This window comes from Nocardiopsis sp. iso_238 (genome assembly GCF_056173325.1).
The window spans coordinates 3,929,238-4,159,923 of the sequence record NZ_CM149668.1 but is presented as its reverse complement, the minus strand read 5'-3'; the positions used below and the strand labels follow the sequence as shown (position 1 = coordinate 4,159,923).

Annotated in this window: 201 protein-coding genes and 3 tRNA genes (2 of these 204 only partly in view); 146 read left to right on the top strand and 58 right to left on the bottom strand. The window is 71.5% G+C overall.

Going from position 1 to position 230,686, the window contains the following annotated elements:
* From aroC to AC0VYL_RS18805, 9 genes are all read left to right on the top strand, one after another.
* Positions 1-1,049, top strand: the 3' portion of a protein-coding gene (aroC, locus tag AC0VYL_RS18845) for a chorismate synthase (RefSeq protein ID WP_475454573.1). The gene continues 133 nt to the left of window position 1, outside the view; the window shows 1,049 of its 1,182 coding nt (coding positions 134-1,182); the start codon falls outside the window, past its left edge; the stop codon is at positions 1,047-1,049.
* 88 nt (positions 1,050-1,137) lie between these two features.
* Positions 1,138-1,488 (top strand): hypothetical protein, encoded by a 351-nt coding sequence (locus AC0VYL_RS18840; RefSeq protein ID WP_475454571.1) that lies wholly within the window; start codon positions 1,138-1,140, stop codon positions 1,486-1,488.
* A 219-nt stretch (positions 1,489-1,707) separates the two neighbouring features.
* On the top strand, positions 1,708-2,211 hold the full coding sequence (locus AC0VYL_RS18835) for a shikimate kinase (protein ID WP_475463138.1): 504 nt from the start codon (positions 1,708-1,710) through the stop codon (positions 2,209-2,211).
* Entirely contained in the window at positions 2,208-3,290 is a 1,083-nt protein-coding gene (aroB, locus tag AC0VYL_RS18830) for a 3-dehydroquinate synthase (protein ID WP_475481017.1), read from the top strand. The genes AC0VYL_RS18835 and aroB overlap by 4 nt, the downstream gene beginning before the upstream one ends.
* Positions 3,291-3,450: 160 nt before the next feature.
* Entirely contained in the window at positions 3,451-4,014 is a 564-nt protein-coding gene (gene efp / locus AC0VYL_RS18825; protein ID WP_378741354.1) for an elongation factor P, read from the top strand.
* Positions 4,014-4,427 carry a transcription antitermination factor NusB gene (nusB, locus tag AC0VYL_RS18820; RefSeq protein WP_475454567.1) on the top strand — a complete coding sequence of 138 codons (414 nt, stop codon included), beginning with the start codon at positions 4,014-4,016 and terminating at the stop codon, positions 4,425-4,427. The genes efp and nusB overlap by 1 nt, the downstream gene beginning before the upstream one ends.
* 44 nt (positions 4,428-4,471) lie before the next feature.
* Positions 4,472-5,254 (top strand): methyltransferase domain-containing protein, encoded by a 783-nt coding sequence (locus AC0VYL_RS18815; RefSeq protein ID WP_475454565.1) that lies wholly within the window; start codon positions 4,472-4,474, stop codon positions 5,252-5,254.
* A 41-nt stretch (positions 5,255-5,295) separates the two neighbouring features.
* Positions 5,296-6,582, top strand: coding sequence for a DNA polymerase IV (gene dinB, locus AC0VYL_RS18810; RefSeq protein ID WP_475454563.1), 1,287 nt, complete (start codon positions 5,296-5,298; stop codon positions 6,580-6,582).
* 243 nt (positions 6,583-6,825) lie between these two features.
* Entirely contained in the window at positions 6,826-7,251 is a 426-nt protein-coding gene (locus tag AC0VYL_RS18805; RefSeq protein WP_475454561.1) for a DUF3040 domain-containing protein, read from the top strand.
* Positions 7,252-7,427: 176 nt separating this feature from the next.
* On the opposite strand, the gene AC0VYL_RS18800 is transcribed toward AC0VYL_RS18805, so the two are convergent.
* From AC0VYL_RS18800 to AC0VYL_RS18790, 3 genes are read right to left on the bottom strand one after another with little or no spacing between them, the layout of a single operon-like run.
* Positions 7,428-9,785: a transglutaminase TgpA family protein gene (locus AC0VYL_RS18800; RefSeq protein ID WP_475483538.1), complete on the bottom strand. Its 2,358-nt coding sequence runs from the start codon at positions 9,783-9,785 to the stop codon at positions 7,428-7,430.
* A gap of 17 nt (positions 9,786-9,802) precedes the next feature.
* Positions 9,803-11,056 (bottom strand): DUF58 domain-containing protein, encoded by a 1,254-nt coding sequence (locus AC0VYL_RS18795; protein ID WP_475481016.1) that lies wholly within the window; start codon positions 11,054-11,056, stop codon positions 9,803-9,805.
* A gap of 33 nt (positions 11,057-11,089) precedes the next feature.
* Positions 11,090-12,082, bottom strand: coding sequence for an AAA family ATPase (locus tag AC0VYL_RS18790; RefSeq protein ID WP_475454557.1), 993 nt, complete (start codon positions 12,080-12,082; stop codon positions 11,090-11,092).
* 309 nt (positions 12,083-12,391) lie between these two features.
* Here AC0VYL_RS18790 and mraZ point away from each other — a divergent pair, with 309 nt between their 5' ends.
* The 4 genes from mraZ to AC0VYL_RS18770 all read left to right on the top strand — a co-directional run bounded on the left by mraZ (position 12,392) and on the right by AC0VYL_RS18770 (position 16,611).
* A complete protein-coding gene (gene mraZ, locus AC0VYL_RS18785) occupies positions 12,392-12,823 on the top strand; it encodes a division/cell wall cluster transcriptional repressor MraZ (protein ID WP_475454555.1) in 432 nt (143 codons plus the stop codon).
* A gap of 274 nt (positions 12,824-13,097) precedes the next feature.
* Positions 13,098-14,159, top strand: coding sequence for a 16S rRNA (cytosine(1402)-N(4))-methyltransferase RsmH (gene rsmH / locus AC0VYL_RS18780; protein WP_475483537.1), 1,062 nt, complete (start codon positions 13,098-13,100; stop codon positions 14,157-14,159).
* 11 nt (positions 14,160-14,170) lie between these two features.
* Positions 14,171-14,638: a cell division protein FtsL gene (ftsL, locus tag AC0VYL_RS18775; protein WP_475481015.1), complete on the top strand. Its 468-nt coding sequence runs from the start codon at positions 14,171-14,173 to the stop codon at positions 14,636-14,638.
* On the top strand, positions 14,635-16,611 hold the full coding sequence (locus AC0VYL_RS18770; RefSeq protein ID WP_475481014.1) for a peptidoglycan D,D-transpeptidase FtsI family protein: 1,977 nt from the start codon (positions 14,635-14,637) through the stop codon (positions 16,609-16,611). The genes ftsL and AC0VYL_RS18770 overlap by 4 nt, the downstream gene beginning before the upstream one ends.
* 393 nt (positions 16,612-17,004) lie before the next feature.
* On the opposite strand, the gene mmuM is transcribed toward AC0VYL_RS18770, so the two are convergent.
* A complete protein-coding gene (gene mmuM / locus AC0VYL_RS18765) occupies positions 17,005-17,898 on the bottom strand; it encodes a homocysteine S-methyltransferase (RefSeq protein WP_475481013.1) in 894 nt (297 codons plus the stop codon).
* Positions 17,899-17,994: 96 nt separating this feature from the next.
* Between mmuM and AC0VYL_RS18760 the strand changes: the two genes are divergently transcribed.
* From AC0VYL_RS18760 to AC0VYL_RS18690, 15 genes are all read left to right on the top strand, one after another.
* Positions 17,995-19,659 (top strand): UDP-N-acetylmuramoyl-L-alanyl-D-glutamate--2,6-diaminopimelate ligase, encoded by a 1,665-nt coding sequence (locus AC0VYL_RS18760; protein WP_475454547.1) that lies wholly within the window; start codon positions 17,995-17,997, stop codon positions 19,657-19,659.
* 389 nt (positions 19,660-20,048) lie between these two features.
* The gene (locus AC0VYL_RS18755; protein WP_475454545.1) at positions 20,049-21,497 is read left to right on the top strand and encodes a UDP-N-acetylmuramoyl-tripeptide--D-alanyl-D-alanine ligase; all 1,449 of its coding nucleotides are present in this window, start codon (positions 20,049-20,051) and stop codon (positions 21,495-21,497) included.
* Positions 21,494-22,567 (top strand): phospho-N-acetylmuramoyl-pentapeptide-transferase, encoded by a 1,074-nt coding sequence (gene mraY / locus AC0VYL_RS18750; RefSeq protein ID WP_017544493.1) that lies wholly within the window; start codon positions 21,494-21,496, stop codon positions 22,565-22,567. The genes AC0VYL_RS18755 and mraY overlap by 4 nt, the downstream gene beginning before the upstream one ends.
* Positions 22,568-22,571: 4 nt before the next feature.
* The gene (murD, locus tag AC0VYL_RS18745; protein WP_475481012.1) at positions 22,572-24,038 is read left to right on the top strand and encodes a UDP-N-acetylmuramoyl-L-alanine--D-glutamate ligase; all 1,467 of its coding nucleotides are present in this window, start codon (positions 22,572-22,574) and stop codon (positions 24,036-24,038) included.
* A 214-nt stretch (positions 24,039-24,252) separates the two neighbouring features.
* Positions 24,253-25,695 carry a putative lipid II flippase FtsW gene (ftsW, locus tag AC0VYL_RS18740; RefSeq protein WP_475454541.1) on the top strand — a complete coding sequence of 481 codons (1,443 nt, stop codon included), beginning with the start codon at positions 24,253-24,255 and terminating at the stop codon, positions 25,693-25,695.
* Positions 25,692-26,852 carry an undecaprenyldiphospho-muramoylpentapeptide beta-N-acetylglucosaminyltransferase gene (murG, locus tag AC0VYL_RS18735; protein ID WP_475454539.1) on the top strand — a complete coding sequence of 387 codons (1,161 nt, stop codon included), beginning with the start codon at positions 25,692-25,694 and terminating at the stop codon, positions 26,850-26,852. The genes ftsW and murG overlap by 4 nt, the downstream gene beginning before the upstream one ends.
* On the top strand, positions 26,849-28,303 hold the full coding sequence (murC, locus tag AC0VYL_RS18730; protein ID WP_475481011.1) for a UDP-N-acetylmuramate--L-alanine ligase: 1,455 nt from the start codon (positions 26,849-26,851) through the stop codon (positions 28,301-28,303). Before murG ends, murC begins: the two co-directional genes overlap by 4 nt.
* Before the next feature lie 12 nt (positions 28,304-28,315).
* Entirely contained in the window at positions 28,316-29,068 is a 753-nt protein-coding gene (locus tag AC0VYL_RS18725; protein ID WP_475481010.1) for a cell division protein FtsQ/DivIB, read from the top strand.
* Positions 29,069-29,524: 456 nt separating this feature from the next.
* Positions 29,525-30,997 carry a cell division protein FtsZ gene (gene ftsZ, locus AC0VYL_RS18720; protein WP_475481009.1) on the top strand — a complete coding sequence of 491 codons (1,473 nt, stop codon included), beginning with the start codon at positions 29,525-29,527 and terminating at the stop codon, positions 30,995-30,997.
* Between the two features lie 159 nt (positions 30,998-31,156).
* Entirely contained in the window at positions 31,157-31,876 is a 720-nt protein-coding gene (gene pgeF / locus AC0VYL_RS18715) for a peptidoglycan editing factor PgeF (RefSeq protein WP_475454531.1), read from the top strand.
* An 84-nt stretch (positions 31,877-31,960) separates the two neighbouring features.
* Positions 31,961-32,689 (top strand): YggS family pyridoxal phosphate-dependent enzyme, encoded by a 729-nt coding sequence (locus AC0VYL_RS18710; RefSeq protein WP_475454529.1) that lies wholly within the window; start codon positions 31,961-31,963, stop codon positions 32,687-32,689.
* Between the two features lie 140 nt (positions 32,690-32,829).
* A complete protein-coding gene (locus tag AC0VYL_RS18705; protein ID WP_017544502.1) occupies positions 32,830-33,357 on the top strand; it encodes a cell division protein SepF in 528 nt (175 codons plus the stop codon).
* A 39-nt stretch (positions 33,358-33,396) separates the two neighbouring features.
* A complete protein-coding gene (locus AC0VYL_RS18700; RefSeq protein ID WP_378741403.1) occupies positions 33,397-33,696 on the top strand; it encodes a YggT family protein in 300 nt (99 codons plus the stop codon).
* 126 nt (positions 33,697-33,822) lie between these two features.
* Positions 33,823-34,713, top strand: a complete 891-nt coding sequence (locus AC0VYL_RS18695) for a DivIVA domain-containing protein (RefSeq protein ID WP_475454526.1) — start codon at positions 33,823-33,825, stop codon at positions 34,711-34,713.
* 70 nt (positions 34,714-34,783) lie between these two features.
* A complete protein-coding gene (locus AC0VYL_RS18690) occupies positions 34,784-36,286 on the top strand; it encodes a hypothetical protein (RefSeq protein ID WP_475481008.1) in 1,503 nt (500 codons plus the stop codon).
* A 66-nt stretch (positions 36,287-36,352) separates the two neighbouring features.
* Here the strand turns inward: AC0VYL_RS18690 and ileS are convergent, their stop codons facing one another.
* Positions 36,353-39,553 (bottom strand): isoleucine--tRNA ligase, encoded by a 3,201-nt coding sequence (gene ileS, locus AC0VYL_RS18685; RefSeq protein WP_475483536.1) that lies wholly within the window; start codon positions 39,551-39,553, stop codon positions 36,353-36,355.
* 365 nt (positions 39,554-39,918) lie between these two features.
* On the opposite strand from ileS, the gene AC0VYL_RS18680 reads away from it, so the two are divergent.
* From AC0VYL_RS18680 to AC0VYL_RS18665, 4 genes are all read left to right on the top strand, one after another.
* On the top strand, positions 39,919-40,179 hold the full coding sequence (locus AC0VYL_RS18680; protein WP_378741409.1) for a divalent-cation tolerance protein CutA: 261 nt from the start codon (positions 39,919-39,921) through the stop codon (positions 40,177-40,179).
* A 153-nt stretch (positions 40,180-40,332) separates the two neighbouring features.
* Positions 40,333-40,743: a TraR/DksA family transcriptional regulator gene (locus AC0VYL_RS18675; protein ID WP_475481007.1), complete on the top strand. Its 411-nt coding sequence runs from the start codon at positions 40,333-40,335 to the stop codon at positions 40,741-40,743.
* 29 nt (positions 40,744-40,772) lie between these two features.
* Positions 40,773-41,351 carry a signal peptidase II gene (gene lspA / locus AC0VYL_RS18670; RefSeq protein ID WP_475454520.1) on the top strand — a complete coding sequence of 193 codons (579 nt, stop codon included), beginning with the start codon at positions 40,773-40,775 and terminating at the stop codon, positions 41,349-41,351.
* Positions 41,348-42,274 carry an RluA family pseudouridine synthase gene (locus AC0VYL_RS18665; RefSeq protein ID WP_475454518.1) on the top strand — a complete coding sequence of 309 codons (927 nt, stop codon included), beginning with the start codon at positions 41,348-41,350 and terminating at the stop codon, positions 42,272-42,274. Before lspA ends, AC0VYL_RS18665 begins: the two co-directional genes overlap by 4 nt.
* A 22-nt stretch (positions 42,275-42,296) precedes the next feature.
* Here AC0VYL_RS18665 and AC0VYL_RS18660 read toward each other — a convergent pair whose 3' ends face one another.
* Positions 42,297-43,289, bottom strand: a complete 993-nt coding sequence (locus AC0VYL_RS18660; protein WP_475454516.1) for a DMT family transporter — start codon at positions 43,287-43,289, stop codon at positions 42,297-42,299.
* A 73-nt stretch (positions 43,290-43,362) separates the two neighbouring features.
* Here AC0VYL_RS18660 and AC0VYL_RS18655 point away from each other — a divergent pair, with 73 nt between their 5' ends.
* Positions 43,363-44,268 (top strand): LysR family transcriptional regulator, encoded by a 906-nt coding sequence (locus AC0VYL_RS18655; RefSeq protein ID WP_475454514.1) that lies wholly within the window; start codon positions 43,363-43,365, stop codon positions 44,266-44,268.
* Positions 44,269-44,304: 36 nt separating this feature from the next.
* Here AC0VYL_RS18655 and AC0VYL_RS18650 read toward each other — a convergent pair whose 3' ends face one another.
* The 4 genes from AC0VYL_RS18650 to AC0VYL_RS18635 all read right to left on the bottom strand — a co-directional run bounded on the left by AC0VYL_RS18650 (position 44,305) and on the right by AC0VYL_RS18635 (position 48,127).
* Positions 44,305-45,987 (bottom strand): thiamine pyrophosphate-dependent enzyme, encoded by a 1,683-nt coding sequence (locus AC0VYL_RS18650; RefSeq protein WP_475481006.1) that lies wholly within the window; start codon positions 45,985-45,987, stop codon positions 44,305-44,307.
* A 161-nt stretch (positions 45,988-46,148) separates the two neighbouring features.
* Positions 46,149-46,460: an AzlD domain-containing protein gene (locus AC0VYL_RS18645; protein WP_475454510.1), complete on the bottom strand. Its 312-nt coding sequence runs from the start codon at positions 46,458-46,460 to the stop codon at positions 46,149-46,151.
* A complete protein-coding gene (locus tag AC0VYL_RS18640; RefSeq protein WP_475481005.1) occupies positions 46,457-47,209 on the bottom strand; it encodes an AzlC family ABC transporter permease in 753 nt (250 codons plus the stop codon). The genes AC0VYL_RS18645 and AC0VYL_RS18640 overlap by 4 nt, the downstream gene beginning before the upstream one ends.
* 63 nt (positions 47,210-47,272) lie before the next feature.
* Positions 47,273-48,127, bottom strand: a complete 855-nt coding sequence (locus AC0VYL_RS18635) for a helix-turn-helix domain-containing protein (RefSeq protein WP_475481004.1) — start codon at positions 48,125-48,127, stop codon at positions 47,273-47,275.
* A 119-nt stretch (positions 48,128-48,246) separates the two neighbouring features.
* Between AC0VYL_RS18635 and AC0VYL_RS18630 the strand changes: the two genes are divergently transcribed.
* From AC0VYL_RS18630 to AC0VYL_RS18620, 3 genes are all read left to right on the top strand, one after another.
* On the top strand, positions 48,247-48,684 hold the full coding sequence (locus AC0VYL_RS18630) for a GNAT family N-acetyltransferase (RefSeq protein WP_475454504.1): 438 nt from the start codon (positions 48,247-48,249) through the stop codon (positions 48,682-48,684).
* Between the two features lie 166 nt (positions 48,685-48,850).
* Entirely contained in the window at positions 48,851-49,513 is a 663-nt protein-coding gene (locus AC0VYL_RS18625) for a PaaI family thioesterase (protein ID WP_475454502.1), read from the top strand.
* 249 nt (positions 49,514-49,762) lie between these two features.
* Positions 49,763-50,086: a chorismate mutase gene (locus AC0VYL_RS18620; RefSeq protein WP_475481003.1), complete on the top strand. Its 324-nt coding sequence runs from the start codon at positions 49,763-49,765 to the stop codon at positions 50,084-50,086.
* Between the two features lie 41 nt (positions 50,087-50,127).
* Here AC0VYL_RS18620 and AC0VYL_RS18615 read toward each other — a convergent pair whose 3' ends face one another.
* Positions 50,128-51,390, bottom strand: a complete 1,263-nt coding sequence (locus tag AC0VYL_RS18615) for an endonuclease/exonuclease/phosphatase family protein (RefSeq protein ID WP_475481002.1) — start codon at positions 51,388-51,390, stop codon at positions 50,128-50,130.
* 275 nt (positions 51,391-51,665) lie between these two features.
* On the opposite strand from AC0VYL_RS18615, the gene dnaE reads away from it, so the two are divergent.
* Together dnaE and AC0VYL_RS18605 are read left to right on the top strand one after the other, a co-directional pair.
* Complete coding sequence (dnaE, locus tag AC0VYL_RS18610; RefSeq protein WP_475454496.1) at positions 51,666-55,229, top strand: DNA polymerase III subunit alpha; 3,564 nt, start codon at positions 51,666-51,668, stop codon at positions 55,227-55,229.
* A gap of 160 nt (positions 55,230-55,389) precedes the next feature.
* On the top strand, positions 55,390-56,187 hold the full coding sequence (locus AC0VYL_RS18605; protein WP_475454495.1) for a PadR family transcriptional regulator: 798 nt from the start codon (positions 55,390-55,392) through the stop codon (positions 56,185-56,187).
* A gap of 61 nt (positions 56,188-56,248) precedes the next feature.
* Here the strand turns inward: AC0VYL_RS18605 and AC0VYL_RS18600 are convergent, their stop codons facing one another.
* Positions 56,249-56,782: a DinB family protein gene (locus AC0VYL_RS18600; protein WP_475454493.1), complete on the bottom strand. Its 534-nt coding sequence runs from the start codon at positions 56,780-56,782 to the stop codon at positions 56,249-56,251.
* Positions 56,783-56,860: 78 nt separating this feature from the next.
* On the opposite strand from AC0VYL_RS18600, the gene AC0VYL_RS18595 reads away from it, so the two are divergent.
* Positions 56,861-57,490, top strand: a complete 630-nt coding sequence (locus AC0VYL_RS18595) for a hypothetical protein (protein ID WP_475454491.1) — start codon at positions 56,861-56,863, stop codon at positions 57,488-57,490.
* 27 nt (positions 57,491-57,517) lie between these two features.
* Here AC0VYL_RS18595 and AC0VYL_RS18590 read toward each other — a convergent pair whose 3' ends face one another.
* The 4 genes from AC0VYL_RS18590 to AC0VYL_RS18575 form a co-directional block, all read right to left on the bottom strand.
* The gene (locus AC0VYL_RS18590; RefSeq protein ID WP_475481001.1) at positions 57,518-59,386 is read right to left on the bottom strand and encodes an AMP-dependent synthetase/ligase; all 1,869 of its coding nucleotides are present in this window, start codon (positions 59,384-59,386) and stop codon (positions 57,518-57,520) included.
* A gap of 156 nt (positions 59,387-59,542) precedes the next feature.
* Positions 59,543-59,998: a Cys-tRNA(Pro) deacylase gene (gene ybaK, locus AC0VYL_RS18585; RefSeq protein ID WP_475463131.1), complete on the bottom strand. Its 456-nt coding sequence runs from the start codon at positions 59,996-59,998 to the stop codon at positions 59,543-59,545.
* A 151-nt stretch (positions 59,999-60,149) separates the two neighbouring features.
* The gene (locus AC0VYL_RS18580) at positions 60,150-60,932 is read right to left on the bottom strand and encodes an LON peptidase substrate-binding domain-containing protein (protein WP_475481000.1); all 783 of its coding nucleotides are present in this window, start codon (positions 60,930-60,932) and stop codon (positions 60,150-60,152) included.
* 97 nt (positions 60,933-61,029) lie between these two features.
* Entirely contained in the window at positions 61,030-61,590 is a 561-nt protein-coding gene (locus tag AC0VYL_RS18575; RefSeq protein WP_475454486.1) for a ferritin, read from the bottom strand.
* A gap of 250 nt (positions 61,591-61,840) precedes the next feature.
* Here AC0VYL_RS18575 and hisD point away from each other — a divergent pair, with 250 nt between their 5' ends.
* The 10 genes from hisD (at position 61,841) to AC0VYL_RS18525 (ending at position 72,959) form a co-directional block, all read left to right on the top strand.
* On the top strand, positions 61,841-63,145 hold the full coding sequence (hisD, locus tag AC0VYL_RS18570; RefSeq protein WP_475454484.1) for a histidinol dehydrogenase: 1,305 nt from the start codon (positions 61,841-61,843) through the stop codon (positions 63,143-63,145).
* Positions 63,146-63,344: 199 nt separating this feature from the next.
* Entirely contained in the window at positions 63,345-64,427 is a 1,083-nt protein-coding gene (locus AC0VYL_RS18565) for a histidinol-phosphate transaminase (RefSeq protein WP_475454482.1), read from the top strand.
* A 67-nt stretch (positions 64,428-64,494) separates the two neighbouring features.
* Positions 64,495-65,088 carry an imidazoleglycerol-phosphate dehydratase HisB gene (gene hisB, locus AC0VYL_RS18560; RefSeq protein ID WP_475454480.1) on the top strand — a complete coding sequence of 198 codons (594 nt, stop codon included), beginning with the start codon at positions 64,495-64,497 and terminating at the stop codon, positions 65,086-65,088.
* The gene (locus AC0VYL_RS18555; RefSeq protein WP_475454478.1) at positions 65,089-65,250 is read left to right on the top strand and encodes a hypothetical protein; all 162 of its coding nucleotides are present in this window, start codon (positions 65,089-65,091) and stop codon (positions 65,248-65,250) included.
* A gap of 52 nt (positions 65,251-65,302) precedes the next feature.
* Entirely contained in the window at positions 65,303-65,953 is a 651-nt protein-coding gene (hisH, locus tag AC0VYL_RS18550; protein WP_475480999.1) for an imidazole glycerol phosphate synthase subunit HisH, read from the top strand.
* 239 nt (positions 65,954-66,192) lie between these two features.
* Positions 66,193-66,951, top strand: a complete 759-nt coding sequence (priA, locus tag AC0VYL_RS18545) for a bifunctional 1-(5-phosphoribosyl)-5-((5-phosphoribosylamino)methylideneamino)imidazole-4-carboxamide isomerase/phosphoribosylanthranilate isomerase PriA (RefSeq protein ID WP_475480998.1) — start codon at positions 66,193-66,195, stop codon at positions 66,949-66,951.
* The gene (gene hisF / locus AC0VYL_RS18540) at positions 66,948-67,721 is read left to right on the top strand and encodes an imidazole glycerol phosphate synthase subunit HisF (protein ID WP_475454472.1); all 774 of its coding nucleotides are present in this window, start codon (positions 66,948-66,950) and stop codon (positions 67,719-67,721) included. The genes priA and hisF overlap by 4 nt, the downstream gene beginning before the upstream one ends.
* A 192-nt stretch (positions 67,722-67,913) precedes the next feature.
* Positions 67,914-68,786, top strand: coding sequence for a peptidoglycan-binding domain-containing protein (locus AC0VYL_RS18535; RefSeq protein ID WP_475480997.1), 873 nt, complete (start codon positions 67,914-67,916; stop codon positions 68,784-68,786).
* 280 nt (positions 68,787-69,066) lie between these two features.
* Positions 69,067-71,109 (top strand): ABC transporter ATP-binding protein, encoded by a 2,043-nt coding sequence (locus AC0VYL_RS18530; RefSeq protein ID WP_475480996.1) that lies wholly within the window; start codon positions 69,067-69,069, stop codon positions 71,107-71,109.
* Positions 71,106-72,959, top strand: a complete 1,854-nt coding sequence (locus AC0VYL_RS18525; protein WP_475454466.1) for an ABC transporter ATP-binding protein — start codon at positions 71,106-71,108, stop codon at positions 72,957-72,959. The genes AC0VYL_RS18530 and AC0VYL_RS18525 overlap by 4 nt, the downstream gene beginning before the upstream one ends.
* Here the strand turns inward: AC0VYL_RS18525 and AC0VYL_RS18520 are convergent.
* Positions 72,929-73,957, bottom strand: coding sequence for a sugar isomerase (locus tag AC0VYL_RS18520; RefSeq protein ID WP_475480995.1), 1,029 nt, complete (start codon positions 73,955-73,957; stop codon positions 72,929-72,931). The two genes, AC0VYL_RS18525 and AC0VYL_RS18520, sit on opposite strands and share 31 nt — an antisense overlap.
* Positions 73,958-74,111: 154 nt before the next feature.
* Here AC0VYL_RS18520 and hisI point away from each other — a divergent pair, with 154 nt between their 5' ends.
* The 13 genes from hisI (at position 74,112) to AC0VYL_RS18455 (ending at position 85,564) form a co-directional block, all read left to right on the top strand.
* Positions 74,112-74,456 (top strand): phosphoribosyl-AMP cyclohydrolase, encoded by a 345-nt coding sequence (gene hisI, locus AC0VYL_RS18515; protein ID WP_475454462.1) that lies wholly within the window; start codon positions 74,112-74,114, stop codon positions 74,454-74,456.
* On the top strand, positions 74,453-75,166 hold the full coding sequence (locus tag AC0VYL_RS18510; protein WP_475454460.1) for a Trp biosynthesis-associated membrane protein: 714 nt from the start codon (positions 74,453-74,455) through the stop codon (positions 75,164-75,166). Before hisI ends, AC0VYL_RS18510 begins: the two co-directional genes overlap by 4 nt.
* Positions 75,166-75,450 (top strand): HGxxPAAW family protein, encoded by a 285-nt coding sequence (locus AC0VYL_RS18505; protein ID WP_475454458.1) that lies wholly within the window; start codon positions 75,166-75,168, stop codon positions 75,448-75,450. Before AC0VYL_RS18510 ends, AC0VYL_RS18505 begins: the two co-directional genes overlap by 1 nt.
* 171 nt (positions 75,451-75,621) lie before the next feature.
* The gene (locus tag AC0VYL_RS18500) at positions 75,622-76,056 is read left to right on the top strand and encodes a CD225/dispanin family protein (RefSeq protein ID WP_475454456.1); all 435 of its coding nucleotides are present in this window, start codon (positions 75,622-75,624) and stop codon (positions 76,054-76,056) included.
* 38 nt (positions 76,057-76,094) lie between these two features.
* A complete protein-coding gene (locus AC0VYL_RS18495; RefSeq protein WP_475480994.1) occupies positions 76,095-76,628 on the top strand; it encodes a DUF2752 domain-containing protein in 534 nt (177 codons plus the stop codon).
* Positions 76,629-76,842: 214 nt separating this feature from the next.
* The gene (trpC, locus tag AC0VYL_RS18490; RefSeq protein WP_475454452.1) at positions 76,843-77,649 is read left to right on the top strand and encodes an indole-3-glycerol phosphate synthase TrpC; all 807 of its coding nucleotides are present in this window, start codon (positions 76,843-76,845) and stop codon (positions 77,647-77,649) included.
* Between the two features lie 257 nt (positions 77,650-77,906).
* The gene (trpB, locus tag AC0VYL_RS18485; RefSeq protein ID WP_475454450.1) at positions 77,907-79,124 is read left to right on the top strand and encodes a tryptophan synthase subunit beta; all 1,218 of its coding nucleotides are present in this window, start codon (positions 77,907-77,909) and stop codon (positions 79,122-79,124) included.
* Positions 79,124-79,936 (top strand): tryptophan synthase subunit alpha, encoded by an 813-nt coding sequence (trpA, locus tag AC0VYL_RS18480; protein ID WP_475454448.1) that lies wholly within the window; start codon positions 79,124-79,126, stop codon positions 79,934-79,936. Before trpB ends, trpA begins: the two co-directional genes overlap by 1 nt.
* Before the next feature lie 362 nt (positions 79,937-80,298).
* Positions 80,299-80,808, top strand: a complete 510-nt coding sequence (locus tag AC0VYL_RS18475) for a MauE/DoxX family redox-associated membrane protein (RefSeq protein ID WP_475480993.1) — start codon at positions 80,299-80,301, stop codon at positions 80,806-80,808.
* 77 nt (positions 80,809-80,885) lie between these two features.
* Positions 80,886-81,878: a DsbA family protein gene (locus AC0VYL_RS18470; RefSeq protein ID WP_475454444.1), complete on the top strand. Its 993-nt coding sequence runs from the start codon at positions 80,886-80,888 to the stop codon at positions 81,876-81,878.
* Positions 81,879-81,924: 46 nt separating this feature from the next.
* The gene (gene lgt / locus AC0VYL_RS18465; RefSeq protein ID WP_475454442.1) at positions 81,925-83,037 is read left to right on the top strand and encodes a prolipoprotein diacylglyceryl transferase; all 1,113 of its coding nucleotides are present in this window, start codon (positions 81,925-81,927) and stop codon (positions 83,035-83,037) included.
* A 104-nt stretch (positions 83,038-83,141) separates the two neighbouring features.
* Positions 83,142-84,317 carry a hypothetical protein gene (locus AC0VYL_RS18460; RefSeq protein ID WP_475454440.1) on the top strand — a complete coding sequence of 392 codons (1,176 nt, stop codon included), beginning with the start codon at positions 83,142-83,144 and terminating at the stop codon, positions 84,315-84,317.
* 368 nt (positions 84,318-84,685) lie between these two features.
* Positions 84,686-85,564, top strand: coding sequence for a hypothetical protein (locus AC0VYL_RS18455; protein WP_475483535.1), 879 nt, complete (start codon positions 84,686-84,688; stop codon positions 85,562-85,564).
* An 86-nt stretch (positions 85,565-85,650) separates the two neighbouring features.
* Here AC0VYL_RS18455 and AC0VYL_RS18450 read toward each other — a convergent pair whose 3' ends face one another.
* Positions 85,651-87,471: a bis-aminopropyl spermidine synthase family protein gene (locus tag AC0VYL_RS18450; protein ID WP_475480992.1), complete on the bottom strand. Its 1,821-nt coding sequence runs from the start codon at positions 87,469-87,471 to the stop codon at positions 85,651-85,653.
* Positions 87,472-88,046: 575 nt separating this feature from the next.
* Between AC0VYL_RS18450 and gltB the strand changes: the two genes are divergently transcribed.
* From gltB to AC0VYL_RS18430, 4 genes are all read left to right on the top strand, one after another.
* Positions 88,047-92,606, top strand: a complete 4,560-nt coding sequence (gltB, locus tag AC0VYL_RS18445) for a glutamate synthase large subunit (RefSeq protein ID WP_475480991.1) — start codon at positions 88,047-88,049, stop codon at positions 92,604-92,606.
* A gap of 27 nt (positions 92,607-92,633) precedes the next feature.
* Positions 92,634-94,088, top strand: coding sequence for a glutamate synthase subunit beta (locus tag AC0VYL_RS18440; protein WP_475480990.1), 1,455 nt, complete (start codon positions 92,634-92,636; stop codon positions 94,086-94,088).
* A gap of 64 nt (positions 94,089-94,152) precedes the next feature.
* On the top strand, positions 94,153-94,530 hold the full coding sequence (locus AC0VYL_RS18435) for a DUF2784 domain-containing protein (RefSeq protein ID WP_475480989.1): 378 nt from the start codon (positions 94,153-94,155) through the stop codon (positions 94,528-94,530).
* A gap of 72 nt (positions 94,531-94,602) precedes the next feature.
* On the top strand, positions 94,603-95,496 hold the full coding sequence (locus tag AC0VYL_RS18430) for a prenyltransferase (RefSeq protein ID WP_475463127.1): 894 nt from the start codon (positions 94,603-94,605) through the stop codon (positions 95,494-95,496).
* A 111-nt stretch (positions 95,497-95,607) separates the two neighbouring features.
* Here AC0VYL_RS18430 and AC0VYL_RS18425 read toward each other — a convergent pair whose 3' ends face one another.
* The gene (locus tag AC0VYL_RS18425) at positions 95,608-96,318 is read right to left on the bottom strand and encodes a maleylpyruvate isomerase N-terminal domain-containing protein (protein WP_475480988.1); all 711 of its coding nucleotides are present in this window, start codon (positions 96,316-96,318) and stop codon (positions 95,608-95,610) included.
* A 162-nt stretch (positions 96,319-96,480) separates the two neighbouring features.
* Between AC0VYL_RS18425 and pyk the strand changes: the two genes are divergently transcribed.
* The gene (pyk, locus tag AC0VYL_RS18420; RefSeq protein WP_475454428.1) at positions 96,481-97,914 is read left to right on the top strand and encodes a pyruvate kinase; all 1,434 of its coding nucleotides are present in this window, start codon (positions 96,481-96,483) and stop codon (positions 97,912-97,914) included.
* Positions 97,915-98,090: 176 nt separating this feature from the next.
* Here the strand turns inward: pyk and AC0VYL_RS18415 are convergent, their stop codons facing one another.
* Complete coding sequence (locus AC0VYL_RS18415; protein ID WP_475480987.1) at positions 98,091-99,062, bottom strand: DUF1266 domain-containing protein; 972 nt, start codon at positions 99,060-99,062, stop codon at positions 98,091-98,093.
* A gap of 256 nt (positions 99,063-99,318) precedes the next feature.
* Complete coding sequence (gene bla / locus AC0VYL_RS18410) at positions 99,319-100,242, bottom strand: class A beta-lactamase (protein WP_475454424.1); 924 nt, start codon at positions 100,240-100,242, stop codon at positions 99,319-99,321.
* Between the two features lie 136 nt (positions 100,243-100,378).
* Here bla and AC0VYL_RS18405 point away from each other — a divergent pair, with 136 nt between their 5' ends.
* The 3 genes from AC0VYL_RS18405 (at position 100,379) to AC0VYL_RS18395 (ending at position 102,635) form a co-directional block, all read left to right on the top strand.
* Positions 100,379-101,242 carry a LysR family transcriptional regulator gene (locus tag AC0VYL_RS18405; protein ID WP_475454422.1) on the top strand — a complete coding sequence of 288 codons (864 nt, stop codon included), beginning with the start codon at positions 100,379-100,381 and terminating at the stop codon, positions 101,240-101,242.
* Positions 101,239-102,126 carry a serine hydrolase gene (locus AC0VYL_RS18400; protein WP_475480986.1) on the top strand — a complete coding sequence of 296 codons (888 nt, stop codon included), beginning with the start codon at positions 101,239-101,241 and terminating at the stop codon, positions 102,124-102,126. Before AC0VYL_RS18405 ends, AC0VYL_RS18400 begins: the two co-directional genes overlap by 4 nt.
* A 62-nt stretch (positions 102,127-102,188) precedes the next feature.
* The gene (locus tag AC0VYL_RS18395) at positions 102,189-102,635 is read left to right on the top strand and encodes a VOC family protein (protein WP_475454418.1); all 447 of its coding nucleotides are present in this window, start codon (positions 102,189-102,191) and stop codon (positions 102,633-102,635) included.
* Positions 102,636-102,663: 28 nt separating this feature from the next.
* Here AC0VYL_RS18395 and AC0VYL_RS18390 read toward each other — a convergent pair whose 3' ends face one another.
* Both AC0VYL_RS18390 and AC0VYL_RS18385 read right to left on the bottom strand, forming a co-directional pair.
* Positions 102,664-103,470: a transposase gene (locus tag AC0VYL_RS18390; protein ID WP_475480985.1), complete on the bottom strand. Its 807-nt coding sequence runs from the start codon at positions 103,468-103,470 to the stop codon at positions 102,664-102,666.
* A gap of 82 nt (positions 103,471-103,552) precedes the next feature.
* A tRNA-Leu gene (locus AC0VYL_RS18385) sits at positions 103,553-103,629 on the bottom strand.
* Between the two features lie 162 nt (positions 103,630-103,791).
* On the opposite strand from AC0VYL_RS18385, the gene AC0VYL_RS18380 reads away from it, so the two are divergent.
* The 5 genes from AC0VYL_RS18380 (at position 103,792) to AC0VYL_RS18360 (ending at position 108,993) form a co-directional block, all read left to right on the top strand.
* Positions 103,792-104,361, top strand: a complete 570-nt coding sequence (locus AC0VYL_RS18380; RefSeq protein WP_475483534.1) for an ANTAR domain-containing response regulator — start codon at positions 103,792-103,794, stop codon at positions 104,359-104,361.
* 328 nt (positions 104,362-104,689) lie between these two features.
* Entirely contained in the window at positions 104,690-106,255 is a 1,566-nt protein-coding gene (locus tag AC0VYL_RS18375; RefSeq protein ID WP_475454414.1) for a branched-chain amino acid ABC transporter permease, read from the top strand.
* A gap of 12 nt (positions 106,256-106,267) precedes the next feature.
* A complete protein-coding gene (locus AC0VYL_RS18370; protein WP_475454412.1) occupies positions 106,268-107,269 on the top strand; it encodes a branched-chain amino acid ABC transporter permease in 1,002 nt (333 codons plus the stop codon).
* A complete protein-coding gene (locus AC0VYL_RS18365) occupies positions 107,259-108,140 on the top strand; it encodes an ABC transporter ATP-binding protein (protein WP_475454410.1) in 882 nt (293 codons plus the stop codon). The genes AC0VYL_RS18370 and AC0VYL_RS18365 overlap by 11 nt, the downstream gene beginning before the upstream one ends.
* A complete protein-coding gene (locus AC0VYL_RS18360; RefSeq protein ID WP_378741548.1) occupies positions 108,133-108,993 on the top strand; it encodes an ABC transporter ATP-binding protein in 861 nt (286 codons plus the stop codon). Before AC0VYL_RS18365 ends, AC0VYL_RS18360 begins: the two co-directional genes overlap by 8 nt.
* Before the next feature lie 72 nt (positions 108,994-109,065).
* Here AC0VYL_RS18360 and AC0VYL_RS18355 read toward each other — a convergent pair whose 3' ends face one another.
* The 3 genes from AC0VYL_RS18355 to AC0VYL_RS18345 form a co-directional block, all read right to left on the bottom strand.
* On the bottom strand, positions 109,066-110,304 hold the full coding sequence (locus AC0VYL_RS18355) for an ABC transporter substrate-binding protein (RefSeq protein WP_475480984.1): 1,239 nt from the start codon (positions 110,302-110,304) through the stop codon (positions 109,066-109,068).
* 243 nt (positions 110,305-110,547) lie between these two features.
* Positions 110,548-111,798, bottom strand: a complete 1,251-nt coding sequence (locus AC0VYL_RS18350; RefSeq protein WP_475454405.1) for an ABC transporter substrate-binding protein — start codon at positions 111,796-111,798, stop codon at positions 110,548-110,550.
* A 386-nt stretch (positions 111,799-112,184) separates the two neighbouring features.
* Positions 112,185-112,610, bottom strand: coding sequence for a PaaI family thioesterase (locus tag AC0VYL_RS18345; protein WP_475480983.1), 426 nt, complete (start codon positions 112,608-112,610; stop codon positions 112,185-112,187).
* A gap of 117 nt (positions 112,611-112,727) precedes the next feature.
* On the opposite strand from AC0VYL_RS18345, the gene polA reads away from it, so the two are divergent.
* The 3 genes from polA to rpsA all read left to right on the top strand — a co-directional run bounded on the left by polA (position 112,728) and on the right by rpsA (position 117,898).
* The gene (gene polA / locus AC0VYL_RS18340; RefSeq protein ID WP_475480982.1) at positions 112,728-115,487 is read left to right on the top strand and encodes a DNA polymerase I; all 2,760 of its coding nucleotides are present in this window, start codon (positions 112,728-112,730) and stop codon (positions 115,485-115,487) included.
* 30 nt (positions 115,488-115,517) lie between these two features.
* Entirely contained in the window at positions 115,518-115,961 is a 444-nt protein-coding gene (gene arfB / locus AC0VYL_RS18335) for an alternative ribosome rescue aminoacyl-tRNA hydrolase ArfB (protein ID WP_475454399.1), read from the top strand.
* Between the two features lie 437 nt (positions 115,962-116,398).
* Positions 116,399-117,898, top strand: coding sequence for a 30S ribosomal protein S1 (gene rpsA / locus AC0VYL_RS18330; protein ID WP_475454397.1), 1,500 nt, complete (start codon positions 116,399-116,401; stop codon positions 117,896-117,898).
* Positions 117,899-117,980: 82 nt separating this feature from the next.
* Here the strand turns inward: rpsA and AC0VYL_RS18325 are convergent, their stop codons facing one another.
* Positions 117,981-118,346: an iron chaperone gene (locus AC0VYL_RS18325; RefSeq protein ID WP_475454395.1), complete on the bottom strand. Its 366-nt coding sequence runs from the start codon at positions 118,344-118,346 to the stop codon at positions 117,981-117,983.
* A gap of 73 nt (positions 118,347-118,419) precedes the next feature.
* On the opposite strand from AC0VYL_RS18325, the gene AC0VYL_RS18320 reads away from it, so the two are divergent.
* From AC0VYL_RS18320 to der, 18 genes are all read left to right on the top strand, one after another.
* Complete coding sequence (locus AC0VYL_RS18320) at positions 118,420-118,917, top strand: GNAT family N-acetyltransferase (RefSeq protein WP_475454393.1); 498 nt, start codon at positions 118,420-118,422, stop codon at positions 118,915-118,917.
* A gap of 33 nt (positions 118,918-118,950) precedes the next feature.
* Complete coding sequence (gene coaE, locus AC0VYL_RS18315; RefSeq protein ID WP_475480981.1) at positions 118,951-119,553, top strand: dephospho-CoA kinase; 603 nt, start codon at positions 118,951-118,953, stop codon at positions 119,551-119,553.
* 242 nt (positions 119,554-119,795) lie between these two features.
* Positions 119,796-121,889 carry an excinuclease ABC subunit UvrB gene (uvrB, locus tag AC0VYL_RS18310; protein WP_475454389.1) on the top strand — a complete coding sequence of 698 codons (2,094 nt, stop codon included), beginning with the start codon at positions 119,796-119,798 and terminating at the stop codon, positions 121,887-121,889.
* A gap of 204 nt (positions 121,890-122,093) precedes the next feature.
* On the top strand, positions 122,094-122,543 hold the full coding sequence (locus AC0VYL_RS18305) for a DUF3060 domain-containing protein (protein ID WP_475480980.1): 450 nt from the start codon (positions 122,094-122,096) through the stop codon (positions 122,541-122,543).
* Between the two features lie 302 nt (positions 122,544-122,845).
* Complete coding sequence (locus tag AC0VYL_RS18300; RefSeq protein ID WP_475454385.1) at positions 122,846-123,841, top strand: GNAT family N-acetyltransferase; 996 nt, start codon at positions 122,846-122,848, stop codon at positions 123,839-123,841.
* 106 nt (positions 123,842-123,947) lie between these two features.
* Positions 123,948-124,871, top strand: coding sequence for a hydroxymethylglutaryl-CoA lyase (locus AC0VYL_RS18295; RefSeq protein WP_475454383.1), 924 nt, complete (start codon positions 123,948-123,950; stop codon positions 124,869-124,871).
* Between the two features lie 319 nt (positions 124,872-125,190).
* A complete protein-coding gene (locus AC0VYL_RS18290; RefSeq protein ID WP_475454381.1) occupies positions 125,191-126,831 on the top strand; it encodes a CTP synthase in 1,641 nt (546 codons plus the stop codon).
* Positions 126,832-126,875: 44 nt separating this feature from the next.
* On the top strand, positions 126,876-127,544 hold the full coding sequence (locus AC0VYL_RS18285) for an NUDIX domain-containing protein (protein WP_475480979.1): 669 nt from the start codon (positions 126,876-126,878) through the stop codon (positions 127,542-127,544).
* 22 nt (positions 127,545-127,566) lie between these two features.
* A complete protein-coding gene (locus AC0VYL_RS18280) occupies positions 127,567-128,586 on the top strand; it encodes a site-specific tyrosine recombinase XerD (protein WP_475483533.1) in 1,020 nt (339 codons plus the stop codon).
* Positions 128,587-128,876: 290 nt separating this feature from the next.
* A complete protein-coding gene (locus AC0VYL_RS18275) occupies positions 128,877-129,836 on the top strand; it encodes a ParA family protein (RefSeq protein WP_475454377.1) in 960 nt (319 codons plus the stop codon).
* The gene (locus AC0VYL_RS18270) at positions 129,833-130,234 is read left to right on the top strand and encodes a hypothetical protein (RefSeq protein ID WP_475454375.1); all 402 of its coding nucleotides are present in this window, start codon (positions 129,833-129,835) and stop codon (positions 130,232-130,234) included. The genes AC0VYL_RS18275 and AC0VYL_RS18270 overlap by 4 nt, the downstream gene beginning before the upstream one ends.
* Before the next feature lie 124 nt (positions 130,235-130,358).
* Positions 130,359-131,222: a segregation and condensation protein A gene (locus AC0VYL_RS18265; protein WP_475454373.1), complete on the top strand. Its 864-nt coding sequence runs from the start codon at positions 130,359-130,361 to the stop codon at positions 131,220-131,222.
* Positions 131,222-131,812: an SMC-Scp complex subunit ScpB gene (gene scpB, locus AC0VYL_RS18260; protein ID WP_475454371.1), complete on the top strand. Its 591-nt coding sequence runs from the start codon at positions 131,222-131,224 to the stop codon at positions 131,810-131,812. The genes AC0VYL_RS18265 and scpB overlap by 1 nt, the downstream gene beginning before the upstream one ends.
* Positions 131,799-133,793, top strand: a complete 1,995-nt coding sequence (locus AC0VYL_RS18255) for a pseudouridine synthase (RefSeq protein ID WP_475480978.1) — start codon at positions 131,799-131,801, stop codon at positions 133,791-133,793. Before scpB ends, AC0VYL_RS18255 begins: the two co-directional genes overlap by 14 nt.
* 115 nt (positions 133,794-133,908) lie before the next feature.
* The gene (aroH, locus tag AC0VYL_RS18250) at positions 133,909-134,271 is read left to right on the top strand and encodes a chorismate mutase (RefSeq protein ID WP_475454367.1); all 363 of its coding nucleotides are present in this window, start codon (positions 133,909-133,911) and stop codon (positions 134,269-134,271) included.
* A 128-nt stretch (positions 134,272-134,399) separates the two neighbouring features.
* Positions 134,400-135,542: a prephenate dehydrogenase gene (locus AC0VYL_RS18245; RefSeq protein WP_475480977.1), complete on the top strand. Its 1,143-nt coding sequence runs from the start codon at positions 134,400-134,402 to the stop codon at positions 135,540-135,542.
* Positions 135,543-135,649: 107 nt separating this feature from the next.
* A complete protein-coding gene (gene cmk, locus AC0VYL_RS18240; RefSeq protein WP_475480976.1) occupies positions 135,650-136,339 on the top strand; it encodes a (d)CMP kinase in 690 nt (229 codons plus the stop codon).
* 222 nt (positions 136,340-136,561) lie between these two features.
* On the top strand, positions 136,562-137,998 hold the full coding sequence (gene der, locus AC0VYL_RS18235; RefSeq protein ID WP_475483532.1) for a ribosome biogenesis GTPase Der: 1,437 nt from the start codon (positions 136,562-136,564) through the stop codon (positions 137,996-137,998).
* Between the two features lie 80 nt (positions 137,999-138,078).
* Here the strand turns inward: der and AC0VYL_RS18230 are convergent, their stop codons facing one another.
* Positions 138,079-139,257 (bottom strand): DUF418 domain-containing protein, encoded by a 1,179-nt coding sequence (locus tag AC0VYL_RS18230; protein ID WP_475454361.1) that lies wholly within the window; start codon positions 139,255-139,257, stop codon positions 138,079-138,081.
* 134 nt (positions 139,258-139,391) lie between these two features.
* On the opposite strand from AC0VYL_RS18230, the gene AC0VYL_RS18225 reads away from it, so the two are divergent.
* Positions 139,392-139,685: an AbrB/MazE/SpoVT family DNA-binding domain-containing protein gene (locus AC0VYL_RS18225; RefSeq protein WP_475454359.1), complete on the top strand. Its 294-nt coding sequence runs from the start codon at positions 139,392-139,394 to the stop codon at positions 139,683-139,685.
* Between the two features lie 63 nt (positions 139,686-139,748).
* Here AC0VYL_RS18225 and AC0VYL_RS18220 read toward each other — a convergent pair whose 3' ends face one another.
* The gene (locus AC0VYL_RS18220) at positions 139,749-141,197 is read right to left on the bottom strand and encodes an MFS transporter (RefSeq protein ID WP_475454357.1); all 1,449 of its coding nucleotides are present in this window, start codon (positions 141,195-141,197) and stop codon (positions 139,749-139,751) included.
* A 98-nt stretch (positions 141,198-141,295) separates the two neighbouring features.
* On the opposite strand from AC0VYL_RS18220, the gene AC0VYL_RS18215 reads away from it, so the two are divergent.
* Positions 141,296-141,790, top strand: a complete 495-nt coding sequence (locus AC0VYL_RS18215; RefSeq protein WP_475454355.1) for a 2-thiouracil desulfurase family protein — start codon at positions 141,296-141,298, stop codon at positions 141,788-141,790.
* Positions 141,791-141,823: 33 nt separating this feature from the next.
* Here AC0VYL_RS18215 and AC0VYL_RS18210 read toward each other — a convergent pair whose 3' ends face one another.
* Positions 141,824-142,369 carry a dihydrofolate reductase family protein gene (locus AC0VYL_RS18210; protein WP_475480975.1) on the bottom strand — a complete coding sequence of 182 codons (546 nt, stop codon included), beginning with the start codon at positions 142,367-142,369 and terminating at the stop codon, positions 141,824-141,826.
* Positions 142,366-143,304, bottom strand: coding sequence for a helix-turn-helix domain-containing protein (locus tag AC0VYL_RS18205; protein ID WP_475480974.1), 939 nt, complete (start codon positions 143,302-143,304; stop codon positions 142,366-142,368). The genes AC0VYL_RS18210 and AC0VYL_RS18205 overlap by 4 nt, the downstream gene beginning before the upstream one ends.
* Before the next feature lie 244 nt (positions 143,305-143,548).
* Here AC0VYL_RS18205 and AC0VYL_RS18200 point away from each other — a divergent pair.
* Positions 143,549-143,622 (top strand) — tRNA-Pro (locus AC0VYL_RS18200).
* A gap of 88 nt (positions 143,623-143,710) precedes the next feature.
* Here the strand turns inward: AC0VYL_RS18200 and AC0VYL_RS18195 are convergent.
* A complete protein-coding gene (locus tag AC0VYL_RS18195) occupies positions 143,711-145,144 on the bottom strand; it encodes an MFS transporter (protein ID WP_475480973.1) in 1,434 nt (477 codons plus the stop codon).
* 75 nt (positions 145,145-145,219) lie between these two features.
* Between AC0VYL_RS18195 and AC0VYL_RS18190 the strand changes: the two genes are divergently transcribed.
* Positions 145,220-145,819, top strand: coding sequence for a TetR/AcrR family transcriptional regulator (locus AC0VYL_RS18190; protein ID WP_475480972.1), 600 nt, complete (start codon positions 145,220-145,222; stop codon positions 145,817-145,819).
* A gap of 73 nt (positions 145,820-145,892) precedes the next feature.
* On the opposite strand, the gene AC0VYL_RS18185 is transcribed toward AC0VYL_RS18190, so the two are convergent.
* Positions 145,893-146,039: a hypothetical protein gene (locus tag AC0VYL_RS18185; RefSeq protein WP_475480971.1), complete on the bottom strand. Its 147-nt coding sequence runs from the start codon at positions 146,037-146,039 to the stop codon at positions 145,893-145,895.
* A gap of 325 nt (positions 146,040-146,364) precedes the next feature.
* Here AC0VYL_RS18185 and AC0VYL_RS18180 point away from each other — a divergent pair, with 325 nt between their 5' ends.
* Positions 146,365-146,772 (top strand): RidA family protein, encoded by a 408-nt coding sequence (locus AC0VYL_RS18180; protein ID WP_049567886.1) that lies wholly within the window; start codon positions 146,365-146,367, stop codon positions 146,770-146,772.
* Here AC0VYL_RS18180 and AC0VYL_RS18175 read toward each other — a convergent pair whose 3' ends face one another.
* The 4 genes from AC0VYL_RS18175 to AC0VYL_RS18160 form a co-directional block, all read right to left on the bottom strand.
* Positions 146,773-146,985 (bottom strand): helix-turn-helix domain-containing protein, encoded by a 213-nt coding sequence (locus AC0VYL_RS18175; protein WP_475454343.1) that lies wholly within the window; start codon positions 146,983-146,985, stop codon positions 146,773-146,775.
* Complete coding sequence (locus AC0VYL_RS18170; RefSeq protein ID WP_475480970.1) at positions 146,985-147,482, bottom strand: DUF2975 domain-containing protein; 498 nt, start codon at positions 147,480-147,482, stop codon at positions 146,985-146,987. The genes AC0VYL_RS18175 and AC0VYL_RS18170 overlap by 1 nt, the downstream gene beginning before the upstream one ends.
* 51 nt (positions 147,483-147,533) lie before the next feature.
* Positions 147,534-148,556: a zinc-dependent alcohol dehydrogenase family protein gene (locus AC0VYL_RS18165; protein ID WP_475480969.1), complete on the bottom strand. Its 1,023-nt coding sequence runs from the start codon at positions 148,554-148,556 to the stop codon at positions 147,534-147,536.
* A gap of 122 nt (positions 148,557-148,678) precedes the next feature.
* Entirely contained in the window at positions 148,679-149,116 is a 438-nt protein-coding gene (locus tag AC0VYL_RS18160; RefSeq protein WP_475454338.1) for an ArsI/CadI family heavy metal resistance metalloenzyme, read from the bottom strand.
* Positions 149,117-149,202: 86 nt separating this feature from the next.
* Between AC0VYL_RS18160 and AC0VYL_RS18155 the strand changes: the two genes are divergently transcribed.
* The 5 genes from AC0VYL_RS18155 to AC0VYL_RS18135 all read left to right on the top strand — a co-directional run bounded on the left by AC0VYL_RS18155 (position 149,203) and on the right by AC0VYL_RS18135 (position 153,451).
* Positions 149,203-149,580: an ArsR/SmtB family transcription factor gene (locus AC0VYL_RS18155; protein ID WP_475454336.1), complete on the top strand. Its 378-nt coding sequence runs from the start codon at positions 149,203-149,205 to the stop codon at positions 149,578-149,580.
* Positions 149,577-150,680 (top strand): ACR3 family arsenite efflux transporter, encoded by a 1,104-nt coding sequence (gene arsB / locus AC0VYL_RS18150; RefSeq protein ID WP_475480968.1) that lies wholly within the window; start codon positions 149,577-149,579, stop codon positions 150,678-150,680. Before AC0VYL_RS18155 ends, arsB begins: the two co-directional genes overlap by 4 nt.
* On the top strand, positions 150,673-151,089 hold the full coding sequence (locus AC0VYL_RS18145; RefSeq protein WP_475480967.1) for an arsenate reductase ArsC: 417 nt from the start codon (positions 150,673-150,675) through the stop codon (positions 151,087-151,089). Before arsB ends, AC0VYL_RS18145 begins: the two co-directional genes overlap by 8 nt.
* Positions 151,090-151,196: 107 nt before the next feature.
* Positions 151,197-152,285: an NAD(P)-binding domain-containing protein gene (locus tag AC0VYL_RS18140; RefSeq protein ID WP_475480966.1), complete on the top strand. Its 1,089-nt coding sequence runs from the start codon at positions 151,197-151,199 to the stop codon at positions 152,283-152,285.
* Between the two features lie 101 nt (positions 152,286-152,386).
* Positions 152,387-153,451, top strand: coding sequence for a glutathione S-transferase family protein (locus tag AC0VYL_RS18135; protein ID WP_475480965.1), 1,065 nt, complete (start codon positions 152,387-152,389; stop codon positions 153,449-153,451).
* Between the two features lie 19 nt (positions 153,452-153,470).
* Here AC0VYL_RS18135 and AC0VYL_RS18130 read toward each other — a convergent pair whose 3' ends face one another.
* The gene (locus AC0VYL_RS18130; protein WP_475454326.1) at positions 153,471-154,370 is read right to left on the bottom strand and encodes a LysR family transcriptional regulator; all 900 of its coding nucleotides are present in this window, start codon (positions 154,368-154,370) and stop codon (positions 153,471-153,473) included.
* Between the two features lie 96 nt (positions 154,371-154,466).
* Here AC0VYL_RS18130 and AC0VYL_RS18125 point away from each other — a divergent pair, with 96 nt between their 5' ends.
* Positions 154,467-155,393, top strand: coding sequence for an EamA family transporter (locus AC0VYL_RS18125; protein ID WP_475480964.1), 927 nt, complete (start codon positions 154,467-154,469; stop codon positions 155,391-155,393).
* Here the strand turns inward: AC0VYL_RS18125 and AC0VYL_RS18120 are convergent.
* The gene (locus tag AC0VYL_RS18120) at positions 155,390-157,150 is read right to left on the bottom strand and encodes a TIGR03767 family metallophosphoesterase (RefSeq protein ID WP_475480963.1); all 1,761 of its coding nucleotides are present in this window, start codon (positions 157,148-157,150) and stop codon (positions 155,390-155,392) included. The genes AC0VYL_RS18125 and AC0VYL_RS18120 overlap by 4 nt on opposite strands.
* A gap of 671 nt (positions 157,151-157,821) precedes the next feature.
* Between AC0VYL_RS18120 and AC0VYL_RS18115 the strand changes: the two genes are divergently transcribed.
* From AC0VYL_RS18115 to AC0VYL_RS18095, 5 genes are all read left to right on the top strand, one after another.
* Complete coding sequence (locus AC0VYL_RS18115; protein ID WP_475480962.1) at positions 157,822-158,520, top strand: gamma-glutamyl-gamma-aminobutyrate hydrolase family protein; 699 nt, start codon at positions 157,822-157,824, stop codon at positions 158,518-158,520.
* Between the two features lie 159 nt (positions 158,521-158,679).
* On the top strand, positions 158,680-159,615 hold the full coding sequence (locus AC0VYL_RS18110) for a hypothetical protein (RefSeq protein WP_475480961.1): 936 nt from the start codon (positions 158,680-158,682) through the stop codon (positions 159,613-159,615).
* A 133-nt stretch (positions 159,616-159,748) separates the two neighbouring features.
* On the top strand, positions 159,749-161,581 hold the full coding sequence (locus tag AC0VYL_RS18105; protein ID WP_475480960.1) for a hypothetical protein: 1,833 nt from the start codon (positions 159,749-159,751) through the stop codon (positions 161,579-161,581).
* The gene (locus AC0VYL_RS18100) at positions 161,578-163,356 is read left to right on the top strand and encodes a hypothetical protein (protein ID WP_475480959.1); all 1,779 of its coding nucleotides are present in this window, start codon (positions 161,578-161,580) and stop codon (positions 163,354-163,356) included. Before AC0VYL_RS18105 ends, AC0VYL_RS18100 begins: the two co-directional genes overlap by 4 nt.
* Before the next feature lie 72 nt (positions 163,357-163,428).
* Positions 163,429-163,502, top strand: a tRNA-Pro gene (locus tag AC0VYL_RS18095).
* A gap of 461 nt (positions 163,503-163,963) precedes the next feature.
* Here the strand turns inward: AC0VYL_RS18095 and AC0VYL_RS18090 are convergent.
* Positions 163,964-164,545, bottom strand: coding sequence for a GNAT family N-acetyltransferase (locus AC0VYL_RS18090; protein ID WP_475480958.1), 582 nt, complete (start codon positions 164,543-164,545; stop codon positions 163,964-163,966).
* A 321-nt stretch (positions 164,546-164,866) separates the two neighbouring features.
* Complete coding sequence (locus AC0VYL_RS18085; protein ID WP_475480957.1) at positions 164,867-166,606, bottom strand: helix-turn-helix domain-containing protein; 1,740 nt, start codon at positions 166,604-166,606, stop codon at positions 164,867-164,869.
* A 712-nt stretch (positions 166,607-167,318) separates the two neighbouring features.
* Between AC0VYL_RS18085 and AC0VYL_RS18080 the strand changes: the two genes are divergently transcribed.
* From AC0VYL_RS18080 to asnB, 14 genes are all read left to right on the top strand, one after another.
* Positions 167,319-168,284, top strand: coding sequence for a 3-oxoacyl-[acyl-carrier-protein] synthase III C-terminal domain-containing protein (locus tag AC0VYL_RS18080; RefSeq protein ID WP_475480956.1), 966 nt, complete (start codon positions 167,319-167,321; stop codon positions 168,282-168,284).
* Between the two features lie 106 nt (positions 168,285-168,390).
* Positions 168,391-169,683, top strand: coding sequence for an NAD(P)/FAD-dependent oxidoreductase (locus AC0VYL_RS18075; RefSeq protein WP_475480955.1), 1,293 nt, complete (start codon positions 168,391-168,393; stop codon positions 169,681-169,683).
* The gene (locus AC0VYL_RS18070) at positions 169,680-170,756 is read left to right on the top strand and encodes a phosphopantetheine-binding protein (protein ID WP_475480954.1); all 1,077 of its coding nucleotides are present in this window, start codon (positions 169,680-169,682) and stop codon (positions 170,754-170,756) included. Before AC0VYL_RS18075 ends, AC0VYL_RS18070 begins: the two co-directional genes overlap by 4 nt.
* Before the next feature lie 6 nt (positions 170,757-170,762).
* Positions 170,763-176,990, top strand: a complete 6,228-nt coding sequence (locus AC0VYL_RS18065; RefSeq protein ID WP_475480953.1) for an SDR family NAD(P)-dependent oxidoreductase — start codon at positions 170,763-170,765, stop codon at positions 176,988-176,990.
* Positions 176,987-178,018: a 3-oxoacyl-ACP synthase III family protein gene (locus AC0VYL_RS18060; RefSeq protein ID WP_475480952.1), complete on the top strand. Its 1,032-nt coding sequence runs from the start codon at positions 176,987-176,989 to the stop codon at positions 178,016-178,018. Before AC0VYL_RS18065 ends, AC0VYL_RS18060 begins: the two co-directional genes overlap by 4 nt.
* A complete protein-coding gene (locus AC0VYL_RS18055; RefSeq protein WP_475480951.1) occupies positions 178,015-178,962 on the top strand; it encodes a 3-oxoacyl-ACP synthase III family protein in 948 nt (315 codons plus the stop codon). The genes AC0VYL_RS18060 and AC0VYL_RS18055 overlap by 4 nt, the downstream gene beginning before the upstream one ends.
* 6 nt (positions 178,963-178,968) lie before the next feature.
* Positions 178,969-180,327, top strand: coding sequence for a preATP grasp domain-containing protein (locus tag AC0VYL_RS18050; RefSeq protein ID WP_475480950.1), 1,359 nt, complete (start codon positions 178,969-178,971; stop codon positions 180,325-180,327).
* A complete protein-coding gene (locus AC0VYL_RS18045) occupies positions 180,324-181,595 on the top strand; it encodes a type III PLP-dependent enzyme (RefSeq protein ID WP_475480949.1) in 1,272 nt (423 codons plus the stop codon). The genes AC0VYL_RS18050 and AC0VYL_RS18045 overlap by 4 nt, the downstream gene beginning before the upstream one ends.
* 59 nt (positions 181,596-181,654) lie before the next feature.
* Positions 181,655-181,951, top strand: a complete 297-nt coding sequence (locus AC0VYL_RS18040; RefSeq protein ID WP_475480948.1) for an acyl carrier protein — start codon at positions 181,655-181,657, stop codon at positions 181,949-181,951.
* Positions 181,951-182,781, top strand: coding sequence for a hypothetical protein (locus tag AC0VYL_RS18035; protein WP_475480947.1), 831 nt, complete (start codon positions 181,951-181,953; stop codon positions 182,779-182,781). Before AC0VYL_RS18040 ends, AC0VYL_RS18035 begins: the two co-directional genes overlap by 1 nt.
* Complete coding sequence (locus tag AC0VYL_RS18030) at positions 182,774-183,334, top strand: holo-ACP synthase (protein ID WP_475480946.1); 561 nt, start codon at positions 182,774-182,776, stop codon at positions 183,332-183,334. The genes AC0VYL_RS18035 and AC0VYL_RS18030 overlap by 8 nt, the downstream gene beginning before the upstream one ends.
* The gene (locus AC0VYL_RS18025) at positions 183,321-183,773 is read left to right on the top strand and encodes a 3-aminobutyryl-CoA ammonia lyase (protein WP_475480945.1); all 453 of its coding nucleotides are present in this window, start codon (positions 183,321-183,323) and stop codon (positions 183,771-183,773) included. The genes AC0VYL_RS18030 and AC0VYL_RS18025 overlap by 14 nt, the downstream gene beginning before the upstream one ends.
* Positions 183,770-184,234, top strand: coding sequence for an ester cyclase (locus AC0VYL_RS18020; RefSeq protein ID WP_475480944.1), 465 nt, complete (start codon positions 183,770-183,772; stop codon positions 184,232-184,234). Before AC0VYL_RS18025 ends, AC0VYL_RS18020 begins: the two co-directional genes overlap by 4 nt.
* 117 nt (positions 184,235-184,351) lie before the next feature.
* Positions 184,352-186,196, top strand: coding sequence for an asparagine synthase (glutamine-hydrolyzing) (gene asnB, locus AC0VYL_RS18015; protein ID WP_475480943.1), 1,845 nt, complete (start codon positions 184,352-184,354; stop codon positions 186,194-186,196).
* Between the two features lie 24 nt (positions 186,197-186,220).
* Here asnB and AC0VYL_RS18010 read toward each other — a convergent pair whose 3' ends face one another.
* Positions 186,221-186,643, bottom strand: a complete 423-nt coding sequence (locus AC0VYL_RS18010) for a MarR family winged helix-turn-helix transcriptional regulator (protein WP_475480942.1) — start codon at positions 186,641-186,643, stop codon at positions 186,221-186,223.
* A gap of 98 nt (positions 186,644-186,741) precedes the next feature.
* On the opposite strand from AC0VYL_RS18010, the gene AC0VYL_RS18005 reads away from it, so the two are divergent.
* From AC0VYL_RS18005 to AC0VYL_RS17995, 3 genes are all read left to right on the top strand, one after another.
* Positions 186,742-188,247, top strand: coding sequence for an MFS transporter (locus AC0VYL_RS18005; RefSeq protein ID WP_475480941.1), 1,506 nt, complete (start codon positions 186,742-186,744; stop codon positions 188,245-188,247).
* A 213-nt stretch (positions 188,248-188,460) separates the two neighbouring features.
* Positions 188,461-189,516: a hypothetical protein gene (locus tag AC0VYL_RS18000; protein ID WP_475480940.1), complete on the top strand. Its 1,056-nt coding sequence runs from the start codon at positions 188,461-188,463 to the stop codon at positions 189,514-189,516.
* A complete protein-coding gene (locus tag AC0VYL_RS17995) occupies positions 189,513-190,619 on the top strand; it encodes a DUF2855 family protein (RefSeq protein WP_475480939.1) in 1,107 nt (368 codons plus the stop codon). Before AC0VYL_RS18000 ends, AC0VYL_RS17995 begins: the two co-directional genes overlap by 4 nt.
* Before the next feature lie 15 nt (positions 190,620-190,634).
* Here AC0VYL_RS17995 and AC0VYL_RS17990 read toward each other — a convergent pair whose 3' ends face one another.
* On the bottom strand, positions 190,635-191,543 hold the full coding sequence (locus AC0VYL_RS17990) for a LysR substrate-binding domain-containing protein (protein ID WP_475480938.1): 909 nt from the start codon (positions 191,541-191,543) through the stop codon (positions 190,635-190,637).
* A 157-nt stretch (positions 191,544-191,700) separates the two neighbouring features.
* On the opposite strand from AC0VYL_RS17990, the gene AC0VYL_RS17985 reads away from it, so the two are divergent.
* The 5 genes from AC0VYL_RS17985 to AC0VYL_RS17965 all read left to right on the top strand — a co-directional run bounded on the left by AC0VYL_RS17985 (position 191,701) and on the right by AC0VYL_RS17965 (position 196,584).
* A complete protein-coding gene (locus AC0VYL_RS17985) occupies positions 191,701-193,017 on the top strand; it encodes an MFS transporter (protein WP_475454300.1) in 1,317 nt (438 codons plus the stop codon).
* Positions 193,018-193,099: 82 nt separating this feature from the next.
* Positions 193,100-194,377, top strand: coding sequence for a flavin-containing monooxygenase (locus tag AC0VYL_RS17980; protein ID WP_475480937.1), 1,278 nt, complete (start codon positions 193,100-193,102; stop codon positions 194,375-194,377).
* 8 nt (positions 194,378-194,385) lie between these two features.
* The gene (locus tag AC0VYL_RS17975) at positions 194,386-194,808 is read left to right on the top strand and encodes a RidA family protein (protein ID WP_475454296.1); all 423 of its coding nucleotides are present in this window, start codon (positions 194,386-194,388) and stop codon (positions 194,806-194,808) included.
* A complete protein-coding gene (locus tag AC0VYL_RS17970; protein ID WP_475480936.1) occupies positions 194,805-195,473 on the top strand; it encodes a DUF1028 domain-containing protein in 669 nt (222 codons plus the stop codon). The genes AC0VYL_RS17975 and AC0VYL_RS17970 overlap by 4 nt, the downstream gene beginning before the upstream one ends.
* Positions 195,463-196,584, top strand: coding sequence for a M20 family metallopeptidase (locus AC0VYL_RS17965; protein WP_475480935.1), 1,122 nt, complete (start codon positions 195,463-195,465; stop codon positions 196,582-196,584). Before AC0VYL_RS17970 ends, AC0VYL_RS17965 begins: the two co-directional genes overlap by 11 nt.
* 30 nt (positions 196,585-196,614) lie before the next feature.
* On the opposite strand, the gene AC0VYL_RS17960 is transcribed toward AC0VYL_RS17965, so the two are convergent.
* The 7 genes from AC0VYL_RS17960 to AC0VYL_RS17930 form a co-directional block, all read right to left on the bottom strand.
* Complete coding sequence (locus tag AC0VYL_RS17960) at positions 196,615-197,052, bottom strand: hypothetical protein (RefSeq protein WP_475454290.1); 438 nt, start codon at positions 197,050-197,052, stop codon at positions 196,615-196,617.
* A 107-nt stretch (positions 197,053-197,159) separates the two neighbouring features.
* The gene (locus AC0VYL_RS17955; protein WP_475480934.1) at positions 197,160-198,401 is read right to left on the bottom strand and encodes a helix-turn-helix domain-containing protein; all 1,242 of its coding nucleotides are present in this window, start codon (positions 198,399-198,401) and stop codon (positions 197,160-197,162) included.
* Positions 198,402-198,548: 147 nt separating this feature from the next.
* Positions 198,549-199,631, bottom strand: a complete 1,083-nt coding sequence (locus AC0VYL_RS17950) for an LOG family protein (RefSeq protein ID WP_475454286.1) — start codon at positions 199,629-199,631, stop codon at positions 198,549-198,551.
* Positions 199,628-200,692, bottom strand: coding sequence for a TIR domain-containing protein (locus AC0VYL_RS17945; protein WP_475480933.1), 1,065 nt, complete (start codon positions 200,690-200,692; stop codon positions 199,628-199,630). The genes AC0VYL_RS17950 and AC0VYL_RS17945 overlap by 4 nt, the downstream gene beginning before the upstream one ends.
* A gap of 49 nt (positions 200,693-200,741) precedes the next feature.
* Positions 200,742-204,605, bottom strand: coding sequence for an FxSxx-COOH system tetratricopeptide repeat protein (gene fxsT / locus AC0VYL_RS17940; RefSeq protein WP_475480932.1), 3,864 nt, complete (start codon positions 204,603-204,605; stop codon positions 200,742-200,744).
* A 277-nt stretch (positions 204,606-204,882) separates the two neighbouring features.
* Positions 204,883-206,028 carry a PrsW family intramembrane metalloprotease gene (locus tag AC0VYL_RS17935; protein ID WP_475480931.1) on the bottom strand — a complete coding sequence of 382 codons (1,146 nt, stop codon included), beginning with the start codon at positions 206,026-206,028 and terminating at the stop codon, positions 204,883-204,885.
* Entirely contained in the window at positions 206,025-206,636 is a 612-nt protein-coding gene (locus tag AC0VYL_RS17930; RefSeq protein WP_475454278.1) for a hypothetical protein, read from the bottom strand. The genes AC0VYL_RS17935 and AC0VYL_RS17930 overlap by 4 nt, the downstream gene beginning before the upstream one ends.
* 280 nt (positions 206,637-206,916) lie before the next feature.
* Between AC0VYL_RS17930 and AC0VYL_RS17925 the strand changes: the two genes are divergently transcribed.
* Both AC0VYL_RS17925 and AC0VYL_RS17920 read left to right on the top strand, forming a co-directional pair.
* On the top strand, positions 206,917-207,702 hold the full coding sequence (locus AC0VYL_RS17925; protein WP_475454276.1) for a class I SAM-dependent methyltransferase: 786 nt from the start codon (positions 206,917-206,919) through the stop codon (positions 207,700-207,702).
* A gap of 843 nt (positions 207,703-208,545) precedes the next feature.
* A complete protein-coding gene (locus AC0VYL_RS17920; RefSeq protein ID WP_475480930.1) occupies positions 208,546-210,276 on the top strand; it encodes a hypothetical protein in 1,731 nt (576 codons plus the stop codon).
* 56 nt (positions 210,277-210,332) lie between these two features.
* Here the strand turns inward: AC0VYL_RS17920 and AC0VYL_RS17915 are convergent, their stop codons facing one another.
* Together AC0VYL_RS17915 and AC0VYL_RS17910 are read right to left on the bottom strand one after the other, a co-directional pair.
* Positions 210,333-211,763 carry a WGR domain-containing protein gene (locus AC0VYL_RS17915; RefSeq protein WP_475480929.1) on the bottom strand — a complete coding sequence of 477 codons (1,431 nt, stop codon included), beginning with the start codon at positions 211,761-211,763 and terminating at the stop codon, positions 210,333-210,335.
* 131 nt (positions 211,764-211,894) lie between these two features.
* Positions 211,895-212,836, bottom strand: a complete 942-nt coding sequence (locus AC0VYL_RS17910) for an MBL fold metallo-hydrolase (RefSeq protein ID WP_475480928.1) — start codon at positions 212,834-212,836, stop codon at positions 211,895-211,897.
* Between the two features lie 203 nt (positions 212,837-213,039).
* Here AC0VYL_RS17910 and AC0VYL_RS17905 point away from each other — a divergent pair, with 203 nt between their 5' ends.
* The gene (locus AC0VYL_RS17905; protein WP_475480927.1) at positions 213,040-213,780 is read left to right on the top strand and encodes a maleylpyruvate isomerase family mycothiol-dependent enzyme; all 741 of its coding nucleotides are present in this window, start codon (positions 213,040-213,042) and stop codon (positions 213,778-213,780) included.
* Between the two features lie 106 nt (positions 213,781-213,886).
* Entirely contained in the window at positions 213,887-214,861 is a 975-nt protein-coding gene (locus AC0VYL_RS17900) for a phosphotransferase (protein ID WP_475480926.1), read from the top strand.
* A gap of 34 nt (positions 214,862-214,895) precedes the next feature.
* On the opposite strand, the gene AC0VYL_RS17895 is transcribed toward AC0VYL_RS17900, so the two are convergent.
* Complete coding sequence (locus AC0VYL_RS17895) at positions 214,896-216,368, bottom strand: phosphatase PAP2 family protein (RefSeq protein WP_475480925.1); 1,473 nt, start codon at positions 216,366-216,368, stop codon at positions 214,896-214,898.
* A gap of 316 nt (positions 216,369-216,684) precedes the next feature.
* On the opposite strand from AC0VYL_RS17895, the gene AC0VYL_RS17890 reads away from it, so the two are divergent.
* From AC0VYL_RS17890 to AC0VYL_RS17855, 8 genes are all read left to right on the top strand, one after another.
* Positions 216,685-217,008, top strand: a complete 324-nt coding sequence (locus tag AC0VYL_RS17890; RefSeq protein WP_475454262.1) for a hypothetical protein — start codon at positions 216,685-216,687, stop codon at positions 217,006-217,008.
* A gap of 127 nt (positions 217,009-217,135) precedes the next feature.
* The gene (locus tag AC0VYL_RS17885) at positions 217,136-218,596 is read left to right on the top strand and encodes a PQQ-binding-like beta-propeller repeat protein (protein ID WP_475480924.1); all 1,461 of its coding nucleotides are present in this window, start codon (positions 217,136-217,138) and stop codon (positions 218,594-218,596) included.
* A 40-nt stretch (positions 218,597-218,636) separates the two neighbouring features.
* A complete protein-coding gene (locus AC0VYL_RS17880) occupies positions 218,637-220,667 on the top strand; it encodes a hypothetical protein (protein ID WP_475480923.1) in 2,031 nt (676 codons plus the stop codon).
* Positions 220,668-220,788: 121 nt separating this feature from the next.
* Entirely contained in the window at positions 220,789-222,081 is a 1,293-nt protein-coding gene (locus AC0VYL_RS17875) for an NAD(P)/FAD-dependent oxidoreductase (RefSeq protein ID WP_475480922.1), read from the top strand.
* Complete coding sequence (locus tag AC0VYL_RS17870; protein ID WP_475454254.1) at positions 222,075-222,878, top strand: DUF1365 domain-containing protein; 804 nt, start codon at positions 222,075-222,077, stop codon at positions 222,876-222,878. Before AC0VYL_RS17875 ends, AC0VYL_RS17870 begins: the two co-directional genes overlap by 7 nt.
* Positions 222,875-224,134 carry a class I SAM-dependent methyltransferase gene (locus AC0VYL_RS17865; protein WP_475480921.1) on the top strand — a complete coding sequence of 420 codons (1,260 nt, stop codon included), beginning with the start codon at positions 222,875-222,877 and terminating at the stop codon, positions 224,132-224,134. The genes AC0VYL_RS17870 and AC0VYL_RS17865 overlap by 4 nt, the downstream gene beginning before the upstream one ends.
* Complete coding sequence (locus AC0VYL_RS17860) at positions 224,131-225,444, top strand: class I SAM-dependent methyltransferase (protein ID WP_475480920.1); 1,314 nt, start codon at positions 224,131-224,133, stop codon at positions 225,442-225,444. The genes AC0VYL_RS17865 and AC0VYL_RS17860 overlap by 4 nt, the downstream gene beginning before the upstream one ends.
* Positions 225,441-226,253, top strand: coding sequence for a DUF1295 domain-containing protein (locus tag AC0VYL_RS17855; protein ID WP_475480919.1), 813 nt, complete (start codon positions 225,441-225,443; stop codon positions 226,251-226,253). Before AC0VYL_RS17860 ends, AC0VYL_RS17855 begins: the two co-directional genes overlap by 4 nt.
* 99 nt (positions 226,254-226,352) lie before the next feature.
* On the opposite strand, the gene AC0VYL_RS17850 is transcribed toward AC0VYL_RS17855, so the two are convergent.
* The 5 genes from AC0VYL_RS17850 to AC0VYL_RS17830 form a co-directional block, all read right to left on the bottom strand.
* Positions 226,353-227,831 carry an aldehyde dehydrogenase gene (locus AC0VYL_RS17850; RefSeq protein WP_475480918.1) on the bottom strand — a complete coding sequence of 493 codons (1,479 nt, stop codon included), beginning with the start codon at positions 227,829-227,831 and terminating at the stop codon, positions 226,353-226,355.
* A gap of 1 nt (position 227,832) precedes the next feature.
* A complete protein-coding gene (locus AC0VYL_RS17845; RefSeq protein WP_475480917.1) occupies positions 227,833-228,090 on the bottom strand; it encodes a tautomerase family protein in 258 nt (85 codons plus the stop codon).
* Positions 228,091-228,164: 74 nt separating this feature from the next.
* Complete coding sequence (locus AC0VYL_RS17840; RefSeq protein WP_475454242.1) at positions 228,165-229,142, bottom strand: ABC transporter substrate-binding protein; 978 nt, start codon at positions 229,140-229,142, stop codon at positions 228,165-228,167.
* A 76-nt stretch (positions 229,143-229,218) separates the two neighbouring features.
* On the bottom strand, positions 229,219-230,040 hold the full coding sequence (locus AC0VYL_RS17835) for an ABC transporter ATP-binding protein (protein WP_475480916.1): 822 nt from the start codon (positions 230,038-230,040) through the stop codon (positions 229,219-229,221).
* 11 nt (positions 230,041-230,051) lie between these two features.
* Positions 230,052-230,686: the 3' portion of an ABC transporter permease gene (locus tag AC0VYL_RS17830; RefSeq protein WP_475480915.1), read on the bottom strand. It continues 295 nt past the right edge of the window; only the last 635 of its 930 coding nucleotides appear in the window; the start codon falls outside the window, past its right edge; its stop codon occupies positions 230,052-230,054.

The window sequence follows — 230,686 nt, the reverse complement described above, 5'->3', positions numbered from 1 at the left end:
GTCGGGGCGCCCGGATGAAGTTCGAGAAGGACCAGGTCTCCGTCATCGGAGGCATCCGGCACGGCATCACCCAGGGTGGGCCGGTCGCGATCGAGGTCGGAAACACCGAGTGGCCCAAGTGGGAGAAGGTGATGTCGCCCGACCCGGTTCCCGCCGAGGAACTGGACGGCGTGGCGCGCAACGCGCCGCTCACCCGCCCCCGCCCCGGGCACGCCGACCTCGTGGGCATGCAGAAGTACGGGCACGAGGAGTCCCGCCCGATCCTGGAGCGCGCCAGCGCCCGCGAGACCGCCGCCCGGGTCGCGGTCGGTGAGGTCGCCCGGCAGTTCTGCCGCCAGGCGCTCGGGATCGAGATCCTCAGCCACGTGGTCTCCATGGGCCCCGTGGCCGTTCCCGAGGGCGCCCCCGAGCCGCGCCCCGAGGACCTCGCCGCCATCGACGAGGACCCGCTGCGCTGCTTCGACCCGGAGACCAGCGCCCGGATGGTCGAGGAGGTCGACGACACCAAGAAGTCCGGGGACACCCTGGGCGGCGTCGTCGAGGTGCTCGCCTACAACCTGCCGCCCGGCCTGGGCAGCCACGTGCACTGGGACCGCCGCCTGGACTCCCGCCTGGCCGGGGCCCTCATGGGCATCCAGGCCATCAAGGGCGTGGAGGTCGGAGACGGGTTCCGCACCGCCGCCCGCCGCGGCTCCGAGGCCCACGACGAGATCGAGCCCGGCACCGACGGCGTCCGCCGCCGGACCAACCGCGCCGGAGGGGTCGAGGGCGGCATGTCCACCGGCGACCCCCTGCGGGTGCGCGCCGCGATGAAGCCCATCGCCACGGTGCCCAAGGCGCTGGACACCATCGACACCGAGACCGGCGAGCCCACCAAGGCCCACCACCAGCGCAGCGACGTCACCGCGGTCCCCGCCGCCGGTGTCGTGGCCGAGGCCATGGTCGCCCTGGTCATCGCCGAGGCCGCCATCGAGAAGTTCGGCGGCGACTCGGTCCCCGAGACCGCCCGCAACCTCCGGGGCTACCTGGACTCGCTGACGATCCGCTAGCACGACCACACTGGCCGCTGGCACCACCCCACTGGCCCGCCCTCCTCGGAGCGCGGGCCAGTTCGCTTCCATCCCCAGGAGTTCCCCCATGCGCCACCCTCGCCTCGCCACCGTCTGGTGGGACCTGTCCCAGTCCGACCAGACCATCGAGTCCCTGCGCGCGTACCTGAAGGAGACGTCCGTCGACGCCTTCGCGGAGGTGCCCGGTCTGCGCCTCAAAGCCTGGATCGCCGACCCCGAGACCAATCGGTGGGGAGCGGTCCTGCTGTGGGAGTCCGCCGCGGCCTCCGAAGGCCCGGTCCCCAGCCGCGCGCTTCAGCTCATCGGCTATCCGCCCACCGAGCAGCACGTCTTCGACGTGGAGGCCACCGTCGAGGGACGCTGCGAGGACACTCGGCTCAGTCACCGGGGCCTCGCCTTCGATCCGGAAGCGTCCTGACGGCCGATGGATCAGGGGCCTTGGCCGCCGTCGTGCCGGGTGCCTCCCCGCAGCTGGGGATAGGCGCGGAAAACACCGGTACTTTGGTTGGGTAGAGCCTGCTCCCCGTGAACGCGGGGATGGGCCGTCAGGCGCGGCCCCGAGCAGGCGGTCAGAACGTTCCCCGTGAGTGCGGGGGTGACCCCCAGAGGTAGGCAGAGCGTGGCAAGAGCGATCGCGGTGCTCATCGGTTCGCCCGGTTCGGGCAAGTCCACCGTCGGTGAGGCCCTGGCCCGCCGACTGGACGCGGACCTGTTGTGCACCGACACCGAGATCGAGAGGCGTGCGGGCAAGCCCATCAGCGACATCTTCGTCCAGGACGGCGAGGAGCACTTCCGCGCCCTGGAGCGCGAGGTCGTCGCGGAGGGTCTGCGCTCCTGGGAGGGGGTCGTCGCGGTCGGCGGTGGCGCCGTCCTCAACGAGGACACCCGGAAGGAACTCGCGGACCATCACGTGGTCTACCTCCAGGTGGAGTTCGGCGAGGCCGCCAAGCGCGTCGGTATGGACGTCGCCCGCCCGCTGCTGTCCGGGAACCCCCGCACCCAGCTGCGCAAGCTCCTCAACGAACGGCTCCCGGTCTACGAGGGCCTCGCCTCGGTGACCGTGCCCACCACCGAGTACCACCCCGAGGAGATCGTGGACGCGATCGTCGACTCCCTCCCCACCGGAAAGGCCGCCCAGTGACCGTGACCCGGATCGGTGTGGGGGAGCCCACCGGACGTTACGACGTGGTGGTCGGCAGCGGCGTCCTCGCCGAACTGCCCTCCCTGGTCGGCGGCGCCGCGCAGGTGGCCGTCATCCACCCCGAGGGCCTGGGCGAGATCGCCCGCCCCGTGGCCGGGGTCCTGGAGGAGGCCGGATACACCGTCCGGCCCATGCCCGTGCCCGACGGCGAGGCCGCCAAGACCGCCGCGGTCGCCACCGGGCTGTGGTCGCGGCTGGGCTCGTTCAACTTCACCCGCACCGACGCGGTGGTGGGCCTGGGCGGCGGGGCCGCCACCGACCTCGCCGGGTTCGTCGCGGCCACCTGGCTGCGCGGGGTGCGTTCGGTCCTGGTGCCCACCACCCTGCTGGGCATGGTGGACGCCGCCGTGGGCGGCAAGACCGGCATCAACACCCCCGAGGGCAAGAACCTCGTGGGCGCCTTCCACCCCCCGGCCGGGGTGCTGTGCGACCTCGCCACCCTGCCGAGCCTGCCCCGGGCGGACTACGTCGGCGGGCTGGCCGAGATCATCAAGGCCGGGTTCATCGACGACCCCGTCATCCTCGACCTGGTCGAGGACGACCCCGAGGGCGCCACCCTCCCTGAGGGTCGGCACACGCGCGAACTCATCGAGCGCGCCATCCGGGTCAAGGCCGACGTCGTCTCGGGCGACCTCAAGGAGAGCGGCCGCCGCGAGATCCTCAACTACGGCCACACCCTCGCGCACGCCGTCGAGCGCGCCGAGAACTACACCTTCCGGCACGGTTACGCGGTCTCCATCGGCATGGTCTTCGTCGCCGAACTCGCCCGCCTGGACGGGCGGATCGACGAGGACCTGGTGCGTCGGCACCGCACCGTGCTCACCTCGGTGGGGCTGCCCGTCAGCTACACCGCCGAGGCCTGGCCGGAGCTGCGCGCCACCATGGCCGTGGACAAGAAGGCCCGCGGATCCACACTGCGATTCGTGGTCCTGGACGGTCTGGCCAGGACCGCGATCCTGAGCGGACCCGCCCCCGAGCTGCTGGACGAGGCCTATCAGGCGGTCGTGAGCGGTTCCTGAGTCCCCGGGAGCCACTAGACTGATCGAAGGCGAGGAGTGCCCGGGAGCCGGTCGGCACGGCCATCGGCGGCCACGGGAACCACGCCTCGCCCCACTGACCACCGACCGGACCAGCGAGTCCGGTCTCCGACGTGTCACACCCCTGGGAGAGACGACCGAAGTGGCCACGACGAACGACATCAAGAACGGCACGACCCTGCGGCTCGACGGCGGCGTCCTCTGGAACGTCCTGGAGTTCCAGCACGTCAAGCCGGGCAAGGGCGGCGCGTTCGTCCGCACCAAGCTCAAGAACGTCCTCACGGGCAAGATCGTCGACAAGACCTTCAACGCCGGCTCCAAGATCGAGTTCGCGAGCGTCGACCGCCGTGACATGGAGTACCTGTACCACGACGGTGACTCCTTCATCTTCATGGACACCCAGACCTACGACCAGATCCCGGTGGGCGACGCCGTGGTCGGGGACGCCAAGGGCTTCCTCCTGGAGAACACCAAGGTCACGGTGGCCACCAACGAGGGCAACCCGCTCTACATCGAGATGCCCGCCGCGGTCGAGCTCGAGATCTCCGAGACCGACCCGGGCGTCCAGGGCGACCGCTCCACCGGCGGGACCAAGCCCGCCAAGGTCCAGACCGGCGCCACCATCCAGGTGCCCCTGTTCGTCACCACCGGTGAGCGCGTCAAGGTCGACACCCGCACGGGCGACTACCTCGGGCGTGTCAACTGATGAGTGGTGCACGGCGCAAGGCCCGTCGGCGCGCGGTGGAGGTCCTCTACGAGGCCGAGGTGCGCTCCACCTCGGTGGAAGACGTCATCAAGCGTCGCCGGGCCCAGCCCGAACCGCCGATCAACGAGTTCACCGAGCTGCTGGCCCGCTCCGTCGACGAGCGGCGCGAGCGGATCGACTCGCTCCTCGACGAGTACGCCATCGGGTGGACCCTGGAGCGCATGCCGGTCGTCGACCGCAACATCCTCCGGATGGGCGCCTACGAACTCCTGTGGGCCGAGGACATCCCCGACGGCGTCGCGATCGCGGAGGCCGTCGGTGTCGCCAAGGAGCTCTCCACCGACGAGTCGCCCAACTTCATCAGCGGACTTCTGTCTAGGCTGATGGAGAACAAGTCGACGCTCTCGCTCTGAGACCTCGCGCCGAGGCCGGGCACTAGCTGATTGAGGGAACGCAGGTGACTGACAGGAGCGGCACGCCCGTGACCGGTTTCGGTACGGGGACCGGCCCCGTGCGGGCGGCCAACGCGGCCCGGACCGCCGTGGTGTGGGACGCCCTCTCACGGCTGCTGGACCGTCTCTTCGACGGTGAGCCCCTGGAGATCGTCGACGCGGGCGGTGGCACCGGTGGCGCCGCCGTCCCGCTCGCGGAGCTCGGTCACCGCGTGACCGTCGTCGAACCCAGCCCCGACTCCCTGGCCGCCCTGGAGCGCCGCGCCGCCGAGAGCGGTGTCATGGTGCGCGGCGTCCAGGGGGAGACCCAGGACCTGGCCTCGCTCTTCCCGGCCGCCAGCGCGGACCTCGTGCTGGTGCACAACGTGCTGGAGTACGTCGACGACCCCGCCGCCGCACTGGCCGACGTCGCCGGGGTCACCCGCCCCGGCGGCGCGGTCAGCCTCCTGGTCACCAACGCCGTGGCCGGTGCCCTGCACAGGGTCCTGGCCGGGCACATCACCGAGGCCCGGCACCTGCTGGAGGACCCGGACGGCCGTTGGGGCGAGGCCGACCCCATGCCCCGCCGCTTCACCCGTCAGCAGCTCCTCGACCTGGTCGGCCACTCCGGCCTGACCGGGGAGAGCGTGCGCGGGGTGCGTGTGTTCGCGGACATCCTGCCCGGACAGGCCTGGGAGGGTGACGCCCAGGCCGGGCAGCACCTGGTGGAGCTGGAGCGGGCCGCCGCCGACCACCCGGAGCTGATCGGCGTCGCCACGCAGCTGCACGCCGTCGCCCTCAAGCCCTAGGGCCGGGGCGGGACGCTGCGGACAGGGCATAACCTGGCCTTATGAGCCGACGTCAACTGGAGCGCGGTGCCGCTCTGCGGGGTGTGGTCACCCCTGAGGGGATCGCCCCCCTGCGGTCGGACTTCCCCTTGGACGGCTCCGGTCCGGACGACGACTGCAACATCCTGCACCTGGACATGGACGCGTTCTTCGCGAGCGTGGAGCAGCTGCGCCACCCCGAGGCGCGCGGCCGTCCGGTGATCGTGGGCGGCACCGGTCCGCGCAGCGTGGTCTCCTCCGCCGACTACATCGCCCGCCGCCACGGCGTGCACTCCGCGATGCCCATGGCCCAGGCGATGCGGCTGTGTCCGGAGGCCCTGGTCTACCCGCCGGACGGGGCCGCCTACCGGCAGGCCTCCGAGGCGGTCATGGACATCCTGGGTTCGGTGACGCCCCTGGTGCAGCCGCTGTCGTTGGACGAGGCCTTCCTGGACGTCTCCGGGGCCCGCCGCCGTCTCGGCGGTCCGGTGCGCATCGCCGCGATGATCCGCGAACGCGTCCGCCGTGAGCAGCGGCTCACCTGTTCGGTCGGGGTGGCCGCCACCCGTTTCGTGGCCAAGCTCGGTTCCACCCACTGCAAGCCCGACGGTCTGCTGCTGGTGCCCACGCGGGAGGTGCACGGCTTCCTGGACCCCCTGCCGATCGGCGCCCTGCCCGGGGTGGGGGACAAGACCGAGCGCACACTCGTCCGGCTGGGCCTGCGCACGGTGGGCGCCCTGTCCCGGTCCGATCCCGACCTGCTGCGCATGGAACTCGGGGAGAAGGCCGGTGCCCGCCTGACCGCGCTGTCCCGGGGCGAGGACCCCAGCGCGGTCGTCCCGGACACCCCGGACAAGAGCGTCGGCGCGGAGGAGACCTTCGCCGAGGACGTGGACGACCCCGGCCTGATCGACCGCGAGCTGCTGCGGCTGTCGGAGAAGGTGGCGCACCGTCTGCGCGTCTCGGGACAGGTGGGGCGCACGGTGAGCGTGAAGCTGCGCCGGGCCGACTTCTCCACGATCACCAGGGCGCGGACCCTCTCCGAGAGCACGGACGTGGCCCGGGAGATCAGCGCGGTGGCGCGTGCGCTCTACGCGGCGTCGGGGTTGAAGGGCACCCCGCTGCGTCTGGTGGGGGTCCGACTGGAGGGTGTCGCCCCGGTGGAGCAGGCGCACCACCAACTCGCCTTGGGGGAGGAGGACTCGGGTTGGCGGGACGTTGAACGGGTTATGGACCGGGTGAAGGCCCGTTTCGGTCCAGGCGCGATACAGTCGGCAGTATTGGCCAAGCGTGACGAAAACGACGTATGATGCGGCAACTTCCGGGGGCCTCTGAGCGTTCTCAGAGTACAACCGGAGTAAGGGTTAGAAGAGAGGCATGGAAGCCGGTGTTTCCGATACAGGGCGAGGGTATCGTGGCCGTAGTGGGTCAGGTACACACGCAGCTTTTCTTTCCACTAGGCGCTAGTGCACCGTATTCTGGGCATACCACTGACCAAGAGACTGTTCATCAGTACCCGTCACCCCAACCGGGGACTGCCGTAGGGAGGCACCGTGCCGCTCTCTGAACACGAGCAGCGCATGCTCGACCAGATCGAGCAGGCGCTGTATGCCGAGGACCCGAAGTTCGCGAACACTGTTCGGCAGACGAACCCCGGAGTCCATTACAAGCGCTGGATCATCAAGGCCGTCATCGGCTTCGTACTCGGTATGGTGTTGCTCCTCCTGGGGCTGCTGCTGAGTAGTCCGGACTCGTCGCTGGCGGTTCCGGTCACCATCAGCGTCCTCGGGTTCATCTTCATGCTGGCCTCCTTCCTGCTGGGCGCCAACGCCTGGCGCAAGGCCGCCGGGGGCGGTGCGGAGGCGATGTTGGCCGAGGCCGAGACGGAGACCAAACACAAGCGCAGGGGCGCCAAGCGTCCTGGGATGATGAACCGCTTCGAGGAGCGGTGGCGCCGTCGCCAGGAGGGCGAGGAGTAACAGCCCGCTCGGGACGGACACCGGTCCTCCCAGGTGACGGATGCCCAGAACGCTCGCCCGTTCGCAACGGTGGGGCCCGCACACGCCAGTCGTGTGCGGGCCCCACCGTTTTCCGTGCGCCCCGCCCGCGCGGAGACGCGTGCTCCGCGCCCCGCGCCGCCCCCGACCCGGGAGGGTCAGGCGGGGGCGGGGACGGCGTCAGCGGCGGTCCGGGGACGGTGCCACGGGGCGAGGGAGCGCGGCAGCAGGAGCGCCCGACAGCGGTCACCACGGGTGGCGGCGGCCTTCGCCCCCGTCCGGGCCGTGGCGAGGTCGGCGGTGATCCGGTCGCCGTCCGTGTGCTGGGCGTCCCCCGGTTCCGGGGCGTAGCGCGCGGACTCCTCCGCCAGGGCCAGCCGCCACACGGCGGCGTGGGCCTCTGAGGGCAGCAGCGTCCCGTCGGGGCGGACGGCGCCCAGCCGGGCGGCGGTCGCCCGGGGGCTCTCGGTGAGCGTCCACTCCACACCCAGGTCGAGGCAGGTGTCCCGCAGCTCGCGCCACGCGGTGTGCGCGGCCGCGGTCCCGCCCGCGGCCACCGCGGCCCGACGCGACCAGCGGATCACGGACCGGACCAGGGCGGGGCCTGCCAGCAGCAGGAGCCCGCCGAGCAGGCCCGCGGCCACCGGCCACCACGGGGCCGCGCCGGAACCCGCACCGCCCTCCCCAGTGCCCGCGGCGGAGTCGGCGGACTCCTCCTCGTCTTCCTCGGGGGTCGGGCTCGCGGCCTCGGAGGGGTTGGCGGAGGGCTCGTCCTCGGGGCTCTGGGTGGGCTCGGGGGAGTCCGAGGGGCTGGGTTCGGGATCGGGTCGGGGCTCCGGCACCGCGTCGCCCCCGGCGTACTCGGGGACCGTGGCCGTGCCCTGCCCCTGGGTGGAGGCGGGGGTGGGTTCGAAACGCACCCACCCGGAACCCTCGAAGTACAGCTCCGGCCAGGCGTGCGCGTCACCGACCGACACCGACCAGCGGCCGTCGCCGCCCTGCTGCCCGGCCGTGTAACCCACCGCGACCCGGGCGGGGATGTCCGCCTGGCGGGCCATGACCGCCATCGCCCCCGCGAACTGCTCGCAGTAGCCGATCCGGTCCTCAAGGAGGAAGTGGGAGAGCGGGTCGGCGCCGTTCGGGACGGAGGGCGGGCTGAGGTCGTAGGTGAAGTCGCCGCCGGTGAAGAAGTCCTGGAGCGCGACGGCCCGCCCGTAGGCGGAGTCGGCGTCCCCGGTCACGGAGTCGGTGAGCTCCTGGACACGGCCGTCGACGCCGTTCGGGAGGTCGAGGTGGTCGTCGGACAGGGAGCTCGGTGGCCCGGCGTCGGCCAGGTCCTGGGCCTCGGGGCTGTTCTCGGCGGACTCCACGGTGAAGTCGAACCCGGTCGGCGGGGTGTCGGTGGTGAACACCATCAGGGTGTCGGGGTCCACGTACCAGTCACCGGTCACGTCCACCGAGCGCGCGGGGTAGGGCAGAGGCAGGAACTCCGTGCCGGGCGCGTCCGAGTCCATCACCACCCGCGTGGTGACCGAGGCGGAGGAATCACCGCTGCGTCCCGGGGGCGGCGGGAGGGGGTCCTCCAGGGCGGAGTCGCGGCCGGTGTACACCGGTGACATCGTCCAGTTCTCGCCGCTGAACTCGTCCAGAACGTAGGTGCGCAGGTAGTCGGGCGCCTCGGCGTCGCTGCGGTAGGTCAGCACCGCGCGGTTGGAGGAGGCGGCCAGGTCGCGGCGGAGCGAGACCAGGGGGTGGGTGGTGGTCACGCTGCCGCCGGCGCCGAACTCGACGCCGTCCGCCATCGTGTGGACGGCGTCGGTGCGCAGGGACGGCACCATCAACGGCAGGGACAGGGCCAGGAGGATCGCGACGGAGGCGGCGGCCACCACGGTGCCCAGCTGCGCGGCGCCCGCCGCGAAGCGGCTCCCCGGGGTGTGCCCGTCCGGCACCCGGACCCCCCACTCACGCCCCCGGACCCACATGTCCGTGGCCAGCAGAGCGACGTAGCCCGCCGCGCAGACGGCGGCCTGCACCCAGGTCAGCCCGGCGCCGTCCACGGCCAACGGCACCACGATCAGCGCCAGTACCAGCCCGCCGACCATCCCCGGGCAGCGGGCGGTCACCGCGAGGAAGTCCGCCGTCATCATGAACACCAGGAACGTCAGCGCGATGATCAGCTGGAGCCCGGCGGTGGTCGGGATCGGGGGAGCGCTGGTGTTGATGCTGTTGACGCCCTGCTCGAACAGCACCCACGTCCGCTCGAAGGTGGCCGAGGTCGGCACGACACCGAGGAACCCGGTGCCGGGGGTGAGGATCGGGGTGAACAGCAGCGCCGCCACCAGCAGCTGGAGGAACGGCACCGGGAACGAGGTGCGGCCGCTCAGGCGGTACACGGCGGACACCAGGGACACCGCGACCATGAGGACGACGGCGGGCCCCCACCAGCCGTCGCCGCGGATGAGTCCGCCGAGCAGCGGCAGCGCGGCCAGCATCGAGACCAGGGCGGCCAGGGGCATCAGTGCGTTCGTCAGTCTCAACGGGAACCCTCCCAGGAAACACGGGCGCCGGCCGGGGCCGGGGGTGACCCACCGGTGACGGCCCGCCCCCACAACGGTGGGAGCTCGGCGGCCTCACCGACCTGGACCACACTCCAGCCGTTGGCGGTCAGCAGTTCGGCGGTACGCCGCGTGTGTTCGGTGTCGGTCCACGCCGCCCCCGTGCACAGGACCGCGACGTGCAGTCCGGGCCCGCGTACCCGGGACAGGGCCGAGGCGTCCTCGGGCGACACCGCGCCCAGGACCGCCACCACCAGGCTGGACGAGGAACCCCGCGCACCCTCCAGAGTGCTGATCCCGCCGTACAGGCCGTCCGCCTCGGAGGCCTCCACGGTCGCCAGACCGTCCAGCACGCCGGACGTGTGGGCGGTGTGCAGCTGGCCCCGCTCGGTGTGCAGACGCAGTTCGTGCCCGCTGTCCAGCAGGTTCACCGCAACGGAGGCGGCGACGCTGACCGCCGTCTCCAACGAGTTCCAGGCGCCCTCACCCGCGTGCGCCCCGAACCTGGTGTCCAGGAGCAGGGTGCTGTGCTCGCGCCAGTGCTGTTCGTCCCGGCGCACCATGAGCTCACCGTGCTTGGCCGTGGAACGCCAGTGCACCCGGCGCATCTCGTCGCCGTGGCGGTACTCGCGCGGGATGGGGTCCCGCTCCCCGGCACCCGTCACCGAACGGCGCGGGGAGTTCTCGCCCTGGGAACCGTCGGAGGCGCCGAGGGTGGGGAGCGGGACCACGGGCGGGGTCACCAGCAGGGGGGAGGGGGCGCCGACCTGACGGGTCACCCGGACACAGCCCAGCGGATCCACCACGCTCACCTTCAGCGGGCCGACCGGATACCGGCCGCGGACCGCCGGACGCACCAGATAGGTGACGTCGCGGACCGCCCGCGCGGCCAGGAACCCCACCGTGTAGCGGGGTTCGTACCCGAGCCGGACCGGCAGGGTGTCCTCGATCCGCACCCAGATCACCGGCCAGGTGGGGGAGGAGTTGCCGATCCGCACCAGGACCCGGGTGTCGGTACCGGCGGAGATCCGGCTCGGCTGCAGCGCTCGGCTCTGCACCACCCGTCCCGTCGCGCCCAGGATCGTCAGCGCCGAGATCGGGGGCACCAGGAGCAGGAAGAGACCCACCCCCGCGAGCTCCCGCTGGCCGATGACGAAACCGCACACGAGCGCGACGACACCGGAGAACAACATCAGACCACCGCGTGCGGTGAGGGTACGTTGCGGGCGCATGGTCCGTCTCTTGTGGTTCCGAGGGGAGGAGGGTCAGCGGGGGCCGGGCACGGGCAGCCGGGAGACCAGCTTGGCGACGATCTGCTCGGCGCTGAGCCTCTCCATCTGCGCCTCGGGGCCGGGCAGCAGCCGGTGGGCGAGGACCGGGACGGCCAGGGCCTGCACGTCGTCGGGGACGACGTAGTGGCGGCCCTCCAGGGCGGCGTGCGCCCGCGCGGCGCGGACCAGGTGCAGGGTGGCCCGGGGCGAGGCGCCCAGCTTGAGCTCGGGGGCGGTCCGGGTGGAGTTGACCAGGTCCACGACGTAGCGGCGCATGCCCGGAGCCATGTGCACGTTGTGCACGTGGTCCACCAGGGAGCGGATCTCCGCGGCGTTGGTGACCGGGGCCAGCTGGTCCAGCGGCGAACCGGCGCTGTGGCTGTCGATCATGTCGAGCTCGGCCTGGGGGGAGGGGTAGCCCACCGAGACGCGGGCCATGAAGCGGTCCCGCTGCGCCTCGGGGAGAGCGTAGGTGCCCTCCATGTCGGCAGGGTTCTGCGTGGCCACGACCATGAACGGCCGCTCCAGGGCGCGGGTCTGGCCGTCCACGCTGACCTGGCGCTCCTCCATGCACTCCAGGAGGGCCGACTGCGTCTTGGGTGAGGCGCGGTTGATCTCGTCACCGAGCACGATGTTGGCGAAGACCGGGCCCGGGTTGAACTCGAACTCGTTGCGGTCCTGGTGGTAGACGCTCACCCCGGTGATGTCGCTCGGGAGCAGGTCCGGGGTGAACTGGACGCGCTGCACCGAGCAGTCCACGGCGCGGCCCAGGGCCTTGGCCATCATCGTCTTGCCCACACCGGGGACGTCCTCGACGAGGAGGTGGCCCTCCGCGAGCAGGACGGTCAGCGCGATGCGCAGCACGTCGGGCTTGCCCTCGATGACCGTCTCGATCGCGCCGCGGACGCGTCCGGCGACGGCGACAACGGCACCGACGTCTCCTCGGACGCCGCCCCCGTGACCGTCATGCTGTGTGCCGAGTGACACGAGAACCCTCTCGCTCGGTGTGCCTGCGTGTTTCGCTCCGAGGCTAGGGCCAATCAGATCCCTTGCAAACCAAAATGCCGGAATCGGTCGCCGAACCGCCGCCCCAGGGATGGGGGAGGGGTGCGACGCACGCGGGCGTCACGGTGCCCCTCTCGGCCACCGCTCCGAACTCAACTTTCTGACCTGCGCATTTGTCGATTCTTCAGCGTCCGAATGCGGATTGAAGCTGTTGACGGTGGGGAAGAGTGGAGTAAGGTGGAGCACCGTGGAGAGGGTGAATTCTCCGCATAGGGGTGAGGGGGTGAGTGTGTGTTCCTCGGCACCCACACACCTCGCCTCGATCAGAAGGGACGGCTGTTCCTTCCCGCGAAGTACCGCGACGAACTGTCGGGGGGTCTGGTGATCACGAAGGGCCAGGAGCGCTGCCTCTACGTCTTTCCGGCGGACGAGTTCCGCCGCGTCACCGACGCCCTGCGCTCCGCACCGGTCACCGCCAAGGCGGTCCGCGACTACAGCCGCGTCCTCTTCGCCAGCGCGTCCGACGAGTCCTGCGACAAGCAGGGCAGGGTCACGATCCCGTCGAAGCTGCGCGTCTACGCGGGCCTGGACCGCGAGTGCGTCGTCATCGGGGCCAACACACGCCTGGAGATCTGGGACGCCGCGGCGTGGTCGGAGTACGAGACCGAGCAGGAGCAGGCGTTCTCGCAACTCTCAGAGGAGGTGCTGCCCGGGGTGCTGTGACGGCGGGGCGGGCGCTGGAACGCCCCGAACCACCAGCACGCAGTCCATGCAACGCCGGGACCGGGGGCGGTCTCCGGAGACGGTCACACGAGCTGGCGCGACTTCCCCGGTGCCAGGTCGTGAGCGTTCGTCCGCTGAAAGGTGGACAATAGCGGCCGTGTCCGGAGGCCCTCCGGTTACTTCGGAGGGGCCACGCGAAGGACACCGTGAAGCGCACCCGGTGCGCGGCACGGACCCAGGGGGAGATCGCGACAGCGTGGAGGAACAGCAGCGCATGGGGGACAACCGGCAGCACGAGCGGCCCGACGGGGACGGCTCGGCGCACCAAGGGGCCACGCAGGACGATATCGCCGCCCGTGTCCAGGCGGCGAGAGCGGGAATCGACCCGCTGCACGTACCGGTCATGCTCGACCGGATCGTGGAACTGCTCGCACCGGCGCTCAGCAGGCCCGGGGCGGTGTTCGTCGACGGCACCCTCGGGCTGGGCGGCCACTCCGAGGCCCTGCTCAAGGCCTGCCCCACCATGCGACTGGTCGGTGTGGACCGGGACACCACCGCCCTGGAGCGCAGCGCCAGGCGCCTCGCGCCCTACGCGGACCGGACCCACTTCGTCCACGCCGTCTACTCCGACATCCCGCGCGCCCTCGACGAGGCCGGGGCGGAGCACGCCGACGCGGTCCTGCTCGACCTCGGCGTCTCCTCGCCGCAGCTGGACGAGACCGAACGCGGGTTCGCCTACGCCCACGACGCGCCCCTCGACATGCGCATGGACGGCACCCAGGCGCTCACCGCCGCCGAGGTCGTCAACGACTACCCCGTCGCCGAACTCACCCGGGTCCTGCGCACCTACGGCGAGGAGCGCTTCGCCTCCCGCGTCGCCAGGGCGATCGAACGCCGCCGCGCCCAGGGCCGCATCGACTCCACCCGGGAACTGGCCGAACTGGTGCGCGAGGCCATCCCCGCCGCCACCCGCCGCACCGGCGGTCACCCCGCCAAGCGCACCTTCCAGGGCCTGCGCATCGAGGTCAACGCCGAGCTCTCCATCCTCAAGGAGACCCTGCCCGCCGCGATCTCCCGCCTGGACGTCGGTGGCCGCATCGCGGTGCTGTCCTACCACTCGCTGGAGGACCGGATGACCAAGAGGGCCCTCGCCTCCCTGGCCACCGACACCACGCCCGCCGACCTTCCGGTCCCCCTCCCGGACCGCCAACCGGAACTCCGACTCCTCACCAGGGGCTCGGAACTCCCCACGGACGAAGAGAACGAACGCAACCCGCGCGCACAGTCGGCACGCCTCCGGGCGGCCGAACGCGTGCGCTGGCCGTCGCGGCAGTAGGGAGACCAGAGATGGGCACGAAGACGGACACACGCCGCACCACCAAGGGGCGCGCGACGACCACGAGGCGTACCGGGGCCACCAAACGCCCCACGGCGCCCAAGCGTCCAGCGCGTCCCGCGGCGACCACTCGCACCACCCGCCCAGGCGGTACCGGCCCCGCGCCGAAGATCCCCTTCGTCCTGCTCATCCTGTGCCTGCTCGGCGGCGCACTGGTGTCGCTGCTGGTGCTCCGCAGCGTCGTCGCCCAGGAGGCGTACACCATCACCAGTCTCCAGTCGGAGAACCGGGAGATGTCCTACGTGGAACAGGAGCTGGAGAAGTCGGTGGCCCACATGGAGACCTCCGAGCGGATCGCGAACGAGGCCGAGGACATGGGGATGGAGCAGGGGGACGCTCCGCTCTTCCTCGACCTCGACAGCGGTGAGATCAGCGGTGACAACGGTACGGACACCGGGAACGCTGGGAGCGGAGAGTGAGCAACCCCCGGGACCGCCGCCCCCATGACCCCCGAGGACCCGGAGCGGCGGGACGCTCCGGGTCCCGGCCCAGCAAGCGTCCCCAACGCGAACCCCGGCGCCCCGCCAGCGGGGCCCGCGCGAGCTCCGGATCGAAGCGTGGAGGGTCCGCTCGCGAGGTGAGGAGGGGCGGTGACCGGGCGCGGCGCAGGAGCCCGGCCCCGCTGCCCCCGCCGCCGCTCCTGCGGCGCACCTTCCAGCCGGGTGATCCGAACAAGCGGATCAAAATCGGCGGGGCGATCATCGTGGTGATCCTCATGCTGTTCGCCGGGAGGCTCACCCAGATCCAGGGGGTGGACGCCGAGCGCTACGCCGAGGCCGCCGCCAACCTGCGGCTCCAGACCATCGACATCCCCACCCTGCGCGGGCAGATCACCGACGCCGGGGGGAACCCCTTCGCGCTGTCCGCCGAGGTCCGCACCGTCTTCGTCGACCCCGAAGAGGTCGAGGCGGAGGAGCGCGACCAGCTCGTGGACGAACTGGTCACCCGCTTCGACCTGGAGCAGGAGGAGGTCGAGGCCAAGGTCGACGCCGCCCCCAGCCGCTACCAGGTGGTGGCCGACAAGGTGTCGCCGGGGGACTGGCAGGAGATGCGCGACCTCGGCCTGTCCGGGGTGGGCGCCGAGGTGGCCTACGAACGCGTCTACCCGGACGAGACCGGCGCCGCCGACCTGGTCGGGTTCGTCGGCTCGGAGGGGCACGGCCTCGAAGGGCTGGAGGGCTACCTGGACTCGACGCTCGCCGGTGAGGCCGGCAAGCGGCAGGTCGAGGTGGGCAACGACGGAACGCAGATCCCCATGGCGGGCGGTCTGGTGCGTGAGCCCGAGCCCGGGCAGGACGTGCGCCTGACCCTGGACCGCGACCTCCAGTGGTTCGTCCAGCAGGCGCTGGCGGAACGCGTGGAGGAGTTGGACGCCGAGGGCGGAAGCGCCATCGTCACCAACACCGACCAGGAGATCCTCGCGATGGCGGACTACCCGTCCTACTCGCAGAACGACATCGCGGCCACCGGTCCGGAGGAGTGGTCCAACGGAGCCGTGGCCGAGACCTTCGAGCCGGGCAGTACCAACAAGGTGATCACGGTCGCCGCCGCGCTGGAGGAGGAGCTGACCACACCGGAGACGGTGTACACGGTGCCGTACACCCTCCAGTACTACGACCAGACCTTCCGCAACTCCACGAACAACGGCACCCAGCGGCTGACCGTCAACGGCATCATGGCGCAGTCCAGCAACGTGGGCACCATCAAGATCGCGGACCAGGTCAAGGCCGGGGTGCTGCACTCCTACATGAAGGACTTCGGTCTGGGACAGCCCACCGGTCTTGCCCTGCCGGGTGAGGAGTCGGGGGTGCTCACCGAGCCCGACGACTGGTGGGGGACCCAGTTGCCGTCGGTGTCCATCGGGCACGGCCTGTCGGTGAACGCCGCCCAGATGGCCTCCGTCTACGCGACCATCGCCAACGACGGGGTCCGCGTGGAGCCCCGGCTCATCGCCGGGACCGTCGACACGGACGGGGAGTTCACCCCCTCCGAGGAGCCCGAGAAGACCAGGGTGGTCAGCAAGGAGACCGCCGACCGGCTCGCCCTGATGCTCGAGGCCGTCACCGGCGACGAGGGCACCGCGCCCCAGGCCCGCATCGAGGGGTACCGCGTCGCGGGCAAGACCGGTACCGCCAACCGGATCAACCCGGAGACCGGCGGTTACGACGGCGGCGGCTACACGGCGACGTTCGCGGGCTTCGCCCCCGCCGACGACCCCGAGCTCGTCGTCCAGGTGGTCCTGCACAACCCGAAGGAGACCTACTACGGCGGCGAGGCCGCGGGACCGGTGTTCAACGACATCATGTCCTTCGCCCTCAAGACCATGAAGGTCCCTCCGACGGACACCGAGCCCCCGGCCATCCGCCTCTTCGAGGACGAAGAGGACCGCTGACCCACGGGCGGGAGCCGCCACCCGGCGGCACCCGCCCGATCCGGAGGATGCGGCCGGGTCCATCCCCGCGTGCGCGGGGAGCAGACGGATGTCCTCCGCGCTCACGCTCTCGTGGCGGGACCATCCCCGCGTGCGCGGGGAGCAGACTTTTTCACCTGGGAACTTACCGGTGGCAAGCGCTCGATTTTCCAACTTGTCGAGAAACAGACAAAACCGACATCCACCTTCGTTTGTTGCTGTCACTGGTGAGCCTACGGCGAGAGTGACCTCCATGCCCGCGTTGACCGGATTCATGGGCTGGCCTCCTCTCCCGAGGTGTGGATGGGTGGATAGCCCGCGAAAGCCATCCGACATTGACCAGACGCGACACGAAGGACGATCCGCGCAGAGAGACTAAGAACCGGCAGGGAGGGAGTCCACGAGGGACCGGATGGCGCGGACGTGTTCGGGGCCGGTGCGGCAGCAGCCTCCCACGAGCGCGGTGCCGTCGGTGATCCACCGGGCGGCGGCGCGGCCGAAGTCCTCGGGGTCGGTGGTCCCGGTCCACCGCTGGGCCCCGGCGTCCCAGAACTCACCGGAGTTCGGGTAGGCGACCCCGGGCAGGCCGGTGCTGGCGACCTCGCGGAGGAGGGAGGACACGTCGCCGGGCGGGACACAGTTCACGCCCACGGCCAGCAGGCGGTCGTGGAGCGGGGCGAGCTCGGCCGCGACCCGGCGGAGGGGCGTGCCGTCGCTGATGTGCTCGGCGTCGGCACAGGAGAAGCTGAACCACGCGCGGACGTGGGGGGTCTCCTCCAGGAGGCGGGCGAGGGCCCGGGCCTCGGGGAGGGAGGGCAGGGTCTCGCAGGCCACCAGGTCGGCGCCGCTGTCGGTGAGGATCCGCCAGCGTTCGCGGTGCCACTGGTAGAGCTGGTCCTCGGTGAGACCGTAGGCGCCGGTGTACTCGGAGCCGTCCGCGAGAGTGGCGCCGTAGGGGCCCACACTGGCGGCCACGAGGCCGCGGCCGAAGGCGTCGCGCTCGGTGCGGGCGAGTTCCACCGAGCGGGAGAGAAGGCCCTGGGCGTCGGCGCGGGAGTGGCCGCGCCGGGTGAGGGCGGCGACGCTGGCCTGGTAGCTGGCGGTGATGGCGACGTCCGCGCCAGCCTGGAAGTACTCCCGATGGACCCGGGCGACGAGTTCGGGCTCCTCCGCGAGGAGACGGGCGGACCACAGGCCCCCGCCGAGGTCGCGGCCGTGGGCCTCCAGGCTCGTGGCCAGGCCTCCGTCCAGCACGAGTGGGCGTGTCATGGTGGCACCTCCTTCGGGTGAAGTATCGCCCGCGGGCAGCGTGGAAATTACCGAGAGGTCCCCCGCAGCCGTTAACCTCCACACGTGCCACCGGTAATGCGACCTGAACACGCCAAACTCCGTCCACTGTCCGCCCTCGCAGCGCTGCTGGGGTCGGACGCCACACTCCTGCGCCCCGACCTCGGCGCGGACCGTCCAGCGGACATGCCCGAACGGGAGATCCATGTCCGCGGTATCACCCACGACTCGCGCAGGGTGCGGCAGGGCGACCTGTACGCCGCCCTGCCGGGGACCCGCGCGCACGGCGCCGACTTCTCCAAGCAGGTGGCCGTGGCCGAGGCCGCGGCGATCCTGACCGACGCCGCGGGCGCCGACCGCGCCGCCGAGTCCGGCCTGCCCGTGCTGGTCGTGCCGGACGCGCGCGCCGCGCTGGGAACGGTCGCGGCCTGGGTCTACGACGACCCGGCCCAGGACCTGCTCCTGGTCGGTACCACGGGGACCAGTGGCAAGACCACGGTCACCTACCTGATCGAGTCCGGCATGCGTCACGCCGGGATGAGCACGGGCCTGGTCGGCACCGTGGAGATGCGTGTGGGCGACGAACGCGTCGCCTCCTCGCTGACCACGCCGGAGGCCACGGACCTGCACGGTCTGTTCGCGGTCATGCGCGAGCACGGGACGACCGCCGCCGCCATGGAGGTCTCCAGCCACGCCCTGGCCCTGGGCCGCGTGGGCGGGACCCGCTACGACGTGGCGATCTTCACGAACCTGTCCCAGGACCACCTGGACTTCCACTCGGACCTGCGCGACTACTTCGACACCAAAGCGCGCCTGTTCTCGCCCGAGTACTGCGACATCGCCGTGGTCAACGCCGACGACCGGTTCGGTCGCGCGCTGGTGGACATGGTCCAGGGGCGCGGCGCGGTCCCGGTGACCACCTTCGCGGTGGAGGGCGCCTCGGACGCGGGCCCGGAGAACGCCATGGCGGCGGACTGGACGGCGGTGGACGTCGTCCTCGGCGCCACCGGCAGCACCTTCCGCATCGTGGGCCCCGGCGGCATGGAGGCCCGTGCCTCGGTGGCGCTGCCCGGTCCGTTCAACGTCTCCAACGCCATGGCGGCCGTCGTGGGCCTGGTCGAGGCCGGGATCCCGTTGGAGACGGCGATCGCCGGCGTGGCCGCCGCTCCCGGTGTGCCGGGCCGCATGGAGCCGGTCGAGGTGCGCGGCTCGTCGGGGTCGCAGGACTTCGCGGCCCTGGTGGACTACTCGCACAAGCCCGGCGCCATCGAGGCCGTGCTCAGCGCCCTGAGGGAGACCACCGACGGCCAGGTCACCATGGTGGTCGGCTGCGGCGGCGACCGGGACCGGGCCAAGCGTCCGCTGATGGGCGAGGCCGCCGCGCGCCTCGCCGACCAGCTGATCATCACCAACGACAACCCGCGCACCGAGGACCCGGTCTCCATCGCCTCCGCGATGCTGGACGGCGTCGCCAAGGTCCCCGAGGACCAGCGGGCGCGGGTCACCGTGGAGTTCGACCGCGCCGAGGCGATCGGCCTGGGCGTGCACCGGACCGGCCCCGGCGACGTCGTGGTGGTCGCGGGCAAGGGCCACGAGACCGGCCAGTACGTCAAGGGCGAGGTCCTGCCCTTCGACGACCGCGAGGTCCTGCGGGGCGCCATCGAGGACGCCCTGCGCACCCGGGCCAGCGAGCGGCTGGGCAACGCCCTCCAGAACGTCCACCGGGTGCCCGACGAGGGCTGACGCCACGACACACCCGAGGCGCGCCGAAACTTGGTGCCGACCTCTTTCCGGGACGCGGTCCCAGACCGCGTCCCGGTGGTGTGCCCCTCCGTGACGTGCACGAATCACACGCGCGGTGCGTGTCGACGGTCACGAAGTGGAGCATATTGCTCCGCACAGGGCCCTGCCGGGACCCCAGACACCCCAACATGTTCTAAGGTAGGTCCGGCAATCGCAGCCCGACACGTGCCGCCCACCCAGGCGCCCTCGGCCCGGCACCAGCCGGAGTCCGTGGCCCGGCGCGGCACCGCGCGCACGGTATCCGCGGTGCCATCCCCTGACCCGATCCCGAGGCCGGGTGGCCAATGCCCCTGGGGCGCCGTGGGCCGGGCCTGACATGAGGAGTGGATTTGATCGCGCTCACGCTCGATCGGATCGCTGAGATCACCCAAACCGCCATCGGCGGATCAGCGCGCCCCGACGCCGTCGTCGACGGCCCCGTCGTCATCGACTCCCGACAGGTGGCGCCAGGAGCGCTCTTCGTCGCCCTGAGCGGCGAGCGGGTCGACGGACACGACTTCGCCGCGTCCGCCGTGGCGGCCGGAGCCGTCGCGGTCCTGGCCTCTCGCCCGGTCGACGCCCCCCACCTGCTGGTGGACGGCGGCGACGACGAGGTGGTGACGGCCCTGGCCCGACTCGCCCGGCACGTGGCCATCGAACTCAGCGACCCCGCGCGCGGAACGGCCACCACGGAGGTCGTGGGGGTCACCGGCTCCTCCGGAAAGACCACCACCAAGGACCTCATCGCCCAGGTCGTCGGAGAACTGGGCCCCACCGTCGCCCCCGCGGGCTCGTTCAACAACGAGATCGGCCACCCGCTCACGGTGCTCCGCGCGGACACCGACACCAGGAACCTCGTGCTGGAGGTCGCCGCACGCGGGATCGGGCACATCGCCCACCTGTGCCGCGTCGCCCCGCCCCGGATCGGTGTCGTCCTCAACGTCGGCAGCGCCCACATGGGCGAGTTCGGCGGCCGCGACGCCATCGCCAAGGCCAAGGGCGAACTCGTGGAGTCCCTGCCGCCCGGCGGAGAACGGCGCGGTGAGGGCGGCGTGGCCGTCCTCAACGCCGACGACCCGCTCGTGCGCGCCATGCACTCCCGCACCGAGGCCCGCGTGGTGCTCTACGGCACCGCCGAGGACGCCCAGGTGCGCGCCACGGACATCGCCATCGGTACCGACGGCGCCCCGTCCTTCACCCTGAACCTGCGCGGCCGCACGGCCCCGGTCCGGTTGGGACTGGTCGGCGCCCACCAGGTCAGCAACGCGCTGGCCGCCGCGGCCGTCGCCGACGACCTCGGGATGGACATCGAAGACATCGCCGCCGCCCTGGGCGCGGCGACCCCGGTCAGCCGCTGGCGCATGGAGGTCACCGAACACCACGGTGTCACCCTCGTCAACGACGCCTACAACGCCAACCCCGAGTCGATGCGGGCGGCGCTGACCACCCTGGGCGCGCTCGCCCGGGACAGCCGGTCCATCGCGGTGCTCGCCCACATGGCCGAGCTCGGTGACGACGGCGGGGCCGAGCACGAGAACGTGGGTGAGCTCGCCGCCGAGACCGGGGTGGCCCACCTGGTCGTGGTCGGAGCGGCGGCCGAGGGGATCGCAGTCGGCGCCGAACGCGCCGCCCAGCAGGGGCGGTGGCGCGGTGAGAGCATCCGGGTTCCCGACGCGGAGGCGGCAGCCGACGCGGTGCGCGAACGGATGCGCACAGGAGACGTTGTCATTGTGAAGGGATCGCGCGTGGCTGCGCTCGAAAGGGTCATCGACCTCATCACCAAGGGTGATGTCCAGTGATCGGCATCACCATAGCGGCGGGGCTCTCGCTGATCATCTCCATGGTGCTGATGCCGCCGCTCATCAAGCTCCTGTACCGGTTCAAGTTCGGCCAGGAGGTCCGCGACGACGGACCCGAGGGCCACAAGACCAAGCAGGGCACGCCCACCATGGGCGGCATCGTGATCATCCTCGGCGCGGTGGTGGGCTACTTCGGCTCCCACCTGCTCCTCTGGGCGATCCAGCCGGCCGCCTCCGGGCCCACGGCCTCCGGCCTGCTCGTGATGTTCCTGTTCGTCGGCATGGGCTGTGTCGGCTTCCTGGACGACTTCATCAAGATCTACAAGCGCCGCAGCCTCGGTCTGCGCAGCGGCGCCAAGATGGTCGGCCAGGCCGTCATCGGCGTCGGCTTCGCCTACGGCGTCACCCAGTTCCCCAACGGCTACGGCTACACCCCCGCCGCCCCCCAGCTGTCGTTCCTCCGCGACTTCGGACCGCCGCTGATGATCGGCGTGTTCGTGATCTGGGCGCTGTTCCTCATCGTGGGCTTCTCCAACGCGGTGAACCTCACCGACGGCCTGGACGGTCTGGCCACCGGCGCGACCATCCTGTCGCTGGCCGCGTACGTCATCATCGGCAACTGGCAGCTGCGTCAGTCCTGCGTGGAGGCGCTCACCTCCAGCTGCTACACGGTCCGCGACCCCCTGGACCTGGCCGTGGTGGCCTCCGCCGTGCTCGGCTCGTGCATCGGCTTCCTGTGGTTCAACGCCCCGCCCGCCAAGATCTTCATGGGCGACACCGGGTCGCTGGCCCTGGGCGGCCTCATCGTGGGCCTGGCCATCACCACCCGCACGCAGCTCCTGCTGCTCCTCATCGGCGGCCTGTTCGTCATCATCACCATGTCCGTGATGATCCAGATCACCTCGTTCCGCCTCACCGGCAAACGGGTGTTCCGCATGGCGCCGCTCCAGCACCACTTCGAACTGAAGGGCTGGGCGGAGACCACCATCGTCATCCGGTTCTGGATCATCCAGGGCCTGTTCATGGCGATCGCCATCGGGCTCTTCTACCTGGAATGGATGCCAAGCTAGAGGCATGCCGCACCTCCATCCTTCCGACCCGTCCCGCACCGCCGCCCCCGCGGGGGGAGACGACCCCCTCGCGGGCGCTCGGGTCTGCGTCGCCGGTCTGGGTGTCTCCGGGCCCCCCGTCGCCAGGGCCCTCCTGGCCCGGGGTGCCCGGGTGGTCGTCGTCGACGGCCGCGACGACGACACCACCCGCCCTGTGGCCGCCGCACTGACCGAGGCCGGTGCCGAGGTCGTCCTGGGCGACACCCCGCTGCCCGAGGACTGCGACCTCGTGGTCACCTCGCCCGGCTGGCGTCCCGACTCCCCGCTCCTGCTCCGCGCCGCCGAGGCCGGAGTGGAGGTCATCGGGGACGTGGAGCTGGCCTGGCGGCTCAAGCCCGCCGACCAGGTGTGGCTCGCCATCACCGGCACCAACGGCAAGACCACCACCGTGCGCATGCTGGAGTCCATCCTGCGCGCGGACGGCCGCGACGCGCTCGCGGTGGGCAACGTCGGCACCCCGATCGTGGACGCGGTGCTGCCCGACGACGACGGCCACGTGCACGACGTCCTCGCGGTGGAGCTGTCCAGCTTCCAGCTGCACTGGTCGAACAGCGTCCGCCCCCACGCCGCCACCGTCCTCAACGTCGCCCCCGACCACCTGGACTGGCACGGCGGACTGGAGCCCTACGCCCGCACCAAGGGCAGGGTGTTCGCCCGGGGCACGATCCGCGTGGTCAACACCGCCGACGCGTGGTCGGTCCGACTGGCCGAGGAGGAGGGCGACCCGCACACCCCGGTGGTGGGCCTGCGCCTGGACACACCGCGCGCCGGTGAGCTCGGCGTGGTCGAGGACCTGCTGGTGGACCGCGCCTTCGTGGACGAGCCGAGCAGCGCCGAGGAGCTCGCCACCCTGGGCGACGTACGGCCGGCCGCGCCGCACAACGTCGCCAACGCCCTGGCCGCCGCGGCCCTGGCCCGTTCGCTGGGGGTCGCGCCCGCCTCGGTCCGGGCGGGGCTGACCGCCTTCGTGCCCGAACCCCACCGCATCGCGCACGTGGCCTCGGTCGCGGGCGTGGACTACGTGGACGACTCCAAGGCCACCAACCCGCACGCCGCCGCCGCGTCGCTGAACTCCTACGACTCGGTGGTGTGGATCGCGGGCGGCCTGCTCAAGGGGGCCGAGGTGGGCGGACTCGTCGCCGGGGCCGCCGCCCGTCTGCGCGGCGCGGTGCTGATCGGCGCCGACCGCGAGCGGATCCGCGAGGCCCTGGCCGAACACGCCCCGGAGGTCCCGGTGGTGGAGGTGGAGGGCCCCGAGCCCGACGCGCCCGCCGGGCACACGGTGATGGACGCGGTGGTCGCCCGGGCCGCCGCCCTGGCCGAGGAGGGCGACACGGTGCTGCTGGCCCCGGCCGCCGCCTCCATGGACATGTTCACCAACTACCCGGAGCGGGGCCGCTTCTTCGCCGAGGCCGTCCACCGCCTGTCCTGAGCGGCACCGGACACGGGCCGGGCGGAACGGCGGCCCGAAGCTGGCGCTGAGTCACCGGAGGCCACCCCTGCGTCATTTCGGACGTGCGGGTGGCCTCCTGTGTGTCGCGTGGCACCCCGCGCAGCGCCAAAGATGGCCAACACGCGGGAAATGTCCACGGTTCCCGACCCGCCGGTACGCAAGTATTGAGGCGCGAATCGTGCGGAGGGTGTGGATGGCGGCGACGACAACGGTTCCCGGGGTGTCCCGCACCCGGGAGCGCACGGCGGCCGGTGGCCGCGAACGGGGCGTCTGGCGTGAGTGGGCCCGGTCCCTGGACCGACCCCTCACCTCCTACTACCTGATCCTCAGTACCGCGGTGATGCTCATCTCCCTGGGCCTCGTCATGGTGCTGTCCTCGACGATGGTCAACTCCATCACCGAGACCGGCTCGGCCTTCTCCGTGGTCCAGCGCCAGATGGTGTCGGCCATGATCGGCCTGCCGCTCATGGTGATCGCCTCCCAGCTGCCCCTGTGGGTCTTCCGCATGGTCGGCTACCCGGCGATGATCCTGTCCGTGGCGCTGCTGCTGCTCACCGCGTTCCAGGGCACCGAGGTCAACGGCGCCATGCGGTGGCTGGAGATCGGCGGCCTGGTCATCCAGCCCTCCGAACCGGCCAAGCTCGCCTTCGCCCTGTGGGGCGCCAACATCCTGGCCCGCAAGGAGGAGCTGAAGGACCTCACCGAGTGGCGGCACCTGCTGATCCCGCTGGTGCCGGGCTGTGGTCTCCTCGTGCTCCTCGTGCTCCTGGGCTCGGACCTGTCCACCTCGCTGGTGCTGCTGCTCATCTTCCTGAGCCTGCTCTGGGTGGTGGGCGCGCCCGCGCGGCTCTTCGTGGTCATGTTCGGCCTGGTCCTGGGCCTGGCCGCGATCGTCATCGCGATCGAGCCCTTCCGCATGACCCGTATCGCCGTGTTCCTCGACCCCGAGTCGGACCCGAGCGGTTCCGGATTCCAGTCCCTGCACGGCCTGTACGCCCTGGGCACCGGGGGGCTCTTCGGGGTCGGTATCGGCGCCAGCCGTGAGAAGTGGGGTTTCCTGCCCTTCGCCGAGTCCGACTTCATCTTCGCCATCATCGGTGAGGAGTTCGGGCTCCTCGGCTCCCTGCTGGTCCTCGGCCTGTTCGGCATGCTGGGCTACGCCGGTCTGCGGGTGGCCTTCCGGGTGAAGGACCCGTTCTCCCGGCTCGCCGCCTTCGCCATCGTGACCTGGATCATCGGCCAGTCCATGATCAACATCGCGGCCGTCATCGGCCTGGTCCCCGTGACCGGCATCCCGCTGCCCCTCGTCTCCTACGGCGGCTCCGCGCTCATCCCGACGATGATCTCGCTCGGGGTGCTGCTCGCCATCGCCCGGAACGAGCCCGAGGCCCAGAAGGCCCTGGCCGCCCGGGGTCCCACTCGGGTCCAAAGGGCTCTAAGCTGGCTTGGCCTGGAGAACATCGTCGCTTCCGTCCGTAATCAGAGCGGTTCGACGCCCTCCAAGCGCACCACAGCGTCGCGCACCCCGCGCAAGTCGGGTGAGCGCGGCGCCAGGACTGGTGCCAAGACCACGGCCAAGAACAACAGCGGACCGGTCCCGGCGGGTGACCGGCCAAGGAGGAATCGGCGACGATGAGGGTAGCCCTCGCCGGAGGCGGCACGGCCGGGCATATCGAGCCCGCACTCTCCCTAGCGGACGCGCTGCGGCGCGTGGAACCCAACACGGAGATCCTCTGCCTGGGAACGGAGCGGGGTCTGGAGACCCGGCTGGTCCCCATGCGCGGCTACGAACTGGGCCTGATCCCGGCGGTTCCCCTGCCGCGCAGGCTCACCCCGCAACTGCTCACGGTCCCCGGCAAGCTGGCCGGTGCCCTCAGCGCGGCGGGTGAACAACTGGACAAGCTCCAGGCCGACGTCCTCGTCGGCTTCGGCGGCTACGTGGCCACCCCCGGCTACCTGGCGGCACGGCGCCGACGCATCCCCATCGTGGTGCACGAGGCCAACCCGCTCCCGGGCCTGGCCAACCGGCTCGGCGCGCGGCTCACCCCGCACGTGTTCACCGGACACCCGCACACCCAGATCCGCAACGGCCGGTTCATCGGTATCCCGCTGCGCCAGCAGATCACCTCGCTGGACCGGCTGGCCATGGGCGACAAGGCCCGCGCCTACTTCGGCCTCCGCCCCGACCTCCCCACCCTGCTGATCTTCGGCGGCTCCCAGGGCGCCCAGCGCATCAACGAGACCGCCTTCCAGGCCGCCGCGGCCTTCCGCCAGGCGGGCGTGCAGGTCCTGCACGTGGTCGGCCCCAAGAACGCCGACGAGCCCCGGGACCTCACCCAGGACGGCATCCCCTACGTCGCCGTCCCTTACGTGGACCGCATGGACATGGCCTACGCCGCCGCCGACGTGGCGATGTGCCGGTCCGGTGCCATGACCTGCGCCGAACTCACCGCCGTGGGCCTGCCCGGCGCCTTCGTGCCACTGGCCATCGGCAACGGTGAGCAGGCCCTGAACGCGGAACCGATCGTCCAGGCGGGCGGCGGCCTGATGGTCGACAACGCCGACGTCTCGGTCGAGTGGATCACCGGCCAGCTCATCCCGCTGCTCACCGACACCGACCGCGTCGTGGCCATGTCGGAGGCGGCCGCCCGGATGGGTCGCCGCGACGCCGACACCGAACTGGCCCGGGAGGTCCTCGCGATCGCCCGCGGCGACAAGCCCACCCCTGAGATGCAACTGTCCGACGACGACGGCGAAGACGCCTTCTACGACGACGGGAAGGACGCGCGATGAGCCTGGTCACACCGACCGACCCGGTCCCCGTCGACGAACTCGGCCGCACCCACTTCATCGGCCTGGGCGGGGCCGGCATGTCCGGCATCGCCCGCGTGCTGCTCCAGTCCGGGGTCGAGGTCTCGGGCAGCGACGCCCGTGACAGCGAAACCCTGCGCGAACTCGAGCAGATGGGCGCCCAGGTCTTCGTGGGCCACGCCGCCGAGAACCTGGGCAAGGCCGAGACGCTGGTGGTCTCCTCCGCCATCCGCGAGGACAACCCCGAACTCGCGGAGGCGCGCGCCCGAGGCATCCGCGTCCTGCCCCGGGCCGCAGCCCTGGGCGCCCTCCTGCTGGGCCGCGAGGGGATCGCGGTCTCGGGCACCCACGGCAAGACCACCACCACCTCCATGGTCACCGTGGTCCTCCAGCACCTGGGCGTCGACCCCGGGTACGTCATCGGCGGCAAGCTGGTCACCACCGGTCTGGGCGCGGACGCAGGTGTCGGAGAGGTCATCGCGGTGGAGGCGGACGAGAGCGACGGGTCCTTCCTGATGCTCTCGCCCAAGGTCGCCGTGGTCACCAACGTCGAGGCCGACCACCTGGACAACTACAGCGGCATCGACGAGATCCACGCGAACTTCGCGAACTTCGTCGACCGGGTGGAGCGCACCCTCATCGTCGGGATCGACGACCCGGGCGCCCGCACCGTCGCGGAGCTCGCCCGTGAGCGCGGCAAGAGGGTGCTCACCTACGGAGAGGCCGAGGACGCGGACTACCGGATCACCCGTATCCGCGCACGCGGCTTCACCACGGAGTTCACGCTCACCACCGCGGACGGCGAGCCGATCGACGGCACCCTGGCCGTCCCCGGGCGCCACAACGTCCTGAACGCGGCCGCGTCCGTGGCCGTGGCCGACGAGCTCGGCCACGACCTGGAGGTCGCGGTCGAGGGGATCGCGGACTTCGCGGGCGCCGCCCGCCGCTTCGAGCTCAAGGGCGAGGGCGACGGCGTGGGCGTCTACGACAGCTACGCCCACCACCCCACCGAGATCGACGCGGACCTGCGCGCCACGCGCGCCGCACTGCGCTCCTTCTCCGAGGACTCCGACGAGGAGATCCCCGAGGGCCGGGTCGTGGCCCTGTTCCAGCCGCACCTGTACAGCCGGACCCGGATCTTCGCGGAGGAGTTCGCCGCCGCCCTGAGCCTGGCCGACGAGGTCGTGGTGATGGAGGTCTACGCCGCCCGCGAGGACCCCGAGCCCGGGGTGACGGGGGAGCTCATCACCTCGAAGGTGTCCCACGACGGCGTCCGGTACGTGCCGGACCGCGCGGACGCCGTGCGCACGGCGTCCGCGCTGGCCCGCCCCGGGGACATCGTCCTCACCATGGGCGCCGGTGACGTCACCGAGCTGGGGCCGCTGATCGTGGAGGAGCTGGCGCGGAACGCCGAAGGTACCGAAACCAGCTAGAGGAGCACACACGTGGCCGCTGACCGCAACAGGGCGAAGACCACGGAACAGGACGAGGCGGGGCCCGAGGCCGCCGTCCGCAAGGGGTCGGACCCCTGGAAGGTCGCCTTCGCGGTCCTGCTCGTCGTGTCACTGGTCTGCGTGGTCACGTGGGTGCTGCTCGGCTCCCGCCTGCTGGTGGTGCGCGACGTCGCGGTCACCGGTCTGGACCGGGTGCCGAAGGAGGAGGTGGTCGCGGCCGTGTCCGTTGAGACGGGCACACCCCTGATCCGGGTGGACCTGGATCAGGGCCGCGACCGCGCCGAGGGCCTCGACCTGGTCGAGTCCGCCGAGGTGAGCCGGGGCTGGCCCGCCACCCTCAGGGTGGAGGTGGTCGAGCGCCGTCCCCTGCTCGCCCTCCGGGTGGGGGAGGAGTACCGGCTCGTGGACGGCGACGGCGTACGGATCGAGGACTCCGCCACACGGCCCGGCACACACCCGCTGGTCCGGGTCACGGGGGAGATCGAGGACAACACGGCGGTCCGGGCCGCCGCAGAGATCGTCGAGGAGGCCCCGGACTCCCTCATCGCGCAGATACAGCTGATCGACGCCACCGACACCGACGACATCACCATCGAACTCGGTGACGGCTCGGTCGTGGAGTGGGGCGACTCGCACGACACCGCCGGGAAGAGCGCGGTGCTGCGCGTGCTGATGCGCGAGCACCCGCCCGAGACGGGGCGTGTCTACGACGTCGGAACCCCCGATCTCGCCATCGTCCGGTGAAGCGGGCCCCAAGGAACGGGATGCTCGTAGAGGAGTCGGGTCAAGAGCCGCGAGTGGGGACAAGGGGTACGAGTGGGAGCTCGACGCCGCGAACCGAATCCCTCGTGAGGACATTCCAGACGCGACGCGCCGAGTGCGCACTTCGCTTCCTCGCGTTATACGCCGTTAGGCTGAAGTCGTCACCGGTTGCCCGCACCCGACGGTCCGCTTACTGTCGGGAAGCACAACCAACGTCAACAACGCAGTAAGACACGCTTTCAGGGGTACACGGGAACCGTTCGAGAACGGTCTTCGGTGGCCCCGGGTCCCCCACACACGGTCGCCTCCGGGCGCTGTGCGCGGGTACCCGAAACGCACACTGTAGAACCGGATGCCGGACCGCCGGCGCACCCGTTGGCCCCAGGGCCAGCGGACGCGGAGACGGAACGGCGTAAGCGAGCGGAAAGGCCCCTCGTCGTGGCAGCACCGCAGAACTACCTCGCGGTCATCAAAGTCGTCGGTATCGGCGGCGGCGGTGTCAACGCCGTCAACCGAATGATCGAAGAGGGGCTCAAGGGCGTCGAGTTCATCGCGATCAATACCGATGCCCAAGCGCTGCTGATGAGCGACGCGGACGTCAAGCTCGACGTCGGCCGTGAGCTCACCCGTGGCCTTGGCGCAGGCGCCAACCCCGATGTCGGCCGCAAGGCCGCCGAGGACCACCGCGAGGAGATCGAGGAGGTCCTCAAGGGGGCCGACATGGTCTTCGTCACGGCTGGTGAGGGCGGTGGCACCGGCACGGGGGGAGCCCCGGTCGTCGCCAACATCGCCCGCTCCCTCGGGGCGCTCACCATCGGTGTGGTCACCCGCCCCTTCGGTTTCGAGGGCAAGCGGCGGGCGACCCAGGCCGAGTCGGGGATAGCGATGCTCCGTGAAGAGGTCGACACCCTCATCGTCATCCCGAACGACCGACTGCTGTCCATCTCGGACCGCCAGGTCAGCGTCCTGGACGCCTTCAAGGCGGCCGACCAGGTCCTGCTCTCCGGTGTCCAGGGCATCACCGACCTGATCACCACGCCGGGCCTGATCAACCTGGACTTCGCCGACGTCAAGTCGGTCATGTCCGGGGCCGGATCGGCGCTGATGGGGATCGGATCAGCGAGAGGCGACGACAGGGCCGTGGCAGCGGCCGAACTGGCGATCTCCTCACCACTGCTGGAAGCGAGCATCGACGGCGCCCACGGTGTGCTGCTGTCCATCCAGGGCGGCTCCGACCTCGGACTGTTCGAGATCAACGAGGCGGCACAGCTGGTCGCCAACTCGGCGGCGCCCGAGGCCAACATCATCTTCGGCGCCGTCATCGACGACGCCCTGGGTGACGAGGTCCGCGTCACCGTGATCGCGGCGGGATTCGACGAGCCCGAGGTGTCCGGCCCCGCCACGCGGGAGCGCCAGCAGGTGGACCCTCCTGAGGCCGTCGCCCCCACGGCAGGCATCACGTCCGGCAGGGAGGAGTCGTCCGCGAAGGCGACGCCCCCCGGCGCGGACGCGAGCGGGGCGCCGGCCACCAGCATGCCGTGGATCGCTCCGTCCCGCCCGGCCCAGCCGGTGCAGGAGGCTCCCCGGCCCGCCATGCCGCCGGTCCAGCCCGTCGTGACCCCGGAACCGGTCCGGCCCGAGCCCCAGCAGGCCCCGGCCGAGCCGGTCCAGGGCAACGGGCACCCGGCCCCGCACGGCGAGTCCGAGCTGGTCGAGCAGGAGCCGGTGCAGGCGGTCCAGGCTGAGGAGACCGTCGTCCCGGAGCCCGAGGCCGCCGAGCCGGAGGAGCAGGCGAACCACATCCACGCGGTCTCGGAGGCCTCCGAGCGCCGCAGCGAGGTTCCCACGCCCCGTCGCCGGGTCATCTTCGACGACCCCGACGACCTGGACGTCCCGGAGTTCCTCAAGTAGTCCCGCACCACCCCGGTACCATCGACGTGTCAGCGGCCCCGACCGATCTGCGGCGGGGCCGTCGCCGCCCTCGGTGGGGCGCGGCGGAGGACGGCGGGGGCGAACCGCCCGCCGTCACTCCTCCGTCCACGGGGCAGAGGGAAGGACCACGTCGGACCGATGGGCAACGTCATCGACCTGGGGCACGGTGTCCGTGCCGCCGTCACCGAACGCAAGGGCGGCGTGAGTCGGCCGCCGTTCGACTCGCTCAACCTCGGGCTGGGGACCGGTGACACCCGGGAGGCGGTCACCGCCAACCGCCGACGCGCCGCCGAGGAGTTCGGTTTCGACGTCGACCGCGTCGTCTGGATGAACCAGGTGCACAGCGCCGACGTGCTCGTGGCGACCGAACCCGGCGGGGTCGGTACCTGCGACGGCGTGGTCACCACCCGGTCGGACCTGGTCCTGGCCTCGATGGCCGCCGACTGCCTGCCGGTGCTCGCCGCCGACGCCCGCGCCGGGGTGCTGGGGGCGGCCCACTCGGGCCGTCTGGGCACCGCGAACGGGGTCGCCGCCAACCTGGTCGACACGATGGCCGCCCAGGGCGCCACCCCCGCGCACACCACCGTCTTCCTCGGCCCCGCCATCTGCGGCAGCTGCTACGAGGTCCCGCCCGAGCTCCAGGCCCAGACCGCCGCGCTCACCCCCGAGGCCGCCTCCACGACACGCCAGGGCACCACGGGCGTGGACATGGTCGCCGCCGTCACCGCCCAGCTGCGCCGGGCGGGCGTCACCGACATCGTCACCGACGGCCGCTGCACCCTGGAGAGCCCCGAACTCTTCTCCCATCGGGGCGACGCGCCCACCGGCCGGTTCGCCTCCTTCCTCTGGCGCACCTGACCTCCGACCCGCCCGACCGGGCCGCTCCTCGCGGCCGGTTCCGGTCACGCGCCGCCCCACCGACACCAGAAGGAACGAACGACCGTGTCACAGACCGACCCCGAGCGCACCGAGCAGATCCGCGCCAACCTCACGGCCGCGCGGGCCAGGATCGAGGCGGCCTGCCACAGGGCCGACCGCGACCCCTCGGAGGTGTCGCTGATCGGCGTGACCAAGACCTATCCCGCCAGTGATGTGCGCATTCTCGCCTCGCTCGGTGTCAACGACGTGGGGGAGAACCGCGACCAGGAGGCGGCCCCGAAGGCGGCGGACACCGCCGACCTCGGCCTGACCTGGCACTTCGTCGGCCAGCTCCAGACCAACAAGGCGCGTTCCGTGGCCTCCTACGCCGACGTGGTGCACTCGGTGGACCGGGCGAAGCTGGCCAGGGCCCTGGGGGACCGGGCCGCGGCCGCCGAACGGCGCCTGACCTGTCTGGTCCAGGTCAACCTGGACGCCGACTCCCAGGCGGGGGTGATCGGCCCGCGCGGAGGTGTGGACCCCGCCGACGCGCCGACGCTCGCGGAGAGTATCGACGAGCACGAGGCGCTCACTCTCGGAGGGGTCATGGCGGTGGCGCCGCTCGGGGGCGACCCCGACGCGGCCTTCGCGGTCCTCGACGAGGTGGCGGGGCGGATTCGGGATCGCTACCCTCAGGCAACGGTGGTCTCCGCGGGGATGAGCGGGGACCTGGAGGCCGCGATCGCAAGAGGCGCGACACACCTGCGACTCGGCACGGCGTTGCTTGGCGCTCGGGGACCGATCGTGGGGTAATGTCCCCACATAGACCTTGGGGCCCGTCTGTGGCGTTCGCCCGAATGGACGAACACCCCGTTGAGGCGGGGCGCAGGGGCCGGAAACGACGGAGGAGTCGGCTGCGGTGAGAACGCCGCGGGGACGACGGAGGACATGAGATGGCCGGCGCGATGCGCAAGATGGCGGTCTACCTCGGCCTCGTGGAGGACGACCGTTACGATCACCGCTATGCGGACGAATATGATGAGTTCGACGATTTCGACGAGGGCGTGGAGGAGCAGCGTGACCGCGACGCCGACACTCCGCGAGGCGAGGAAACACGAGGCGACGCTGTGACGGACACCGGCGACTACCTGGGAACGGGTGAACGGCGCGGTGGAACGACCACGACAGCCTCAACCGCCGACCTCGCTCGGATCACCACGCTCCATCCACGCACCTACAACGAGGCGCGTACGATCGGAGAGCACTTCCGGGAAGGTACACCGGTGATCATGAACCTGACCGAGATGGTCGACAGCGACGCCAAGCGTCTGGTCGACTTCGCGGCTGGTCTGATCTTCGGTCTCCATGGCAGTATCGAACGCGTGACCAACAAGGTGTTCCTGCTGTCCCCGGCCAACGTCGAGGTGACCGCCGAAGACAAGGCGCGGATCGCCGAGCGAGGGTTCTTCAATCAGAGCTAGATCATCACATTTGTCCAGAGATTGGGTCGGGGAACGACCGTGAGTATGGTCCTGTACGTGCTGCTGCTTCTGCTTCAGCTGTTTGTCTTCGTGCTGATAGCGCGGGTGGTGTTGGAGATGGTGATGTCCTTCTCCAGGACCTGGCGGCCTACCGGCTTCGTGCTCGTGCTCGCTGAGATCGTGTACACGATCACCGACCCGCCACTGAGGTTCCTACGCAGGTTCATCAAGCCGATCCGGCTGGGAAGCGTCGCACTCGACCTGAGTGTGCTGATTCTCTTCTTCGCCGTGATCATCCTTCAGAGCATTCTGAGGGGCATGATGGCAAGCTTCGCGTAGGGGAACGCGGGCGGAAAAGACGCCCCGGATTCCGATATGTGGTCTTGGTCATGATCTGGATTGCCGTAAGGTCACGATCAGGTAGCGTCCCTACGGACAGACTCCAAGCGCGCCAAGGAGACGAACATGCCGCTGACACCCGCTGATGTGCGGAACAAGCAGTTCAGTACCACCCGGCTCCGGCCGGGGTACGACGAAGAAGAGGTCGACGCCTTTCTCGACGAGGTCGAGTCCGAGCTGGACCGACTCATCCAGGAGAACGAGGAACTGCGCGGCAAGCTGGCCGAGTGCCTGAGGGGCAAGGTCCCCAACGCCGGTATGCAGGACTTCCAGCAGCAGGAGCAGGCCCCTGAGGCCCCGCAGCAGATGGAGCAGATGCGCCCGGAGCCCGTCCAGGCGCAGCAGCCCGTCGAGCCGCAGCCCCAGCCGCCCGCGCCGCAGCCGCAGATGGGCATGACCGGCGCCAACCTGGCCATGGGTGGCGAGGAGAACATGGACACGGCCGCCCGCGTCCTGGCCCTCGCCCAGCAGACCGCCGACCAGGCGATCTCCGACGCCCGCCGTGAGGCGGACGAGACCCTCGGCCGCGCCCGCCACGAGTCCGAGGACATCCTCGGCAAGGCGCGCCGCCAGGCCGACCAGATCATCGGTGAGGCCCGGGCCCGCTCCGAGAACCTCGACCGTGACGCGCAGGAGCGCCACCGTCAGGTCATGGGCAGCCTGGTCCAGCAGCGCGAGGAGCTGGAGCACAAGGTCAACGTGCTCAAGGACTTCGAGCGCGAGTACCGCAGCCGCCTGAAGGACTACTTCGAGCGTCAGCTGCGTGAGCTCAACGAGGAGGGCAAGTCCATCGAGCCCAACCCGAACACCACGGGTGGGTTCCAGACGATGGCCCCCCAGTCCGGTGGGACCCCCGCGCTCCAGCAGCACGGCCCCGGCGGTAACCCGTTCGGTCAGCCCGAGCCCGCCCAGCACGGTGGTTTCCACCCGGGCGAGGCCCCGCACGAGCGTCGCTGACCTGTCAGCGGCTGCGGCTCCGAACAACTGAAAACTCCGGCTCCACACGTGTAAAGGCCCTGGTCGACCCGTGATCCTTAGCCTCCTCGCCACCGTGGCGGTACTGGCGGCCCTTGTCGTCATCGCGGCAGCCCTGGCACTTGCTGAGCCCACCCTGGTGTACATCGCCCTGGGACTCGGCGGGTTGAGCGTCCTCCTGTTGTTGGGCGCTCTGGTCCAGGGACGACGGTTCGGCGGGAGCGGATCGGACACGGCACGGACGGACGGTTTGGGGAAGTCGTCCGTCCCCGTGGTGGCCGCCTCGACAGCGGTCGGCACGGTACCGGGCACACAGTGGGAACCGGAGCACTCCGGGCGCGTACCCGCACCGGCTCAGCAGCCGGTGCGGGAATCCGCCGTTACGGAGCCCCCCGTGTCCCCGGGGCACGAGGTCGACGCGTCGCGTGTGACGTCGGCCGAGGAGAACGAAGAGGAAGCGGAGTTCGAGGTTCCCCGCTGGCAGACCCCCACCATGGGGAGCTGGCCGGATCCGGCTGTCGGGCCGGACGCCGCGCCGAAGCCGGAAGAGGACTCCGAGAGGGCCGAGACCGTCCCCGAACCCGACGGCTCGGACGAACCCCCGCAGGAGGGGGAGACCCCCGCGAGGGAGGCACTCCACGAGGACGCGCCGGTCCCGACCGAGGTCGAGGCGGCGCCGGAGCCCGTGGTCGCCGACGAGCACCCCCGTGAGGCCGTGGCCGAGGCCGAGCCCGCCACGGAGCCCGAGAGGGAGGCGGTCGAGGAGACCGCCGTCAACGAGACTTCCGCCGGGGAGGCCGCGTCGCCTCCCGTGAGCGATGACGACGCACGGGCGGAGGAGCAGGTCCGGGAGGACCGGGCCCCCGTCGAGGACGAGGGAGCGGCCGTCGCCTACGCCGCCCTCCTCGACACGCGGGACGAGGACGTCGAACCCGACCCGAACACACCGGTCGACGAGACCGACGCGACGCCGGAGAGACCCCACGAGGACGGGGCCGACCCCGTTCACGAGGAGTCCGACGAGGTCCGAGCCGAGGCGGCGGACGCCCCCGAGGAGTCCGCAGCGGTTCCGGGCACCTCCGACGAGGCCGAGCCGGTCCACGCGGAGTCCGAGGAGGACCTCCCCGAGATCTCGCACGAGACCGACGCCGAGGCGGCTCGGACGGTCTCCGGTGAGGGCGTCCGGGCCGAGGAGCCCGACACCCGGACCGAGGCCCGCCACGAGGACGAGGGCGAGCCCGTTCGCGAGGAGTCCGACGAGGTCCGAGCCGAGGCGGCGGACGCCCCCGAGGAGTCCGCCGCGGTTCCGGGCACCTCCGACGAGGCCGAGGACGCCCCGGCAGCGGACACCCGGGTCGACGAGTCCGACACGGAGCCCGCGGCCCTCCACGAGGACGGGGCCGAGCCCGTCGGGGACGGATCCGATGAGGACACCCGCGCCGAGGAGCCCGAGAAGGCCGCTGCCGCAGAGCCCACCGAGGTCTCCGAACAGGCAGAGGACCGGGCCGAAGGCTCCGAGGCCGCCAGGGAACGGGACTCCTCCTACAGCGCCTGATCCCCGGAACACGCAAGGGCCCCGCTCGGTGAGCGGGGCCCTTCGTCGTCCCTGGGACGTGACGGGTCAGGCGCGGCGGAAGGCGAAGACCACGTCGAACTCGTCCGACTCCGCCGAGTGCGGGGCGTCCTCGGACACACCGGCCACGAAGGCGTCGGCGAGCACCTCACCGGCGATCAGCGACCCGTGCTCGGTGAGCGCCTGCCGGATCGACTCGTCATCCGTCGTCCACCACACGTGGATGCGGTCCGAGACGTCCAGACCGCTGTTCTTGCGGGCCTCCTGGAGCATCCGGACCATCTCGCGGGCCAGACCGGCACGGCGCAGCTCCGGGGTCAGCTCCAGGTCCAGGGCCACGGTCTCACCGCCCTCGGAGGCCACCGCCCAGCCCTCACGGGGCTGCTCGGTCACCAGCACCTCGTCGGCGCTGACCTCGACCGGCTCGTCCTCGACCCGCACCTGCGCCCAACCGCTGTCGCGGACCTGAGCGACCAGGGCGGCCGGGTCGGCGGCCTGGATGGCCTTGGCCACCAGCGGCGTGCGCTTGGCGAACCGCTTGCCCAGAGCGCGGAAGTTCGGCTTGACCACGTAGTCCACGAGGTCGCCGCCGACCGACGACAGCGCGTCCAGTCCGGCCACGTTGAGCTCCTCGGCCACCTGGGCGCGCAGCTGCTCCGGCAGGTCCGCGAAGCCCGGGGCGCCCACCAGGGCGCGGGCCAGCGGCTGGCGGGTGCGCATCGCGGAGTCGACCCGCGCGGAACGGCCCAGCTCCACCAGACGGCGGGTGAGCGCCATGTTCCTGGACAGCTCGGGGTCGATCAGGTCCTCGTTCACCTGCGGCCAGGAGGCCAGGTGGACGGACTCGGCGGCCTCCGGGTGGCGCAGCGCCGACCACACGTGGTCGGTCAGGAACGGGACGATCGGCGCCATCAGCAGGGTGACGGTCTCCAGGGCCTCGAACAGCGTCGCGAACGCGGACGCGCCCTCCGGGGTGTCGGCCCCGCCCCAGAACCGGCGGCGGGAGCGGCGCACGTACCAGTTGGAGACGTCGTCCACGAAGGCGGTCAGGCGGCGCCCGGCCCCGGTCGTGTCGAACTCCTCCATCGCCCTGGTGACGTCCCGGACGACCTCGTTCAGCTCGGACAGCAGCCAGCGGTCCAGCACCGGGCGGTCCTGCGGTGCGGGCGCGTCGGCCAGCTTCGAGTGGTCCCAGCCCTCACCGGCGTTGGCGTACAGGGTGAGGAACGACGTGGTGCTGTAGTAGGTCAGCAGCACCTTCCGGACGATCTCCTCCAGAGCGGCGTGGCCGACCCGCCGGGCGGTCCACGGCGAGCCGCTGGCCAGCATGAACCAGCGCAGGGCGTCGGCGCCGTGCCGGTCCATGACCGCGATGGGCTCCATGACGTTGCCCAGGTGCTTGCTCATCTTGCGGCCGTCCTCGGCCAGGATGTGGCCGAGTACCACCACGTTCTCGAACGAGTTGCGGCCGAACACCAGGGTGCTCACCGCGAGCAGGGAGTAGAACCAGCCGCGGGTCTGGTCGATCGCCTCGGAGATGTACTGCGCGGGGAAGTTCTCCTCGAACGTCTCCTTGTTCTGGTGCGGTGCGCCCCACTGGGCGAACGGCATGGAACCGGAGTCGAACCAGGCGTCGATGACCTCGGGCACGCGGCGGGCGACCCGCTCCTCCTCGGGCAGGGACGGGTCCGCGTCGGGGTCGGGGATGACGACGTCGTCGACGTAGGGGCGGTGCGGGTCCAGGTTGGACAGGTCCTGGCCGCTGAGCTCGCTCAGCTCCTCCAGGGATCCCACGCAGATCTGGCGGCCGTCGGGGAACTCCCAGATCGGCAGCGGGGTGCCCCAGTAGCGGTTGCGGGACAGCGCCCAGTCGACGTTGCCGCGCAGCCACTCCCCGAAGCGGCCCTCCTTGACGTTCTCCGGCACCCAGTTGGTGCGGTCGTTCTGCGCGAGGAGTTCGTCCTTGACGGCGGTCGTGCGGATGTACCAGGACGGGACCGCGTAGTAGAGCAACGCGGTGTGGCAGCGCCAGCAGTGCGGGTAGGAGTGCTCGTAGTTCAGGTGGCGGAAGAGCAGGCCGCGGTCCTTGAGGTCCCGGACCAGCGTCTTGTCGGCCTCCTTGAAGAACACCCCGCCCACGAGGGGGAGGTCGGCCTCGAAGGTGCCGTCCGGGCGGACCGGGTTGACCACGGGCAGGCCGTAGGAGCGGCACACCAGCATGTCGTCGGCGCCGAAGGCGGGGGACTGGTGGACCAGACCGGTGCCGTCCTCGACGGTGACGTAGTCCGCGAGCACCACGTAGTGCGCGGGCTCGTCGAAGGGAACGAGGTCGAAGGGGCGCTGGTAGGTCCACCGCTCCATCTCGTCGCCCTCGAAGCTCTCACCGGTGAGCTCCCAGCCCTCTCCGAGGACCTTCTCGAACAGCGGTTCCGCGACCACGAGCCGCTCGTCGCCGTTGGTGGCCACCACGTACCGGACGTCCGGGTGCACGGCCACGGCGGTGTTGGACACCAGGGTCCACGGGGTCGTGGTCCACACCAGCAGCGAGGTGGGGTGCTCGGGGGCGGCCAGCGGTCCCGAGGTGACGGGGAAGCGCACGTACACCGACGGGTCGGTGACGGTCTCGTAGCCCTGGGCCAGCTCGTGGTCGGAGAGCGTCGTGCCGCAGCGGGGGCAGTAGGGGCTGATCCGGTAGTCGCGGACCAGCAGTTCCCGGTCCCAGATCTGCTTGAGCGCCCACCAGACGGACTCCACGTACTGCGGGTCCATGGTGCGGTAGGCGTCGTCCATGTTGACCCAGTAGCCCATGCGCTCGGTCATGGACGTGAACGCGTCCACGTTGCGCAGGACGGACTCGCGGCAGCGCTGGTTGAACTCGGCGATACCGAAGGCCTCGATGTCCTTCTTGCCGCTCAGGCCGAGTTCCTTCTCCACGGCGACCTCGACCGGCAGGCCGTGGCAGTCCCAGCCGGCCTTGCGGTCCACGTGGTAGCCGCGCATGGTGCGGAAGCGGGGGAAGACGTCCTTGAAGGCGCGGGCCTCGACGTGGTGCACGCCGGGCTGGCCGTTCGCGGTGGGCGGGCCCTCGTAGAACACCCAGTTCTCGTTGCCGCGCGTCTGGTCGAGCGAGCGCTGGAAGACGTTCTCCTTCGACCAGCGGCCGAGGATCTCGCGCTCCGTCGCGGGCAGGTCGATCTGAGCGGGCAGCTGGGGCAGCGCGCGGGATTCGGGCCGGGGGTCGTCGGTCACCGTCGTACCTTTCTCCATCAGGGGTGTTCCTGACGGAGGGACGAGGCGGAGCCCCGCGGTACCACCCTCCTTGGAGCCGCGTCCGAGTCCGCTGGGCGGGTCGGTGGCGGGTCCCACTTCGTTGGGTTCGTGCCGGTTCTACTGGGGTGCGCGCGGTCGCGCGGCCCGTTCTTCCGGCGGCTCCGGGGTGATCTTCGCGCTGGTCGTTGCCCCCGGGCTCACACCGTCCCCGGGTCGCTTGGCCGGTCCAGCCCCCTCTAGGCTGTGTCCGTCCGGTCGGGGCCAGCGTTACTCGTCCCCATCGACACGACTTCAGGATAACGCAGTGCGGCCGGGCGCGCCGCGCTTTAGGTGGGGGTGCGGCCATGGCGGAGCGGACACGGGGCGCGGTCCTGGTGACCCTGCCCGACCGCGACGACGCGGAGGAGCTCGCGGAGCAGCTGCTGGAGCAGGGCTACGAGCCGTGCAGGGTGTACCGGGACATGCTCGCGGGGGAGGACGACGCCGAGGACGTCGACTGGGTGATCGAGGTGCTGACCGGACCGCACGGCGGCTCGGCGGTCTTCGACGAACCCCACCTGCTGCTGCTCGCCGAGGACTACGGCGGGTTCGCCGTGGCCGAGTGAGTCGCGCCCGCCTCCGGCACCGCACCGCCGGGATCGTTGCCATGGGCGGGTGGATTGCCTAGGCTCACGGCACCACTCACGGCCGCCCCGAAGGGGGAGACCCCCAGTTCAGCGGGGGTGCGGGGGTCGTGGGGCACGCGGAGGGGGAGTGCGATGAAGGCCACCGAGGCGGCGGCGCTGCCGGTGCGACCGGGCGAGGAGCCCTGGACGTCGGCGGAGCTCGCGCAGGTCCGGAAGCAGCTGGAGGGCGAGATCGCGGCCCAGCGGGAGGAACTGCGGGACGGCGAGAGGGAACTCGCGGAGCGGCTCACCGACCCGGTCGAGGGCGCGGGGGACGACCCCGCGGACGCCGGGGCCAAGACCTTCCAGCGCGAACACGATCTGGCGTTGGCCTACAATACTCGTGACCTGCTCGCCAAGAGCGAGCGGGCGATCGAACGGATGGACGCGGGGACCTACGGGGTCTGTGAGTCATGCGGCCAGGCCATCGGGAAGGCACGTCTACAGGCCTTCCCGCGCGCCACCCTGTGCGTCACCTGCAAACAGCGCGAGGAGCGTCGCTGACTGAGGTAGAGCCCTCCGGGGACAGCAACATGACCACGACCGACAACACCGCTGCCCGGCCGCGCAGGTACGTACTCCTGTTGTCGGTCGCGCTGATCGCGATCGTCGCCGACTTCCTCACCAAGGAGTGGGTGCTGGCCGCCTTCTCCCCGGGTGAGCGCCTCGACGTCGTCGGCAGCTTCGTCCAGTTCACCCTGGTCTACAACACCGGCGCCGCGTTCTCGCTCGGCACCGGCTACACCTGGGTGTTCACCGCCATCGCCACCGTCGTGGTCCTCGCGATCGCCTGGATCGGCTGGCGCGTGCGCAGCCTGTGGTGGGGTGCGACGCTCGGCCTGATGATGGGCGGCGCCGCCGGGAACCTGGTCGACCGCTACTTCCGGGGCGAGACGCCCGGGACCGGCGCGGTCGTCGACTTCATCAGCGTCGGGACCTTCCCGGTCTTCAACCTGGCCGACTCCTGCGTGGTGGTCGGGGCCTGCCTGGTGGTGGCGCTCACGTTCAAGGGGCTCAACCTGGACGGGACGAGGGCCGAGGACGAGGAGACCGGTCCCGACGAGGGTTCCGCGAAGGACAACGAGGACAACGACGAAGGGAAGGGCGCATGAGCGACACCCGGAGCCTGCCCGTCCCTGACGGGCTCGAGGGCGACCGGCTCGACGCCGCCATCGCGCGGATGTTCGGGCTCTCCCGGACCCGTGCCGCCGAGATCATCGGGGACGGCGGGGTCCTCCTCGACGGCGCCGAGGCGGCCAAGTCCGACCGGGTGAGCGCCGGTGCCTGGCTGGAGGTCACCCTCCCGCCGCCGCCCACCGCCCCGGTGCCCCGGGCGGAGGCGGTCCCCGGCATGCGGATCGTGCACGAGGACGCCGACATCATCGTGGTGGACAAGCCGGTCGGCGTGGTCGCGCACCCCACGGTCGGCTGGACCGGCCCCAGCGTGCTGGAGGGCCTGCTGGCCTCAGGTGTGCAGCTGGCCACCAGCGGCGCCGCCGAGCGCCAGGGCATCGTGCACCGCCTGGACGCCAACACCACCGGTCTGATGGTCGTCGCCAAGAGCGAGACCGCCTACAGCGTGCTCAAGCGGGCGTTCAAGGAGCGCACCGTGGACAAGCGGTACCACACGCTGGTCCAGGGCCACCCGGACCCGCTGCGCGGCACCGTCGACGCCCCGATCGACCGCCACCCGGCCGGTGACGGCCGCTGGGCCGTGGTCGCGGGCGGGCGCCCCTCGGTGACCCACTACGACACCCAGGAGGCCTTCCGGGCCGCCAGTCTGTTGGAGATCAGGCTGGAGACGGGCCGCACCCACCAGATCCGGGTGCACATGTCCGCGCTGCGCCACCCGTGCGTGGGCGACCACCTGTACGGAGCCGACCCGACCCTCGCCGAGCGGCTGGGGGTCAGGAGGCAGTGGCTGCACGCGGTGCGTCTGGGCTTCGACCACCCCACCGAGCACCGCCCGGTGGAGTTCTCCAGCCCCTACCCCGACGACCTGCGCGCCGCCGTGGAGCTGCTCCGCGAGGACTAGGCCCACCCGGACCACTCCCTCCTCAGACCCTTCCGCCGTCCTGCCCCACCGGGGCCGGGCGGCGGACGTGCAGGACCCGCTGGCAGAGCGCCGCGCCCAGGATGATCACGAGGGCTCCCACGGGCTGGTTCCAGGTCAGGGTCTCACCGAGCAGGACCACTCCGGCGGTGACGGCGACCACCGGGACCACGTACGTGACGGTGGTGGCCACGGTCGCGCCCGCGGCGCGGACGATCGCGTAGTTGAGGATGTAGGCGAACCCGGTGCCGAACACCCCCAGGGCGGTCACGGCGAGCGCGGCCCGCCAGGTGAGTTCGGTGGGGAGCCCGGTGAACAGTGGGGCCAGCACCAGCAGGGGCAGGGTGCCGAGCAGCATCTGGAGGGAGCTCAGCTCCAGCGCCGTGTGCGGGCTTCCGGCCACGAACCGGCGCAGGTAGGGGGTGCCGATCCCGTAGCAGACGGTGGCGCCCACGACCAGGAGCATGCCGAGCAGGGCGTCGTCGTCGGAGGCGTTGACCTGTCCCAGGGAGTTCCAGACGCCGAAGACCGTGAGTACCCCGAGGAAGCCGATGCCCAGGCCGAGGAGGCGGGTCCGGTCGGGTCTCTCGTCGGTGAGGATCACCATGGCGAACACCACGCCGAAGAGCGGGGTGGCGGCGTTGACGATCCCCATCAGGGCGGACGGGATGAGCTGCGCCGCGTAGCCGAACAGGGTGAACGGGACGGTGTTCAGCAACAGGGCGGCCACGAACACGTGTCCCCAGAGCCGGGGTGAGGAGGGGAGCCGTCCACGGGTCAGGAACAGGAGGGTGAGCAGGGCCAGGGCTCCGGTGGCCATGCGGCCCAGAGCGAGCTGGAGCGGGGCGAGGACCTCCGCGCCGACCCGGATCAGGACGAAGCTCATGCCCCAGATGAGCGCGAGCAGCACGAACTTGGCGCGCCAGCTCAGGAGTGGGGCGCGGTGCGGTGCGACGACCGACGGGGCGGACGCGACGGCGCCGGGAAGAGTGGACATGGGATGTTTCTATCTGTGCACGATCCCTTAGGTCTACTTCGTATCTCTAAACCCATGCCTTAGCGTTGCTTACATGCTCAGTGTCGACCGGCTCCGGGTCCTGCACGCGATCGCCGCCCACGGATCCCTCAGCGCGGCCTCCCAGGCCCTGCACGTCACCAACTCCGCCGTCTCCCAGCAGCTGACCAAACTCGAACGCGAGGTCGGCCAGCCCCTGGTCGAACGCAACGGGCGGGGAGTGCGCCTCACGGACGCCGCCGAACTCCTGGTGGAGCACACCTCGCGCATCCTGTCCCTGGTCCACCGCGCCGAGGCCGACCTGGAGGCCCACCGGGGCGAGGTCACCGGTCACCTGCGCCTGTCCGCCACCCCCACGGCGGTGCGCGGCCTGCTGCCCGCCGCCCTGCCCGCCCTGCGTGAGGCACACCCGGGGCTGAGGGTGGAACTGCACGAGGACGAACCCCAGGAGAGCGTCCCGGCCATGGCGCGCGGCGACGCCGACCTGGCCCTGGTCGTGGACTGGATGGGCGCGCCCCTGCAACTGCCCCAGGGGATGACGCGCACCTCCCTCATGGAGGACGTCGGTGACATCGCGCTGCCCTCGGACCACCCCCTGGCCCACCGGGAGATCCTGGAGCTCGACGAGATCCTGGACCTGCCGTGGATCAGCTGGACCAAGGGGTCCATCTGCGACGACTGGCTGCACGACATCATCCGTGGGCGCGGGGCCGAACCCCATGTCATCCACTCCGTGGAGGAGCACCAGACCAAGCTGGCCCTGATCGCGGCCGGGATCGGTGCCGCCGTCATGCCCCGCCTGGGGCGGGGGCCCGTGCCCGAGGGGGTGACGGTGGTCCCGGTACAGCCCGCGATGGTCCGCCAGGTCTACGTGTTCTGGCGCACCGACGCCTCCCGGCGCCCGGCCATCCGCGCCGTGGTCCGGGCCCTGCGCGAGGCGGCCGCCGCCTACGCGGAGTGAACCGGGATGGGGCGGCCCCGGGGGCCGCCCCACCGCTCAGGCGTCTCCGAGCAGGTCCGTCATGGTGGCGGTCGGGCTGATCACCTCCGGGTCGGTGCGCACGTCCACCAGGGTGGGCAGATCCGCGCCCACCGCCTCGGACAGGGCCTTCTCCAACTCCTCACGGGTGTGCACGGTGGCGCCCCGGGCACCCAGCGCGCGGGCGTACCCGGCCAGGTCGAGGGGGCCGCTGATCTCCGTCCCCGCGATCCTGCCCAGTTCACGGGCCTGGTGCATGGCGATCGTGCCGTAGAGCCCGTTCTGGAACACCACCACCGTGATCGCCGCACCGTGGCGCACCGCCGTCTCCAGCTCCTGCCCGGTCATCAGGGCGCCGCCGTCCCCGGCCACCGCCACCACCGTCCGCTCGGGTGCGGCGAGCTTGGCGGCCACGGCGGCGGGCACCGCGTAGCCCATGGCGCCGCTGGTCGGCGCCAGCTGGGTGTCCGCGTGCCGGTACCACCAGCCCCGGTGCAGGAAGGAGGCGAAGTTGCCCGCGTCGTTGGTGATCAGGGCGTCCTCGGGCAGGGCCTCGCGCATGCCCGCGATCACCGACCACGGGTGCATGCGCGGGCCGCGGTGCCGCTCGGCCTCGGGCGGGACGGTGGCGCTCTCGACCCAGAGCCGGCGTGCCGCGCTCCAGTCCCGGTAGGGCACCTTGACCGGCGCCCCGGCCAGGGCGCGCAGCGCCTCACCGGAGTCGGCCACCGCGCCGAGCCACACGTCCTTGGTGGCGCCCACCTGCGCCGGGTCGATGTCGATCTGGGCCACCCTGGTACGCCCGTCCGACTCGGGCAGGCGGTACCCCTGGGTGGTGGTCTCGCTCATCCGGCAACCCACCACCAGGACCGCGTCGGCGTCCGCGAGGGCGCCCAGCACCGCGCTGGGGGCGCCCAGACCCAGGTGCCCGAGGTAGAGTGGGTGGTCGTTGGGGAAGACGTCCTGGCGGCGCCAGGCGGCGTACACTCCGGCGCTGTACCGCTCGGCCACGCGCACGAGGTCCTCGCGCGCGGCCCGTGCCCCGCCGCCCGCGATGATCACCGGGCGCACGGCCCTGGCCAGCCAGGCGGCCAGCCGGTCCCGGTCGCCCTCGCTCAGGGGAGGCCGGGGGACGAGCGGGGCGTGCGGGGCGGGCGGTGCACCGACCCGTTGACCGAACAGGTCACCGGGGACGGCGATGGCCACCGGTCCCGGCCGCCCGGTGGTGGCGATCCGGACCGCCCGCGCGGTCACCTCCGCCAGCCGGTCCGCCCGGTGCACGGTGGTGGACCACTTGGTGATGGGCGCGTAGAAGGCGGTCAGGTCCACCTCCTGGAAGGCCTCCCGTCCCAGGTGCTCGGTCTCGGCCTGGCCCAGGAAGACGATCATCGGGGTGGAGTCCTGCATGGCGGTGTGCACGCCCACCGCCAGGTTGGCCGCGCCGGGGCCCCGGGTGGCGGCGGCCACGGCGGGGACACCGGTGAGCTTGGCCTCGGCCTCGGCCATGAAGGCGGCGCCGCCCTCGTGCCGGGTGGAGACCAGGGCCATCTCCGGGTGCTGGTCGATGGCGTCGGCCAGTTCGAGGAAGCTCTCACCGGGAACGGTGTAGCACCGTCTGATCCCGGCGGCGGCCAGGACCGACACCGTCGCGTGCGCGGCGGTGTCGGTGGGGGGCTGGGGCCGTGGTGCGGCAGGGGCCATGGAGGCGGGTCCTTCCATCGTCGCAAGGTCCACTCAGCGCGCCCCGGGGCCGGGGTGTGCCCCGGAACACATGCGGCTGACTCTGGCAGGCGGCCCAGAGCCGGTCAAGGCCGGGAGCCGTGGCCTGTGGACAACTCCGCCCGAGCCGCCCCAACCCGCCCCTACACCCCGAGGGCCCGCAGCGCGGCGGTGGTACCGGCGGCGGCCACGACCACCAACAGGAACGGCGCGCGCAGCACCAGGGCGAGCACGGCGGCCCCCACCCCGGCCATGCGGGCGGTGTCCCAGTGCAGCGCCTGGCCGTCGCCCAGGGCCTGCACGGCGATCAGCGCGGCCAGCAGGGCGAGGGGCACGGCCATGGCGAAGCGGCGCAGCCACGGGTCGTCCAGCAGGCGGCGCGGGGCCGCCAACCCGGCGTACTTGAGCAGGTAGCACCCGGCGGCGGTGGCGACCAGCGCGATCCACAGGGTCATGAACGCACCTCCTGGGAACCCGTGCCCTCGGCGGACGTCCCCTGTTCCGCGTGGTCCTCGGGCCCGTGCGACCGGTCGTCGCCGCCCACGAACACCAGCAGGGCGGCGGAGGCCGCCAGCAGCACCGGCACCCCCGGCGGGAGGAACGGGGTCGTGGCCAGCGCCAGCCCCGCGCCCAGCACCGCGATCAGCCAGGTGCGCGGACCGCCCTCGCGCAGGCGGGGCCACAGCAGCCCGAGGAAGACGGCCGGTCCCACGGCGTCTAGGCCGAACGCGTCGATGTTGTCCACGCGGTCCGTGGCCAGCGCGCCCACCAGGGTCGTGGTCACCCAGAACCCGCCCAGGACCAGGTAGGTCGTCATGAACGCCGTGCGGGCGGACTCGCGGTCCGGTTGGACCAGCGTCACCGCCGTGGTCTCGTCGATCACCCCGTGCGCGGCCAGCGCCCGCCGAACGCCCCGGTACCCCAGGACGTCGGCCAGCCGCAGCCCGTACAGGGTGTTGCGGGCCCCCAGCAGGAGGGCGCCCAACGCTCCGGCGACGAGGCTGCCGCCGCCCGCGATCACCCCGACCAGGGCGAACTGGGAGGCGCCGGTGAACATGAACAGGCTGAGGAACACCGCCTGGGCGGGGGACAGCCCGGCGGCCACGGCCGCGGTGCCGAAGGCCAGACCGGCGGCGCCGACGGCGACACCGATCCCGAGGCTGTCCCGCACCGCTGGCGAACGGAGTACGGAGAAGGTCTTCACGTTCGCCCACGCTAGGCGGGCCCCGGCCCGGAGTCTTGAACGTTCTTGCGCGCCCCGGGAGGGTCAGGCGCGCAGGGCGCGCTGGTAGGCGACCGGCGGGACGCCCAGGTGTCGGCGGAAGTGCCGGGTGAGGTGCGACTGGTCGGCGAAGCCCACCAGCGCGGCCACCTCGCCCGCCCTCCGACCCTGGAGGAGCAGGGCCCGCGCCCGGTCCACCCGCAGCTGGTTCAGGTAGGCGTGCGGGGGCAGCCCGTAGGCGGCCCGGAAGGCCCTGGCCAGGGTGAACGGGCCGATCCCCACCTGCGCGGCCAGCTCCTCCAGCGTCGGCGGGTCCACGAGGCGCCCGGTCAGCAGCTCCCGGGCCAGCGCCACCTCGGGCCGGGCGGTGTGCGCCCCGGCCCCGGCCCCGCGTTCACGCCCGTGCGAGCGCAGCAGCATCGCGATGCCCTCGCGGGCCAGCGACGACGCGGTGAGCCGCTCCCCCCGCTCGGCGGCCATGTGCGCGCCCACCAGCACGCGCGAGACCTCCGGGGCGTGGATACCCGAGTGGGTGAACCCCGGGGTTCCACGCATCCCCAGTTCCCGCCCGATGTCCTCCACCACCTCGGGTGCGGGGTAGAACACCCGGTAGCCCCACCCCTCGGGAACCCCGGCGTGCCCGGTGTGCACCTCGTCCGGAGCCACCACGGCGAGCCCTCCCGGTCCCACGCGGGAGCTGCCGCCCGCGTGGGAGTACTCCTCGATCCCGGCGGTGATCATGCCGATGGTGTAGGTGGAGTGGGTGTGCCGGGTGAAGGCCGTGGTGACGAAACGCGCGGTGAGCAGTTCGGTGTCGGGCAGCCCGGAGAAACGCCAGTACCGAGCGCGCTCCACGCGCGGGTCCTCGACCGTGGGGTGAACGTCGCTGGGCAGTTCCATATGTCCAGGTTAGAGCGGGTCGGGTGTGGTCGCCGGTGGCAGGGCGGGGGACCGGCCCCGCACGGGTCACGGCGGGCCCGCCGGAGTGCGCGGTGTCGGCGCGCGGATAGTCTGCGCCCATGAGCAAGCCACAGATCCGCCGGGCCGAGGGCGCGCGCGACCGCGCTGCCGTCTTCGTGATCCGGGGAGCCGTCTTCGTCGCCGAACAGCAGGTCCCCATCGAGGAGGAGTGGGACGACCGCGACTCCACCGCCTCCTTCCTCCTCGCCCTCGTGGACGGAAACCCCGTGGGCACGGTCCGACTCGTGGACCAGGGGGACGGTTCCGGCCTCCTGGGCCGGATGGCCGTCCTGCCCGCCGGGCGGGGGAAGGGGACCGGCGCCGCGCTGGTGCGCGCCGCGGAGGACCTGGCCCGTGAGTCGGGGCTCGAACGGGTGGAACTGCACGCGCAGACGCACGCGCTGGGCTTCTACGAGCGGCTGGGCTACTCCGCCCACGGCGAGGAGTTCATGGACGCCGGGATTCCGCACCTGCACATGGAGCACAAGCTCGGCTGACCGGGCCTGACGGGGCGCGCTCCCGGTCCGGTGTGACAGGGAGCGCACACCCTCGGACCACCCCGTCCGGGTACTACCGAGTAGGATTCGGTTTTGGTGTCGGCCCCGCCGACGTGTCGAGCACGTCGCCGCCGACGAGCACGAACACCGATCCGACGAGGAACACATGACGGTCAACACGCAGACGGCCACCGAGAGCCCCGACGACCCGCGAGCCTACGGACTCCCGCTTGTCGACGCCCACGCGCTCCCCGCCGAACTGCGCACGTTGGTCTCCCGCGTCCACGACCTCGTCGACGCCGTCGCCAACACCGAGGTCGACTCCGACACCCTCGCCGAGACCGCCGCCGTGGTCGAGGGCCTCACCGACCGCCTCAACGTCGCCCGCCGCGAGATCGGCACCATGGTCAGACGTGAGCTGGGTGACGGCACCACCGTGATCGGCACCATCACCAACATCGTCGAGGGCGAGACCAACCCGGCGGCCCCGAGGCTCTTCCTCGACCGCACCGAGGAAGGCCTGCGCGCCGAGGTCACCCTCAACACCGTCTACCAGGGCCCTCCCGGCCTGGTCCACGGCGGCTGGATCGCCGCCATGCTCGACCAGGCCGTCGGCAGCGTCTCCTCGGTCGAGACCAGCCCGGGGCTGACCGCGCGGCTGGAGATCGACTACCGCCGCCCCACGCCGCTGTTCACCCCCCTGGAGATCACCTCCTGGGTGGAGCGGGTCGAGGGCCGCAAGGTCTTCGTGGCCGGCCGGATCCGCGCCCACGGAGAGGTCACCGCCGAGGCCAGCGGCCTCATGATCCAGGTCGAGGTCCCCGAGTGAGCCGCGGCACCCCCTCGGCGTGTAGTAGCATCACGACCGTGACCCACCGCTATTTCGTGTTTAGCCAGCCGACGCACCCGTCGGCCGCTCGCACGTAGGCGGAAACGGGAACGTCGGCAACAGAGCACTCGGGCACCGGCCCGGTGCTCTTTCGTCTTTTCGGGCGGCCGACGTCCCAGTCCCACTTCCCCGACGGGTCGTACGGCCGCGCCGCCTCCGCGAACGCATCCACACCCGAGAGGGACCTCCGTGCACGACCGCCACAGCGAACCCGCGCCCCCCGCCGAGCAGATCCTGCGCCTGCGCGGCCGGATCGACCAGATGGACGCCGAGCTCGCCGCGCTCCTCGAACGCCGCGCCCTGGTCGCCGCCCAGGTCCAGCGCCTCAAACCGGTCGGATACTTCGCCGGACGCGACATGGACCGCGAGCGCCGCCTCGTCGAGCGCATGGCCGAACACGCCCCCCGGCTGGGCGCGGACCGCCTCGCCGAGATCATGGACAGCGTGATCAGCGCCGGTCTGGCCGCCGCCCAGGAGGAGGCGGCCCGCACCGGAGGCCCCGGCGACGCCTGACGACGACGAGGTGGCGGCGGGCCCGACCCGCCGCCGTTCCGCTACGGCCGCAGCAGGTCGACCCACACCAGACGGTGGTCGGAGCTGGGGAACGGGTAGTCGCCGGTCAGCCGGAACAGCGGGTCGTCCACGGTCGGCCAGAACACGCCCGAACCCCGCGCGGGCAGCGACCGCGACGGCAGGACGTAGTCCACCCGCAGGTTGCCCGGGCCGGGCACGTCGTTGAAGTCGGCGCTGTCCTGCTCCGGGTCGCCCTCGTGGTCCTCGTTCGCGCCGCCCTGCCGCTGTGCCGCGCCGCGCCCGCCCTGGCTGGAGGGGCGCACGTCCACGACGTGCCGGTGCTCCAGCAGCTGGGCGACGGCGTCGGGGTGCCCGTCGCCGTCGTTGGGGTCGGCGTTGAGGTCGCCCGCGATCACGAACGGGGAGCCCGGCGCGAGCCCGCCCCGCACACCCTGGTCGTCGTAGACGTACGAGCTCCCGCGCGGGGTCACGTAGTCGGCCCAGAAGCGGATCTCGTCGTGGTTGCGTGCCACGTTGCGCTTCTCCGGACCGTCGAAGGACGGCGGCGTCGGGTGGCTGGCCAACAGGTGCACCGGGCGGCCGCGCCCCGTGTCGATCGGGACGTCCCAGTGGCTCTTGGAGGACAGCCGCAGCACCTCCAGGGCCTCCTCCGAGTAGTACGGCTCACCGGTCGCCGGGTCGGTGGGCAGCAACGCGTCCGGCATGTCCGCCCAGCGGAAGTCCTGGAAGGTGCGCACCTCGTCCGTGACGATCGGGTACTTCGAGTACACGACCATCCCGTACTGACCCGGGAAGAGGCCGTAGCCGAAGGCGTCCTCGGCGTACTCGGGGCTGCCCGGCTCGGTCACCGCCCGGCCGTCGCCGTTGAGGTCCACACCCGAGGCCACGCCCGTGTTGACCGGGGCGGTGTACACGTACGGGTACTCGATCGGCTCGGCGCCGGACTGGCCCACGGACAGGTAGTTGTCCTGGAAGAGCCGGGGCCCCGCGCCCTCCTCGTCGTAGTCGAACTCGTTGACCAGCAGCACGTCGGGACGCACGTGCTGGATGATCTCGGCCACGTTGCGCGCCTGTTCGCTGTCGGGGGTGGCCAGCTCCTCGACGAGGGCGCCCTGCTCGCCCCGTTCCAGAGCGGTGTTGAAGGTCGCGAAGCGCACCTCGTGCGCTCCGGGCGGGGACGGGACCGACGGTGACTCGGCCGCCGACGAGGGCAGGGCGGTCAGCGCCGACGCGGCCAGCACCAGCGTGGCGGTGGAGGCGATCCGGCGGGGCGTGGTGGTCACGGAAGGGGATCCTCTCGGCGGGGGAGGGGGGTCGACCGCCGGAGGCTAACAGGCCCGCGTGTCCGAACGGTGTACCAGCACCGTCCGAACGGCGGCCGGATCCACCTGGGGCCCGCACCAGCCCTTTCGCCGCTCCTCTGACGGACCCGCCCGGACCCGGGTCAGGAGGGGCGGAGGCGTCGGCCGCTGTCCACAGGCGTCCGCGAAAGTCGTGGGGAAGTCGTAGGCTCAGGGGACACCACCCGTCCGTCTACCCGCCTGGGGGCACCCGCGTCATGGCCGACTCCTTCGCACACCTGCACGTCCACACCGAGTACTCGATGCTCGACGGGGCGGCGAAGCTGAAGCCCCTCTTCAAGGAGGCCGCGCGGCTGGAGATGCCAGCCGTGGCCATGACCGACCACGGCAACATGTTCGGGGCCTACGAGTTCTACCAACAGTCCAAGGGATCGGGCGTCAAGCCGATCATCGGGATCGAGGCCTACGTCGCACCCGAGTCGCGCTTCCACAAGAAGCGGGTCTTCTGGGGGCGTTCCAACACCTCGGACGACGCCTCGGCCGAGGGCGGCAAGGACATCTCCGGTGGCGGCCGGTACCTGCACATGACCATGCTCGCGCGGAACGCGCAGGGATTGCGCAACCTCTTCCGGATGTCGTCCCTGGCCTCAGCCGAGGGCTACTACATGAAGCCCCGCATGGACCTCGAACTCATGCAGCAGTACAACGAGGGCATCATCGTCTCAACCGGCTGCCCCTCCGGTGGTGTGCAGACACGGCTGAGGCTGGGGCAGGAGAAGGAGGCGATCGAATACGCGGCCGGGCTCCAGGACATCTTCGGCAAGGAGAACGTCTTCCTGGAGCTGATGGACCACGGCGTACCGATCGAGAAGGAGGTCCGGGACGGCCTGCTCAAGGTCGGTCGTGAGCTGAGCATCCCGCCGCTGGTCACCAACGACTCGCACTACGTCTACGAGTCCCAGTCCTCGGCGCACGACGCACTGCTTGCGGTGGGCGTGGGCAAGAACCTGGACGACCCGACCAGGTTCCGGTTCAACGGTTCGGGCTACTACCTGAAGACCGCCGATGAGATGCGCGGTCTGCTCAACTTCGACGAGTGGGCGCAGGGGTGCAAGAACACCCTGCTCATCGCGGAGCGGGTCGAGGCTGGTGCCTACGATGAGGTCTTCGCCCACCGCGACCTCATGCCGGAGTTCCCCATCCCAGAAGGGGAGACCCAGGCCTCATGGTTGGCCAAGGAGGTCGAACGGCTGCTCCCGACCCGCTATCCGGACGGCGCGGGCGACGACGTTCGCCGCCGGGTGGAGTTCGAACTCGGCATCATCAACGAGATGGGCTTCCCCGCCTACTTCCTTGTGGTCTCCGACATCTGCCAGCACGCCCGCAAGAACGGGATCGCCCTGGGCCCAGGCCGTGGGTCGGCGGCGGGCTCGATGATCGCCTACGTCCTGGGAATCACCGACCTGGACCCGCTGGAGCACGGTCTGCTGTTCGAGCGGTTCCTCAACCCCGAGCGTGTGACGATGCCCGATGTCGACCTGGACTTCGACGAGCGTCGGCGCGGCGAGATGATCGATTACGTCACCCATTTGTACGGCGAGGAGCGAGTCGCGCAGATCCTCACCTTCGGCACCATCAAGGCCAAGGCTGCGGTGAAGGACTCCACCCGGATCCTGGGCATGCCCTACTCGGTGGGCGACCAGATCACCAAGGCCTTCCCCGCAGCGGTCGGCGGCAAGGAGATCGCGCTCGACGCGGTGTTCAACACCGAGAACGAGCGCTACAGCGAGACCACCGAGCTGCGCGGCCTGGTGGACAACGACCCGCAGGTCGCCAAGGTCATGGAGACCGCGCGCGGGATCGAGGGCCTGACCCGGGGCACCGGTGTGCACGCGGCGGGAGTCATCCTGTCCAAGGAGCCCCTGCTCGACGTGATCCCGCTGCACAAGCGCGACTCCGACGGCGCCATCATCACCGGCTTTCCCTACCCTCAGTGCGAGGACATGGGCCTGCTCAAGATGGACTTCCTGGGCCTGCGCAACCTCACGATCATGGACGACGCGGTCAAGAGCATCAAGGAGGCCGAGGGGACCGACATCGATCTCGCCCAGCTTCCGCTCGACGACCGGAAGACCTACCAGCTGCTCTCCCGGGGCGACACCCTGGGCGTCTTCCAGCTGGACGGCGGCGCGATGCGCAACCTCCTCAAGCGCATGGAACCGAAGAAGTTCGGTGACATCGCGGCCGTCCTCTCCCTGTACCGGCCGGGCCCGATGGCCGCGAACGCGCACAACGACTACGCGGACCGTTCGAACGGGCGCCAGGAGATCACCCCGATCCACCCGGACCTCAAGGACGCCCTGGAGCCGATCCTGGGGGAGACCTTCCATCTGCTCGTGTACCAAGAGCAGATCATGGCCATCGCGCAGCAGCTGGCCGGGTACACGCTGGGCGGCGCCGACCTGATGCGTCGCGCCATGGGCAAGAAGAAGAAGGAGGCCCTGGAAGAGGAGGAGGCCAAGTTCTTCCCCGGGGCGAAGAAGCGCGGCTTCTCCCAGGAGGCCATCCAGGCCCTCTGGGACGTCATGCTTCCCTTCGCGGGCTACGCCTTCAACAAGTCCCACGCCGCCGGGTACGCGCTGGTCTCCTACTGGACCGCCTACCTCAAGGCGAACTACCCGGCCGCGTACATGGCCGCGCTGTTGACATCCGTCAGTGACGACAAGGACAAGATGGCGGTGTACCTGGCCGAGTGTCGGGCCCAGGGCATCAAGGTGCTCCCGCCGGACGTCAATGAGTCGGGTCTGCGCTTCACCCCGGTCGGCAAGGACATCCGCTTCGGTATGGGCGCGGTGCGCAACGTGGGCGCGAACGTGGTCAACTCGATCGTCAAGACCCGCACGGAGAAGGGCAAGTACTCGTCCTTCACGGACTTCCTCTCCAAGATCGAGCTGGCGGCGTGCAACAAGCGCGTGATCGAGTCATTGGTCAAGGCGGGCGGTTTCGACTCGCTGGGTCAGCCCCGGCGTGAGCTGTACCGGCACCACGAGGTGGCGGTGGACGGGATGATCAGCTCCAAGAAGCAGGAGGCGCACGGCCAGTTCGACCTGTTCGGCGGCGGTGACGACGACGGCGACTCCACGCCGATCGGGTTGAACATCCAGTGGGGCGAGGAGGAGTGGGACCGCAAGACCAAGCTGGCCTTCGAGCGGGAGATGCTGGGTCTGTACGTGTCCAGCCACCCCCTCGCTGGGGCCGAGCGGGTGCTGGCGCGTTCGCGCGACACCTCGATCGCGCAGATCGTCGCCGGTGAGTTGGCGCGTGAGCGCGGTGAGGTGCGGATCTCGGGGCTGATCTCCAAGGTGGACAAGCGCACCAACAAGGCGGGCAACCAGTGGGCCATCGCCACGGTGGAGGACCTGGACGCCAGCATGGAGGTGCTGTTCTTCCCCAAGACGTATCCGCTGTACGTGGAAGCGCTGCTGGAGGACACGGCGGTCACGGTCAAGGGGCGGCTCAACGACCGGGACGGCACCTGGTCGATGTTCGCCTCCGAGATGTCCATCCTCGACATCTCCCACGTCACCGAGGGCGAACCGCCCGTCCTGCTCACCGTGGCCGAGGACCGGCTGAACTCCGAGCTCGTCGACGACCTGCGCCAGGTGCTGAGCACGCACAAGGGGGACACCCCCGTGCGGATCCGGGTGGACAACCCGGTGCGCTCCCGGATCTACGCGGTGGACCGCTACTCGGTGCGGATCTCCCCGGAGTTCAACGGTGAGATGAAGAGCCTGTTGGGGGCGTACTCGGTCGACTACTGACCGGTCAGCGACCTCCAGGGATCCCCGTGTGCGACACCGCACACGGGGATCCTTCTGTCTGCGCCCTTGCCATGATCGAGTTAGCGATATATCTTTGAGCTATCGGATCACGGAATGACAGTCGTGAACGATAAGGATGACTCGACAGCAAGGAGACGACATGACCGCGATGGCACTTCCCGGCCCCTGGCCCTGGGGCGGACGCACCGAACGTCCCCGACTCCCCTGGGCCTGGGGCCCCACTGACAGCCCCCGCGCACACCACGACCCGCGACAGGCGCACGACGAGCACCGGGGTCCGCGACGGGACGGGTTCGGCCACCCGCCGCCCCCGCCCGGGCCGCCCGGGTCGCCGCCCCCGCCGTGGGGAGGGGCCCCGGGCGGGCCCTTCGGCCCCGGAGGCCCGGGAGCACCGTTCGGTCCGGGCTTCCCCTTCGGGGGCGGACACGGACCCCGCCGAGGAGGCACCCGGGCACGGCGCGGCGACGTCCGCACCGGAATCCTCATGCTGCTGGCGGAGGAACCGCGCAGCGGATACGAGATCATCCGCGAGGGCCGCGAACGCAGCGGCGGGGTCTGGCGCCCCAGCCCCGGCTCCGTCTACCCCATGCTCCAACAGCTGGAGGACGAGGGCCTGGTCGCGCAGATCGAGGGGGAGGGGCGCCGTCGCCCCTACCAGCTCACCGACGAGGGCATCGCCTACCTGGAGGAGAACGGCGCCGACCTCACCCCGCCCTGGGAGGCGGGGGCGGACGCCCACGCCGACGCCAGGTCCCGCTACGAGGAGATCGGCGCGCTGGCCTACCAGCTCTCGGCCGCCGCGTCCCAGGTCGCCCAGGCGGGGACCCCGGAGCAGCTGGAGCGCGCCAAGCGTCTGCTGGCCGAGACCCGGCGGGGTCTCTACCTGATCCTCGCCGACGAGGACGCCGACACCACCGAGGACGGCGACGAGGACTGATCCGCGCGTGACCCGGGCCCGGGACGGTGCGCACCGTCCCGGGCCCGAACACGCCGGAGGGCTAGTGGCCGGTGGCGCCGTCGGCCAGCTCGCGGAGGACGTCCAGGTGCCCGTTGTGCCGGGCGGTCTCCTCGATCATGTGCAGGACCACCCAGCGCAGGGTCACCCGCCCGCGTTCCCTGAGCACGCGGCGGGCGGAGTTGCCGAGCTCCAGGTGGGAGGTGACCTCCCGGGAACGCCCGCACTGGTCGGCGTACTCGGAGAGGAGCTCCTCCAGGGGCCGTTCCGCCCCCACCCTGAACTCGGCGTCCGGGTCCTCGGCCGAGTACGGCGCCCGGTCGGGTTGGTTGAGCATCACCACGTCGAACCAGTACGCCTCCACCCAGCGCAGGTGGGAGACGATCCCGCCGATGGTGGTCATCGGTGAGCTCGGGACCGGTGCGGACGCGGAGAGGCCGGCGGCCAGGTCGGCGCACTTGCGGTGCACCGTCGCCCGTTGCCAGTCCAGCGAGGCCAGGAGCATCGTGCGCTCGTCGGCGGCTGTGGGAGCATCGACACGCTCGGGGAGGCTCGGGAGGCTGCTCTTGTCACTCATGGCGGTATTCTCCTTCGGGCCATGTCCGGTATCCACTGGTTTTCGGTGGGGCCGGGTGGCGATGATGAGGAGCGGTTGATGGCGGAACAGAGCGGTGGCGCGCCGGTACGCGGCCTGGTCACGGGCGCGGCCTTCCTCGGGGGTGTCGCCCTGCTGGGCGCCCTCCTGGCGCCGTTGTGGTGGTGGCTCGCCCCACGGCCCGAAGTGGTGGTCCTGCCGGACGGCGGGGTCTTCACCGGCGCCTCCGAGGTGGTCTTCGCGGGGGAGGGCTACTACGTCGTCATCACCGCGCTGGCCGGGCTCGTCACCGGCTACGTCACCTACATGGTCCAGTTCTCGCTGGCCCGGCGCCGGTTCCAGGACCTGCGGATGGCCGGGCTCGTCGGAGGCACGCTCGGTGCGGCGGCCGCGTCCCTGCTGGTCTGGCGGATCGGTGTCGCCCTGGACGCCCCCGCCCGGGAGGCCGTGCTGGCCACCGACCCCGGCGGCACCGTGGTCGCGGCCCTCCAGCTCCAGGCCGTCGCGTTCCTGGTCGTGTGGCCCTTCGTGCACGTCCTCCAGTACGGGCTGCTGGACGCCTTCAGCCTGATGCGCGGCGACCAGCCGGGCGTTCCCGAACCCGTTCGGACCCGGATCCCGGCCGAGGACGCCGTCCCCCTGACCGGTGGCCCCCACCCGGGGGGAGCGGGGACCGCCGGAACCGGCTGACGGTCTCCTCCGGGCTCCGCGCGGCGCTCACAGGGTCTGGACCGAGTCCCCGTACATGCCGTCGAGCAGGTCCCGGTACCGCTCCTCCACCGCTCTGCGGCGCATCTTCAGGCTCGGCGTGATCTCGCCCTGTTCCACCGTGAGCTCGTTCGGCAGGATGGCGAAGTCCTTGACGGACTCGTGCCGGGGCAGACCGCGGTTGAGCTCGTCGATGGCCTCCTGGAGCATCGCCCGCACCCTGGGTTCCCTGGTCAGACCGAGGTAGTTCAGCGCGCCCAGACCGTTGGCCTCGGCCCAGACCTCGATCGCCTCGGCGTCCAGGGTCACCAGGGCCACGCAGTAGGGGCGACGGTCGCCGTGCACCACCAGGTTGCCCACGTAGGGGCACAGGGACTTGAACCGGCTCTCGATGCTCTGCGGGGCCACGTACTTGCCGCCCGAGGTCTTGATCAGTTCCTTCTTGCGGTCGGTGATCCGCAGGCGGCCGTTCTCCAGGGCGCCGATGTCACCGGTGGCGAACCAGCCGTCCTCGTCGAGGACCTCCTGGGTGGCGCCGGACAGGTTGTGGTAGCCGCGCATCACGCTTCCACCGCGCAGCAGGACCTCGCCGTCCTCCGCGATCCGCACCTCCGTCCCGGGCAGGGGCAGGCCCACCGAGCCGAACCGCACGTCACCCGGCCGGGTGAGGAAGGCGCCCGCCGAGGTCTCGGTCAGTCCGTAGCCCTCCAGGATGGTGATCCCCGCGCCGTAGAAGAACCGCCCGATCTCGGGGGCCAGCGGCGCGCTGCCGGACACGAAGAACTTCAGCCGGTCACCGAAACGGGCACGCAGCCTGGCGAACACCAGGCGGTCGGCCACCCTGTAGCGGGCGGCGAGCAGCCCTCCGGGCTCCCGGCCCTCCTCCCGCAGACGGGCCACCTGGTCGCCCACGCCGACGGCCCACCTGAAGATCCGGTACTTGGCCGCACCGCCCTCCTTGGCCTGCATGACGACCCGGTTGAACACCTTCTCGAAGATGCGCGGGGCGGCGGCCATGAAGGTGGGCCGCACGACGGCGAGGTTGTCGACGATCCGTTCCACACGGCCGTCGACGGCGGTCGTGAACCCCAGGCGCAACTGGGCGACCTGCATGACCTTGCCGAAGCTGTGCGCGAGCGGCAGCCACAGGTACTGGACGTCGTCGGCGTCGAGCATCTCCCAGCCCTGGGCGCGCATCTCGTCGCCCATGACCCGCAGCGCCTCGGCCTCGTAGAGCCAGTTGGCGTGGTCGAGGCGCACGCCCTTGGGGCGGCCGGTGGTACCGGAGGTGTAGATCAGCGTCGCCAGGTGGTCGGACCGGACGGCGGAGACCAGTTCGTCGAAGAGTTCGGGCCGCTCGGCGTGCACGCCGGCCCCGACCTCCTCCAGCTCGGACAGGCTCATCACCCAGTCGTCGTCGCCCCCGGCCGCCCCCTCGAAGGCGATGACCCGCGACAGCCCGGGCATGGCGCCGCGCTGCTCCACCAGTTTGGCGACCTGCTCGTCGTTCTCGGCGAAGGCCACCATGCTGCCGGAGTCGGACACGATGAACGCGCAGTCGGGCGGCCCGGAGGAGGGGTAGATCGTGGTGGAGGCGCCGCCCGCGCACAGGATCGCGAGGTCGGCCAGGACCCACTCGACGCGGGTGCTCGACGCGATCGCGCACCGGGCCTGGGAGGTCAGGCCCAGGGAGTGCAGGCCCAACGCCAGGGCGCGGACGCGGTCACGGGTCTGGTTCCAGGTCAGGGACTCCCACTTCTCGCTGCCACCGGTGGGGGAGGGGATCGGATAGGTGAACGCCTCCCGGTCGCCGGATTCGGCGACGCGGGAGACGAACATGTCGGGAACGGACCGATAGGGGGATGAAGTGTTGCCCATGTCACAAAGCTACCCCTGGGTAGGGGGTCGGGCAACACTCCGTGCGCGAATGTGTGCGGGTCCACGGACCCCTGTGACCCAGCGGATTCCGGGTCCGGACACGGGACCACGGGACCTCGTCACCGGGTCGGTGGCGCCCCCGGAACCCGGGGCCGCTCAGTCCGTCCCGATGGGGGCGAGGGACGCCTCGGTCAGGGCGATGAGGTCCTTGGGGGTCAGCTCCATCTGGAGGCCCCGCCGTCCGGCCGAGACGTACACCGAACGCAGCTCCGTCACCGAGGAGTCGATCACCGTCCGCAGCCGTTTGCGCTGCCCCAACGGGCTGATGCCGCCGCGCACGTACCCGGTGATCTTCTCCGCCCGGGCCGGGTCGGCCATCGCCGCCCGTTTGCCACCGACCGCCGCGGCCAGTGCCTTCAGGTCCAGCGACGCGCTCACCGGCACCACTCCGACGGTGAACACTCCGTCCACCTCGGCCACCAGCGTCTTGAACACCTGCTCGTGCGGCACCCCGATCGCGTCGGCGGCGTCCGCGCCGTAGGAGTGGCCCTCGCCCCCGTCCACCTCATAGGGGTGCAACGTGTAGGTGGTCTTGGTCCTGCTGGCGGCCACCGTCGCGGGCGTGGATCTTCCACTCATGGGTCACCTGGGCCTTCCACTTCGTACTTCCGACCTCAGGGCAGGCTACTCCTCCGTAGGCGGGGCGCCGCACCAGGTGAGCCGGGTGTCCCCGGTCGGGCCCCGGCGTCCCCGGGACGGCTCCCTAGTTGAAGGAGACCCCGTTGTCGAGGAAGGGGCCCGCGGGGAGGTTGGGCAGGTCGGGCGCGGCCACGATCCGGTTCTCCCTGCGCAGGAAGCGCGCGGCCACCGCCAGCCGGGTCGCCGCGTCCTCGGCCTCCAGCAGACGCTGCTTCTCCGCGGAGTCCAGCACCACCGAGATCGCCACGGAGTACGACAGCGCGATCGGGTCGCGCGGCAGGTCACCCGAGGTCTCCGACGCCATCCCGATCTCCGCGAGCCGTCTCTCGTACACCTCGTACAGGTCCCGCACCCGGTCGGCGTGCTCCTGGACGTCGGGGCCCAGGGGTTCGGGGAGCAGGGAGACCGCCGCCGTGGAGTAGTCGTCGGTGGAGGAGGTGTCGACGTCCGACAGGTCCGTGATGGCGAACCGCGTGCCGCCCTCGATCACCAGGTCGTACCGGCCGTCCTCGTAGGTGCGCACGTCGCGCACCACGGCCGTGCACCCGGTCGCGCTCACCAGGGGGAGGGAGGCCGGCGCGCCGGGTCCGGAGGTGTTGGGCACCCCGGTGTCCGCGCCTGCCGATCCCTGCCCGGACTCACCGGCCACCTCGTGGCCCAGCTCGATCCACACGACGCCGAAGCGGGCGGGACCGTGGTCCCGGCCGCCCGTCTCGCCCCCGGCCAGGGTCGGACCGAGCAGCTCCGAGACCAGTCGACGGTACCTCTTCTCGAACACGTGGAGAGGGATCGTCATACCGGGGAACAGCACGGTGTTCAGCGGGAAGATCGGCAGCGCCTCTGGCATGGTCCCAGTATGCCCCCGCCGGGGCGCGGACGCGGGCGCCCCGCCCGGGGTGCTCCGGGCGGGGCGGGTGCGCGGGCGGCGCCGGGGGCGCGGCCGGTCAGGAGACCGCGGGGCCCGCGGTGCCCGGAGCGCCCTGGCTGCCGTTGTCCTCGCTCGGCATGTCGCGGGCGACGAAGGTCTCCACGTCGAACAGGTTGCCGTTGGCGCGGTCCACGACGTTCAGGAGGGTCGACATCGTGGCGACCTCCTCCACCTGCTCCTGGATGAACCACTGGAGGAACTGCTCTCCGGTGTAGTCGTCCTCGTCGCGGGCGACCCTGGCCAGACGCTGGAAGTTGTCGGTCACCTCACGCTCCTGGCGCAGGGCCAGGGCGACCAGGTCGCGGGCCACGGCGAAATCGGTCTCGATCTCGTCCACGCCGGGAAGGGCGAAGGTGACGTCGTTGTCGAGCAGGTACCGCACGATCATCATCGCGTGGTCGCGCTCCTCCAGGGACTGCTCGTAGAAGACCCTGGCCAGCTGGGGCAGGTCCTGGTCGTCGAACCAGGCGGCGATCGCCACGTACTGGTGCGAGGCGGTGAACTCGTGCCGCACCTGGTCGATGAGGAGACGGTGGAACTTGGAATGGCTGCTATCGCCGGTCTTGTTCGAAGTCATGCCACCACGATAACCCATTCAAAAGCGTTTTACGAAACCCCTTCGAGTGGTGTCCCAATGAATTAGGCAAGCCTTTCTTCCGTCAAATTAGGTAAGGTGTCCCAAACTTAGGTGACGCTTATTCGCGCGTACTCGGAGTGGTGGGGGCGCGGGGTCCGGGGAGCGGGGTTCGCGCCGGTCGCGCGGGTGTGGTGTCCATCATCCGGACTCCGCCACCCACGGATTGGGCCGAGCCCCCTAGACTGGGACCGTGATCAGTCGAATCGACCTCCGAGGCTCCCAGGACGACCCGCGCGACGCCCTTCCGCGCGCCGAAATCGATGTGGCGGACGCCACCGAGCGCGTGCGGCCGCTCTGCGAGGACGTCCGCCATCGCGGGACCGAGGCACTGGTCGAACTCACCGAACGCTTCGACGGCGTGCGGCTCACCGACGTCCGCGTCCCCAAGGACGCCATCGACGCCGCCCTGGTCGACCTCGACCCCGCCGTGCGCGCCGCGCTGGAGGAGTCCATCCGCCGCGCCCGCAAGGTGCACCGCGCGCAGCGCCGCCAGGACCACACCACCCAGGTCGTCCCCGGCGGCACCGTCACCGAGAAGTGGATCCCGGTCAACCGCGTCGGCCTCTACGTGCCGGGCGGCCGCGCCGTCTACCCGTCCAGCGTCATCATGAACGTCGTCCCCGCCCAGGAGGCCGGCGTGTCCTCCCTCGCGGTGACCTCGCCGCCGCAGAAGGACTTCGGCGGGCTGCCCCACCCGACCATCCTCGCCGCCTGCGCGCTGCTCGGCGTCGACGAGGTGTACGCGGTCGGAGGCGCCCAGGCCGTCGCGATGTTCGCCTACGGCACCGACGACTGCGAGCGCGCCGACATGGTCACCGGACCCGGCAACATCTGGGTCGCCGCCGCCAAGCGCCTCCTCAAGGGCGTCATCGGCATCGACGCCGAGGCCGGGCCCACCGAGATCGCGATCCTCGCCGACTCCACCGCCAACCCCGACTACGTCGCGGCCGACCTCATCAGCCAGGCCGAGCACGACGTCGTCGCCGCCTCCGTGCTGGTGACCCCGGACGAGGCCCTGGCCGAGGCGGTCACCGAACGCCTCGCCGCGCGCGTCGCCACCACCAAGCACGGCGAACGCGTCCGCGAGGCCCTGTCCGGCCCGCAGTCCGGCATCGTCCTGGTGGACGACCTCGAACAGGGGCTGGCCGTCGTCGACGCCTACGCGGCCGAACACCTGCAGATCATGACCGCCGACGCCCCGGCCCGGGCGGCGCGCGTGCGCAACGCCGGAGCCATCTTCGTCGGTGACCACTCCCCGGTCTCCCTCGGTGACTACGCCGCGGGCTCCAACCACGTGCTGCCCACCGGCGGCTGCGCCTGCCACAGCGGCGGCCTGAGCGTGCAGACCTTCCTGCGCGGGGTGCACGTCGTCGAGTACGACCGCGACGCGCTGGCCGACGTCGCCCATCACGTCATCACCCTGTCCCAGGCCGAGGACCTGCCCGCGCACGGCGAGGCCGTGGCCGCGCGCACGGAGGAGGGGAACACGCCCTGACCCGGGGGTGTTCCAGCAGTTCCGGGGAGGTGCCGGGGGTGACCGCCCCCGGCGGCGCCCGAACAACGGCCGAAGCGAACCGGAGGCCGTCAGACGCCCGCCCCGGCGGGGCGACCGGACACGGGGACCCGTGTGACCACGGCGGTCACAGCGGCCCCGGTGGCCCGTCCCGCCACAACCGACCACGAGTGTGAACCCAGTGAGCTTCACCCTGAACGACCTGCCGCTCCGCGACGACCTGCGCGGACACGCGCCCTACGGCGCACCCCAGCTGGACGTGCCGGTGGTCCTCAACACCAACGAGAACCCCCACGCGCCCTCCCCGCGTCTGGCGAAGGCCCTGGCCGAAGCGGTGGCGGACACCGCGCTGGGGCTCAACAGGTATCCCGACCGGGACGCGGTCCGCCTGCGCGAGGGACTGGCCGCCTACCTCGGCCACGGCCTGACCGCCGCCAACATCTGGGCGGCCAACGGCTCCAACGAGGTCCTCCAACAGCTGCTCCAGGCCTTCGGCGGCCCCGGGCGCACGGCGATGGGCTTCGAGCCCTCCTACTCCATGCACCCGATCATCTCCCGGGGGACCGGGACGAACTGGGTGCCGGTCCCGCGCGACGCCGACTTCCGGATCGACATGGACGCGGCCCTGGCCGCCATCGAGGAGCACCAGCCCAGCGTCGTCTTCCTCACCTCGCCCAACAATCCCACCGGTACCGCCCTGGAGATCGTCGACATCGAGCGCGTCGTCCGGGCCGCCCCCGGTGTCGTGGTCGTCGACGAGGCCTACGCCGAGTTCCGCCGCGAGGACACGCCCAGCGCCCTGTCCCTGCTGCCGGACCACCCTCGGGTGATCGTCTCGCGCACCATGTCCAAGGCCTTCGCCCTGGCCGGGGCGCGCGTGGGCTACCTCGCGGCGCACCCCGCCGTGGTGGACGCCCTCCAGCTGGTCCGCCTGCCCTACCACCTGTCCGCCGTCACCCAGACGGTGGCCGTCACCGCCCTGGAGCACGCCGAGGAGCTCCTCGGCGCCGTCGCGGACCTGCGCGCCGAACGCGACGCCCTCGTCGTCTGGCTCCGGGAACAGGGGTTCTCCGTGGCCGACTCCGACGCGAACTTCGTCCTGTTCGGTGAGTTCGAGGACCGGAACCGGGTCTGGCGGGACCTGCTCGACCAGGACGTCCTCATCCGTGAGACCGGCCCCGACGGCTGGCTGCGCGTCACCGTCGGCACCAGCGAGGAGATGGCCGCCTTCCGCGCGGCACTCCTGAAGGTCACCGGCCGGTAGCCGCGCCGGGCCCGCCCGGCACCACCGCACCGCACCACCACCACAGCACCACCAAGGATCAGGCACCATGAGCCGCATCGGGCGCGTCGAACGCGCAACCAAGGAAACCAAGGTCATGGTCGAGGTCGACCTGGACGGCACCGGCGTCGCCGACGTCTCCACCGGGGTCGGCTTCTTCGACCACATGCTCGACCAGCTCGCCAAGCACGGGCTCTTCGATCTCACCGTGCGCACCGAGGGCGACCTGCACATCGACTCGCACCACACCATGGAGGACACCGCCCTCGCCCTGGGCGCCGCCTTCAGCGAGGCCCTCGGTGACCGCGCTGGCATCCGCCGCTTCGCCGACGCCAAGGTGCCCCTCGACGAGGCCCTGGCCGAGGTCACCGTCGACGTCTCCGGCCGTCCCTACCTCGTGCACACCGAGCCCGAGGGCATGGCGCCGATCATCGGCCGCGACTACGACACGACCATGACCCGCCACATCTTCGAGTCGTTCGTGGCCCAGGCCCGTGTGGCCCTGCACGTCCACGTGCCCTACGGCCGCAACGCCCACCACATCGTGGAGGCGCAGTTCAAGGCGTTCGCCCGCGCGCTGCGCACGGCCACCGAGAACGACCCGCGCGTGGACTGGGTGCCCTCCACCAAGGGCGTCCTGTAGATGGACACCGACCTCTGGGGCCTGTTCCTGCTCGTCCTGGGCGGCTTCCTCGCCGGCGGCGTGTACGCGCTGTGGGGGAGGAACCGCCTCATCGCCGGAGCCCTGGCCGGGTGCGTCGCCCTCGCCGTGGTCTCCGGCGTGCTGCGGCTCGGCTACTTCTAGTCAGCCCGTTCCCAGGGCCGCTCACCTCACCAACGGAAGGGCACACACTCGAATGTCACGTGTGGTCGTCTTCGACTACGGGTCGGGCAACCTCCGCTCGGCCCAGCGCGCCATGGAGCGCACCGGTGCCGACGTCACCGTCACCTCCGACCCGCGCGCCGCGCTCGACGCGGACGGGCTGGTCGTTCCCGGGGTGGGTGCCTTCAGCGCCTGCATGGCCAGCCTCAGGGCGGCCGGGGGAGACCGGATCATCGGTCGCCGCGTGGCCGGGGGCCGCCCCGTCCTGGGGATCTGCGTGGGCATGCAGGTCCTCTTCGACCGGGGCGTCGAACAGGCCGACGTCCACGCCGAGGACCGCGCCACCGAGGGCTGCGGCGAGTGGCCGGGCACGGTCGAACGCCTCAGGGCGCCCGTCGTCCCCCACATGGGCTGGAACACCGTCACCCCGCCCGAGGACACGCGCCTGTTCGCGGGCGTGGGCCCCGAGGAGCGTTTCTACTTCGTGCACTCCTACGCGGTCCGCCGCTGGGAGTTCGTCAGCCACAGCGACCGCATCCGCGGTCCCGGGGTGACCTGGTCCGAACACGGCGAGCCCTTCGTGGCGGCCGTGGAGAACGGTCCGCTCAGCGCGACCCAGTTCCACCCGGAGAAGTCCGGTGACGCCGGAGCCCGCGTCCTGGCCAACTGGGTCGGCACACTGTGACCGCCGTGCCGCCTTGGGCCCCCGCTTCGCTCCGGCCCGGGTTCGGCGCCTTCGCAGAGGGATGTGGGTCAAGACAACACTGCATCGTCGTCCACGCCTGACGCTCGTTCCTCGCCAGCGGCTTGACCCGTCTTGCACTGTGTCTGCTGAAACCAGGACTCTCCGGCGCCGAACAGAACACCCCCCTTGCCCAGCGCAACCCACATGACCCCGAACCGAACCGAGCACGAGAAGGCACCATGACCGGCGAAAACACCCCGTCGACCCCCGTACTCGAACTGCTGCCCGCCGTGGACGTGTCGGGCGGGCAGGCCGTCCAGCTCGTCCAAGGCAGGGCCGGCTCCGGCGGCCAGTACGGCGACCCCTTCGAGGCCGCCCGCGCCTGGCGTGACGCCGGGGCCGAGTGGATCCACCTGGTGGACCTGGACGCGGCCTTCGGCCGGGGCCACAACCGCGACCTGCTGCGCGACATCGTCGACCGCCTGGACGTGAAGGTCGAGATGTCCGGCGGCATCCGCGACGACGAGTCCCTGACCGCCGCCCTGGCCACGGGCTGCACGCGCGTGAACATCGGCACCGCCGCCCTGGAGAACCCGGAGTGGTGCGCCCGGATCATCGGGGAACACGGGGACCGGATCGCGATCGGCCTGGACGTGCGCGGCACGACCCTCGCCGCCCGGGGCTGGACCCGCGACGGCGGCGACCTGCTGCAGACCCTCGAACGCCTGGAGTCCGAGGGCTGTGCCCGTTACGTGGTCACCGACGTCAACAAGGACGGCACCCTCAAGGGCCCCAACCTGGACCTGCTGCGCACCGTGTGCGAGCGCACCGACAAGCCGGTGGTCGCCAGCGGCGGCGTGTCCAGCCTCGCCGACCTGGAGGCGATCTCCTCCCTGGTCCCGCTGGGAGTGGAGGGCGCCATCATGGGCACCGCCCTGTACGAGGGCGCCTTCACCCTGGAGGACGCCCTGACCACGGTGCGGGGTGCGGATCGGTGAGCCTGGCCATCCGAGTCATCCCGTGCCTGGACGTCGACGCCGGGCGCGTGGTCAAGGGCGTCAACTTCGAGAACCTGCGCGACGCCGGTGACCCGGTGGAGCTCGCGGGCACCTACGACGCCGGGGGCGCGGACGAGCTGACCTTCCTGGACGTCACCGCCTCCAGCGGCAACCGCGAGACCACCTTCGACGTGGTGCGCCGCACCGCCGACCAGGTGTTCATCCCGCTCACCGTCGGGGGAGGGGTCCGCACCACCGAGGACGTGGACCGGCTGCTGCGCGCCGGTGCCGACAAGGTGGGGGTGAACACCGCCGCGATCGCCCGTCCGGAGCTGATCGGGGAGATCGCCGAGCGGTTCGGCCGCCAGGTCCTGGTGCTCTCCGCCGACGTGCGCCGGGTGCGCGAGGGCGGCCGTCCCACACCCAGCGGGTTCGAGGTCACCACGCATGGCGGCAGGGAGAGCGCGGGTCTCGACGCGCTGGAGTGGTGCGAGCGCGCCGCCGAGCTGGGCGCCGGGGAGATCCTGCTCAACTCCATGGACGCCGACGGCACCCGGGCCGGGTTCGACCTGGAGCTGATCCGCGCGGTGCGCGCGAGGGTGGACGTCCCGCTGATCGCCTCGGGCGGTGCGGGCGCGGTGGAGCACTTCGTCCCGGCGGTGGCGGCGGGCGCGGACGCGGTGCTGGCCGCGACCGTCTTCCACTTCGGGGAGTTCACCATCTCCGACGTCAAGCGGAGCCTGCGTGAGGCCGGATATCCGGTCCGGTAGGAGGAAAGCGGTCACGACACGCCGCCATGACCGACAGCAGGCCCCGAGCGAACTCGCTCGGGGCCTGTGACCTGCACAACCATGTCAATGATTACTGTCAGTAATCAAAGCGTGTCATGGCGTTGACCAAGCTGTGATCCGTGTGAGCATGAGCGCGTCTTACCAGCCACGACAGGGAGATAGTCGCCCATCATGTCCAAGCACGTCTTCACCGGCCTTGCTCGCCGGTTCGCCTCCCTCGCCACCGCCGGAGCCATCGCGATCGGCGGAATGGCCCTCATGGCGCCGACCGCCGCGGCCGACGACTTCGAGCGCACTCCGGACGAGGTCATCCAGCTGATCCAGGCCCAGGTCTGGCCGAACTACTCGCTCCAGAACCCCGGCCCCAGCGTCGACATCCTGGCCGCGCAGTACTTCCTGAACCACCTCGGCTACATCACCGACAACCCGAGCGAGACGTTCACGCGTGGGTTCGACCGCACGCTCCGCGACTTCGAGAACCGTGAGGGCATCGACGTCAACGGCGTCCTGGAGTCGCAGAGCTGGATCAAGATCCGGAACGAGCTGTTCCCGAGCCAGGCCGACGGCTTCCAGCGCGACGACCGCGGCTACGGCGTCCGCGCCGTGCAGGTGCTGCTCAACGAGAAGGACAACGCCGGGCTGACCGTCAACGGCCACTACAACTCCGCCACGGAGCGGGCCGTCCGTAACTTCCAGCGCAAGAAGTGCATCGGCGTCGACGGCGTCTACGGCTGGCTGACCTACAAGGCCAGCATCACCGGGGTCGACAGCTGCTCCAACAGGGCTCAGGCCCCGGGCGAGGAGGCCGCCGAGCAGGCTCCGGCCGAGGGCGCCGCCGAGCAGGCTCCCGCGGAGCAGGCCCCGAGCGAGGAAGCCGCTGAGCAGGCTCCCGCGGAGCAGGTGCGTCCGGCCGGTCAGGGCCGTCCCGCGGAGCAGGTGCGTCCCGCCGGTCAGGGCCGTCCCGCCGAGCAGGCCCCGGCCCAGGACGCTCCCGTGGAGGAGGGCGACCAGGCCCGTGAGCTGGAGGCGGTGCGCGGCTCCTAGCCCGCACCCGTACCACCTGACGTAACGAAGGTCGGGTCCGGAACGCCACCCGCGGCGTACCGGGCCCGACGCGTGTGTACGCCCCGGGACCTCCGGGAAGTTCCCGTTGTACGGAATAGCACGGATGTGTCCCGCGCTGAAACAATCCGGTGGCGGCTGTCGGTGCCGCTGGATAGGTTGGCCCAAACACGCGACCCGTGCCCGTCGGCATGCCCGGGAACGGACGGAACGCGGGCCGGGCGGTCGGAGCGAGCCGGTCAAGAAGAGGAAGCGGGGGCGTATGGCGCAGGGCACCACGACGGCGAACCAGGCGACACGGGAGGCGGACCCGCCCGGCGAACCCACCGCCGAGAGCGCCGACACCACCAGCCCCGACCAGGCCACCGACCCCCACAAGGGCGTCTTCGCCCGGGGGATGCGCGTGCTGGGCGTCGCCGCCCGCACCGAACCGTGGATCTTCCTCGCCGCCGTCGCCGGGGCCATGCTGCACGCGGGTGTGTCCGTGGGCTCCGCCTCCGTGCTGGGACACCTCACCGACAACACCATCCTCCCCGCCTTCTCCGCCGGGGAGACCACGGCGGCCGCGCTCGTCGCCGCCGCAGCCCTGCTCATGGCGGTCGGACTCGGCAAGGCCGTGGGGCTCGCCCTGCGCCGCCTGCTCGCCGGGCTCATGCAGTACCGCATGCAGGCCCGCTACCGCCGCGCCGTCGCCCGCAAGTACCTCGAACTCCCGCTCTCCTGGCACCACCGCCACCCCACCGGCCAGCTCCTGTCCAACGCCAACGCCGACGTCGAAGCCGCCTGGCAGCCCCTCGCACCACTCCCCATGGCAGTCGGCAGCGTGTTCATGCTGGTCATCGCCTCCGTCGCGATGATCGTCACCGACCCGGTCCTCGCCCTGGTCGCCTTCGTGGTCTTCCCGATCCTGGCCGCCGCCAACGTCGTCTTCCAGCGCCGCGTCTCCCCGATGGCCTCCCGGGCCCAGGCCCTGCGCGCCGAGGTCAGCGGGGTCGCCCACGAGTCCTTCGACGGCGCCCTCGTCGTCAAGACCCTCGGCCGCGAGGACACCGAGACCGAACGCTTCACCCGGTCCGCCCACCGCCTGCGCGACGCCCTCATCCAGGTCGGCCGCATGCGCTCCATCTTCGACCCCTTCACCGAGGCCCTGCCCAACTTCGGTGTGCTCGCCGTGCTCCTCCTCGGTATGTGGCGCCTGTCCACCGGCGCCATCGAACCCGGCGAGCTCGTCCAGATCGCCTTCCTCTTCACGCTCCTCGCCCTGCCCATCCGCTCCTTCGGATGGATCCTCGGTGACCTGCCCCGCAGCGTCGTCGGCTGGGACCGCGTCCAGTCCGTGCTCAACTCCGACGGCGCCATGGAACACGGCGACCAGACCCTGGAGACCACCGAGCGCGGCCTCGCGCTCAGCGTCCGCGACGTCACCTTCTCCTACGCGGACGCCTACGAAGCCGACACCGACGCCGACGGCGGGGGCCGCGACCTCCTGGACCACACCGTCACCGGGGCCCGCACCACCGTGCTCAACGGCGTCGACCTCGACATCGCCCCCGGGCGCACCGTCGCCCTCGTCGGGCCCACCGGGTCGGGCAAGTCCACCCTCACCACCGTCCTCATGCGCCTGGTCGACCCCGAGTCCGGCGCCGTCCGCTACGACGGCGTCGACGTGCGCGACCTCGCCCGGGGCCAGATCCCGCGCCACGCGGCCCTCGTGCCCCAGGGCACCTTCGTGTTCGAGGACTCCGTCCGCGACAACGTCTCCCTGGGCGCGGCCGGTGTCGACGACGAACAGATCTGGGCCGCGCTCCGTCTGGCACGCGCCGACGGGTTCATCGCGGAACTCGACGGCGGCCTCGACGCCCGCCTCGGGGAGAAGGGCACCACGCTGTCCGGCGGCCAGCGCCAGCGCCTCGCCCTGGCCCGCGCCATCGTCCGCCGCCCCCGCCTGCTGATCATGGACGACGCCACCTCGGCCGTAGACCCGCAGATCGAGGCGCAGATCCTGGCCGGACTCCGTGAACGCGACGACGCCGCCACCGTGGTCGTCGTGGCCTACCGCAGGGCCACCATCGAGCTCGCGGACGAGGTCCTCTACATGGAGGGAGGCCGCGTCCTGGCGCGCGGCACCCACTCCGAGCTCCTGGTGACCTCCAGCGGTTACAACAGGCTCGTCACCGCCTACGAGCGCGCCTCGGCCGAGAACGAGAGCGAGCGCGCCCCCATACCGGAGGAGCCCGGACCCGCGGAACCGCACCTGCCCACCGGAGGACACGCCACCGACGCCGCCGAGGAGACCAGCCGATGAGCGCACCGACCCAGCCCCGTACCGACGACAGGTCGGAACAGGCGGAGGCGGGGGCGGGGCGCCCCGAACGCGACCCCGTCCTCTCCCTGCACCGGAACCAGGACTCCGCGCTCGGCACCATCCGGCGCGGCCTCCAGCTGTCCCCGGAGTTCGCCCGGGGCCTGTGGCTCACACTGCTCTTCGCCCTGGTCGCCACCGCGGGCAAGGTGATCGTCCCCGTCGCCGTCCAGCAGATCATCGACAACGGGCTCACCGGGGAGGGCGGCCCCGACCTCGGCTTCGTGACCCGTATGGTGACGGTCTGCGCCGGGCTGCTCGTGGTCACCATGTTCTGCTCGTACCTGATGAACCTGCGCCTGTACCGGGCCACCGAGTCCGGGCTGGCCACCCTGCGCCGCAAGGCCTTCCGCCACGTCCACGACCTGTCCGTGCTCACCCAGAACAGCGAGCGCAAGGGCGCCCTGGTCTCCCGGGTCACCGGCGACGTCGACCAGATCAGCACTTTCATGCAGTGGGGCGGTCTGCTCCTGCTGGTCAGCGTCGGCCAGCTCCTGGTCGCCACCACCCTCATGGCGGTCTACTCCTGGCAGCTGACCCTCGTGGTGTGGATCTGCTTCCTGCCGCTGCTGTTCGGGGTCCGCTGGCTCCAGAAGCTGCTGTCCAAGGCCTACCTCACGGTCCGCGAGCGCACCGGCGACATGCTCGGCGCCATCGGCGAGACCGTGATGGGCGCCGCCGTCATCCGCGCCCACGGAACCGAGGAGCGCACCGCCGGACGCATCGACACCACCGTGCTGGCCACCCGGCACGCCCAGGTCAGGGCGCAGCGCCTGTCCATGGCCGTCTCGCCCTTCGCGGAGATCATCGCCGCCCTCGGCAACGTCGCCGTAGTCCTGGTCGGCGTCTGGCTGGGCGTCGGGGGAGACCTCACCGCGGGTCAGCTCATCGCCTTCCTCTTCCTCATGACGCTGTTCATCCAGCCCATGATGATGGCCACGGAGATCTTCAACGAGGCCCAGAACGCCATCGCGGGCTGGCGGCGCGTCCTCGGGGTGCTGGACACGGTCCCCGACATCGCGGACCCCGGCGAGGCCGGGCGCGTGCTGCCGCGCGGGCCGGTCCGGGTCGGGTTCGACCGGGTCACCTACTCCTACCCCGAGGGCCCCGTCGTCCTGGACGACGTGGACGTCGAGATCACCCCGGGCACCAGGGTCGCGGTCGTCGGAGAGACCGGGTCCGGTAAGACCACCTTCGTCAAGCTCCTCACCCGCCTCATGGACCCCGCGTCCGGCACCGTCCGCCTGGACGGGGCGGACCTGCGCGAGGTCTCCTTCTCCTCACTGCGGAGCCGCGTCGTCATGGTCCCCCAGGAGGGGTTCCTGTTCGACAGCTCCCTGGGCGACAACATCCGCTTCGCCCGCCCCGAGAGCACCGACGCCGAGCTGGAGGCGGCCATCACCGAGCTCGGTCTGGCGGACTGGCTGGGCAGCCTCGCGCACGGCCTGGACACCCCGGTGGGCCAACGCGGGGAGTCCCTGTCAGCGGGGGAGCGCCAGCTCGTGGCCCTCGTGCGCGCCTACATCGCTGACCCGGACCTCCTCGTCCTGGACGAGGCCACCTCGGCCGTGGACCCGCACACCGAGGTCCGCATCCAGCGGGCCCTGGACCGGCTGACCCGGGGCCGCACGTCCGTCGCCATCGCCCACCGCCTGTCCACGGCCGAGGCCGCCGACCGGGTCCTGGTGTTCGACGGCGGCCGCATCGTCCAGAGCGGATCCCACGACGAACTGGTGGACCGGCCCGGCGTGTACGCGGACCTCTACGCCTCCTGGGTCCGCTCCTCCGCCTGACGCTCCCGACCCCTCCACCAGTGGGCCGCCAGCAGCTCCGCGACCAGCGGTTCGGTCAGCAGGCTCACGTCGGGGTCGCCGTCACCCGGGTAGCGCACGCTCAGCGCCACCCCCGGAACGCGCTCGCGTCCGGGGGTGGCTCCCACCGCCACGAACGAACCGCGCAGCTGCCCGAGGTGCTCCGCGAAACGCTGGTCGTAGGCGGAACCCGCGAACAGCAGGGCCCGGTAGTCCGACACCGCCGCCAGGTACCGGTCCGAGTGCGACCACTCACCGGTCTCCGCGGCGTGCGCCACCCGGATCGGCCCCCTGCGCAGCACCCGGACCCCCTGCTCGGCGGAGGCCAACCGCTCGGCCGGGGCCACCAGCCGCACCCCGTCGGGGGAGTCCAGGACCCGCGCCGCCTCGGGCACCCACTCCGGAGCGCCCTCCAACAGCACCCGCGAAGCGTTGGCGACCCGCTGGAGCAGCCCCGGGAAGTTGGCGCTGCCGCTCGTCGCCGGCGCCCCCAGCCGGTGCCCCAGCAACAGCAGCAACGCCAGGGCGTGCTGGTAGGCGCGGCACCCCAGCCCGGACCGCTCCTCGCCCGCCCGCAGCGGCACCAGCAGGTCCGCGTACCGACCCACCACCGCGTCCTCGTCCGGCGCCAGCACGATCACCGGTGAACGCCCCACGTACCGGTCGAGCGCCGAGTGCAGCTCCCGCTGGCCGTCGCCCAGACTCACCGCCACCACGAGCGTCTCCGGCCCGGCGGGCGGCTCCTCGACCGAGGAGGAGAAGTCGGCGTGCGCGGCCACGCCCCCGCGCCGCAGCCGCGCCGCCGCCACCTCGCACGCGCGCCGCGCCGGACCCAGCGCGAGGAACCGCACCGACCCGGGTTCGTCCCCCAACAGCGCGGGCAGCGCGGCGTAGGGGTCCCAGCGAGGGAAGCGCTGGGCGAGCTCGGTCAACGCGGCGGGTTTCCCCGCCAGGTCGGCGGACAGGTGCTCGGCGGTCACGGGAGCTCCCAAGCTGGCAGAACCGTCGGAACGGCGACGTCACGGACGCACGCACTCTAATCCCCCCACCCGCGCCCGGGGGGATCGAGGGGAGTGACCGGCGTCAACCCGCACCCGGTGGGCAGAGCGCGGGCGGCGGCCATAACCTGGAGGCATGAGCGCCACCAACCTCGATCCGGACATCGCCGCACGCCTGAAGCGCACCGCGGACGGCCTGGTCCCCGCCGTCGTGCAGCAGCACGACACCGGGGAGGTCCTCATGCTGGCCTGGATGGACGACGAGGCCCTGCACCGCACCCTCACCACCCGCGACGCCACCTACTGGTCGCGCAGCCGGGGCGAGTACTGGGTCAAGGGCGCCACCTCCGGAAACACCCAGCGCGTGGTCTCCGTCGCACTCGACTGCGACGGCGACACCCTCCTGGTCCGCGTCGACCAGACCGGAGCCGCCTGCCACACCGGGGACCGCACCTGCTTCGACGCCGGGCAGCTGCTGTGACCCGCGCCACCGCCCGCGCCCGGCGCGAGTACGGCGTGGCCACGCTCGCCCTGGCCGCCGGGGCCGCGCTCATGCTGGCCGCCTCCGGGCGCGTGTGGGTCACCGGCGAGCTCGCCTCGCCCGGACCGGTCGCCGCCGTCCCCGTGGACCTCACCGGAGGTGACCTCACCGGGGCCCTGCGCGGCCTGGGCTGGGCCGGGCTCGCCGGGATCGTGGGCCTGTACGCGGCCCGCTCCTGGGCCCGTCGCGTCGTGGCGCTGCTCATCGCGGCCTGCGGTGTGTTCGCACTCACCTCCCTGTGGTCGGCCACCCGCCCCGGCGTCCTGGCCGACGCCGTCACCCGGCTGGCCTCCGACACCGGGGGCGCCGCGCAGAGCGCCGGAGCGCCGGAGATCCACGCCCTCGGCCCCGTGATGGGCGCGGCCGGGGCGGTCCTGCTGGTCCTGAGCGGCCTGGTCTCGGTAGCGCGTGCCCCTGCCTGGCCCGGCATGGGAAACCGGTACGATCGGGACGCCGCACCGCGTCCGCGCCAGGCGGAGACACCAGCCGACCTGTGGAAATCGCTGGACGCCGGTGACGACCCCACTCTTGGCGCCCCGGAGTCCGGCGGGTCCGCCGGAACCGAACCGGCGGCCCGCACCGAAGCCGGTGGCGACACCGAACCCGCACCGCTGGCCGAGTCGCCAGCCCAACCCAAGGAGAGCCCCTGATGGCCGACGCCCACCACGAAGAGCACGACGACCACGGCAACACCGTGTCCGCCTGGTTCCTCACCGTCTCCTGGATCGTCGCCTGGACCGTGGCCGCCGTCGCCATCATCTTCGGCGGCGCCCTGATCACCTGGACCGTCATCGCCCTGGTCGCCAGCATCGCCCTGGCCGCCGTCGCCGGTGTCATGAAGAAGGTCGGCCTGGGCCGCAAGGAGCCCCGCCCGGTCCCGCCGACGCGCGAGGAGTGGGAGGCCGGCCGCGAGGCCGCCGTCACCGCTCAGTAGTCCCCTCCGTCCGGAGCGTCCGTGGCCCACCGCGCGTGGGCCACGGAAATGGACGGGTGCCTCCGGGGCGGGTACATTCACCTCACCGGCTCCGCCGCCGACCCGCAGGTCGAGCGGGTTCCGGTCTCCCCCTCGCCCCTCGGCCGACACATGTCCGGAAGGACACCACCCATGAGTTACGGTCCTCCGCCCCCGGGCGATCCCTCGGGCTACGACCAGTCCACCGGCGGCTACGGTCCGCCGGTCCCGCAGTACGGCCAGCCGCAGGGGCACTACGGTCCGCCCGTGCCGCCCTACGGCGTGCCCGGACCCTACGGGGCGCAGCCGCCCGCGTCCGACCCGCCCAAGAACTACCTGGTCTTCAACATCCTGGGCATCTTCGGCTGTCTCGGCATGACGAGCATCATCGGCATCATCGGCCTGATCTTCGCGCTCCAGGTCAGCAGCAAGTGGCACATCGGTGACTACGTCGGTGCGGAGTCCGCGGCCAACACCGCGAAGATCCTCGGCATCATCGGCCTCTGCTGCTTCGTGGTCACGGCGCTCTTCTTCCTCTTCTACCTGCTGATGTTCCTCGGCTTCGGTGTCTCCGCGCTCATGATGTGACCCGGGTGCGCGGACGCGGCCGCCGGTAGGGTGGGCACGTGCAGCACGACGACGAACCCGCCCGCCGGTCGGCCCCCGCCCCGTCCCTCCCGGACGTGCGCGCGGCCCCGGCCGGGGAGGGCGCCCCGGGCAGGGTCTCCCGTCTCGTCCAGCGGATCCACCCCGCGACCTGGCCGGTCTCCCTGGGGCTGCTCGGGCTGTCCGGGCTCGTCCTCCTCCACCTGGTGGACCCCAACGAACCGGGCAACTACCCCACCTGCCCCTGGCTGCTCCTCACCGGCACGTTCTGCCCCGGCTGCGGAACCATGCGCGCCGTCGCCCTCCTCACCCACCTGGACGTCGTCGGCGCCCTCGGCATGAACCCGCTCCTGGTGCTGCTCCTGCCCTACCTCGCCCTCACCTACGCGGCCTGGCTGATCGGCACCCTGCGCCCGCGCGCGAGACCGCCCCTACCGGCCCCCACCTGGTTCGTCTGGACGCTCCTCGTCGCCTTCGTGGTCTTCTGGATCGCCCGCAACCTCCCGTGGTTCTCCTTCCTCGCCCCAGGCACCCCGCTTCTGCCGACCTGGTGAGGCCGGGCCCGCCCCGATGGGGCGGGTTCCTGCCCCATCGCACGGATTCCTCCGGCGTGGTGACCCGGGGGCGGCGGCCCCACGGCCGCCGAGGGTGGATACGATGACCAGCACACGGTGTGACGGCCCCGAGCCCGCACCCGATCGGACCGGCCGCGTCCGCCTCCGGACCGGCCACCGCGAACCGCAACCATGGACGAGGGAGCTAGAACCTGTGAGCGTGCTCGACGAGATCCTCGACGGAGTACGCGCTGACCTGGCGCAGCGACAGGCGGAACTGCCCCTGGACCGCCTCAAGGCCCAAGCCGAGTCGGTGCCCGTCCCCAAGGACGCCGAGGCCGCCCTGCGCCGCCCGGGCGTCCACGTCATCGCGGAGGTCAAGCGGGCCAGCCCCTCCAAGGGCCCGCTCGCCTCCATCACGGACCCCGCCTCGCTGGCCCGCGACTACGAGGCCGGCGGCGCCAGCTGGATCAGCGTGCTCACCGAGGGGCGCCGGTTCAACGGCAGCCTGGACGACCTGCGCACCGTGCACGCCGCCGTCGATACCCCTCTGCTGCGCAAGGACTTCGTCGTCAGCTCCTACCAGCTGTGGGAGGCCCGCGTCTTCGGCGCCTCCGCGATCCTCCTCATCGTCGCCGCCCTGCCCCAGGACGCCCTGGTCTCCCTCGTCGAACGCGCCCGCTCGCTGGGCCTGACCCCGCTGGTCGAGGTCCACGACGAGGAGGAGGTCGCCCGCGCCCTGGACGCCGGAGCGACCGTCATCGGCGTCAACGCGCGCAACCTCAAGACCCTGGAGGTCGACCGGGACACCTTCGCCCGGCTCGCCCCCCTCATCCCGGCCGACCGCGTCAGAATCGCGGAGTCCGGCATCCGGGGCCCGCACGACCTGCTGGCCTACGCCGGTGCCGGAGCGGGAGCCGTCCTCGTGGGCGAGAGCCTCGTCCGGGGACGGAACCCGCGCGAGGCCGTCGCCGACCTGGTGACCGCCGGTGCCCACCCCGCGCTGCGCGACCGGAACTGACGGGACGAACACGATGGGACCGACGAAGGCGTACACGGAGCCCGCGCGGCACACGCCCGCGCGCACGCTCCGGCGCCGATGGCGATGGCTCTAGGGAGCCCGTAGGCACGTCCCACGGGTTCCCGTCGCCGCGTCGACCCGAACCAACCCGCGCCGCCCGAGCCAGGCGGCGCACGGCCGGTCGGCGCGCGGCTCCCGTGGCGCGACGCCCCGGGCCGACCCGCGCGCTCGGCCTCCTCTTCCCAGGAGAACTTCCCATGAGCCACGCCCAACCGGTACCCGACGAGCGCGGGCACTACGGCCGCTTCGGCGGCCGGTTCGCCCCCGAAGCCCTCATCGCGGCCCTCGACGAGGTCGAGGCCGAGTGGGCCAGGGCCAAGGACGACCCCGCCTTCCACGCCGAGTTCGACGAACTCCTCAAGAGCTACGCGGGCCGCCCCAGCCTCCTCACCGAGGCCCGCAACTTCTCCGAGCACGCGGGCGGCGCGCGCGTCCTGCTCAAGCGCGAGGACCTCAACCACACCGGCTCGCACAAGATCAACAACGTGCTGGGCCAGGCGCTGCTCACCAAGCGCATGGGCAAGACCCGCGTGATCGCGGAGACCGGCGCGGGACAGCACGGCGTGGCCACCGCCACCGCCTGCGCCCTCATGGGTCTGGACTGCGTCATCTACATGGGGGAGGAGGACACCAGGCGGCAGGCGCTCAACGTCGCCCGCATGCGCATGCTGGGCGCCGAGGTCGTCCCGGTCACCATCGGCAGCCGCACCCTCAAGGACGCGATCAACGAGACCTTCCGCGACTGGGTGGCCAACGTCGACCACACCCACTACCTCTTCGGCACCGCCGCCGGTCCACACCCCTTCCCCAAGCTCGTCCGCGACCTGCACTTCACCGTGGGCGCCGAGGCCCGCCAGCAGGTCCTCGACCTCACCGGCAGGCTCCCCGACGCCGTCGCCGCCTGCGTCGGCGGCGGCTCCAACGCCATCGCGATCTTCGCGGCCTTCATCCCCGACGAGAGCGTGGCCCTCTACGGGTTCGAGGCCGGGGGAGCGGGTGCCGACACCGACGAGACCGCCGCCTCCATCACCGCGGGCAGCCACGGCGTCTTCCACGGAGCGCGCACCTTCGTCCTCCAGGACGAGTTCGGGCAGACGCTGCCCAGCCACTCCATCTCCGCCGGGCTCGACTACCCGGCGGTGGGCCCCGAACACGCCTACCTGGCGGACACCGGCCGGGCGACCTACGAGCCCGTCACCGACACCGAGGCCATGGAGGCCTTCCGGCTGCTCTGCCGCACCGAGGGCATCATCCCCGCGATCGAGAGCGCCCACGCCCTGGCCGGGGCGATCCGGCTCGGCCGGCGCCTCGGGCCCGAAGCCGTGATCCTGGTGAACCTCTCCGGGCGCGGCGACAAGGACGTCAACACCGCGGCCGCCTACTTCGGCCTCGTCGACTCGGAGGGACAGGCCTGATGCCCGCGACCACACTCCAGAACAGGCTCGCCCAGGCCCGAGAGGCCGACCGCGCCGCGCTCATCGGCTACATGCCCGCCGGGTTCCCCGACGTCGAGTCCTCGATCCGGGTCATCGAGGCCATGGTCGAGGGCGGGTGCGACGTCGTCGAGGTCGGCCTGCCCTACTCCGACCCCATGATGGACGGACCCACCATCCAGCGGGCCGCCGACCGGGCGCTGGCCTCGGGCACCACCACCGACGACGTCTTCCGCGTCGTGGAGGCGACCGCCGCCACCGGCGCCGCCGCCCTGGTCATGTCGTACTGGAACCCGATCGAGCGCTACGGCGTCGAGCGCTTCGCCACCGAACTCGCCAACGCGGGCGGGGCCGGGGTCATCACCCCCGACCTCATCCCCGAGGAGGCCGAGGAGTGGTACGCCGCCTCCGAGAAGGCCGGGCTCGACCGGATCTTCCTGGTGGCCCCCTCCTCCACGGACCGGCGCCTCGCACTCACCACCGGCGCGTGCAGCGGGTTCGTCTACGCGGCCTCGCTCATGGGCGTCACCGGCACCCGCGCCCAGGTGGCCGACACCGCCGAGACCCTGGTGCGCCGCACCCGTGAGGTCACCCGCGAGTCCGGGCTGCCGATCTGCGTGGGGCTGGGCATCTCCACGGCCGCGCAGGCCGCCGAGGTCGCCGGCTACGCCGACGGCGTCATCGTGGGCGCCGGGTTCTGCCAGCGCGTCCTGGACGCCCCGGACCTGGAGACCGGACTCGTCGCCGTCCGCTCCTTCGCGGAGGAGCTCGCCGCCGGAGTGCGCTCCCGCTAGTCCCTTGGAAGGGCCGACCGGCCCGCGTCAGGAACCCCACGGTGGGTCGCGCCGACACGGCGCGGCCCACCGTTCCCGTGTCCGCGCCCTCAGCCTCCGAGCAGGTCAAGCGCAGGGTTAAGAGGGTGAGAATCGGGTGAGAGGGGACGCCCGATCCCCGCGAACCGGTCACCCGCCAGGTCTCCGGGTGGTGTGATGGCGGGGTCCCGGAAGCGCGGCCCCCGCCGCACTCCCCGGTTCCGATGCCCCGTGCCACCAACTCACTACACACAGTAGGCTTTGTTCCAACACGAAGAGCGACAAGGCACGCACCCAGTGCCATGAGCGCGGACGACCGCCCCCCACTCCCGAAGGCCTCGCAGATGACGGACACCCACGACGACGCCCCCACCACCCAGCCCACCGGGCGCTGGGAGACCGTCCAACCCTGGCTCACCCTCGCCTGCCGGGTCGGCCTCGCCGCCGTCCTCATCACCGCGGCCGTCACCAAGTTCCCGCCCGCCCTCTCCGTCCAGGCGGTCGAGGCCTACGACCTCTTCCCCGCCGAGATCGCGGAACTCATCGGTTACCTCCTGCCGCTCTTCGAGCTCGCCCTCGCCCTGCTCCTCCTCGCGGGCCTGGCCACCCGGCAGGTCGGCGCCGTCGGCGCCCTCCTCATGGTCGTCTTCATCGCCGGGATCCTCTCCGCCATGGCCCGCGGCCTCAACATCGACTGCGGCTGCTTCGGCGGCGGCGGACAGGTCGACCCCGGCGAGACCACCTACGGGCTCTCCATCGCACGCGACGTCGCCTTCGCGGCCATGGGCGCCTTCATCGCGCTCTGGCCCCGATCCCCCTTCGCCCTCGACCGCGCGCTCGGCCTCTTCCGCTAGTCCCGGAGAACCGGTGCCCCCGGCACCCCGAACGCGACGGTCGACCACCTCCAGAAAGCCAGAAACAGAGGAACACCATGGGGAGTGAAGCGCGCAAGCGCTCCCGCGAGAAGCTCAGGGAACAGCGGGAGAAGGAGAAGCGGGCCGCCAAACGCAACCGGACCCTCATCGTCGTCGGCGCCGCCGCGGCCGTGGTCCTGCTCGTCGTCGGGATCGGCTACGCCGTCCTCACCTCCGAACGCAGCGAGGGCTACGAGGGCCCGCTGGCCGACCAGACCCTCCAGGAGGACGGCAGCGTCGTGATGGCCGAGCCGGACGCCTCCGCTCCCGTCGTCGAGGTCTACGCCGACTACCAGTGCCCCGCCTGCCGCCAGTTCGAGCACTTCGGCGGCGACGTCCTCAAGGAACAGGCCGCCGCGGGCGCCGCCATCGTCCACTACCGGCCCGTGAGCATCTTCGCCCAGCAGCCCGTCCCCATCAGCTCGAACTCACTGCGCGCCGGTGCCGCCGCCCGCGCCTCCGCCGACTACGGCGTCTTCGTCGAGTACAACGACACCCTGTTCGAGAACCAGCCCACCGAGGGCAAGGAGGGCTTCAACGTCGACGAGCTCAAGCAGTGGTTCCGCGACACCGGGGCCTCCGACGAGGACGCCCAGGCCTTCGACGACCGCGTCGACGCTGAGGCCGAGGTCGTCAAGGAGTTCACCGAGGAGTACCTGCCCGCCCTCACCGCCGACGCCACCGAGCAGATCGGCCAGGAGAACATCGGGACCATGGTCCTGTCCGACCTCATCAGCTGGGGAGAGGGCAACGGACACGACGCGTCCTTCCTGGAGGGCACCTACACGGGCGAGATCATCGACGCCACAGGGAAGGCCTACACTCGCTACAGCGGAGCCAACGAGTTCCGCGCCACGCCTTCCGTCTACATCAACGGCGAGTTGCTCGACGGCAACACCGCCATGAGCACCAGGGGCCTGGCCGACGCGATCGCCGCCGCGGGCGACGGCGAGGTCAGCACCGAGCCCAGGGATGCCGACGGCGGGGGTGACGCGGAGGAGAACCCCTGATCACCACCCCCGCACGCGGGGCGAACCCGAGAGCAGAGCAGTGACATTGTCGTCGACAGCTTCCGAGGGCGCGGCCGAGGTCGGCCGCGCCCTCGCGGCCATTCCCAGCCCCGAGATCAACTCGATCCCCATCGGGCCGTTCCAGATCCACTTCTACGCCCTGTGCATCCTGGCCGGGGTCATCGTCGCGGTCTACTGGAGCGAGCGCCGCTGGAAGGCGATGGGCGGTGAGCCCGGCACCATCATGGACATGGCCGTCTGGGCCGTGATCCTGGGTCTGGTCGGCGGTCGCCTCTACCACGTCATCAGTGACGCCCACCTGTACTTCGGGCCGGACCGCGAGGCCATCCGCGCCCTGTACGTGTGGGAGGGCGGCCTGGGCATCTGGGGCGCCATCCCGCTCGGCGCCGTCGGCGTGTGGCTGGTCGCCCGCAAACGCGGGCTGTCCATGTCCAAGCTCTCCTTCGCGATCGCCCCCACCCTCCCCCTGGCGCAGGCCATCGGCCGCTGGGGCAACTACTTCAACCAGGAGCTCTTCGGGCGCCCCACCGACCTGCCCTGGGCCCTGGAGATCTACCCCACACCCGAGGGCCACATGCGGGCGGGCATGGAGGTCGGCGTCACCACCTACCACCCGACCTTCCTCTACGAGTCCCTGTGGTGCCTGGTCCTCGCGGTCCTGCTGGCCTACCTCGGCCGCCGCTTCGAGGGCTCCCTCCAGGGCGGACGCCTCTTCGCCGTCTACGTCATGGGTTACTGCGTCGGCCGCTTCTGGATCGAGTACCTGCGCGTCGACCCGGCCAACGACTTCTTCGGCCTGCGCCTGAACAACTGGACCTCCATCGCGGTGTTCCTCGGCGCCCTCGCCTACTTCGTCTGGGCCGGCCGCCGCCTCGACTCCTTCTCCGCCTCCGTCGTCCCCCACGGGCAGGACGCCGGGACCCAGGTGTTCGGAGACACATCCTCCGACGAGAAGGCCGACGAAGGCACCGTCTACAGCGCCGTCGACGGCGACGACTCGGTGTTCGACCAGGCCACGGGCTCATCCGAGGGGGCCGGGACGGAATACCACCCGAGCCCTGAGCGATCTAGTAGCGAGGGCTCGGCGGAGGACGGCGCCGACGGCGCGGAAGGCAACTCCGGGTCGAAGCCCGAGTAGAGCGGGACATTCCGAAAACCGGCGCACCGGCCCGTGGCCGAGCGCGCCGTACGACGAAGCCCGCACCAGTCGAGCAGACCACGGGTTGACGATTGAGAAAGACCGTGAGCAGAGCCGATTCCGGTCACGGACGCAGACGTCGGCGCGGCGGGTCACGTCGCGCCGACAGCGCCCACACCGAAGAGCACGTCGACGACTACGGCCCCGAGGACGGGTACGAGGAGCAGTACGACCCGGAGGAGGACTTCTCCGCCGAGTACGGCCACACCCAGCCCCGCCCTGACGCCGAGTACGACGACCACGAGGACGACCCGGACACCGGGTACGAGGACGACCACGAGGGCGAGGAGGGCTCGGAGCAGGAGGCCGGGCGTTCCGCCGGCCGCAAGGGCCGCCGCAAGGACAGGAAGGGCGTGGGACGCGTCTCCGCCTTCTCCGCGTCCGCGATCAAGAAGGTGTCGGTCCTGGGCGACCGGCCCAACCAGATCGTCTACACCCTCGCTGAACAGAGCAAGCGCAAGCGCGGCACCGCCGTGCTCGGAGTGCTCCTGGGCGCCTTCAGTATCGCCCTGGTCGCACTCCTGGGCCTGCTGACCTACCAGCTCGTCACCGGGACCGGCGGCAACACCGACCGGGGTGAGGAGAGCATCGTCGCGCCGCCCGAGGGGCACAGCACCATCACTCCGGAGCTGTACCTGTTCGAGCCGGACCGGCCCGAGGTGTTCGGCGCCATCGCGAACCGCCCCGACGACGTCGAGCCCATGACCGACGAGTCCGTCTTCGGACCGGTCGAGGAACTCGACATGGCCGGGATGAAGCTGGAGCTCCAGGAGTCCGAGGTCACCGACTCCTGCACCTCGCTGGTGTGGGGCGAGGAGCTCGGTCAGAGCCTCCTGGACGCCAACTGCCTCAACGCGGCCTCCGGGGTGTACACCGACTCCAAGGACGACTACGTCGCCCAGGTGACCCTGTTCGACCTCTCCGACACCGAGGGAGCGGCCGAGGTGGCGGCCGCCATGGACCCGACCAACGTCGAGACCGGGGCCGGCTTCCTGCTGTCCCGTGAGATCGACGGCGTCGAGGGCCTCCAGGAGGGCTACAGCCAGGCCACGACCCAGGTGATGGGCCACTACCTGGCCGTCTACTGGGTCGCGCGCACCGACGGTTCCCTGCCCGGGGACGACTCGGGTCTGGCCACCGCCAGCGTGGTCTCGCAGAGCGCCTTCAGCTTCGTCTACGACGAGGTCGTCGCGCACAAGCCGGAGGAGGAGGGCGAGTAGGAGCCGGTCTGTCCGGCCCCGTCGGACGCCCCGATAGGATCTCGGACAGATCGACCCGCCCGCCGGGGTGTGTTCCCCTGATTTCAGGGAACACGGCCCCGGGGTCGACACCAGGCGGGAGGCGTCCCCCCGCCGTTCCCGAGCGCAGCCGGGCCGGTCACGTCACGTGACCGGCCCGCATCCACGGAAAGGTCCTTTGGGTGTCCCCTTCTGAACCGTCGACGCCTGGCAGGCCGGGCCGCCGGAGGAAAGACAGCGAGCCAGCCGAACTCCCCGCCCAGGCGGACCGGAGCCGGTCCGAGAACCGCGAGGGCGGACGCCGCAAGGGCGGAGGCCGACGCAAGAAGGAGCCCCGCCGCTTCGGCGGGATGCTGACCGTCCTGGTCGGCGTGCTGGTCGTGGCGCTCATCGCCCTGGGCACGGTGCTCTTCTTCCAGTTCTCCGGAGACGGCGGGGAGGAGCAGGCCGCCCAGGAGACCCGACCGGCCCTGTACAAGGTCCAGGACTCCCAGGACAGCAACATGAACGCGGTGCTGTCCTCCCGGGAGAAGGACACTCGGCCGCTCAACGAGGGCGAGCTCTTCGAGCGCCACAACTCCGAGATCTCCGGTCAGAGCCTGGACTTCACCCTGCGCGACTCGGACCTGACCGAGGACTGCTCGGCGGCTGTCTGGGGCGACCAGGTGCGGCAGGCGCTCTCCGACGCGGACTGCACGCAGGCGGGCCGCGCCACCTACATGTCCGAGGACGACGTCTTCGGTGTGGTCGCGGTGTTCAACCTCGCCGACATCGAGGGCAGCCGTGCCGTGGCCGAGGCCATGGAACTGCCCGAGGCCGAGGAGGACGAGCAGCCCGTCGACCCCGGCTTCGTGCTCTCCCCGTCCGGTGAGGACCCCCTCGACCGCCTCGGCAGCGGCTACAGCGCCGCCGACGCCATCATCACCGGCCACTACCTGGTGGTGATCTGGGTCCAGCCCACCGACTCCGAGTCGGTCGACGAGCGGGTCAGCCTGGTCACCCCGCTGGTGACCCTGGCCAACTTCCGCAACCCGTTCTTCCGCCGGATCGGTGAGCTCGGCGGCGAGGAGACCGCGCCCGGAGCCGGTGAGGGCACCGGGACCGAGGACGGCACCGGGGACGGAACCGGTACGGGCGAGGGCGCCGTGGAGGGCACCGACCAGGAACTGGTCGAGGATCCGCCCCCGGCCGACGGCACGGTCGAGACGCCGACGCAGCCCGGCCAGTAGCGGCGCCACCCCCCAGAACACACGGGCGGGGCCCGGTGGGAACGACCTCCCACCGGGCCCCGCCCGCGTTCGTGGACCGGACCGGCTCAGTCCGCGCCGTCGACCCGGCTCGGGTCCGCCCCCGCCTCGTCGACCCGGGAGACCAGGTCCGAGGCCACCGCGCGCAGCTCCGCGAACCGGTGTTCGGGCAGGTCCAGCAGGGTGTGCCCGGCCACCCAGCCCGGGACCGCGGCCACCGCGTGCCGGGCCGTGCGCTTGTTGATGGGTCGTCCCCGCTGGGCCGCCGCCTCCACCAGGCCCGTGCGCAGCGTCGCCGTCAGCGTCCCGTGGGACCTGCCCTGGACGTGGGCCAGCAGACGGTCGGCGCCCGCGCCGGGCGCGGCGCGGGTGCACCGGATCGCGGTGAGGTCCGCGGCGCCCACGCCCCTCAGGAACCGGACCCGGAACGCGGGCTCCACCAGGGCACGGAACCCCTTCTGGCCCGCCTCGTCACGCACCCAGCGCGAGGACGAGGGCACCAGCACGAAGGTGTCGTCGGCGGTGGCCGCCAGCGCCACACGGGGCGCCAACCGCTCCCAACCGCCGGTGAGGTTGACCACGGCCCGGGGGCCGACGGCGGTGGGGGAGTCCATCCACGTGGACAGGCGCACCCGGGGGTCCCCGGCCACCTCACGCGGCCAGTCCCCGACCAGTGAGGGAGCCCCCACCGTGTCGCCGTCCTCGGCGCCGTCACGCGCGGGGACGGCGCCGGTCAGCTCCGCGACCCGCTCCAGCACGGCGGTGGCCCGCTCCGCGTCCAGACCGCCGCGCGCCTCCTTGGCGTTGACCCCCTGGCTGTACACCCGAGAGGAGTCACCGCCGGGGGAGGACAGGGTGCGCGCGAGCGGACGCAGCACGTACAGGTCGCTGGCCGCACCGATGGACTCCGCGCCCAGGTAGCGGTTGAAGTCCGGCCACACCGCCTCCAGGAGCAGCCCCGAGCGCACCATGCGCGCCTGGGTCGCCGCCGCCAGCTTGGGCGTGGTCTCGCTGGCGCCGTAGGCCACCAGCACACGCCCCCGCCGGGGGTCGGCCAGCCCCTCCACCCCGCGCCGCACGAACAGGTCCACCCCGTCGGGGGTGTACGGCGGATCGGTGAAGACCAGGTCGGCGCCCTCCCGCAGCGACGCGGGCAGCCCCAGCCGCAGGTCGGCGGTGTGGGTGCGCACCGGCAGGCCCAACCGCGCGGCCACCGCGTCGATGTGGGCCAGCACCCGCTCGTCCAGGTCCACCACCAGGACCCGTGCCTCCGGCCGCACCAGGGCCACCGCCAGGGACGTGAGGTCGTGGTCGCCCACGCACAGGAGCGTGCGATGGCGCAGGTCGAACCGGGTGGCCAGGAACAGGGCCCGGCGCAGCGCGGTCTCGGCGGTCGCGGACACGTGGTCCAGGTCCAGGTCGGAGGCGGGCCCCTCGGCCACCGCCCGCGCCAGTTCCTCGGCGGCCCGGGAATGGGCGGGGAGCAGGTGGGCCACCGGGTCGGCCAGCGTGGGCCCGGCCGCGCCGGTGTACGGGACGGGGCTCGACAGACGGCGCCGGTCGCCCCCGGGCTCGCGCTCCACTTCCCCCGCGGTCTCCAGGGCCCTGAAGAGGGACGCCACCACGGCGTGCGCCACACCGCTGGCGCGCACGAGGTCGTTGGCGCTCCACCAACGGCCGTCGGAGAGCAGCTCCAGGACCATCCTGGGCCGGGCCGCGTCGGGCCCGTGCTCGCGCAGGAAGTCCTCCGCCGCCTCGGGGAGGGACGGGTGGTCGTCGCGCCGAGGGGCCGCGTGGGTCTCCGGCACCGGGGTGCCGGGCACGCGGGCGGCCTCGGGGGAGTCGGCTCCGGGATCGACCGGGCCGGGGGAAGTCGGGTGTCCTGCCATTCCGTGATCCTCCCACGTCGAGGACGCCCCGGAGGTGCCACGGCCGGGGCCGCCCGCCTCGGATGAGGGGGATGTCACTCCCCGGTGTGATCCGTCCTCCCTTGGGAGAGGTGTCGGCCCCGGGGTATCGTGGGAAAGCGGTGGTCAGGCGCGGTCTCACGCCCGGTGAAGATCCGACCGGCGAACGGTCCTCCATCCCCTTTGGGAGGTTTAGCGGATTTCCCTCGTGGAACAACCCGCAAGGCCAGCTCTCATCGGACCCCGGTCCGAGAGGGACCCGCGCCCCTCCGCAGGGAGCGGGCACACCACGGGCCACGGCGCACCGCGGCGCCACCTGGTCTAGACCTCCGATTCGCATCGGGGCCGGACCAGCCTGTATAAGAGAACCTGCCCGACAACGGGACGCCCACCGACACCGGCGACACGAGGACGTGTACGCGACACGGTGACACGGACCGGGCGACCCACGGTCGGGACCCGCCCCCGGGCGGACACAACAGCATCACGCACGCAGCAGGGCCAACGTCGTCCCGATGCGCTTTTCACGAAGCCGACGAGAGACGACTGGAGGGCAGATGCCCGCTGGAAACGTGCGGCGTTCGTCCGTCCGAACGAACGCAGAAGCCACACCCCAGGGCCTGTACGACCCCGCCTTCGAGCACGACGCCTGCGGAGTGGGCTTCGTCGCCGACCTCACCGGTCGCCAGAGCCACGACATCGTCAGCAAGGCCCTGACCGTCCTGCGCAACCTCGACCACCGGGGCGCCTCCGGAGCCGACCCCGACGACGGCGACGGCGCGGGCATCCTCACCCAGATCCCGCACGCCCTCTACACCGAGGTCTGCGACTTCGCCCTCCCCGCCGCGGGCGCCTACGCCACCGGCATCGGCTTCCTCCCCTCCGACGCCGCCGAGCGCGCCGCCGCCGTGGAGACCATCAACGCCATCGTCGCCGACGAGGGCCTCACCCTCCTCGGCTGGCGCGAGGTCCCCTTCGAGCCCCAGTACAGCGGCCCGGCCGCCCGCGAGGCCATGCCCTACTTCGGGCAGCTCTTCCTCACCGGCACCCCCGGCACCGCCACCGACGGCCTCACCGGCATCGACCTCGAACGCCACGCGTACTGCGTCCGCAAGCGCGCGGAGCACGAGGCCGACGTCTACTTCCCGAGCCTGTCCCCGCGCACCATCGCGTACAAGGGCATGCTCACCACCCCGCAGCTGGAGCCGTTCTTCCCGGACCTGTCCGACCGGCGCTACGCCTCCGGCCTGGCCCTGGTGCACTCCCGGTTCTCCACCAACACCTTCCCGTCCTGGCCGCTCGCCCACCCGTTCCGCTACGTGGCCCACAACGGCGAGATCAACACGGTCAAGGGCAACCGGAACATGATGCGGTCCCGGGAGGCCAAGCTCGCCACCGAGCTCATCCCCGGCGACCTGTCCCGCGTCTTCCCGATCGTCGACCCCGACGACTCCGACACCGCCTCCTTCGACGACGCCCTCGAACTGCTCCACCTGGGCGGGCGCTCGCTGCCGCACGCGGTCCTCATGATGATCCCGGAGCCCTGGGAGAACCACACCGAGATGGACCCGGCCGTCCGGGCCTTCTACGAGTACCACTCCACCCTCATGGAGCCCTGGGACGGCCCCGCCTCGGTGTCCTTCACCGACGGCACCGTCGTCGGCTCCGTCCTGGACCGCAACGGCCTGCGCCCCGGCCGCTACTGGGTCACCGAGGACGGCCTCGTCGTCCTCGCCTCCGAGGCCGGCGTCCTCGACATCGACCCCGCCACCGTCGTGCGCAAGGGACGCCTCCAGCCCGGCCGCATCTTCGTCGTCGACACCGCCCAGGGGCGGATCATCGAGGACGAGGAGATCAAGGCCGAACTCGCCGCCGAACACCCCTACCAGGAGTGGATCGACTCCGGCGTCCTGCGCCTCGCCGACCTCCCCGCCGCCGAACCCACCCCGGTCACCGAACTCAACCTCGCCCAGCAGGTGTTCGGCTACACCGAGGAGGAACTGCGGATCATCCTCACCCCGATGGCCCGCACCGGCGCCGAACCCATCGGCTCCATGGGCACCGACACCCCGGTGGCCGCGCTGTCCGCGCGCTCGCGCCAGCTCTTCGACTACTTCTCGCAGAACTTCGCGCAGGTCACCAACCCGCCGCTGGACGCCATCCGCGAGGAGATGGTCACCAGCCTCTCCACGCTCCTCGGCGCCGAGGGCAACCTCCTCCAGGCGTCCCCGGGCGACACCCAGCGCCTCGTCCTGCCGACCCCGGTCGTCGACCAGGCCCAGCTCGCCGCCATCGTCGCCGCCGGGCGCGACAACCCCGCGCTGCGCACCTTCACCGTCGACGGCACCTACCCCGTCGACGGCGGCGGCCGATCCCTGTCCGCCCGACTGGACGAGATCAACGCCGAGGTCTCCGAGGCCATCGACGGCGGCGCGCACATCCTCGTGCTCAGCGACCGCCGCGCCGACGCCGCACGCGCGCCCATCCCGTCGCTGCTGCTCACCGGCTCCGTCCACCACCACCTCGTCCGAGAGAAGACCCGCACCGAGGTCGGCCTCCTCGTCGAGGCCGCCGACGTCCGCGAGTGCCACCACGTGGCCCTCCTCGTCGGCTACGGCGCCTCCGCCGTCAACCCGTACCTGGCCCTGGAGACCGTCCGGGACCTGGTCGAACGCGGCACCCTCGGCGGCGTCGACGACGCCGACACCGCCGTCCGCAACACCGTCAAGGCGTTCGGCAAGGGCGTCCTCAAGGTCATGTCGAAGATCGGCGTGTCCACGGTCAGCTCCTACACCGGCGCCCAGATCTTCGAGGCGCTCGGCCTGGGCCAGGAGGTCATCGACCGCTGCTTCACCGGCACCACCTCCCGCCTGGGCGGCGTCGGCTTCGACGTCCTCGCGGAGGAGGTCGCGCTCCGGCACCGCCGCGCCCACACCGCCAACCCCAACGCCCACCGGCGCCTGGAGGTCGGCGGCGAGTACCAGTGGCGGCGCGAGGGCGAGCCCCACCTGTTCGACCCCGAGACCGTCTTCCGGCTCCAGCACTCCACGCGCAGCCGCAAGTACGAGATCTTCAAGGAGTACACGAACAGGGTCGACGACCAGTCCGCCCGGCTCATGACCCTCCGCGGCCTCTTCCGCCTCAAGGAGGGCGTGCGCGAACCCGTCTCCATCGACGAGGTCGAGCCCGTCTCGGAGATCGTCAGGCGCTTCTCCACCGGCGCCATGTCCTACGGCTCCATCTCCGCCGAGGCGCACGAGACCCTCGCCATCGCCATGAACCGCCTCGGCGGCAAGTCCAACACCGGAGAGGGCGGCGAGGACCCGGCCCGCTTCACCCCCGACGCCAACGGGGACCTGCGCCGCAGCGCCATCAAGCAGGTCGCCTCCGGCCGCTTCGGCGTCACCTCGCACTACCTCAGCAACGCCGACGACATCCAGATCAAGATGGCGCAGGGCGCCAAGCCCGGCGAGGGCGGCCAGCTGCCCGGCCACAAGGTCTACCCGTGGGTCGCCAACACCCGCCACTCCACGCCCGGCGTCGGCCTCATCTCGCCGCCGCCCCACCACGACATCTACTCCATCGAGGACCTCGCCCAGCTCATCCACGACCTCAAGAACGCGAACCCGTCCGCGCGGGTCCACGTCAAGCTGGTCTCCGAAGCGGGCGTCGGCACCGTCGCCACCGGCGTGTCCAAGGCCCACGCCGACGTCGTCCTCATCTCCGGCCACGACGGGGGCACCGGCGCCTCGCCGCTCACCTCCCTCAAGCACGCGGGCACCCCCTGGGAGCTCGGCCTCGCCGAGACCCAGCAGACCCTGCTGCTGAACGGCCTGCGCGACCGCATCGTCGTCCAGGCCGACGGCCAGATGAAGACCGGACGCGACGTCGTCGTCGCCGCCCTGCTCGGCGCCGAGGAGTACGGTTTCGCCACCGCGCCCCTCGTCGTCTCCGGCTGCGTCATGATGCGCGTCTGCCACCTCGACACCTGCCCCGTGGGCGTGGCCACCCAGAACCCCGCCCTGCGCGAGCGGTTCTCGGGCAAGGCCGAGTACGTCGTCAACTTCTTCGAGTTCATCGCCCAGGAGGTCCGCGAGTACCTGGCCCAGCTCGGCTTCCGCAGCCTCGACGAGGCCATCGGCTCCGTCGACCTGCTCGACACCGTCGAGGCCGTCGACCACTGGAAGGCCCAGGGCCTGGACCTCTCCCCGATCCTGCACGAGGTCGAGCCCATCGCCGGAGACCACCGCGCCCGGCGGCGCACCCAGGACCACGGCCTGGACAAGGCGCTCGACAACACCCTCATCCAGCTCAGCGAGGGAGCGCTCGACTTCGGCCAGCCGGTCCGCCTCGAACTGCCCGTGCGCAACGTCAACCGGACCGTGGGCACCATGCTCGGGCACGAGGTCACCAAGCGCTACGGCGCCGACGGCCTGCCCGACGGCACCATCGACGTGTCCTTCACCGGATCCGCCGGACAGTCCTTCGGCGCCTTCGTGCCCCGGGGCGTCACCCTGCGGCTGTCCGGTGACGCCAACGACTACGTCGGCAAGGGCCTGTCCGGCGGCCGCGTCATCGTCCGCCCCGCGGCGACCTCCACCCTGGCCGCCGAGGAACACATCATCGCCGGGAACGTCATCGGCTACGGCGCCACCTCCGGGGAGATCCTCCTCCGAGGCGTCGTCGGTGAACGCTTCTGCGTCCGCAACTCCGGCGCCCTCGCGGTCGTCGAGGGCATCGGTGACCACGGCTGCGAGTACATGACCGGCGGGCGCGCCGTCATCCTCGGCCGTACCGGACGCAACTTCGCGGCGGGCATGTCCGGCGGTATCGCCTACGTCCTCGACCTGGACACCGAACGCGTCAACCCCGAGATGGTCGAGATCGAGGACCTCACCGACGAGGACCGCGAGTTCCTCACCGGCGTCCTCACCCGCCACCACGCCGAGACCGGCTCCACCGTCGCCGAACGCCTCCTGGCCGAGGGGACCAAGGGGCTCGACCGCGTCGCCAAGATCATGCCGCGCGACTTCAAGCGCGTCCTGCTCGCCCAGGCCGAGGCCGAACGCGAGGGGCGCGACGTCGACGAGGCCGTCATGGCCTCCGCGCAGTCCTGAAGTCAGCACACGAGAGGAGGAGGAACCATGGCTGACCCCAAGGGTTTCCTGAAGATCACCGAGCGCGAGCTCCCCGGGCACCGCCCCGTCGACGTCCGCATCCAGGACTGGCGCGAGGTCCAGGAGGACCTCGACCGCGGCACCGTCACCAAGCAGGCCTCGCGCTGCATGGACTGCGGCATCCCGTTCTGCCACAACGGGTGCCCCCTCGGGAACCTCATCCCCGAGTGGAACCACCTCGTGTACACGCACGACTGGGCCGAGGCCATCGAACGGCTCCACGCCACCAACAACTTCCCCGAGTTCACCGGCCGCCTGTGCCCCGCGCCCTGCGAGTCCGCCTGCGTGCTCGGCATCAACCAGCCCGCCGTCACCATCAAGAACGTCGAGGTCTCCATCATCGACCGCGCGTGGGAGGAGGGCTGGGTCAAGCCCCTGCCCCCCACCCACCGCACCGGCCGCACCGTCGCCGTCGTCGGCTCCGGCCCCGCCGGGCTGGCCGCCGCACAGCAGCTCACCCGCGCCGGACACGACGTCACCGTCTACGAGCGCGCCGACCGCGTCGGCGGCCTGCTCCGCTACGGCATCCCCGAGTTCAAGATGGAGAAGCGGCACATCGACCGCCGCCTCGCCCAGATGACCGCCGAGGGCACCGCCTTCCGCACCGGCGTCAACGTCGGCGTCGACGTCACCGTCGACCAGCTCAGGGCCGACCACGACGCCGTCGTCCTCACCGGCGGCGCCACCCAGTGGCGCGACCTCCCCGCCACCGGCCGTGAACTCAACGGCATCCACCAGGCCATGGAGTACCTGCCCCTGGCCAACCGGGTGCAGGAGGGCGACCTCGACCGCGCCCCCATCCACGCCGAGGGCAAGCACGTCGTCGTCATCGGCGGCGGCGACACCGGCGCCGACTGTGTCGGCACCGCCCACCGGCAGGGGGCCGCCTCGGTCACCCAGCTGGAGATCATGCCCAAGCCCCCCGCCACGCGCCCCGACCACCAGCCCTGGCCCACCATGCCGATGCTGTACAAGGTCACCAGCGCCCACGAGGAGGGCGGTCGGCGGGTCTACTCCGTCAACACCCTGGAGTTCGTCGGGGACGAGGACGGCAACGTCCGGGCCCTGAGGCTGGTCGAGGTCAAGCGCGGCCCCAACGGCTTCGAACCGGTCGAGGGCACCGAGCGGGAGATCCCCGCCGACCTCGTCACCCTCGCCATGGGCTTCGTCGGCCCCGAGAAGGAGGGCCTGCTCGACCAGCTCGGCGTCGAACTCGACGGGCGGGGCAACGTGGTCCGCGACAGCGACTACCGCACCACCGTCGACGGCGTCTTCTGCGCCGGGGACATGGGCCGCGGCCAGTCACTCATCGTCTGGGCCATCGCGGAGGGCCGCTCCGCCGCGGCCGGGGTGGACCGCTACCTGACGCAGGACACCGTCCTGCCGGTGGCCATCCCGCCCACCGAGCGCCCGCTCGTGTAGGAGACGACACCACCCGGGCGCGGGGGCCTGTCCCCGCGCCCGGCACGCGCCCTACGATCGACCCATGGTGTACCGCGTCATCGGTGAGGGCGCCATGGTCCTGCACCTGCTCTTCCTCGCCTACGTCGCGCTCGGCGGCTTCCCGGCCTGGCGCTGGCCCCGCATGTTCTGGCCCCACCTGGCCTGCGCCCTCTACGGCCTCGGCGTCACCGTCATCGGCTGGCCGTGCCCCCTCACCCACCTGGAGGACTGGGGCCGCCGGAACGCCGGACTGGCCGGGCTTCCACCCGAGGGCTTCATCGAGCACTACCTCACCGGCGTCGTCTACCCCGCCGAACACCTCGTCACGGCCCAACTCCTCGTGGCCCTGAGCGTCGCCCTGTCCTGGGCCGGAGCCCTTTACCTCCACCTCCAACGCAAGCGACCCGAGAACGCCGCGTAAAGATCGCGAATGGATCAGGGCCGGGCTGTTCTCCCCGTCCGGACACGGTCGTACCGTCGAATCATGACCGTTGTGACCTGGGATTCGTACCGCGCAGCAGAACACTTCACCATGCGCAGCGCCCGGCTCGTCGACCGGCACCGCTTCGCCTACCTCTTCCAGAGCGGACCAGCCGAACCCGTCCGCGCCACACTCTCCGCCTACCGCAACCTCGACGGAGGCTACGGCAACGGCCTCGACCCCGACCTGCGGGGCCACGCCAGCCAGCCCGTGGCCACCGAGATCGCCCTGCGCTACCTCGACGAACTCGGCCCAGTCCCCGCACAGATCGGTGTCGGCGTGTGCCGGTACCTCGCCACCATCAGCAACGACGACGGCGGGCTGCCGATCTCGCTCCCCAGCGCCCGCTACACCGAATCCGCGCCCTGGTACCGCCACAACGACGACTTCCGCAGCCGACTCGACGTCACCTCGATGATCACCGGGCTCCTGCACAAGAACAACATCACCCACCCCTGGCGCGACCTCGCCACGGCCTACTGCTGGAAGCACATCGACGCCCTCAAGTGGACCAACCCGCACGAGGCCATCGGACTCTGCTGCTTCCTCCAGCACGTCCCGGACCGTCCCCGCGCCGTCGTCGCGATGAACCACCTCGCCCACATGATCCGCGCCGTCATCGACGTCCACCCGCGCGCCACCGGACACGTCCACACGCCGCTGGACCTCGCCTCCCACCCGGGCCACATCGCCCGGCCGCTCTTCACCGACCAGGAGATCGAACGCAACCTCCAGGCCTTCGAGGACCAGCAGCGCCCCGACGGGGGCTGGGACGCCTGCTGGGACGACTGGGACACCGTCGCCACCCTCGAACGCGAGGGCATGCGCACCATCCAGCGGCTCCGCATCCTGCGGGCCTACGGGCACGTGCAGCCCGACCTGCCCCGCCCCCGCCACTCCGCCTGAGGATTCCGAGGGACGGCGCCGGGGGAGCGCCGACCAGGGGAGGGGCGGCGGTCAGGGCCACCGGACCGCCGCCCGCGGCGACGAGCGGGCCACACGAGGCACCGGCGCCGCTCAGCCCAACGCCAGGAAGGTCACCCCGGCCGCCTCCAACACCGCCCGGTCCACCTCGGAACCCGACCGCCCGGTCACCGCGCGCACCGCCACCAGCGAGGCACCCTCCGCGCCCACCCCGTCCGGCAGCACCCGCGCCAACTCCTCCCGGGCCACCGACCCGAACAGCACCTCACGGACCACGTCCAACGCGGACCCCGCCGTCCACGGCTCCCGGCCCAGCGCGTCCGCCAGGTCCACCCCGTGCAGCACCAGCTCCACCACACGGGTCACCAGGTAGTCCGTCAACAGCATCGGGTCCCCGTGCCGCGTCACGACCCGCCGCGTCTCCGGTTCACCCGCCAACCGGTCCGCCAACGCGCCCCAGGTCCCGCGCAGCACCCGACCCGGCTCGGTCGCGTCCGCGCGCCGGGCCGCCCGCTCCACAGCGCCCTCCACCCGCGCCGTGTTCACCGCCGGAGAGAACCGCACCTCCGGCACGTAGTACCCCGCCGCCGACACCAGCGGAGCCGACACGCCCGGCGCGTCCCCGTCCAGGGCCACCGTCACCTGGCGCAACGAACCCACCGTGTGCACCGACAGCGCCGCCACGTCCCACGGCGCACACCGTGTGGGCAACACCACCTCGGGCTCCGACAGGCCCAGCAGAACCCCCTCCAGAACCTCGACCTCCGCACACAGAGCGGACACCACCACAGCACGATCGAACACGGAAACCCCTTCACCGGACGCCGAACGCGGCCACGCGGCCACGACCCCCATCCCACACCGGTCACGCAGGGTCACCGCGTTCGCCCCAGCTCCACCTCAGATACGTGCATTCGCAACCTGGTTTAGACCACTCCATCCCCCAGACGCTCTAAAGTGATAGACGTGACACGTCGAGCAAAAATCGTTGCGACCCTTGGCCCCGCCACCTCGAGCCCGGAGACCCTCCGGCGCCTCGTCGACGCGGGCCTCGACGTCGCCCGTCTGAACCTCAGCCACGGAACCCACGACGACCACCGCGCGAGCCTCGCCAACCTCAGGCAGGCCGCGGCGGACGCCAACCGAGCAGTGGGGGTCCTCGCGGACCTCCAAGGACCCAAGATCCGCGTGGGAACCTTCCCCGACGGACCCGTCGAACTCGCCGCCGGAGACGAGTTCACCATCACCATCGAAGACGTGCCCGGCGACCGCCAGCGCGTCTCCACCACCTACAAGGGGCTCCCCGGCGACGTCCGCCCCGGCGACCGCGTCCTCATCGACGACGGCCGCGTCGTGCTGGAGTGCACCAAGACCACCAGCACCGACATCCAGACCCGCGTCATCTTCGGCGGCACCGTCTCCAACCACAAGGGGCTCAACCTCCCCGGAGTCGCCGTCAGCGTGCCCGCCCTCACCGACAAGGACGAGGCCGACCTGCGCTGGGCCCTCGCCCAGGGCGTCGACATGGTGGCCCTCTCCTTCGTCCGCAGCCCCGCGGACGCCGAGGAGTGCCACCGCATCATGGACGAGGAGGGCGTCACCGTCCCCCTCATCGCCAAGATCGAGAAGCCCCAGGCGGTCGAGCGCCTCCAGGACATCATCGAGGTCTTCGACGGCGTCATGGTCGCCCGCGGCGACCTCGGCGTCGAACTGCCCCTCGAGAACGTCCCGATGGTGCAGAAGCGCGCCATCGAACGCTGCCGCGACAAGGCCAAGCCGGTCATCGTCGCCACGCAGATGCTCGAGTCCATGATCAGCGCGCCCCGCCCCACCCGGGCCGAGGCCTCCGACGTCGCCAACGCCGTCCTCGACGGCGCCGACGCCGTCATGCTCTCCGGCGAGACCAGCGTCGGCCAGTACCCCATCGAGACCGTCGAGACCATGGCGCGCATCGTCAGCGCCGCCGAGCAGGAGTCCCTGCGCGCCTCGCACATCCTCAACCGGGTGCCGGAGACCACCGGCGGGGCCATCGCCCGCGCCGCCGCCGAGATCGGCGCCACCGTCGGCGCCAAGGCCCTGGTCGCCTTCACCATGTCCGGTGAGACCGCCCGGCGCCTGGCCCGCTACCGCTCACCCATCCCGCTCATGGCCTTCACCACCGAGGCCGAGACCCGGGGCACGCTTTCCCTGACCTGGGGCACCGAGTGCAACCTGGTCCCGTGGGTCGACAACACCGACGACATGGTCCGCCAGGTCGAGACCGAACTCCTCCAGATCGGCGACTACCACAAGGGTGACAAGGTCGTCATCGTTGCTGGTAGCCCGCCCGGAACCACCGGTTCCACCAACTCCCTGCGTGTCCACCGACTCGGCGACGCCGTCGCCCTCGGTGCCGGCTGAACCAGCTGACGCGTGAACGGGCGCCCCGGACGGGCGCCACCTGACGGGCCGCATCAGGTCCGGCCCGGGGGAAGGCGTACTGAGCCGCGCCGACCTCTCCGGGCCGACCGGTGCGGCCGATGTCGTGTCAGGGGAGGGGACCACGAGGAGCGCGGGGGAGCGCGGGACGATCCCCGCTACTCCTGGTTGGAGGAGACCCCGCCCTCGAACGTCACCCGGTCCAACGGCATGTCCCACGGCAGCAGGTTCCAGGGGCTCCTCGGGTCCTCGTCCAACAGACCCAGCGCCACCCACACGCGGTCGGCGTCCGGCCGGTCGGACTCCGCGGGGGCACCGTCCACACCCTTGTCGGGCCAGAGCAGGTACCCGGCGTGGAAGGCCGTGCACAGCTGCCCCCACGACGAGTAGCGGCGCTGGAGGTCGGAGGCCACCCGCCGCAGCAGCGTCTGCGTCTCCACCGGGCTCAGCCAGTCCAGGGTCGCCCCACCGCACACCAGCCGGATGACGTGCACCGACTTCCACCACTGGTAGGCGCCGATGATCACCGTCTCGTCGCCCTCGGCCACACCCGTGACCGCGCGCAACCGGGCCACCTGCTCCGGGGACAGTTCCACCGTCTCGCCGGTGTCCAGACCGCCCTGGTCCAGGGGCAGCCGCGACCGGGCCGTACCCGTGCGCAGGTCCACCGCCAGGTCCAGGCTCGGCCCCTGGTGCAGACCGGCCAACAGGGTGTCCACCGCGGCCAGCAGCGACTCACGGTCCACCACCGACCACTGGCGCTCCAGCATCCGCCGGTAGCGGCGGCGCAGACTCGGCCGCGCCACCACGTCCCAGGGCTCGGCCAGCGCCACCCGGAAGGGGGCCGCCGCCGCGGCGGCCCACCGCTCGGTGCTCAACGGGGCGTCGGGGGACTTGGTGCGGATCGTGGGCGACTCACGCGACCCCACCACCAGCTCGGCGAAGGAACCCGACGCCAGGACCGCCAGCGGCAGGAACGACCAGCCGGGCAGGTCCACCGCGACGAGCAGGACCGCCAGCAGGGCCACCGGGGTCCACAACCACGGCTGCCGACGCCGGGAACCCCAGGCCACCACGACCCAGGCCCCGATCACCAGCGCGCCGATCACCCCGGCCACCGCGGTCAACAACCGTCGCCCCTCTCTCGCTGCGAGCCCGTTCCGACAGGGCTTTCCGCCATCCAGGATCAGGGACGCGACGGCTTCCAGGCGACCGAACCCACGGGTTGTGCTCAGGTTGTGGCCGTGATGTGACCGGTTCAGCCAGCTTGTAGCTACATAAAATGACAAAAGGCCTATTTAGGGTCGAATGGGTCGGGTAGTTACAGAGGTTCTGGCCAGTCTGTCCCGACCCGGCCAGAACCCCCGCGACAACCGCCGAAAACCCCTAGCCCAGGGCCTCCACGACCACCTCGGTCGCCTCCGCGACCAACGCGTCGTCGTACTCCGCGTCCTCGACGTCACGGCTCGACAGCACGGCCAGCACGATCGGGTCGCCCTCGCCCCCCTCCGGCCACAGCACCGCGATGTCGTTGCGCGTCCCGTGACCGCCACCTCCGGTCTTGTCGCCCACGACCCAGCCCTCCGGCACACCCGCACGGATCAGATCGTCACCCGTGGTGTTCCGCACCAGCAGATCCACCAGCACCTCACGGCGGTCCTCCGGCAGGACCTCACCCAGGGTGAACGCCTCCAGGGTCCCCGCCAGGGCCTCCGGGGTGCTGGTGTCGCGCTCGTCACCCGGAACGGCCTCGTTGAGCTCCGGCTCCCACCGCACCGGGTTGGTCACCTCGTCGCCGGTCAACTCCTTCAGCGCGGCACCGAACCCCTCCGGGCCGCCGATCTCCTCCAACAACAGGTTCGCCGCCGCGTTGTCGCTGAACCGCACCGTCGCGTCGCACAGCTCCAACAACGACATCCCCGACTCCAGGTTCTCCTCCACCACCGGCGAGTGCGGCACCAGCACGCTCTCGTCGAAGGTCACCACCCGCTCCATCTCCTCCAACGAGTTCTCCGACAACACCACCCCCGCCAACAACGCCTTGAACGTCGAGGCGAACGCGAACCGCTCACCCTCCTGGAACGCCACCTCCTCGCCCGAACCCGTGTCCAACGCGTACACACCCAACCGGGCGTCGAACTCCTCCTCCAGGGCCTCGAACTCCGCCGCGAAGTCCACCGTCACCGAGGCCGACTCCGCGGGGACCCCCGCATCCCCACCGCCCTCGGCCGCGCCACACCCCACCACGGGCACCAACGCCACCGACGCAACGAAACCGCGCCACCACACACCGCGCACAGCAAAGCTCACGAAAGCCCCCAAAAGAACAGGAATCAGAAGAGAGGCGAGCCAGAACCGGCCCGCCCCCGCAGTCTCACCAACCACCACCCATGCTGTCCAAGACACAAACAGCCACACCCATGCTCTTTCGACATAACCTCAGACCATGGACCTCGTCGGAGCCTGCACCGCCTTCATCCACGTCAGCGACCGAGGCAGCTTCACCCTCGGAGCCGCCGCCGCGCGCATCCCCCAACCCGTCGCCAGCCGCCGCATCGCCGCCCTCGAACGACACCTCGGGGCCGCCCTCTTCGACCGCACCACACGACGCGCCACCCTCACCCAGTTCGGCCACACCGTCCTGCCCACCGCACGGCGCCTCGTCGACCTCGCCCACACCCTCGAACACGACGCGGCCCAGGCCCGCCGCACACCCCTGCGCCTCGCCGTCCCCACCACATGCACCACCCACGACCTCGCCCACCTCACCGCCCAGGCCCGCCACCACGACCTCCACCTCGACCCCCACCCCGCACCACCCGCCCAACGCGAGGAACTCCTCCACACCCGACAGGTCCGCACCGCCATCACCGCCGTCCCACCCGACCGCGCGCACTGGACCGTCCCCCTCGGCCTCGCCACCCACCACCCGCCCCACGCCAACACCCACTACCTCGAAACCCTCCGCCCCCACCGCGACGACACCACCCCGCCCCGCCGCCTCTGGATCCAGCCCGAGGACGACACCCCCCACATCCGCGACCCGCTCACCCACACCGGCGACACCATCGGCCTCCAACCCACCCAGATCACCCGCGCCACCACCCTCACCACCGCCACCGCCGAAGTCCTCACCACCGACGACCTCCTCCTCTGCTCACCCCGCCAGGCGGACGACCTCAACCTCCACTGGCGCCCCATCGGAGAGATCCGACCCACCCGCTGCTACACCGCCACCGGAGAACAGTCCGAGACCCTCCGCACACACCTCCACCCACACATCGCCCAATGCCTCGGAGCCACCCCGTGATCACCCAACGACTCCAGACCGAACTCGAACAGGCCGGACTCCAGGCCTCCCTCCTCGTCCGCGACCTCAACACCGGCCACGAGATCGGCATCGAACCCGACACCGAGTACGCCACCGCCTCCCTCGTCAAGATCCCCCTCGCCCTCGCCACCCTCGAACGCCTCCAGCAGGGCGAACTCGACGGCACCACCCCCGTCCGCATCGAACCCGGCGGCCCCACCACCGGACCCATCGGCCTCGGCCGCTTCCGCCACCCCGCCACCGTCGCGGTCGACGACCTCATCTACCTCGCCATGTGCCTCAGCGACAACGTCGCCGCCGACACCCTCTTCGACCTCACCCCGCCCACCCGGGTCACGAAGACCCTCCGCGCCCACGGCGTCCACGGCATCACCGTCCGCCACCGCGTCCGCGACCTCAACGAGACGCCCGCCGAACGCCTCGCCCCCGACGAGACCCACCTCGCCCACACCCTCGCCATCCAGGCGGCCAGCGCCGGACGCGGACACCGCATCCCCCAACTCGACGTCACCCGCGCCAACTCCGGCTCCGCCCGCGCCCACGTCGACCTCCTCCAGGCCTTGTGGAAACCCACCACCATCCACCCGGACACCGCCGCCCGCCTGCGCTCCCTCATGGCCGACAACGTCATCCGCCACCGCCTCGCCCCCGAGTTCAGCACCGACGCCAGCACCTGGTCCTCCAAGACCGGCAGCGTCCTCAACCACCGCCACGAGGTCGGCGTCGTCGAACACAAGGGCGGCGAGGCCTACGCCATCGCCGCCCTCACCGCCTCCTCCGTCCCGGCCCGCCACCAACCCGCCGCCGAAGCCCTCATCGGACGCGCCGCACGCACCCTCCGCGACCACCTCCGCGCCACCTGACCAGACCCGAAACTGACGTGCCGTAGAAACACAACAGACCAGCTCAGACGTAGCGTTGAGGCATGCTCACACAGATCGCCATCCACTCCGTGACCGTGCTCGACCAGGACGAGGCCCTCGACTTCTACGTCGGCAAACTCGGCTTCGAGGTCGGAGACGACGTCGACATGGGGTTCATGCGGTGGCTCACCATCACCCTGCCCGCCGACCCGGACCGCCACATCCTCCTGGAAGTGCCCTCCCAGGACGAGAACGGCGCCAAGGTCCGCGAACTCCTCACCCAGGGCGCCCTCGGCGTCGCCGCCATCATCAACACCGACGACTGCCGGGCCACCTACGACACCCTGCGCGCACGCGGGGTCGAGTTCACCGAGGAACCGACCGAGCAGCCCTACGGCATCGACTGCGCCCTGCGCGACCCCTTCGGCAACCACCTCCGCATCACCCAGCCCACACCGATGCAGGAGATCACCGAGGAGGACCTCAGGCGCTGGCGGGGCGAGGAGTAGGCCCGGGCCCGTCCGCGTGCAGGCGACCTCAGTACTTGGGCCCCACGAACGCGTCCATCCGCGCCACGGCGTCCCGCTGTGACACCGACACCACGTGCTTGTCGCGGCGGCTTCCGTTGCCCTTGATGGTGTGGACCCTCCAGGGGACGCCCAGCAGGTCCAGGGCGTCGGTGAACAGCCCGGTGATGTCGGCGGAGACGTTGGTGAAGTGGTAGCGCGGGTACTCGTAGTGCTTCACTCCACCGTCGGGCAGGGACCTTCTGATCCGGTTGAGCACCCGGCTGCCGTCGGAGTGCACCAGCCCCCGCACGAACTCCTCGGGATGCTCCTCGACAATGGTCCGCTGCCAGGGCTCCAGGGCGATGGTGCGGTCGTGCTTCTTGCCCGGCCCGTGCTGGGGGAACAGGCACGGCCAGTGCTTCCAGTTGCTGTGCACTTCCGTGCAGCCCGTGGAGGGGACACGGGAGACCTTGTGGTCGGGACGGATGGCAGCCATGCTCCCTGCGCAGAGCTCGATGAGACCCGGCCAGGTGTCCGAGCACATCACCCGTAGCCGCCAGACCTTCTTCGCGGGATCTCCTGCCGGGGTGAGGCACCCGTCCCCGAGGTAGAGGCCCAGCAGGTAGCCGTACGCGTCTGGCCGCCTGGGCGAGCCGGGTATCGGCTCGCAGCGAGGGCAGAGATCAGTGTCGGTGTACCTGTCCACGAGGGAACGATCGAGTGTCCACGCCCGCAGGGTGGAACGGTTGATTCCCATCCGACGGCCGACCTCCGCGTAGGAGATCCCGGAGTCAATGAGGGAGACGGCCTCGCGCCTGACATGCGGTGAGTACATACGGTGCATGTTCGCTCACGCTTCGGACATTTTCGGGCGCAGGGCGTCCGCCAACAGAAAAGCCACCCGCGAGGGTGGCTACTGGTGCCCCGAGTGGGATTCGAACCCACACTTTATGGTGTTTGAGACCATTGGCTCTGCCTGTTGGCCTATCGGGGCCTTTGGGTTGTTGGTTCTGCTTGTCCGGTTTGCCTGTTCGGCGTCCCGGGGGCGTCGCTCCGTCAACGGTGGAGTCACGATTGACGCGCATTGCCGGGGCCAACGGTCAGCATACTAGCGGATCTCGGTAACCTCGTGTACGTGACGAGGACGCAGAGCCGTGTGGTGATCGCGGAAGACGAGGCCCTGATTCGCCTGGATCTCAAGGAGATGCTCGAAGAGGACGGTTACGCCGTCGTCGGGGAGGCGGGCGATGGTGAGGCCGCCATCCGGCTTGCCCAGGAGCTCAAACCCGACCTGGTGATCACCGACATCAAGATGCCGGTGCTCGACGGCCTCTCGGCCGCCGAGCGGATCGCCGGGGAGCGCATCGCCCCGGTCGTGATCCTGACCGCCTTCTCCCAGCGGGAGCTGGTGGAGCGGGCCCGCGAGGCCGGAGCGATGGCCTACCTGGTCAAGCCGTTCAGCAAGTCGGACCTGGTTCCGGCGATCGAGATGGCCACCTCGCGCTACGCCGAGCTGGCCGCGCTGGAGGCCGAGGTCGGCAGCCTCCAGGATCGCCTGGAGACCCGCAAGCTCGTGGAGCAGGCGAAGGGTCTGCTCCAGACCCGCCACGGGATGAGTGAGCCCGAGGCGTTCCGCTGGATCCAGAAGAACTCCATGGACCGTCGGCTGACCATGCGCAAGGTCGCTGAGACGGTCGTCGAGACGCTCGGGGGACAGTCCTCCTAACGGACCGACCCCCGCCGCGCTGAACCGGGGCCGCACCCGACCGGGTGCGGCCCCTTCCTGTGTCCAGGGGGCGCCGGGCCCGGGAAAGCCTACAGATCGGCAGGTTGCGGCTCCGGAACGTGGACATGTGTTCAGCGTCAACGCGTATCTCGTACCAGTTTGATCTCGCTTGCGCACAATGGGGTGACGGTTGGGTCACGTGGCTTAAGCGGCACTGAATGACCGGCATAAATCGGGCTAAACTCACCGCACCGAACAGCTAAAGGACAGCGGCCCCCGAATGCCTCCCATCCGGGTGCCGTCAACCTCAGATGCGCAAGGAGCGCGCGTGCGCACACGCCTCGTGACCGTGTTGCTCGCCCTGATCACCGCATTCCTGGTGATCCCCGGGGCAGCGGCGACGGCAGACGAACAGGGCGGTGAGTCGCTGCACGGTCAGATCGGTCAGCCGGACGACCGGGACCAGGGTGTCGAGGGCATCCTGATCACGGTCTTCCAGGGTGATGACGAGATCGATGCGGTGGAAACCGACTCTGATGGAATGTGGGAAGTGGAGTTGCCCGGACCGGGTGACTACCGCCTAGTGGTGGACCAGGAGTCCGTCCCCAGCGAGTTCGCCGTACGCGAGACGAGCCTCATCGTCGAGGGTGAGGCCGAGGTCGAGGTCGAGCCCAACCAGCAGCGGCTGCTCCTCATCGGGTTGGAACTCCCCGGCGGACCGGCGGACCAGGACGAGAGCTCCCCCTCTCCGGACGCCGAGGCGACCGAGGACGCGGAGGAGGACACGGCCTCCGAGGACGAGGCGGTCGCGGTCGAGGGCGTCAGCGGCGGGTTCGGTGAGCGCTTCGCGCAGCTCACCGCGGCCGGTCTGCTGTTCGGCCTGGTCATCGCGATCTCCGCGATCGGCCTCTCCCTGATCTTCGGTACGACGCAGGTCATCAACTTCTCGCACGGTGACATGGTCACCTTCGGCGCGATGATGGCCCTGCTGTTCAGTACCGGCGCCGCGGGACTGGGCAACTCCCTGCTGGTGATCTTCGCCGGTCTGGGTGCCGCCGTCCTGGTGGGCGCCTTCCTGGAGGACCGGTTCAACCGGACGACGCTGATCATCCTCCAGTGGTCCTCCGTCATCGGCGGTATCGCGCTGGCGACGCTCATGGGCCTGTTCGGTCTCGACCCCGGCTGGCAGGTGCCACTGTGGGTGGCGGCCGGTATCGCGGTGGTCATGGGCGGTGTGCTGGGCAGCACCATGGAGCGCTACCTGTGGCGCCCGCTGCGCAGGCGCAACGTCGCCCTGATCCAGATGTTCATCGTCTCCATCGGTCTGGCCCTGGTGCTGCGGCACGTGCTGCTGGTGCTCTTCGGCGCCAACCGGCAGCGGTACGCCGGGTACCAGGTGCAGGAGCTGGTGCACATCGGCCCGATCTCGATGCCCCCGCGCGACCTGGTGATCATGGGTGTCGCGGTCGTGGTCCTGGTCCTGGTGGCCTGCATGCTCCAGTTCACCCGCATCGGCAAGGCGATGCGCGCGGTCTCGGACAACCGGGACCTGGCGGAGTCGTCGGGTATCGACGTGGACCGGGTGACGCTGTACGTGTGGTTCCTCGGCGGCGGTCTGGCGTCCCTGGGCGGCGTGCTCTTCGGCCTCAACCAGGTCGTGGACTACGAGATGGGCTTCCGTCTGCTGCTGCTCATGTTCGCCGCGGTGATCCTGGGCGGTCTGGGCACGGCCTACGGCGCGATGGTCGGCGGTGTCGCCGTGGGTCTGGTGGCGATGCTGTCCACCCTGTGGTTCCCCGCACAGCTCATGCAAGCGTGGGCTCTGGCCCTGATGATCCTCATGCTGCTGATCAGGCCCCAGGGTCTGCTCGGTCGGCGCGAGCGGGTCGGCTAGGAGAGGTAGACGATGGATATTTTCTTGATCCTCGCCGAGTCCGCCCGATCCGCGGTGGGACCGGTGGCCGCGATCTACGCGCTGGCCGCGATCGGCCTGAACATGCACTTCGGCTACGCCGGGCTGCTGAACTTCGGCCAGGTCGGCTTCATGCTGGTGGGCGCCTACGGCGTGGGTATCAGCGTCGCGGTGTTCGAGTTGCCGTTGCTGGTCGGGTTCCTGGTGGGTCTGGCCTGTGCGGTGGTGCTGGCGCTGTTGCTGGGTGTTCCGACGCTCCGGTTGCGGGCGGACTACCTGTCGATCACGACGATCGCCGCGGCCGAGGTGCTGCGGTTGGTGTACCGAGCGGGCTTCGCGGAGCCGCTGACCAACGGCGTGTACGGGTTGCAGAACCTGTCGACGGAGTTCCGTGAGTGGAACCTGGCGCTGGGGCTGTTCGACCCGGCCGAACGCTACGGGATCGGTTCGTTCTCGTTCAGCGGCAGCCACATGTGGCTGATGACGGTCACGTGGGGTCTGGTGGCGCTCATGGCGGCGCTGACCTGGGTACTGATCCACAGCCCGTGGGGGCGTGTGGTGAAGGGCATCCGCGAGGACGAGGACGCGGTGCGCAGCCTCGGCAAGAACGTGTTCGCGTACAAGATGCAGGCGCTGGTCCTGGGCGGCCTGATCGGTTCGCTGGCCGGTTGCATGATGGCGGTGCACCAGGGCGCGATCGCGCCGGACCAGTTCAAGCCGCAGGTGACGTTCTTCCTGTGGGTGATCCTGCTGTTGGGCGGTGCGGGCCGTGTGCTCGGTCCGATCGTGGGTTCGATGGTGTTCTGGTTCCTGATGAACTTCACGGACAAGTTGCTGCGTGGCCTGGGCAGTGAGGGTTACCTCCCGTTCCTGTCGGGTCCGGACTTCGGTGCGATCCAGCTGGCGTTCGTCGGTGTGTTGCTGGTGCTGCTGATCGTCTTCCGGCCGCAGGGTCTGATCGGTGACCGCAAGGAGATGTTGATCAATGTCAAGTGACGAGGTGATCGGCTCCGAGGCGGGTGCCGAGGTCGACCGGATGGCCGGGGCGGTCCCGGAGCCGGGTTCGGCCAAGCAGGACCCGATCCTGGTGGCGGACGGGGTGAAGCGTTCGTTCGGTGGTCTGACCGCCGTGGACGTGGAGCACCTGGAGGTGCAGCGGGGGACGATCACGGCGCTGATCGGTCCGAACGGCGCGGGCAAGTCCACGCTGTTCAACCTGTTGACGGGGTTCGACCGGGTCGACGGCGGTGAGTGGTCGTTCGAGGGTCGTGGGATCAACGGCCGTCGCGGTCACCAGGTGGCGCGGGCCGGGATGGTGCGGACCTTCCAGCTGACCAAGGCGCTCACGCGGATGACGGTGCTCGACAACATGTTGTTGGGCGCTCCCGGTCAGACGGGTGAGCGGATGGCGGGCGCGTTCCTGCGTCCGGTGTGGGGCCGTCAGGAGAAGGCCAACACCGCGAGGGCGTTGGAGTTGTTGGAGCGGTTCAAGCTGATCGACAAGCGCCGGGACATGGCGGGCGCGTTGTCGGGCGGTCAGCGCAAGCTGCTGGAGATGGCGCGCGCGCTGATGACCGATCCGAGCATGATCATGCTGGACGAGCCGATGGCGGGTGTGAACCCGGCGTTGGTGCAGTCGCTCCTGCACCACATCACGTCGTTGCGTGACGAGGGCAAGACGGTCCTGTTCGTGGAGCACGACATGGACGTGATCATGGGGATCAGTGACTGGATCGTGGTGTTGGCGCAGGGTCAGGTGATCGCGGAGGGCCGTCCTTCGGACATCCGGTCCAACCAGCAGGTGATCGACGCCTACCTGGGTGCCCAGGACGTGGAGGGCGAGGACCAGGGGAGTGGCGATGAGTGAGGGGAACGACGGGATCCGTCCGGAGCCGGAGGAGGTTCCGGCCGTGGCCGAGGAGGCCGCCGCCGTGCAGGAGCACCGTGAGGAGGTGCTGGAGCAGGCGCGGGCGGAGGCTCTGGAGGTGGGTGGTCCGGACGACTACCTGCTGTTGGCCAGGGACCTGGTCGCCGGCTACGTGCCCGGGGTGAACATCCTGAACGGGTGCACGCTGACCCTCACCGAGGGTGAGGTGGTGGCGATCATCGGGCCGAACGGTGCGGGCAAGTCGACGCTGATCAAGACGATCTTCGGGTTGATCCCGGTGCGTGAGGGCGGTCTGACGCTGCGGGGTTCGAGTATCGCGGGGTTGGCGGCGCACTCGTTGGTGGAGCGGGGCGTGGGTTACGTCCCGCAGACGCGCAACGTGTTCCCGTCGCTGACGATCGAGGAGAACCTCCAGATGGGGGCGTTCCTGCGGCCGAAGTCGTTCTCGGAGCGGTTCGAGGTGGTGGCGGGGCTGTTCCCGCTGCTGGCGGACCGGCGCCGGGCGAAGGCGGGTTCGCTGTCGGGCGGTCAGCGGCAGATGGTGGCCATGGGTCGGGCGCTGATGATGGACCCGTCGGTGCTGTTGTTGGACGAGCCGACCGCCGGGTTGTCCCCGATCTACCAGGAGGAGGTCTTCCAGCGGGTGAAGGAGGTCAACGCCGCGGGGGTCTCGGTGATCATGGTGGAGCAGAACGCGCGGAGGTGCCTCCAGATCTGTGACCGGGGGTACGTGTTGGACCAGGGCCGGAACGCGTACACGGGTTCGGGCCGGGACCTGCTGAACGATCCGAACGTGATCGAGCTGTACCTGGGGACGCTCGCGAAGGGCTGATCCACGCGTGTGTGGGGGGCGGGACCCGTCGTGGGTCCCGCCCCCTCGTCGTGTTCCGGGTCCGGTGCGGGGTCAGTCGTTGGTGAACTCGACGTACTCCAGGATCTCGTAGCCGTTCTCACCGAAGTGGAAGACCTCGAAGGTGGCGGAGGTGGGGTCGCCGTTGTCGTCGAGGTCGATCTTGCCGCTCATACCCTGGTAGTCGATGGGTTGACCGTCGTCGAGGAGGTCGCGGCACTGCTCGAAGGTGGTGCACTCGGTGCCGTCGGGGCGGGTGACCTCGCCGACGTGGTCGACGTACTGGGCGGGGTCGGTGGAGCCCGCGGACTCGGCGGCGAGGGCGATGGCGGTGACGCAGTCGAAGATGTGCGGTGCGAACTGGAAGGCGTCGAGTTCGGGGTCGAAGGCGCGTAGGTCCTCGTTGAACCGCGGGTTGTTGGCGCTGGGTGCGACGCCGGTGGTGCCGGTGACCGCGTCGGTGGAGGCGGCGCCGATGGTCGCCTCCAGGTCGGGGTCGTTGAGGCCGTCGGTGAGGTAGAACTGGCTCTCGGTTCCGCTCTCGATGAGGGCGGCCATGAGCTGGGTGCCCTCCTGGAAGGAGATGAGGGCGACGGCGTCGGCTCCGGAGGTGGCGGCGGTGCTGACGACGGCGCCGAAGTTGGTGGCGTCGGGGTCGTAGGTCTCGGCGAGGACGACGTTGGCGCCGAGGGCGTTGAGTTCGGCCTCGACGGCGTTGAGGTAGCCGTTGCCGTAGTCGTCGGCTCGGGCGATGACGGCGACGTCGAGGTGGCCGTCGTCGACGATGCGCTGGGCGAGGACGGGTCCGGCGAGGAGGTCGCTGGGGGCGGTGCGGAAGAAGTATCCGTTGTCGTCGACGCGGGTGAGGTCGGGGGCGGTGCTGGAGCCGGAGCACTGGGCGATCCCGGCGCCGGTGATGGTGGCGTAGCTGGCCTGGGTCATGACGGAGGCGGCGGCGCCGATGACGGCGTTGACGTCGGCGGAGACGAGGTCGTTGGCGGCCTGTTGGGCCTGTGCGGCGTCTCCGGCCTCGTCGGCCACGACGGGTGGCGGGACCTGGGCGCCGAGGATGCCGCCGGCGGAGTTGATCTCGTCGATGGCGTACTCGACGGCGGCGGTCTGGGGGCGGCCGAGGAAGCTGAGGCTGCCGGTCTGGGGGTAGAGGAGTCCGAAGGTGAACGCGGTGTCGTTCTCGGTGTCGTCACCGAGGTCGAGGGTGTCGCCGCAGCCGGTGAGCGTGAGGCTGAGGGCGAGGGCGGCCGCTGGGAGGGCGAGGGACCGGTGGGTGGGCATGGCGTGGTCGTCCGTTCGAGTGGCGTGTGGTGTGGTGCCGTGCGGCCGCCCGGTCCGTGTACGACGAGGCACGGCGCGCGGGGTGGCGGCCGTGCCGGGGGTCTCGCGGTGGTCGTGTCCAGACGGGTCCGGGGGTGCGGGGCTGGTGCCCCGCACCCCCGGACGGTTCGCTCGGTGTGTGGAGGATGGTGCCCCTCACTCACGGACGCTGTGGTCCGTGGTGGGGGACGGGGTCATCCGTCGTCACTCGTTGACGGAGTACTCCTCGAAGCCGAGGGTCTCGTAGCCCTCGTCACCGAAGTGGAAGACCTCGAAGGTGGCGGAGGTGGGGTCGCCGTTGTCGTCGAAGTCGATGTTGCCGCTGGTGCCCTGGAAGTCGATCTCCTCGCCGTCGTTGAGGAGGTCGCGGCACTCCTCGAAGCTGCCGCACTCGGTGCCGTCGGGGCGGCTGATCTCCGGGAGGTGCTCGACGTAGTCGGCGGGGGAGACGGATCCGGCGGACTCGGCGGCCAGGGCGATCGCGGTGACGCAGTCGAAGACCTGGGGGGCGAACTGGAAGACGTCGAGTTCGGAGTCGAAGGCGCGCAGACCCTCGTTGAACTCGGGGTTGTCCGCGCCGGGGGCGACACCGGTGACGCCGGTGACGACGTCGGGGTCGTCGGCGTTGACGGTGGTGCCGAGCTCGGGGTCGTTGAGGCCGTCGGTGATGTAGAGCTGGTCGCCCTCGATGCCGGACTCGATGAGTTCGGCGATGACCTGGGCGCCCTCCTGGAAGGAGATCAGGGCGACGGCGTCGGGCTCGGCTCCGGAGACGGCGTTGACGACGGAGTCGAAGTTGGTGGCGTCGGGGTCGTAGTTCTCGGTCGCGACGACGTTCGCTCCGAGGGCTTCGAGCTCGGCCTCCACGGCGCTGCGGTAGCCGTCGCCGTAGTCGTCGGCGCGGGCGACGACGGCGATGTCGAAGGCGCCGTCGTCCACCATCTGGCGGGCCAGGACCGGACCCGAGAGGAGGTCGCTGGGGGCGGTGCGGAAGAAGTAGCCGTTGTCGTCGATCTCGCTGAGGTCGGGGGCGGTGTTGGAGCCGGAGCACTGGACGATGCTGGCGGCGGTGACGGTGTCGTAGCTGGCCTGCGTCATCGCGGAGGCGGCGGCGCCGATGACGGCGTTGACGTCGGCGGAGACGAGGTCGTTGGCGGCCTGGTTGGCCTGGGCGGCGTCTCCGGCCTCGTCGGCCTCGACGATGGCGGGGACGTCGGTGCCGAGGATGCCGCCGGCCGCGTTGATCTCCTCGATGGCGTACTGGGCGGCGGTGATCTGGGGCGGGCCGAGGAAGGCGAGGCTGCCGGTCTGCGGGTAGAGGATGCCGAAGGTGAACTCCTCGCCGGAGCCGTCACCTCCGTCCGCGCTGCCGCCGTCTCCGTTGCCACACGCGGTGAGCCCAAGAACGAGGGCCGCGGTTGCGGCAGTGAGGCTCAGGAACTTCTTGCTTGCCATGTTCGTGGTCACTCCGTTCAACCGGCTGGTCTGCGCAGCCGTGCCGATAGCGCTTATGCGTCCTGTTGCCCGTTATGTGTGGCATGACTTAATCAGGAGCGTTAGCGGAGCTTAATCCGGTATCGGGTTCCGGTGGAAGCTGCGGGGAGCGGTTGCGTCTCAGTCGCCTTCTGCTCGTTATGACTCTGTAGCCGTGTGGCGGGGCGTGACTGGACGGACGCCGGGTGTGGTGGGGGTTGGGGTGGCCGGTTGTCGCGGCGCGGGGGTGCGGGGGTGTCGGTTCGTCCAGCGTTCGCGCCCGGGCGGAGACGTTAGGCGGGCTTCACTCCAGGCGGAGGCGCACCTAAAGGGCGGGGCGGGGTGCCGGGGCGCCCCGCCCCGGACCGCTACTGGGGGGCGTCGCGCAGCATGCAGGTGAGGCGGGAGGTGCAGACCTTGCGGCCCTGGTCGTCGGTGATGGTGATGTCCCAGGTGGCGAGGGTGCGGCCCAGGTGGACCGGGGTGGCCACCCCGGTGACGTGTCCCTCGGTGGCCGAGCGGTGGTGGGTCGCGTTGATCTCGATGCCCACGGCGACGCGCCCGAACCCCTGGGCGTGGACGGTGGAGCCGATGGACCCCAGGGTCTCCGCGAGCACGCACGAGGCGCCGCCGTGCAGCAGCCCGAAGGGCTGGCGGTTGCCCTCGACCGGCATGCGGCCCACGACGCGCTCGGCGGAGGCCTCGGTGATCTCGATGCCCATCCTGTCGACCAGGCCGTCGGAGAGCGCCCCGGAGTCCAGGAGTTCGCGCATTCCCTCGGCGTCAGTGGTCATGGTGTTGCCTTCCGATCCGGTCAGGTGGCCCCGTAACCGGTCGAACCGACCGGTGCGGGGAGGTGTTCCCGTGGTGATGGCCGCGGGGTGTCCGTAGCGCATCCTAGGATTCGTTCTGTGGTGACCAAGCGAGAGACCCCTGAACAGACATCCCAGGCCGACGGCGGGCGCGCCCGGCTGCTCCTCCTGGACGGCCACTCGATGGCCTTCCGCGCGTTCTTCGCGCTCCCCGTGGAGAAGTTCGGTACCAGTACCGGGCAGTCCACGAACGCGGTGTACGGCTTCGCCTCCATGCTGGTGAAGCTGCTGCGCGACGAGGAGCCCACGCACGTCGCGGTGGCGTGGGACCTGTCCGGCCCCACCTTCAGGGACGAGGAGTACGACGGCTACAAGGGCGGCCGGTCGGAGACCCCTCCGGAGTTCCCCTCCCAGGTTCCGCTGACCCAGGACCTGATGCGGCTGATCGGTGTCGCGAACCTGTCGGCGCCCGGCTTCGAGGCCGACGACGTGATCGCCACGCTCGCGCACCAGGGCGGTGAGGCGGGCATGGAGGTGCTGATCGCCTCCGGTGACCGGGACGCCTTCCAGCTGGTGACCGAGGACTGCACGGTGCTGTACCCGGGCAAGAGCCTGTCCGACATGCGCCGGATGGACCCGGAGGCGGTGGAGGACAAGTACGGGGTCACCCCGGAGCGGTACCGCGACCTCGCCGCCCTGGTGGGGGAGAAGGCCGACAACCTCCCCGGGGTCCCCGGGGTGGGCCCCAAGACCGCCGCCAAGTGGATCACCAAGTTCGGTTCCCTGGAGGAACTGGTGGCCCGGGCGGACGAGGTCCCGGGCAAGGCCGGGCAGAACTTCCGCGACCACCTCGACGACGTGCTCCGCAACCAGCGGCTCAACAAGCTGGTCACCGACGTGGAGCTGGACACCGGGGTGCGGGAGCTGGGCCTGGGCGAGGCCGACCGCGCGGGGGTCGACGCGCTCTTCGACAACCTGGAGTTCGCCTCCAACCTGCGCGAGCGCCTGTACGCGGTGATCCGCGCGGGTGAGAGCGAGGAGACCGCGGAGGACGGCGGGGCCGTCGAGGGCTTCACCGTGGACGTGACGGTGGCGGCCACCGGCGGGGTGGCGGCCTGGATCACCGAGCACGCCTCCGCCGAGGCGCTCACGGAGCGGGCCCCGGCGGGGCTGGCGATCGACGGCGCCTGGGGCGCGGGGACCGGGCGGGTGGACGCGCTCGCCGTCACCGTTCCGAGCGGGGCCTCGCTGTTCGTGGACCCCACGGTGCTGGACGCCGACGACACCGAGGCGCTGGCGGCCTTCCTGGCCGACGCCGGACGGCCCAAGGCCGTGCACGAGTACAAGGGCGCACTGCTCGCGCTGGGCGCGCACGGCTGGGACCTGAACGGGGTGATCAGCGACACCGCGCTGGCGGCCTACCTGGCGCAGCCGGGGCAGCGCCGGTTCGACCTCGCGGACCTGTGCCGCAAGTACCTGGGCCGGGAGCTGGAGGAGGACACCGACGGCGCCCAGATGACCCTGGACCTGGGGGAGGAGGGCGGCAGCGGACGCGGGCACGGCCTCGCCGTGCGGGCCGCCGCCACCCGGGACCTGGCGGGTGTGCTCGCCGCGGAGCTGGACAAGAGGGGCGGCACCCACCTGCTGGCCGAGGTGGAGCTGCCGCTGGTGGACGTGCTGGCGCGGTTGGAGCGCGCCGGGATCGCCGCGGACCGCGAGTACCTGGAGGGTCTCCAGGGGGAGTTCGCCTCGGCGGCGCGCGGCGCGGTGGAGCGGGCGCACGAGATCGTGGGCCGGGAGTTCAACCTGGGTTCGCCCAAGCAGTTGCAGCAGGTGCTGTTCGAGGACCTGGAGCTGCCCCGGACCAAGAAGATCAAGACGGGCTACACGACCGACGCGGACGCGTTGGCGTGGCTGGCGGAGCGGACCGAGAACGAGCTGCCGGGCGTGCTGCTGCACCACCGGGACCAGACGAAGCTGCGTACGACGGTCGAGGGCCTGATCAAGACGGTCGCCGACGACGGGCGCATCCACACCACGTTCAACCAGACGGTGGCGGCGACGGGGCGGCTGAGCTCCACGGAGCCCAACCTCCAGAACATCCCGGTGCGCACGGACGTGGGTCGGCGGATCCGGCGCGCGTTCGTGGTCGGTGAGGGCTATGAGGAACTGCTCACGGCGGACTACAGCCAGATCGAGCTGCGCATCATGGCGCACCTGTCGGGCGAACAGGCGCTGATCGACGCGTTCAACAGCGGGTACGACTTCCACGCGCACATGGCGGCCCAGGTCTTCGACATCGGGGTGGAGGAGGTCGACGGCGAGGCGCGGTCCAGGATCAAGGCGATGAGCTACGGACTGGCGTACGGGCTGAGCGCCTACGGCCTGTCCCAGCAGCTGGGGATCACCCCGGACGAGGCGAAGAGGCTGATGGAGGACTACTTCGCCAGCTTCGGCGGGGTGCGCGACTACCTGAACCGGGTCGTGGACGAGGCCCGCAAGGTGGGGTACACGGAGACGATCCTGGGGCGCCGCCGCTACCTGCCCGACCTGACGAGCGACAACCGTCAGCGGCGCGAGATGGCGGAGCGGATGGCGTTGAACGCGCCGATCCAGGGTTCGGCCGCCGACATCATCAAGGTGGCGATGCTCCAGGTGGACGCGGCGCTCACCGAGGGCGGGTTCCGCTCCCGGGTGCTCCTCCAGGTGCACGACGAGCTCGTGGTGGAGGTCGCCCCGGGAGAGCGCGAGGCGGTCGAAAACCTCGTGACGCACGAGATGGGCTCCGCCTATGCTCTGCGTGTTCCGCTGGGCGTCTCGGTCGGCAGCGGGCAGAACTGGCACGACGCCGCGCACTAGGGCGCGGCGCTGAACTCGGAGGTGGGGACGGTGGCGGGGCAGGAAGAGACCACGGGCGGTCTGGCCGTGGGGCCCGTGACCGTCCCCGCCGACGCGTTGACGTGGCGGTTCTCGCGGTCCTCGGGGCCGGGCGGGCAGCACGTGAACACGTCGGACACCCGGGTGTCGCTGTCGTTGGACGTGGCGTCCTGCCGGGCGCTGGGAGCGACGCGTCGGGCCCGTGCCCTGGAACGGCTGTCGGGGCGCCTGGTGGACGGGGTGCTGACGGTGTCGGCGCAGACGCACCGTTCGCAGGTGCGCAACCGGGTCGAGGCGAGGGAGCGGCTGGCGGCGATCCTCGCGGAGGCGATCGCGCCCCCGCCGCCGGAGCGGCGCGGCACGCGGCCGAGCCGGGCGTCCAAGCGGCGTCGGCTGGAGGCCAAGCGTCGGCGGAGTGACGTGAAGAAGTCGCGTTCGCGGCCTCCGATGGACTGACGGACGTCCGGAGAAGCACGTGATTCGGACTTTTTTCCGGACGTCCCGCCCCCGCCCCGCCGGAGTGGCGCGCGGGGTGCGTCAGCCCCTGGCAGACATGGCCGGGGGCCTAGTTGATCTTCCCCACCCGGCTCGGGTAAATTGCGGCCACGACAGCCTTGTACGGTGCCCTCTCCCCGGATTCCGATTGACCTGCGCGCTCTCGTCTCATATTCTGGCGTCAGCGTTGTGGGTTCGTGCGGGCGTCCGCTGTCTCCGGTAGGGGGCAGGAGGGTTGCACCGCTTCGGTCTCCACTCTGGACCGGCGGCTGGCGGTCACGGACGGCTCGTTCCGTACATGTGACCTTCGCTTCTTACTTCTGGACTGCGGATCGACGGGCTCGAACCTGCGGCGTGCCCATTTCCTGTTCCTGTCCGTATCCGGAGTCCACCCACAAATGACGAGCAGCACCGAGGCCACCTCGACACCCCAGGTAGCGGTCAACGACATCGGGTCCGAGGAAGCCTTCCTCGCGGCGATCGACGAGACCATCAAGTACTTCAACGACGGTGACATCGTCGAGGGCACCATCGTGAAGGTCGATCGAGACGAGGTCTTGCTCGACATCGGCTACAAGACCGAGGGTGTCATCCCCTCTCGGGAACTGTCGATCAAGCACGACGTCGACCCCGGTGAGGTCGTTGCCGTCGGCGACCAGGTCGAAGCCCTCGTTCTCCAGAAGGAGGACAAGGAAGGCCGTCTGATCCTGTCCAAGAAGCGCGCTCAGTACGAGCGGGCCTGGGGCACGATCGAGAAGATCAAGGAAGAGGACGGCGTCGTCACCGGCACCGTCATCGAGGTCGTCAAGGGTGGTCTCATCCTCGACATCGGCCTCCGCGGCTTCCTTCCGGCGTCCCTGGTCGAGATGCGTCGCGTCCGCGACCTTCAGCCCTACGTCGGCCGCGAGCTCGAGGCGAAGATCATCGAGCTGGACAAGAACCGCAACAACGTGGTCCTGTCCCGTCGCGCCTGGCTGGAGCAGACCCAGTCCGAGGTCCGTCAGACGTTCCTCAACACCCTCCAGAAGGGTCAGATCCGCAAGGGCGTCGTCTCCTCGATCGTCAACTTCGGTGCCTTCGTGGACCTGGGTGGCGTCGACGGCCTGGTGCACGTCTCCGAGCTGTCCTGGAAGCACATCGACCACCCGAGCGAGGTTGTCGAGGTCGGCCAGGAGGTCACCGTCGAGGTTCTCGACGTGGACATGGAGCGCGAGCGCGTCTCCCTGTCGCTCAAGGCGACCCAGGAAGACCCGTGGCAGCAGTTCGCCCGGACCCACCAGATCGGTCAGGTCGTTCCCGGCAAGGTCACCAAGCTCGTCCCGTTCGGTGCGTTCGTGCGCGTCGAGGAGGGCATCGAGGGCCTGGTCCACATCTCCGAGCTGGCCGAGCGCCACGTCGAGGTGCCGGAGCAGGTCGTCCAGGTCGGCACCGAGATCTTCGTCAAGATCATCGACATCGACCTCGACCGCCGTCGCATCAGCCTCTCGCTGAAGCAGGCCAACGAGAGCGTCTCGCCCGACCAGGTGGACTTCGACCCCACCCTGTACGGCATGGCCGCCGACTACGACGAGCAGGGCAACTACAAGTACCCCGAGGGCTTCGACGCGGACAGCGGCGAGTGGCTCGAGGGCTTCGAGGCCCAGCGCGACGAGTGGGAGCGCAGCTACGCCGAGGCGCAGGCCCGCTTCGAGGCTCACCGCAAGCAGGTCGAGGAGGCGCGTGCGGCCGAGGCCGACGCCGCCAACGCCCCTGCTCCGGAGGAGGACGAGGAGGACTACACCGGTGGTGCGCAGAGCGCCGGCGGTTCGTCGTCCAGCTCGGACTCCACCAGCGGCGCGCTCGCCTCTGACGAGGCTCTGGCCGCCCTCCGCGAGAAGCTCGCGGGCGGCGAGGCCTGAGGGTCTCCTCGCCGGGCTCCGGCCCGAGTGACGGTTTAGCGAAGGGCCGTCCCCACCCAGGTGGGGGCGGCCCTTCCTCGTGTCAGCGGGCCGGACCGCGGGTGGCGGCGGTGGCCCGCAGCAGGTCACGCACCAGGTCGAGGTCGACCGCCCCGGGGTTGCGGAAGCGCAGGCACCCCTTGCCCATGTCCTGGCCCGCGAGCCGGTCGGCGAGGGCGGCGGTGACGTCCTCGCGCATCAGGTAGACGGAGACGTACCGCTTCTGGCGGGCGAAACCCACCTCCAGGACCCCGTCCCTGCGGTAGCCGGGCATCCCGTACGCCATCACCTCCTCGAACCCCGGGAGCTCGGCCCGGCACAGGTCCCGGAGGCGGCTCAGCACGGCCCGGTCGGGTTCGGGAAGTTCCGCCAGATAGGCGTCCACATCGACTGCGTTGCTGCTCACCATGGGTCAAGGCTACGTACCGGGGGCTAGGGTTGCCTGGTACCCGCCGCGGGCGGGGACCAGTTGAGGAGGCGACGTGTTCGACATCCACCCGGCCACCCCCGACGACGCCGGTGAGATCTTCACCCTGCAACGTGCCGCCTACGTGGACGAGGCCCAGGCCTACGGGGACCCGTTCATCCTGCCGCTCACCGAGGGGCTGACCCGGATCGAGAAGCTGCTCTCCGACGCCGACGCCGTGGTGCTCAAGGCCGTGGTCGGGCACCGGCTGGTCGGGGCGGTCCGGGCCGGGATCACCGAGACCACCGGGGTGGTGGGCCGTCTGGTGGTCGCACCGGACATGCGTCGGAGGGGGATCGCCGGGGCGCTGCTGGTCCGGGTCGAGGACGACCTGCGCGAGCGCAGGCCCGAACTGACGGCGCTCACCCTGTTCACGGGGGCGCAGAGCCCGAAGAACCAGCGCCTGTACCGCACCCTCGGGTACGCGGAGACCCACCGTGAGCGGGTCGCGGAGCACCTGGTGATGGTGCACATGCGCAAGGAACTGGACCGGGTGGGGGCGGGGTCGGCGTGACGCCTCCCGGCCGCGCCCCCTAGGGTGTGGCCCATGCTGAAAGTGGGCCTCACCGGCGGTATCGGTTCGGGCAAGAGCGCGGTCGCGTCCGCGCTGTCCTCCTACGGCGCCGTGGTGATCGACGCCGACGCCATCGCCCGTGAGGTGGTCGCGCCCGGGACGCCGGGGCTGGCCGAGGTGGTGACCGCGTTCGGAGAGCGGGTGCTCGCCGCCGACGGAAGCCTGGACCGGCCCGCGCTGGGCGAGATCGTCTTCGCTGACGAGGCCCGCCTGGCCAGCCTCAACGCCATCGTCCACCCCCGGGTGGCCGAGCGCAGCGGACGGCTGATGGCGGAGGCCGAGGCCTCCGGCGCCAGGGTGGTGGTCTACGACGTGCCCCTCCTGGTGGAGAACGGGCTGGAGTCCCTCTACGACGTGGTGGTCGTGGTGGACACCCCCGACGACCTCCGGGTCGAGCGGGTCTCACGGGGCCGGGGCATGCCCCCCGAGCAGGTGCGGGCCCGGATCGCCGCCCAGGCCGACCGGGCGACCCGCCTCGCCGCCGCCGACCTGGTGGTGGACAACTCCGGAACCCGTGAGGACCTCGACGCCCGTGTGGCGGAGCTGTGGGGCGAACTCCTGGAGCGCGCCGCCTAGGAACCCCGCGACCCCGCACCACCCCTCGGCGGTGCTCCGTGCCCTCTCCGGGGCCCTGGGTGTCCACGAAGCGCCCCGCGGAAGCGTGTGGCGGACCGTGTACGCACCGGTGACGACGATCCGGCCTGGGCCCGTTGGGGAGCTTTCCGGGACGCCGGGATGTCGTGGGCGGTCTGTAGCGTTGGGGGTAGGGACACGTGGGCGAGGGAGCGGCCCGACGTTCGTAGGGGAGAAGAGGGCAAGTGCGACCGGTCAGTGACATCAAGCGCAGCGAGGCACCCTTCGAGGTCGTCTCGGAGATGACCCCGGCGGGGGACCAGCCCCGGGCGATCGAGCAGATCACCAAGAGGGTGCGGGAGGGCGACCAGCACACGGTGCTGCTGGGCGCGACCGGTACGGGCAAGACGGCCACCGTGGCGTGGACGGTGGAACAGCTCCAGCGCCCCACGCTGGTGATGCAGCCCAACAAGACCCTGGCGGCGCAGTTCGCCAACGAGCTGCGGCAGATGCTGCCGAACAACGCCGTCGAGTACTTCGTCTCCTACTACGACTACTACCAGCCCGAGGCCTACGTCCCGCAGAGCGACACCTACATCGAGAAGGACTCCTCGATCAACGACGAGGTGGAGCGGCTGCGGCACTCCGCGACCAACTCCCTGCTCACCCGGCGGGACACGATCGTGGTGGCGTCCGTGTCGTGCATCTACGGTCTGGGCACCCCGCAGGAGTACGTGGACCGCATGGCCCAGCTCGCGGTCGGCATGGAGGTCGACCGCGACGACCTGCTGCGCCGACTGGTGGAGATGCAGTACACGCGCAACGACGTGGCGTTCACGCGGGGGACGTTCCGGGTGCGCGGGGACACCATCGAGATCATCCCGGTCTACGAGGAGCTGGCGATCCGCATCGAGATGTTCGGTGACGAGATCGAGCGGCTGCTCACGCTGCACCCCCTGACCGGCGAGGTGCTGGGGGAGAGCGAGGAGATGTTCATCTTCCCGGCCTCCCACTACGTGGCCGGTGAGGAGCGCACCGAACGGGCGATCGGCACGATCGAGGCGGAGCTGGGCGAGCGGCTGGCCGAGCTGGAGGGCCAGGGCAAGCTGCTGGAGGCACAGCGGCTGCGGATGCGCACCACCCACGACCTGGAGATGATGCGCCAGCTCGGCACCTGCTCGGGGATCGAGAACTACTCGCGGCACTTCGACGGCCGTGACCCGGGCAGCGCCCCCAACACGCTGCTGGACTACTTCCCCGAGGACTTCCTCCTGGTCCTGGACGAGTCGCACGTGACGGTCCCGCAGATCGGCGCCATGTACGAGGGCGACGCGGCGCGCAAGCGCACCCTGGTCGACCACGGCTTCCGGCTGCCGTCGGCCATGGACAACCGGCCGCTGAAGTGGGAGGAGTTCACGAAGCGGATCGGGCAGTCGGTCTACCTGTCGGCCACGCCGGGCAAGTACGAGCTGCGCCAGTCCGGCGGGGACGTGGTCGAGCAGGTCATCCGCCCGACCGGGCTGGTCGACCCCCAGGTGGTGGTCAAGCCGACCGACGGGCAGATCGACGACCTGGTGCACGAGATCCGCGAGCGGGCGGAGCGCTCCGAGCGGGTCCTGGTGACCACGCTGACCAAGAAGATGGCCGAGGACCTCACGGACTACTTCGCGGAGCTGGGCATCCGGGTGCGGTACCTGCACAGCGAGGTGGACACGCTGCGCCGGGTGGAGCTCCTGCGTGAGCTGCGGGTGGGTGAGTTCGACGTCCTGGTCGGCATCAACCTGCTGCGTGAGGGCCTGGACCTGCCGGAGGTGTCGTTGGTGGCGATCCTGGACGCGGACAAGGAGGGCTTCCTGCGTTCGGAGACCTCGCTGATCCAGACGATCGGCCGCGCGGCGCGCAACGTGGACGGCCAGGTGCACATGTACGCGGACAACGTCACGGACTCCATGCGGGCGGCGATCGACGAGACCACGCGGCGCCGGGACAAGCAGCTGGCGTACAACGCGGAGCACGGGATCGACCCGACGCCGCTGCGCAAGCAGATCGCGGACATCCTGGACACCCTGAACCGCGAGGACGTGGACACCGAGGAGCTCATGTCGACCGGTTACCGCCAGGGCGCCCAGACGTCCAGGGCCCCGGTGCCCGCGCTGGGCGAGCGCGCGGACGTGGCGAACATGCCGCGCGCGGAGCTGGCCGGGCTGATCGACCAGTTGAGCACGCAGATGCACCAGGCGGCGACCGACCTCCAGTTCGAGCTCGCGGCCCGGCTGCGGGACGAGATCGGTGAGCTGAAGCGGGAGCTCCGGGGGATGGACGCGGCCGGGTTGAAGTGACCCCGGCGGGTGCCGGTAGGGTGCCGTTCAGGCCCCGTGGTGTGGGGGTTCCGAGCGCGGAATCCCCACGGTGAGCACGGTTCCCGTCTCGAATCGGGCACGATCCCAGTACGGTTGGGTCGCATAGTTACCTTCACGTGACATATTCTTGTGCTTTGCGTAAGTCGAATGTTGCTTTTGCCTTTTTCGGGTGTGGGGGAGTTCATGGTCAGTCGGGTTCTGGGCGTCGCGGGTGCCGCGGTGCTGACGGGTCTCCTGGTGGCCGGGTGCGGGATCAACCGGGGCGGTGAGGACCCGGAGGAGATCGCGCCCACCCCCGACCTCGGGCAGGGGCCGGAGGAGGAGCCGGTGGACGGCGTCTCCAACGACGAGGTGATCGTGGTGGTCGACGACGGCGTCGAGGTGCACGAGGACTGCGCCAACCGCGAGGTCGTGGTCAAGGCCGACGACGCCGTCGTGATACTGGACGGCGACTGCGGACTGGTCCGCGCCACCGGGCGCAACTCCGTCGTCGAGGTGGGCACCGCCGAGAAGATCGTCCTCGTGGGCGTGGACAACCAGGTCTCCTTCGCTTCCGGGGACCCCGAGGTGATCAACCACGGGCGCAACACCACCGTCAGCGAGGGCGGCACCGCCAGCCCCGAGTCCGAGTAGGACCCCGAGGTGGAGGGCCTCCCCGCCCTCGCGGCGCGAACCCCCGTCCGTTACCGTGGTGCCCGTTCGCGCACACCGTGTCAGCGTGCCCGAGGCCTCTGCCGGTGGCGGCGACCGGAGACGGAAGGGCCCGTGTTCTCCGGCTTCCGTTCACCCGTACCGCTTCGAGGAGGTACGGTCGATCCTGTCCCGACACGTCGGTGGTTCGGACGACGTTCCGGTGCCCCCTGCGGGTGCCGAGACACGACCGCACCCGTCAGTCCGGTCGGGGCACGCTCTTGACGAATGGAGGGGTGGGGCGGGTGAGTGGTTATGTCGCTCGGGTGCGGCATGATGAGTCGCCTGGCGGCGACATCGGACTCGATCCGCTGGTGCACTCCGCTGCCCAGCGCTGGGCGGAGTCGGACCCCCTGCTGCCCGAACCCGTGGGGTTCGCGGCCAACTCCTACCCCCTGCTGACCGTCAGCGACGAGGACGGCCGCACCGTCGCCGCGGGCAGCATGCACTACACCTGGTACCAGCCGGGCGAGGTGGGCCGCATCTGGGGCGTGCCCGACCAGCACTGGCTCACCCCCATCGTCGGCGGACCCGAACCCGCCCGCGCCCTGGACTCCCTGCTGACCAGCTGGCGCGACCAGATCGAGGACCTGCCCACGGGCACCGGCTCGGAGTCGGCCGCCCTGGTGAGCTGGCCCGCGCGCGACGTCGCCGGGATCATCCCGCTGCAACGCCACGGCCTCCAGCCCTACACCGTGCTCGCCGCCCGCCAGCGCCGCCGTGGCGTGCCGCCCTCGCTGCCCCCGCGCGACGTCGCCATCCGGCTGGCCGACATCAGCGACCTGACCCAGGTGGTGGGTCTGCTCATGGAGGAGCACCGCTACGAGCAGCACTTCGGCGGGGTGTTCCTCCAGCCCGACACCGCCGAGCAGACCCGCAAGGTCGCGGCGCGGGCGCTCAACCGTTCGCGTTCGTGGATCTGGTTGGCCGAGCGCCGGGGCCGGGCCGTGGGGCTGCTGTGGGTGTCGCCGCCCGAACGCTCCCGCTGGGCGAAGTCCCTGGTGCGGGCGCGCCCGATCGCGCACATCGGGTACGGGGTGGTCTCGGCCGCCGAGCGCGGCCGCGGGATCGGCACCGCCCTGGTGAGCCAGGCGCACCAGGCGCTGGACAGCCACGGTGTGGGGGTGTCGGTGCTCAACTACGCCGCCATGAACCCGCTCTCCGGGCCGTTCTGGCACCGGATGGGCTACCGCCCGGTGTGGACGACCTGGGAGGTCCGTCCCGCTCTCGCCCTGCGCTGACCCGGGGACGCGCCTCCGAACGACCGCCGCCCCGGTGACGGAGTTCACCTCGCGGGCTGGCTAGCCTGGGCGCGCAAGCGCAGTGTGGCGTGGAGAGGTGGAGCCGATGAGCGCGGACGACCGCGGACCCGAGGGTGCCGAGCACGTGGAGATCGTGGAGGTGGGGCCGCGTGACGGCCTCCAGAACGAGTCCACCGTGCTGTCGGTCGAGGACCGGGTGGAGCTGATCGACCGGGCCGTGGCCGCCGGGGTACGGCGGATCGAGGCGGTCAGCTTCGTCCATCCCAGGCGGGTGCCGCAGATGGCCGGGGCCGAGGAGGTCATGGCCGGGGTCACACGGGTGCCCGGGGTGTCCTTCATCGGTCTGGCGCTCAACCGGCGCGGCCTGGACCGGGCGTTGGAGGCCGGGGTGTCCGAGGTCAACGTGGCGGTTCCGGCCACGGACGGGTTCAGCACCCGCAACCAGGGCAGCACCGTCGACGCGATGCTGGACTCCCTGGTGGAGATGGACCGGGCGCTGGAGGGCACGGGGGTGCCGTTGAGTGTCACGGTCTCCACTGCCTTCGGGTGCCCCTTCGACGGAGAGGTCGCGCCGGAGCGGGTGGTGGAGGTGGTCCGCCGGATCGCGGACACCGGGGCCGTGGAGATCGCGCTGGCAGACACGATCGGCGTGGGCGTCCCCGCCCAGGTGCGCGACCTGCTGCGCCGCACCGCCGAGGTGGCGGGCGGGCGGACCCTGCGCTGTCATTTCCACAACACCCGCAACACCGGTTACGCGAACGCCCTGGCCGCGGTGGAGGAGGGGGTCCGGGTCCTGGACTCCAGCCTGGGCGGCTTCGGCGGGTGCCCGTTCGCCCCCGCCGCCACGGGCAACATCGGCACCGAGGACCTGCTGTACATGCTGCACCGCAGCGGCCTGCGCACCGGGGTGAGCCTGTCCGGAGCGGCCGCGCTGGGTGACTGGATGGGGGAGCGGCTCGGTAAGCGGCCGCCCGCCTACCTCGGGCGCGCGGGGGGCTTCCCCGCCTGACCGCGGCCCCGTCGTCCGCCCGTGTCCGAGTCCCGCCTGTCGGGTGCGCGGCGGTGTTGCCTTCGCCACCCGGCGGGCGACGGGCCGCGCCGGAGTCCCCTGCCACCAGGGGTTCGCGGCAACCGTGCAGGTGGGGATGGGGAACACCGGGGGTCGAGTGGACGTTCCCAGGTGTGGGCGAACGAGGGGCCTGTTATTCTGGTGCCCCGTGGAGTCCGACGCGCTGGAACGGCATCGCCGCCGCTCGGATCCGGACCGCCGCACGGCCGCCCAGCTCGCCCGAGCCAGCCGTAGCCACTCAAACCACGGGAGCAACACTTTGGCATTCGCCGCGAGTACCAAGCACCTTTTCGTTACTGGCGGCGTCGCCTCCAGTCTTGGCAAGGGCCTGACCGCCTCCAGCCTGGGACGACTCCTGAAGTCGCGTGGGCTTCGGGTCACCATGCAGAAGCTGGACCCCTACCTCAACGTCGATCCCGGAACGATGAACCCGTTCCAGCACGGTGAGGTCTTCGTGACCGACGACGGCGCCGAGACCGACCTGGACGTCGGCCACTACGAGCGCTTCCTCGACGTCGAGCTCTCCGCCTCGGCCAACGTCACCACCGGGCAGATCTACTCCAGCGTCATCGCCAAGGAGCGCCAGGGCGCCTACCTCGGTGACACCGTGCAGGTCATCCCGCACATCACCAACGAGATCAAGTCGCGCATCTACGCGATGGACGCGCCCGACGTCGACATCGTCATCACCGAGATCGGCGGCACCGTCGGCGACATCGAGTCGCAGCCCTTCCTCGAGGCCGTCCGCCAGATCCGGCACGAGATCGGCCGGGAGAACTGCTTCTTCCTGCACGTCTCCCTCATCCCCTTCCTCGGCCCGTCCGGCGAGATGAAGACCAAGCCCACCCAGCACTCGGTCGCCGCCCTGCGCAGCATCGGCATCCAGCCCGACGCCATCGTGTGCCGCTCCGACCGGCCCATCACGCAGAGCCTGAAGTCCAAGATCAGCCTCATGTGCGACGTGGACGAGGCGGGCGTGGTCTCCACCCCCGACGCCCCCTCCATCTACGACATCCCCAAGGTCCTGCACCGCGAGGGCCTGGACGCCTACGTCGTCCGCCGTCTCGGCATGCCCTTCCGCGACGTCGACTGGACCGAGTGGGACGAGCTGCTGCGCCGCGTGCACCAGCCCGACCACGAGGTCACCATCGCCATGGTCGGCAAGTACATCGACCTGCCCGACGCCTACCTCTCGGTCAGTGAGGCCCTGCGCGCCGGCGGGTTCGCCACCGACACGCGGGTGAACATCCGTTGGGTGGCCAGCGACAACTGCGCCAGCCCCTCCGGCGCGGCCGCCGAGCTCGACGGCGCGGACGGCATCCTCATCCCGGGCGGCTTCGGCGTGCGCGGCATCGAGGGCAAGCTCGGCGCGATCCGCTACGCCCGTGAGAAGGGCGTGCCGCTGCTCGGCATCTGCCTGGGTCTCCAGGGCATGGTCATCGAGTACGCGCGCAACGTGCTCGGCCTCGAGGGCGCCAACAGCCTGGAGTTCGACGACAAGGCGATCGACCCGGTCATCGCGACCATGGCCGACCAGGAGGACGTCGTCGCGGGCGACCGCGACATGGGCGGCACCATGCGGCTGGGCCTGTACCCGGCGGACCTGGGCGAGGGCACCCTGGCCCGCGACCTGTACGACGGCGCCGAGCAGGTCTCCGAGCGCCACCGCCACCGGTTCGAGGTCAACAACGCCTACCGGCCCAAGCTGGAGGAGGCGGGTCTGGTGTTCTCCGGCCTCTCCCCGGATGGCAAGCTGGTGGAGTACGTGGAACTGCCCCGGGACGTGCACCCGTTCTTCATCGCGACGCAGGCGCACCCGGAGCTGCGCTCCCGCCCGACCAACGCGAACCCGCTCTTCCGGGGCCTGATCTCCGCCTCGCTGGAGCACAAGGTCTCCTAGCGGCGACGACCAGGCGGGTGGGGCCCGAGCCTGAGAGGGGCCGCATGGCCAACCACACCCGCCCGGTCGAGGACGAGACGACGGGGGCGTTCGCGAAGGTGGCGGACGCCCCCGAGTCGTGGCCGGTGGAGCGGTCCGAGGAGCGGTACCGGGGCGCCAAGTGCTCGATGCGCACGGACTGGGTGGAGATGCCCGGCGCCCACGGCCAGGGCCGGACGGTGGCGGCCCGCGACTACATGGACCACCCGGGCGCCTCCGCGATCGTCGCCCTCGACGACCGGGGGCGGGTGCTCCTGCAACGCCAGTACCGGCACCCCACCCTGCACACGCTCTGGGAACTGCCCGCCGGTCTGATCGACGGTGACGGTGAGGGGCCGCTGGCCACCGCCCGCCGTGAGCTGGTGGAGGAGGCCTCGCTGCGCGCCGCCACCTGGCACAGACTCCCCGACTTCTACCCCAGCACGGGTTTCTCCAACGAGCGCATCCACGTCTTCCTCGCCCGCGACCTCACCGAGGTGCCGGAGGAGGAGATCGACTTCGTGCGCGAACACGAGGAGACCGACCTGGCCAGCGCGTGGCTGCCGCTGCCGGAGGCGGTGCGCGGCGTGATGGAGGGCCGACTGCACAACGGGGCGACGGTCATCGGGATCCTCGCCGCCCACACCGCGTCCCAGGACGGGTTCGCCTCCCTGCCCGCGGCCTCGGACGACTGAGCCGCGGGTGGGAACGGACGCAGTGGAGGAGGGACCGGGCCGGTCCGAGCTCGACGAGGGCCCCCTGGGCCGGGTCCGCGCCGCCTTCCTGGACCACCTGAGCGCCGAGCGGGCCCTGGCCGACAACACCCTGCTGGCCTACCGCCGTGACCTGTGGCGCTACGTCGAGTACCTGGACGGACAGGGTGTCACCGACCTCGCCGGGGCGACCCCCGGGCACGTCGGCGCGTTCCTGGCGGCCCTGCGCGACGGCGACGACGCCCACGCCCCGTTGAGCGCCTCCTCCGCCGGGCGGACGCTGGCCGCCGTGCGGGGGCTGCACCGGTTCGCGGTGCGTGAGGGGTGGGCGGGCACCGACCCGGCCGTCGAGGTCGCGCCGCCGTCGCCGCCCATGCGCCTGCCCAAGGCCGTGCCCCTGGACCAGGTGGAACGGTTGCTGGACGCGGCCGGTCCGGTGGCGGCTCCGGCCTCCGACGCGCGGGCCGACCTCCTGGCCCAGCGTGACCGCGCCCTGTTGGAGGTCCTGTACGGCACGGGGGCGCGGGTGTCGGAGGCGGTGGGTCTGGACGTGGACGACGTCGCGGAGGCGGTGGACGCGAACGGGTCGGTCGGCCTCGTGCGGTTCCGGGGCAAGGGCGGGAAGGAACGCCTGGTGCCGCTGGGTTCGTACGCGCGCCGTGCCCTGGCCGGTTACCTGACGCTGGTGCGGCCGGTTCTGGCCGCTTCCGGTCGGGGCGGCCCGGCGCTGTTCCTGAACACGCGGGGTGGTCGGCTGACCCGGCAGGGCGGCTGGGTGCTGCTGTCGGCGGTGGCGGAGCGGGCCGGGGTCGAGGGTGTGTCGCCGCACACCCTGAGGCACTCCTTCGCGACCCACCTGATCGACGGCGGCGCGGACATCCGTGTGGTGCAGGAGCTGCTGGGGCACAGTTCGGTCACCACCACGCAGGTGTACACCCTGGTGACCGTGGAGCGGCTGCGTGAGGTGTACGCCTCCAGCCACCCGAGGGCGCGGCGCGGGCCGGAACCGGGGGGCCGGGGGTGAGGCGCGGGCGCCGCTCGCGGGCGAGGCCGCAGGCGTTCGGGACGAGTCCGACGTGTGTCGTGTGTACCCTTCTCCTACGAGAGAAATGGGTACGAGCGTGCGGTTCCTCCCGGTTGCAGAGGGTGGGGAATCCTGGTCGGATCATGTTGAAGTGCGCCGTGTCGTCGTTCTAGAGTCGCCGCACAGAGGTACGTTGCTGTCGACATATTGAGTTTCCGACGGCGGCCAGTCGTGGGAGACGTCAAGAGTCCCATCGGGCCGTGGCCGGTCCGTAGGGGAGGTCAAGGGTTGTGAACTGGTCGGAGAACGGCGAGGCGGCGAACACCGCACCCGTCGGCGAGGAGGGCTTCGCCGATCCGGTGAGCAACCCGTGGGGGACGACACGCAACACGGGGGCGGATCTGCACACCAAGAGACCCGTGCGTACATATCCGGAGCCAGCACCGCTCGACGAACACGGTCCGGCACGGATTGTAGCACTCTGTAACCAGAAGGGTGGGGTCGGTAAGACCACCACCACCATCAACCTCGGTGCCGCCATCGCGGAGTTCGGCAGGCGGGTACTGCTGGTCGACTTCGACCCGCAGGGCGCGCTGTCGGTCGGCCTGGGCCGACTGGACCCGCGCGAGCTGGACCTGACCGTCTACAACCTGCTCATGCAGCGTGACGTGACGGTCGAGGACGTCCTGCTCAAGACGGACATCGACGGTCTGGACCTCATTCCGAGCAACATCGACCTGTCGGCAGCCGAGGTGCAGCTGGTCGGGGAGGTGGCCCGTGAGCAGATGCTGGGACGCGCGCTGCGCCCGGTCATCAACGACTACGACGTCATCCTCATCGACTGCCAGCCGTCGCTGGGCCTGCTGACCGTCAACGCGCTGACCGCGGCGGACGGGGTCATCGTGCCGCTGGAGTGCGAGTTCTTCGCGCTGCGCGGTGTGGCCCTGCTGATGGACACCATCCAGAAGGTGCAGGAGCGCCTGAACGAGGACCTCGTCATCGACGGCTTCCTCGGCACCATGTACGACCCGCGCACCCTGCACGCCCGCGAGGTGCTGTCCACGATCGTGGACGGCTTCGGCGACAAGGTGTACGGCACGGTCATCAACCGCACCGTGCGCTTCCCGGACGCCACCGTGGCGGGCGAGCCCATCACCAGGTTCGACTCGTCCTCGGCCGGGGCCAACGCCTACCGGTCGCTGGCCAAGGAGGTGCTGGCGAGGTGGCCTCTCAGCGGTCACGACGTGTGACGCTACCCGGGGCGGACGAGCTGTTCTTCCGCCCCTCCGGTCCCGAAGAGGAACCGGTCGAGACCGAACGCCAGTACCAGGTACCGGAACAGGATCGACAGAGCACCACCGAGGCCTCGTCGGAGCGGCCCGCGCGAAAGTCGAACGGCAGGGGGCGGAGCAAGGTACGCCGCGCTCCGAAGCCGAGCGGGCGCCAACGCCACGACGAGAAGATCACCGTCTACGTCTCCGGGCCGGAGCTGCTGGCCCTGGAGCAGACCCGGCTCTCGCTGCGCGCGGAGCACGGGTTGTCGGCCGACCGCGGCCGCCTCGTGCGCGAGGCCGTCGCCGTGCTGCTCGCCGACTTCGAGGAGCACGGTTCCAGCAGCATGCTGGTACGCCGGCTGACCGAGGACTGACGTCTCCGGGGCCGACCGCCGGGGGAGCGGACGGAGAATCCGGGGACCGGGAGGTTGAGGGTGTCACCGGCTGGTCCCAGCCGGTGACACCCTTGTGTCATGAGCGAGAAGACGTGGACCCGTCATGGTGACTGACCAGGAGGGCGCGCCGCCGGGGGCGGAGGGCGCCGACGAGGTCGACGAGAACGCCTTCCAGGTGCACCTGGACAACTTCGAGGGCCCCTTCGACCTGCTCCTCGGGCTGATCTCCAAGCACAAGCTGGACATCACCGAGGTGTCGCTGTCGAAGGTCACCGACGAGTTCATCGCGCACATCCGCAGGTTCGGCGACGACTGGGACCTGGACCAGGCCAGCAACTTCCTGCTGGTCGCGGCCACCCTGCTCGACCTCAAGGCCGCACGTCTGCTGCCGCGCGGCGACGTGGAGGACGAGGCGGACCTGGCGCTGCTGGAGGCGCGCGACCTGCTGTTCGCCCGGCTGCTCCAGTACCGTGCCTACAAGGAGGTCGCCTCCTTCATGCGCGAACGCCTGGCCACGCAGGGCCGCAGGTACGCGCGGGCGGTGCCGCTGGAGGAACGGTTCGCGGGGATGCGCCCGGACGTGCTGTTCAGGCTCGGCCCGGAGGAGTTCGCGGCCCTGGCGGGGCTGGTGTTCACGCCGAGGGAGCCGCCGAGCGTCTCGGTCACCCACATCCACCTCACCAAGACCTCCGTCAAGGAGCAGGGTGAGCTGATGGTGGCCGAACTCCGTGAGCACGGCCAGCTGACGTTCGCCCAGCTGACGGCCGAGTGCGACGGTACCTTCGAGGTCGTCGCCCGGTTCCTGGCCCTGCTGGAGCTCTACCGGGCCGCGAACGTGGGCTTCGACCAGCCCGTTCCGCTGGGGGAGCTGACCGTGACCTGGACCGGCGGCGACGAGGACGTCGAGCTGGAGTCCGACTACGACGACGCGGCACCGACCGCCGAGACGACACCGGGGGAGCAGTGATGACCGCAGAGCACACCGCCGAGGCGGAGGACCTCTCCGCACCCCCGGGCCTGCGCCGCGACCTGGAGGCGGTGCTGATGGTGGTCGACCAGCCGGTGTCCGAGTACGACCTGGCCCGTGCCATGGACGTACCGTTGGAGCTGGTGACCCGCACCCTGGAGGAGCTCTCCCGGGAATACACCGAACAGGGGCGTGGTTTCGACCTACGGGCGGTGGCCGAGGGGTGGCGTGTGTACACGCGCCCCGAGTGCGCCGACATCGTCGAGCACTTCCTCAGGGAGGGGCAGGAGGTGCGGCTCACGCAGGCCGCACTGGAGACGATGGCCGTCGTCGCCTACCGCCAGCCGGTCTCACGTGGCAGGGTCTCCGCCGTACGCGGGGTCAACTGCGACGGGGTTATGCGTACCCTCGTACTGAGGGGCCTGATCGAAGAGGCCGGACACGATTCCGAGTCCGGTGCGCTGCTGTATCGGACCACTTCCTATTTCCTGGAACGGCTGGGCCTGCGTGGCCTGGACGAGCTGCCTGATCTGGCGCCGTTCCTCCCCGACGACATCGAAGGTCTTGACGACACCGGTGAGCACACCTAACAGAGAACGTTCCCGTGGTGAGCGGGACGGACACGCCCCGCGCGGTGAGCGCGGCGACTATGACAACCGCGGCGGCCGAGGCCCCCGCGACGACCGAGGCGGGAACGACCGCCGTGGCGGCGGACGCTACGACCGGGACGACCGTCCCCGTCGTGATGACAACCGTGGCGGCTACCAGGGCCGGGACGACCGTCCCCGCCGTGACGACAGCCGTGGCGGCTACCAGGGTCGCGACGACCGTGGTGGTCGCTCCTACGACCGTCGCGACGACAACCGTGGCGGTCGCTTCGACCGCGACGACCGGCGCGGCGGCAACCAGAACCGCGACGACCGCGGGGGTCGCTCCTACGACCGCCGTGACGACAGCCGCGGTGGCTACCAGGGTCGCGACGACCGTGGGGGCCGTTCCTTCGACCGTCGTGACGACAACCGTGGTGGCCGTCCGCAGGGTCGGGACGACCGTCCCCGCCGTGACGACAGCCGTGGTGGTTACCAGGGGCGCGACGACCGACGTGGTGGGTACCAGGGTCGCGACGACCGTGGTGGTCGCTCCTTCGACCGTCGTGATGACAGCCGTGGTGGCCGTCCGCAGGGTCGGGACGACCGCCCCCGGCGTGACGAGCGCGGCCGCGACGACAACCGTGGTGGTTACCAGGGGCGCGACGACCGACGTGGTGGGTACCAGGGTCGCGACGACCGTGGGGGCCGTTCCTTCGACCGTCGTGACGACAGCCGTGGCGGCCGTCCGCAGGGTCGGGACGACCGCCCCCGCCGTGACGACCGCAACCGTGACGACCGGCGCGGCGGTTTCCAGAACCGTGGCGACAGCCGTGGCGGCCGTTTCGACCGGGACGACCGTCCCCGTCGCGACGACCGCAACCGCGACGATCGCAACCGTGACGACCGGCGCGGTGGCTACCAGGGCGCCCGTGACGACAAACGCGGCGGCTTCCGCGAGGAGCGTCCCCGCCGCGACGCCCAGGGGCGCCGCCTCCAGGGCCGTGACGACAAGCGCGGCGGCTACCAGCGCCGTGACGACAACCGCGGCGGCCGTCCCCAGGGCCGTGACGACCGGGCACGCCGTGACCCGGACCAGCGTCCGGCCCGCCGCGACCACGAGCCCGTCCGCGACGTCAAGAGCGAGAGCCAGCTCTCCAAGGCGGCGCGCGAGCGTCTCCAGGCCCTGCGCGCGGACTTCAACCCGCGCGACGAGGACCGCCACGAGGGTGACTCCCGTGACACCTACACGGACGTCCCCGACGGCATCCGGCTCCAGAAGGCGCTGGCCGCGGCCGGTGTCGCCAGTCGTCGGGCCAGCGAGGAGATGATCGCGGCCGGTCGGGTCAGCGTCGACGGCCAGATCGTCAAGCGCTTCGGCGCCCGGGTCGACCCCGAGGCCTCGGAGATCCGTGTCGACGGCATGCGCGTGGTCACCGCCCCGGACAAGCTGTACTTCGCGCTGAACAAGCCGCGCGGCGTGGTCAGCACCATGTGGGACCCGGAGGGTCGCCCGACCCTGGCCGACTACGCCGGCCAGACCGACGAGCGCATCTTCCACGTGGGTCGGCTGGACACCGAGACCGAGGGTCTCATCCTGCTGACCAACGACGGTGACCTGGCCAACCGCCTCACGCACCCGCGTTACAAGGTCGTCAAGACCTACATCGCGAAGGTGCCGGGCCCGGTGCCGCACCGCGTGGTGCGCGAGATCCAGAAGGGTGTGGAGCTGGAGGACGGACCGGTCCAGGTCGACTCCTTCCGCGTGGTCGACAACGACGACACCCAGGCCATGGTGGAGATCCGTCTGCACGAGGGGCGCAAGCACATCGTGCGTCGCCTCATGGAGGCGGTGGGCCACCCGGTCGCGGACCTGGCCCGCACCCAGGTCGGTCCGATCGACCTCAACACCCTGCGTCTGGGCACCATGCGCGCGCTCAGCTCGCGTGAGGTCGGCGAACTCTACAAGGCCGCCGGTCTCTGACCCGGAGGTCTGTCGATACAGTTGACGGCGGTCGCGCCCCACTCGGGGAGCGGCCGCCGTCTCCTGTCTTCCCCGGGCGACGGCACCACCGACGAGGACGAAAGCGGGATCGAACGTGGCGGTACGGGCCATTCGCGGTGCGGTGCAGGTCGACGCGGACGAACGCGAGCAGGTGCTGGAGGCCACGACCGAACTGGTCTCCGAGGTGATGCGGCGCAACGGGCTCACCACCGACGACGTGATCAGCGTGCTGTTCACGGCCACCCCGGATCTGACCAGCGAGTTCCCCGCGCTGGCGGCGCGGGGTGTCGGTTTCACGGACGTCCCGCTGATGTGCGCGTCCGAGATCGACGTCCCCGGCGCCCTGCCGCGCGTGGTGCGGCTGATGGCCCATGTGGAGACCGACCTCCCGCGCGCCGAGGTCCAGCACGTCTACCTGCGCGGCGCCCAGGCACTGCGCCTGGACATCGCCCAGTAGCCGACCGCGGCGTCATCGCCCGCCCGTCCGGGCCCCTCGCCGCGATCACGGCGGGAGGCCAGGTCAGGAGGTCGTACCCTGGGACCGTGCCCGCGACAGGCGTGGGCACGGTGACTCGGGGGAGTGCTGTGGGCGAGGAAGCGGCCGGGACGGGCCGGACGGAGCCGCGTCGGGTCACGGTGGTCGGGACCGGACTGATCGGAACGTCGATCGCCCTGGCCCTGCGCGCCCGCGACGTGGACGTCACGCTCAGCGACCCCGACCCCGCCTCCCTCCGCCTGGCCTGTGACCTCGGCGCCGGGCGTCCGCTGACGGAGGCCGGGGACGGTTCCCCTGCGGACGTCGCGGTGATCGCCGCTCCGCCCGCCGTGGTCCCGGAGGTGCTGCGCGACGTCCAGCAGCGCAAACTGGCCCAGGTGTACACCGACGCGGCCAGTGTGAAGACGAGTGTGCTGGAGGGCGCCGAGCGGCTCGGCTGCGACATGGCGACCTTCGTGCCCGGCCACCCCATGGGCGGCCGTGAGAAGCACGGTCCCGGTGCCGCCCGCGCCGACCTGTTCCTCGGCCGGTCCTGGGCGCTCTGCCCCACCCCGGAGGCCGACCACGGTTCCGTCGAGGCGGTGGCCGGTCTGGCCCGCATGTGCGGCGCGGACCCGCTGGTGCTGGACGCCCGCGCGCACGACCGCGCGGTGGCCCTGGTCTCGCACACCCCGCACGTGGCCGCCGCCGCGGTGGCCGCCCGGCTGCTCTCCGGTGACGGGGACGCGCTGACCCTGGCGGGCCAGGGGGTGCGCGACGTCACGCGGATCGCCGGAGGGGACCCGGCGATGTGGGAGGAGATCCTCACCCACAACGCGGGTCCGGTCGCGGAGGTGCTGCACGGGGTCGCCCGGGACCTGACCGCCGCCGCCGACGCCCTGCGGTCCTGGAGCGGTACCGGGCACGGAGCCACGCCCCGGGACGGCCTGGAACCCGTTCGCGACCTGTTGGCGCGCGGGCGTTCGGGGCAGGCCCGGATCCCCGGCAAGCACGGGACCGTCCGCCGCCCCGAGTACACCGTGATCCCCGTGGTCATCCCGGACGCACCCGGTGCCCTGGGCCGCCTGTTCGCGGCCGCCGCCACCGTCGGTGTGAACATCGAGGACGTGCGGATCGAGCACAGCCCCGGCCTGCCGCTGGGCGTGGCCGAGCTGTACGTGCTCCCGGAGGCCGTGGACACGTTGGCCGGCGAGCTGTCGGCCGACGGCTGGTCGGTGCACCCCGGCCTGTGACCCCGCCCCCGGGCACATGGTGCCGGGCGTGTCGGCGCGAAGGTAGGCTGAGGCGTCGGCGACAGCAGACGCCGACGCAGGCACAGTGATCTCGGGAGTCAGCAGCAGTGAGTGCGCAGGGCAAGGGCATCGTCATCGCCATCGACGGTCCCTCCGGGTCGGGCAAGTCGAGCACGGCCAGGGGTGTCGCCAAGGCGCGGGAGCTGCGCTACCTCGACACCGGAGCCATGTACCGGGCCCTGACCTGGTGGATGCTGGACAACGGCGTGGACGTCGAGGACGCCGCCGCGGTGGCCGCCAACGTCGAGCGCCCGGTCATCTCGATGGGCACCGACCCGTCCGCCCCCTCCGTGACGGTGGACGGTCGTGACGTGGCCGCCGAGATCCGCGGCAAGGAGGTCACCACCAGCGTCAGCGCCGTCTCGGCCGTGCCCGAGGCCCGTGAGCTGCTGGTGCGGACCCAGCGCGAGGTCATCGAGACCGCCCGCGTGGAGAGCGCCGGTATCGTGGTGGAGGGCCGTGACATCACGACGGTCGTCGCCCCCGACGCTCCCGTCAAGCTGTTCCTGACCGCCAGCGCCGAGGCGCGCGCGCAGCGGCGCAGCAAGGAGGTCCGGACCGTCGACGTCGCGGCGACCCAGGCCGACCTGGCCCGCCGGGACAAGCTCGACTCCAGCCGGGCCCACTCGCCGCTGACGCAGACCGCCGACGCCACCGAGCTCGACACCACCGGCCTCAGCCTCGACGAGGTCGTCGCCCTGGTCGTCAAGCTGGCCGACGAGGCCCGCGACAGCTAGCGCGGACCCGCCGGAGACGGCGGGAGGCCGGGGAGAGACCGGCCACACCACCCCCGTCAGGGGGAACACACGAACATCCACGGGGGTTGCCCCCCGTGGCAGGACACGGGCGCCCGCAGCGGCGCCCGTGGGTGATTCACGTGGCGATCGCGTCGAATCCTTCGACATCCTCGCGGCACGCATCCTGGGCGCGTGAGGACCTGGAACCGGGAGTACGAGTACATGAGTGAGTTCGACGTGTCCGACGTGGGCGAGGGGCCCGAGGGCGAGGAGGCGGCGCTGCCCGTCGTCGCCGTGGTCGGCCGACCCAACGTCGGCAAGTCCAGCCTGGTCAACCGGATCATCGGCCGCCGTGAGGCGGTCGTGGAGGACGTCCCGGGCGTGACCCGTGACCGGGTGGCCTACGACGCCGAGTGGCAGAACCACCGCTTCACGCTGGTGGACACCGGCGGCTGGGAGACCAGCGTCAGCGGGCTGGCCGCGATGGTCGCCCGGCAGGCCGAGTACGCCGCGCAGACCGCCGACGTCATCCTGTTCGTGGTCGACGCGACCGTGGGCATCACCGACGCCGACGCCGCCGTGACGCGGGTCCTGCGCGCCACCAAGAAGCCCGTGGTGCTGGCCGCCAACAAGGTGGACGGCGGGCAGCAGGAGGCCGACGCGCTCGACCTGTGGAACCTGGGTGTGGGCCAGCCGTTCCCGATCAGCGCCCTGCACGGTCGCGGTACCGGCGACATGCTGGACGCCATCGTGGAGGCCTTCCCCGAGACCCCCGTGGGCGACGCCGAGGACGACGAGGACGGTCCGTCCCGCATCGCCCTGCTGGGCCGCCCGAACGTGGGCAAGTCCAGCCTGCTCAACCGGCTCGCCGGTGAGGACCGCGTGGTCGTGGACTCGGTCGCGGGTACCACCCGTGACGCCGTCGACGAGCTGATCGAGCTGGGCGGCCAGACCTGGAAGTTCATCGACACCGCCGGCATCCGCCGCCGGTTCCGTGCGCTCCAGGGCGCCGACTACTACGCGACGATGCGCACCGGCACCGCTCTGGAGCGGGCCGAGGTGGCCGTGGTGCTGATGGACGTCAGCGAGCCGCTGGCCGAGCAGGACATCCGGGTCGTGGAACAGGTCGTGGAGGCCGGTCGCGGTCTGGTCCTGGCGTTCAACAAGTGGGACATCCTCGACGAGGAGCGCCGCACGTACCTGGAGAAGGAGATCGACCGCCAGCTGGCGCGGGTCTCCTGGGCCCCTCGGGTGAACATCTCCGCGATGACCGGCCGCCACATGGAGCGTCTGGTTCCGGCGATCGAGACCAGCCTGGCCGGGTGGAACCAGCGCATCTCCACGGGTCAGCTCAACAACTGGCTCAAGGAGCTGGTGGCGGCCACCCCGCCGCCGGTGCGCGGCGGCAAGCAGCCCAAGATCCTGTTCGCGACGCAGGCCGGTGCGCGTCCGCCGCACTTCATCCTGTTCACGACCGGTTTCCTCGAGGAGAACTACCGCCGGTTCATCGAGCGCCGTCTGCGCGAGGACTTCGGTTTCGAGGGGACCCCGGTGCACATCAGTATGCGTATCCGGGAGAAGAAGAACGGGACCCCGGGCCGCGCCTCCAAGGGCAGTGTGCGTCCGGACCGCAAGCCGCGCGGCGGCGGTCGCCGCTGACGGCGGCCCTGGCCACCGCAGGGTTCGAGAAAACACGATGAGGGGGCGTTCCGTACGGAACGCCCCCTCATCGTGCGTGCCTATGGGGCGGGGGACGGGTCCCGCCGGTCCGGCTCGGAGACGGCCCCGGGGCGGACCGGGCCGACCAGGCGGCGGAGCAGCCGCTCCGCCGGGCCCCGATGGCCCCGGCGGCGCATGAGGTCGGCGGCGACCAACGACACCAGCCAGGTCAGGGCGGCCACGCCCAGGGACGCGGCGAGCCCCGTGCGGTCCTGGAGGCCGAGGGCGACCGGTGAGAAGACCGCCACGAACACCACGCTCTGGACCAGGTAGAAGGTCATCGAGCGCTGTCCCAGGGCGGCCACGGCGGTGGTGACCGGTCCCTGGGAGCGGGCGGCCCGGAGGGACACCAGCGCGATGGCCCCGACCAGGCCGAAGCCACCGAAGTAGCCGGTGAGCGGCTGGAGGAGCGCGGTACCCCACACCGAGGCCGTCGAGGCGGGTGTCCACAGCCCGGTCTGGGCGAGGATCGACGGCAGGGCCCCCAGGGCGGAGACCGCCGTGGTCACCACCACGGCCCGGACCAGGAACGCGCGGTGGCTCCCGGGGTCGTCCAGCAGCCCGCGTCGGGCCGCCCACATCCCCGCGATCACACCGGGGACCACCAGGACCGTTCCGACCACGAGCCCGAACGGCGCGGCGGGCAGCCGCTGGACGTATTGGGCGGCGAGGTCGGCTCCGACGGGAGTGGCCAGCGTCCCCACATCGAAGGTGGTCACCCCTCGCCCCAGGGCGAGGAGCATCGGTACTGCGGAAAGCAGTGTGCCGGGGAGCAGGCTGAGGGCGCCGAGCCGCAGCAGGGTGCGGTCACGCGCCCTGAGCAGGCCCACGAGCAGCAGTGACGCGAGGCCGTAGGCGGCCAGGATGTCGATGGGCACCAGCAGCAGGTGGACCAGGCCGAAGACCATCAGCCACAGGCCCCGGCGGCGCAGCATGGCGCGGACGTCGGCGGGCTCGTCACCGCGCCCGGTCCTCTGGTTCAGCGTCTGCACGAGGGCGTAGCCGAAGAGGAAGGCGAACATGGGGCGGGCGGTGTTGTTGACGAACAGGTCGTGGAAGGCGAGCGAGAGTCCGTTGGCCAGCGCCGGTCCGTGGTCGACGGCGAGGACGAACAGCGGGGCGTGGGCGAAGGCGATGGCCAGCAGCATGGTGCCCCTGGCCAGGTCGGGGGCGAGCGCTCGCGACGCGGTTGGGGTCACGGCTCCTCCTCAGTCGGGTATGACATACATGTTAGTACATGTAAATCATGCAGAACATGTCAAGGTGTCATCGTCGGGGCGTGCATGATCCGCTTGATACGCTGTGTGAAACGTGCGCAGAAGGTGGTGGCCAGGTGGCCGAAAAGGCGGACGGCGCGCCCTACGGGCCCGGCGGCCGGGGTTTCTACGGTGCGGTGACGGTCAGCGAACGCGGCCAGATCTCGCTGCCCGCTAAGGCCCGCCGCGACCTCGGGATCTCCCCCGGGGACAAGCTCCTCGTCCTGGGCGACCCCCAGCAGGGTCTGGCCCTCATGACGGTCGACCGGCTCATGGGCAACCTGGAGGCCTCCTCCCTCCTGATGTCCGCGATCCAGGACCAGGTGGACGACGACGGGGACGCCGCGGCCGGTTCCGGTTCAGACTCCTAGACACACGACGGAGGGGGCGTTCCGTACGGAACGCCCCCTCCGTCGTGTGCGCGGACAGTCCGCTCAGGTGTCCGTCGGCAGACGGCGGACGTTGCTGCCCCGGATGCCCGAACCGGACTCGCCGCTCCGCCTCGGGTAGGGCAGGTGCCCGGAGGAACCCGGGCCGGGTTCGGGCACCGGGATGGCCGGGGCGCCGGGCAGCGGCTTCCCCGCGCTCTCCTTCATCCGCCACACCACGACCAGACCGATGACGCTGGCCCCCATCACCAGCCAGGCGGGGGAGTACGGGTTCCCCGTGGCCTGCACCAGCGACTCGGAGATCAGCGGGGTGGTACCGCCGAACAGCGCCACCGAGACGTTGAAGCTGATGGCCAGGGCGCCGTAGCGGACCTTGGTCGGAAAGAAAGCCGGGAGCGATGCGGGGCCCGCGCCGGAGAAGTGCACCAGGGTGACGGCCAGGACCAGCACACCCAGGGCCGCCGTCCACGCGTTGCCCTGTTGCAGGAGCCAGAAGGCGGGCAGGGACAGCACGAGCCCGAAGACGCACCCGGACATCAGGACCGGCTTGCGGCCCACCCGGTCGCTCATGAATCCGAACAGGGTCACGCTGGCCAGCATGAACACCATGGCGCCCAGGGTCACCACCAGGGCCAGGGTCGAACCGTACCCCAGCACCGCCTCCAGGTACGTGGGCATGTACGCGGTGACCATGTAGTTGTTGACGTTGAACACCATGACCAGGCCGATGCAGAGCACGATGGCGTGCCACTGGCCCACGATCGTCTCCTTGAGCTGGCCCTTGCGGCGCTCGCCCTCCTCGTCCTTGGCGAAACCGTCGGTGTTCTCGTTGTAGACCGGGGTCTCCTCCAGCTTCACCCGCAGGTAGAGACCGATGGCGCCCAGCGGCAGCGCGAGCAGGAACGGGATGCGCCATCCCCAGGCCTGCATGGTGTCGGGGCCCAGCAGCAGGGTCATCACGGTGACGATGGCCGCGCCGCCCACGTAGCCGCTGACGGTGCCGAACTCCAGCCACGACGAGAGGAACCCCCGTCGCTTGTCGGGGGCGTACTCCGCGATGAACGTCGTGGCGCCGCCGTACTCACCGCCCGTGGAGAAGCCCTGGAGCATACGGGCGAGCAGGAGCAGGATCGGCGCGGCGATGCCGATGGTCGCGGCGGACGGGATGAGGCCGATCGAGAAGGTGCTGACCGCCATGAGCAGCATGGTGGCGGCCAGGACGCGCTTGCGGCCGATCCGGTCGCCGAGCGGGCCGAAGAACACGCCGCCGAGCGGACGGACGAGGAAGGCCGCCGCGAAGGTGGTGAAGGTGGCGATGAGCTGTACCCCGCCGGACTGCGACGGGTAGAAGACCAGGCCGATCGTCACGGCGAGGTAGCTGTAGACACCGAAGTCGTACCACTCGGTCGCGTTGCCGATCGCGGCCGCGACGACGGCCTTGCGGGTGGTCCCGCGCTCCGTCTTCAGGGTCGGCTGGGCCGGTTGTTCGCTCACGTCTCCCCCTCGGTGAAATCACCTGAAGTACATAGATAAACACTTGGGGTGGTGAAAGCGTGGGAGGCGTACCTGTCGGCCGACGGTAGCGTGGCACCATGCGCAAAGTGCTGGTCAGCGCCTGTCTGATGGGGCGCAGGGTCCGTTACGACGGTAGGGCCAAACCGGTGGGGGACGACACGGTCACCCGCTGGCGGGAGGAGGGGCGCCTGGTCGTGCACTGCCCGGAGGTCGCCGGGGGACTCCCGGTCCCCAGGCCGCCCGCCGAGATCGAGCCCGGCGCGGACGCCGCCGACGTGCTCGCCGGCCGGGCCCGTATCCGCACCCCGGAGGGCGCGGACGTGACCGAGTACTTCGTCGCGGGTGCGCGGGCGGCCCTGTCCTTCGCGCGTGCGCACGGAGTGGCGGTGGCACTGCTCAAGGAGTCCAGCCCCTCGTGTGGGACGCGCGAGGTGTACGACGGGGCCTTCGAGGGGCGCAGGGTGTCCGGTGAGGGCGTGACCGCGTACCTGCTCCGTGAGAACGGGGTGGCGGTCTTCAACGAGGACCAGGTCGCGCGGGCGGCCGAGCACCTGCGCGACCTGGAGGCCTGAGGGCCACGGGGAACCCCCCGTGGCCCCCTCGGGTCAGTCCTTGACCACCGCGTAGCGCAGACAGGCGAAGGCCCCCACCAGCTTGACCTCCAGCGGGCGCAGCTGGACCCGTCCGTCCAGCAGGGGCGCGCCGCCGCCCAGGCTCACCGGGGCCACGGACACCGACACCTCGTCCAACAGGCCCAGCCGGGCGAGGTTCGCGGCGATCCGTCCACCGCCGACCACCCACACGTCACGGCCGTCCGCGACCCGCACCATCTCGGCGTGCAGGTCCCGCAGCTCCTGGTCGGTGTCTGCGCTGGTGAAACGCAGGTCGCCCTCGATCCGGGGGAGCTCCCGGTGGGTGAGCACCCAGGTGGGCGCCTCGTACGGCCAGGGCTTGTGCCCCTCGTACTCCTGGATCCACTCGTAGGTGGTCGCCCCCATGACGATCGCCCCGGCGTTCCTGATGAACTCGGCGGTCTCGTCGATCGCCTCTCCCTCCTGTGCGCCCTCCACGGCGAACAGCCAGTCCAGAGAGTTGTCCTGGTCGGCGATGAACCCGTCCAGACTCGTGGCGGTCTCGTACACGGTCCTCATGCTGTGTCTCCCCGATTCCTTGATTCGTAGCGTTCCGGCAACCACTCCAGGGGGTCGCCCTGGTCGACCTCCACCCCCGCCTCGCGCAGCATGTGCCGGACGTTCAGCCTGCGGTACGCGGAGTAGGTGAGCACGTGCGCCACCACCCCGCCGAGGAGGAAGCTCTCCGGCGGGTCGCACAGGGCGTCGATCAGCCGGTCGCCCCAGGCGTCCCGCCGACCGATGTCCGTGACCGCGGCGATCCACCGCGCCCCCGCCTCCGTGTGCCTGACCCGAAGTGACTCCGGGTCGTCGGCGCCGTGTCCGGGTGTGTCCGCGCCCGCGATGGAGGCGAGCCACGACTCCTTGGTGCCCACCAGGTGGCCCAGGGTCGCGGCGATGGAACCCTCGGGTCCGTCCCAGGACAGGACGGTCCGGGTGTCCCGGACCCGGCGGTACTCCTCCTCGGGCAGATCGGCGGCGAGCCGGATCAGCCGGTCGGTGTCGTCCACGTCGTGGTGGGTCTGGAGCGCTGTCACGTCCATGCTGGGGCGGTTCCTCGGGTTCTCCTCCACCCACAGGTGGAGCGGTGGGTGGAAGTGGACGCCGTTCGGTGCGGGCAGCCAGCGGCCGCTGCCCGCCGTGGTGGCGCTCGGAGGATGGCCGAACGCCCGTGCGAAGGCGCGGGTGAACCCCTCCACGGAGGAGTACCCGGCCTCGAAGGCGGCGTCGGTGACGCTGCAGCCCTGACCGATCCGCCAGGCGGCCCGTTCCATCAGGACCCTCCGGCGCAGCGCCACCGGTGACTCACCGGTGTCCCGGGTCAGCTGGCGGCTGAAGTGGAACGGTGAGGCGTGCGCCTGCCCGGCCATCTCGCTCAGCCGGGTGTTGTCCTCGTCCAGGACCGCGTCGAGCAGTTCCCGCAGGCGGTCCCGTCCGGTGGTGGGTTCGGTCATGTGACCAGTATGTTCCGGGGGCCCTCGTCTCCGCTTGACCGTTCTTGCGCAGTGTCCGCCCGCGCCCTGGGCGTCGACGGCGGCGTCGCGGCCGGGGCGAAGCGCTCCTCGTCGAACCGGCGCGGTCGCCTGGGCCGACCGCCCGCCGGAGCCCCGAGGGGGCACGCATCGTGGTGCGAACCCCCCGGGAGATGCGATAGAGTCTTCCCCGTTGGCGACGCCGGAGACGGCGCCGCCCAGCGGCCGGGACGTAGCGCAGTTTGGTAGCGCACTTGACTGGGGGTCAAGGGGTCGTGGGTTCAAATCCCGCCGTCCCGACAAAGGAAAGCCCTGGTGAGACAGGAAGTTCTCACCAGGGCTTCGTCATGTCCGGGGGGCGTTCCCAGGCGGGGGTCGTGGTGGGCGTTCACACCTTCGGGGGACGGAGCGTGATCGCGGCGATGACGGCCCCGGTGAGGGCGGTCGCGGCGCCGATGGCGAACCCGAGGCTCCACCCGGCGGTGGCCGCGGCCGTCGCCGACTCTCCCTCGGACACGAGCCGAGCCGTCCTGGTGGCGCTGGCCGTGGTGAGGACCGCGAGACCGATGGCCCCACCGAGCTGCTGACCGGCGTTGAACAGGGCCGACGCGACCCCGCTGTCCGAGGGGTCGGCGGAGGAGACCGCCGCCGTGGTCAGCGGTACGAACGCCAGGCCCAGCCCGAACCCAGCCAGCACGACGCCGGGGAGGACGGTGTCCGCGTAGCCCGCGTCGGGCCCGACCCGGGTGAGCACCGCGAGCCCGGCGGCCACGAGCAGCGAGCCCGTGACGGCGAGCCGGTCGGGTCGGACGGCGGCCAGTGGTCCTCCCGCCAACCGTGCCGCGATCGCGATCGCGACGGTCATCGGCAGAAACGCCAGGCCGACACTGACGGGGCCGTACTCGAGGGCGGTGGCGAGGAAGAGGCTGAGGAAGAAGAACAGCGCGTAGATGGCGACCCCGAAGATCAGCCCGATCACGTCGGCTCCCCAGACGCCGCGGATCCGCATCAGGCGCGGGGGCACGAGCGGGTGGGCGCCGCGCGCCTGGAGCACGCCGAAGGCCACGAGGAGGACCAGCGCCGCCCCGAGCGCCCCGAGTGTGCCAGGTGACGTCCATCCGGCCTCGGCGGAGCGGACCAGGCCGTAGACCAGGGCGATCAGGCCGCCCGTCACGGTGACGGCGCCCGCCACGTCCATCCCCTCGCCGCGCTCGCCCCGTCCGGCGGGCAGCACGGCGACGGCCAGCGCGACCGCGGCGGCCGCGACCGGGACGTTGATCCAGAACACCCAGGGCCAGGAGAGGGCCTGTGTCAGCACGCCGCCGAGGATCAGGCCGAGCGCCGTGCCCCCCGCGGTCACGCCCGCCCACACGCCCAGCGCCATCGTTCGTTCGCGACCGACGGGAAAGACCGCCATCAGCAGGGCCAGTGCCGCCGGAGCCATCACTGCGGCGCCGACACCCTGCGCGGCGCGGGCCGCCACCAGCACCACCGACGTCTCCGCCCATCCGCCCAGGAGCGACGCGAGGGCGAAGACCAGCGAACCGACGACGAACATCCGTCGGCGTCCGAAACGGTCGGCCAGGCGGCCACCGAGCACCAGGAGTCCGCCGAATGCCAGTGTGTAGGCGGTGATCACCCACTGGAGGTCGTGTGCCGCGAACCCCAGGTCGTCGCGGATAGCCGCCAGCGCGACGTTCACGATCGTCGCGTCGACCACGATCAGCAGCTGACTGACGGCCAGCACCGTCAGGGCCCACCACCGCCGCCGCTCCGACCCGCGCCGCTTCTCCCGGCGTGGTGCCGGGCTTGTGTCACTCATCATGGTCTTCCTCTCGTTCACTCAACGAACGTAGAGCGAAAGTTCATTTCGGTCAATGCGTGTAGAGTGAAACCCATGGCGGAGGCAGACTCGGCGCGGTTGTCGCGCGCGGAACGGCGGAAGCGCACCGAAGCGGCGGTCCTCGCGGCCGCGCGGAGGCAGTTCGCCGAACACGGATTCGAGCGCACGACGATCCGGAGCATCGCCACTGACGCGGGCGTCGATCCCGCACTGGTGATGCAGCTCTACGGCAACAAGGAGCAGCTCTTCGGAGCCGCCGCCAAGGTGGGCTTCGATCCGCCGGGCGCCGCGGAGACGCCCGACGACCTGGCGAAGGCGGCGGCGTCGCACCTGTTCGCGGGCTTCGAGGACCCCGACCGCCGGGCGGGCTCGGAGGCCCTGTTGCGCAGCTCTCTGACACACCCCCTGGCGGGGCGGATCCTGCGTGACGAGGTCGTGGCGCCGGCCCAGGCCGCGGTCGCGGACCTGATGGGCGGCGACGACGCCGAACTGCGCGCGGCCGTGCTGAACGCCTGCACCCTCGGGGTCGCCATCTCCCGGTACCTGCTGAAGGTGCCAGCTATCGCCGGTGTCGACCAGGCCGAGATCGAGCGTGTGCTCGAACCGGCGTTGCGGGCCCTCATCGAGACGCCGCCGACTCCCGACGGCACCTGACGGGCGCGCACACCCGAGGGTGGCTCTGGTGGAGGGTGTCCAGCTGCTCTGGGGTCAGTCCGGACGCGTGTCCTCAGCGGGCGGCGGCGTCGAGGTGGGTGACGTAGGCGTTCATGGCGTGGTCGCGCAGGGCGTCGGCCCCGGGGGAGAAGAGGTCGGCCGTGTGCCCCTTCACCGAGTCCGTCAGGCCGCCCAGGACGGACAACGGCGTCTCGTGCACCCGTCCGTCGGCGTCGATGTGCCGGACCTCGGAGATATGGCGGTGGGGCGGCTCGGGCGGGACCTGGGCGGTGACGTCGTTGCGCGCGGCGTGGCCCGGGAGCGCGCGTGCGACAGCTCGTGGCCCTTGGTGGCGTGGTCGAGGGTGATCGTGGTCATCCCGGAACTCCCGAACGCGTCGATGTCGTCACTATCGGTTGCACCCTTGCTTCGTTCCAAGGAGTCGGGATGCGCGGGTTCGGGCGGTGAACATGAAAATCGATGGTCGGCGTCCCTCTCCGACGCTAGGGTTCCGGGGGTTCGACGCTTCCCATTGGAGACCCTTCTTGAACAGTGCTGTCACCCTCATCCGTTCCGCCGCCCTCTCCGACGCCGCCGAGTACGCCTACGCGGCGACCGTGCCGTCGGGGGTGCGCCTGATCTTCCCCGCCGGATCGTGCCCGCTCAACGAGGACGGCTCCACCGCCGCGGTGGGCGACTACGCGGGGCAGGCGGCCGTGTGCGTGGCCAACCTGCGGACCGCCCTGGCCGAGGCGGGTGCCGAGCTCACGGACGTGGTCAACACCCGGGTGCTCGTCGCCTCCACCTCCCAGGACGACCTGGTCGCCGCCTGGGAGGTGGTCCGGGACGCCTTCGGGGAGCACGACGTGCCCAGCACGCTCATGGGCGTCACCGTCCTGGGCTACGACGACCAGCTCGTGGAGATCGAGGCCGTGGCCGCCGTGCGCGAGTGATCAGTCCTCGTCGGGGACCCGGCGCAGGACGTCGCCGGGCTGGCAGTCCAGTACGCGGCAGATCGCGTCCAGGGTGGTGAACCGCACCGCCTTGGCGCGGCCGTTCTTCAGAACGGCCACGTTGGCGGGGGTGATCCCGACGGCCTCCGCGAACTCCCCGACCGACATGCCGCTCCGGGCGAGCTGGACGTCGAGGTCGACGATGATCGCCATCAGACCACCCCGGCCATCTCGGTCTGGAGGTGGGTCGCCTTGCGCAGGAGGCCGCGCATCAGGACGACCAGCATGGCGAACGCGGCGCCCACGGCGGTGGCCAGGGAGGCGGCGCCGAGAGCGGCGACCGCCTCCATGGCGCCGTTGGCGAACGGCATGTCGGTCACGACCAGGTGCGCCGCGACCCCGGCGGAGAGCAGCGTCGCCACGAGGCTGGCGCCGATGATGACGTCCACCCACAGGAAGGCGCCGGGGTCGAAGAGCGCGTCGCGGCGCAGCATGCCGAGCAGCTTCCATGTGGCGACCAGCGCGACCTGGACGCAGGCGACGCCGAGGATGCCCAGGACCGTGTACGGAACGACGATCCTCTCGTACGGCGGGAAGTAGGCGGCCTCGTCAGCGATGGCCCCGGGGATGACGACGATCTGCCCGAAGAGGCCGACCAGGACGGCCACGAGGATCGCGGCGCGCAGGATGAGGGTGAGGTAGCGGTGCATGGATCGATTATCGATAGATAGCTATCGATAGTCAATAGGCCCCGCTTGCTCTCAGAGGGTGAGCATCACCTTGGTGGCCCGGCGCTCGTCCATGGCCCGGTACGCCTCCGCCGCCTCCTCGATCGGGAGGGTGAGGTCGAAGACCGCCCCGGGGTCGATCTGGTCCGTCATGATCAGCTCGACCAGGTCGGGCAGGAACCGCCGCACCGGGGCGGGGCCGCCGAGCAGGCTCACGGTGGAGAAGAACAGGTCCATGCCGTCGAGTTCGACCCCGTGGGCCACTCCGACGTAGCCGACGTGCCCGCCCGGCCGCGTGGAGTGGATGGCCTGCTCCATGGACTCCTGGGTGCCGACCGCCTCGACCGTCGAGTGGGCCCCCAGGCCGCCGGTGAGCTCCCGCACCCTCTCGGCCCCCGCCCGGCCCCGCTCCTCCACGATGTCGGTGGCGCCGAACCGCCGGGCCAGCGCCCGGCGGTCGGCGTGGCGCGACACCGCGATGATCCGCTCCGCCCCGAGGCGGCTCGCGGCCAGGACCGCCGACAGGCCGACGGCGCCGTCACCCACCACCGCGACGCTGCGGCCCGGTCCCGCCTCGGCCGCGACCGCGCCGAACCAGCCGGTGCCCAGTACGTCGGAGGCGGCCAGCAGGCCGCGGGTCTGTTCCGGAGTGGGTTCCCCCGGCACCCTGACCAGGGTGCCGTCGGCCAGCGGAACGCGGGCGTAGTCCGCCTGGGTGCCGATGGAGCCCATCATCACCTGGTGGACGCAGCGCGATTGGAAGCCCGCCTGGCAGATCTCGCAGGTGTTGTCGGAGGCCACGAACGAACCGACGACGAAGTCGCCCACCCGGATGTCCCGCACCGCTGGCCCGACCTGCTCCACCACGCCGATGTACTCGTGGCCCATGCGGGTGGGCCCGTCCTGCTGTTCGACGCCTCGATAGGGCCACAGGTCCGATCCGCAGACGCATGCGGCGGTGACCCGGATGACGGCGTCGGTCGGCTCGATGATCGCCGGTTCCCGGACTTCCTCGACCCGGATGTCGCCGGGTCCGTGCATCACTACGGCTCGCATGGCCACTCCCATCGTTGACTCTCTGTTCTGCCCACTAGAGCACCACGATTCACGTCAGGGAGGGAGTCCCGCCTGGAGGGGGTACCACGAGGGACCCCCAGGCCAGGCGGGGGCCGGGGGCGCTACTCCCGTTCGGCGGCGCAGCAGGCGGAGGCCTCGCCCGTGACGGTGGCGGGCGCGGCGCCCCTCTGGTCGCTGTCGCCCTTGACCACGTACACCTCCCACGGTTCCCGTCCGGGCCCGTGGACCCACACCTTGTCCTGGACGGCGTAGCAGCACGAGGTGTCGTTCTCCTCGAAGGTCGCCAGGCCCGAGGCCCGGAAGCGGCCGGTGGCCGCGTCGACCTGCGCGGACTCCTCCACCTCGACACCCAGGTGGTCCAGGCGGGTCTCCTGGCCGGGCTCTCCCTCGATGAGGACCAGCTTGAGCGGGGGCTCGGCCACGGCGAAGTTGGCGTAGCCGGGGCGGCGCTTGGCGGGTTCGACGCCGAAGAGGGTCGAGTAGAAGGTCACCGACGCGTCGAGGTCGGCGACGTTGAGGGCCAGCTGGATGCGGGACATGGTGTCCTCTCGGTTTGTATCGATACTTGTCTATGCAGGGCGCGCCCAGTCTTGCCTTCTGTATCGAAGTTTGTCAACATAGACGCATGTCGAATCAAGAGGAGGGCGCCCCCGGCCGGGGCGGCGCCGACTGCTGTCCCAGGTTGTTGCAGTCCCCGTTGGAGGACGGAGAGTCGGTCGAGCTCGCCCGGGTCTTCAAGGCCCTGGGTGACCCGGTGCGGCTGCGGCTGTTGTCGATGATCGCCACGTCACGCGGTGACGAGGTGTGCGTCTGCGATCTGACGCCCGCCTTCGACCTCTCGCAGCCGACCATCTCCCACCACCTCAGACTGCTCCGTGAGGCCGGACTCATCTCGTCCGAGCGGCGCGGCACCTGGGTGTACTACCGGTTGATCCCCGCGACGACCGACCGCCTGGCCTCGGTCCTGAGTCGGGCCGGACTCCCCGAGGGGGCCGACGCGTGAGCGCCCCCGCGCGTGAGGACGCCGCTCCGGGCGTGGTCGGACGCCTCTCGTCCCTGGACCGCTTCCTGACGGTGTGGATCCTGGCGGCCATGGTCGCCGGTCTGGCGCTGGGCCGCCTGGTGCCCGGCCTGGGCGAGGCGCTGTCCGGAGCGGGTGTGGCCGGGGTGTCCCTGCCGATCGCACTGGGGCTGCTGGTGATGCTGTTCCCACCACTGGCCAAGGTCCGCTACGACCGGTTGGGATCGGTCACCGGCGACCGGCGGCTGCTGGTCACCTCCCTGGCGGTGAACTGGCTGGTCGGCCCGGCACTGATGTTCGCCCTTGCCTGGCTGTTCCTGCCGGACCTGCCGGAGTACCGCACCGGACTGATCATCGTGGGCCTGGCGAGGTGCATCGCCATGGTGATCGTCTGGAACGACCTCGCGTGCGGTGACCGCGAGGCCGCCGCCGTCCTCGTGGCCATCAACTCCGTGTTCCAGGTGGTGGCGTTCGGCGCGCTCGGCTGGTTCTACCTGTCGGTCCTGCCCGGGTGGCTGGGGCTGGAACAGGCCTCCCTCGACGTGTCGTTCGTCGACATCTCCGTCTCCGTCCTGGTCTTCCTCGGGATTCCCCTCCTGGCCGGATACCTGACGCGGCGCCTCGGGGAGCGGGCGCGCGGACGGGAGTGGTACGAGACCCGCCTGCTGACCCGGTTGGGGCCGTGGGGCCTGTACGGGCTGTTGTTCACCATCGTGATGCTCTTCGCCCTCCAGGGAGAGGCGATCACCTCGCGGCCCTGGGACGTGGCGCGCATCGCGCTGCCGCTGCTGGTCTACTTCGTGGTCATGTGGGCGGGCACGCTCGCCCTGGGACGGGCCCTGGGCATGGCGTACCCGCGTTCGGTCACGCTCGCCTTCACGGCGGCGGGCAACAACTTCGAGTTGGCGATCGCGGTGGCCATCGCCTCCTTCGGCGCCACCTCGGGTCAGGCTCTGGCCGGAGTGGTCGGCCCGTTGATCGAGGTGCCGGTGCTCATCGCCCTCGTGTACGTGGCCCTGGCCGCGCGACGCTGGTTCCCGGGAGAACTCCCCGCCGAGGCGAAGGGGGACGACGGTGGCTGAGTCGACGGACGAGATCCCGCGGGTGCTGTTCGTCTGCGTGCACAACGCGGGACGGTCCCAGATGGCGGCGGCGTTCCTGGACCGCCTGGGCGCCGGACGGGTACGGGTGCTCTCGGCCGGTTCCGTTCCCGCCGAGCAGGTCAACCCGGTGGTGGTGGAAGCCATGGCGGAGGTCGGCGTCGACATCGCCGCGAACACCCCGAAGGTCCTCACCGAGGACGCGGTCCGCGCCTCGGACGTGGTGATCACGATGGGTTGCGGCGACGCCTGCCCGTTCTTCCCCGGTAGGCGCTACCTGGACTGGGACCTGCCCGACCCGGCGGGGCGGGGTGTGGAGGCGGTGCGGCCGATCCGGGACAGGATCCGGAGACTCGTCGAGGACCTGCTGGAGGAGCTGTTCCCCGGCTGACCCCGGCGAGGGTGGCGCACGCCACTGACGTCCCCACCGCGCGCCCCGGCATGAACCGGGGCGCGCGGTTGTTCCCGGCTGTTGGCGGACGAACGTGAGGAGCGGTCGTGGAGGGTGTTCGGGGCGCGACGCCGCCCGGTGCGGCGGACGTGGTGGTCATCGGTGCGGGCCAGGCCGGGCTCTCGGTCGCCTGGCACCTGCGCAGGCTCGGGCTCGAACTCGGGACGGGGTTCGTGGTCCTGGACCGCGGACCCGACGCCGGCGGGGCGTGGCAGTTTCGCTGGGAGTCGCTGCGGCTGGACGACGCGCACAAGGTCGACGACCTGCCCGGGATGCGCGAGATGGGCCTGAGCTTCGCCACCGCCGACGCCTCCCGCCCCGCGCGGGACGTGGTGCGCGACTACTACGAACGCTACGAGCGGTGGTTCGGGCTGGACGTGGCGCGGCCGGTCCGGGTCACCTCGGTGCGCGAGGACGGAACCGGCCTCCTGGTCACCACGGACAAGGGTGACGTCGCGGGGCGTGTGGTGGTCAACGCCAGCGGCACCTGGGCACGGCCCTTCCGTCCCTACTTCGCCGGGGCCGCGGACTTCCGAGGCGTGCAGGTCTCCACGCCCGGGTACCGGGCGGCCGAGGACTTCGCCGGGGCGCGGGTCCTGGTGGTGGGCGGCGGCACCTCGGCGGTGGGGTTCCTGCGTGAACTGGAGGGGGTCGCCGCGAGCACGGTCTGGGCCACCCGCCGACCGGTCGAGTTCGTCGACGACCCCGAGGGCGGGGTCCGTGCGGTGCGGAGGGCGGACGAGGCGGCCCGATCGGGGCTGCCCCTGCCCAGCATCATCAGCGGCACCGGCCTGCCCGCCACACCCGGGAACCTCGCCGCGCGGGACCGGGGGCTCCTCGTGTCCCGGCCCATGTTCACCGCGATCGAGCCCGACGGGGTCCGCTGGCCCGACGGCACCTTCGAGCCCGTGGACGCCATCGTCTGGGCCACCGGGTTCCGCTCCGAACTCACCCACCTGGCACCCCTGCGTCTGCGCGAACCCGGGGGAGGGGTGCGGGTCGAGAACGGCCGCGCCGTCCACGAGCCGCGCCTGTTCCTCGCCGGGTTCGGCCCGCAGGCCAGCACGATCGGGGCGAACCGGGCCGGGCGCGCCATCGCCCGCCGGGTCGTGGCGGAGCTGCGCGACGACTCCTGAGGAGGCTGCGAAAGGGCCTGTGGACAACCGGTCCGGCGGGCGGTCCGGGAGTTAGTGTCGGTTCCGGACCCAGTTGATGCACAGCGTCGGAGGTAGCCGGTATGAGGGCCAACAAGCTTCCCACCGAGGAGATCGAACGGGACCCGGCGGCCTTCGCCGACCGGGTCACCGCCGACGCCCGCTTCGGGCGCGCGGCCGAGGCGGGGCGCTACCGGCTGGTCGTCAACCGGGCCTGCCCGTGGGCCCACCGCGTGGTGATGACCCGGCGGCTCATGGGACTGGAGGGGGCCGTCTCCCTGGCCGTCACCGACCCGGTCCAGGAGATCATCGAGGGGGATCCGCACTGGGTGTTCACCGAGCGCACCGGCAGTCCCGGAGACCGCGACCCGGTGCTGGGCATCCACGCCCTGCGCGAGGCCTACCTCGCCCGTGACCCCGCCTACGAGGGCGGCGTGAGCGTGCCCGGCCTGGTCGACGTGCCCAGCGGACACCTGGTGTCCAACGACTACGACCAGATCAGCGTGGACATGGCCACCGAGTGGGGCGACCTGGCCCGGGAGGGCGCTCCGGAGCTGTACCCCGAGGCGCTGCGCGCGGAGATCGACGCGGTCAGCGCCGAGGTCTACCGTGACCTCAACAACGGCGTCTACCGGTCCGGGTTCGCCCCCGACCAGCGGCGCTACGACCGGGCGGTCTCCGCCGTCTTCGCCCGGCTGGACGCCCTGGAGAACCGCCTCACCGACCGCCGGTACCTGGTGGGCGACCACGTCACCCTGGCCGACCTGCGGCTGTGGGCCACCCTGGTGCGGTTCGACGCGGTCTACCACGGCCACTTCAAGTGCAACCGGCGCAAGCTCACGGAGTACCCGGCGCTGTGGGCGTACGCGCGGGACCTGTTCCAGACCCCGGGCTTCGGGGACACCACCGAGTTCGAGCACATCAGGGTCCACTACTACCGCGTGCACACGGCCCTCAACCCGTCCGGTGTGGTGGCGATCGGCCCGGACCCCCGCGCCTGGCTCACCCCGCACGGCAGGGAGGCCCTCGGCGGCGGCCCCTTCGGCAGGGGTACGGCGCCCGGCCCGGTGCCCGCGTCCGAACGGGTCCCGCCACTGGAGGCCCAGGACCGTGCGGCCGGGGGGACCTGGGACGCCCCGGTGGGCTGACCACCGACGGGCTCCGGCCTCAGCGGAGGACGGTGTGTTCGCGCAGGAGGCGGACGGCCTCGGTGACGGCGGGCCGCCGGGAGGTGCCCTCCCGCCACAGGGCGGACACCCCGCGCACCGGTACGGGCTCCAGCGGCTTGACCACCAGGGAGTCGGGCACGGCGCCCCGCCCCAGGCGGGGGACCAGGGCGATGCCCAGCCCGACCTCCACCAGAGCGAGCTGGGTCTGGAACTCGGCCACGAAGTGGGCGATGTCGGGTTCGCCGCGCACCGGGCGCAGCGTGCGGGTCAGCCAGTCGTGGCAGACGGTTCCGGGCGGCTGACAGATCCAGCGTTCCGAGGCCACGTCCCGGCGGCTCAGCACGGGGAGTTCGACGAGGGGGTGGTCGCGGGGAAGGACGACGTCGCACCGGTCCTCACCGAGCGCGGTGCGGGCCACCCCCTCGGGGACGGTCATCGGCGCGATGTCCCAGTCGTGCACGACGGCGAGGTCCACGGTTCCCTGCGCGACCATGTGCGGGGACGTGTGCGGGTCCTCCTCGACGACGCGCAGGTCGAGGTCGGGGTACCTCCGGGCCAGTTCGGCCAGGGGGCGGGGAAGCAGGCCCCGGGCGGCGGTGGCGAAGGCGGCCACGGTGAGGCGGCCCGAGGGTTGGCCGCGCCGTTCCTCGAGGGTGACCTCGGCGGTTTCCATGAGGGCGAGCATCCGGGCCGCGGTGTCCACGAGCATTCCGGCGGCGTCGGTGAGCACCACACCGCGCCCCTGACGTTCCAGGAGAGGGGTGCCGGTCTCACGTTCGAGCTTGGTGACCTGCTGGGAGACGGCGGAGGGGGTGTAGCCCAGCGCCTTGGCGGCGGCGCTGACCGAGCCGTGGACGTGGACGGCGTGCAACGCCCGGAGCCGGGACAGGTCGAGCACGGGGGCTCCTCACGGATCATCGTTAAGCAATGGTGAAACCAATCTAGTAGAAGGTTTCGCTGGTGCTAAAGCGTGGTCGGCGCCATGATCGGAGGCATGCGTCCCACCCACTCCCTGCTCGCCGTGCTGGTCGCCGCCGTGTGGGGGCTCAACTTCGTGGTGATCGAGGTCGGCCTCGACCACTTCCCGCCGCTGCTGTTCTCCGCCCTGCGGTTCGTCGTGGCCGCCCTGCCCGCGATCTTCTTCGTACGCCGCCCCGCTGTCGCGTTCGGCTGGGTCGTCCTCGTGGGCCTGGTGCTGGGAGTGGCCAAGTTCGGGCTGCTCTTCACCGGCATGGACCTCGGGATGCCCGCCGGACTGAGCTCGTTGGTCCTCCAGGTGCAGGCGGTGTTCACGGCGCTCTTCGCGGTGCTCTTCCTCCGGGAGGACCTGCGCCCGGTCCGCTACCTCGGCATGGCCGTCGCCCTGGTGGGGATCGGCCTTGCCGCCCACGACCACGGCGGATCGGGTCCGCTGACCGCGTTCCTGCTGGTCGTGGCGGCTGCCGCGTTCTGGGGGCTGTCCAACGTGATCACCCGGAGGGCGGCCCCGCCGGACGCGCTGAGCTGGATGGTCTGGGTCAGCGTGGTGCCGCCGCTACCGCTCTTCGCGCTGTCGATGCTGCTGGAGGGCCCCGAGGCCGGGCTGGCCGCCGTCCGGGAACTGGACCTGGCCGGGGCGGGGGCCATCCTCTACGTGGCCTGGGCGGCCACGGTGTTCGGCTTCGGCGCGTGGGGCTACCTGCTGCGGCGGAACGAGGCCTCGGCCGTCGCGCCGTACTCACTCCTGGTCCCGGTGTTCGGGATGGCCTCGGCGGCGGTGTTCCTCGGGGAGGCAATCCGGCCGCTGAGCCTGGTGGCGGCTGGGCTCCTCGTGGGCGGCGTGGCGCTCACGGCCCTGGGCGGCCGGTCCGGGAGGGCGAAGGCGGTGGACGCGGGTTCCCCGCACTCGTCGGGGAACCCGGGGAACCCGCGCAGGACCTAACGCCCCGGGTGGTGGGCGGCGACCAGGAGTTCCACGTTGCGGTCCAGCGGCTCGCCGTAGTTGGCCGGGTCCGCGTACAGGTCGTTCACGGACAGCTCCCGGTACAGCGAGGCCAGCCCGTCCGCCGAGAAGTCGCCGTGGTCGACCTGGTACGGGCTGTCCGCCTCCAGGAGCGTGGTGAACAGCGACATCGTGCCGTCCGCGTTGTCCACGATCTCGATGCTGCGGGCCATCTGCGGGTGGTCGATGTGCGAGGCGGTGTTGATCTCCCAGAACCCGCGCTCGGGCGTGCCGGAGGTGTGGGCCCGCACCTTGTTGTAGTGGGTGTGCCCGTTCACCCAGGCCAGCACGTTGGGGTACCGCTTGAGCATGCGCACCAGGATGTCACCGATGTAGCGGATCTCGGCCGGGCGGCGCCGGTCCGGAAGGGGGTTGGTCATGGTGTCGCTGGTGTGGTGGCTGAACAGGACGAACAGCTCGTCACCGACCTGCTGGGTGCGGCGCCGACCGAGCAGGTCGTAGTAGACCGAACTGGAGGCGCGCAGGGTCCGCTCCAGCCAGTCGTACTGCGTCTTGCCGATGGAGCCGTTGGCCAGGCCGGCGAGCGTGGTCGTGTCCATGCTGATCCCGGTGATGCCCTCGGCGATCCGGAAGCTGTAGAAGCAGTTCACCCCGTCCGCGTTGTCCTCGGTGAACCCGTGCCCGACCGGCCCGGGGCCGGTGTTGGCCTCCGCCAGGTGGGCGGCGACGAAGCCCGCCGTGTCGAAGGGTGTCCGCCGCTCGTCCGGGGTGACGGTGGAGGTCAGCGCGGCGGTGGTCACCGCGTCGGGGTCGGGGTGCTCGACCTCGTCGGGGACCGCTCCGAGCTGGTCCTCGTCGGTCATGGCCTCGGCCATCTCCGTCGTCACCCGGTCGTCCGCGAACATCAGCTTGCGGTCACCCACGTAGACGTCACCGAGGGTGCCCGCCGGAAGGGTGCCCGCAGGGGTGTTGTCGTGGTTGCCCACGGTGCAGTACCAGGGGACGTCCAGGCCGGGGCTGCTGAACTCGGCCGTGGCGGCGGCCAGGAACCCGGGCAGGTGGGGGAACCCGCCCCGTGACTTGTACCGGTCGCTCCGCTCACTCTCGGGCTGCCAGTACAGCTCGGAGCCGCAGTTCTGCACTCCCTCGAACCGGTGGGGGTCGCCGGTGTCGGGGGTGAGCGAGCCGCCGTTGAGGATCGACATCAGCCATTCGAGCTCGATCTGCTCGTGGTTGTCGGTGTTGTCGCCGGTGGTCATCATGAAGTCGAAGGGGCGGCCGGTCACCGGACCGTTCCTGAGCGAGTTCACCCGGGCGACCAGAGCCGACGCCCCGACCATGGCGAGCGCCTCCTGGGGGCGGTGGGCGCTGGAGCCGAGGATCGGGTGCGTGTACTCGAACCGTACGGGGCTCTGCACGTCGAGGATGTGCAGGTCCGTGAACTGGACGAAGGCGCTCAGGGGTACGCGGCGCTCGTCACGGCCCGACTGCGCGGGGACCAGGTCCTCTCGGACGTGCAGCGGCCAGCCCGGACCGGCGGTGAGGAGACGGTAGCCGTCTCCGACGGGGGAGGCGACCTCGGCGAAGGTGGTGCCCTCGGGGTTGGCGACCCGGTCGAGGGTCTCCCGGACGAGCCGGTCGTGGGTCGCGGCGGAGACGGGGAGGGCGGGCAGACCGAGGGCGAACCCGAGTCCTGCGGAGGCGGTGAGGAAACCGCGCCGGTTGAGGGAGGCCATGGTGGCGGCGTCCTTTCGGCCCTGCGGGGGCCTGAGGGGAGAGCGGGGCGCCGTCATTAAAGGCCGAAGTCAGTGCTGGCGGCAACGGGTGCACGGCCACGGGTACCGGACCCGGTCCGAGGGGTTTCGGGGGCCGGTGGGTACGATCATCGGTTCGGTCCCTTCCGCTTACGGGAACGCGGGAGGATGATCACTGAGAGTGATTACCCGTCGTCCGCCCGCGCGTCATCGGCGCGTGGCGGGCCGTTCCCCTGGGCTGTGGTGAGCCGTCACAAAGATGAGTACTTCTCATGTTTGGCCGGATGCGGTCAATCTGGGTGCGCTTCCGGCGGTGGGACTCGACGCACCCGGGCCGTTCCACCGGTCTCCTCCTCCCAGAGGTTGCTGGTCCCACGGCCCGTCCCGGGACACGGCCTCGTTCGCGACCTCGCTCCCGCCACCCGAGAGGTTCAGCCGTGATCCTTCGCTCGCTAGGGTGGCCGGGGGCGGAGCCTTCCGATGGATCGCGGGCCCCTCCGCGACGGTCCTCGAGATTGCCGCCGTCGCCCACCCGGCCGGTGACGACGACTGACGGGTCACCGCGCCCTTCCTCGTGGACGGCGGGATCCGGCGCCCACGTCACCGCGCTCCAGCCGTCCGAACCCGTACCCCGGAACCACAGGAGGTCGCCCATGCCACCCGTCGTCGGGATCACCGCCTACGCGGAGCGTGCCCGCTGGGGACCGGCCTGGGACCTGCCCGCGACGCTGCTGCCGCAGTACTACACGGATTCCGTGGCGGCGAGCGGCGCGGTCCCGCTGCTGCTCCCCCCGGTGGCCGGGATCGCCGGGGCGTTGGACCGGCTGGACGGCCTGCTGCTGGCCGGGGGCGGCGACATCGACCCCGACCGGTACGGCGCACCGACCGGCGAGCACACCGACGGGGTCCGGGTGGGCCGGGACGCCGCCGAGGTGGACCTGCTCTCCGGGGCGCTCGCCCGGGGCCTGCCCGTCCTCGGCGTGTGCCGGGGTATGCAGCTGCTCAACGTCGGCCGGGGCGGGACCCTCCACCAGCACCTGCCCGACCTCGTGGGGCACTCCGGGCACTGTCAGCGGGACGGCGTCTTCGACACCCACCCGGTCACCGTCGCCGAGCACTCCCGCACCGCGCGGGTTCTGGGGCGCACCCTGATGGACGTGCCCACCTACCACCACCAGGCCGTGGCGGACCTGGGCCGGAACGTGTCCGCCACCGCCTGGGCCGAGGACGGAACGGTCGAGGCTCTGGAGTACACGGACGTGTCCAACGTGCTCGGCGTCCAGTGGCACCCGGAGATGGGGGCCGACCCCAGCCTGTTCGACTGGCTGACCGAACGCGCCGCTGAGCGCTGAGCACCCTCTCCGACCTGCGGGGGATGAACCCGTCGGTCCGCGCTGGCACACTTTGCTGGCGCCCGTGGGCCGGGACGACGGGTCCCGGCCAGGGCCGGAAACGAACGGGGAGACCATGGAGAGGACCACGTGGACGGGGCGGACCCGGGGGGTGCGGCCGTGAGCTGGCCAGCGCAGGACGGGGGATGGAACGGAGGGCACCCGGGCCAGTACGGCCATCCGCAGCAGCCGTACCCCCAGCAGCCGCACCCACGGCAGCCGCAGGCTCCGTACGGGCAGCCCCAGCAGCCGTATCCCCAGCAACCGCAGGCTCCGTACGGGCAGTCGTATCAGGGACACCCTCCGCAGCAATTCCAGCAGCAGCAACCCCGGTTTCACCACCCCCACGGACACCAGGGGCACGCCCAGCAGCAGGGCCACCAGCAGCACGTCCCGGTGGAGGGCCTGCCCCACGGATGGGCGCGCGCGCCGGGATGGGCGCTGCCGGGCGAGCCCGGAACCCTCACGGCGCGACCCGAGGGCGACGCGGGCACCTACCTGCGCTACCTGGTGGCGTTCAGCCCGCTCCTGGGCGTGTTCTTCCTCGTCGTCCTGGTCCTGTCGTCCATCTTCTTCGAGACGGCCAACCCGGGGAGCGGGGTGACCGGCGGCATCGTCGTCGGCGCCCTCGCCGCGCTCTGCCTGGCCGTCCTCCCCGTCGTCAAGACCCGGCGCATGCTCAACGGCACCGTCGTGGTGATCTCCCCGGCGGGCGTGGAGCTGCGCGACCACATCGGCTTCGAGGTGCGCCTGCGCTGGCGGGACGCCACGCAGGTCGGCAAGACCGTCGACCGCGTCGCCGCCGGTCCGGGCGTCGACGTCGGCGGCCAACAGGTGCAGGTCAAGGATCTGGAGTCCCGTGGCCTGGTGGGCTGGGGCGAACGCGTCATCCCCGACCAGGCCGCGCGCATGCGCACCGTCCTGGCCTCCCAGCCCCGCCACCCCGGGACCGGCGCCGAGTTGGTGGCCGTCTCCTTCCAGGCCGCCGGGTCCAGCGGGTGGGACAACCCGCTGGTCACCGAGGCCCGCCGCCACCGCCCCGACCTCTTCGGCTAGCGGTCGGTCAGCGACCCGGAACCCGGCCGGAGGACTGCGGGCGCCCCGGGCAGCCGCGACACCGGCGTCGCTGCTACTTTTTCGTGTCGTTGCGGGCTCTCGGGGCCTCAGACCACGAACGGGGCGGTGCGGGTTGGCGGGCGAACGGCGCATGGAGGGCGTCCTGGCGTGGACCGGGGCGGGAGTGGTCGCGGGGGCGCTGGCCCTGGCCGCGGTGACCCTGGCCCTGCACCCGGCGGGCCGGGACACGGGGTTGTTCGCGACCACCGGCTGGGGCTGGTTCTGGGCCTGTCTGATCGGTGCGTTCGCCCTGATGGTCTGCGTCCGCTGGCGCCGCCCGCCGTTCGACGAGGATCCGAACGCGGAGGGCGGCTGGGACCACGTGATCCTGGTGGGTGCCGGAGCGGTCGTCGTGTGCCTCGTCGCGGCCAACGGCGTGTTCCTGGGCGCTGACGCCTCCGGGCCGACCACCCTGACGCCGAGCGGGTTCCGCACCGGCCTGGTGGTCTGCGCGGTGGCGCTCGGCCTGCTGCTCCTGCTCACCTCCGTTCGGCGCCCCGCCGCCCCCCGTGTCCGTTCCCTGACCGCTCTCGGCGCGGGCGCGCTCACCGTGGTCCTGATCGGGGTTCTCACACCGGTGTTCGTCGGGCCGGGTGACGGGACCGGGGCCCGGCACACCGTCGCTGAGGAACGGCCCGACACGGCCCCGGTCCCGGACCGGGTGCGCGGGACGGGGTGGACCTGGCGTCCGGACCACGACGCCGAGATCGATCGGATCGCGGCTGGGGCCCACGGCCCCCTGGTGGTGCTCGGGGACGGTGTGGTGTCCCTGGACGGCACCGACGGCGCGGAGGTGTGGTCGTACCGGCGCCCCTCCGGTGACGCCGACGACGAGGACATCTCGCTGTGGGTCGGCTACGACCGCGCGTATCTCACGTACACGCCGGTGACGGGAGACGACACCGAGGCGGCCCCCGTCACGGAGGCGTTCGACCTGGTCACCGGGGAACGGAAGGCCGAGTACGCCATGCCCCTGGAGGGGGGCGACACCGGTCGCCTCCTGGGGTGGTCGGATGGTGTCCGCGTCCACCAGGACTGGCGGGCCCAGAGGAGGGCCGACCGGGCCCCGGGCCTGAGCGCCTGGGACGCGGTGACCGGTGAGGAACTGTGGCACCGGACGCTGGGGTCGGACGGGGACCAGTTCTGTGACGGCGGCCGACCCCGGGTGCGCCGGGACACGGTCGACTACGCGGTCGTCTGTGTGAGCGGGGACGTCGACGCCGAGGGAGGGGCGGAGATCCGTGAACTCGTCTGGCGCGGCGAGGTCCCCACGGAGTTCCGCGTGGTCTCCGTGGACCTGAGGACCGGCGAGGAGTCGTGGAGCCACGAGCGCGAGGACTGGGGGGACGTCTTCGTCCCCAGCCGATCCTGGACGGCGCGGAGGACCGGCGATTCGGGGAGGGCGATGGTCGTGGAGGCGTCGTTGGGTGCGCGGGGCCTGTTGTTGGACCTGGACTCCGGTGAGGTGCTCCTGGACTTCGCGAACGGAGCCCTGGAACAGGACGACGCCCTCTCTCCTGAGCGCGTGGTCGCGGCGGACCCCGGGGGCGTGGACGTGCTCGTCACCCGGGCCGACCAGGGGGCCGAGATCCATCGTGTCGACGCCTCGGGGGAGCGCACCGTGGTGGTCGGGGCGGGCGGGTTCCTCAAGGACGTCTTCGTCGAGGACCACGTGGCCCTGGTGGACCAGGTGCTGTTCACGGACGGAGGGCAGGACGCCGAGGGACGTGAGCCGGTCAGCGTCCTGGCCGTCTCATCGGGGGAGCGGCTGGGCACGGGGCTGGACAACAGGATCTTCCTCGGCGCTCCGGGGGAGGTACGGCAGCTCGCGGGGGTCTCCGGGGCGGTCGTGGCCCTGGTGGACGAGCACGAGGGCGGCACGCGAGTGGAGGGGCTGGTTCCGTGACGCGTCGGATCCGAGTGGAGGGGCTGTGGGCGCCGCTCGCGTGGGCGGGAACCGGCTCCGCCCTGGCCGGAGGTCTGCTGCTGGTCGTTCTGCTGGCGGCGGGTCCGGCGGAGTGGGCCCGGCCGGGCCCACTGCACCGGGCTCTGGGAGGCGCCGTGCTCCTGCTCGTCGCGGCCTGGGCCCTGGGCGGACGCTCACGGCGCTCCGCGAAGGACGACCCGCTCTCCGGGCCCGGTGAGAGGTCGGGTCCGGTGCGGGCGGTCGCCACACTGGTGTTCGGACTGGCCCTCGCGCTGGCCCTGCGTGAGGCGCCGGGCTCCCGGGAGGGGCGGGAGCCTCCCGTCCCCGACGTCCTGACCGACGTCGGCTGGCTCTCCCACCTGTGGTTCCTCTCGGCCGTGGCTCTGGTGGCGGGTGCCGCCGCGCTCGCGGTGACCGGCCGCCCCGAGCCTCCGGCCCCGGGCCGCCCCCGGAGCGGGGCCCCGCTGGCCGCGCTCGCACCGTTCGTCGCCCTGGCGGTGTTCGCCGTTCCCACGGTCCTCGACCGAGACCGGCTGACGCACACACTCGCCGCTCCGCTCGCGGAGGCGGAGGAGCCGGTCGCGGGGACCGAGGTGACCTGGGTGTGGGAACACCCGCAGGAGGGCGCGGTCGACGTGGTGGCCACCGCCACCGGGGTGCTGGTGCTCGGTGACAGCGGCGTGTGGGCGCTGGACAGCGGTGACGGCACCGAACGCTGGAACTTCCGGCCGGTGGGTGAGGTCCTGTGGTCGGGCGTCTCCCCGGACACGGGGCGCGTCGGGGTGCTGTACCGGGACGACAGCGGGACCGACCGGGGGCGGGCCCTGACGATCCTGGAGACCGACACCGGCGGGCTCGTCGGACACCACGGCGTCCCCGACCCCGTGGAGCGCGTGTCGCTCACCAACGCCACGTTCGTCCTGACGGGGGCGGACGGCGCGTTCACCCTCCGGGACCACGAGTCGGGGGAGGAGCAGCCGCACGCGGGCACCCCGGACGGATGCGTTCCAGTGGGGGCGCCGGTGGTCGCGGGTACCAGGATCCTGGTCCCGGACACCTGCGAGGAGGCCGGTCCGCACTGGGGAGAGAACCCGGTCCGCGTCCTGGGTGCGCGCGGTGACTGGTACGAGCGCGCCGAGCTCCCCGGCCCCGTGGAGGAACTGGTGTCGGCCCCGGACGGCTGGGCGGTGGTGGCCCGCCACGGTGGCGACGAGCCCGGTGCGCTGGCCCTCCGAGGGAGGGACGGCGCGCTGATCGCCTCGGACCTGAGCGAGGACGGCACGGCGCGGGTGGACCCCGTCGACGGTGAGCGGCTGCTGTTCACCGAGTCCGGTGAGGGCGCCCGACGGGTGGAGTACCGCCTCGAACGGCCGGTGGTCGTCCCGCCGGGAGAGGGAGACCCGACCACCGAACCCGTGGCGTCCCTGGTGTTCGAGTTCGCGGACGAGCTCTCACCCGAGGAGGCCGAGCTGGCCCTGGACCCGGACGCCGTCGCGGCGGGGCCCGACCTGTTCGCCGCCGTCCACGGCGTCGAGCGCACGACGGTCGACGGCGGATCCCCGGGGCTCCACCTGCTGGTCGGCACGTGGGGTTCGGAGGGCACGGCGGTCCGGCTCGACACCGCGGCCGAGGGACTGGCTCCGGACGGATCGGCCTTCGGTGTGGCCCTGGCCCCGGGGGCGGTCGTGGTGTCCGGGCTCGCGGTGGGGGAGCGGGCCCACGTCGTCGGCGTGGGCCCCGGACCCCGGGACTGACTGGTTCGAGCGCCCTCGCGCATGCGGTAAAGTTTCACCTGTTGGCGGGGCGGAGACGCACCGCCCAGCGGCCGGGACGTAGCGCAGTTTGGTAGCGCACTTGACTGGGGGTCAAGGGGTCGTGGGTTCAAATCCCGCCGTCCCGACTGGCGAAGGGCGTTCACTCAGGTGGACGCCCTTCTTCGTGTCTGGGAGAGGAACCGGGGGGCTATGGAGTATGGCCTTCACCTTGTACTGAGCTTCTTGAGCCTGAATTTCCACTGTTCCGGAGCTACTCGTCACGTGCGCGATGTCCTGGCCGACCCAAGGCCAGATGTCCCCACCTGTATGGGTTGCAGAGACAGCGCAGCCGGACCATGGGTTCCAGACTCGTCGATAACGGTGATTACCAAGAACCCCGATTCGCTGCCGCTCATTTGGCACGCATCTGCTCGGACTCCAGTCACCTGTGTGGGCCAGCCGCGACTTCCCCCGATGCCGTGTGGAAACCCCTCACGTCGACCACCTCGTCCAAGCGGTCCGGGACGAGGTGGTCGTGGACGTCCACAGTGTCCGTTGCGAACGTGTGCCGAGCCTTGCCCCAGTTGTCCGAGGTCCATCGCTCGACTCAGGGATCCGACCGCAGATCCCGCCGCATGAGGACACTGGGGTGGCCGGACAGGACCGAGGTGGTGTCGGCGGCGTGGACGAACCCGGCGCGCTCGAAGTTCTTCCTGAGGCCGGGATAGGCCATCGTCTGATCCACCCTGGCGCCGCCGTTGTCCAGGGGATAGGACTCGACCACTGGTGCGCCGTGGGAACGGGCGAACTTGACGGCTCCGGTGATCAGCGTTCGTGAGATTCCCTGTTTGCGGTGGCCGGGGCGTACCCGGATGCACCACAGGGACCAGACCGGAAGGTCGTCGATGTGCGGAATCTTCCGGTTCCGGGCGAAGGAGGTCGCTGAGCGCGGTGCTACGGCGGCCCAGCCGACCGGTTCTCCGCCGTCGTAGGCGAGCACCCCAGGCGGAGGATTCTCGCGACACAGTTCAGCCACGTACTCACCGCGGGCGGGGCCGAGGAGGTCCTTGTTGAGCTTGGACGGGATCCGATAGCTCAGGCACCAGCACACGTTGGCCCCGGGCGATGTGGGGCCCACCAGGGTTCGGACGTCATCGAAGACCGTTGCGGGGCGCACGTCGATGGTCATGGGGCCAGGATGACACAGCGTTCACTCAAGTGATCGCCCTTCCGCGGGCTCGGAGGTCATCCGCAGGCGCGGCCGTTCTCCGGAGATCCGGTCCAGAAGCGGAAGGGCTGCTTCCGCGTCGTCGCTCCACACCGGGTCTAGGTTCTCAGGACGGTCATGGTGCTCCGCCTGCTCGGGGGTTCCCGCTGTTCGGTCGCGCTGTGCGGGTGGGCACGCCGCCACCTCGACGTGATCGAGGAGGCCCGACGGCTCCACGGGTGAAGCGGAGGGGCGGACGCCTCGTACGCCGCGCCCGCCCCGGGCGCCCTGGGGAACCGGTGTTCAGCGCGGCCCCCGGCTGTGGGCGACCGCCAGTCGCGGGCCCCCCGAACCCGGTGGGGCGGAGGTCTCCCCTCGGACGCGCGACTGTTCGTCCAGGTGCGCGATGAGGTCGCGTACCTCCCGGGTGGCGGACGCCCCCGGATCCCTCAGGATGAGGGTGCGCAGTACGGCCCGGGCCTGGTGCAGGGCGAACGCGAGGTGCTCGGCGTCGCAGGAGAACAGCACCTTCCGGGTCTCGTCGGCGGCCGCCGCGACCTCCCCCTCGGCGCCGAGCGCGTTCGCGTGGTCGAAGTGCAGGGAGATGAGGTCGCTCCGGCACCCCGCGGGAGCGTCCCCGTAGAGGAGGAGGGTCTGCTCCAACAGCGGCGCCCCGTAGCGCGAGCAGCCCATGTTCAGCAGGGCGCCGGAGAGCAGGGCCAGGAGGTTCCGCCGGGAGAACGCGAAGAAGTCGTTGCTCCCCGTTTCACCGGGTTCCCAGGCGCAGGCCGACTCGACCGAGGAGAGGGCCTCCTCCCGCTGGCCCATCCTCGCCAGCGCACGCGCGGCGTTGGCGTCGGCGAACATCTTCGCGGACAGGAACCGTTCGCGCCGGGGCCCGTCCGGTACGAACCGGACCTCGCGCGCGTGGGTGGTCGTTGCGGCCAGGTCACCGAAGTGGTAGCTGAACTGGGAGCTCCGGGCGTGGGCGTGGTAGCTCAGTTCCCTCATGCCCGAGATGCGGGCGTGCCGCTCGGCCACCTGGTGCCAGCCGGCCGCCTCGCGGAAGCAGCCCAGCGACGTGTGCGCGGCGGCGGCCATGAGCGTGGAGGTGCCGATGGCCAGCGTCAGCGCCGGCCGGGCCTCCGGTGGGGTCTGCGCGTGCGACAGCGACCGGAGTTCCGCGATCAGCGGGGTCAGCGCCGCGATGATCTGCACCGGGGAGAACAGTGCGTAGTCGGCGCGGTAGTGGTCGACCGTGGCAGCGAGCGCGTGGACGCGCGCGGCGATGTAGTGGGTGTCCGTCCGGTTCATCTCGGAGAGCAGGAACTCCGCCGAGTTCAGGATCTCCGCGCTCTCCTGCCGCTCGTTCCCGCCGCTGGGCGGGCCGACCAGCTCCAGGTGCCGCACCGGTGCGGGGGGCGTGGCCGTCCCCCCGGTGGTCACGGGGGCGCCGTGCGGGAGGGGGAGGGAGGCCCTGGGGGCGTGGCCGTCGAGCAGGGCGGTCAGCTCGTCGGTGGCGATCCCGAGCAGGCCCGCCAACCGTCGGTGCTGGGACAGGCTCGGTCGGGTCAGGCCGCGCTCCCATCGGGTGACGGTGGACCGGGCGACGTTCAGGCGCTCGGCCAGCTCGCCCTGAGTGAGACCGGAGAAGCGGCGCCGCTCCGCCAGGGACGGCCGCGGCGCCTGAGCCCTGTTGGCCAGGGTGGGCTTCGGTCTTCGCGCCTCGAGGAAGGGCTCGAAGAGCTCGGTCCAGCAGTGGGCTCCGCGCCACCTCGGGGACTTGGGCGTGCTGTTCGGCGCGCTGTTGGCCTCCCAGAGCCCGTCCGCGACCGTGACCGCGTAGAGCTCCTTGAGATCCGAGATCGGGATCCGCAGCGCACGCGCGAGAGCGGGCAGAAGCTGGGGGCGCGGGACGGAGGTTCCCTTCTCCCAGCGGGCGACGGTCGACCGGTTGACCTCCAGTTCCCTGGCGAGGTCCTCCTGGGTCAGTCCCACACGGCGGCGATATTGGGATAGCTGAACAGGGTCTTTAGTCTTCATGTCGCCCTCGCGCTGGGGATTGGTGAATGACTCTTCTCCAACGAGATTATCCGGACCCTCGTGGGATTTCGACTGAGTTTCTCGGGTAATGATTCGTGACCGGAGCCGGAGTGGCGCTGGGTGATCGTGACGATGCGTCAGGGTATTTCGGATGGTTCCTTGAACCCGGTTTTGGGTGGGGGTCGCAGTGCCGGGGGGCAGTAGCCAAAGGGTGGCCCCAGGTGAAGTTCGCCCCGACTCCTGTGGCGAAGTTTTGTATACAGCCAGTTCAGCTTGTGGATATTGCACACTGTGCAGCAATGTGCCGGTCAGGCGGGCTGTGGTGGGCTGTGAGTTAAATCACTTGATTTCCCGTTTCGTTGATTGTTGTAAGCATTGATTGTGCGTTGGTCTACGTGATAAACGCCCGAGAAATGTGCTTGGCCGAAGGTGGTCACGAAGTCCCGGGCTCCTGGGTCCCGGTCGGGGACGCCTCATGAATGCGCTATTCGTGCGTCACGGATGAGTATTGACTGGCCAGATGGCCTGTGTGAAATTTGTTGAGGCCCGGGACGGATTCCAGTTCCCAGTCGGCGTCCCTTGTGCGTCGTCGCCCGTGCCACCTCGTGTCGCAACGGGCGTTGAATTGAAAGGGGGTAGTCGGATGGGCCTCTCCACTCCATTGCTTTTGGAAGGAGTGTCGACCTGGATTCCTCAGGGCAGGGAGACCGCCGTGTCCGCGGTGAGTGCGGGAAGGCTGGATGCCGAGGCCGCACGCGGGCTGGGCACCACTCGTGTACCGGTCTCCGCGACGTCCGCTCCGGAGATGGCTGTCGCGGCCGCGCACCGGGCCCTGGAGGCCGCAGGGCGGGGAGCGGAGGGCGTCGACATCGTCGCGCACGGCTGGATCTACCACCAGGGGCACGACTTCTGGTCCCCCGCGCACTACGTCGCCCGGCGGATCGGGGCCACCGGGGCGTTCCCCGTCGGCGTCCAGCAGCTGTCCAACGCCGGAGCCGCCGCACTGGGTATCGCCGCGGACCGGCTCCTGGCCGATCCGGGCGTTCGCCGTGCCCTGGTCACGACGGCGGACGCCTTCCGGGGACCCGCCTTCGACCGGTGGAACGCCGACTACGGAGTGGCCTACGGCGACGCCGGTACGGCGGCGGTCCTGGGCCGGTTCGACCCGGAAAGTGCCCGCCCCGGCCTCGTCCTACGCGCACTGGAGTTCGTCACCGACGCGGGGTTCGAGTCCATGTACCGGGGGCGTGACGCCTTCACACCGGCCCCGCTGTTCCACGGGGGACGCGTCGATGTGCGCAGACCGAAGAAGGCCTACATGGAGGCGCACGGCGGTGAGGGGTTCCGGGACACCGCCCCCTCCCGGGTGCGTGACGTCGTCGCGGCCGCCCTCGACCGGGTCGGGCTCCGGTCCGACGACGAGCGGATCCGCTACGTCGTCCTGCCCCGGCTGGGCGACGGGATCCTCTCCCTCATGTACGGCGCCGTGACCAACGGCGGTTTCCGCGCCGAGGTGGTGAACCTGTCCGAGGGCAGCGGCCACCTCGGAGCCGGGGACATGCTCGCCAACCTCGCCTACCTCGCGGAGGCGGACCGACTCGCACCCGGGGAGTACGCCCTGGTCGTCGGCGGCGGTGGCGGGTTCACCTGGTCGTGCGCCGTCGTCCAGGCCGCCTAGGCCGGCGGCGTCCCCCGACGCCCGAGCCTCCGAGTACCGGACACCGCCGGACCGCCGCGCGGACCACCCGACACCGAACAACCGAACGCCTATGGGGAGTTGCCTGATGTTGGACGAGTACGACGTCATCGTGAACGGCGCGAGCATCGCCGGGACCACGGCCGCCATCCTCTACGCCCGGCGCGGGGCCAGGGTCGCGCTGCTGGAGCGCCGCGCGGAGATGGACGCCTACAAGGTCCTGTGCACCCACTACATCCAGCCCTGCGGCTACCCGGTCCTGGCTGAGCTCGGCGTCATCGGGGAGCTGGAGGCCCTCGGCGCCGTGCCGAACTCGGCCGACTACTGGACCCGCTGGGGCTGGATCCGTCCCGAGTCGCGCCTCGGCCCCGGCGTCCTGCCGCACGGCTACAGCGTGCGCAGGGAGGTCATCGATCCGCTGATGCGCCGCCACGCCCAGCGGACCGAGGGCGTCGACCTGCTGCTTGGCCACACCGTCAAGGACGTGCTGACCGAGGACGGACGGGTGGTCGGGGTGGCCGGGAACGCGGGAGGGGAGTCCTTCGAGCTGCGCGCCCGGCTCGTGGTGGGCGCGGACGGCAAGGAGTCCACGATCGCCAAGCTCACGGACACCCCCACCGAGACCGAGGAGAACAACAGGTTCAGCTACTTCGCGTACTTCAAGGGTCTGCCCCGGCCGACCGGCGGAACCGCGAAGGTCTACTACCTGGAGCCGGACAACGCCTACGTCATGCCCAACGACCAGGACACCACCGTGATCGCCGCGGTGCTCTCCAAGGAGCGGCTGCCCGAGTTCAAGGAAGACCTCGAGGGCGCCTACCTCCGGTTCGTGCGTTCGCTGCCGGACGCGCCCGACATCGACCGCGCCGAGCGCGTCTCCAAGATCATCGGGACGGTCAACTACCCGCTGGTCGTGCGCCGCTCCACCGGTCCCGGCTACGCGCTGGTCGGTGACGCCGCGCTCACCAGCGACCCGCTGGCGGCGGTCGGTTGCGGCTGGGCCCTCCAGTCCGCGCAGTGGCTGGTCCAGGCGACCGGCTCGGCCGTACTCGGCCGCGGCGACCTGGGGGCCGCCCTCGCCGGTTACGGCGAGCGCCGCAAGCAGCAGCTGAAGGCGCACGCCCACGTCATCTCCGACTTCGCCACGGTGCGCCCCTACAACCGCATCGAGCGGTTCACGTTCTCCGCCGCCGCCCGGGACGGCCAGATGGCCGAGCACTTCCACACCTTCGGGTCCCGGCTGATGAGCGTGCCCGACTTCCTGTCCCCGTGGGCCGTCGCCCGCGCCTCCTACGTCAATGGCAGGGCGCTGCTGCGCGGCGAGCGCTCCACGCCGTTCCGGCAGCAGGGGAACGTTCCGACCGGAGGAGCCCAGCGATGACCGGCGACCGTACGCAGCGCGGGAACGGACCCCGGCGCACCACGCGTGAACTCTGGGACGCGTGGTCGGCCGTGTGGAACGGCGACTTCGCGCTGGCCGAGGAGATCGTCTCCCCCGACATCCGGGTGCACATTCCCGTGCACGGGATGCCCGACCCGGACACCATCCGCGGCGTTCCCGCGCTTGTCAAGTGGATCTCCGCCTTCCGTTCCTCCTACGGCCCCGAGGCCAGGATCACCGGTGAGCTCGGTCCCTTCCTGGTCGGTGACCACGCCCTCGGCCTGTGGGTCTTCAACGGCACCTGGAACGGTGGTCGGCCCGCGACGGCCACCGCCGAGCCTGGCACGAAGGTCGAGTTCCGGGGCGTGGATGTCCTGCGAGTCGAGGACGGTCTCGTGGTCGAGTACTGGCTGACCGACAACCAACTGGACCTGTGGGCGCAGCTGGGCGCGGTTCCCGGGCCCCCACCCTCGGACGCGGAGGGGAAGTCCGTCGCCGAGGGGTCCGCCGACCCCGCGACGCCGAAGGGGCTGCGCGAGGCGCTGGCCCACCTCGCTCCAGAGCGCCACAGGGCCCACGTCACCCAGGCGGTCCTGGACGAGCTGGCCGACGTGCTGGAGGAGGAGCGGGTCAGTCAGGCCCAGGGGACGGAGAGCTTCCTCGACCTGGGCACCGACTCGCTGTCGGCGGTCGAGCTGCGCGGCCGACTGGGCTTCCTGTTCGGTCTGCCCCTGTCTCCGACCATGGTGTTCGACCACCCCACACCGCGGGCGCTGGCCGAGCACGTCCTGACCGAGGTCGGCGGCGAGCCGGAGGGCCCGGCCGCCGACGCGCTCATCGCCCTGAGCCGCCTGGAGGCCTCCGTCCTGGCCCTGGAGGGCGAGGAGGAGACGGTCGGGCGGATCGTCCGGCGGCTGCGCGCGCTCGTCGACACCCTGGAGCCCGCGAACGCCGCGACCGTCGATCCCGTCGGCGCGTCGACCAGCGAGGAGGACATCTACGCCTACCTCGACAGCAGGTTCGGACCGATCGGGTCCCACGAGCCCACCGCCGCCGCCCAAGGGAAGGAATGAGCTGCCATGACCAGTGAGAACGAGTCCAGGACGGCCCGATCACAGTCGGGGCGCGCCGGTGCGGACCAGACCGTGGACCGAGAGCGCCTGCTGGGCTACCTCAAGCGCAGCACGGCCGAGCTCCAGAACGCCGAGACCCGCATCCGGGAGCTGGAGGAGCGGGAGAACGAGCCGCTGGCGATCGTCGGCATGAGCTGCAACTTCCCTGGGGGAGCCCGCACCCCCGAAGGGCTCTGGCGGCTGGTGGACGAGGGACGGGACGCGATCACGCCGTTCCCGACGGACCGCGGATGGGACGTCGACGACATCTACGACACCGATCCCACCAAGATCGGCAAGACCTACGTACGCGAGGGCGGCTTCCTGCACGACGCCTCCGACTTCGACGCCTCCTTCTTCGGTATCTCGCCGCGCGAGGCCGTCACCGTCGACCCCCAGCAGAGACTCCTCCTGGAGTCGACGTGGGAGGCGTTCGAGGACGCGGGCATCCTCCCCGAGGACCAGCGCGGCGGGGACACCGGGGTCTTCGTGGGCATCATGTTCGACGAGTACGGCCTGCGGTTCCTGAAGAGCCCCGTCGAAGGCTTCGACGGCTACCTCGGCGTGGGAAGCGCGGGCAGCGTCGCCTCGGGCCGGATCTCCTACAGCTTCGGCTTCGACGGTCCGGCGGTCACCGTCAACACCGCCTGCTCCTCCTCCCTGGTCGCCCTGCACCTGGCCGGTCAGGCGCTGCGCCGGGGGGAGTGCTCGACGGCGGTCGTCGGTGGAGTGATGCTGATGGCCACCCCCTTCTCCTTCACCGAGTTCAGCCGCCAGCGCGGACTGGCGCCCGACGGGCGCGCCAAGTCCTACGCCGACGGCGCGGACGGCACCTCGTGGGCCGAGGGCGTGGGCACCCTCATCGTGGAGCGGCTCTCCGAGGCCCGTCGCCGGGGGCACCGCGTCCACGCGATCATCCGTGGTACCGCGATCAACCAGGACGGCGCGAGCAACGGCCTGACCGCGCCGCACGGGCCCTCGCAGCGCAAGCTCATCCTGGAGGCGCTGGCCTCCGGCGGACTGACCGCCGACGACGTGGACGTCGTGGAGGGACACGGAACCGGCACCCGGCTCGGTGACCCCATCGAGGCCCAGGCCCTCATCGAGGCCTACGGACGGAACAAGCGCAACGGCCCGATCCGGCTCGGCTCCCTCAAGTCCAACATCGGGCACACCCAGTCCGCCGCGGGCATCGCCGGCATCATCAAGATGGTCAAGGCCATGAAGCACGAGCGGATGCCGCGCACCCTGCACGTGGACCGGCCCAGCACCCTGGTGGACTGGGACGAGGGTAACGTCAGACTGCTCACGGAGGCCCAGCCCTGGCCGAGGGACGAGCGGCGTCCGCGCCGCGCGGGGATCTCGGGGTTCGGGATCAGCGGCACCAACGCGCACGTGATCATCGAGGAGCCGACGGCCGAGGACGGCTGGGCCGCACCCGCGGCGGACGCCCCGGAACGGACGGACGGCTTCCAACGGGAGGCGGCCCCCAACACGACGCCCTCGCCCGTGCCCTGGCCGCTCTCCGGCCGCGGCGCCGAGGCCTTGGCCGACCAGGCACGCCGACTTCTCGGGGAGTTGGAACAGGGCGGATCCGGCGAGTTCGGCCTGGAGACGGCGCGGCCGATCGACGTCGGCTACAGCCTCGCCACCACGCGCACCGCCATGCCGCACCGCGCAGTCGTGGTCGGCCGGACCGCCGAGGAATTCCGTGAGGGCCTGGCATCGGTCGCCTCCGGATCCCGCTCTCCCATGGTGGTACGCGGCCGGGCCCGCAAGCTCGGCGGCACCGCCTTCCTGTTCACCGGACAGGGGAGCCAGCGCGTCGGCATGGGCCTGGAGCTCGCCGCCGCCGACACCGCCTTCGCCGAGGCCTTCGACCAGGTGTGCGCCGCGCTGGACGTCCATCTGGAGACCCCGCTGCGGTCGGTGATCGAGGGGCCCGAGGAGCGGCTGAACCGGACCGAGTACACCCAGCCCGCGCTGTTCGCCGTCGAGGTCGCCCTGTTCCGGGCGCTGGAGCGGCGCGGCGTCCGCCCGGACTACGTCGCCGGGCACTCCATCGGTGAGTTGGCCGCCGCACACGTGGCCGGGGTGTTCTCCCTGGAGGACGCGGCACGCCTGGTGACCGCCCGGGGCCGCCTCATGCAGCGGTTGCCCGAGGGCGGGGCGATGCTCTCCGCGCAGGCCACCGAGGACGAGGTGCGGTCCGCGCTGCGCGGACTGGAGGACAGGGCCGGGGTCGCCGCCGTCAACGGTCCGGTCGCGATCGTCATCTCGGGCGACGAGGACGCGGTCGCCCTGGCCGCCGAGCGCCTGGAGGGCCAGGGAAGGAAGACCCGGCGGCTGCGGGTGAGCCATGCCTTCCACTCCCACCACATGGACCCGATGCTGGAGGAGTTCGCGGAGGTGGCGGCGGGTGTCGCCTACTCCGCTCCCCGGATCCCCCTGGTGTCCGACGTGACGGGCGCGCTCGCGGACCCCGCGGAGCTGTGCTCGCCGGACTACTGGAGCCGACACGTCCGGGAGGCGGTGCAGCTGCGCCGCGTCGTCGACACCCTGCGTGCCGAGGACGTCGACACCTTCGTGGAACTGGGCCCGGACGCGACGCTGACCGCGCTGACCCAGGCGTGCCTGGGTGACGGGCACGACGCCCTCGCCGTCCCGCTGTTGCGCAAGGACCGCGACGAGGCGGCCTCGGTCGCGACGGCCCTCGGCGAACTGCACGTGCGCGGCCACGGGATCGACTGGGAGGAGGTCTTCTCGGAGCACCGACCGCACCGCGTGGACCTGCCCACCTACGCGTTCCAGCGGACGCGCTACTGGTTGGACGAGCCGGAGCCCGCGGGTGACCTCGCGGCGGCGGGTCTGGACACGGTCGACCACCCCCTGTTCGGTTCGGTCACCACGCTGGCCGACGGTGACCAGGTCGTGTTCACCGGCCGACTCTCCGAGCGCTCGCACCTGTGGCTGGCCGACCACGTCGTCCACGGCGCGACGGTCGTCCCGGGCACGGCGTTGCTGGAGCTGGCCACCCGTGCCGCCGCGCACGTCGGTCTCGGGTCCGTCACCGAGCTGACCCTCCAGGAACCGATGGTGTTGCGCGGAGGCGAGGGACTCTACTTCCAGCTGGTCCTGGGCGCCGCCGACGAGGTCGGCCGCAGGTCGGTGACGGTGGGGTCGCGGCCCGCCGACGCCGACGACCAGACCTGGGCCCGGCACGCGACCGGTCAGGCCGAGCCCGGTGCGCAGGCCTCACCCTCCGACGGTGCCCTTCCCCCCGACGGCGCGGAGGAGATCCCGCTCGACGACCTCTACGAAGGTCTCGCCGCGACCGGCTTCCAGTACGGTCCCGCGTTCCAGGCGCTCACGGGTGTCTGGCGCTCTGACGGCGACCTCTACGCCGAGGTCCACCTTCCTGAGGAGCAGACGGAGGCCGCCGCCTCCTTCGGGGTGCACCCCGCGTTGCTCGACGCGGCCCTGCACGCGCTGACGGCGGAGGAACTCCATGACGGTCGGTCGTCCGGCAGCCTGCCGTTCTCCTGGGGAGGCGTGCGGGTGCACGCCGTCGGCGCGACCACTCTGCGGGTCCGCTTCGTACGACGGGGCGACGCCGTCACGATCGTCGCGGCCGACGGAGCGGGCGACCCCGTGCTGACCGTCGAGTCGTTCGTCGCGCGCCCGGCCTCCGCCGAGCAGATCTCCATGGCGCCCCGGGCCCCGGAGGGACTCCACCAACTCGACTGGACCCCGCTCTCCCTCCCGGAGGGCCGGGCTCCGGCGGCGACCACGTTGCTCCGCTACACGGACGCCAAGGAGCTGCGCGACGCCCTCACCGACGGGCGGGTACCCGACGTGCCCGGCACGGTCGCGCTGCTCACCGTCGAGGCGACGACCGGAGGCACGGCGGAGGCCGCGCACTCCGGTACGGCGGAGGCACTCGCCCTGCTCCAGGAGTGGCTGAGCTCGGCGCCGGAGACGGCACGGCTCGCGCTCCTCACCCGGCGGGCGGTCGGCACCGAGGTCGGGGAGGACGTCCTCGACCTCCCGTCGGCCGCGGTCTGGGGGTTGGTCCGCAGCGCCCAGACCGAGACGCCCGACCGTTTCGTCCTCGTGGACGCCGAACCAGGAGACGTCCCCGACGACCGGCTCTCGGCGGCCCTGGAGTCCGGGGAACCACAGCTGGCCCTGCGGAACGGAACGGTACTCGTGCCGCGCCTGGCCCGCGTCCGCGACCTGGACCCGGAGGTGACCGGGGCCGTTGCGTGGCGGGGAACCGTGCTCGTCACCGGCGGAACCGGTGAACTGGGCTCGCTGCTTGCTCGGCACCTGGTGACCGCGCACGGGGCACGCCGACTCCTGCTGGTCAGCCGGAGGGGTGCCGCCGCGGAGGGCGCCCAAGAGGTGTCCGACGACCTGCGCGCGCTCGGCGCGGAGGTGGAACTCGCCGCCTGCGACATCGCGGACCGCGGCGCCCTGCTGAGCCTGCTCGAGGCCATCCCCTCAGAACACCCGCTCACCGCCGTGGTCCACACCGCCGGTGTCCTGGACGACGGGGTGCTCACCTCGCTGGACGGGGAGCGGCTGGCCAGGGTACTCAGGCCCAAGGTGGACGCCGCGTCCAACCTGCACGAACTCACCCTCGACTCCGAACTGGGCGCGTTCGTCCTGTTCTCCTCGGTCGCGGGCACTCTGGGCAGTCCCGGGCAGGCCAACTACGCTGCGGGCAACGCCTTCCTGGACGCGCTCGCCCAGCACCGCCGTTCCCAGGGACTGCCCGCCACCGCCATGGCCTGGGGTATGTGGGAGCCGACCGGCGGCATGGCCTCCGGTCTGGCGGCGGCCGACCTCAAGCGCATGGCGAGGTACGGCGTCGAGCCGATCTCGGCCGAACAGGGCCTGGCCCTCTTCGACGCGAGCCTGAGCGCGGCCTCGCCCGCGGTCCAGCCCGTCCGGTTGAACCGCGCGGCACTGGCGGAGAACGCGCGGAACACCCCCTCGGTGCTGCGCGGGCTCGTGCGCCCGATCGTCCGCCGAGCGCGCTCCGGCTCCGTCACCGAGGTGCGGCCGGACACGCTGGGCGAACGCCTGGCCGGGGTGGTGGGGGCCGAGCGCCGAGAGGTGATCGTCGAGCAGGTCGCCGCTACCGTCGCCGGGATCCTCGGACTCAGCGGCGCCGACGCCGTCGACGCCGACACCCACTTCCGCGACATCGGATTCGACTCGCTCCTCTCCCTGGAGCTGCGCAACGCGCTCAACGAGGTCACCGGCCTCCGGCTCCCACCGACGTTCGTCTTCGACCACCCGACCCCCGGTGCGATGGCGGAGGAACTCGACACCCTGCTGGAGTCCGGACCGTCCGGGGGCGGCGGGAGCACGGCGGACGGCCAGACCCTGGTCGACCTGTTCCGAGCGGGCCACGAGAGCGGTCAACTGGGGAGCGCCGTCGATCTGGTGGTCACCGCGTCCCGGCTCCGACCGGAGTTCCGGGCGGGGGAGGAACTGCCCGTCCCCGCCCTGGTCTCCGGATCCGACGGCCAGGAGGGCGCCGTGGTCGTCTGTCTCCCATCGATGATGGCTATGTCGGGGCCGCACGAGTACGCCGAACTCACCCGGCACCTGGAGACGTTCGGTGAGTACGCGGTCTGCACCCCGGCGCTGCCGGGGTTCCTCCCCGGCGAGGCCCTGCCCGCGTCACTGGAGGCCCTGGTTGAGGGGCTCGCCGGTGCGGTCGGCGCGGTCGCGGCCGGTCGTCCGCTCGTCCTCCTCGGCCGGTCGACCGGCGGGTGGGTCGCGCACGCCGTCGCGCACCACCTCGAGGACTCCGGCACGCCGCCTCGGGCCCTGGTACTGATCGACACCCTCGCCACCCCGGTCGACCTGGGCGACATGGCCATGGTCGCGGACACCCTGCTGAGCCCGGAGAGCAGCGCGTGGGTCGACGACCACCGCCTCGTCGCGATGGGCGGCTACCTCCGGGCCTTCGACGGGTGGACCCCGCCGAGGACCGGAGTGCCGTCCCTGCTCCTGCGGGCCGACGAGCGGACCGGGACGCATGACCGGCCCCGCTGGGAGGGGGCCGACTCCACCGTCGACACCCCCGGGGACCACTTCACCGTCCTCACCAGCCACGCGTCCGAGACGGGCAAGGCGGTACACGAGTGGCTCGGGTCCCTTCCCGGTGGTTCGGCGTGACGGGGCGGAGCGCGGCGACCCTGGAGCGCGTCGAGTACCACGTACCGGAACGGAGGGTCGAACTCGCGGAGGTCGCCGGGGCGCTGGGGCTCACCAAGGCCAAGACGTCACTCTTCCGCAGGGTCCACGGGCTGCGCGAGCTGCGTGTGGACCCGGGCGGGGGACTCCTCGACCTGGTGCTGCCCGCCGCGCGTCGCGTCGTCGCGGATCTGGACGACCCCTCGTGCGTGCGCCACGTGGTGTACGCGCACGCCATCCACGAGGTGGCACCGGCGTCGGAGGCGACGGCCCGGCGGATCGCCGACGCCCTGGGGCTCAGGGACGCGGTCGCGTTCGCGCTGACCCAGCAGAACTGCGCGAGCGTGCTGGGCGCCGTGGACATCGCCGCCGAACTGCTCCGTTCGGCGGCGCCGACCGACCGCGCGCTCGTCGTGACGGGCGAGAAGCCGCACTCACCCCTCGTCCAGCTCCTACCGAACACCGCGATCATGGGCGAGGCCGGAGCCGCGTGCCTGGTCGCGGCCGGAGGGAGCGGGTCACCCGTGGTCGGGTACGCCACCCGGACGCTGGGGGAGTACGCCGACCTCGTGGGGCTGCCGCCCGACCGAGCGGCCGAGTTCGGCAAGAGGTACGCGCCGGAGCTGGCCGACGTCGTCCGACGCGCGGTGGACGACGCCGGACTGGCCCTCTCCGACATCGACCTGGTCGTCCCGCACAACGTGAACGTCATGTCCTGGCGCAACACCGCGGCCGAACTCGGCCTCCCGTTGTCACGGGTGTACCTGGAGAACATCCCCGTCTACAGCCACTGCTTCGCCTCCGACGTGCTGGTGAACCTGGCGGTGCTGCACCGGGCGGGACGGCTGCGGCCGGGCCGCGCCTACGTCCTGGCGAGTGTCGGCGCGGGGGCCACCTTCAGCGCGTCGGTGCTGGTCCACCGGTGGCCGGACGGCGGCGGGCCGGGCCGGCTCGCCGCCCTCGAGCACCGGACCACCGACCGTTCAACCATGTTCGCGGGAGAGAGATGAGTTCGCTGACCACGCTGGAGCACATCGAGGCCCATGCGCCCGAGCGCAGGGTGCCCATCGAGGAACTGGCCGGGAGCCTCGGGCTGAGCAAGTCCAAACTCCGTCTGTTCAAGCGCATCCACGGCCTGCGGGAGATCCGGTTCGACCCGGAGGTGCCGCTGCTCGACTCCGTTCTGCCGGCCGCGCGCCGGGTCGCCGCCGCAGTGGACCCGTCCCGGGTCCGGTACGTGATCTTCGCCCACACGACACAGGCGCTGGCGCCGCCACTGGTCGACACCGCCAGGGAGATCCGCGACGCGCTGGGCCTGGACCACGCCGAGGCGTTCGCGGTGAGCCAGCAGAACTGCGCCAGCGGCATGGCCGCGGTCGACGTCGCGGCCCAGCTGCTGCGCGCGTTCGGTGACCCCGACGCGCGGGCCCTGGTCGTCACCGGGGAGAAGGCATTCTCCCCGAAGGTGCAGCTCATCGAGGACATCGCGATCATGGGCGATGCCTCGGCGGCCTGCCTGGTCGGTGTCGACGGACCGGGAGACCGCGTCCTCTCCTACGTGACGCACACACGGGGCGAGTTCTCCGCCTCGATGCTGCTGGACGAGGAGCGCGCGCTGCGCTTCACCAAGGTCTACGCGCCGGAGCTGGCCGAGGTCATCCGGCGCGCGGTGGCCGAGGCCGGGCTGACCCTCTCCGACATCGACCTGGTCGTCCCGCACAACGTCAACATGCAGTCCTGGCGGCAGACCATCACGGAGTTGGGCATCGACCGGAACCAGGTCTTCCTGGAGAACATCGAGCGCTTCGGCCACTGCTTCGCCTCCGACGTCTTCCTCAACTACGCCACGCTGCGCGACGCGGGCCGCCTCGTGTCCGGACGCAACTACCTCTTCGCGACCGTCGGCCTGGGCGCGACCTTCGCCGCGATGGCGATCACTCACGAAGGACGGTGAAGGACGATGAGCGACACCTACACGCGGCGTCTGAAGCGATCCCTGACCGGGGACGCGGACGCCAGGTTCGTCTGGTTGTGCAACTTCGAGGTGGAGAACGAGTGGGCGCGGGCGTACCGCGGGCTTCCGGCGGCCCGGCTCTCCCCGACCGCCGCCACCGTACGGAGGATGGAGGAGCTCGGCGCCCTGCTGGCCGAACCGGCCGACCACCTCCTCCTGGGGCAGGACATCGACGCCGACTACCGGTCCTACGCGGAGGACCTGGGGTTCACCCTCCCCGGTGAGGTGGTCGCCCCGGCGGAGGCCGGGGCCGAGACGAGCGCCGCGGTGTTGGACTCACCGGAGACGCTCCGGCGGCTGTCCGAACTCGCGACGGAGGGCGCCTACCTCATGCCGATGGGCACCTCGGTCCTGGAACAGCGGATCGCGGAGCGCACCGGACTGCGGCTCGCCACCCCCGACGCCGCCACCTGCGAACGGGTGAACAGCAAGGTCTACAGCCGTCGGCTGACCGAGGAGCTGGGCCTGCGCTCCATCCCCGGGTTCAGCTGCGCGACCTCCGCCGACCTCCGCACCGCGCTCACCTCGCCGCTGGCGCGGGAGCACACGACGATCGTGAAGGACTCCTACGGGGTCTCCGGCAAGGGCTTGGTCATCGTGGACTCCGAGCGCAAGGCCAACCGCCTGCTGCGCATGGTCGAGCAGCGCACCGAACGCTCCGGTGACGACCGGCTGGACGTGGTCGTCGAACAGCTCATCCCCAAGCGGTTCGACCTGAACTACCAGATCACCGTCTCCCGGGACGGCCGGACCCACCTCGACTTCATCAAGCAGGCGCTGGTCGAGGGCGGCGTGCACAAGGGCCACCTGATGCCAGCCGACCTGGACGGCGCCCAGCGCGCCGAACTGGAGGAGGCGGCCCACGCGATCGGCTCCCGGCTGTACGCCGAGGGCTTCTTCGGGGTCGTCGGCATCGACGCCCTCCTCTCGGCCGACGGCGAGGTGTACCCGGTCCTGGAGATCAACGCCCGGCTCAACATGTCCACCTACCAGGGACAGGTGACCGAGCGCTTCCAGCATCCCGAGGGGGTCGCGCTGGCCCGGCACTACGGGCTGCGGCCGACCGGACGAGTCCCGTTCCCCCGGCTCCGGGAGGCCCTGGACACCGCGTCCGGCGTGCCGGGGGACGGCCACGGAGTCGCCGTCACCTGCTTCGGGACGGTGAACGCCCAGGCCAAGGAGGACGAGGCGTTCGAGGGTCGGCTCTACACCGTGCTGTTCGCCCGTGACCGGGAGGAGCTGCACAAGTTGGACAGCGGGGTCGAAGAGGCCCTCGAACAGATCAACGCCAAGGAGCAGACGTGACCGAGAGCGAGTTCACGGTACAGGGCCTTCCGGTCTCCGAGATCGCCGCCGAGTTCGGGACCCCCCTCTACCTCTACGACGGAGAGGTCCTGCGCGACACCTACCAGGGGCTGCGCGACCGGCTGCACCCCGCAGTCGACATACTCCTGTCCCTGAAGGCGAATCCGAACATCAGCGTGTGCGCCCAGCTCGGTTCGTTGGGTGCGGGCGCCGAGGTCTCCTCCCTGGTGGAGCTGCGCACCGCCCAGCGGGCCGGTATCGCGGCCGAGGACACCATCTATCTGGGCCCGGGCAAGAGTCAGGAGGAACTGGAGGCCTGCGTCGACGCCGGGCTGCACGCCATCGTCTGCGAGTCCCTGGCCGAGCTGACCGCCGTCGACGAGATCGCGGTGAGCCGGGGCAGGGACGACGTCGCCGTCATGCTCCGGGTGAACCCCGACTTCCACACCAAGGGGTCGGGGCTGGCCATGGGAGGCAAGCCCCGACAGTTCGGCATCGACCGCGAGCTGCTGGGTGGCGCGCGCGAGCTGATCAAGGGCCTGCGCAGGGTCCGCGTCGTCGGCTTCCACGCCTACATGGGCACCCGGTTCCTCAACCACGCCGACATCGTCCACAACACGCGCGAGATCCTCTCCATGGTCGAGTCGCTCAGCGAGGAGCTGGAGGTTCCGCTGGAGAGCGTCGACTTCGGCGGCGGCTTCGGCGTCGCGTACTTCTCCAACGAGACCGATCTCGACCTCCCGGCGCTCACCGACGGCATCAACGCCGAGGTGGAGCGCTTCCGTGAGGCGCACCCCGGGTGCCGGATCATCAACGAGCTCGGCCGGTACCTCACCGCGCCCTGCGGCGTCTACGTGGCCCGGGCGCTCTACGTCAAGGAGTCGATGGGCGAACAGTTCGTCGTCGCCGACGGCGGCACCAACCACCACATGGCCGCGGTGGGCGTGGGGAGCTTCGTCAAGCGGAACTTCCCCCTGCGCTCGCTGACCCGCTACACCGAGACCGCCGACACCGAGTACACGGTGACCGGACCGCTCTGCACGCCCAACGACGTCATCGGCAAGAAGGTGGCCCTGCCCCGCGTGGAGCCCGGTGACCTCATCGGCGTCGAGCGCTCCGGCGCCTACGGCCCCTCCGCCTCGCCGGGGAACTTCCTCAGCCACGGCTTCCCCGCCGAGGTGCTGGTCCTCGACGGGACCGCGCACCTGGTCCGCGAGCGGGACACGGTCGAGGACCTGATCGGCCCGCAGCGCCTGGTCACCGGCTGACCAGGCACCCCGGCTCCCGGCAGACCGAGGAGCCCAGGACACCAAGAAAGGAAGACAGCATGGAACGCAGCAAGGTGACCTCCGCGATCGAGACCGGGTTGACCGAGGTCCTGGAGCGACCGATCAGCGGGATCAAGGACGGCGACCGCCTCTTCGAGGACCTGGAGCTGGACTCGACCTCGGTCCTGGAACTCCTGATGGCGCTGGAGGACGAGCTCGACCTGTCCATCGACCCCGAGAGCCTGGACATGGAGGACTTCGTCTCGGTCCGCACGCTCACCGACTACCTGCTGTCCCTCGGAAGCGGGGAGTCCCCGGACCTCTCGGGCGCCGTGCTCACCGAACGGGAGGCCTGATGCCGGTGGTCAGCGCCGGTGCGGCCGTGGTCGACCCGCCGCCGCGCCCGTTCCACGACGACCCGAGCATCGTGTCCTTCTACCGCGACCTGGTGGAGCCCTTCGGCGAGAAGGTGGACGAGGAACGGCTCCGTTCCGGCCGCAACGTCTTCCACCGCGATCTCGTGGACGCCCTGGTGTCCACCGAGGGGATCACCGACCGGGGCGCCGACCTCGTCGTCGTCGCGCACGCGCTGCCGGACGTGCACCCGTTCACCGCCGTGGCCTCGCACCTGAACATGCTCCTCGGCGGAGGCGCGCAGAGCTTCAGCATCTCCGAGCAGGGACTCGCGGCGCCCTACACCGCGCTGCGGGTCGCCGCCGCCTACCAGCGGTCCGGTCGCGCCGACCGCGCCGTCATCGCCGTCTTGGAACAGACGACCCTGCCGACGGCCCACCCTCTGGTCGACGACCACTCGCTGGTTGACGCCGGTGCCCTGCTCCGCTTCGAGCGGGAGGGGACGGGCCTGCGCGTCGACCGCTTCGCGGACGCCCCCTCACCGGAGGCCACGGTCGAACGCCTGCGGGAGCTGGCCGACGCCGACCCCGAGGGCACCCTCCTGGTCGTCGGTCCGTGGGTGGACGCCGGAGTGCTGGACGCCGGGGGCGTGCCGGAGGACGGAACGGGCGGGTACACGGTCCACCGCGCGCGGACGGCCGGATACTGCACGGGTGTCTGGGTGGAACTCGCGCGTGCCCGGCACGAGTGGGCACGCGACCACACGGCCGTGGTCATGTGCGACGTCGACCCGTTGAGCGGCCGCGGCCACCTGGTGCGCCTTCGTGCGTGACGGTGCGGTGGCGTCGGGCGCGGAGCGGCGGACGCCGGAGGAAGGAAGGGACGCGTCGGCGGCGGGTGAGCCAAGAGTCGGGGTCGACGTCATGGACGCCGGCGAACTCGATCGCCTGCTGACGCGTCCCTGGTTCCGCCGCTGGGTCTACTGCGCCTCCGAGCTCGACGCCGCCGGTTCCTTCGGCTCGGCGCGTTCCCGCGAGTTCCTCGTCGGACGTTTCGCGGCGAAGGAAGCCGTGCTCAAGGTCCTCGGTACGGGTTGCTCCGCGGGCGTCACCCCCCGTCAGGTGGAGGTGCGTCGCGGCGACCTCGGGGCACCCGCCGTCCGGTTCACCGGGGCGGCCGCGCGGCACGCCCGTGCGGGCGGCGTCCGGAGCGTCGCGGTGTCCATCGCTCACAAGGGGGACAGCGTGATCGCGGTCGCCGTCTCCGTCCCGGGGCCGTCCGGGGCGGAGGAGGGAGCACGCCTGGCCGACGAGGCGCTCACCCGGGCCGTCGGCCCGGAAACCGGACTCACTACCGCAGGGGGTAGAAACGATGACCATCACTGAACAGGGCGCGGCCGTTCCGGCCGCAGCGAAGGGGGAGATCCTGGCCACCCTCCGGGTCCGGATGGGGCCCAGGGACGCGCACTACGGGGGTGACCTGGTCGGTGGGGCACGCATCCTCGAACTCCTCGGCGACCTCGTCACGGAGGTCACCATCCGCACCGACGAGGACGAAGGGCTGCTTTCCGGCTACGACAGCGTCGTCTTCACGGCCCCGGTGCACGTGGGGGACTACGTGGAGGCGACGGCCAGGCTGGTCGGCGGATCACGTCTGCGGCGGATCGTGGAGTTCTCGGTCGTGAAGACCATCGCCGCGCGCTACGAGGCGGGCAGCCGCACCCGGGCCGTCGTGGTCGATCCGCCGTTGGAGGTCTGCCGGGCCAGGGGTACGGCCGTGGTCCCCGCGCGCAGCGCGCGCCGGGCGGCGGGGGGAGCGTCGTGAGCGGGGGCGGTCCCGGTCCCGACCCGGGCAAGGAGTACTTCGAGAGGTTCACCGCCCTCTGGAACGGTGAGCTCGCCCCGGAGGAGGCCGCGGCGTTCGTCGCGGAGGACTTCGTCGTGCACAGCGCGGAGGTGGCGCCGTACCTCGGCGTCCCCTCCTCCGGTCCGGTCCTCGGCCGTGAGGCGCTGCTCCGTTGGATCACGGGTACCCGCTCGATGCTCGGGGACCTCCGGTTCAGCACGCTCCTGGGCCCGGTCCAGGACGGGGACGTCATCGCCGGGCTCTACCAGGTGGGCGCCGTGTACAACGGCGGCGCTCCCCGCGCCACGGCGGCACCGGGGACCCGGATCGACTACACGGGCATGGCCTTCCTCCGCCTGCGGGGCGACCGGCTCACCGAGTACTGGGTGATCTCCGACGGGCTGCGTCTGGCGTCCCAGCTGGGCGCGGTCACCCGCTGACCGGCCCCACCGCTTCGCGGGCGGCCGGTGCGCGCCCCACCGTCCGGGGCCGTCCGCCGCCCGCGAGCACCCATCGCAGTACCCGCGCAGTTCCGATGTCAACGACTTGGAGAAAGCATGTGTGGAATCGCCGGCATCGTCGGGTTCAACCGGGACCTCACCCGGCCGGAGCACCGCTCCGCGCTCGCGGCCATGACGCGCAGCATGGAGCTGCGTGGCCCCGACGCCGCGGGGGAGTGGGTCGACCGGGAGGTGGCCCTGGGCCACCGCCGACTCGCGGTCATCGACATCGAGGGCGGCACGCAACCGATGGTCGCCGACGAGACGGGCGGCCCCGTGGTCCTGTCCTACAGCGGAGAGGTCTACAACTACCGAGAACTGCGCAGGGAGCTGACCGCCGCCGGACACCGCTTCCGGACGGAGAGCGACACCGAGGTGGTCCTGCGCGCCTACCTCCAGTGGGGGCGGGCCGCGGTCGAGCGCTTCAACGGGATGTTCGGCTTCGCCCTGTGGGACGGTCGGCGCCGGGAGCTGCTCCTGGTCCGCGACCGACTGGGAGTCAAACCGCTGTTCTACGCCCCCACGGAGGACGGCGCCCTGTTCGGCTCCGAGCCCAAGGCGCTGCTGGCCCACCCGGACGCGGACCGCGGCGTCGACCTGGACGGCCTGCGCCAGATGTTCACACACGGGCGCCCGCCCGAGGACGCGGTCTGGCGCGGTATGCGCCAGGTCCCGCCGGGAGGCATCGTCACGGTCACCCCTCACGGTATCGAGCGCGACGTGTACTGGAGGCTCTCGTCCGGAGACGTCGAGGGTGACCCCGTGCACGCGGCGGGGCGGCTCCGTGAGCTCCTCGACGACACCGTCGAGCGCCAGCTGGTCTCGGACGTCCCGCTCTGCGTCCTGCTCTCCGGCGGCCTCGACTCCAGTGCGCTGACCGCGCTGGCCGCGCGCGGCCTGGGCGGGAGCGGTGCGACCGTGCGCAGCGTGTCGGTGGACTTCGCGGGCAGCGAGGCGGACTTCACCCCGGACGCCCTGCGCGGCACGCGGGACGCCGACTACGTGGCCGACATGGTCCGGCACGTCGGCACCGATCACCAGGACATCGTGCTGGACGGGCGCGCGCTGGCCGACCCCGGTCTGCGCCGCAGGGTGATGGCCGCGCGCGACGTGCCGATGGGCCTGGGTGACCTGGAGGCCTCCCTGTTCCTGCTGTTCGAGGCCGTACGGGAGCGCGCGACCGTCGCGATCTCCGGCGAGGCCGCCGACGAGGTCTTCGGCGGGTACGCGTGGTTCCACGTGCCGGGGATCGTCGCCGCCGACACCTTCCCCTGGTACAGGGTCTTCCAGCCGGAACCGGAGCAGGCCCTGGTGATGCTGGAGCCGGAGATCGCCCGGAGCATGTCCTTCACCGAGTACCTCGACCAGAGCTACCGCGAGGCGCTGGCCGACGTGCCGGTGCCCGCCACCGCCAGCCCCCGGGAGCGCAGGATGGCGGAGCTGACGCACATGCACATCACCCATTGGCTCCCCTACATGCTGGAGCGCAAGGACCGGATGAGTATGGCGAACGGCCTCGAGGTGCGGGTTCCCTTCGCGGACCACCGGATCGTCGAGCACGTCTACGCCACGAGCTGGGGGGTGCGCACGGCGGAGGGCAGGGAGAAGGCCCTCCTCCGCGAGGCCGTCTCCGACCTGCTACCGGACGCGGTGCTCAAGCGTGCGAAGAGCCAGTTCCCCCTGACCAAGAACGCCGACTACTTCCGCGAACTCCACTTCCAGGTGAAGGAGCTCGCCGCGGAGCAGTCCCTGCCCCTGTACGAGCTGGCCTCCCGGGACTGGGCCGTCGAGGCGGCGGCCACCGACCCCCTGGCCTGGACGCCCGGCCAGCAGCTCGCCGTGCACCGCTTCCTCGACCTGGCGGCGTGGTTCGACGAGTACCAGCCCAGCCTGCACGTGTGAGCCGGGACCGGGCGGCGGACCGGGCTAACCGAGGTAGTGGCCCAGAACCTCGCTGCGGGTCGGGTGCGCCGCCGCGTGTACTTCCCGGCCTGCGGCGGTGATGGAGAGGGAGATGGCACGGCGGTCGGAGCCCTGCATGCGCCGGGAGACCAGCCCGCGCTTGTCGAGTCGGGTGACGCTGCGGGACAGGCCGCTCTGGCTGAGGTACATGCGGTCGCCGAGGTCGCGCATGCGGACCTCGGCACCGCCGGTCTCGGCGAGGACGTCGAGGAGGATGTCCAGGACCTCGAAGTCAGTGATGCCGATGTCGTGCCTGGCCATGAGCTCGCGGTCGATCGCGCACGAGGTCTCGTAGTAGTCCTTCAGGAGTCCGCGCCACTGGCTGATCAGTTCGGCTTCGGTGGAGGGTCCGATACCAGTGCCGGCAGTGCCACGCGTGATGTCCATGACCTGATCCATGTACAGAAACTAGCACGTCGGACAGATGTATCCCAGAGCATTAAATGCTTGCGCATTAAATGCGAGCGCATGTAGGGTCGTGAATCGTGAGTACCGAAGCCTCAACTCCCGTCTCTCCAGAACCGACACCCACCTCGTCGGGCTCTCCGCCCGCGCAGGACGAACAGCGCTGGACCCCTCGGCTGGTGATCCTGCTCGTCATCCTCAGCCTCGCCCTCTTCCTCGACATCCTGGACGCGTCGATGGTCGCCATCGCGCTTCCCTCCATCGGGGCCGAACTGGGCATGGAGACAGCGCAGCTCCAGTGGATCGTCACCGGTTACGTCCTCGGTTTCGGTGGCCTTCTGCTGCTGGGCGGGCGCGCCGGTGACCTACTGGGACGTCGCAACGTCTTCCTCGTCTCCATGGCGGTCTTCGCCCTGGCCTCACTGGTCGGCACGATCGCCGTCGACCCGAACCTGCTGATCGCCACCCGGTTCATCAAGGGGATCGCGGCGGCCTTCAGTGCTCCGGCGGCGCTGTCGATCATCGTCACCACCTTCGCGGAGGGAAAGCAGCGCAACCAGGCGGTGTCGATCTATACCGTGTTCGGTGCCTTCGGCTTCTCCTCCGGGATGATCTTCGGAGGGCTCCTCACCAGCCTGGGATGGCGCTGGACCTTCTTCTTCCCCGTGCCGATCGCACTCGCGGCGGTCGTCATCGGCTTCTTCCTCATCCCGCGCGTCCGCTCCACCGTCAGGAGCGGGTTCGACATCCCCGGCGCGGTCACCCTCGCCGCGGCCATGCTGCTGCTCGTCTACACCGTGGTGACGGCGCCCGAGAACGGCTGGGCCCACCCGATCACGCTGCTGTCATTCGCCGGGGTCGCCCTGCTGTTCGCGGCCTTCGTCGTCATCGAGCAGAGGGTGCGCAACCCGCTGGTCCGGCTGGGGATCCTGCGCAACGGCGCGCTGCTGCGCGCCAACGTCGGCATGCTGACCCTGATCGGCTCCTTCGCCACGTTCCAGTTCCTGCTCACGCTCTACCTCCAGCAGGCGGTCGGGCAGTCCCCGATCCAGGTCGCCATGGCCCTGCTGCCGGTCGGTGTGCTGGTCGCGCTGAGCGTGTTCGTCGCCGGACGGATCATCGGCCGCTTCGGCACCGAAACGCTCATCACCGTGGGCCTGATGGCTCTGGCCGTCGGGTACCTCCTCTTCCTCAGGATCGACACCGATCCCTCCTACCTGACCATGCTGCTGCCCACCACGCTGCTGCTGGGAGTCGGCTTCGCGCTGGCCTTCCCCTCGGTCAACGTGCAGGCCACGGCCGGAGTGGCGCCGGAGGAGCAGGGGCTCGCGGCCGGACTGGTGCAGACCTCCGGCCAGCTCGGTGCGGCGATCTTCCTGGCGATCACGACGGCGCTGATCGCCGTTGACCACGCCACCGGAGAGGGAGCAGCGCAGGCCAGCGCCGACCAGATGCTGAGCCAGTTCCAGCCCGGTCTCTACGTGGTCGTCGGAGTCGGTCTGGGCGGCGTCCTGCTCACCCTCGTCCCGAGGCTGCTCTCGCGCGGCAGGGACAAGGAGGTCGAGCGCCAGGGGGTCCCGGGCTAGGCCCCCTCCACGATCCGGTCCTCCGGCAGGTCACAGCAATGCGCCGGCTCGCCTGTCGGAGGACCGACCCCCACCCCCGCCCCAGGAACGCCTCCCGTCGCACACGGCACGGTGGGAGGGCAGCGCGGCGCGCTGCCCGCGTCAGTACCGCGACAGCGGCTTGACCCATACCCGCAGAGGGGCGAGGACCGCCCCCGAGTACTGGAGAGATCCATGTCGTTACGGAACACGAAGGACTCGATCAGCGCGCAGGCGCTTCGGGACGCCCACCCGGACGCCTTCCTCCGGCGCCCCCTCGTCGAGGTGCCGCGTACTCAGGACCTGCGTTTCTGGAACCGCCCCCTGATGCTGTGCGCACTGCTGATGGCGACGGTCCTGGTCGTCTCCGTGGTGGGACTCGTCGTCGACGGGCGCACGGTGGCGGGCGAACCCGCCTGGCTCAAGCCCACCAAGTTCGCGATCTCCAACACCCTGTACGCCCTCACCCTGGCCTGGATGCTCAGCCTGTTCTCCCGCTGGTCACGCACGCTCTGGTGGCTGGGAGCGGTCATCGGTCTCGCACTGACCGTGGAGATGGTCTCGATCTCCACCCAGGCCGCCAGGGGGACGCGCAGCCACTTCAACTTCGCGACCACGATGGACACCGTCATCGTCTCCTTCATGGGCGCGGGCGCGTTCCTCCTGTGGACGGTCACCCTGGCCATCGCCGTGTTCCTCATCCTCCAGCGGAGCGCCCACCCCACCCTGGCCTGGGCGATCAGACTCGGTCTGCTGGTCGCGGTCGCGGGGATGATGATCGGCTACATCATGACCTCACCGACGCCCGAGCAGGCCCAGGCGCTCGGCGGGGGCCAACCCGCGCCGACGATCGGCGCACACAGCGTTGGGGTTGAGGACGGTGCCCCCGGACTTCCGGTGACCGGCTGGAACATGGACGCCGGAGACCTGCGCCCGGCGCACTTCGTCGGCCTGCACGCCCTCCAGGTGCTCATCCTCGTCGCCATCGCCGTGCACGCGCTCGCCCCTCGTTGGGCACCGCTGCGCCCCCTGGGCGCCCAGATCGGACTGGTCGTGACCGCCGCGCTCGGCGCCGTCGGCACCGTGGCGCTGCTGACCTGGCAGGCGCTGCGGGGGCAGGCCCTGCTCAGACCCGACGAGCTGACCCTGGCCGCTGGCGGCGGGCTGTTCGCGCTGGTCGTCCTGGTCGGCGCGGTCGTCCTGCTGGTCGGCTCGCGGCTCACGCGGGACCGCTCCGAGGTGACCCGGTGAGCGGCGGGCGGGGAACGGGCCCGGACTCCCGGACACCGCGGGGGGAACCCTGGGACATCCTGGTCCGCGAGGACGCTCCGCACCGGACGGAGATCCGTCCGGCCAGAGCCGACCTCCTGGGTGCCGGGGAGGTTCGGCTCGCCGTCGAGAGGGTGGCCCTCACCTCCAACAACGCCACCTACGCCTGGGCGGGCAGGTCCTTTCCGACCTTCCTGGGGGCCTTTCCCGCCCCCAGCGGATTCGCCCGGGTGCCCGCCTGGGGCTTCGCGCGTGTGGAGGAGTCGCGCCACCCAGGGGTCCAACCCGGCGAGCGCTATTTCGGGTACCTACCCATGTCCACGCATGTCACTCTGGGTGCCGAAGTGACTCCGCGCGGCCTCCTCGCCGCGGACCCCGACCACCGCGTCCACCCCTGGTACCGGGAGTACCGTCGGGCGGGGCTCCCCGACACCCTCGACGACCACCGCGTCGTCGTCCGCTCGGTCTACGCGGGCTCCTTCCACCTCGCGGACCTGGCCCTGGCCGACTGTGTCCCGGGAGTCCGCTCCGTGCTGGTCACCAGTGCGTCCAGCACCACCGCCATCGGGGCCGCCGACCGTCTGCGCCGTGAGTCCGACCTGCCCATCGTCGGCCTGACCTCCCCGGTCAACCTCGACTTCACCCGCTCCCTCGACTGCTACGACCAGGTCTACGCCTACGGCGAGCTGAGCACCATCGACCTGCCCATCCCCACCCTGCTCATCGACCTGGCGGGCGATCCCGCGCTGCTCGGCGCGATCTACTCGAGCTTCGCCGGTCGGCTGAACCACACGGCCCTCGCCGGGGCCACCCGCAGGGCCCGGGAGCCGCTCCGCGCCAGCGCGTTCCCGTCACCTCGCCCCACGCCGTTCTTCGCTCCCGACGAGGCGCTGCGCTCCATGGCGCGTGATCCCGACGCCTACCACCGGTGCTTCGAGGAGGCCGAGGAACGCTTCATCGGGACCGCGGCGAACTGGTTGGACATCCGCTGCCGGAACGGTCCGGAGGCCATGGCCGACACCCTGGCCTCCCTGCTCGGCCACGGCCGGAAGGGAAGCCGCGTGGCCAACGTCCTGGCGCCCTGACACCGTGTTACGTACTCAGACGACGACCTCTTGGCAGACCTCGATGAAGGCCTGGGTCCGCCGGATCGGCGCGCGGTCGGTGAGCTGGACGATCTCGATCCCGAGCCCCTCGGGTTCGACGTCCAGCTCCCGGGTGGCGTAGGGCAGGTCCTCGTAGCTGCGTTCCAGCACGGTGCGCTGGGTGAGCAGCGCGTTACCCAGGCCGCGGGCGACCAGGGCCCGGACCATCTCGAAGCTGGTCGTGCGGAAGCGTACGTTCGGGGTGAGTCCAGCCCTGGTGAACAGGCCCAGGAAGTACTCTCCGCCGGGCGGCAGGTCGAACAGGATCAGCGGTTCGGCCGCCAGGTCGGCCAGGCCCGGCCGCTCCTGCGCGCTCACCGCCCCGCCCACGGGGGCGAGGACGTACGGGGGGTCCGACCGCAGCGGGAGCGCCGTCACCCCGGTCGTGGCGCGTACCGAGGCCAGCTTGTAGTCGTAGGTGATGGCCAGGTCGATCCGCGTGTTGAGCAGGTCGTCCAACAGCCTCTCGTGCGCGGCCTCGACGAAGGAGAGCTGGACGTGGGGGTGGCGGCGGGAGAACTCCGCGATCACCCTCGGCAGCAGGATCGGCGCGATCGTGGCGTAGCAGCCGATGGTGAGCGTGCCCTCGATCTGCTCCCGTTCCTGTCGGGCGGACTCCCGGAACTGGTCGAGCCCGGCCAGCACGTTGTCGGCGGCGGCGATCGCCCGCTGCCCCGACGTGGTGAGCCGCATCCCCTTCTGCGACCGCACGAACAGGGTGATGCCCAGGGTCGACTCCAGCTCGGCCAGGGCGGTCGAGACCGCCGACTGCGAGACGAAGAGATCCCGCGCGGCGGCGGTCACCGAACCGCGCCGCGCGACGGCCGTCAGGTACTCCAGTTGTCGCAGGCTCACGTCCGACATGCCCGTCCCACTCCCGGTTATCAGTTTTTCTGATGGTGAAGTTCAGATCTATGTGTTGTACAGATCGTACTCCGCGCCCCGATACTCGTGACCCAGGCCACAGGCAGGGCGTCCCCCGGGCCCGTCCGTGCCTTGAGAACCGTCCCCAGGAGGCGTGATGACCGGTGCGACCCCGGATTCAGTGGACCGGAAGGACCTGCGGCGCAGCGTCTTCGCCGGAGCGGTGGGCGTCTTCGTCCACTGGTTCGACTGGGCCGTCTACGCGTATCTGGCCACCACGATGGCCAAGGTCTTCTTCCCCGAGCAGGACGGCACGACCGGACTGCTCTCGGTGTTCGCGGTCTTCGCCGTGGCGTTCTTCGTCCGCCCGCTCGGCTCGGTGCTGTTCGGCCACCTCGGAGACCGCTTCGGACGCAAGACCACCCTCTCGATCGTCATCATCTCGATGGCGGCGGGCACGCTCATGCTCGGGCTGCTGCCCACCTACGACTCCGTCGGCGTCCTCGCGCCGATCCTGCTCGTGGTCGCCCGCGTCATCCAGGGACTCGCGGCGGGCGGGGAGTTCGGCAGCGCCGCCGCCTTCCTCGCGGAGTTCTCGCCGCCCAAGCGGCGCGGCTTCGGGTGCTCGTGGATCGAGTTCGGCTCGGTCGGCGGCTTCCTGTGCGCGTCGTTCGCGGTGTGGGCGCTCCACGCGGCCTTCCCGGCCGAGGTCGTCCTCGACTGGGCCTGGCGGATCCCCTTCCTGCTGACGGTGCCCATGGCGGCGGTCGGCCTCTACATCCGCCTGAAGATCGAGGACACGCCCGAGTACCGCGCGCTGGAGGACATGAACAACGTCCCGAGCCAGCCGGTCGTGGAGGTGTTCCGCTCCAACGGGAAGCAGTTCCTCCAGACCGTCGGCATCGAGACCTTCATGAACTCGACCTTCTACATCGTCCTCGTGTACCTGATCACCTACCAGGAGGAGATCGTGGGGGTCCCGGCCGACCGGGCGGCCCTGCTCTCCGCCGCGGCCTCGGTGGTCGCCATGGGCGTGATCCCGCTGTCGGGCATGATCTCCGACCGGGTGGGCCGCAAGCCGGTGCTGTACACCGCCGCCGGCGCGATGATCATCGGCGCGGTGCCCCTCTTCCTGCTGATGCAGGCGAACACGTCGTGGGCGGCCTTCCTCGCCACCTTCGGGCTGGCGGTGATCCTGGCGATCATCCTCGGCACGCACGCGTCGACCGTGGCGGAGCTCTTCCCGACCCGGACCCGGCAGAGCGGACTGTCCATGGCCTACAGCGTGGCGGGCGCCTTCTTCGCGGGAACCCTGCCGTACCTGATGACCTGGCTGATCTCGCTCACGGGCAGCTCCATGGTCCCCGGCTTCACGATGATCGTGATCGGCGTCATCGGCGCCGTCACCCTGCGGACCATGCCCGAGACCAGGGGCTCCGACCTTCTGCACGAGAGCGACCGCGCGCGGGTCTGACCCGTTCCCGGCCCCGTGCCCGGGGCTCGCGCCGACGAGCCCCCCCCGTACCTCGCAACCGTCCATGGGAGTGGAGAGCAGTATGTCCGTTGAGGAGATCGAAGCCGTCGTCGTCGGAGGGGGGCAGGCCGGGATCGCGATGAGCGAGCACCTGCGCGACCGCCGGATTCCGCACGTCGTCCTCGAACGGCACCGCGTCGCGGAGCGCTGGCGTTCGGAGCGGTGGGACTCGCTGGTCACCAACGGGCCCGTCTGGCACGACCGGTTCCCCGGCATGGAGTTCGACGGCCTCGGCCCCGAGGACTTCGCCACGAAGGAACAGGTGGCGGACTACCTCACCGCCTACGCGGAGATGATCGGCGCCCCGCTGCGCTGCGGGGTCGAGGTGACCTCGGTGCGCAGGCACGAGGGCCGCCGGGGCTTTCGCGTGGAGACCTCCGGCGGCGACTACGACGCGCGTTACGTCGTGGCCGCCACCGGACCGTTCCAGCGCCCGGTGATCCCGGCCATCGTCCCCGAGGGGCAGGTCCCGGCGCAGATCCACTCCAGCGGTTACCGCAACCCCGCGCAGCTGCCCGAGGGCGGCGTCCTCGTGGTCGGGGCCGGGTCGTCGGGCGTTCAGATCGCGGACGAACTCCGCGCCTCCGGACGCTCGGTGTACCTCTCCGTCGGTCCGCACGACCGTCCCCCGCGCCGGTACCGGGGACACGACTTCGTCTGGTGGCTGGGCGTGCTCGGCAAGTGGGAGGCCTCGACCCCGCCCCAGGGCGCCGAGCACGTGACGATCGCGGTCAGCGGCGCGCACGGAGGCCACACCGTGGACTTCCGTGCCCTGGCGGAGCGGGGCGTCACCCTCGTCGGCCGGACCGAGGCCCACGACGGCGGCACCGTCCGCTTCGCCCCCGACCTGCGCGACAACATCGCCGGTGGCGACGCCAACTACCTGTCGCTGCTGGACGAGGCCGACGCCTACGTCGCCCGCAACGGCCTCGACCTGCCGGAGGAGCCGGAGGCCAGGGTCCTGGGGGACCTCCCGGCCTCGGTGACCGACCCCATCCGCGAACTCGACCTCGCCGCCGCCGGGGTCACCTCGGTCGTGTGGGCCACCGGCTTCACCGCCGACTACGGCTGGCTGCCCGCGAACGCCTGCGACGAACACGGCAGGCCCCGGCACCAGCGAGGGGTCTCCGGCGAGCCCGGCGTCTACTTCGTGGGGCTGCCCTGGCAGTCGCGCCGGGGATCGAGCTTCCTCTGGGGCGCCTGGCACGACGCGAGCTACGTGGCCGACCAGATCTCCATCCAGAGGGGATACATGGAACACAACGACGCCCACCCGCGCCTGACCCACGTCCAGAGGTGAGAGCACCCATGACCACGCACACCCGCATCCGCAAGTTCAACACCAGGGACACCTACCCCGAGCAGAACCTCGACAACGACCTCTGCCAGGCCGTCGTCGCCGGGGGAGTCGTCTACCTGCGCGGCCAGATCGGCCAGGACCTGGACACCCGCGAGTCCGTGGGTGTCGGCGACGTCCGCGCGCAGACCGAGAAGGCCATGGCCAACATCGACCTCCTCCTGCGTGAGGCGGGCAGCGGCCTCCGGGACATCGTCAAGGTGACGGTCTACCTCGTCGACCCGCGCTACCGAGAGGACGTGTACCGGGAGATGGGGCGCTGGCTCAAGGGCGTCCACCCCGTCTCCACCGGGATCGTCGTCCAGGCGCTGGCCCGGCCGGAGTGGCTGGTGGAGATCGACGCCACCGCCGTGATCTCGGGAGGCCGGGAGTGACCTTCTCCATCGCGGCACACCAGGACGGCAGGTTCGGCGTCGCGGCGGTGTCCTCCTCACCGGCGGTCGCGGCGCGCGTCGTCCACCTGCGGGACTCCGTCGGCGCCGTCGCGTCGCAGAACATCACCGACCCCCGGCTGGGCGCGGCCCTGCTGGACCGGTTGGAGGCGGGAAGAGGCCCCGAGGCGGCCCTGGAAGAGGTCGTCGGGAACACGCCGAACGCCAACTTCCGCCAGCTCACCGTGGTGGACGCCTCGGGTGCGGCGGCGACCTTCAGCGGCGGCCTCACCCTCGGCGTGCACGGTGCGGCCACCGGGCCGCACTGCGCCGCCGCCGGGAACATGCTCTCCCGCGCGGACCTCCCCGCGATCATGTGCGAGACCTTCGCCTCCGCCGGGGGAGAGCTGGAGGAGCGTCTGCTCACCGCGCTCTCGGCCGCCCTGGCCGCGGGTGGCGAGGCCGGTCCGGTGTACTCGGCGGGGCTGTCCACCGTCTCCGGCCACGGCTGGCGCGACACGGACCTCCGGGTGGACTGGCAGGAGGAGCCGGTCCAGGCGCTGGGCCGACTGCTCGACGTCTGGCTGCCCCAGCGCGACGACTACGTCCAACGCGGCCTGGACCCGGCCGCTTCACCCGGATACGGGGTGCCCGGCGATGACCGCTGAGACCCACCGACCGCCCGAGGTCTCCGGCCATCTCGGGCGGCTGATCGCCTACTCCGAGACGCTGCACGCGCACCCGGAGACCGCCTGGCGGGAACACCGCGCCGCCGCGTGGACGGCCGAACTGCTCGACGAGTTCGGCTTCGAGGTGACCCCCTCCTACCTCGGCTTTCCCACGGCGGTACACGCCTCCTACGGATCGGGAAGCCGCCGGGTCGGGCTGGTCGTGGAGTACGACGCGCTGCCCGGCCTCGGCCACGCGTGCGGGCACAACCTCATCGCCGCGATGTCGGCGGGCGCCGCGATCGCCCTCCGGCCGTGGGCGGACCAGCTCGACCTCACGGTCGAGGTGGTCGGCGCCCCGGCCGAGGAGGGTGGCGGGGGCAAGGTCGAGCTGCTGGACGCGGGCGCCTTCCACGGCCTGGATCTGGCGCTCATGGCCCATCCGGGGCCGGTGGACGCGCCCCGGGCCGAGCCGTACGCGGTCGCCCACGACCACGTCCGGTTCACGGGGCGGACCGCCCACGCCGCCGCCTACCCGCACGAGGGCCGTAACGCCAACGACGCGTTCGTCATCTCCCAGGTCGCCCTGGGGCTGCTGCGGCAGCAGCTGCCGCCCGCCACCCGGGTCCACGGCATCCAGACGGTCGGCGGCGAGGCGCCCAACGCCATCCCCGGTGTCACGGAGGGCCGCTGGTACACCCGGGCCCGGACCCTGGCCGAGCTGGAGCCGCTGCGGGCACGGGTGGAGCGGTGCTTCGAGGCGGGGGCGCTGGCGACCGACACCGAGCTGGAGTTCACGCCCGAGTCCCAGCCCTACTCCGAGTTCCGCACGGACGAACGCGCCCTGGAGATCTACACGCGCCACGCCCTGGCGATCGGCCGCAGGTTCGACGCTCCGGTGGAACACCAGACGATGAACCGCGCCTCGACCGACATGGGCAACGTCTCCCAGCACGTGCCCGCCATCCACCCCTACATCGGCCTGGACTGCTTCCCGGTCAGCAACCACCAGCCGGAGTTCGCCGCCGTGTGCGTGGGGGAGGCCGCCAACCGGGTCATCGGGGACGGCGCCACGCTGCTCGCGCGGACCGCCCACGAGTACTTCTCCTAGACACGGGCCGCCCCGGCGCGGGGCGGACCGTCAGTAGCGGGCCACCCCGGGCTTCCACAGGGTGGCCCGCTCCACCACGTACACCTCCAGGTTGCCGACGCTCGCGCCGCACGCGCCGTGCCGCTCGGTGGCGACCAGGGCCGAGGCGATCAGCTCCGCGCGGTGCCGTTCCTCGGGCTCGGTGTCGCCCACCGGGATCACCTGGCGCACGTGGTGGCAGCGCGACCGGCCGTCGCCGTGCACCAGGCCCACCACGTACGTGCGCTTCCATCGCCGCAGGGCGGCCTGGCGCGGGATCTCGTACAGGTAGCGGCAGCGCACCCGGACGCCGCCGGGCAGGTCGGCCTCGGCCTGGTAGGTGATCGACCACCAGTTCTCGGCCACGGGCACGACCGTCGCGCGCATGGCGCGCGCCCACGCCTCCAGGGTCGACCGGTCCTCGACCACGATGACGGCGGCGTCGCTCACGACGCCCCCTCGCACTGGTCGGGGATCTGACATGAGGTCACTCTAGGTATCCAGGTGGGTTCGAAGGGTACAGTTTGTGCCCCTCGTGTCGGGGCCGTGCGCTCCGCTCATCCCAGCAGCCCGATCCGTTCGGCCAGGCCCCCCGCCCCGTCGCGGCGCCGGGGATCGCGCGACTCCAGTTCCTCCAACACCATGCGGCGGGCGAACCCGTTGTACCGGACGGTCTCCGGAGCCGCCGCGTGCGCCGCCGCCAATATCCGCAGAGCCTCGTCCCGCTGCCCGGCCAGGTGGTGGGCGCGGGCCTGCTCGATCCGGTGCCGGGCCCCGCGCGGCCGCGACGGGATCGCCTCCGCCGGGGCCCGACCCGCCTGACGGACCGCCTCGTGCCCGCTGCGCAGCTCCACCGCCACGGTCACCGCGTGCGCCGCGATCACCGGCCGGGAGAACGAGGTCATCGGGTGGTAGTAGGAGGCGGGCAGCCGCTCGGCGGCCTTCCGGGCGGTGTCCCAGTGCCGCCAGGCCGTCCCCGCCTGTCCGCGCCGCGCCGCCGTGTACCCCGCCTCGAACCGCAGCGCGCCCCACACCGCGAGCACGTCACGGTCGCCGTCGGGCAGGTGGCGCACCAGGTGGCGGCTGGCGTCCTCGGTCACCGCGTCCGCCGCCTCCCAGTCACCCGCGTCCCGGTGCGCCTGCGCCAGCAGCCAGGCCGCCACACCCAGGGCGTGCGGGTCCTCCGCCTCCTGGGCGGCGACCATGCCGCGTTCGGCCACCCGCCACAGGAGGCTCTGCGCGGGCTGGTACGCGATGAAGAACTGCGCCAGCGAGCACACCTCCGACAGCACCGACCGCGCCGCGCGCCGGGCGGTGGCGTCCTCGGCCCGCCGGACCGCCCGCTGGGCGTCCTCGAAGAGCGCGGGGAGCAGCCGCCCCACCACGTCGCGGTGGTGGGGCGCCGAGTGCCGGGCCCGCCAGGCCGCCGCCAGCCGGGCGCGCAGCCGCTCCACGGTGGGAGCGGGCCGGTCGTCGCCCAGCGTCAGGGCGTTGACCGACGCGCGGACACGCGGCAGCAGTGTGTGCCCCGGTCCGGTGAACAGCTCCACGGGTACGGACTGCTCTCCGGTGAGTTCGGCCAGGTCGCGGATGCGCAGCGCCTCCACCAGGCGCAGCAGGATCGGGAGTTTGGGGGTGCCCAGCCGCCCGGTCTCCACGGCCTTGACCCACGACGCCGAACGACCCACGAGGCCACCCAGCACCTCCCTGGTCAGGCCTCTCCTGGTGCGGTTCAGCTTGAGACGGGTACCGAAGGGGATCTCGACCTCGTACGGGTCCGGGGTGCCGTCCACGGGCATCGGGTCGTCCTTCTCTGGGGGAGTCGCGGAGACCAGGCTACGAGCCGGTTCCCGACCCCAGGGCGGAAACCGGGCCACCTCCCCCGGTCGGGCCCCGTCCACCGCGTATGGCCCGGTCGGGCCCCCTCCGAACTGGGACGACGCCGCTCAGTTGCGTGTGCTGACGGAGGGAAGGGGAGCCACCTGGGGTCCGCCGGGGCTGCGCAGACGCTCGAAGACGAGGTCGAAGGTGAACCCCGCGGTGAACCCCACCGGCACCACGAAGAACAACAGGCGCCGGGCGTCCAGCTCCACCAGCAGCTCCGGGACGGTCAACAGCTGGGCCGCCACGTACAGCAGGACCGAGACCGCCCCAGCGCCGAGTCCGCGCGCGCAGGCGCGCAGCGCGGAGGGGGTCCGACCGAACGAGTCCCTGATCAGCGCACCCGACACGGCCGCGCACATCGGACCGGCCAACAACAGGGACAGACTGGTCGGGTCGGTCGGCCCGGGGCCTCCGGCCAGCACGATCGACGCCAGCGCGGCCAGCAGCAGCAGGATCGCGGAGACCAGCCCGGCCGACTCACGCCAGCGACCCCACCGCCGGGCCCGCTCCTCGCGGCGGCGGCTCTCGGCCCGACGCTCCATCTGGCGGCGCAGCACCTCCGCCATCCGTCGGGCCGATCCCGACGACCACGACTCGCCCAGGGCGCGCACGTCCTCGCGGTCCACGTGGTCACCGGATCCGTCCAGGTACACCCACACCTGCCGTGCCGCCCCGCCGAACACCGCCAGCGGCACCACGGGGACGCCGTGGGCCAGCGCGACGACCCCGGTGACCCGGGTGGACCGACCGCCCCCGGCCAGTACGATCCCGTCCACCTCGAACAGCGTCCGGTAGTACGGCACCTCCCACTCCGCGCCGGTGTCGCGGACCGTGGTCACACGCACCCGCGACCCCTCGGGCAGGTCGGGCGCGTAGTCCTGGTGCCGGGGCGGATGGGCGATGATCTGGGAGTCGGGCGCGGAGGCCGCCGCGTACCCGCGCGCGACCAGCGTCTCGACGTAGTGCTCGTCGTCGGCGAAGACCACGAGGTCGTACCCGGCCAGGGCCAGTTCACGGCCGAGCTCGTGGCAGGCCTCGCGCACCTGGTCGGTGGCGCTCAGGGGCGGTTCGTACTCGCGGGAGGCGTCGACGCTGCCGACCACGGCGATCCGCGGCCGTCTCGCTGGGGCTGGTGCCTGCTTCACGGGGCCTCCGTCACGGTGCGGGGAGGGTCGGTCGGTTGGTCCTCCACGGAGGGCCGGTCCTGGGGGAGGAGGGCGCGCAGCGCCGCCGCCGCGTCGGGGTCACCGGCGGTCTCGGAGACGGCCCGGGCGAGCCAGGCGAGGGCGTGGGAGTCGGGGTGCTGGGCCCGCAGGTGGGACACGAGGCGGTCGTGGCGCTCGGCGGCGGGAACGGTGACCCGCCAGTACAGGGGGTTGAGGGCCCGGTCCCGGCGGAGCTCCCCGAGCCTGCGCAGGAACGCCGCCCAACAGGTGGGATCGTCCAACGCGGGGACCGTGAGCAGCACACGGACGGCCCGCTCACCGACCGACCCGCGCGGGTCCTGATCCTCGGGCCCGTCGGGCCCCTCGGGCGGAGCGGCCTCCTCCAGACAGGGAGGAGGTCCGTCCGGGTCTCCTCCCGCCCTCCGGGCCCCCGCGTCCCAGGCGGGGACCGCCTCCCGGGCGACGGCCTCGGGCAGGGGCGGAAGCGCGGCGGCCGAGGAGCGGGCCACCAGCGCGCCGATCCGGTAGCACAGGGCCCGGTAGGCGGCCGGGTCCGTGAGCATCAGCTCCAGGACCCCGGCGTCCGCGTGCCCGGGGACGCCCACCCAGTCCAGCCGCTGGCGCTCCCGCACCACGCGGGGGAGCGGTCCGCTGAGTGGCTGCCACACCAGCGGCAGGATGTGGTGGGGCGGGGCGCCGTCGTTCCGGAAACGTCGGATCCGCTCCTCCACGATCCACCACTCCCGGGCGCACCAGGCGCTGTTGAGGTGGGTCTCGCTCAGCAGGACCACCAGGGTGCGGGTGGTGGCGCAGTGCCGGAGCAGTTCGGAGCGCCAGCCGCCGCCCGGTTCCAGGGTCGGCCCGGTCGCGCCGAAGGCGTGGTCGTCGGTGTGCAGCCGGACCATGCCCTCCAGGTCCGCGTGGAAGCGCAGCACGTGTTCCCGGTCGGCCCTGCGACCGCCGTAGCTCGTGAAGAAGGCGCTGGTCCCGCCCGCCCCGGTGCCCTCCGTCCCGGCCGTCTCCACCCCCGTCACCTCCACTCGGACCCCCTGCTCCCCGCCGGTCCCGTCCCGTCACCGGTGTCCGCGCTCAGATCTCCGGCACCTCCAGGTCGATGTGTCCGCGTTCGCTGACCGAGTCGCCCATGTGCCGGGCGGTGCTGTTCAGGTAGTTGGCGTAGGCGAGCTCGTAGTGCGGGTGCTGGGTGCCGCACACCTGGTGGAGTTCCTCCTGGGTGCGCACGTCCAACGCCACGGCCTCGCTGATCTCCCCCTTGGCCACCAGGGCGTTGGCCAGGTTGACCGCCGCGCCGAGCGACAGGGGGTGCACCTCGCCCACCTGGGGGTCGGCGCGCAGCCCCTCGTGCGCCCGCCGGGCCTGGGTCTCCGCCTCCTGGACGTACCCGGTGCGGCAGGCGTAGGCGGCCAGGTTGGCCCTGGCCACGAGGGTGAAGGGGTGGTCCGGACCGAACACGCCCGTGTAGCCGTCGACGCACGTACGGGCCTGGCGGAGCGCCAGGTCGTAGCGGTCGGCGGCGGCCAGGCAGGCCGCCACTTCCAGGGCCATCGCGAGGCTGCGGGGGTGCTCGTTCCCGTACTCGCCCCGGTGCTGTTCGTGCGTGCGGCGGATCCGCTCCAGCGCCTGCTCGGGGTCGCCCACCAGCCGTTCGTTCACCGCCAGTTCCTTGCGGGCGTGCAGTGTGTGGGAGGACAGCTCACCGATGGTGCGGCGCAGCATCTGCGCGGCCTGGTGGATCTGCCGGTGCGCCATCACGTACTCGCCCGTGCGGCGACGGTAGGTCGCGGTCGCCGAGGACAGGATCCAGGTGTAGGGGTGACGGTGGCCCAGGATCTCCCTGGTGACCCGGTGCGCCCCCTCACCGACACGCAGGGCCTGCGCGTAGTCCCCGGCCGCCGACAGCGACAGCGCCAGGTTGTGCTCGGCCAGCAGGGTGTGCTGGTGGTGGGGACCGCGACCGGCCAGGTAGGCGGAGTAGGTCTCCCGGTCGTGTTCGAGGGCTGACGCGAACCGGCCCAGCGCCCGCAGGTCCGCGCCCATGCCCCGCCGCGTGAGCAGCGTGAACGGGTGCCGCTCGCCCAGGACCTCCCGCTGGAGTTCGAGGGTCCGTCCGTTCAGCCGCCCCGCCTCGCGGTGTTCGCCGCGCGAGCGGTGGACGTTGGCCAGCTGGGTGGCCAGGTGCAGACGGAGCCGGTCGCGCTCACCGAAGGCGTCGGTCCAGGCCCGCAGCAGCGGTGTGCCCAGCTCCAGCGCCGCCTCCAGCTCGCCCTTGCGGTGGTGGTAGCGCACCTGGTTGACCAGCCAGCGGCGTACCTCGTCGTCCCCGCTCACGCTGGCCTCGGAGGGCACGATCTGCCAGCGCAGGTTCTGGTACCGGTGGTCGTGGCGGGGGTCGTCCGCCTCCTCGTCGTGCGGCGCGTAGGAGGCCAGCACCTGCCGCACGGACTCGCGGACCCCGGCGCGCTCCTCGGCGGGGATGCGGTCCCGGACCACCTCCTGCACTGCGGGGTGCACCGAGAACATCTTCAGCTGCCGGTCGAAGTCCATCAACAGGACCCGGGTGAGCTGGAAGTGGACGTGGTTGAAGTTGACCCGTCCGGTCCGGTACTGCGGGTCGGCCTCGGTGTACTCGCTGACGGCGCGCGGCGAACGGAGCAGGTCCTCGGGAACGCCGTCGGGTGACAGGTGAGCGGCCAACCGGATCAGGCACAGGCTCGCCGGGTGGTACTGCTCCAGTTCGTCCAGGGCGAGGGAGCTGCTCAGCCGCTCCTCGAAGGAGCCCGCGCCCCGGACCACCGAGGGTTCGCGTTCGTCGAGCAGCCGCGTGTACTCCGCGACCGCCTCGGCGGGGCCGTCCAGCCGCTGTCCGGAGTTCAGCCACTCCAGGGCGCGGTGCAGCTGGGCGGGCAGGTGCCCGAGTCGCCGTGAGAGGGCCAGCGCCGTCTCCGCGTCGATCTCCGGGAGGCGGTCCCGGAAGAGTTCCACCACCTCTCCCTCGCTGAACGGCCCCACCTGGAGGCAGCGCCGGTGACCGTAGGCCTCCCAGTCCCGGTGGTAGGAGGTGATGATGACGTGTCCGTGGTCGTGGGGGATCAGCGCGTCCAGCCCGCCGGGCGGCCCCGCGTTGTCGTAGACCAGCAGCCACCGGTTGAGCGGTCGGCCCGTCCGGAGGGCGGACAGCACGGGGTCGGCCTCGGGGGAGCGGTGGTCCGGGAAGCGTTCGGCCAGGGTCGCCGCCAGTTCCTCCAGGGACGACTCGACCTTCTCCGGGCGGTCCGCCGAGATCCACCAGATGAGGTCGTAGTCGCTGCGGAAGCGCCGGACGAACTCGCGGACGATCTCCGACTTCCCGCTGCCCTGCATCCCCACCAGCACCACCGGGGGCTTGTCCTCCATCCCCTGTCCGAGGAGGTCGCGCAGGCGCTCCAGGAACCCCTCGCGGCCGCTGAAGTTCTGGTTGCCGTGCGGGGCGTTGCTGATCAGCTCCGGGTTGGGCGCCCCCGGGTAGCTGGGCCCCTGCCCGGGTCCGCGCGAACGGTGGCTGGGGAACCTCGGGTCGAACCGGGCCAGCAGGGCGCCGCGGGCGTCCTCCTCCTCCCGGATGCGCAGGTTGATCCACTCGGCGTCCGGGAAGCCGTCCGGCGGGGCGCCCTCGTCGATCGTCACCCCCAGCACCCGGTGCGCGCCGTTGCCGCCCTGCGGCGGCGCGGTCTCCAGCAGACGGTGCAGCAGCCCGAACGCGGCGGACCCGTGCAGGTGGGCCGAGACCAGCACCATGATGATCCCCTGCCCGCCGGTGTCGGGCAGCGGCGCGCCGTCCGTCCGGGGCCGCACCACCCGGATGCCGACCCATTCCAGCTGGGGCTGGACCCAGTCCGCCCACGAACGGTCCCGGGAGTCGGCCAGCAGGATCACCGAGGCGACCGCGCCGTGCCTGATCTGCTCGAAGACCAGCTTGACCTGCTCGCTCTGCTCCTGTGTGAGGTGGCGCCCCCGGGGGACCGCGCCGCCGGTGAGGATGGAGGTCAGCCTCTCGTAGGCGTGGAACAGGGAGCTGGGCATCCAGGTGCGTTCGAGGAAGGCCGCCAGGGTGAGCCGTTCCGCGATCCGCGCCTTGTAGGGGATCTCGGCACGCCCCCAGTACTGCCACGGGTCGTCCTGGGAGGCCTCGACCCAGGACGCGAACGTCTCGTACGCCCGGTCCCGGAGCTCGTCCAGGTTGGGGAGCTCCAGGTCCACGCGGGTCAGGATCGGTCGGACCGGCACGTGCGGGGCCTCGGCGCGCAGCGCGGCGGCGATGCGGGCCGACTTGTGGATGGCGGTGGTGTTGAGGGTCAGGCAGAGGGCGACCTGGTCGGCCAGGACCGCCGCGCAGCGCCGCCCCAGGAGCCCGTTGCCGGGGGCGGTGTCGACCAGGACGTGGTCGTAGCCGCTGTCCAGCAGCGCGGACCGGAGTTCGCGCAGGAAACGCGTGGAGAGGTCGCCCCGGGCGAACCCGGAACCGTGGATGGTGTCCAGCTGGGTGAGCCGGGCGGCGTGGTGGGAGCCGGGTCCGAGGTAGCCGATCTCGCCCTCCGGTACACCGGGGATGACCGGCCACCGGCTCAGGTGCTCGACCTGGTCGCTGAGGTCGGCGCCGCGCGCGCACACCTCGGCGGGGTCGGCCCCCGGGGCGTGGCAGCCCTCGATGACGCCGGTGATCATGTCGACCAGCCCCTGGGGGCGTCCGCCGCGGAGCCCGAACAGCGGGGAGAAGTACTCGCGCAGCTCGGGGGAGTGCAGGTTGAAGTCGACGAGCAGGACACTCCGACCGGTGCTGGCGATGTTCCAGGCCACGTTGGCCAGGGACGTGGTGCAGCTGCTTCCCGACAGGGGCGAATGGAACACGAGTATCTGTGCGGCGGAGTTCGTGTCCCCGATTTCTTTGCTGGTCAACGCGGCTCCGGGGGGATGGAGTTTCCTTTTCTCGTTCCTTCCCGCAGGCCCGTGCGTCCCGTGCGCACGGGCTTTCGGCTTGGGAGAGAGGATGTTCCCACTTTTCACGGGAAGGAACCCCGGGAAACCTGGGTGGGTGGAGCGGGAAAACGGCAGTCGTGAATTCAGGGGCCGTTGTTGCCGTTGTTGCTGAGGTCGGCCTGAAGAAGAACCGGCGACACGGCGAAGCCCCCGGGGCGGTCCTCACCGCGCCGGGGGCTCACGAGAACCCGCCGCCTCAGACCCGGTACTCCAGGGCCCGGTCCTCGGCGGTGGCCACCATCTGTTCCTGGCGTTCGCGGACGGCGGGTCGCTCCGGGGCCGCCACCCGGCCCAGCTCCCGGTGCCGACCGTGCCGACTGGCCAGGGCCACCGCCGCGGACCGGCGCATACCGAGTTCCTCGCCCAGTTCGGCCAGGGAGCGGCGGACCCGGCGGCGGTGGGCGTGCCGCGCCACGAAGTACACGGCCACCGCGCTCAGGAACACCACCAGCGTCTTGACCAGCACACCGAGGAGGCCGACCAGTACCGGGGCGTCGAAGAACCAGTGGACGCCCATCGCCAACAGGAACAGGAGCAGCGCCCCCGTGGCCCGGCCCGCTCCGGGACGCCAGGCGGAGGCGGCCAGCAGCCCGACCGCAGTGCCCGCGATCGCGGACATCGCCCAGTGCGAACCCAGGCCGGTCAGGCCGACCCGCAGGAACAGCGTCTGGAGCACCGAGGTGACCCCGTCCGTGGCCCCCTGCATCATGATCGAGTTGAGCGCGTAGGTGAAGTCCTCCGCGATCTGGAAGCCCAACCCCACCAGTGCCCCCATGACGAAGCCGTCGACGGGGCCGCGCACCACGCGCGGCGCCATCACGGCGATCAGCACCACCCCGATGGTCTTGACCAGCTCCTCGTTGAGCGGTGCGGTCAGCGACGCGCCCCACGCCGAACCGAAGTCGACGCCGCCCATCCTGGACCACGCCGACATCAGCTGGGAGTTCGAGAACAGCGCCAGGCCGATCGCCCCGGTCAGGCCCCAGACCAGGGCCACGAGCGAGAACGTGGCGCTCGGTGCCCGGACCGGGCGGATCCGGCGCAGGATCCAGAAGCCGATCACACCGGACACGGCCAGCACGACGGCGGAGGCCAGCGTCTCCGTGGGGAAGACCCGTATCGCCCCGAAGAAGCTAGTCAGGGTGTAGACGAACCCACCCAGGCAGACCACGGCCACGGCCACCGTGGCGACCAGGGCGGGGACGCGTTGCGGACCGGGCGGCTCCGGGGGCGGCGGGGTCGGGCGCTCGGCTCCCACCTGCTCCTGGCCGGAGCTCCGGGGCGTGGGGACTTGGCCGCTCACGGTCGACGGAACGTCGGGTTCGGGTCGTGCGTGGCTCATGGTGTCCCTCCCGTGTCCTGATCGAACCGGATCGACTGGACTATCCGTTCGGCCTCGACGATGTCGGCCGCGCTGGCCTCGGCGCCGATGGCCTGGGTCTCCACGGCGAAGCCGCCGTTCGGGGAGGGGAACACCGTCGCGACCCCGGTGTGCTCCTGCATGTGCAGGTCTCCCGTGAGGCCCTCCGCGCCGCCCTCGGAGGTGGTCGGCTCCGGTTCTCCGAGGGTGGCCGAGGCGTCTCCGACCCTGACCGTCTCGCGCATGCCGTCCCAGAGCTCCTGGGAGTCGGCGTCCGCGTTCGGTTCCACCACGCTCACCTGGAGGTTGACCGGCCCCTTCGCGAAGAGGAACTGCTGGTCGCTGGTGCTGGAGCCGGTGTTGAGCTCCCAGCCCTCGTCGAAGGTGAGCGAGGCCCTGTAGCCCTCGCTCGAGCCGAGGGTCATGGCCTGCCCCGGGGGTACCGCCTCGGACGCGGGCAGCGCCGCGTTCACCAGCGCCCATCCGCCCGTCAGCACCACGACCACCGCGGCCGACACCCCCAGCGGGACCCAGTTGCTCCGTGGACCCCGCGCCCTGGCGTGGCGTAGTTCCACGCGCTCGTTCACCATCGTGCCCCCGTCCGCCGCGTTCGTTCGTCCTGGGGACAGCGAAACACCCGCAAAGGTGTCGAACAGTGAAAAGTGGGACACTTGGCGCGATTTTGCGCTGATTTCACCGACAGCGGGAGTGGGGGCGGTCCGATGCCCCGGACCACCACCCACGCCGTGAGGACGACGTGGCCGAAAGTGGCCCCACTTTCCGGCACGCACCCCCTTGGCGAATCAGCCCTCCCGTGATGGGATGCCACCTTCAGCGTGATACCCACCGACGGAAGAGCACGGGCGACCGATGCCGAAGCAGAGCAAAGACCAACTCACCACGGACCGTTCCTCCCTGGTCCACCGGATCCGCTACGCGCTTCGGAACCCGGGCCGGATAGCGCCCTACGTGCTGCGGTCCGCGCGGGACCTGCGTCTGCGCCTCACCCATCGGGATCACGTCTCCTACTACCGTGCGGTGATGGCCTCCGACGCCGCCCGCGACCCCAAGGCGGCGGTCGGCAGCCGCAACGAGGAGCGCTGGCTCGCGCTGGGCCAGATGCAGTTCGACTACCTCGTCGAGCACGGCCTCAAGCCCAGCCACCGGATGCTGGACATCGGCTGCGGCAACCTGCGGGCCGGGTGGCGGTTCATCGACCACCTGGACACCGGCGGCTACTACGGCATCGACATCTCCCCGGACATCCTGATCGCGGGCAAGAAGGTCCTGGCCGAACGCGGACTCCAGCACAAGCTGCCGCACCTGACCCTCACCCAGGACCTCACCTTCGACTTCCTCCCCGACGACTCCTTCGACGTCGTCCACGCCCACAGCGTGTTCTCGCACTCGCCCGTCGAGGTCATCGACGAGTGCCTGAGCCACGTGGGCCGCGTACTCGCCCCGGGCGGGTTCTTCGACTTCACCTTCGACCGCACGGAGGGCACCGAGCACCACGTGCTGCGCGAGGACTTCTACTACCGCACGGAGACCCTCGTCGCCCTGGCGGAGAGGCACGGCCTGCGCGCCCGCTTCATGGAGGACTGGGAGGAGCGCCCGCACGGGCAGTCGAAGATCCGGGTCACCGTGCCCGAGTGAGTGCCCGACGCTCCGCCGAACGACTCCTCCCACCTTCGGTCCGCGCCTGAAAAGGAGGAGGAACGGCCGAGCCATCGCGGTACGGGTGCGGAGGAACGCCACCCGGCCTGGATCGCGGCCCGGCGTGGCGCCCTGCTCTCCGACGACCCCGAGCTGCGCGCCTTCACCGTGCCCGGGTGGCGGGGACGACCAACGGTTGGAGCGGGTCGTGCGGCACTTCACCGCCGTGGAGGACGCCGAACGCAAACCGGGGCCCGGTCACCCGGGCCCTGGTCCATGCGGGCGTTGACTCCTTCCTCCCGGTCGCTTCTCGCGGCGCCACGTCGTGGGCCCGCACTGATCGGACGAGAGGCCATCCTGGCGGCCATGCGTGAACTCCACGCGCACAGCGCCGTCCACGCCGCCAGGCCGGGACCGCAGGGGCGGGCCACGGCCCGCCGCGCGTTGACAGAGCCCTGAGCGGCCCCGCTGAGTCGGGGCTGGTCATCCGCCTCGCAGAGGCTGCCTGATTCGCCTGATTCCCAGGGGGCCCGTGTGACACGGGCCCCCTTCTGTCTGCATTCACTATCTACGGCTGGTTTGGCTTAATTGTCGTAAGTATTATGAATTCTCATAACAGAACAATAAAGCGCGGGATATTCCTTGAGGATGGGTTTTTCCGGTGCAAGGATCGGTCGTGTCCTCGACGCGGGAGAAAGGGAACTTTTGCCCAATCACGATCGTGAGTTTCGGCTGCTCGAACTGGTCCTGCACTGTGCCTCGTGGCCGAAGCCGCGAGATTTCGACCTGAATCACTCGATCATCCACGTCCACGGCCCGGTCAACACCGGAAAGTCGACCTTGGTGGACGCGATCGCCTTCGCGCTCGGCCAGAGTGTCAGGTGGAAACTGGCGGCTGAGCGCGAACTCACCCAGGTGGAACTCACGCTGCGGATCCAGGGGAACCCAGTGACCCTGCGGCGCGCCACCCGGCGTCCGGGAACGGTCGACCTGCTCGACGCCGAGGGGAGGCTGGAACGCACCATTCCGGTGGTTCGACGTGCCGGGGACGAGAGGCTCACCCTGTCCGAGGAACTCCTCGCATGGAGTGGACTCCGGGACATCCTGGCCCCCGAACAGGCGCGGAGTCTGGGGCAGAAGGGGTTCACCTTCGGCCAGGTCTGGCCCTACCTCTGTCGCTCCCAGGGGGCCATGGACCAGCACGTCGTCATGTCCTCCAACACGGTGCGCAGAGAACTCTTCGAACTCCTGCTGGGCCTGAGCGAACCGGTCAAGCAGGTGCTCCAGGCACGGATGAAGGAGAGCAGGAAACACCGAGACCAGCGTCAACGCGAACTGTCCGCGATCAGGGAGCACTTCGAGAACGTCGACGCACCCCTCCCGGGAGAGGCGCGACGACTCACGGAGGAGGCGCGCGCCCAGATCGCCGCGGTCAACGCCGAACTCGAACCACTGCGCGCCCGTGAGGCCGAGGTGCTGCGCGGGGCCGCATCGCTCCGTCTGCTCGTGGAGGAGACCCACGCCCGCTATGTCAGGGCCACGGTCGAGCACCGCGAGGCCTGTTCCGACGTGCGGAAACTGCTGGACCGTCTCGCTGATCTGAACCGTGGGGCCCACCCGCCAGGGACGGGCTCCTGCCCCGCCTGTCAGCAGGGGCTCGACAGGGTGGTTCCCGACGGCCACTGTCACCTGTGTCTCCAGGCGGCGGAATCGGCTCGGAAGTCGGCCGGAGCACACGCTCCCCGAGCGGAGCTCGAACGCGTGCGCGGTGCCCTGTCCCGAGCGGAGGAGCGGGCCGCGTCCGCGTCCGCGACCGTCGACGCGGCTGTCGCACGCGCCCAGGAGGCCGAGGCGGAACTCTCACGCCACGACGGCGCGGAACTGGTACCGCTGCGTGGGAAGATCGCGGAACTCGTCCGGGCCCAGGCGGGCCTGGAGGAACGGTTGGTCTCGCTCGGCCAGCTCCAGGCCCACTACGTTCGTTGGCAGGAACTGGAGTCCGACATCCTGACGGCCAGGGGTGAGATCGAGGAGCTCCAGGACGAGTTGGACGGTGTGGACCAACGGGTGGCCGAGAACCGCTCGGGGCTGAGCGATCTCGACGAGCAGTTCCTGGCCACCATCGAAGGATTCGCTCCTCCCTGGTTCGCGGGCCGGGCCCATGTGGACCGAAAGACCTACTTGCCGGTGGTCGACGGGCAGGGCTTCTCCGATCTCGGCGGGGGCACCGTCGCGGCGGTGAACGCCGCCTACAGCCTCGCGCTGCTCGCCTACGGTTCCGTGGCGCACGCGTCCTCGCTGCCACAGCTGCTCATCCTCGACTCACCCACCAAGAACATCGGTGGGAACGAGGTGGACAAGGAGTTCACCGACCGGATCCTCTCGGCCGTGGTCAAACTCGTGGACATCCTGAGGACGGGAGAGGAACTGGGCCGGGCCACTCCGCAGGTCATCATCCTGGACAACGACGGGCCCGAGGTGGATGGGATGCACAGGGTCCCCCTGAGCAGGGAGGAACCCCTCCTGCCCGGGATCACGCACGAGGACACCGGGGAGAACCCCGACGCCGCCTAGCGGAACGTGCGCCCGCTCCCGGGACCCGTGTGACACGGGCCCCGGGAGTCCGCGGTCTAGCCGAGGCGGCGGATGTCGCCTCTGACGCGGTAGAAGCCGCCGCTGCCGGAGGTGAGCACCTCGCTCACGACGTAGCGGGCGCCGGCACGCCGGATGTCCTTGGGGAACTGCACCCGAAGGGTCGGGTCGAAGCCCTCGGAGACCACACGGATCCGCAGGCGGCCGCCGTCGTCCACGCATTCGACGACGATCCCGTCGTCGTCCACGAGCTCGCTGGAGCGCACCGTCTCCAGCTCGGTGGCGGGGGTGACCGCGTCCCAGGAGGGGGCCTTGACGCTGACCGGCTCCGGGACGGTGCCGCGCTCGGCCGCCAGGATCGCCTCCTCGGAGGCGTCGACGCAGGCCAGCGAGCCGTCGGTGGTCACGATGTACAGCCGGTCCTGGTGGAACTGCATCGAGTAGGCCGAACCGCATCCGGTGGCCAGCTTCCACAGACGGCGTCCGTCCCTGGAGAAGCAGTAGACCGAGGAGTGGTTGTCACCCGCGAACACGTAGCGGCCGTCCGGGGAGGCCGCGCAGGAGAAGACCGCCCCGTCGCAGCGGTAGGTGGAGCGGTGCACCCCCTCCTTGCTGATGCGGTCCACGGAGTTGTGTGCCGTGGCGGCGAAGACCTCGTCGCCCTCCTGCCAGCCGAACAGCACCGCGCCGCTGGTCGGCACCGTCCAGCGCTCGTCCCCGGTGCCCGCGTCGTACATCGTGACGCCCCGGGAGTGCCCGTGGTAGACGCCCGCCTCGTCGTGGCGGACCATCCACGCGGAGTTTCCCGAGCTGCGCCGGGACCACTGGAACTCGTCCTCGTGGTCGATCACGGTGATCCGTCCGGCGACGTCGGAGACGCCGAGCACCCCGTCGTGGATGTCCAGCCAGAAGATGTCCACGTCCTCGGAGATCTCGTACGCCACGTGCGGGATCTTCGCGCCCAGGTCGTAGACCTTGCCGTCGTCGCACCCCGCGTAGATCCAGAAGTCGTCGGCCACGATGCACTTGACACCGTCCGGGAGCCCGTAGCGGGCGGTGACGGTGCCCTGGTGGGACAGGGTGTACACGTCTCCGCGCTCGTTGCCGACCCAGCAGCGCTCGTCGTCCACGAAGATGCCGAAGGCGGGGCTGCCCGAGCGGAACCGCCACAGCACCGGGGCCAGGTTGGCGGTCGACCGCTGGCTGACGATCGTCCGCCTGGTCACCGCACGCCGCTTGCGCACCCCGACCACGGCGGGCTCGTAGCCCTTGCGCCGTTTCTCCGCGATCTTCCGCGCCGCCGTGGCCTCGGCCTTGGCGACGGTGGGGTGGCTCGCGGTGCGCGACTGACCGCTCTCCCCGATCCGCCCGTACCGGATGGTGACGTCGGTGCCGTTGATGGAGACCTCGTAGAACTTGTGTGCGCCGCCGCCCTCTTCCGAGAGCTCCAGGTAGGTGGTGCTGGTCATGGCAGGCCCTTCGACGATCGGATTCCGGGCACGCCGGGGGAGGGGTGCCGGGCAGGGGAGAGGGAGTCGGTCTCCCGAGGGAGGCCGTGTCGACTGGTTCCGAATCTATCGGCGGGCACCGACAATCCGGGTCAGAGGGTGGTGGGCATCGGTCCGCCGTTCCACTCCACGGCGTCGGACAGGGCTCGGGCCAGGTCCATCGGCACGCCGGCGAGGTCGGCCTGGGCGCGGTGCAGGTTCATGACGATCCGCTCCGCGTCCGCCCACGCGCCGAACTCACCGAGGTCGATGCCGCGCGCGCTCTCCAAGGGGGTGCGACCCTCCCGGAGGGCCTTCCCGGCGGTTTCGAGGACGAACCGGTAGTACCGCTCGTGCACGGCCAGTACGCCGTCGAGTTCGGCGCCGGTCAGCACCGGGCCGTGGCCGGGTACCACGTGGTCCGGGGCGAAGGAGCGGACCCACTCCAGGGAGCGCAGCGCGCCGTCGAGCGACCCCATGAGCAGCAGCGGGGTCAGCCCGTGGAAGACCAGGTCCCCGGCGAACAACACCTTTTCCCGTGGGAGCCAGGCCACGACGTCACCGACGGTGTGCGCGGTGTGCCCCGGGTGGTGGAGGTCGACGCGGCGACCGCCCAGGTGGAGCGTGAGTTCGCGGTCGAAGGTGACGGAGGGCAGCCTCCGGGTGACGTCGCCCCAGTCGGGGACGGGTTCCCAGACCGGTGGGGGGTTCTCGAACAGCGGGTCGGTGTCGAGCGCCTCGCGCATGCCGGTCTGGCCGATCAGCACGGTGGAGTCGGGCAGCAGGCTGTTGCCGTAGGTGTGGTCGCCGTGCTGGTGGGTGTTGACCGCCCACCGGACCGGGGCGCCCTCCGTGACGGACGCGAGCGCGCCCAGGAACCGCCGGGTCCGGGTTGCGGTGGCACAGGTGTCCACCACGAGGACTCCGTCGTCTCCGGACACGGCGCCCGCGTTGTTCACCCACCAGGTGCCGTCGGGCTGCACCCACGCGTACACGCCGTCGACGACCTCGCTGAGCGCCCCGGCCTCCGGGCCGGTCCGTGCGGTCTCTGCCATGGCGATCCCCTTCTCAGACGGCGGTTCGGGGGTGTTTCCCCGACGGGCAGCGTATTCGTTGGCCCGGGGCGGGAGCCCACTCCACTGGAGTCCGCCAGCCGGTGGGGAAAGGATCTCCCGGTGCCCTGACCGGGTCCGCCTTCCGAGAATCCAGCTTGTGGATATCCGGACTTCGGCCAGCGCCGGGTGCTAGCGTCCCGAACATGGACACCCCTCGACACCTCACGGTCCTCCGCGAGAGCGGCACCCTCATCGCTGACGCCGCCGAGGACCGCCCGCACGCGCACGTACCCACCTGCCCCGAGTGGAACGTCCTGGACCTGGTCTGGCACGTCGGCGAGACCCACCACTTCTGGAGGTCCATCGCCTCCGGGGAGATCAGGGACCCCGACGACGGGTACGTGCAGCCGGAGCGCCCCGACGACGAGGAACTGCTGGGCTGGTACCGGGAGGGGCTGGCCGAGACCCTGACCGTGCTCACCGCGCTGGACCCCGAGGTACCACGCTGGACCTGGTCCCCGCAGAAGGACGGGGCGTTCATTCTCAGACGCATGGCCCAGGAGACCGCCGTGCACGCCTGGGACGCGCTCAACGCCGTCGGCGGCCCGGCGGCGCTGCCCGCCGACGTCGCCACGGACGGTGTGGACGAGTTCCTCGCCTTCTTCCTCGGTCTGGCCGAGATGCTGGACCTGCCCCGCGAACCGGTCGGACCGATCGGCGCGGTGCTGCTGACCGCCACCGATGTCGGCCGCTCCTGGTCGGTGGACCACACCGGCCAGCACTGGCGGGTCAGCCACGGCGTGAACCGCGCCAACACCGAGGTGGAGGGCACCGCCTCCGACCTGCTGCTCACCCTGTGGAGACGGACCGGTCCCGAGTCACTGAGGATCACCGGCGACGCGCAGGCCTTCACACGGTTCCTCAGGGTCGCGGAGACCGAGTGACCGACCGGCGTCGCACGCCCGTCCGGTCACACGAGCGCCCGGGGGCGGTAACACCCCCGGGAAAACACCGTGCGCCATCCGTGGGCGGGCTGTTAGCGTCGCTGCCATGTTGGACAGGCCCGTGGACTTCGACGACCACCAGATCAAGGACGCGCTGGCGGACTGGGGTATCCACCCCGAGGTGCTGACACACGTGCCGCTGGGCTTCGGTGACCACCACTGGAGCGCCACCGACACCTCCGGGCGGCGCTGGTTCCTCACCCTGGCGGACCTCGAACACAAACCCTTCCTCGGCGGCGAGCCCGACACCGCCCTGCGCAACCTGCGCCGGGCCATGGACACCGCCGCCGAGCTCCACGACGCGCACGGGCTCGGCTTCGTCGTGGCCCCGCTCCGCTCCACCGGGGGAACCACCGCCCGGCGGATCGGTGACCGCTACGCGCTCAGCGTCTTCCCGCACACGGAGGGCGACCCGGGTGACTTCGGACAGGAGCTCACGCCCGAACAGCGGGCCCAGGTCCTGGACACCCTCGCCCGGCTGCACGGACGCACCCCGCCCACCGGCATCCGGTCCACCCCGCCGACCCTGGACGGGGCCGAACGACTGGCGGAGCTCACCGAGGACCCTGGGAAGATCGGTGACCACGGACCCTTCGCGGAGCCGACCGCCGAGCTGCTCGCCGCGCACGGCGCCGCGCTGCGGGCCCGCCTGGACGAGTTCGGCCGCCGCGCCGCGCGGGCCGACGCCTCACGGGCGGTCACCACCCACGGCGAACCGCACCCGGGCAACCTGCTGTGGCGCCGGTCGGGCCCGCTCCTCGTGGACTGGGACACCGTGGGTCTGGCCGTTCCCGAACGCGACCTGTGGCTGGTCACCGACGACCCCGGCGAACTCGCCCGCTACGCCGAGGCCACCGGGCACCGGCCCGACCCCGCGCTCCTGTCCCTGTACGGGTTGCGCTGGGACCTCCAGGACGTCGTGGAGTTCGTCGACTGGTTCGCGGCCCCGCACCGTCGGGGCACCGACACCGAACAGGCCTGGCGGGACCTGGGAGCCATCCTGCGCCGCCTGGCCCACTGAGCCCGGTGGGCCGTGGGGCCCGGTGGGACCGTGCTCAGCCGTTGAGCAGCGGCACGAACACGCGCAGTGCCGCCGGGCGCTTGCGGAAGACCACCTCGGCCGACCCCTCCACGACCTCGCCGTCCACGGCCAGGAGACGGGGCTCGTCCGGGATCGACAGGGTGAGCGACTCGGTCAGCCGCTCGGTGTAGCCCGCCCCGGACACCGCCCGCGCGAACAGCACGTCCGCCAGGGCGCGCAACCGGGGGAAGGGCGAACGCGCGCACAGCACCCGCACGTCCAACCGCCCGTCGTCCAGGTGCTCCCGCAGGCCCGGCACCCGGGCGTGCGTCCGGTACCGGCAGTTGCCCACGAACGCCCACCACACCTTCGCCGGGCGCCCGTCCACCAGAGCCGGGGTGGGCTGGACCTCCCGCAGGTCGCGCCAGAGGGCCAGGGCGAATGCGGGCCACTTGCCGATCCGGTCCGCCCAGCGGTCACGCCGCTCCACCATGCGCGGGTACGACCCGAACGACGACGTGTTCAGGAAGACGCGCCCGTCCACCTCGCCCACGTCCACCCGGGCCAGCCGGGCACCGGAGTAGGCGCGCAGGGCGATCTCCACCGAGGTCAGCCCCAGGGTGCGGGCGAAGTTGTTCAGGGTGCCGTCCGGCAGCACCAGGAGCGGACGGTCGTGGGCGAGGGCCGCCGTGGCTCCGGCGTTGACGGTCCCGTCACCGCCCGCCACCGCGAGCACCGAGCAGTCGCGGGCCGCCTCGTCCATCACCGAGGCGACGTCGTCGTCGGCGGAGAGCGGAACGATCCGGGCCCGGGGCAGTTGGCGGGCCACCCGGGTCGTGGTGTCCGCGGTGGTCAGGGTGGGCACCCCGGTGTCACCGCCGCGCGGGTTGACCACCACGGTCACCCCGGCGCCCTCTTGGTCCACGTCCGCCTCCCCCACGGGGGTGGTGCTCGCCCCGAAGACGAGTTCGGGACGCGGTGGCAGGAGCGTGCGGGAGAGCAGGGCGGAGGCGGCGCCGATCGCGACCCCGCCGAGCACGTCGCCCGGGTAGTGGACCCCGCTGTGCACGCGGGAGAAGCCCACGGCACTCGCCATCGCGGACACCAGGAGGGACAGCGGCAGCGGTGCGTCGGACACGACGCCGCCCGCGTAGCCCACCGCGGCGGCGGTGTGCCCGGAGGGGAAGGAGGAACTGAGGTAGGAACGATAGGGAACCCGGGCGGCGGGAACCGCCGAGCTGTCCGGGCGGGGACGGCGCACCAGGTACTTGACCGCGGTGGCGCCGACGTTGGCGATCCCGGCCGCGACGATCGCCCGCAGCGCGGTGCGGCGCAGACGCGGGCCGCCGGTGACGGCGAGCGTGGCCGAGACCAGGACCCACGGCGCCATGTTGTCGGTGCTCTGGACGAACTTCGGCGTGTAGCCGTCCAGGTGGGGGGTCCCCACCCGGGTCACCCGGTCGTAGACGCGCTGGTCGAGGCGTTGGAGTCGAGGGAGCAGTCTCATGGGCCCCAGCCTGGTGGTCATCGGATGAGTTGTCCATAAGGCGCGCTTCGCCCGTGACGGGGCCGGAGCGGGACGGTGCCCGGGGGTGACGACTGGGGAAGGGCCGTCGCCCCCGGGCGCACGGCAGGCGGTTCGCGCACCGCCGGAACTCCCGTGGTCCCGTTCTGAGGCTAGCCTGTCCCGCTCGGCTTGGGGTGGGATCCCCGTCACTGTCCGGGGTCGCCCCTGGATGGCCGGTTCCGGCCCTGTGGAGGACGTTTCGGAGGGGGTGCGGGAGAGTAGGTCTTCGGACGTCCCCCTTTGAGGAAAGGCGCCCATGTCCACCACTGAGACCCCCGACCAGATCCACGTCGTGGTCCTGCACTCCGAGCAGCCGCTCACCGTCGACCTCTCCGAACTCCACCCCGACCGCCGGGTCACCGTGCTCACCGACGGCGCCCCGGGCGCGGTCAGTGAGGGGGTCGAACCCCCGGACGTCGTGTCCATGCCGCGTTCGGAGTGGGCCGACCAGCTCGCCCGGTGGGCGCGGGGCGGCGAGGTGGACGTGGTGAGCAGGGACGAGTCCTGCCAGGACGTGTGCGCCGAACTCCGCGCGGGGCTGGGGCTGGACCCCCGTCCCGCCGCCCCCGCCGACCACTGATCCCACGTCCTCGCAGGCCCCCGGCCCCTTCGTGAGGGCCCTTCCACCGCTGCTAGGTTGTCGTTCGCGCGACGGACCGTCGGTGTCCGGGCACACGAAGCGGCCGACCGTGGGGGGCGGGTGAACGGTGGACGAGCAGGGTGGCGACGCGCGCCCGCGACGGCCCCGGCGCGGTTCCGGCACCCGGACCACCGTCGTCGCGGCCGCCTCCGGTGCCGTGGCCGTGGCACTCCTCGCGGGGCTGGTCTGGGCGCTCACACCTCCGCGCCTGATCCACACGGTCGCCTCGGGCGACCCCGGTGAACCACCGGCGGTCCCCTCCGGCGTCGACGGAGTGGGATGGACCTGGTCGCCCCCGTCGGGTGTGCGGGTGGAGAGCGTGGCGGCCGGTCCCCGCGGGCCGATCCTGGTGCTGTCGGACGGGGTCGTCGCCCTCGACGGCGCGAGCGGGGAGGAGGTGTGGACCTACCGTGAGCCGCACGGCTGGGACGCGGAGGCACTGCTCTTCGAGGACGTCGTCCTCCTGACCCGGGACCTCGGGGCGGCCACCGTGACGGTCACCCCGCTGGACCCCGCGACCGGCGAGGCCGTCGGTGGTGAACGCCGTCTGGAGGGACTGGTGGGGTACGCGCCGTCGACCACTCTCCACGAGTACCGCGACGGCGCCGGGACCAGGGGAGTCCAGGCACGGGAGTTCGACGGCACGGCGACCGGCAGCGGCGGGGCGCGGTGGACCTTCGTCCCGCGGGGGGAGGGCCTGTTCTGCGAGCTCCAACGCGACCTGTGGCCGACGACCGACCCGGACACCGGAGACGGACGGGTCGTGGTCGCCCACACCTGCGCGGACGCACGCGAGTACGAGGAGCGGACGCTCCAGCCAGCACTGCCCGGCGAATCCGGCGACGGCTCCGACGACATCCTCGCCCACGGGGGATCCCTGGACACGGCGGTCGCCACCGTCGCCGCCCTCGACCTCACCAGCGGTGAGGAGGTGTGGCGGTACGAGTACCCGGTCCGCCGCTCGTGGGGCCGCTTCGACCTGGACCTCGCGGACGGGACGGTGCACTCCGAAGGCGGGGCGCCCGCCCTCCGGTTCCGGGCTGACTCCGAGCTGCACCTGCTCGACCCGCGTACCGGAGAACCCCTCGGCCACCCCGAGGAGGCGCGCGACGCCCGCGGGCGGTTCGGGCCCAGGGTGGACCGGGTCCTCCGGGCGGACACCGCTGGCACGGTCATCGCCGTGGAGGGCCGCTACCCCGGGAGCGGGGAGCCCCTGGAGGTCCTCACCACCGACCCCGAGGGCGGGGTGACCGCCCGTGTGACGGTCGACCCGGACGGTCCGGTACCCGAACCCCTCGACCTCGCGGTCGTCCTCGACGACACCCTCCTGATCCCCTACACGGACCGGGAGAACGGTGAACGGGGTGTGCACTCCCTCGCGCTGGCCGCCGGCGACCTCGGTGGGGAGCGCGTGGAGATCGGTTCACCCGCGAACGACGTACCCGGGGAGCACCGGCTGGTCGCCGTCCCCGGCGCCGTGGTCTCCTACGGCACCGGCGCGGCCGACGTCCACGGCCTGGTGCCCTGACCTCCGTCCATCCTCCAGAGAACAGCGGTGAGAAGAACCCGTGAGTACCACCTCCACGACGCAGGACTCCGCCCAAGCGGGCGCCGCACCAGACCAGGGAAACCGGACCGAGCGCCTGCGGGAGGTGGTGGGCTGGGCCGGGTTCGGGCTGCTCCTCGGTACCGTTCCGGCCGCCTTCCTCGTCCTGCGGCGGTTGGAGGGCAGCGGCTTCGGCCCGGAGCTGCTGGTCCCGGCGGAGGGGCGCGGCGTCTGGCAGATTCCGGTCCTGACCGCCGTCGTGGTGGCCGTCAGCCTCCTCCGCCGGGACCGTCGGGAACCGAACCCGGACCCGGAGGGGCCGGTCACCCCCGGCTTCCCCTTCCTCCTCGGATCCGCGCTGGTGGTCCTGCTGCTCGTCCTCTGGACGCACCTGCCCCGGGCCTCGTTCGTGTTGACAGCGGGGCTCTTCGACACGGGCTACGGTGTCCGGCCGGGGGAGGTGGCCCTCTGGGGGATCGGTCTTCCGCCGCTGCTCGGCCTCGTCCTGCTGTTGGTCTCACACCTCTGGCCGCGGACCCGCACGCGAACCCCGCGTTGGTGGCTGACGCCGCTCGCGGTCGGCGCGTCGCTGGCGCTGCTCGCCGACCCCGCCGTGCGGGCGCTGTCCGAACACGTCCCCACCCGGCACTCCGTCCTGGACGGGTCCCCGGCGGACCCCGCCCCCTACCCCGCCTCCGTCGAACGGCTGGGCTGGGAGTGGCGGCCACCGGAGGGGACCGCGGTGGCCGACGTCGAACGCGGCCCGCTCGGTCCCGTCGTCGCGACCACGGACGGCGTGTTCGGTCTGGACGGTGCCACCGGTGCGGAACTGTGGAGCTACCGGCGTCCGCGCGGCGACGTCCTCGTCACCCTGCATCCGGGCGCCGACCGCGCCCAGGTGATCCTCCGCTCGCGGGAGTCGTCGGGCAGGGGGAGCCCAGCCGAGGACCCGTTGCGAGGCGGCGACGTGGTGCTCCTGGACACGGCCACGGGAGGAGTCGTCGACGCGTTCAAGACCGACACCGTCGAGTCGCGGAACGCGCACGACCACTCCCTGCCCGGGCTCCGGTTGTCGATCCGCGACGACTACGACGGTGTCGGCCTCGGCGTCCGCGCGGAGGAGGGCACCGACCACCTGTGGTGGTTCACGCTGGAGGACGAACCGGGAGCGGTCGAGGACGGCATGGTCTGCGGGACCGACGAACTCCGGTTGCGCTCCGACACGTGGGGGGAGAACCTCCTGGTCCAGGGTGACCAGCTGTTGCTCTCCTACCGCTGCGCCGACCCCGCCGACTTCGAGGACGAACGGGAGGCGAGGGAGCACCTCGACCGCGACGACGACCGGTTCGTCTCCCACCTGCTCGCCCTGGACCTGTACACCGGCGAGGAGAACTGGCGCCGTACCTGGGACGCCTCCGACGGAGCGACGTCCTCGCGGGTGGCGCTGAGCGACGGCGGCCCGGTCCTGAACCCCGGCGCGGCGCCGGCCGTGGTGGTGTGGAGCCTGCTGGACGAGGTGCACGTGGTCCTGGACGCCGAGGACGGGTCGGACGCCTTGGTGGCCGCACCTGACTCCTGGTCGTCGTCGGTCGTGCACGCGGACACCGGTGGTGCGGTGACGTCCATGTCAGAGCGGGAGACGGACGACCAGGGAGAGAAACAGGGCGACACCGTCACCGTCCTCGAACGCGTGGACGCCTCCGGTTCGATCACCGGGGTGGTCCGCGTCCCCTCCCCTGACCTGACCGGAGGACACTCCGACGCCCCGAGCGGTTCCCCGGTGGCCCTCACGGGCGGGGTGGCCTTGCCCTTCGTCGGGGTGGAGGGGGTACTGAACCGGGGAGACCTCTCCCTGACGACCGCCCCCTTCCAGGGCTCCTCACCAGGGCCGGGTGAACCGACCGCGGGTGTCGCCTCGTTGGTCGGCGGGAAGGAGCGCTGGAGGTACCAGCTCAAGTGGGAGGCGAGCTGGCCCCAGGCGGAGGTGGTCCCCGGCGCGGTGGTCTCCTACCTGAGGGAGGAGGGCTCCGGAGTGTACGGCTGGCAGCCCTGACCGACCGCGCAGGCGCCCTCTCGCATTCCGTGAATCTTTTTTTCCCAACTACCACCAATCCGCTCCCCGACCTGCTCCGAATCACTGGTGTCAGCCAGACACCTGATTCGCGAGAGGACGCATGAGCACACACCACACCGGGCGTCGCAGGGTCGCGGTCATCGGTAGCGGCGTCTCCGGACTGACGGCCGCGTACATCCTCGGCCGACACGACGACGTCACCCTGTTCGAGGCCGACGACCGTCCCGGGGGCCACGCGCACACCCACCGCGTCCCCGGGGCGGACGGCGGAGAACTGGCCGTGGACTCCGGCTTCATCGTGCACAACCGCCGCACGTACCCCCACCTCCTGCGGCTCTTCGACGAACTCGGCGTGACCACCCGGCCCACCGAGATGAGCCTGTCGGTCAGCTGCGAGGGCTGCGGTCTGGAGTACGCGGGCGCACGGGGGGTGCGCGCGCTGTGGCCCAGCAGGTCCCGGCGCGGCGCCGACCACGTCCGCATGCTCCTCGACATCCCGCGTTTCCACCGGGCGGCCCGACGCCTGGTCTCCGTGGCCCGCAGGGTCGATCCCGGGGGCACGGTGGTCGGCCCCACCCTGGGGGAGTTCGCGGACCGCCACCGCTTCTCCCCCTTCTTCACCGCGCACTTCCTCCTGCCGCTGGTGTCGGCGGTCTGGTCCTGCCCGGCCGGGACCGCCCTGGACTACCCGGCGCGCCACCTGTTCGGCTTCCTGGAGCACCACGGCATGCTCGGCGTCTGGGGGTCCCCGCGCTGGCGCACGGTGGAGGGCGGCTCCCACACCTACGTGGAACGCGTGCTGGCGGGCCTGCACTCCGTCCGCCTCGGCACGCCCGTCCGCGCCCTCTCCCGTGACGAGGACGGGGTGCGTCTGAGCACCGGCGCCGAGGTTCTGGAGTTCGACGCCGCCGTGGTCGCCACCCACGCCGACCAGGCCCTGGCGCTCCTCGACCGCCCCTCCGCGGACGAACGGGAGATCCTGGGCGCCTTCACCTACACACGCAACCGCACCGTGCTGCACACGGACACCTCGGTCCTGCCCTCGGACCGGGACACCTGGGCCTCCTGGAACCACCGGCTGGACTCCTGCGACCCGGGCGGCTCGCCGGTACGGGTCAGCTACCACATGAACCGGCTCCAGGGCCTGCCCGAAGGCACCGACTACGTGGTCACGCTCAACGCCGGCGACGGCCTGAAACCCGACCGGGTGGTGGCGGCCATGGACTACTCCCACCCCGTCTTCACCCCGGAGTCGGTGGCGGCGCAGCCCAGGCTCCGTTCCCTCGACACCCCCGTCCTCGCCTTCGCCGGGGCCCACCACGGCTGGGGCTTCCACGAGGACGGCTGCCGCTCCGGGGTCGAGGCGGCCGCCGCCCTGGGGAGGCGGTGGTGATCCCCGCCCTGTACGAGGCCACGGTGCGGCACGCCCGTGCCGAGCCCGTCCGGTACGCCTTCGCGCACCGCACGTACTACTGGCTGATCGACCTCGACGCCCCGCCGCGCCTCCCGTGGCCTCTGCGAGCCCTGGCCGGGTTCCACCCCGCCGACCACGGTGACGGGCGGGCCGCCACCCTGCGCGCCGACATCATCCTCCACCTGCGCGAACACGGGATCGACCTGAACGGCGGCCCGGTGTTCATGCTCGCGCACGCCCGGGTGTTCGGCCACGTCTTCAACCCGCTGACCGTCTACTGGTGCCACGACCCCGACGGTTCGCCTCGCGCGGTGGTCGCGGAGGTGCACAACACCTACGGCGACCGCCACCGCTACCTCCTCCACCCGGACCGGCGGGGGCGGGCCACCGTCCCCAAGGCCCTGTTCGTGTCCCCGTTCAACGAGGTCGACGGCGAGTACCGGCTCAGCCTGCCCGAACCAGGCGAACGGCTCGCGCTCACCGTCGCCCTCCACCGTGAGGGACGCCCTCCCTTCACGGCGTCCGTGCGCGGCCGCCGCCGCCCCGCGACCCTCGCCCGGCTGCTCCGCATGTCCGTACGCCACCCGCTGGCGCCGCTGGTCAACGCGGCCCGCATCAGGGTCCACGGCCTCCGGCTCCACCTGCGCGGCCTCCCGTTCCGGGAACGCCCCGAGCCCGACCGCCCGCGTACCGGGGAGCGCGGACCGCGGGCACGAGCCCCCGGCAGCGTCCGCCCCAGTCCCGGCCGTCCCCAACCACGAGGAACACGACCATGACCGCGACCAGCCCCCACCCACCCGGTGCCGTCGACCCGCACCGCTGGCCCGACGTCGCCAGGGTCCCGAGCGGCCCGCTGCGCACCGCCGTGGCCCGCCTGCTCTCCGCCCGCGCCGTCCCGGCGGCGGGGATCCGCGCACACGTCGGCCACACGGCACCGCCCGCCGAGCTCACCGACGGGGACACCCCCGTCCTGTGGCTCCGCGACCCCGACGCCTTCCACGCCCGCCTGGCCCACGACGGCCTCATCGGGTTCGGGGAGTCGTACATGGCGGGGGAGTGGGACTCACCCGACCCCGTCGCCGTACTCACCCGCTTCGCCGAGCACTACGAGGAACTGGTTCCCAGACCGCTCCAGCCGCTGCGCCACCTCACCCTGCCGCGCCGCCCCGCCTCGGACCGCAACACCCGTGCCGGGGCCCGTCGGCACATCAGCCACCACTACGACCTGTCCAACGAGCTCTTCGCCCTCTTCCTCGACCGCACCATGACCTACTCGTCTGCGCTGTTCACCGACGACGACCCGCGTGACACGGACGGCCTGGCCCGTGCCCAGGCACGCAAGACCGACCGGCTCCTGGACGCCGCGGGGGTCGGGGACGGCACCCGGCTGCTGGAGATCGGCACCGGCTGGGGCGAACTGGCCGTGCGCGCCGCCCGCAGGGGCGCCCACGTCACCTCCCTCACCCTCTCCACCGAACAGCGCGACCACGCCCGTGAGCGCGTGGCCGCCGAGGGTCTCTCCGACCGGGTCTCCGTCGAGCTGTGCGACTACCGGGACGCCACCGGCACCCACGACGCGGTGGTCAGCTGCGAGATGGTCGAGGCGGTCGGTGAACGCTACTGGCCCGACTACTTCACCGCGCTGGACCGGCTGGTCCGGCCGGGCGGACGGGTCGCCCTCCAGACCATCACCATGGACCACCGCCTGATGCGGGCCTCCCGGGGCTCCTACACCTGGATGCACAAGTACGTGTTCCCCGGCGGACTCATCCCCTCGGTCACCGCCGTCCGGGAACAGCTCGCCGCCCGGACCGGACTGCGGATCACCGACCGCCTCGCCTTCGGCCGGGACTACGCCGACACCCTGCGCGTGTGGCGCGAGACCTTCGCCGGAGCGGCGGAACAGGTGCGTTCGCTCGGTTTCGACGACACCTTCCGCCGTATGTGGACCTTCTACCTCTCCTACTGCGAGGCCGGGTTCCGATCCGGGCTCATCGACGTCGAACAGATCGCCATGGAGCGTGCCGCATGACGACCACCCACCCGCGCCCCCGGGGCGTCGCCCACCTGCTCGGCCCCCTGGTCGCCGCCTTCCTCAACGGGGTCCTCCCGGTCCGGCTCCGCGCCTGGGACGGCAGCGAGACCGGGCCGGTCGACGCCCCGCGCGTCACCGTCCGCGACCGTGACGCCCTGCGGCACGTCCTGGCCCGCCCCGGTGAACTCGGGCTGTCCCGGGCCTACGTCACCGGTGGCATCGAGGTCGAAGGGGACCTCACCGACGCGTTGCGCCGGGTCTGGGCGTCGGTCGGTGTCCACGGCACCTCGGTCCCCGGTCCGCGCACCTGGGCGAGGATCGCCCGCACCGCCGTGGTCCTGGGCGTGGTCGGACCGCCGCCGCCCCCTCCGGCCTCCGAAGCGCGTATCGGGGGACGGCGCCACTCCCGGGAACGTGACGCCGCCGTGATCTCCCACCACTACGACGCGGGCAACGACCTCTACGAACTGCTGCTCGACGAGACCATGGCCTACTCGTGCGCGCTCTGGGACGACGACGAGCCCGGGCAGACCCTGGCCGACGCCCAGCGCGCCAAGCTCGACCTGGTCTGCGACACCCTCCGGCTGCACAAGGGGGACCGGCTGCTCGACGTCGGATGCGGGTGGGGATCGCTCACCCTGCACGCGGCCCGGTGGTACGGGGCGCACGTCTCGGCGCTCACCCTGTCCGCACGACAGCGGGACCACGTGCTCGCACGCGCGGAGGAGGAAGGGCTCGAACAGCTGGTGGACGTGCGCCTGATGGACTACCGCGACGTCGCTCCCGACTCCTTCGGGCCCGGTGGCTTCGACGCGGTCGCCTCCGTGGAGATGGGCGAGCACGTGGGCCGCGACGGCTACGCGCCGTTCACCCGGCAGCTCCACGACCTGCTGCGTCCCGGCGGATCGCTGCTGGTCCAGCAGATGTCCCGGCGCGGACCCCACCCCGGCGGCGGCCCCTTCATCGAGCGCTACGTCGCGCCCGACATGCACATGCGCCCGCTCGGTGAGACCGTCGGCCTCCTGGAGGACGCGGGATTCGAGGTGCGCGGCGTCCGGGCGATGCGGGAGCACTACGTGCGCACCGCCCGAGCCTGGTCGGACGTGCTGGAGCGCCGGATCGACGAACTGGTCGCCCTCGCCGGTCCGGAGGCGGCCCGGATGTGGCGGCTCTACCTGGCCGGAGGGTCACTCGCCTTCGAGGAGGGGCGCATGGGCGTGGACCAGATCCTGGCGGTCCGACCGGACCCGGTCACCCGAGGAGGGGCCGGGTCCGAACCGGGCACCGAGGCGGTGACGCCCCGATGAGCGTCCTCGCCGCCGTCCTGCTCAACCTCGCCGTCGCCGCGGTCGTGGTGGGCGCGGTCATGCTCACCACCTTCGCTGTCGCGGTCCGGGTGGGCCGCCACGGCGTCGTGGACGTCGCCTGGGGGCTCGGCTTCGTCGGGGTGGCGGTGTCCACCGCCGCGGTCGCCACCGCCACCGGGACCGGCGACCCCGCCCGGACCTGGTTGCTGGCCGCCCTCACCTCGGTGTGGGGCGTGCGCCTGGCCGTCCACATCGGGCTGCGCGGCCGCGGCAAGGGCGAGGACCCCCGGTACGAACGGTTCCTCTCCAACGCCACGGGGAGCCGGAACCTGTACGCCCTGCGGGTGGTGTACCTGCTCCAGGGCTCGATACTCCTCCTGGTCTCACTCCCGTTGCAGGTCGCCGCCCACACCGCCGGCCCCCTCGGCTGGCTGGCGTTCCTGGGCGTGCTGGTCTGGCTCACCGGGTTCGTGTTCGAGTCCGTCGGTGACGCCCAGCTCGCCCGGTTCAGGGCCGACCCCGCCACCCGGGGCCGGATCATGGACCGGGGACTGTGGGCCTGGACCCGGCACCCGAACTACTTCGGAGACGCCGTCGTGTGGTGGGGCCTGTTCCTGGTCGCCGCCGGGTCCTGGTGGGTCCTGCTCACCCTGCCCGCGCCTCTGCTGATGACCTACCTGCTCACCCGGGGCTCGGGGCAGCGACTGCTCGACGAGCACATGTCCGCCCGGCCCGGCTGGTCGGAGTACGCCGCCCGGACGAGCTCCTTCGTCCCTCTGCCCCCGAAGAGGGCGGCCGCCCGGGAGTGAGCCTGGACCCGCGCGAACGGTCTCGCGTGGGAACGAGGAACCCCCGGCCGGAAGGTGTGGAGTGGCCCCGGCCGGGGGCGGTTCGGGCGGCGGACGGGGTCAGGCGGCCCCGTCCGGTCGCGGGACCTCGCTGATCCGCATCACCACGGCCTTGGGCTCGGTGAAGAACTCGCGGCTGTGGGCGCCGCCCTCGCGGCCCAGTCCGGAGCGGCCCGCCCCGCCGAAGGGCGCGCGCAGGTCGCGGACGAAGAAGCAGTTCACCCACACCGTGCCCACCCGCAGCGAAGCGGCCACGCGGTGGGCGCGGGACAGATCCTCGGTGAACAGCATGGCGTTGAGGCCGTAGGGGGTGTCGTTGACCTCCGCCACCACCTCGTCCTCGGTGTCGAAGGGAGTGACCGTCACGAGGGGGCCGAAGATCTCCTCGTTGCGGTGCGGGGCCTCCTTCGGCAGGCCGGTGATCACGGTGGGCCGCACGAACAGCCCCGGCCCGGCGGCGCCGGTCGCCACGGTGCCACCCCACTCCGTCACGGAGTCGAGGTAGCCGGACACCTTGCGGTGGTGCGCCTCGGAGGACAGCGGCCCGAGCAGCGTGTCCGGGTCCTTCGGGTCACCGGGCACCAGCTGGTCGGCGGCCTCGCACAGACGGCGGGTGAACTCCTCGGCCACGGACCGGTGCACGTACAGGCGTGACCCGGCCAGGCACACCTGTCCGGCGTTGGTGAAGGCCGCGCGCACCGCCCACTCGACGGCCTGGTCGAGGTCGGCGTCGGCGAACACCACGTTCGCCCCCTTGCCGCCCAGCTCCAGGCTGACCGGGGTCAGGTGTGTGGCGGCCGCGCGCGCCACGGCGGTCCCGGTGGCGCTCTCCCCGGTGAAGGTGATCCGGTCCACCCGGGCGTGGGAGGTCAGCGCCGCCCCCACCGAGTCCGGGCCGTGGCCGTGCACCACGTTGAGCACCCCGGGCGGCATCCCGGCCGCCAACGCCAGCCGGGCCAGGAGCGTGACCGACGCCGGGGAGTCCTCCGCCGGTTTCAGCACGACCGTGTTGCCCCAGGCCAGTGCGGGAGCGATCTTCCAGCTCGCCAGCATCAGCGGGAAGTTCCACGGGGCGATGGCCACCACCACACCGGCCGGTTCGTAGCGGGTGTAGGCGTGGTGACCGGTGTCGGAGGGGTACAGCTCGGCGGGGGTGAGGGCGGCGTGGTCCGCGAAGAAGCGGAGGTTCTCGGCGGTGCGCGGAACGTCCTTGGCCATGCTCTGCGCCACGGGTTTGCCCATGTCGCGGGTGTCGGCCAGGGCCAGGTCCCCCCGGTTCTCCAGCACGAGGTCGGCCAGCCGGTGCAGGATCGCCCGCCGCTCGGAACGGCTCATCCTCGGCCACGGTCCGGAGTCGAAGGCCCGGCGGGCGGCGGCCACGGCCAGGTCCGCCTCGGCTCCGCCGCCCAGAGGGAAACGCGCCCAGGGCCGCCCCGTGTAGGGGTCGACGCTGTCGAAGGCGGGCCCGTCCCCGGCGGTGAGCTCCTCCCCGTCGATGACGTGCCCGAACTCCTCGACGTCCGGCTGTGCCCCGGCCATGTCAGTTCCCCTCAGGGGCGCGGCGGGTACCAACGGCGTCGGCGGTGCGGCCGGTGGCGGGACGGTCCAGCCCCCGCTGCTCGGCAAGGGTGGTGCCCCCGGCCGACCACAGGGCGGGCGGCACCTCGCGGACGATGACGCGGATGCTCTGGGCGGGCGCGTCCAGGCTGGTCTCGACCGCCGCGTGCACGGACCGCATGAGCTCGCGCAGCCGCGCGGGGTCCCGGCCCTCGGTGAGGGTCACTTCGATCAGGGGCAAGGGAACTCTCCTGTGGGGGTGCGGGCCCGGCGGGGGCGGCGCCAGCGGCGGCGCCCCCGCCGGGGGAGGGGGAATCAGTCCTGGAGGGTCAGCTCGGACATCTCGATGGGCTCGTGCAGGACCCCGGTGGCCAGCAGCAGGTCGTTCCAGCGGCCCAGCTCGTCCACGTCCACCGAACCCCCGGTCCACACCGGGAGCTCCATGGCCTCGGCCTGCTCCTCGGTGGTCTCGGAGTAGGTCTGCACGATCTCGGCGGCGATCGCGGGGTCCTCCGCGAGCATCCCGTTGGCGCGCTCGATCGCCCGGGTGAAGCCCTCGACGGTGGTCGGGTTGGCCGCCACGAACTCGTCGGCCATCCCGATCCCCGAGACCGGGATGGCCTCCGCGATCCCGGTGTAGGAGGAGAACACCTTGCGGGCGCCGTCCTTCTCGGCGCCGCTGCGGAACGGCTCCACCAGCCAGACCGCGTCCACGGCCTCCTGTTCGAGGGCGGGCACCATGTCGGGGAAGGGGTACTCCACGAACTCGATCCCTGCGGTCTCCACCCCCTGCTCCTCCAACGACGCGGCGATGCTCACGTCACCGATGTTGTTCAGGGTGTTGACCGCGATGGTCCGTCCCGCGAGGTCCGCGGGGGACTCGATGGGGGAGTCGTCGTTGACGTAGATCCCCGCGGTCTCCTCGGTGCCGCGCACCCCCTCCGCGACGATGGTGACGCCGATGTACTGGCTCTCGGCCAGGAAGAAGGACGGGTAGCTCGCGAAGGCCGCCTGGAGGTCGTCGGAGACCATCGCCGGTACGGCGGCCGCACCGCCCTGCACGGGCTGGGCGGACACACTGAGGCCCTCCTCGTCGAAGAAGCCCTCCTCGATGGCGATGAACACGGAGGCGTGGTCGATGATGGGCGTGATGCCCACGACCAGCGTGGTGGCCTCGTCGGTGGGGCCGTCGTCGGCCTCGGAGGATCCGGAGCAGGCGGTGGCGGCGAGGACGAGGGCCACACCGGCGCAGGCGAAGGTCCAGCGCCCGCTGGTCGACGGATTGTCGGTCATAATCATCATGATGGATTAGCGCCTAGGGGGTGGGCGGGGCACGGTCAGGGGGCCGTGATCCCGGCAGGTGGCTCGGTCAGTGGTTGCTGGGCTGGCTGTGGATCGGTTCCGGCGTCCGCTCGGAGGAGGGGCGCCGGATCAGGCGTGCGACCTCGCCGCGCAGGGCGACGAACTCCCGCAGTTCCTTGGTGTCGATCTGGTCCCTCGGCTGGGGGAGCGGCACGTCGATGGTGGTGACGACGGTGGTGGGCGGGCCCGAGAGCACGACCACCCGGTCAGCGAGGTAGACGCTCTCGTCGATGTCGTGCGTGACGAAGACGATGGTCATGTCGTAGCGTTCCCGAACCCGCAGGACCAGGTCCTCCAGGTCCTCGCGCGTCTGTGCGTCGATGGAGGCGAAGGGCTCGTCCATCAGCAGGACCCCGGGCTGGTAGGCCAGCGCCCGCGCGATGGCCACCCGCTGCTGCATGCCGCCGGAGAGCTGGCTGGGGTACCTGTCGGCGTGGCCCTCCAGGCCCACGGCGGCCAGTGACTCCGCCACCCGGCGCTGGGCCTCGGCACGGCCCAGACGCAGGTGGCGCAGGGGGAAGCGGACGTTGCCCGCCACCGTCTGCCACGGGTACAGGGACCGGGCGTAGTCCTGGAAGACCATCGCCAGTCCCTCGGGCACCCCGTCCACGGGCCGCCCCTGGAAGGAGACCTCACCGCCGGTGGGGCGCTGGAGCCCGGAGAGGATGCGCAGCAGCGTGGTCTTGCCGCAGCCGGAGGGGCCCACCACGGAGACCAGCTCACCCTCGGCGACCGAGAAGCTGATGTCCGCGAGCGCGGTGTGCGCCGTGGCACCACTGCCGTAGGTGTGCGTCAGACCGCTGACGTCGAGCATGGGTGTGGTCCTCATGGTCGGGGCCTTCATTGGCCCGCGGGTTCGGAACTGGTGCGGTTGGCGATCCGGTGCCAGGCCAGCAGCCGGTGCTCCACCAGGGTCAGGGCGAGGTTGAGCAGGTAGCCGAGGACGCCCAGGAGAGCGATCCCCGCCCACATGTCGAGGATCTGGAAGCCGCGCTGGGCCTGGACGATGTGGTAGCCGATCCCGCCCGTCGCGGCGACCATCTCGGAGATCACCATCAGGATCAGGCCGAGCGCGAGGGCGGTGCGCACGCCCGCGAGGACCTTCTGGGCGGCACCCGGCAGGACGATGCGGGTCAGGCGCCGGTGCAGCGGCACTCCGAACACGCGGGCGGTGGCGTGCTTGAGGGGGTCGATGGAGCGCACCCCCTCGATGGTGTTGATGAGGATCGGCCAGGACGCGCCGAAGGCGATCAGCAGTACCCGCATCAGGTCGTCGCGGCCGAACAGCACCAGGAACAGCGGGATGAGCGCGGGCGGCGGCAGGGCCCGGGCGAACTGGATGACGGGGTCGACGTAGTCTCCGACGCGCCGGTTGAGGGCGATCGCCACCCCCAACGCGACCGCGGTGACGGTGGCCAGGGCCAGGCCCGCGAGCATGCGCGCCAGACTCGGCAGGACGTCGTCGCGCATGCTGT

Bases quoted from the DNA above. Each gene is read 5' to 3' on its own strand.
- AC0VYL_RS18840 (WP_475454571.1), top strand. From the start codon at position 1,138: ATGCGCCACCCTCGCCTCGCCACCGTCTGGTGGGACCTGTCCCAGTCC.
- nusB (WP_475454567.1), top strand. From the start codon at position 4,014: ATGAGTGGTGCACGGCGCAAGGCCCGTCGGCGCGCGGTGGAGGTCCTC.
- dinB (WP_475454563.1), top strand. From the start codon at position 5,296: ATGAGCCGACGTCAACTGGAGCGCGGTGCCGCTCTGCGGGGTGTGGTC.
- AC0VYL_RS18800 (WP_475483538.1), bottom strand. From the start codon at position 9,785: ATGCCCCTGGCCGCCCTGGTCTCGATGCTGGCCGCGCTGCCGCTGCTC.
- AC0VYL_RS18795 (WP_475481016.1), bottom strand. From the start codon at position 11,056: ATGCGCCCGCAACGTACCCTCACCGCACGCGGTGGTCTGATGTTGTTC.
- rsmH (WP_475483537.1), top strand. From the start codon at position 13,098: ATGGGGGACAACCGGCAGCACGAGCGGCCCGACGGGGACGGCTCGGCG.
- ftsL (WP_475481015.1), top strand. From the start codon at position 14,171: ATGGGCACGAAGACGGACACACGCCGCACCACCAAGGGGCGCGCGACG.
- mmuM (WP_475481013.1), bottom strand. From the start codon at position 17,898: ATGACACGCCCACTCGTGCTGGACGGAGGCCTGGCCACGAGCCTGGAG.
- AC0VYL_RS18760 (WP_475454547.1), top strand. From the start codon at position 17,995: ATGCGACCTGAACACGCCAAACTCCGTCCACTGTCCGCCCTCGCAGCG.
- murD (WP_475481012.1), top strand. From the start codon at position 22,572: ATGCCGCACCTCCATCCTTCCGACCCGTCCCGCACCGCCGCCCCCGCG.
- ftsW (WP_475454541.1), top strand. From the start codon at position 24,253: ATGGCGGCGACGACAACGGTTCCCGGGGTGTCCCGCACCCGGGAGCGC.
- murG (WP_475454539.1), top strand. From the start codon at position 25,692: ATGAGGGTAGCCCTCGCCGGAGGCGGCACGGCCGGGCATATCGAGCCC.
- murC (WP_475481011.1), top strand. From the start codon at position 26,849: ATGAGCCTGGTCACACCGACCGACCCGGTCCCCGTCGACGAACTCGGC.
- pgeF (WP_475454531.1), top strand. From the start codon at position 31,157: ATGGGCAACGTCATCGACCTGGGGCACGGTGTCCGTGCCGCCGTCACC.
- AC0VYL_RS18705 (WP_017544502.1), top strand. From the start codon at position 32,830: ATGGCCGGCGCGATGCGCAAGATGGCGGTCTACCTCGGCCTCGTGGAG.
- AC0VYL_RS18695 (WP_475454526.1), top strand. From the start codon at position 33,823: ATGCCGCTGACACCCGCTGATGTGCGGAACAAGCAGTTCAGTACCACC.
- AC0VYL_RS18680 (WP_378741409.1), top strand. From the start codon at position 39,919: ATGGCGGAGCGGACACGGGGCGCGGTCCTGGTGACCCTGCCCGACCGC.
- AC0VYL_RS18675 (WP_475481007.1), top strand. From the start codon at position 40,333: ATGAAGGCCACCGAGGCGGCGGCGCTGCCGGTGCGACCGGGCGAGGAG.
- lspA (WP_475454520.1), top strand. From the start codon at position 40,773: ATGACCACGACCGACAACACCGCTGCCCGGCCGCGCAGGTACGTACTC.
- AC0VYL_RS18665 (WP_475454518.1), top strand. From the start codon at position 41,348: ATGAGCGACACCCGGAGCCTGCCCGTCCCTGACGGGCTCGAGGGCGAC.
- AC0VYL_RS18660 (WP_475454516.1), bottom strand. From the start codon at position 43,289: ATGTCCACTCTTCCCGGCGCCGTCGCGTCCGCCCCGTCGGTCGTCGCA.
- AC0VYL_RS18655 (WP_475454514.1), top strand. From the start codon at position 43,363: ATGCTCAGTGTCGACCGGCTCCGGGTCCTGCACGCGATCGCCGCCCAC.
- AC0VYL_RS18650 (WP_475481006.1), bottom strand. From the start codon at position 45,987: ATGGCCCCTGCCGCACCACGGCCCCAGCCCCCCACCGACACCGCCGCG.
- AC0VYL_RS18645 (WP_475454510.1), bottom strand. From the start codon at position 46,460: ATGACCCTGTGGATCGCGCTGGTCGCCACCGCCGCCGGGTGCTACCTG.
- AC0VYL_RS18635 (WP_475481004.1), bottom strand. From the start codon at position 48,127: ATGGAACTGCCCAGCGACGTTCACCCCACGGTCGAGGACCCGCGCGTG.
- AC0VYL_RS18630 (WP_475454504.1), top strand. From the start codon at position 48,247: ATGAGCAAGCCACAGATCCGCCGGGCCGAGGGCGCGCGCGACCGCGCT.
- AC0VYL_RS18625 (WP_475454502.1), top strand. From the start codon at position 48,851: ATGACGGTCAACACGCAGACGGCCACCGAGAGCCCCGACGACCCGCGA.
- dnaE (WP_475454496.1), top strand. From the start codon at position 51,666: ATGGCCGACTCCTTCGCACACCTGCACGTCCACACCGAGTACTCGATG.
- AC0VYL_RS18605 (WP_475454495.1), top strand. From the start codon at position 55,390: ATGACCGCGATGGCACTTCCCGGCCCCTGGCCCTGGGGCGGACGCACC.
- AC0VYL_RS18600 (WP_475454493.1), bottom strand. From the start codon at position 56,782: ATGAGTGACAAGAGCAGCCTCCCGAGCCTCCCCGAGCGTGTCGATGCT.
- AC0VYL_RS18595 (WP_475454491.1), top strand. From the start codon at position 56,861: ATGGCGGAACAGAGCGGTGGCGCGCCGGTACGCGGCCTGGTCACGGGC.
- AC0VYL_RS18590 (WP_475481001.1), bottom strand. From the start codon at position 59,386: ATGGGCAACACTTCATCCCCCTATCGGTCCGTTCCCGACATGTTCGTC.
- AC0VYL_RS18580 (WP_475481000.1), bottom strand. From the start codon at position 60,932: ATGCCAGAGGCGCTGCCGATCTTCCCGCTGAACACCGTGCTGTTCCCC.
- AC0VYL_RS18575 (WP_475454486.1), bottom strand. From the start codon at position 61,590: ATGACTTCGAACAAGACCGGCGATAGCAGCCATTCCAAGTTCCACCGT.
- hisB (WP_475454480.1), top strand. From the start codon at position 64,495: ATGAGCCGCATCGGGCGCGTCGAACGCGCAACCAAGGAAACCAAGGTC.
- AC0VYL_RS18555 (WP_475454478.1), top strand. From the start codon at position 65,089: ATGGACACCGACCTCTGGGGCCTGTTCCTGCTCGTCCTGGGCGGCTTC.
- hisH (WP_475480999.1), top strand. From the start codon at position 65,303: ATGTCACGTGTGGTCGTCTTCGACTACGGGTCGGGCAACCTCCGCTCG.
- priA (WP_475480998.1), top strand. From the start codon at position 66,193: ATGACCGGCGAAAACACCCCGTCGACCCCCGTACTCGAACTGCTGCCC.
- AC0VYL_RS18535 (WP_475480997.1), top strand. From the start codon at position 67,914: ATGTCCAAGCACGTCTTCACCGGCCTTGCTCGCCGGTTCGCCTCCCTC.
- AC0VYL_RS18530 (WP_475480996.1), top strand. From the start codon at position 69,067: ATGGCGCAGGGCACCACGACGGCGAACCAGGCGACACGGGAGGCGGAC.
- AC0VYL_RS18525 (WP_475454466.1), top strand. From the start codon at position 71,106: ATGAGCGCACCGACCCAGCCCCGTACCGACGACAGGTCGGAACAGGCG.
- hisI (WP_475454462.1), top strand. From the start codon at position 74,112: ATGAGCGCCACCAACCTCGATCCGGACATCGCCGCACGCCTGAAGCGC.
- AC0VYL_RS18505 (WP_475454458.1), top strand. From the start codon at position 75,166: ATGGCCGACGCCCACCACGAAGAGCACGACGACCACGGCAACACCGTG.
- AC0VYL_RS18500 (WP_475454456.1), top strand. From the start codon at position 75,622: ATGAGTTACGGTCCTCCGCCCCCGGGCGATCCCTCGGGCTACGACCAG.
- trpB (WP_475454450.1), top strand. From the start codon at position 77,907: ATGAGCCACGCCCAACCGGTACCCGACGAGCGCGGGCACTACGGCCGC.
- trpA (WP_475454448.1), top strand. From the start codon at position 79,124: ATGCCCGCGACCACACTCCAGAACAGGCTCGCCCAGGCCCGAGAGGCC.
- AC0VYL_RS18475 (WP_475480993.1), top strand. From the start codon at position 80,299: ATGACGGACACCCACGACGACGCCCCCACCACCCAGCCCACCGGGCGC.
- AC0VYL_RS18470 (WP_475454444.1), top strand. From the start codon at position 80,886: ATGGGGAGTGAAGCGCGCAAGCGCTCCCGCGAGAAGCTCAGGGAACAG.
- AC0VYL_RS18455 (WP_475483535.1), top strand. From the start codon at position 84,686: ATGCTGACCGTCCTGGTCGGCGTGCTGGTCGTGGCGCTCATCGCCCTG.
- AC0VYL_RS18450 (WP_475480992.1), bottom strand. From the start codon at position 87,471: ATGGCAGGACACCCGACTTCCCCCGGCCCGGTCGATCCCGGAGCCGAC.
- gltB (WP_475480991.1), top strand. From the start codon at position 88,047: ATGCCCGCTGGAAACGTGCGGCGTTCGTCCGTCCGAACGAACGCAGAA.
- AC0VYL_RS18440 (WP_475480990.1), top strand. From the start codon at position 92,634: ATGGCTGACCCCAAGGGTTTCCTGAAGATCACCGAGCGCGAGCTCCCC.
- AC0VYL_RS18435 (WP_475480989.1), top strand. From the start codon at position 94,153: ATGGTGTACCGCGTCATCGGTGAGGGCGCCATGGTCCTGCACCTGCTC.
- AC0VYL_RS18405 (WP_475454422.1), top strand. From the start codon at position 100,379: ATGGACCTCGTCGGAGCCTGCACCGCCTTCATCCACGTCAGCGACCGA.
- AC0VYL_RS18395 (WP_475454418.1), top strand. From the start codon at position 102,189: ATGCTCACACAGATCGCCATCCACTCCGTGACCGTGCTCGACCAGGAC.
- AC0VYL_RS18390 (WP_475480985.1), bottom strand. From the start codon at position 103,470: ATGTACTCACCGCATGTCAGGCGCGAGGCCGTCTCCCTCATTGACTCC.
- AC0VYL_RS18370 (WP_475454412.1), top strand. From the start codon at position 106,268: ATGGATATTTTCTTGATCCTCGCCGAGTCCGCCCGATCCGCGGTGGGA.
- AC0VYL_RS18365 (WP_475454410.1), top strand. From the start codon at position 107,259: ATGTCAAGTGACGAGGTGATCGGCTCCGAGGCGGGTGCCGAGGTCGAC.
- AC0VYL_RS18360 (WP_378741548.1), top strand. From the start codon at position 108,133: ATGAGTGAGGGGAACGACGGGATCCGTCCGGAGCCGGAGGAGGTTCCG.
- AC0VYL_RS18355 (WP_475480984.1), bottom strand. From the start codon at position 110,304: ATGCCCACCCACCGGTCCCTCGCCCTCCCAGCGGCCGCCCTCGCCCTC.
- AC0VYL_RS18350 (WP_475454405.1), bottom strand. From the start codon at position 111,798: ATGGCAAGCAAGAAGTTCCTGAGCCTCACTGCCGCAACCGCGGCCCTC.
- AC0VYL_RS18345 (WP_475480983.1), bottom strand. From the start codon at position 112,610: ATGACCACTGACGCCGAGGGAATGCGCGAACTCCTGGACTCCGGGGCG.
- rpsA (WP_475454397.1), top strand. From the start codon at position 116,399: ATGACGAGCAGCACCGAGGCCACCTCGACACCCCAGGTAGCGGTCAAC.
- AC0VYL_RS18325 (WP_475454395.1), bottom strand. From the start codon at position 118,346: ATGGTGAGCAGCAACGCAGTCGATGTGGACGCCTATCTGGCGGAACTT.
- coaE (WP_475480981.1), top strand. From the start codon at position 118,951: ATGCTGAAAGTGGGCCTCACCGGCGGTATCGGTTCGGGCAAGAGCGCG.
- AC0VYL_RS18305 (WP_475480980.1), top strand. From the start codon at position 122,094: ATGGTCAGTCGGGTTCTGGGCGTCGCGGGTGCCGCGGTGCTGACGGGT.
- AC0VYL_RS18295 (WP_475454383.1), top strand. From the start codon at position 123,948: ATGAGCGCGGACGACCGCGGACCCGAGGGTGCCGAGCACGTGGAGATC.
- AC0VYL_RS18285 (WP_475480979.1), top strand. From the start codon at position 126,876: ATGGCCAACCACACCCGCCCGGTCGAGGACGAGACGACGGGGGCGTTC.
- AC0VYL_RS18265 (WP_475454373.1), top strand. From the start codon at position 130,359: ATGGTGACTGACCAGGAGGGCGCGCCGCCGGGGGCGGAGGGCGCCGAC.
- scpB (WP_475454371.1), top strand. From the start codon at position 131,222: ATGACCGCAGAGCACACCGCCGAGGCGGAGGACCTCTCCGCACCCCCG.
- der (WP_475483532.1), top strand. From the start codon at position 136,562: ATGAGTGAGTTCGACGTGTCCGACGTGGGCGAGGGGCCCGAGGGCGAG.
- AC0VYL_RS18215 (WP_475454355.1), top strand. From the start codon at position 141,296: ATGCGCAAAGTGCTGGTCAGCGCCTGTCTGATGGGGCGCAGGGTCCGT.
- AC0VYL_RS18210 (WP_475480975.1), bottom strand. From the start codon at position 142,369: ATGAGGACCGTGTACGAGACCGCCACGAGTCTGGACGGGTTCATCGCC.
- AC0VYL_RS18205 (WP_475480974.1), bottom strand. From the start codon at position 143,304: ATGACCGAACCCACCACCGGACGGGACCGCCTGCGGGAACTGCTCGAC.
- AC0VYL_RS18195 (WP_475480973.1), bottom strand. From the start codon at position 145,144: ATGAGTGACACAAGCCCGGCACCACGCCGGGAGAAGCGGCGCGGGTCG.
- AC0VYL_RS18190 (WP_475480972.1), top strand. From the start codon at position 145,220: ATGGCGGAGGCAGACTCGGCGCGGTTGTCGCGCGCGGAACGGCGGAAG.
- AC0VYL_RS18175 (WP_475454343.1), bottom strand. From the start codon at position 146,985: ATGGCGATCATCGTCGACCTCGACGTCCAGCTCGCCCGGAGCGGCATG.
- AC0VYL_RS18170 (WP_475480970.1), bottom strand. From the start codon at position 147,482: ATGCACCGCTACCTCACCCTCATCCTGCGCGCCGCGATCCTCGTGGCC.
- AC0VYL_RS18165 (WP_475480969.1), bottom strand. From the start codon at position 148,556: ATGCGAGCCGTAGTGATGCACGGACCCGGCGACATCCGGGTCGAGGAA.
- AC0VYL_RS18160 (WP_475454338.1), bottom strand. From the start codon at position 149,116: ATGTCCCGCATCCAGCTGGCCCTCAACGTCGCCGACCTCGACGCGTCG.
- AC0VYL_RS18155 (WP_475454336.1), top strand. From the start codon at position 149,203: ATGTCGAATCAAGAGGAGGGCGCCCCCGGCCGGGGCGGCGCCGACTGC.
- AC0VYL_RS18135 (WP_475480965.1), top strand. From the start codon at position 152,387: ATGAGGGCCAACAAGCTTCCCACCGAGGAGATCGAACGGGACCCGGCG.
- AC0VYL_RS18125 (WP_475480964.1), top strand. From the start codon at position 154,467: ATGCGTCCCACCCACTCCCTGCTCGCCGTGCTGGTCGCCGCCGTGTGG.
- AC0VYL_RS18120 (WP_475480963.1), bottom strand. From the start codon at position 157,150: ATGGCCTCCCTCAACCGGCGCGGTTTCCTCACCGCCTCCGCAGGACTC.
- AC0VYL_RS18115 (WP_475480962.1), top strand. From the start codon at position 157,822: ATGCCACCCGTCGTCGGGATCACCGCCTACGCGGAGCGTGCCCGCTGG.
- AC0VYL_RS18090 (WP_475480958.1), bottom strand. From the start codon at position 164,545: ATGACCATCGACGTGCGCCCCGCAACGGTCTTCGATGACGTCCGAACC.
- AC0VYL_RS18085 (WP_475480957.1), bottom strand. From the start codon at position 166,606: ATGAAGACTAAAGACCCTGTTCAGCTATCCCAATATCGCCGCCGTGTG.
- AC0VYL_RS18075 (WP_475480955.1), top strand. From the start codon at position 168,391: ATGTTGGACGAGTACGACGTCATCGTGAACGGCGCGAGCATCGCCGGG.
- AC0VYL_RS18070 (WP_475480954.1), top strand. From the start codon at position 169,680: ATGACCGGCGACCGTACGCAGCGCGGGAACGGACCCCGGCGCACCACG.
- AC0VYL_RS18065 (WP_475480953.1), top strand. From the start codon at position 170,763: ATGACCAGTGAGAACGAGTCCAGGACGGCCCGATCACAGTCGGGGCGC.
- AC0VYL_RS18055 (WP_475480951.1), top strand. From the start codon at position 178,015: ATGAGTTCGCTGACCACGCTGGAGCACATCGAGGCCCATGCGCCCGAG.
- AC0VYL_RS18050 (WP_475480950.1), top strand. From the start codon at position 178,969: ATGAGCGACACCTACACGCGGCGTCTGAAGCGATCCCTGACCGGGGAC.
- AC0VYL_RS18040 (WP_475480948.1), top strand. From the start codon at position 181,655: ATGGAACGCAGCAAGGTGACCTCCGCGATCGAGACCGGGTTGACCGAG.
- AC0VYL_RS18035 (WP_475480947.1), top strand. From the start codon at position 181,951: ATGCCGGTGGTCAGCGCCGGTGCGGCCGTGGTCGACCCGCCGCCGCGC.
- AC0VYL_RS18025 (WP_475480945.1), top strand. From the start codon at position 183,321: ATGACCATCACTGAACAGGGCGCGGCCGTTCCGGCCGCAGCGAAGGGG.
- asnB (WP_475480943.1), top strand. From the start codon at position 184,352: ATGTGTGGAATCGCCGGCATCGTCGGGTTCAACCGGGACCTCACCCGG.
- AC0VYL_RS18010 (WP_475480942.1), bottom strand. From the start codon at position 186,643: ATGGACATCACGCGTGGCACTGCCGGCACTGGTATCGGACCCTCCACC.
- AC0VYL_RS18000 (WP_475480940.1), top strand. From the start codon at position 188,461: ATGTCGTTACGGAACACGAAGGACTCGATCAGCGCGCAGGCGCTTCGG.
- AC0VYL_RS17990 (WP_475480938.1), bottom strand. From the start codon at position 191,543: ATGTCGGACGTGAGCCTGCGACAACTGGAGTACCTGACGGCCGTCGCG.
- AC0VYL_RS17985 (WP_475454300.1), top strand. From the start codon at position 191,701: ATGACCGGTGCGACCCCGGATTCAGTGGACCGGAAGGACCTGCGGCGC.
- AC0VYL_RS17980 (WP_475480937.1), top strand. From the start codon at position 193,100: ATGTCCGTTGAGGAGATCGAAGCCGTCGTCGTCGGAGGGGGGCAGGCC.
- AC0VYL_RS17975 (WP_475454296.1), top strand. From the start codon at position 194,386: ATGACCACGCACACCCGCATCCGCAAGTTCAACACCAGGGACACCTAC.
- AC0VYL_RS17965 (WP_475480935.1), top strand. From the start codon at position 195,463: ATGACCGCTGAGACCCACCGACCGCCCGAGGTCTCCGGCCATCTCGGG.
- AC0VYL_RS17955 (WP_475480934.1), bottom strand. From the start codon at position 198,401: ATGCCCGTGGACGGCACCCCGGACCCGTACGAGGTCGAGATCCCCTTC.
- AC0VYL_RS17935 (WP_475480931.1), bottom strand. From the start codon at position 206,028: ATGAGCCACGCACGACCCGAACCCGACGTTCCGTCGACCGTGAGCGGC.
- AC0VYL_RS17930 (WP_475454278.1), bottom strand. From the start codon at position 206,636: ATGGTGAACGAGCGCGTGGAACTACGCCACGCCAGGGCGCGGGGTCCA.
- AC0VYL_RS17925 (WP_475454276.1), top strand. From the start codon at position 206,917: ATGCCGAAGCAGAGCAAAGACCAACTCACCACGGACCGTTCCTCCCTG.
- AC0VYL_RS17915 (WP_475480929.1), bottom strand. From the start codon at position 211,763: ATGACCAGCACCACCTACCTGGAGCTCTCGGAAGAGGGCGGCGGCGCA.
- AC0VYL_RS17910 (WP_475480928.1), bottom strand. From the start codon at position 212,836: ATGGCAGAGACCGCACGGACCGGCCCGGAGGCCGGGGCGCTCAGCGAG.
- AC0VYL_RS17905 (WP_475480927.1), top strand. From the start codon at position 213,040: ATGGACACCCCTCGACACCTCACGGTCCTCCGCGAGAGCGGCACCCTC.
- AC0VYL_RS17900 (WP_475480926.1), top strand. From the start codon at position 213,887: ATGTTGGACAGGCCCGTGGACTTCGACGACCACCAGATCAAGGACGCG.
- AC0VYL_RS17895 (WP_475480925.1), bottom strand. From the start codon at position 216,368: ATGAGACTGCTCCCTCGACTCCAACGCCTCGACCAGCGCGTCTACGAC.
- AC0VYL_RS17890 (WP_475454262.1), top strand. From the start codon at position 216,685: ATGTCCACCACTGAGACCCCCGACCAGATCCACGTCGTGGTCCTGCAC.
- AC0VYL_RS17875 (WP_475480922.1), top strand. From the start codon at position 220,789: ATGAGCACACACCACACCGGGCGTCGCAGGGTCGCGGTCATCGGTAGC.
- AC0VYL_RS17865 (WP_475480921.1), top strand. From the start codon at position 222,875: ATGACCGCGACCAGCCCCCACCCACCCGGTGCCGTCGACCCGCACCGC.
- AC0VYL_RS17860 (WP_475480920.1), top strand. From the start codon at position 224,131: ATGACGACCACCCACCCGCGCCCCCGGGGCGTCGCCCACCTGCTCGGC.
- AC0VYL_RS17855 (WP_475480919.1), top strand. From the start codon at position 225,441: ATGAGCGTCCTCGCCGCCGTCCTGCTCAACCTCGCCGTCGCCGCGGTC.
- AC0VYL_RS17850 (WP_475480918.1), bottom strand. From the start codon at position 227,831: ATGGCCGGGGCACAGCCGGACGTCGAGGAGTTCGGGCACGTCATCGAC.
- AC0VYL_RS17840 (WP_475454242.1), bottom strand. From the start codon at position 229,142: ATGACCGACAATCCGTCGACCAGCGGGCGCTGGACCTTCGCCTGCGCC.
- AC0VYL_RS17835 (WP_475480916.1), bottom strand. From the start codon at position 230,040: ATGAGGACCACACCCATGCTCGACGTCAGCGGTCTGACGCACACCTAC.